This is a genomic window from Pseudidiomarina sediminum DSM 21906, assembly GCF_000423165.1.
Classification (GTDB): domain Bacteria; phylum Pseudomonadota; class Gammaproteobacteria; order Enterobacterales; family Alteromonadaceae; genus Pseudidiomarina; species Pseudidiomarina sediminum.
This window is the reverse complement of sequence record NZ_KE383983.1, coordinates 442,565-673,250: the sequence shown is the minus strand read 5'-3', so window position 1 is coordinate 673,250 and position 230,686 is coordinate 442,565. Positions and strand designations below refer to the sequence as shown.

The following is a 230,686-nucleotide window of genomic DNA, read 5'->3' as shown; positions in this document are numbered from 1 at the left end:
GGCAGCAACCCAACGTGAAGGCTTTGATATCAAGGCAGTTTTTGCTTACGAACCAGGCACAACCGATAACACCGCGTTTAATGGTGGTGGTGACAATCGCGCCTACCGCGCCTTCTTCACCATTGGCAATGCTGACTTTGGCACCTTAAAAGTAGGCCGTGATTATGGCGTATTTGGTATTGATGTAGTGCTTGAAGATATGGCGTTAGGCGGTGTTGGTGCAACGGCATCGGTACGCAGCCCACTGAACACCACCTTAGGTGCGGCCGGTTATGGCTACATCTTCGCAGACCGTTTATCGCAAATCACCTACAGCCGTCAGCTCACTGAAAACTTGCAAGCCGATATCGGTATCTTCCAACCGCTTGACTCAGTGAGCTTCGGTGGCAATGGTTACGTTGGTGATTCAGGTTCAGAGCGTCCAGGCGTACATGGTCGTATCCGTTACAACTTCGAGAAAGGGTATATCTCAAGCACCTTCTTCAACCAGCGCGTCGACACGCAAATTGGCGCCTATAACGCGACCGGTGTTGATATGACCGCAGCCTTGCAGCTTGATAACACCCGCTTAGCTTTTTCAGCCTTTAATACTGAAGGCCTAGGCTACTACGGCTTGTTGATTGACGCGGCCGACGTCAATGGCACGCCGCGTGACAGCTCGGGTTGGTTCACGCAAATCACCCACAAAATTGGCAACACCAAACTTGGCTTTAACTATGGTGTCTCAGAAGTCGATTTGGCCGGTGTCGATACGCTGGCACAAGTTGAGCAACAGACCAAAGCGAGCTTGGGGGTGTACCACACCTTGTGGAATATGTTCACCGTCTCAACCGAGTTCTCAAACATGGAAGCCGAAAGTCATCAAGGCGATACCATTAAGAATAACGCGATTAGCGTAGGTCTTGCGCTGAGTTTCTAACAACGCCAACAGCATTGCGAGGGGGGAGCCACTAGGCTCCTCTTTTTTTTTGATACAACCTGTCAAATGTTATATTTCAGTTAACCCCAAAGGGAGGCAAGATAATACGCGCAATCAACAACTTGTTTTCATTGAGGACCCTATATGAAAGTCTCCGCCTTTTTAACCACCCTTGCCCTAACGCTATTTCTGAGTAGCGCCCATGCGCAAGAAGCCCAACTCGAAATCATCGCCGAACGCCCAAGTCAAAGTAATAATACCGATCCTAATATTCAACAACTGCGGTTGCTCGTAACCTTTGCTACCAACGTGAACGACACTCAACAGAATAGTGATACATACACCTTTTTTGGTGCGCTCATCTCTGTTGAACTAGAGATTTACGACCCGCAGAACACGATGACCAACCGTTACGTCTACACGCCTGAGAGCGCTCTAAGTATAAATGGGATGTTGCTTAGCAAACCAAGCAACTTGCAAGAGCAAAGCATGGTCGTTGATATTTTAAATTTCATGGAAGACATTTCTCTCAGACTGTCCCGTATCGACCCTAACGATCCAACCATCGAAGCTCCCATTGGGTTCGATAACGGTTTTCCGAAAGTCAAAGAAGTGGTGAATCAAATCGGTAGCTACACTATCGACGTGTTCACGATGAATGGGCAACAAAGGGGCATTAACGTCATAGATTTTGACGCCCATACTGTACGCTATGTCGTGCTTGATGAAGATGGTGACGGCATTACCGATGATCTAGACCAATGCCCAGCCTCAATCACGACCAGCACCGTTGTGTTCGGTTGGCTTGATTCAGGTGTGACCAACGACGTTGATGCCAACGGCTGTACCATCAGTGATCGCTACATGGCGTGTCAGGAAATTGTGGCCGCAGCAGCGACGGATATTCCAAGCTTCCAAGGTCCAACCTACTGTGAAATGCAGGTGACCTACAGCCTGTACCGCGATGGTTTGGTCGATTACAGCGAAGTGCGCCAGTTGCGCAACAGTATGATTACCTTCTATAGCTCGAACCCAAGCGTTCGATAATCCAAAGTAAACACGGCGCGGAAAGCGCCGTGTTTTATTGTAGCTTCACTTCGCGACAAGATAGTCCGCAATCGCTTGATACGCCGGTAACGACGTTGGGTCAATCGCAGCATTACCTGCTTGTGGAAAGGACGCAAAACGCACAATCACCATTTCTGCCGTCGGGTCGATGTAAATGGTTTGTCCGTGAACACCACGTGCTGCATAGGCGCCATTGGCATTATGAAACACCCACCACATACTCTTATAGCTGCCGCCAGGTAAGGTGGTGTACCCCACCTTGGCGAAGGCCTTTTTATCACCGCCTGCGGCAATCGCTTGCGCAACTTCCCGCGGGAAGACATCTGTTTCACCCAACTGCCCTTGCGCCAGCATCAACTGCCCTACCCGACCTAAGTCATAGAGGTTGGCACTTAAGCCGCCGCCAGCAAACGGGGTACCCAACGCATCCACATTCATGTAGGCGTCGTAGGCTGCCCCCATAGGTTGCCAAATACGTTCGCTAAGCAGCTGATGCACCGGCTGACCACTGGCGCGTGCAATCAACCAGCCCAACACATCTGAGTTCACGGTACGATAGCCAAACGCCTCACCGTGTTCACCGTTTTTCTGCACCGTAGGTAGGTACTCAAAATAGCCATTCGGGCCAGTGTAACCCTCAGGTTTCGGTAGAGGACTTGCCGCACGCGAATAGGTCCAAATGTCCGCGTTAGGGTCGGCGTAATTTTCACTAAATTGAATTGCGGTGGTCATGTCCATTACCTGCCGCACGGTCGCATCACCAAAACCGCTCCCCTCAAGTTCCGGTATTACGCTGCTCACCAGTGCATTTTCATCGAGCGCGCCCTCTGCCACCAGAATTTGTGCCAGCAACCCGGTCATCGATTTGGTCATCGACATGGCCGCATGTTTACCATGTTTATCCAAGCAACCGGTGGTGTACTCATACACCACCTGCCCTTTGTGCATGATTAACAGGCCATCAGTATAATTCTTCGCAAGAAAATCCTGCCATGTGAGCGTCTCGCTGGCGCCCATCGGCGTATAGGTAATGCTTTCAATACCATCATCCAAAGCATACGTCAGCGCACTCGCCTGCATGGGATCACGGGCCACATTCGCAGTCGGCAACAGTTCGCGCATGTGGCAGACCGACCACCGCAGCTTCGGAAAACTAAAGAAATTGCTATCTGGCTGCATCACCCGCTTATCCACTGCTGGCGGAAAACCTTGCATCCATCCCATCACCTTAGGATCAGACTGCTCTGCGCTCAGCGGCGGGTTCGCGCTGGCACAACCCAGCGATAGGATAACCGAACCACTCAACGCCACTACCCCGACGTGTTTCAACATAAGGCACCTCTTGTTTAAGAAAGTGTTTAAGAAAGCTTGTACGACTATAGCCTATCGCACTGTCAAACGCCTCACTCGACAGCTCCCAGCTAGCTGCTTTTTTTGCATTACTTGCAATTCTTGAAGAAATCGCCGATAGTTGTGCTCCCCCATGCAAAATCCAAAAAATTAACTTTTATTTAAAGGAATTTGCCATGAGGAACTCTCTTTCATTGCTAGCAATGGTTGGCATCAGCGCCAGCTTGTCGCTGCCGGCTGCCGCGGATCAACTTGAACTTACGATCACAGGGACGATCACAGACACAAACGCCAGTGCAGAGACTTACGCTGCAGGCGCGCACAGTGCTCGTGCAACGATTGTTTATGATACCAGTGTCGAACCCGAGTTAGGTCGATACACTCACCTTCCTATCAACACCATTGAATATCAAAATACGATCCTTTCGATTACCTACGAATTTTTTGACGTTCATGGTGATGCTATCGATATCAGCGGAACGACAGCGTTTGATCCGACTTCAGCTTACCTCGTCGAGGAAAACCTGTACCGACTCGAATATCCAGAAACCGATGTCCATCAACAGCGCGCTTTTTTCCAAGCCTACTTTGTGCCAAACAACACAAGTGACTATGAAGAGCAGATGCGTATTTATTTTGGACAACTTACAGACGCAGATTTCATCGATACCAGTATTGCGCCACATCGTATCATCACCGATGAGCCAAACCGTTTCGTAACACTGTTCACAACGTTCTCCAGTAACGAGCAACACCAACTTTTGTTTAGAATTGCCAGTCCAACACTAACCTACAGCCTCAGTGATGATGATAATGATGGCGTTGCCAATGGCGCAGATCTCTGTACCGCCACTGCAGCAGACACCACGGTTGTCATTGATGGTATCGACTCTGGTGTGACCAATCACGTTGATACTGATGGCTGCGCGATCAGTGATCACTTCGCGGCATGTGAAGCTGAGCAACAAAGCGCACCTTTCCTTGCGTATCGCGGACCGACCATGTGTGAAACCGGCGTTATGTATGATGCATACCGTAACGGGCTGATTGACTACATGGAACTGCGCCAACTTCGCGCAACCCTCTACTAAGGCATTTTTGATGACTCAACATTGTCATTAACGACAAAGCTCTCGATGGTTATTCCCCCATGCATACCCATCATTTTTACCACTGAAAAAAAGGATGATTATCATGAAGACATCATTAGCTACGGTTGTGATGCTAGGTACTTTGGGGTTAACCGTGCCGACCGCTCACGCCGAACGTTTAACATTAAACATCGAAGGCGATGTTTATCAAAACGCTCCGACCGAAGAGAACGCATGGTTGTTCGATGCTGGCGTTAAAAGTGCACGCGTGGAAATTATTTATGAAAGCGAACTTACGCCCTTTATTTTTCGCCCCGATGAAGCACGCAAGTACACCGACGCTATCGAGTCAATTAAGTTTGAATTTTTCGATGAGCACGACAACCTTCTCACCTTGCCACTAAACACAACGTTTACGGACGCTACCGAAGACCGTGTGTTTACCAATCATGTTTCTGTCAATTCTTACAACAATAACAACTTAGAAAGTATCTATTTTATTACCACTTATTTTGCAACGCCTGAGCAAAGTTCATGGAATGAGCTAGGTCTTTATGTGGCAGACTTATTTTTAGATGAACAGTCCTTTAACGGTGACGATGCCCTTCCCATTCTGCCCAACATTGAGTCCAGCAACCTCTCGTTCCGGTTGATGATCTACCTCCCTGAGTTCCAAAAACGGAACGGCTACTCGCTACGCAATGTTTCATTTCAATATTCAGGGCCTGACGACGACAACGACGGCGTCATGAACTTTTATGATGAATGTGAAGCGTCGCTTACTGCGCCAACATTAACCATTGACGGTGTAGACTCAGGAATTGCCAATGGCGCGGATAAAGATGGTTGTACCATCGCCGACCATTTTGCTGCCTGTGAAGCGCAACAAACCGGTGGCTTCCCGCTCGCTTATAGCGGCCCGACCATGTGTGAACGCGGCGTGCTCTACGACGCCTATCGCAACGAACTCATTACCTACCCTGAATTACGTCAGTTGCGTCAACTTCTCTAGTCACAGCATTCGCAACCTCGTCAAAGACCCAGAGCTCATCCAGCTTTGGGTCTTTCTTTTAAAACACTCTGGAGGTTTTTCTGCTGACCTGCGTATAGTAGGGGCATGAATCAACGTTCTGTTTTGCCACAGACGCGCCGGGTGGCGAGTCACAAATTCATTGAGAAGTTGCTTGCCGAGCATAGCTTTGCACTGCGTCGCTTTATTCGTATTCGGTTGAACTCGGAACACGATTGTGAAGACGTCCTGCAAGAGGTGTATGTGCGCCTCAGTCAAATTGATGATTTACCGGCAAAATTAGCAGGACGTTTAGACACCACACGGAATTACCTTTTGCAAATTGCCAGCAATCTCTTAATTGACCGCGCCCGCCGGGCACAGGTGCGCAAACAGTCGCAACACGTTTCGAGTGCCGACGACGACCTGCCGCTGCACTGTGAAGTGTATGCCCCAGAGCGCCAGCTTGCCAACAAGCGCAAACTGCAACGTATTGATTATGCGTTACAAAAGTTGCGCCCGGAACAGCGCAAAGCGTTTTTACTCCACCGCGTTGAGGGCTTGAGCTATCGCGAGATAAGTGATCAATTAGGGCTTTCGGTGAGCACCATCGAGAAACATATTGCCGCAACGCTGTTGGCCGCACGAAAGGCGATTGCCAAGGAGGAGCAACATGACTAAGCCAACAGCTTCGCATCATGCCGCAGCAACTTACTGGGTCACCCGCTTGTATTCCGGCGAAATGACCGCACAAGAAGAGCGTGAGCTGCAACGCTGGCGTGCCCACCCAGCGCATGAAATTGCCTTGCAAGAAGCGTTTGCCGTATGGGATCTCAGCGCCGACCTTTACGGCAACGATGAAGCGCTTGCGCATCAGCAAGCTGTCGAGCAACGCGCCAAGTCTGGCGTCTGGTCCGCAATTGCCTTGGCTGCCAGCCTGGCGTGTTTGAGCCTTATCCTCATGCTGAGCGAACAGTTTTGGCAAGATGATGCAGCACTCACTCTCGCCGAAGCCGAGCAAAAAGCAGCAGCAACGCTGCAGCAAATAAGCTCAAGCGTCCAGCTACCTGAGCTCGAGGATGGTTTCCGCATGACCTCTCAAGCGGCAATGATTGCACTTGAAGAGCCCCGCTATTTTTCCACCACGGTCGGTGAAGTCAGCCATATTCAGCTTGATGATGGTACCGTCGTTAGCTTAAACACTGCCAGTGCCATCAAAGTTACCATGTATGCCCACGAGCGGCAGGTCGAGCTAGTGCACGGCGAAGCCTACTTTGATGTCGCTAAAGATAGCAACCGTCCTTTTGTGGTTGCCACCGACGAGCAACAAATCACCGTACTTGGCACCGCGTTTAATGTGCGCCATCGGAATGACGAAAGCACCCTGAAAGTTTCTGTTGTAGAAGGTCGTGTTGCGGTGAAGCGACGTGTCGCATCTACCACTGAAATGACTGAACCCTCACAGGAAGAGGAGCAACTGCTTCTCGCTGGCGATATTGGCTCGTTCAATGACCGCAGCAAGGTCATTCAACAACATCAGCACGCCGAAGCTGAAGTAAACAATGCGTGGCGGCGCGGTGTGGTGCGCTTTGATGATGATGAGCTTGGGACGGTGATCCGCGAACTGAATCGCTATCGCGTGAAGAAAATTGCCGTGACCAACGACACCGTCCGACAGCTGCGTATTAGTGGTGTGTTCCATTTGCAAAACGGTGATGGCATTCTCGACGCCCTCGCCGCAACCCTTCCCATTACCATCTCGCAAGACGCAGGGCAGATTTATATTGCAGCCAAGTGAAAAATTCTTGGAGGTTTTATGAACGTTCTGCGTAAACAGTCTTGGCTCACATAAGTGACAGCATTTAAAAAACAACAATAATCAGAACCACAGGAATCCATGATGAAGCATCCCAGACTCAGTTATGTCGCCTGTTGCACGCTGCTAGCTATCGGTACCAGCACCGTAGCGGTAACACCTAGCCATGCCTATGCCGCACCACAGGCTGCCGAGGCAACAGCAGCGACGTTTGAAATTAACCTGCCAGCTCAGGCCACCAGCTCGGCCCTTTTGCAGTTAGCAGAGCAAACCAACAGCCAAATCATTTTCGCCCCTGACTTAGCACGTAATAAGTCCTCCGACGCCCTACAAGGCAACTTCAGTGTTGCGCAAGCGCTTACCCAATTGCTTGACGGAACGGGCTTAAGTTTCGAGCAGCAAGACCAACGTACGTTTGTGATCACCAGCGCCAGCAGCTCGCGTATGCAAGACAATTTTCGCGCCCAACTCGGCAATGCTGAAGGTGAAAAAGGTAGCAACGTCGAGCGCATTCAAGTGGTCGGCTCCAACATTCGTGGCGCACGCGCGGCGGGTAATCTACCGGTCACGATTTTAGATTCCGAAGCAATTGAAAATACTGGCGCCGCAACTGGCGACGAGCTACTGCGCTCCATTCCACAAGTGGGTGACATCAGCTTTAACAACGAACGTGTCATTGGTGGTGTGAATGATGCTCGTGGCGACGTGGCCTCGATTAACTTACGCGGCATTGGCACGGGCAACACCTTGACGCTCCTCAATGGCCGTCGTTTAGTACTTCACCCTGGCACCCAAACGGAGAACTTCGTGCCGGTCACTACCGTAAACTCAAATACTTTACCGGTTGCTGGGTTACGCCGACTCGAAGTTCTTCGTGACGGGGCTGCCGCCATCTATGGTACCGACGCTGTAGCGGGCGTGATCAACTACGTGCTCAAAGATGACATTGAGAGCACTAACTTTCGGGTCAACTATGGCGCATCCGATGGCACCTCGTTCGACCAACTCACCGCAAGCGGTTCAACCGGGGTAAGTTTCAATGACGACAAGTCGCATCTAACGCTCTCGCTGGCCTACTATACGCGTGATGAACTGCCGGCCAGTGAACGCGATTATTCCGCAAGTGAAGATCGCCGTTTCCACCCTGACGTTCCCGCTGAATTTCAAGGTGATACTCAGCTTGATAATCGTAGCTTAACCAGCCCTTGGGGGATTTTTGATACCAGCAGCTATGGTCGTATTCATTTGCGTCCTGATAGTATGGGAGCCTGTGAAGTCCACGATTTTGGCGACGGCGTGTGTGCCGATAGCGGCTCACTACCGCGCGACATGCGCTACGATAGAGCCGTCGTCGATGAGAGCATGACCTCTGCTGTCGACCGCGTGAACCTGTACTCACACTTCACCCATAGCTTTAGTGATGATCTAGAGTTCTTTGCTGAAGCCCTTTATTACGAGGCCACGTCGAAACGTCGTCGCGAGCAGAACCATAACCTCTCAGCACAGCGTTTTACCATTAGTGCGGATGCTGCTTACAACCCATTTGGGGAAGACATCAAGTTACGCAACTTGCGTCCGGTCGATTTTGGTGGACGTCGCATTGAAGTCGAAGACACCAGCTATCGCTTGCTCGCTGGTCTGCGTGGTTATCTCGACATGTGGGACTGGGAAAGCGCGGTCTTGTATTCACGCGCCGATACCCTCGATACTGCCTACAACCGCATTCGTACCAGCGCCTTACAAGCAGCCATTAATAACAGTGATCCAAGCCAAGCATACAACCCATTTATTGGCGGTAATCCTGAGCACGTCAACTACGGTCCAGGCGCGCGCAACCCTGAGGCCATTTTGGCCGGTATCCGCACTGATGTGACGCGCGAGAGCAAAAGCGAGCTCGCACTGTGGGATTTCAAAATCTCCAACCCTGCCATCACCACTTGGTATGCCGGTGATATCGGTTTGGCCGCAGGTGTCGAGTATCGCTACGAGGGCTATGCCGATGACCGCGATGCCCTGTTAGACGGTTCACAACCGTTTTATGACCAAGTGACAGGCCGTTTATTATCCGACTCGGATGTGCTTGGCAGCAGCTCAACCCCCGACGCCAGTGGCAGCCGCAATGTACTTTCGGCCTATGCCGAGTTATTGGTGCCACTGCATGACACCGTCGACATGCAAGTCGCCGTGCGTCACGAGCGCTTCAATGATGTCGGCAACGTGACCAAGCCGAAACTGGCACTCAGCTGGGCACCGACCGATTGGGTGCAGTTACGTGCCGCCTACGCAGAAGGTTTCCGCGCCCCGAACTTACCGCAAGTGGTTGAACAGGGTATTAGTCGTTCCAATACCCGTACCGACCCTATCCTCGATCAAAGTTACGGTATTGAAGAACGTCGGGGCGGTAACGTGAACTTGCAGCCGGAAGATTCAGAAACCTTAAGCTACGGTTTTGCCCTCGCACCTATCGATGGCTTACTGATCACCGTCGACTGGTGGGACATCGAGCAAGATGGCGTGGTGGGCATTCTCAACAGCCAAACCCACCTTCTTTATGATTCACTGTTACGTTCACAAGGTTCGCAAAACGATGCAGTGATTCGTGACGATGATCTTGAAGTGATTTACGTTGAGAACCAATACAACAACCTCGATATCCGCACCATCAAAGGTATCGATACCAGTATTAACTACCGCTACGACACCGACGACTTTGGGCGCTTTAGCTTCACCCTGAATGCCGCGCATTTAAAAGAGTTCGTGCAAGAGCCTGACCCGATCAGTGCTTTGGTCCTCGCTGCGCAAGCCGAAGGGAACCCAGCAGTACCTATCGACTTACCCGTGTATGGCGCCGGTGATTTACTCCGTATGAGTGGTAACCCAGAGTGGCGTGGCTTTGCCGGCATCGATTGGGACTACGACAATTGGGGCGCTGGCGTACGTTATAATTATGTAAGTGACTTCCTTGAGACGAGTGTTGGTACCTCAGAAGGTGTTAACATGGTGATCCCAAGCTGGAGTACGGTCGATCTTTATGCCGATTATCGCTTCCGTGATGGTGCGCTTGATGGTACCCGCCTCCGCTTTGGTGTTCGTAACATTGGTGATAAAGAGCCACCGATTGCCGATGAGAGCTTTGGATATTTCTCTAGCGTCCACTCAAACCGTGGTCGCTACATTTATGGAACTTGGTCATGGACATTCTAACCACAACACCTAAACGTCTGTTGTTGTGTGCCGCCGCCCTAGCTTTTGCTGGGGTGGCCTTACCACAACAGGCCAGCGCAGCGAACAGTGCCACGGATGAAAGCTGTCGCTTCGAGCAACTAAGCATTACCACCGACTTTGATATGGGTCGCTTAGATGGCTGCGAAAAAACCGGCGAACATGCCTATCGCATTCACCTAAAACCAGAAAACGAACCCATTAACCCAAGTCCGTGGTATGCGTTTCGCGTTGAGCCAACTGCCGATCTTAAGCCTAACCAAGAAGTTTGGTTTACCTTAGTTAGTCACAATGGTCCGGCCCGTTATCAGCCGAAAATCAGCTTTGACAAACACCGTTGGGCGCCGGTGAAATTTGCGACCAACGATAACCGCATGAGCTTCTCTGTAAACCTCAAGCCTGAGCGCCCGCTCTACATTGCTGGGCAAGAGATCATTGATGAAGAGGTTTATCGCAATTGGCTTACCTCGTTGCCGCAAAACGATAACCAAGAGGTATTTACTCTAGGGTTGAGTACCGAACAGCGTCCGTTGCGTGCTTATCAGCATTACGCTGGCGAAGGTAAACCTTGGTTTGTGATGATTGGTCGTCAGCATCCACCTGAAGTGACAGGGGCATTTGCCTTTATTCATTTCGGTACTACCGTCATGCTCGGCAAAAGTGACGAGCTGGTCGCCTTGCGTGAACAGTTCAACATTTTGATGGTGCCGTTAATGAACCCTGATGGCGTGGCCCGCGGCAACTGGCGTCATACCAGCACAGGCGTCGACTTGAACCGTGACTGGCGTAACCTTGCCGAACCCGAATCACAGCACTTGCATGCGTTCATGCAGGAGAAAGAAGCTGCGGGAGAAGAAGTGTTTTTCGCCCTCGATTTTCACTCCACTCACTACAACATTTACTACACTATGCCGGCAGACTATCAGCTTGCCGATGGCCGCGGCTTAGAGCATCCACAACTGGTAAAAAACTGGTTAGCTGAACTTAGCGAAGCTATTGCGTGGGAAGTAAAAGAGAAGCCAGGGCATAACCCTGAAAGTGGTGTGTTCAAGCAGTACATGGCCGACACCTATGCACGTCACAGCGTGACCTACGAAGTAGGTGACACCACGGACCGCCGTGAAATTCAAACCACCGCGGTAGAAGCTGCGCGCACCTTAGCGCAAACCCTTCTTGACGCCAAAAACAGTGCCCCGCAGTAATCTGCGGGCACTGCCCTTTAAAAACCTCAATAAAGCCCGCTGATGCGGGCTTTATTTTTTCACTGACATTGTCGTTGACGCGCTAGTATTCGACCCGAGCAGGAATCAACAGCTTTAGCGCGCCAGCGTCGATGCTGACCTTGACTTCGTCAGCGCGGTACGTTTCGCCATCAACCACATAGCCGAAGGTCGTGTTGTCGGTGCGTCGCAACCGAACCGACTGTACGTGTTGATGGCCAACATTCAGATCCAAGCTTTCTTCAGTTAGGCCTGAGTACATCAGCTCAATCAAGCTAAACACATGTTGCTCGCCAGAAGCCTGCGGTTTTATCCATGTCATATCGAGCTTGCCATCGTCCATCATTGGATTGCCTCGGCCTTGCGCCAGCAGGGTGGTCAGCGGTGCTGCATTCGCGACAATCAAGCTATTCGTTTGCCACTGCTCAAAAGAACCATCATCGATAGCAACCTCGAGTTCCAGTCGCTCATTGTCACTACAGGCCTGCCAAAGACCGCGTAAGTAGGCCAATTGACCGAGCCTATTTTTCGCTGCACGGTCAGCTCGCTCAATCATCTGTTGTTGAAAGCCAACGGCCATACATTGCAGCATCGCAGTACCATTCACCACGCCAACATCTACCTCGTGTTGCACCCCTTCAATAATGGTCTCGCAGGCAAGTTGAATAGGGTTCACCTTCGCACTCATGCCCCACAACGTTTGGCTGATTGCATTGGCGGTGCCTAAAGGGATCAAGGCCATAGTGGCCTCGGTTCCACGTAAAACTCCGGCCACCTCAGCCAAGGTGCCGTCACCACCAATGGCGACCACCAGTTCGGCGCCCTCATCTAAGGCTTTCTGGGCGAGTGTTGTGGCGCTCACCTCTGGGCTAGTTTCGTGTACACATAGTTCAAAATAAGGCGCAAGGTAATCTCGTATCGCGGGTTCTTCGTCACGCCATTTGCCGCCACCGGCCACTGGGTTAGCAATCAGCCAGATGGTTTTCGCCAACAGCATTGGATGCTGTTGGGCGAACTGTTCAAGTTGTCGACGTTGCAAGCTATTCAAGCGTGCCACATTGCGCGCGTTTTGGATCAGTGCCATCACCTCGTCTACCGAGCGTTTTGGGGTGCGTAACAATAGGTAAGCGGCCACCATAAACACCGAACGTCCACGCCCCAAAGCACAGTGCACCAGCACCTTACGCCCATCACGACGCTGATGCTGTAGCCATTGCATGGCTTCATGAATTTGCCGATCAGAGGGAGCCTTGTGATCCAGCACAGGAATGTTGAGATAAGCGATGTCGGCATCTGTAGACGACCAGTCTAAGGCATCAAACTCGGCGGTCACATCTAAAATCGCGCTAATGCCTTGTTCGCGCAAGGCTTCGATATCACTGGCAAAAAGGCGTCTTCCGACATACAGCCCGTCGGCGACTTGATGCCACGCGGGTAGATTGTCACGTTGCCGTGCCAACCAGTTGTAAAAACTCACGCCCAGTAAAAAAGGCACCAGTAGCCAACGAATGTACCATGGTATCGAGCCGCCCTGACGCTTTCGAAATAAGCCGGCCATATCTAACCAGTACGCTGCGGAGACCATAGTTAAGGCTGCAAAAGTCCACAACAGCGGTGCCTTCACCCACCAAGACGGTGCCAAAATAGCTGCAAACAAGGTCAGTAAAGCCCCAACAAGGTAGTACAGCGGAATGTGGCGTGCATGCATAGCAACGTCCTTATTTACATTAGTTATACAAAATCAAATAAAACAGATTAAAAACAACAACAAAGACAACCAAACGGAATATTAACAAAATACCAACCCAAAACTAAAATGCAGACTTATTTCACAATCGAGGAAAAGCAATGCATAGCTTTAAAACCATTTTGACCGCAATGACCTTGGTCGGTGTCTCTAGTTTTACCCCCGCTCAGGCACAAGCCGTTGATTATGACACTATCGTGTTAGAGGGCGACCTTAGCCTCCTCAGTGTTACGAGCAACGTTAGACCTGACCCAGCACGCTTTGAAGTTAAAATCGACTATTACCCACAACGTATTGTTGGTGTCTTTGCTAATGCACCGATTGCATACCAGAACACTATTGAATCTATTTACGCCAATTTTAGTACGGTCGTTTATGGCGGTGGTGTTAGTTTAAGCACCAATATCATCGCTCCAGAGCTCCGTGAACAATCTACCTCAACCTTCGTCACGGCTCCTAATCACCAGGTAACCTGGTTTATGCCTGAGCAAACTGAACAGGACCCTTTTGGTAGTGTTACCATTGACTACAGCGCGGACCAAACATCTCTTTTTGAAGAACGGAACGGCATTTTCACCTTTACCGACGGTGCCATTGTCGCTGATATGGTTCTTAACTATCACCACCAACACATCTACGCTGAAGGTGTAACCGACACTGTTACTGTAACGCGCATTGACGAAGACTTCGACGGTGTTCGTTTAGGTGACGAGTGTGAAGCGTCAATCGTTGGCGGCACCGTTAGCATCAACGGTATCGAAACAGGCGTTGCGAACGGTATGGCCAGCAACGGTTGTTCTATTATGGATCAGTACGCAGCGTGTCACGCAGAGCAAGGCGAAGGCGGTATGATGTTCGGTAGCTACCGTGGTCCAAGCTATTGCGAACAGCAAGTCGCTTATGCTGCTTACCGTGAAGGTCTAATCGACTACACTGAAGTACGCATGTTGCGTTTAGCCTTGATGCGCTAGTCGCTCAAATTCTTTTCAAGGCCCAAAAACCCATTGGGCCTTTTATTTTAGACTTTTCTAAAAAATAAAGATTGACTCTCACTAGAATGAGCGTAGAGTGAGCGGCGTTGGATAAGAATTAGTTAGTTAAACCTCCTCTTCGTCACATTACTTGCAGTTAATCTTCGTCCTGTAGTTTTAAGTTCCCTTTTTACCCGCATGATCCGCTGCTGAACACTTCAACAGCAACTTTTTATATAAATTTCAGGATATTATTATGTCTAATACAGTAAACGGCGTTGTTAAATGGTTTAACGAAGCAAAAGGTTTTGGTTTCATCGAGCAGCCAAATGGCGGCGCTGATGTTTTTGCACACTTTAGTGCTATTGCCAGCGAAGGCTTTAAAACCCTTGCCGAAGGTCAACGCGTCTCTTTCTCTGTTACTCAAGGCCCTAAAGGCCCACAAGCAGAGAACATCGTCGCTATCTAAGCCACGACGTTAACGCACGAACTTCAAAGCCCGCATTGTTATGCGGGCTTTTTTAATGGCTAGGCCCCCGTATTTCGTGCGTCAACTATTGTATGATGAGACCACTTTCATTTAATGCGCATGCGGAGCAGATGATGATCTCTATTTATACTATTCACCAGAACACTATCGAACGGTCGACATTCCAGCCAGGGCAAACATTGCCAGAGAATGTTTTATGGATCGACGTCAAGTCAGCCACCGCAGAAGAAAAACAGTGGCTCGAAAGCATCAGTAATGCAGACCTGCCGAGCGAGATCACCATCAACGAAATTGAAATTTCATCGCGCCAATACAGAAATGCCGACGGTTTACATATCAGTTCGCTGTTCCCGCAACGTTTTATCAGCACTAAAACCATTAAAAACATTAATATTTCGCTCAACTTGCGTGATAATTACCTCATTACTACCCGTGAGGATAGTCTTAGTATCTTGCGCCTGGTAAAGCATTACTTACGTCAACGCAAAATGAAACACATGAGCCCGCAAGGCTTAATGCTTGAATTGTTTTATCTCAAAGTCGAGTTTCTTTCAGACCTTATCGAAGATATTTACACTGAATTGGAAACGCTCGGCGCATCCATCTACGAAGCGGATGAATTAGATGATGTTTTTCGTGACATCACCCGTCTTGAAGATGCCACTGGCAAAATACGCTTGAGCTTGCTCGACAGCCAACGTTCACTACGTTTTATCCAACGCCAAGCCCAGCAGCAACTGGATATGAACGACCAACAACGGTTAAACGAAATGCTGCGAGACATCGACTCACTGATGCCGCACAGCCAATTCATCTTCGATAAAATCAACTTCTTAATGGACGCCGCGATTGGCTTCTCTGGCTTGCAGCAAAACAAAATCATCAAGATTTTCTCTGTTGCTGCGGTGATTTTCTTACCGCCAACGGTCATCGCCAGCATTTACGGCATGAACTTTAAGATCATTCCAGAACTCGAATGGGCCTTTGGCTACCCCATGGCATTGGTACTCATGGTACTAAGCGCTTGGGGCACCTACTCCTTCTTTAAATGGCGCAAATGGCTTTAAGCGTTCACGACTAGCCTAGGTCACGCAACTGTTCGAGGCAGCTGTGGGCGGCGCGGCAACTGTCATGGAACTGTTCTTGCAATTGCTCAAGGCGTTGTCTGTCCCTTGCCAACTGGGCAATCGTGTCGGCAATCTGTTCACGGGTTGCGCTAAAAGTTTCGACCCGCTGCTCCTGCGCCTGCGCCAGCTCGGCGATGTGCAACGCTTGCTCGGCGAGTGTTTGGCTTGGCTCGCGATAACGCGCCACGGTGTCATGCAAAGCGGTTAATTCATCCAAGGTTTGCAGTGCTTGGCCTTGGAAAAAGCGTGTCGCGGCGCTATCACGCCATTGCGCCTGCAGCACCGCGGTATCATCCTGCAATTGCGTTGCGACTTGCGTGGAGCGTTGCAATTGCTCAATCATATCTGTCACTGCTTGTTGTAAATCAGCAATCATAACCTGCCCTAACCAAACAAACGACGATCAAAGGCCTGCAACAACTCAGCCTTTTCGTCCAACTGGCGGTGTACCTGCAACAGTTGCCCATCAGTTTCACCTAAACTACGCTGCAACGCGCTGAGTAAAGCCTGTTGCTCAGCAAAGAGGTTTTCACCCCATTGCTTCGCCTGCTCCATTGCCGCCACATCCTCGCGGAGCTGCCCCACCACTGTCGTTAACTGTTGGAGATGCATCTGAACTGCAGTCAGTTGCTCAGCGTGTTGCTGTAACTGCGCCTCGCCTTGCTGCAATACACCAGCGGCGTGCTGCAGTTGCTGCAGCGCCTGTGCACAGCAGTCCAAATTGTGCTGACAAATCGCCAGCTGCTGCTGTAAGCGCTCCACTTGCCGCGCTAAATAATCCACCTTATTTTGGCGCTCCACTACCGTTGCACGCGCACTCGCGACCCGCATACTCAAGGCTGCCACTTCTGCACTATGATTACTGCAATCAGGATAAACAGTGCTGTAGCTACCATCTGCGTTGCGATAGGTTTGCGGCGGTCGGGCATGACAAGCGCGCAAGCGCGACTCCGCATTGCTAAGACTCATTTCCTCTGCCGTCAACGCCCGTTGTGCTGTAGCAAGGTGACTTTCGGCGATACGCAAATCATCTTGCTTCATACGCAGCTCAGCTCGGTACTGGGCAGTATTATGTTGCCAATGCTCTTGCGCGGCACGAACGCCATCACGTTGCGTTCGGTGATGTTCTTGCAGTTGCAATTGCTGCTGACAGGCCTGCTCGTAGTGCTGCTCCACGCGGTGATGTTGAGCAAGGCTTTCATCAAGCTGCGAGGCCAGTACCTGCGTCTGTTCTAACCAGCTATTCACTTGTACCTGCAGCGCATAAAGTTGGCGCTCACTCGCGCCATGCGCCGCATGCACTTGGCTAAGGAGTTCTTGCAACACCGCACTCTGCTGCACACTGGCGTCTTTCAAACGGGTAAATTGGCGAATCAATTCACTAGGATACATCGGAACGCTCAACCTCATTCAGCCACTGCTTTAAGAGCGCTTGATAGTTTTCTTCGTAGGCCTCAAGACGGGCCATAATTTGTCGGTGCATTTCATCCATTTCTTCGGCACCGCGCCCCTGATAATGCTCACTTAACATATTCCAACGCTGGCCAAGCGCTTCGAGTTGCGTACTGAAGCGCTGCAACTGCCGCTTTAAGGTTGGCTCCACGTGCGCCAAGGCGGCGCTCTGCTCAGGTTTCATGTAAAAACCTCCGCAGCGTGGTCAAACGATAAGCGCTGGCATCACGCATATCGACCAATAATTGCTGGTCGAGGGTGCCATGCAGCTCATGCAACTCGTCTAAGGACTTCTGCAACGGCGTCAGCGCTGCGCCACCTAGCAGCGCTTCGGCTTCCGCTACGGTATCACGCAAGCCCTGATGCACGTTCTGCAAGGTGTCCTGCATCGCTTCAAGCTCACTGAGATAATGCTTTAAACCGTCTTCAACCTGATCCAGTGCCACCTGTTAACGCTCCCATCGTGTTAGTGCATCACGCAAGCTTGCGCAGGTCGCCTGTAGGTCTGCTAAATCATGGAACGCATAAGGTTTAAACTGCTCCTGACGGTTCTGCATCTCTTCCACGTACAGCGCGTAAATTGGCTTCGGCCCAGCGGCTTGGAGTTTTGCCGCCTGACGTCCATTCAGTAACTTAAAAGAATCGTCATCGGTCATCTGCAAGGCAACTTTATGGCGGAAATGATTCAGCGCCGACTTCTCCAACACGCCCAACAAACCACGTAAGGTATCTGCCGCCACCAGCAGGTGAAGCCCCAGTTCAGCGCCTTTTTGCAACAAGAGTTGTAACTGTTGTCCGGCCGCGCTTGGCTGCTGGTCGCCAAAGCGTCCTTCTTGCATCTGCAAGGCTTCGCAACGCTGAATGTCGTTGAGCACCACATAGATAAGTGGCTGCTCCGCGCGTTCCGCGGCGCTCAAACCACGGCGACGCTCAAGCTCGGTCACCAGCTCCGTCAGGGTCGACGCGAGCTGCTCGTCACTTAGCTCGTGCAACGGCAAACCAACGCCTTGCGCAGCAGCGTGTACCACACCATGCCAAGGTGAGCCTTCAATGGCACCATCAAAGTGGAACACTTGAACCTGTGCAGCAGCATGGGCGACGGCCAGTTGGGCCGTCATCAGCGCGAGCATCCCCACGCGAGCCTCGGCATTATCACCAATAAAGAGGACATTTTCGGCGGTACGGCAACGCATAATAAGAGCTTGTTGACCGTAAATGGTCGGCTTTTTACCCAACCAAAAAGCCCGTGGACGCTCCACCGGATACCACTCCGTCGCACCTAATCCACCTAAGTGCTCAGGCAACTGCGCAAAGGCTTGCCAAGCCGCCGCATCAGGCCGCTGGTTATGACTCTTCAGCGCATGCAATAATTGCGGGTTCTCCAACAGCTTCGGCTGCTCAGAGCCATTCAAAATAACCGGTGCTTCCAGTGTTGTCTCAGGATAAGTTTGCTGCCATTTTTGCTGCAACTGCGCCAGCAAGGTTTTGCGCGTCTCGTCCTGCATACGGAAGATACGCCCAGACAAGTTGCTGGAATCATCACCTAAGGAGTCATTAATCACCGCTTGGCCGACTTCCTTACACGCGCGTAGCAAGGTTTTGCCGCCGCTTTGGAATTCATTCAACGCGGTAATATCTGCCGCCGTCATCTTCATCCCGACCCGCAAATGCATGTTACCGAAAATGGCCTGCTGCTTTTGCATGCCCGCCACATTAAAGCGCTGCGAACCGACAAATAAATGAATACCTGCACTGCGCGACTGCGAAACCAGCTTCAGCATCAGTTCAGAGCCTTCGCCGTCACGGTCATCCTCAAAGAAGGTTTGGTACTCATCCACGACAGCAATGAGGCGCGCCATTTTCCCGCCTGGCTCACCCGCTTTGCGATACTCGGCAAACGACGCCACGCCATGCTCAGTGAACAACGTATTGCGACGCTCCATGGTATCGACCAACTCTTGCAACACGCTGCGCGCTAACTGCGGCGACGTATAAAGTGAAACCACGCGCGCATGCGGCAATTGGCGGTAGGCATCAAACTCGACGCCTTGTTTACCGTCCACCAAATAAAACTGGAGGTCTTGCGGGCTATACCGACAGGCTAAACCAAGAATAAAGGTATGGTAGAGATTCGACTTACCCGCACCTGTGGTGGCGCCCAACATGCCGTGTGCACAGACGCTATCTTGGCCTTCACCAAACCAAATTTGCAGATCATTTTTCTTCGCACCTGAGCCGCCCACAGGGGTGCTCACTTTGCGGGTTGGATCATCTTGCCACCATTGCGACAAGTCGTTACTAAATTGCGTGCCTTGGTCAAAGCTCAAATCAGACGCTTGTTTTTCAACCGCCTTGGCACCGTCAAAGATCGCCTGCATCACCGGCGGCGTTACCGGCACGTAGCCACGCCCTGGTGCGGTTGCATCTAACACATCACTGCCAATGCGCACGGCATTTTTAAAGTTCTTAAGTGATACGCCGCTTGGGTAGCTCGCGCCAGGTGCCAGCTGTAAAAACACGTACTTGCCACAACGCGGACCATTTTCAGCAATCCGTGCCAAGGCTTCAATATTGCGTCGCTCAAGCCCTTCAGGGAAGTTCGCCACCATAATGAACTCAAACCCTTCATCACGACGAATACTTTCGTCGAACTGCAACAGTGACTGCACCTGCATGGTGAACGAGCGATTGATCCGCTCGATATCGGCCATAATCTCTTCCAGCGTTTTTTGCAGATCCGCACTGACGTGACGCGTGCGAGGCAAAGAGGACTGGTAAATAAAATTCGCCCCCAAGCCTTGCTTATCAATAAAGGTAAACTTGGCGCTATGAGGCATCATCGCCGTTAATCGACAGACACGTTCATGCATCGCTCCTAACGCCGCGGCTGCTTGTGCCTGCGAGTCATCATGGCTACCAATCACATAACTTCGGTTCACACTCAACAGCTGCGATAAGCGCGGTACTTCACGCTGTTCGCCATCGTTAAACTGATACAGCTGCTCACGCCCACTAGTGATTGCGGTGGCAAGCAACTCTTGTCGAAAATCGTGACGCTGCCAATCAATACGGTTCAAATCCACACTGAAGACATCCGGCGCGGAAGGTGCTTGGCGCAAGGCTTGTTCTGCAGCCTGCGCTTGCTCGGTAAAATGTTGCTCAAGTTCATCTAAGGTTTGCGACACAGCGGCAACAGCGGGTGGCAAGTCTTGCGCAGCTTGTTGGGCAGACCGCTGCAGTTGTTTAATGGCACTGGCGGCCTTTTTTGCGTGCTCATCGCGCGCTTGCTTGGTCAGTTTCTGGTGTTCTTTTAATTCACTGAGTTGGTCACGATACTTGGTGGATACGCTCATAAAGGTGCTCTGCTCGCTTAGTAAAGGGCCAAAAGAAGTTCAATGAAGGTCACCAAGGTGACAAATCCAACCAGGTAACTCACCCCAAAAAACATGTTGCGAATACCTCGTCGACGCGCGGCGGCGCTCTCTTTACTTGCTAAAGGTGCTACTTTCTCAAGGTGGGCTTCGATGCGCAGCAAGTCTTGCCCATTGCTGTTGAGGGCAGCGCTGGCTTGCTTGGCAGCAGTAACGTCCTGCTGGTAGGCACTAAAACTGGCATGTTCTTGTTGCAGTCGTTGCTGGGCATCATGACTGAACTCAATCTGAGCCGCTTGCAACACCTGTTGCAACGCTTCAGCTGCTGCCACTTGCGAAGCAAATGAGGCTTCATAGTGGGTTAGCGCTTGGGCTGGCGTGTCGCTTTGTAATTGCTGGCAAATACCTTTGGCCTGCTGAGCGCTGAGTAAGGTTTGTCGTTGCTGCTTTACCAGCTGCGCATTTTGCTGCGCACTTTGTAAATCGTGAAAGGCACGACTTAGAGCTTGTACTTGTTCAATTGGAGTCATCTGGCCAGCCTCTTAGAAAAACGTAAACGCAACAAACAACACGACGCCCCAAAACATCGCAGATAAAATCGTCACTCCCAAGGCTCTACCAAAGTTCAACAGCAAGCCCAGTGCGACGGGCACAAGGAACAAGATGCCCCAGCTCAGCAGCACACTAAAACCGAATGGGTTCCGTTGCATGTCGCCGCCGCTCCACTCATTTAAGTAAGGCAGCGCATGCGGCACCAGATGTTCTAACCGAAACAACGTTTTAAAGCCCTCTTCCGCACCTTGGTTCAGCATTAGGACAAAACAAAGTGCCAGCAGTAGCGCAGTAATGGTCATGGTCATCACCATGGCTTGGGCCGAGGGCATTACTTTGCGGTGAAACTGAATGAGCCAGAGGCTAGCGAGCACTGCCAGAGCAATAATGACGTAGTGCGGAAAACGTACAAGCGCGGGTAACAACTGATACTGCACGATACCAATGAGTGCTGCAAAAACAACAACGTATCGTGTGGCGAAGCTGCGAGAAGGGTCGAGCGGCAACATCCACTATCCTTATTTATGATTGTTATAACGTAAAGGGGGGCTTTCTAGTGGACGGAATAATGACGAATTTACGATGTCATTTCAATGAGAAAATCAGAATAGATGATGTAGGCTGTTACTCAGAATCAGGCTCTAAGCGCTCGTCAGCCAACTCAAATTGCAAGCGATGATACTGCCTTGGACTCATCCCCATTTCGGCTTTGAAAACTCTTGAAAACTGACTGAGCCCATTGAATCCACATTCATAAGCCAATTCCGTTAACGATTGTCGATGATGTCCCAGCTTGTTACAAGCGAGTTGTATGCGCAGTGTCCGCAGCTCTCTAGTGAAGGTGGTCCCTCGATCTTGAAATGTGTTAAACACAGTCGATTTTGACACGCCAAAATGCTCGGCCAAATGGGCAATAGAAAATTCACTATTAACACAATTACGTCGCATAAATGATAACTTCTGATTGTAATTGTTGTCCTCAAACTGAGCTGGATTCGGGGAAGAATCAGACACTGCATCAATCAAACAAGCAATCACTAACTCATTCAAGGAACGAAATAAAAACTGTGTTGCTTCAGCTGCGGTACGATACATTGCCTGCGGTAACATCAACAAGTAATTCCGTAACAACATACCGGGTCCACTGGCACAGGAAACGCTCCGTAACGCGGTAGATTTAAGTTCAGGTATTGAAAGCTGTAATCGTTGACGAGGAATGCGAACGAAAACAATCTGGCAATTTCCATACATATCTTTAGAAAAAGGCAATGCGGTATCAATCAGGTAGATAGTGTCAGATTTTAACCAATGAACCTCACCGCCACTCTGAAACGAACCTTGACCATGACGAACGAACGCAAGTAGGTAGTCACGGAAACCGTCTTTGAGATGCTCCTGTGTGCGGCGTAATTGATTGCCAGAATATTGTAGGTGGGTAAATGCCTCTCGAGTTTCTAAATTAACCAGCGTTTGCATCATCCCCTTAAAATCCTCGGGAGCACCAGCATGCACCAAATCACATTGATAGGGTAATTTTGTGCCAAGCTCGTGCCGCCAATTAAGCCACTTTTGCTCTGGCTCCCACTGTTCGGTATCCAAGGTGATCAACTGGAAGTTATTTTTCACCGTTCATTACTCTTTATCATTATCAATTAAATAAATAGCTTGTTAGGTCATAACAAGCTATTTCAACTAGAACATTGCTCGCAAACGTCGCAGTTCGGGATAATCAATAATCCCCTCGTTATAAAGCTCATAACCTAAACGCGTCTGGCACATCGTGGGCCCTTGATAACTGAATAAACTATAGCCAACTTTTGAGCGATAAGCTTCGCACGAAGCATAACGATCCATAATAGTGCAGCCTTTTGCATCCAGTTTATTTCCAACCCCTGAATCTACACCGTTTTGTACAACGGTAGTACTTTTATCTGAATCGGGACACTTATCAGCACTAAAGTAAACACCGTCGTCATCTTCATCCGCCGAAATATAACGTAAACTATGAACATTTATATCAGCGTAAAAATAATTATCATTATCTACAATATTAATACGTCCCCGAAGGTAAGGAGATACATTCTCTACCTCTACCAATGACGGAAATCCAACGGATGTTTCATAAATGCTAATCGGATAATTCCAGTCACGCACTAAGTATAGAAGCGTTCCGTTTTGACTGCCATCCGTGGCATCCGTACGAACCCCCAATGAAAGTCGTTGAGTGCTATTTATTAAGCCTCCAAAGTACAGTCCGTTCCCGCTAGCAGCTTCACTTGAAACGAAATCAGTTGGCACACTCAGACCAGTCGAAGTGCCATCCGCCGTCGAGAACTGGTAGCTCACAAGATTAAAGGCATTGTTAGCATTATAATACCAACCTTCTTGCATAATTGATGCATTATTAAGATTGCTGTGAAATTGAATTTTCACAGATTTTATATCAGGTATCTGTTGATAGTTATGATTGAGAGAGATAACCTCTCCTTGCAGCTCTAATGTTATCTCTTGCCCTTGAGCAACAAAGCTAATCGAATTAACCAAAACAACTATCAAGCTAATATAAAACGCTTTCGGAAATATGACATTCATAGTAAAAACCTTTAAAAAATTTATTATAACTTCTCACGAATCCAACGCCACTCGACGTGGCTTATTTGCCCTTTTCGAAAAAGCCAATAAGCCATTTTTTGTTCGCATGAACTCTCTCCTCGATAATGAAAATCAATGTTTAGAACTCCTCCTTTATTACAGTATTCAAAGTAATCTTTTACCGAGCAGCCATGCACGTCTAAACTATTTTTAACTCCTGTATTGATTCCGTTGAGTACAATTCTCTCGGTCGTTTTTGTTGAAGAACATGAAACTTGATCGAATACGTCACTCATCGTGACATTCGAACTCGAGGCAATCGCCTTAGAGCTAGAAAAGCCAATAACCGATGACAAAAATGCCATTACAAATACATTTAAATACCAATTCATAACCCTTCTCTCCAGAAAATAATTCATAAATATTCTAGAGAAATGAAAGATCTCTTTTTTACTTTAAAAACATAAGTTGATAATCAAATTGAGTCTGTTTTTTTATTTCTAAAAACGGCTAAATAAGCTCCGCAAAATGCGTAATTCAGGATATGTGATCACACGTTCATTATAGAGATGATACCCAACTTGAGTTTGGCAATAGGTTGGGCCTCGATAACTATAAAACGGAGAATTTTGAGCTACTTCACTCTGACATTTTTGATAGTGATCCATAATAGAACACCCCGATTCATCAATATAATTAACGACGCTCGATTTAATGCCATTAAGCTCTACGACGTCACTCAAGATAGAATCAGTACACTGGTCAACGTCATCAATGATACCGTCAGCATCGGTGTCCTTAGGATACGTTAACGTATGAATAAGGTAGGTTGCGTTAAAGGAAATGCCTTGCGAGTGCTCCCCAAATGCGTAGAGTCGTATTGGAGCGTGCTGTGGCGAACGTATTCGATACAGGGGGTAATTGTGCTCCCAGTCAAATACGATCTTGTCGCTTTGAACCACTGGGGTTAATAACAACGTGATAGATTCTATATCGCTATTGCTGGTATATCTCATCGCTAACGACGACATCTCTCGCGTAGCGTGTAAGTAAACATAATTTTCAAGTACTAGCTCATGCCCTTCGGGAGCGTAATGTTGTTGTGCCACAAGCTGATTTTCTTCATCTCTGAACGTAACCGATATTTCGGTTATGGCATCATCTGTTCTACTGGGCAAAGCACCACTGAATAGAGCTGTATCATAGGCGACCGTGACTTCAATCTTCTCTGCAGTAGGCCAGGAGACGCTATCCTCGACATTGCCATAGAGTGTGAATTGTTTGACATTCGCATGTCCCGTGGGGATCCATACAAACACCCCGATCAAAAAACAACTTAATCGATTAAATTTCATCTTAGATTTTCCCTCATCCAATCAAAAGCGATTCACATCGCATTTCGCAACATACGTAGCTCTGTGTAACTAATACGACCGCTATTAAAAAGTGTATAACCAACGTTCGTTTGACATACCGTCGGCCCCCGGTAACTAAACAAGTTCCTTGCCGAGCTATTGGAGGCCTCTTCACAGGCCGCATAATAGTCCATAAGCGAACAACCCAGCTCATCCACACGATTAGGCACACCCGTATTGATTCCAGCGAAATGAACTGTTTCATCAAGTAACGACTCGGAGCACATATCGTTCGGTTCATTGACGCCATCACCATCGCTATCAGCACCAATAGTCTCGATACTGATGACATCAATAGTCAATCTAAGAATGGTTCTTTCACCCTGTTGACGTATCGCAATAACAAGTTCGCTTTCTTTGAAAGTCATGTCATTCTCAAATTCTGTCAACGCAAGCCATTGGTTACCTAATGAATTGCCAAACAAGTCGTTTCCGTCATTGGCGACGAGATTAAGTTGATAACTTAAAACCGAAGCATCTGTCTCTGGCCACCAATAAGTAAAGAATCTTTGCTCAGATGACAATGGTGGCACCCAGTATGCTGCGCGAGAAACTGCAACAGGTTGACTTAGCGTTTGTTTTCCCGCAACTTCTATCTCACTCCCGAAAGCATCAATAAAGGTCAACTCACCAGCAATCACAGGATTTTCAAAAGCATAATTGCTTGCCAAATCTAAACGTCTGGCATTGAGATTATAGATAACGTCGACCTGAACTCTTTTTGCCTGATGAGGAATATAGAGGCTATCTTTCGCATCATCTGGTGAGATTTCAGCTGTAACTCGTAGCTGATAAGTTTCAGATGCGTGTACCGCTCCAATAATAGAAAACAAAAATACAAGGACCACACCCAAAGTACGCATTATAAAACTCCGCATTATTAATATTGCTACAGAATATATGCGCTAATAATCGAGAAGATTTGACAAAAAATTTAAAAGTTGACGGATAATTAGGGTATTTTAACGAAGGTTGGGGGTTACCAATTGAGTACAAAAAGAGAGAATGGCTTATAGCTGCGTGAGGCGGAATTTCTGCGGGGTGACGCCCATTTCTACTTTAAACGCTCGCGAGAACTGGCTCGCACCGTTAAATCCACATTCATAGGCAAGATCAGCCATGGTCGCTGACGCTGTGGCCAAACGATTCGCGGCGTACTCAATACGTAACGCGCGCAACTCATCAGAGAAAGTGGTGCCGTGCTCTTTAAACAACTGATAGAAATACGAACGGGAACGTTGATAGTGCGCCACGAGGTTCGACAAACGAAAGTTTGGGTCAGTGAAATGTTGCCGCATGTGCTTTAACACTTGCACGAAAAACGCATGGTCGGTTGTTGCATAGTTGCGCTCTGGCAGTTGTTCCGACAATTCCATAAGGTTGGCAACCACCAAGTTCGTCAGCGCGCGAAAGAGGAAGTCAATGGTCGACTCGGTCGAGGTATGCACCGCACGTGGCAGCATATACAAATAGTTACGCAGCAACATACCCGGCCCACTTTCCGTCGGGAACGCACGTACGGCTTGCGTCGACAATTGCGGAAAGGCAGGATCAATACGATCTTTAGCAATCCGAATAAACACCACTTGGCAGCCGCCATACATATCTTTGGAAAAGGGCCGCGAGGTGTCGACCAAATAAATACTGTTCGGTTTGAACCAATACACCTCTCCTTCACTTTGAAACGAGCCCTCGCCACTTTTGACAAACATCAAAATGTAGTCGTTATAACCGTCTTGCAAATGCTGCTTCGTACGACGTACCTGATTCCCTGAATAGGTAACGTCAGAATAGGATTCATGGGTAAGCGGATGATGGAAAACTTCGAGATGACCTTCAAAACAAGCCGGATCGCTATTGAGACTTAGCTCGCAGTCGTAGGGCAGCGCTTTCTCAATCGCATATTTCCAGTTCTGCCATTTACTCGCGCCGTCCCACTGGGCTGTATCCAAAGTTAGACTGCTTACTATCTTGTCTTCTGATTCCATACTCGGCCACCAACACACAACTTTTAAACCCAAAAGTAACAACTAAGTATAGAACAGCTTAGGTTGATAATTTGACATTTTGTGTAAAGTTTGACCGAAAAGGCGCTTCAGTCGCCCGAAGCGCCATCTAAGCCCGCTAACTCAGCGCAACGCATTGCGAAGCAGACGCAATTCCATGTAACTGATCAGACCTTCACGATAGAGGTCATAGCCCACTTGAGTTTCACAATAGCTTGCGCCTTGGTAGCCCAACCACCCTGCACCACTGCTTTGCTCAGCGTCACAAGCTGCGTAATGATCCATAATCGAACAACCGGTACTATCGAGCACATTCGCGACACCGCTATTCACCCCATTCAGGGTAACGGTTTCAGATAAGTCGGTGGTCAAACATGCATCCAGCTCGTCAGCAATACCGTCATGGTCAGCATCAGCCAACAACACTTGGTAACTCACTTCACTCATATCAGGGATGAAAAACTGATAGATGTCGCCCTGAGGAGAGCCCGTGACAAACATACCAGCGACGCCACTTTCCGGCGCACTAATAGGATTGAGTTGCACAAAGTTACTGGTGTAATCAGCAATGCGGTCGTCGTCGCTCCCGGCGACAATCATCTGGGCAAAGTGCAGGTTATCGTTCACCTCATACCCAAAACTGAATTGTGCCACATCAAATCCATCGCTAAAGCTAAGCTCATTACCGGCGTTCTCAGCGCCGTCAGTTAGCTCTAATGGGTTTTCCACGCCAAGATCAACCGGCAATCCCTGGGCATCCTCAAACTCAAATCGGATCGACAAAATCGCGTCTTGGTAGATAAGTGCACTATAATCAAGCACTTCAGGTAGCCCATCTTTAGTCGTGAGCACCACATATGCTGTCGCCTTGGTTACGCTTTGGGTCGCTTCAGGGTCATTCAATACCTCAACGTCACCTGCAAGCTTGAGCTCGATAATGTCAGCTTGCGCAGCAAAGCTCGCCAGCCCGATAAGAACACTACAGCCTAAAGTAGATAGTTTCATAAAAGCCTCTGGTTGATTAATAAACACCATCATTATTACCACAAAACCGAACATTACAAACAGAAATGAAGCAAAAGCATTACATTTAACAAACAATACGACAATGACTATTCCAGTTTTCAGAGTGTTGCTACAAAGCGTTCCGAAATTAAGCTACTCTAAAGCCACCCATTCTTGCTGAGCTGATAATTTATGCGATCGTTTCGTTTCTTGTTGGTGCTTGTTCTTTCGCTTACAACTGCCGCCTGTAGTGGTCTGCCCGATCTAGAAGCGCGAGAGCCGAGCTTTGCAGTCCCCGCAGCTGAAACCCTCGATACGCGTCTCGGCCAGCTGATGATCCCGCTACTCAATCAAGCCCCAACCACCGACGCCGGCATTGTCTTACTCGGCGACGCACAAGGCTCTCTTGAAGCTCGCATGATGTTGGTGGAGCAGGCTGACGTAAGCTTAGATATTCAGTACTACATTTGGCGCGACGATGTGTCTGGGCAGCTGGTCTCTGACGGCCTGCTACGCGCCGCTGAGCGTGGGGTACGGGTACGACTGTTGTTAGATGATTTTCATACCCGCAAAATTGAAGGCACGCTTAGTAGTCTTAATGCACACCCCAATATCGAGGTGCGCCTGTTTAACCCTATCACGCCACGCGGATCGATCGCGTTAGGCTTTATCTTCGACTTTAATCGCGCCAACCGTCGTATGCACAACAAGTCATTCACAGCAGACAATCAGGCGACAATTGTCGGTGGCCGTAATATTGGTGATGATTATTTTATTCGCTCCGACGGCGTACTTTTTGCGGATCTTGATGTGCTGGTGATGGGCGAAACCGTCACCGATATTTCGAATGATTTTGATGTGTTTTGGAATAGCAACTCAGCGTACCCATTCGAGCTGATCACTGACCCCAGTCCCCGCTCAGAAAACAAGGCTGTCATCAAAGACTTTACGCTTGGTGATATCTCAACTGAACGTTTCTTTGACCCTACACTTATTACCTGGGCCGAAACTGAGGTGGTCAGCGATGATCCCATCAAAGCGCTCGGCGAGGCACGCTCGGATCAGCTGATCACTCACGCTTTAAAAAATGCGATTGGTGAGCCTGTCGAAGAAGTTCTGCTGGTATCGCCCTACTTCATTCCGCGCTCAGCGGGGGTGAAAGCCCTTGAAGCAGTACTTGAACGCGGGGTAAAAATCAGTGTGCTTACCAATGCCTACGCCACCAATGACGTTGCCATCGTACACTCTGGCTATGCCAAGTGGCGTGAGCGCTTACTTAAGGCCGGCATTCATCTGTACGAATTGCGGCCATCAGCGTTCAATGATGCGCCAATGGAGTATGACTCGATTGACTCAAGCTTTTCTAGCTCTGCCAGTAGCTTACATGCCAAAACCTTTATCATCGATCGCCAACGCGTGTTCGTCGGCTCATTTAACTTTGACCCACGCTCGGTAAACCTCAATACCGAGTTAGGCGTTGTCATCGACAGCCCAGAACTTGCCGCGACCATGTCGGAGGCGTTTCACAATGACATTCGCCAACAAGCCTATGAAGTGAAGCTCAGTGAAACGGGAGAACTATATTGGCTGGAACGCAACGGCGAAGAACTGAAGCGCCACGATACCGAGCCCGGCATGAGCTGGTTCGAGCGCTTCTCAGTGGGCTTCTTCTCGTTCTTACCGATCGACTGGCTACTCTAAACGAGTCATATACAACTCAAAAAGGCCAAATAAGCACAAACATGAGCAATATATGACGCATCATTGCGGCCCAACTCGAGAACTATGTGGCGCCTGGGCAACTGTTATCGGAGCTAAAAAGCCTAGGCCTGCAACTTTTAGGTTTACGCGAACGACTCATCCAACGCGGTGCTCCGCAACGGATTATTGACTTCCCAGCCATAGGCTTTACGGATATCGAGCAAAAACTTAAAAACTGGAATGTGTTATGACACCACGACTTAACCGCCCTCTCAAAAGTAGCCTGCTGAAAAACATACAAAAGCAACGAAAAACAAGTTTAGAGCAGCAACTTAGGCAACGTTTTGCCGATGGTGAAACACAAGCACTAACAGGCTACGAGCTGCGTCAACATGTGTTCCTTGGCGTTGTGCTAAATGAGCTGACTGAGGGACAGGCACTTAGCCGCCTGCGCACTGACCTGTTAAAGTTAAATCAGACCGAGTACGCAAAGCTGGCCGGAATAGGTCGTAAAACCTTGTCGGACATTGAAAATAATCGCGGTAACTTTTCGCTTGGAACGATGCGAAAAGCCTATCGCCCCATTGGCTTTACCCTTGGCATCACCCCTATTTCACTTGAGTTCTTACTTGATGCATTGTAATCAAACGGCACCCGCAGGTGCCGTTCGGTTGACGCCTAAGACTTACATTGCGTTTCGCAGTAGGCGCAGCTCGGTGTAATCAATCAAGCCGTCACGGTAAAGTTGATAACCGACTTGGATCTCACACTGGCTCGGCCCGCTGTAACTGAACCAGCGCGTACCGCTGCTCGACGTGGTAGCTTCACAATTCGCATAGTGGTCCATAATGCTGCAGCCATCTTCATCGACATAGTTCGGTACCCCTGAACTGCCGCTATCGAACATCACATAGTCAGCCAATAATGAATCTGGACACAGGTCTTGCTCATTGGCGACACCGTCCGCATCATCGTCATCCGTCACGTCACTATAACGCAACTCGTTAACAATAATGTTCACCTGCTCATAATCGCTTCCACTATAGAGTCGCAGACGTAAATAATAAGGAACACTCGGCGGTGAAATTTCATAGATCATCGGCCATTCAGTCTCCGGCACAAAGAGGTTCTCACAACCGATTGGGGTTAAATAAAAGTTCACCTGTTCATAGCCTACGTTGGCTGCATCAACTGCATTTAACGTCCAAATGACATCAAATTCATCACAGCTGCCCACGGTGTCGTAGGCAGTGGTTTCGGACTGTTGTGGCATCAATACCGGAGTTGGTAGCGGATAACTGGTGATTTCATTGCCTTGGCCATCAAACATCACCACGTCAGCGGTAACCAGATTGTTCGATGAACGGATGGTATTCACACCAACAGTACTAAACGCAACACTGGTATCAAACACCATACGTACCAGTACTTCACCATCATAAGGCACCAGCGATTCCTCGGGAGGTTGTCCCGAGAAACTTATACCTTGCACGACACCACGTGCCTCCAGCATCACTTTTTGTGCAAACGCCGGTGATGTCACCGATAAACTAAACACTACCGCTACATACGCGACCCATTTCATGTTTGTCTCCTGTTGCCGCCTCGGCCTAGCCGAGCACACGTCGCTTTACAAAACAACGCCTAATTATTAACCAACTAATCGATTATAGATGGATATGACAAAAACGTTTGACGCGAGGTGTTTTATTTGACGCAAAAAAGGCACCCGAGGGTGCCTTTTGGTCACAGTTGGCTCGCGCTAGCCTGAATTTACCAAGCGTTACGTAACATACGTAGTTCGGTGTAAGTGATAAGTCCATCGCGATAAAATTGATACCCAAGCTGCATGGTGCAGTAAGTAGGACCTGAGTAGGCTATGCGCGCAGCCTCTTCAGGCGACACTTCACATGCTGCGTAGTAATCAGCGAGGCTACAACCGGTCTCATCAACATAGTTGGTCACTCCTGTATAGATACCGTTCAGGTAAACCCCTTCGCTTAGATCACTCGCACTACAAAGATCCTTCGAGCTGGGAATACCATCGCCATCGGCGTCAAGAGCAACTTCTTCAACCGTTAGTTTATCCACCACAATGCTAAAGCGTTCAAGCGCATCCGTTACCGGTGAATCAATAAGAAATACCGAGTGGACATAAGAGCCTGGGCCCGAAATCTCATTGAAGAGAACGAAGTCATCGCGATAGTCCGCAACGCGAACACCTTCATAACCAGTGAGGTTAAAGTATGCGAGATGGTTTTCATTGTTATCGCTGTAGGATAGCTCGCTGTAGCTGAAGAAAAAGCCCGAATAAAACTCGCTGAAACGATTATCAGCTTGCTGTCCTATCGGCACCTCAAAACGCGCTGGATAACCAAAGTCGATTGGCTCGCCCAGATCGTTCTCAAAAGAGTAACTCACAGAAAGAATGGTTTCCGCAAAATAAACTCCATCATAACCTACTGTAGGAGTAACTTGCTCTGTCGCCTCCAATTCAACTACTACGGTGGCGCGAGCCGTTTCCGACAACTCAGGTCGACCGTCGGTAGAAAGAATGTTACCCGAAATGGTGACTTCGTAAACCTGTGCCTCAGCCACAAAACTGCTGGCAAGAAGGAATGCCCCGCATCCAAAAGTTACTGCTTTGCTCATGTGTATCTCGTTAAGTTAAACTGCGTTTATCGATAGCCCCAATTATTTAACATTGTAAAGACGACCACAATCATTAAAAAACCTTAGGATTATCCACAAAAAAACGCCTCACCCCACGTTTTGCATGGGAGAGAGGCGCTTTAGAAAACCCTTAAACGTTACAAAGCGTTACGTAACATACGTAGTTCGGTGTAAGTGATGACACCTTCACGGTACAACTGATAGCCCATCATCATTTCGCACTGAGTTGGACCGCTGTAAAAGAGCATGTCAGATTGCGGCACTTGGCACGCTGCATACCGATCCATAATTGAACAGCCGTTAGCGTCAACGCTATTGGTAACGCCAGAGTTGATCCCGTCAAAAACTACTGTCTCACTGACTTCTGTCGCTGCACATTGGTCATCAGCGTCGGTGATACCATCACCATCGGCATCAGCAGACATATAAGCAATAGTGCCGCTATCGAAGATAAGTTGGTAACTTGGGTAGGTAGCAGCGACTTCGCTTAAGGCAAGCATGAAGTTACCCGGTTGCTCAACGCTCGCTTCTGTTAACACGGGAAAGCCGCTGTTATCAGCAAACAGATTAAATCCCTCTCCTTGCACTATTTCAAATACAAAACCATCGTAATTGGTCTCTAGAATGCCCGCAGTAAATGCATTAAAACTGCCGCCAAAACGCGCTTGTACGGTACTCATTTCGCCAGCATCAACGTTTAAGCTGTGCTGCAACGGCCAGTCCCATGCCAAAACGCCGCCAGCATCATCAAAAAAAGTGATATCAATATCGGTCGTCGCATTCGTGAACTCATTGAATCCAGGTGTTAAATAGCCAAGTACTGACGTATCAACGGTTAGGATAATTTCAACTGCACTTGGCAAAGTTGCAGGGGCTTGCTCGTTAAAGCTATAAGTGTCGAGTTGACTGCTGGTGATTTTAATCTGTTGCTCTGCAGGCGCGGCATAAGCAGCAGTGGTCGCGGTTGCTACGGCAGCGACAACTGAAAGTAACATTTTAGAGGGTTTCATTCTCGGCATTCCTTGTGATTTAGCATGATTGCTACAAATGGAACACCAATTATTTAACAATGTAAAGAAAAGGGCAACATTAAAAACGGCACCCGCAGGTGCCGTAAACAATAAAGTAAAACGCTTACAGCGCGTTGCGCAGCATACGTACTTCGGTATAGGTCAAGACGCCCTGACGATATAAGTCGTAGGTGGTCATCATTGCGCAGTAAGTTGGACCGCGGTAGCTGTAATCGTCACCGTCACGATCGATATCACACAAGGCAAATTGATCGGCAACCGAACAACCGTTTGCATCGACAGTGTTAGTAACACCTGAGTTAATGCCATTCAACACGACCGTTTCATCAATGATTGACGCTTCGCAAAGGTCAAGCGCGTCGGTAACGCCATCGCCGTCAGCGTCGGTGATGATGTACTCAATTGATGAAAGGTAAGAACCAACCATATAGCCGCCATCTTGCCCCGTGGTAAGGTAGGTAAGCGTCAACAGGAAAGCTTGTTGAGGAGCTTTTGCTACCTCGGCAACAACAGGATAGCCGTCAAGACTCTCGTAGAGAGAAGCGATATCATCAAAGTTCGATACTTCAACATTGTAGAAAATATCTGGTGATTCATCTGAGTAGTTAAAACCTGCAAAGAAGCCCTCATCAGAAGAACCATACCGATAAAGCGTTGAACTGTAATCCGCACTTGCTAGCGAGTATTCAGCACTTGGAGCTGTAGTGATCGGCTGACCTTCATCATCGAAAAACGTAACCTTGATGTCTGTCAATGAGTTGATGTACTGGGTCGCATCCGCCATCAAAATCGCTTCTGGCGTGGTGTCAAAGGTCAACACAACCTCGACATTACCAAGCCGAGTCGTCGGTTCAACATCGAAATCGTTGAAATCTATCGTATTACTGGTAAGTTTTAACTGCAATGTATCAGCTTCTGCCGCAGCGCCGCCAAACATTGCTGTTGCAAGCAATGCAGCCTGTAGAACTTTTGCTTTAGTCATAATGAATTATCCCCATGTTTTTATATGTCTTTTTGAAAATCACGTGCATTTTCATGTAAAGACAACGTAAACATCAATAGGACTAAATCCTAAAAGCCCTACAGAAACTGCTGGAATTTTAGCAGGATCGGCTACAGGCCAAGTACAGCAAGGCATGCCACCTCCCTGCTAGCGATACAATGCGTTACAAAGCGTTGCGCAGCATGCGCAGTTCGGTGTAGTCGATAAGGCCAGCGCGGTAGAGCTGATAGCCCATTTGGGTTTCACAGTAACTTGGTCCGCTGTAGCCCATTAAGCCACCGCTTTGTGCTTCGGCTTCACACGACGCATAGTGATCACTAATGGCACAACCGTTGGCATCAACATGGTTGGTGACACCCGAGTTCACCCCGTCAAACCATACGGTATCGCCTTCAAGGGTTGCTGGACATTGGTCGTCTGCATCTGCAATACCATCGCCATCCGCATCAACCAGCTGCGCTCCGTAAACCAGGAAGTCGGTACTAAAGTAATACCAAATAAATTGATTGCTTTCCCCGTTTAGCAACGCCGACGCATAATACGAAGGCTGCTCTGGTAAAACTTCTTTAATACGTAAATTTCCATCAACGAAGTGCAAGATCTCGTTTGGACTATTTATGATTAGCCGACTGCTATAATATTGATCGTTTTGCACATATTCAGAGTTCATCCAAGCGCCCGTATAGTCGTCTTCAAACACTTGCTCATCGGCATATACCTGGTCGTCAATATTGGCTTGAAATACCTCCGGATAGCCCAATTCAACAATGTCGCCAGCGTCGTCAAAAAAGGTCGCTTTATAGGAAAGCACCGAGGCGTCATATTGTGAATAATTATCAACTTGCCATGGTGTTAACTCGCGATCGGTCCGTAATTCAATTTCAACTTTGATACGTGCGACACGATCGTGTGCTGGGCTCAGTTCCTGCGAAGCGACGTGAGGGCGCATGCTAGTTACAGGACCTTCCGTCGTGAGAGTAATCGACGGGATCTCGCTAGGGGCTTGGGCAAACACCGAGGTGCTCAATGAAAGTGCTGCAACTGCAACGGAAAGTGGTTTTAACATCACAAAGGTTCCCTGATTGAAAAGATTCGCGGCGAGCATAGCGCTTTCATCGGCGAGAGCGGTATATTTCAAATGTTATAAAACCTAGGAACCTAGCGGGTACTTGATAACTCTTTGACCAATATCATAAAAATGACAAAAAACTCTAAGGCCACGTCACACAGAGCCTGTTGTAAATCAACACCGAACACGAACAAAGATTCCTGCCTGTTTTTCAAACGTTACAAGGCGTTACATAACACTGTGTACCTTTGGAGTTCATTAGCAATTTGACATATGAAATTTCACATATATGATAATTCGGATATTCGAAATAAGAGATGTACCTATGACACCACTACAGCTTTTTAAATGTCTGGCTGATGACACGAGATTAAAATCGGTTTTGCTCATCAATCAACTCGAAGAAGTTTGCGTCTGTGACCTCATGGAAGCACTTGCGCTGGAGCAACCAAAAGTTTCACGCCATTTAGCCGAGCTACGTAAATGCAATATCGTACAAGGTGAACGCCGAGGACAATGGGTGTATTACCAACTTCACCCTCAACTTCCAACCTGGGCAAGCGCGATCATTAACGAAACGGTCAGCAACAACCAAGGCTATATTGCTGATGCGTTAGCAAAATTGAAGACCATGAAGCAACAATTTTCATCCTGTTAATCAAAAGAGACGTTTATGAAAGTTCTGTATATCTGCACGCACAATCGCTGCAGAAGCATTATGTTCGAAGCCATCACCAACCAGTTAGCAAAGGGTCACATTATTGCGCAAAGTGCAGGAAGTCATCCTGCCGGCATCGTACACCCGCTAGCGCTTCGCTATTTGCAGGAAAGCAACATCTCTGTCGAGGGCCTACAAAGTCAATCGTGGGAGGCCTTTGAGAACTTCAAACCTGACCTGGTGATCACGGTATGTGATGCCGCAGCTGGCGAAACATGCCCAGTCTGGTTTGGTAATTCAATCAAGATTCATTGGGGCCTGTCTGACCCTTCGCAAATTGAAGGTAGCGACGAAGCAAAAGCGCTCGGTTTTCGTGCATGTATCGCTGAAATCAAAAAACGCGTAGCCAAATTACTGGTAATTGCAGAGAAAGAACTCTCGCCAGCAGAACTAAAAGATGAACTTGCAAAGCTTACAGCGCAATAGACCCTAGGGAGCAGTTATGGGCTTGTTTGAACGTTATTTATCCGTCTGGGTTGGTCTTGCTATCGTGATCGGCATTGTTCTCGGTACGTTAGGGCCTGAAATCTTTGCAGCAATAGCTAGTATTGAATATGCACACGTGAATATTGTCATTGCCGTGCTGATCTGGCTAATGATTTACCCAATGATGGTGCAGATTGACTTTACGTCACTCAAAGATGTGGGTAAGAAACCCAAAGGTCTCGTCCTCACATTGGTCATTAACTGGTTGATTAAACCTTTTACGATGGCTTTGCTTGGCTGGTTGTTCTTTAAGGGTTTCTTTGCTGACTGGGTTGACCCACAAACGGCTAACGAATACATCGCCGGTATGATTTTGCTCGGCGTCGCACCTTGCACCGCTATGGTCTTTATTTGGAGTCAACTTACCAAAGGCGACGCGAACTACACGCTGGTGCAAGTTTCCATCAATGACATCATCATGATCTTTGCGTTTGCACCAATTGCAGGACTGTTGTTGGGGGTAACTGATATTACCGTGCCATGGGATACGCTGCTGCTTTCCGTCGTCCTTTATGTGCTTATTCCTCTGCTTGCCGGAGCAATGACACGGAAGAAACTCGAGCGGCACGATGACCCTTCGCGTTTGAATCAATTTTTAGCGACGATGAAGCCTTGGTCCATGATCGGTTTGCTTGCCACGGTGATTTTGTTGTTTGGCTTTCAAGCGGAAACCATACTGGCAAAACCACTTGCGATTGTACTCATTGCCATTCCACTGCTGATTCAAACGTACGGCATTTTTGCCATAGCATACGTTTTGGCAAAGCAGATGAAGCTACCACACAACGTCGCAGCGCCAGCTTGCATGATTGGCACCTCTAACTTTTTCGAGCTAGCGGTTGCGGTCGCCATTTCACTCTTTGGTCTGCATTCAGGCGCAGCATTGGCGACGGTCGTTGGCGTACTTGTCGAAGTGCCGGTAATGTTATCGTTAGTTTGGTTTGCCAATCGCACACGCCATTGGTTTGCCGAAAGCAAATAACTTTGACGCCTCTCCATAAAAAAGTGACTGCGACCCGGAAGTAAGCAAAAACTCTAAGGTTCGCTCTACGCTCGTAGCTGAACTCACGAAATGTACTAACAGCGTGCATTTCGAAATGGCCCTGAGCCACGTTAAACTATCCGAACAAAACCGAACTTAACCACCCAGATGCGCTGTTTGAAGATATGTTTGAACGCGAGTTTACGACCCACTACTCATACTTTTTAATTCGGTCATGGCGATACTTCGATGTACCAGATGATGATGTCATCACCTGCGCAACCGACCGTTCAATGGATTCCTTTAGTCCCTCAAACAGGGCTACCTCATTGGATTGTTTGAGGTAGTCCATAATCCCATCACTTAGCTGCTCAATAATTTCCTTGGCTTTGCGGATTCGATACTGTTTACCCTCGGCTAAGCGCATTAATGTTGCGACATCCGGAAACGCTTTACTACTTGCTAGTTTCAACGCCATTTTGTTGTCGATAGTGTCGTAAATGATGGTATGAGTGATATCGAACGGGGGCGATACATAAATGTCGCTCATATCGGGCGCGTATTGCAATGCAAAGTTCTTGAGGTGCGCATCGCCATTGCCGATCAAGCTGTTGAAAACAATGTAGCGGTAGATTTTTTCAACTTCTTCTTGGCTGTTCGTGTACAGGTGAGTCGCATGCAAAAGCGCCTCATAACTGCCAGAGTACTTTGCATCTGGATCATTTGGCTTTTTCATCAGCGTGGTGAAATCTTCATAACCGAGCCGAATGCCTTCATCGGAGATGTCGAATCGTTCTACCACGTAAGTTTCTAAATTTTCTGACAAATAGGTTTTCGGAGGAGCTAGTCCGCACCAACGGGCCGCTTCCATACAAACAAATTCATTCACTGTCAGTAACGGAAATTCGGCATCAAAGGTTTTAACAATTAAGTCTCGCTGTTCTACGGTGCGCTCTGTTGGAGTAGCTGCGCTGCGAGGCACGCTAACCTTAGGTTGGACGCCAGCCAAAGAGTTGCGTAGGTAGTATTTTTCCAGCAGTTGCGGAAATAAGGGGTCCGGACTGCTGTAGGTCAGAATATCGTTGAGTGTAACAGGCTCCGCCTCGGGCAGATGAATGTCGCTTTGGTAAGACAGCATACCGATACCCTGGCGTCCTTGCAGCGCCAAAAGGTACATATCGTTTACTTTGGCATACCTTGCTAATTTCTCGGCAATGAAGTGGCGATTAAAGCCCTCGGGCAAGTTCTGTGAGAATATTGGGTGCAATGTGCCTGAGGAGTAGCCATCCATGCCCTTTTGGGTCATGGTCAGAGATACATGCTTTGCGTCCTGAGTCGGCTGAAAATGATGCACCGATCCGTGTGTCAGCAGCCCAACCTCGGCATCATCAATGCATACGGTAATACTATTAACCCTAGTAGGTAAAACTGACTTAGTCTTCTCAGCGCTGGTCATACATCGTCCTCAGCGAAAAGCTCATTAATTTCATCCCAGTCCGGTAAACGATGTTGCTTGCGCGAAACATTAAATTGCAACTCAACGGCGTCAAGCAAGCGCTCGAAGATATCGAAAGAGCCGGTAAAGCGGCCATTTTCTATTTCGGAAATCGTCGATTTATGAATGCCTGTAATTTCTGATAGCCGCAGTTGCGTGTAACCGAGCGCTTTTCTATTTTCGCGTATTGCTTTGCCAATTTCGATTCGAGTCGCCATTTCGCCCCCAATGTTCGCTAATTAGCAAACATTGTAGTTCATGCTCAGTTACTTTGCTATATAGCGAACTATTTTTTCACCCTAAGATTGGGCGTAGTGGCCTCGGTCGTGTTTTTCCAAGCGGCTGTGCGGAACATGGACTCGTTTGCTGGTTTGTCAGTGTCACGAATATCGTCAGGGATATCTAATGCGGCCTTGGTGATGTTCAAAGCCAAACTTTCTGAATCATTCCAAACATGCGCCGGTTGATTCGATTGCTGCAGTACAGGAGGCGCTTTAGTTGTTGAGGCACAACCACCAAGCATAAGAGTTGCAGCGATGAGTGAGGCAAGCTTGAAGTTCATGTGAATTCCTTATCTAAGTAAACTGAGAAAGCAGCATTAACGTCGGACTGGTCATCTTTTACAAAAGATATACCATTTAAACATAATTAAAACTTTATGCCACACAGATGTTACTAATGAAAGGATCAAACGGTTAGGGTACAGGCAGTCTACGACTTCTAAAAAGTCACGGCACCGAACGGTAATCCCCTTACCCAATCGGTGCCGTATGCTACAAAATAACCTTACAGCGCGTTGCGCAGCATACGCAGTTCGGTGTAGTCGATAAGGCCGTCACGGTAGAGCTGATAGCCCATCATCATTTCGCATTGCGTCGGCCCGCTATAACCTAGTAAACCGCTGCTTTGCGCTTCGGCGTCACACGACGCATAGTGATCGCTAATGGCACAACCGTTGGCATCAACGTGGTTAGTCACCCCTGAGTTCACACCATCAAACCAAACCGTATCGCTCTCGACTGTCGCAAGACACTGGTCATCTGCATCGGCAACGCCGTCGCCGTCAGCGTCTTTGATAATTTCTCGGAGGGTGTGAACGTCAAAATTTACAGAGTCAATGATAGAGAAAACAACGAAAACCCCCTTCAAGATCCCCTCCTCATTTTCAAAGGTTGCCATGCGATAATCGGTTTCACTCAGGGTTTCGAAGAGCTGATAATTAGCGGTCTCAAATAAGAAAAACTGAACATGGTTTCCTTTTGACGGCGTTAGAACTTGATAGGTTATGCGCAACTTTAAGTAAACGTGTCATATCACCACCCCGACGTTAAGTTAGATTCAAATAAAACACGACAATAATACATGGTCGTAACATACGGTGATTGACGGTATGATTTAACTTTGACAAGCAAGGACAGCACAGGAAATAAAAAAACATGGAACCTGACAAAAAAGCTAATTACATTGTTCGTCACTGGCGCGGCGAACTTTCACTGGTGGTCGCATTTTGGGTGAACTTGGTACTGGTTAACGTACTGACGACCGCGGCCAGTAATGCGCTTAGCCTAAGCGGCCTCCTCGACGGCATCAGCTGGACTAGCCGGCTTTTTATTGTGGTCATCTCGCTGTTCCTTGCCGTAGTGCTAGGCGGTTGGCAAATCATCGGCACTTGGCGCAGTGCGCGACGTCACCCGTCGCGCGGCGGCGGCCGCTTTATTGCTGGGTTAGTGCAAGTGATTCTTGTCTTAAATGTGGTGTCATTAGTGGTGGGCGTGTTCCTGCTGATGACGGAAATAAAACTCGTTTTTGAAAGCCGATTTGAGCAGAACTACGTGGTGCAGGTGAGTGATGATGGCACACGTATGCACCTAGAGGGGGAGCTTGGTACTGGCATATCCGATCAGGTCATCGACCTGTTGGCCGAGCACACCAGTATTGAGGAAATCAGCTTAACCAGTATCGGCGGTGATCTCGACGAAGCACTGCGCATTGCGACAGCCCTCGCAAGTTACCAAGCGACGCATCGGTCGGTGACCACGCATGTCAATGACTATTGCGCCTCGGCCTGCACCATCGCATTTATTGCTGGTGATAAACGCAGTATCACCCGCAACGCTAGCCTCGGCTTTCATCAATTCAGTACCTATGTACCGGGCCACTACGACCGCACACAAATGCTACGACTACAGAATAAGGTGAGGAACTACTTCAGACAACGCGGTGTCACACAAGACTTCTTAAAGGTGATGTTCCAAGCCAGTGCCGATGACATGTGGTATCCACGCGACTTACAACTGCTACAGACCAAGGTGGTACACGAGGTATTGGAAAGTGAACACTCCTACCGCAAGCGCATTGTGAAGCCGGGCTAGGACAAAAGTGTTATTTGAACCAATGAGGCATTCAAATGACACCAAAACAGCTTAAAAAGTGTCAATTGATTACCAATAAAGATAAAAAGAAGTCATTTGACGCATTTAAGCCATCAAAAAACGGCACCGCGTGCGCAGATGCCGTTTTTTGATGGCTAGCCGTTAAGGCTGTTTACTTTTTCAACAGGACTGCACGAATCACGTACTGTAAAACAGCGATGAGCAAAATAAGTCCTGCAAACATATTTAAAAATCCACGCATAACTTCAATCATCGGACGTATAGAGTCGGCTGATATATTCCCTCGAGCGCCATCCGTTGGAAGCGCTGCGTACTCAAAACCAGCACCTAACAACCAAATCATTAACGCGAAAAAGGCTCCCTTCAATAAAGCTTCAGTAGGAGGCTTTTGGAACATTTCCGAAAAAAAGTTAACTTTAGATTGGCCCATAATTAATGTCCCTATCAAAATACTGATAATCAAAAATGTCAAAGAACGAGTAATTTAGCAACGGAAAAGATCAATTTAAATAGCCCGTAGTTCTGAACAATGTCAAATGACATCAAGGTCAGATTGTCCACTTCTCCGTTAGCGGTGAGCCCCCTCTAAACTAGAGTTTTCCAATAATTAGCGATACACCGAAGGTAGCAAATCACCGATACTTTCATACGGCCTTTCATCGTTGTAATCGAGCCGCCAATGCCATGCCATTTCGCGTACTTGCGAGAGTGACTCAAATAAATATGCGTCGAGAAATTCTCGCCGAATACACAATAGGCCATAGGGAGAGATTCTGGGCTTGTTTGAACGTTATTTATCCGTAATCATTGCCATTCCATTGCCGATTACATTGGGTTACAGCGCAATCACGTTCCTACAATCGAACATTACCGCGTAACTCATCTCTTAGTTGAGCCATATTGGCATAAGTGCAACGGTCACAAAGTTGATTCAAGTTTTGAGTGAATCTAAGAATACCTTCGTGCGCTGGAGAGTGAATGGCGGCACCAGTAAATCCAATTCCCTCAGGCCCGAGGTACATTTCCTCAACGCAATCGCGTATTGACTCAATTTGCTCACCCAACCCACTCGGTAGATCCAATATCGCAAATTCTAGCTTTTTAAAAATACCATATGCTTTTTCCAGTGATATTTTTGCCGACGTTTTAACTGAACAATCGTAACTTGAAGTACACGCCCCTGTTGGCGGCGATTGTCTATTATGCAAGTGGTCACGTATCACACTACAGAAGTATTTAGCTTCTCGTAATTCATGTTGTAGATCATGCCAATTCGTTAGCACTCGAACTACGGCCTTTCGTCGCAATTGTCGCTTCCACTCACCTAGTGCGAGCGCACCAACAATTAGGGCTCCCATAGATGTAATTGACGTCCAGAAGCCACTCAGGGCACCAAGCGAACTGGGTGCTCCACTGAAAATAACACCCAACATAATTCCGGCATAAAGTACGCCAGATATTCCAATGGTCCATATAAAGGCATTATGCTCTGGAAACTTCATCCATTGACTCCTTTGTTATCGAAACATCAACCGTTGCGTTTTACTGCAAAGACGATAGGCTAAATGAAGTTCGAAAGCTACGGGAATCCATAATGCTTGTGATCAGCGAAATCATTCGACGTTTTGAACAAGGTTATACTCAGCCTTTTTTATGTCGTGATGAACTTGGAGAGCTTTATGTCGTAAAAGGAAAGTCAACAACCCCAACGGGACTGGCGAAAGAGTTTATTTGTGCTCATTTAGCTACTGCATTTGAACTTCCTTTTCCCGAATTTGACCTTGCTTACGTGGATGAAGGTCTTGTTAGATACAATGATGAAGCATCATCAACACTCGGCCATGGTGAGCTCTTTGCAACCAAATACATCGAAGGCTTGCAAGAGGTCACCTACCAAACACTCGAAGCAAGTGATGGAGCAATCGCCGCGTCATTATTCGTATTTGATTGGTGGATCCGCAATGATGATCGAAACCTTTCTCAGAAGGGTGGAAATCCAAACCTTTTTTACCAGCCGGCGAATAAAAATTTCTTCGTGATAGATCATAACCTTGCATTTGATCAGAGTATTGATTTTAACGAGTTCAAGGCAAACCACCTTGGCCGAACGAGCTGGGAGCAAAAAAGAAACCTTTTCACTCGTGATGAATTTGAGCGCCGCGCGCATTTAGGATTGGATAAAATTGACGAGATCTTTGCTCAGCTCCCGGATGAATGGGCGATAACAGATGACTTTCTAGAGGAAGTCAGGCTACTATTAACATCAATTGAAGAAGACGCGTTTTGGGAGGGCATACTATGAAAACACTATGCATGTACAGCACTGTACGTTTTATGCCTTTTGCAGAAACCCAAGAGTTCGCAAATGTTGGCGTCGTCGTGTGCCTTCCTCAACAAGGTAAGCTTCTTTTTAAACTCGCTCGTAAAAAATTCCCGCGAGTCACGCAGTTTTTTGATGATATCGACGGGAAACTCTACGCTGAAGCATTGAAAATGATTGAAGCCGAGCTTATGCGCGTTCAAACCTACGCCATGGAGCATCCGGGTAAATCTACCGTCGCTATTTTCAAAGAGCTAACGCGTTTTCGCGAGGGTGTCATTTACTTTGGTAATATGGGTACAGCGCTGGTTAATGCACCTGAAGAGAAGCTTGAACGACTCTACGAGCATTATGTTCAACGTAGTTTTGCTACGCGTGAATACCGTGAGGCGATACTGGAAAAAAATATCCGCCGTACATTCAAAACGAGAGGCATTGTAGGGTTTAAACAGCAAGCTCTGAAAACGCGCTTAGGTGAGTTTAAACTGCCCTTCGTTGAACAAACGAAAGACATTACACGAGTGATTAAGCCATTGGCCTTTGATCGCAAAACGCCACTAGCAGCATTTGAACATGTGAAACAGTGGGGCGACCGACTCGCCCGGTTACAGAACGAAGCCATAGTGACCAGTGAAAATATGTTGGTAACCATGGAGCCCCCAACGCCCCCTGACTTTATGACCGCGTATGAGGATGCAACCACGATGCTCAAAGAAGAGAACATCACTTGGATCAACGTAGCGGATGATGAAGCTTTAGTTGCATTCGCACGGCAACATTAAACAGCCGTTTTAGGCACAAACAAAAAACGGCATCGCTTGCGCAGATGCCGTTTTTTGACTTCATTGATGTAAGAGAAAGCTTACTTTTGTGCTTGCGTAAGCACCTCGCGTAATACGCTACAGGTTTTCTCGATTTCAGCGTCGGTAAGCGTTGGGTGTACCAAGAACATCAGTGATGTGTTGCCAAGCTCGTGGGCAACTGGCAACGGCGTCTCAGGGCGCCAGCCAGTGTTGTCGAAAGCTTTCTCGAGGTACACTTCAGAACACGAACCTTGAAAGCAAGGTACGCCACGCGCCACCATTTCTTCAACGATGCGATCACGCGTCCAACCTTCAGCCAGTTGTTCTGGTTCAACAAAGCAATAATGCTTGTAGCAAGCGTGCTCCATGTGAGCAGGTACTGACGGCGTACGGACGACAGAAAACTCCGCACAAACTGCGGTTATGGCTGCCGTGTTGCGCTGCCGTGCAGCAGTCCAGTCAGGCATACGCTGTAACTGAATACGGCCAATCGCGGCCTGAGTTTCCATCATACGCCAGTTGGTACCAAAGCTTTCGTGTAACCAACGAAACCCTGGCGGATGCTCGCGCTCATACACCGCTTCATAGCTTTTACCGTGGTCTTTAAATGACCACATTTTGCGCCATAAGGTTTCGTCATTGGTGGTGACCATGCCGCCCTCGCCGCCGGTGGTCATGATTTTGTCTTGGCAAAACGACCAAGCGCCAATATGACCAATGCTGCCAACCGAACGACCTTTATAACGTGCGCCATGTGCCTGCGCACAGTCTTCAACCACGTAAATTCCATGCTGCTCGGCTAAGGCCATAATGGCGTCCATTTCGGCAGGACGACCGGCCAGATGCACCACGACAATCGCTTTGGTGCGCGGCGTGATCACCGGCGCAATGGTATGGGCTTCAATGTTTTGGCTCTCGCGATCGACATCAGCAAATACCGGCGTCGCCCCCGCATTAACGACCGTTGAAATAGACGCGATAAAGGTACGCGGCGTCACAATCACCTCGTCGCCCGCGCCGACACCAAGCGCTTGCAACGCCACATCGAGCGCCAAGGTACCGTTACCCATCGCAACTGCGTAGTTGCTGTCGGTATACGCCGCGAACTCCTTCTCGAACTCGCGACACTCGGTACCTGTCCAGTAGTTCACACGGTTCGACAAGATCACATCATGAACAGCCTTCGCTTCTTCTTCAGTAAACGACGGCCATGGGGAGAATGGGGTGTTTAGCATTACTTCTTCTCTAGCGGTTTGGCTGGATTTCCGACAACTACCGTTCCTGGAGCGACGCTTTTCGTGACCACGGCCCCCATACCGACAATCGCCCCTTTCCCGATCACAACTGGCTTATCTGGAGTACCCTGTTTAATGACAGCTCCAGTACCTATATAAGCATGATCTTCAATGTGGACATTGCCATTACATTTTGCCGAAGGAGCAAATGTAACGTAATCGCCAATGACGCAATCATGTGCAACGTAACTGTAGATGTTCGCGTGAAATGACTTACCAATTTTAATGTTTGAAGTAAGGGTCACAAAAGGACATAAAATAGCGCCAGCTTGCATATCAACAGCATCAAGCACAACGACATTGCTTGCCAAAACATCAATTTGAGGAATTCCAGATTCCGTCAGCTTAGCCGCCAGCTTCTCTCGTACAGAACTATTTGCGATAGCAATGCTTACCGCTCGCTCACTTACATCTTTTGCGCAGAAGTCTTCGTACGAAAGAATGGGATAGCCATTCAACTCCCCACCTGCAGCTCCATCATCAATAAAAACATAGTCAGCGTCCGGAAACTGCACGCGAACCAACGGCATGACCTCTCGGCCAAAACCACTTGCGCCATATACTCCAATTAACTTAGTCATGCTCTGAGCCCTCAAATTTTGACATTGTCGCCTCTCCCTCGGCAGATATTCCTTCTCGAACAAATACTTTTTTGACTGTTAGAAATAGAATTTTGATATCAAGCCACAACGTCCGGTTGTCGACATACCAAACATCTAATTCAAACTTCTGTTCCCAGCTAATGGCATTCCTTCCATTCACTTGTGCCCAACCAGTAACACCGGGACGAACTTCGTGACGTCGGGCTTGCTCAGGGCTATATAGCTCAAGGTATTCCATCAATAGTGGACGCGGACCTACCAAGCTCATCTCACCTTTAAGCACATTCCAAAGCTCGGGTAATTCATCTAGGCTTGTCGCTCGCAAGAAGTTACCAAACGAGGTCAACCGCTCGGCGTCTGGCAACGGATTCCCATTGCTGTCGTTGGCGTCTCGCATGGTGCGAAATTTAACCATACGAAACGGCTTACCATGCAGACCGGGGCGAACTTGCGAAAAGAAAATGGGGGAACCTAGCTTCACGCGAATCAGAATGCTCAATACAAGAATGACGGGGAACAAAGCAAGCAAGCCAACAAGTGCAGCGAAAAAATCTAAGCAACGTTTCATTCTTTAATAATTCCCATGGCTTTCAACATCGCCTTATTCACTTTATGAACATCGTATTTTTCGCAAGCAATTTCACGTGACCGTTGTCCCATCGATTCAATTAACTCTGGTTGCAGGATAAAACGTTCCATAGCAGTAACGAGCTGGTCAACAGACTTCACGTCAACCAAGAAGCCATTATCGCCATCAACCACAGTTTCGCGACAACCCGGCGCATCCGTGGTAATAACGGCACGCCCCATAGACATAGCTTCTAAAACAGAACGAGGCGTTCCTTCACGGTAACTAGGGAGAACATAGACGTGACTATTCGCGATGAACGGACGAACATCATCCACTGCGCCATGCCACTGAAGCACGCCTTCCTGTACCCACGCGTTAACTTCCTCTTCCGAGATCGCGTTTGGATTAGTATCAAGCCCGCCGACTAAATGAAACTGAGCATGAGGGTGTTTTGCACAGATTTTACGCGCGGCAGAAACATACTCTCGAATCCCTTTGTCTCCCAAAAGACGGGCAATAAGTAAGTAGTTGATGGTTGCGTTTGACGGAAAGGCAGCATGCTCATAGTTGCTGGTATCAACTCCTGAACCGTTAACCACTTCGGTTCGGATATGCTGCGGCAGAAGCCCCGTACTGGCAAACTCTTCCAAATCGTCAGGATTCTGGAAAAACACAAGCGATGCTTTCTTCAATGACGATTTGTACAGTGACTTAGCAATTTTCTGTACAAAACCGCGCAAGCCTGTTGCTTTCCCAGTGAATGCATAGCCAAGTCCTGTGATAAGAGCAACTCGCTGCTCGACCCCGACAAGACTAGCTGCTTTGAGGCCCCAAATTACGGGTTTTATCGTATAAGCTAACACTAAATTTGGTTGAACCTTTCTAAAAAGTGACATAAGGCGAATTAATCCAACCACATCATTGAGAGGATTCAGACCTGTACGCTTTATATATGCGTCATGGCAAGTAGCTCCCATTTCACAAAGATGCTTTTTCACATCGATTGATTGACTCAAGTTTGGAGCTGCAACATGGACCTCTATCTCTAGCTCAATCAAGCGTCTAATAAACGCCGCTCTAAAGTTAACCAATGAGTCAGGATAGGAGGCCAAAATTAAGGCTCTTTTTACTATGCCCCTATGATTTCTTTCAATGCGCATCATCACACTTCTCCTTTGTCAGAAGTTGCTTCTGAACCGTCTCTAAGAAAAAGCGACTCGTATGATGATTCAAAAGATAGCTACGATAAACCTCACTATAGTCTGCGTCGGATAAAATTACTTGTTGCAAAGACTCCCTCAATGATTCGACTGAAGCGTCCTCAGAAACTGTCAAGCCGGGGATTCTCCGAACCGCATCGGTGCATGGAGTTGAAAGTATACGATTGACACCGGAGGCAATCATTTCTAAAAGGACGTTAGGGAAGCCTTCCCGTTTTGAAGGGATAACCCCAATTCTGCATTGCATGAAGACAATTGTTGGGTCTTCAATTTTCCCATGAAAAACTACGGAATCTGAAATTCCTAATTCTCTCGATAACGCTTTGAGTTCTCCCAGCAATGGCCCATCACCTACAAAGTGCAACTTTAAGCGACCAATATTTTGAGCAATATCACGGTACGCCCTGAGCAACCCTTCGAAATTCTTAAGAGGTATAAACCTTCCACAAACACAAATATTGAGATTTTCTTTTATCTCAACATTGCGAGGCTTCAATTTTTTTGCCAAGGCTTCAACTCTAGGCCCCACTGGATTTGGAATCACTGAAATTTTAATTGCAGGACTGAAGCCAAGGTTATTCAATAGAGACTCTTTCATGCCATGCGTCTGACAAATAAGAAGATCATGACTTCCATATAGGTACTTATACAGTAGCTTAAAAATCTTTCGTTTAACCCCGTAAAATCGGTCGAAGATAAAAGTGGATTCTCGCCCAACTAAATAATCTACTCTAATTAATTTAAGCTTCCTCAAAAGTGATAAAACAGCATTCGTGTGGGTATGGGATGAAGCTACAACGCAAAACTTATATTGTCTGGACAGTTTCCATATATTCAAAATGGATGGTATCAAAGACATTTTCTCTGATTGATAGCCCTTCTCAATCAAAGTAAAGTTAGAACGTCTTTTTAAATGCTCCCATCCGGGTTGCCCACCTCGTGACATCGAATAAAAAATCACATTGACACCCTGTTCGACTAGCTGAGTTGCAAGGTTTTGCATTACTCTTTCCGCCCCGCCCAGGATTGATGTTGGGCTTACAAACAGAACAGACTTGAGACCACTACTTTTCATCTCGCTGCCTCGCAATCTTAATATAGTGAAAAACTCGTTCTTTGTAGTTATCGATTCCTTCTAATTGGCTATCACTAATATATTCCGCTTTAACCTTCGAGGAGTAATCCTCAAAGGAACAAATACTCTTAGCTGGGTTACCACCAAAAACGCTTCCACTAGGTATGTCCTTCGTAACTATACTTCCTGCGGCAACAATTACATTATCACCGATTGAAACCCCAGGCATAACAATGGAGTTCACACCTAAAAACACATTATTACCAATTTTAACAGGACTATACCGTTGAAACCTTTTCCCTTTATCATCAGCAATAAGACCAGTCGCGCCGTCATGAGTAAGAATCTTTACCCCGGAGGTTATAGTTACATTATCCCCCAACTGAATCAAAAACGGCTCAGAACCGAAATCTCTAATATAAATCCGGCAGTTCTCACCAATTACAACGCCAAGCCTTTTCGCCAACCATTTCCGCCCCAATAGAAGAGAGGCAGACAACATAATTAATTTACGCATGCGAGATAAAAGTTTCATGACTAGAAGACCTTACTCCGACTTCTTAAGAGATAGTTAATAGAATTTGAGCAAAGCAAAACTGTTCAGCGTGATGTGCTGGTAAAGACTGGGACAACCAATAATCCAAATAATAGCGGCGCAATCACTGACTGCTGGCGAAACCCAAGGTCACCAACAACAATATAAGGCAGTATATACACGAGCACCATTGCAATAAGAGAAGCTTTCAGTCGCCAGTTTGTCCTATTCAGCATACTCCTGAGAATGCAAAATAGCGCTATAACAGAAACCCAAAAGCTAAACACGTACCAGCCCTTAAGTATTAGGGGAAGCTCCTCTGTCAATTGAAGTGGTAATGGAGAAAGAATGAACCTAACAATCTCGTAGGGAGTGCTAATCAACAAGTGTCCAAAAGAAACCTTGCTATAAAACCCAGAAAACAATTCCCACCTTATATATAGAAAATATATGAGAATCACCATTATAAAAAAGGATAATAACTTACCCTTTTTTGTTTTGATTAAGTCTAGGTTGTAGAATGCTACGAAAACTATCAACGCAACAGCAGCGTTCAACCTAAAACCAAACAAAATAGCGATAAAAGCCATCAATAAAAGCAAACTTTTCCTACTGTTAGGTTGAATCGCATAATAAACCCCTCCAATAATACAGAAGAACATTATGTCATCGCGCATGAACGAGAGGCTAAGTATATGCATTGGTATGTAAGCAACAAAACACGCTGCTGCAAGCGCCGCCGTTTTACGGTTATACAGCCGAAAAGAAAGTTTATATACTAGGACGCTCGATGCAGCATATACGAACGACTTAATAACAAGAAGAACCAAGTAAGGATCTTCAAAAAGGAATATGGGCGCTAATAAAAAATAATAGATAAAGTGGTGACTTCCAGTGTATAAAAAATAATTGTCCCACATCCACAAAAGGCCGTTACTCTGTATTCCATGCAAAACATCTATAGACTTATAATAATAACCATATTCATCATCACCGACCAAAGGGATGAAATTATACTTATCAACTTCAAAGCCATAAAAGGCCAAGCTAATCAATAATTTCAAAGCAAGCACAAAGCAGAAAACAAAAAGAGGAGATTTAATTTTGAATATTCCTACACTCTTATGGTGTTTATTCATATTTCAAACTTTTCCTAACAGCACAAAACGAGCGCTTCCATTGAGGTTAAGACTTTTCACAGGCTTTATTTAATCCTATACAACTGCTAACGAGCACTCAGCGCTCTCTATAGATCTAATCACCTAAATATGCTTTAGCCGATTCACTGAAAAATCTCAACAATAGATTCCTTCACCAATAGCTTAATTATACTTATTATATTCCTTTAGAAGATCATCAATCATCCACTCGCGCGCATCAAATTTATCACCATGCCAGTTCAATTCGCTATCCCAATATCCCGGACAGTCGAAATAGGCTGAAATACTGAATCCATAACTGATTTCTACAATCAACGGGTTGCCATTTTTATCGTTAACAAAATCATAACTCAAACAACTTGCACGCAGTGCTTTCGAGGTTTCAAAAGCAATTTCCACGGCGCGCAGATCGATGGAGGATCGATCGTATTCAATCTTTCCGCTTCCCGATGCGCGAAAGTCGCCATCTCTCACTAGACGCTTTATCGCAAAAGCTCTATCACCAACAACTATTACGCGAGTGTCCGATTTGTTATTTGGTATGAACTTCTGAAAATATATATACCCTTTATCACGACCTTGTAGCTTCACATGTTCCTTGGGAATAAACAAGCGACCAAGGCTCCGCATCACGCTTAACAGGTTAGCTTGTCCTGATTTGTATTTACTTAACCGCTCTTTAAAGTTGCCCAGCCGGTCAAATCGAGGGATTCCCCGACCAAAAGCTTTACTAATGAGGTTTTTAGCGTCTTTTTGATTTCTAACCAATTTAACATTTGATGCTCCCGCTCCACCTGCGAGCTTAAACACAACAGGGAACTCTTGAGAGCTCATCCATTCATTAGCCTCTTTTTTGCTGTAGAATACAAAACTAGGAACAATCGGCGCACCTATCGCTTCCAAGAGGTATTTCTGCGCCACTTTGTCATCAAAATGCCACGCTGAATTATAATCAGGGAATACATTCACATTCGCGTGTTCTAAAGCGAATAAAATCCTTTTCGCAGACAAAATATCTTGGGAGTGAGCATGATGATGATGCCACAAAAAAAACGCACACCCTTCTAATTGGGAGATAAAGTCAGAATCATATGCATTAACTAATTTGAACTGAATTCCATGCTTTTGACAATATAAAATCCAAGCATCGGAAAAGCTTCCCTCTCTATGGTGGATGGCAACTTTCATTCTGAAGCTCTCTATATTATTTCAAGGCTTTTGCCTTTATAAAAATTGAAACACCTAAAATAAATCTTGTAAAGGTAATAACGAATGCAGCGCCAAGGTACCCATAATAATAAATCATAGGATACGCAATTGTTAACCCAATCAATGAACTAGTTACTGTTATGTTTCTTAGCTCTTTTTCATAACCGCGGATGATAAGATAATTTATACCATATACATTATTTAATGATAGCGAGACAACCGAAATTGACATTATTTGCAAAACGGGTACAGCATTCATAAACTCATCACCGTAAAAGAACTTAACAATTACAGGGGATGATATAAAAAGAAAACCAGCGACAAAAACTGACAAGACTAAATTTATATATGTATAAACCGCGTGCTTATCTATTCTTCTTGATAAAAATGGAAAGAATGCTTTGGATATAACATTTAGGAAACCCTGAGCAATATTTATAAACTTAGTACCAGCATCAAGTATTCCATTTGCGTGACTACCACCAACAAATGCAAGAATCACGACTGACAGACTATTATAAAGGTTTGGCATTATATTATTTACGAAAACATTCGCGCTTTTACGAATTGCAAAGGTCAAACTATTAAATGTAGGGAAGTATAGCTTTATTCTCCAATTCACTAAGATAATATACATCGCAACCACCGCTGACAAAGCATACCCAGATGCAATAAATAGAGGTTGAAGCACATAATCATCTTCATTAGTAATGAAGATAAAAAGCAGTGTAGTGAAGAGAGTCTTAGAAATCAGATCAAGTATCGTTATATACTTCATCTTTTCCATAGCTTGAAAAAGCCATATTGGGAATAAAATGTACCCCGGAAGCATAAGAAAGCTAGCAAGAAGTACCACTCTATTTTGGTAGAAATAAGGGATTAAGTAAATTGCCGCCAATAGCATCAAAAACGCTACAAGCATCAGAAGCAATTGAGCCCATATTACGTGAGAGAATATTTCTGAGACTTTTTCTCTATTCTCCCTATTTCTAGCAACATCCCGAGTAGCGGTGTAATTAAACCCCCAATCAGTGATAGTTCTAAACCAAACCATGACAGCTGCTGCAAAAGCTATTTTACCAAAACCATCAACGCCAATAGTTCGAGCTAGATAAGGTATTGTAAATAACGGAAATATGTAAGTCCCGATTTGAAGAAGGGTTAGAAAACCAAGATTTCTTGCAACAACCCTTCCTTCGTTACTTTCTTTTAGCTTTTCACCAAGTAAACCCAAATGCCACTTCATCGTAGAAACTTTATATACCAAGGCATAGCAGATTCTATACCATCTTGAATTTTAAATTCAGGTTTATAACCAAGAAGCTTAGATATCTTGCTGATATCCGCTTGGGAGTGACGAACGTCACCGTCTCGGAAGGGACGAAAGATTGCCTGTTTGCAGTAAGATACACTATTTAAGGCTAACGAGTTGCTAATAGACTGGAATAATTGGTTCAATGTTGTCCTATCTCCCACCGCAACATTATAAACTTGATTGCGAGCATCTTCGCACTCGACCGTTGCGGCTAACAAGTTTGCTTGTACGGTATTCTCAATAAAACAAAAATCTCTACTGGTATCCCCATCCCCATTGATAAAAACATCTTGGCCTTGGATCATCGCTGCAGTCCATTTTGGAATCACCGCGGCATATGCACCATCCGGATTCTGGCGTTTCCCGAACACATTGAAATATCGTAGTCCAATACAATTGAAACCGTAGGTGCGCGCAAACACATCGGCGTAAAGCTCGTTCACATATTTCGTGACGGCGTACGGCGACAATGGGTTACCAATGTTCTCTTCAACTTTTGGAAGGGCTGGGTGGTCACCATAGGTTGAGCTACTTGCTGCATAGGTGAAGCTGTCCACCTTTGCGTCTTTTGCTGCAACCAACATATTCAAAAAGCCGTCAATGTTGCTACGGTTGGTATTAATAGGGTCGTCAATGGAGCGAGGCACTGAACCGAGCGCAGCTTGATGCAATACGTAGTTCACTTTGCCAGCACTGCTATGGGTTAATACGTGGCGACAGGTATCTAAATCGCAAATATCACCTTCAACGAACTGAAAGCGCGCCCACTGCTCTTCTGATACTAATGAACGCACTTCATCAAGGTTATGCTGGAAGCCGGTCGAAAAGTTGTCGAGGCCTACGACTGACTGATTCAACTTTAGTAAGGTTTCAAGTAAGTTTGAGCCGATAAAACCGGCGACTCCGGTTACCAACCAAACTTTCGGTTCTGCTGATAGCTGCTGTTGCACTTCTTCATACTTAGTCATTTGACACTAAATCCTGATTTTTTAATTCAATTAACTTTGAAACATGTCATTTGACACATTCAAAGGCGGATATCAACGTCACCCGCATCAACAATGTATTTCAGATCATAGACCACATGTGTTGCCTTGGTATAACCACGGATACCCTCTAAGCCAAGGTTTTTGAACTGCTGATGTGCTACCGCGACCACAACACCATCATAAGTGTTGTTTTTCGGTTCCTGGGTAACCTTTACACCGTATTCACGCTGTGCCTCGTCCGCGTCCACCCAAGGGTCATACACGTCCACGTGCATACCGTACTGTTGGAACTCTTCGATAATATCGACCACTTTGGTGTTACGAATATCCGGGCAGTTCTCTTTGAAGGTTAGGCCCATAATCAGTACTCGAGCGTCTTTTACGGTCATGCCCTTTTTCAGCATTGCCTTCACGAACTCCGACGCTACATAACGACTCATATTATCGTTAATGCGACGGCCTGCCAGAATCATCTCTGGGTGGTAGCCAATGGCTTCGGCTTTGTGTGTTAAATAATACGGGTCGACGCCAATACAGTGACCACCAACAAGGCCGGGACGGAACGGTAAGAAGTTCCACTTCGTGCCGGCTGCTTCTAGTACCGCTTCGGTATCAATGCCCATACGATTGAAAATCATCGCGAGCTCGTTAATTAAAGCAATGTTCACATCACGCTGGGTATTCTCAATCACTTTTGCCGCTTCGGCCACTTTGATGCTGGCCGCTTTATGGGTACCCGCAGTGATAATCGAAGCATACAAGCTGTCAACGAAATCAGCGACATCAGGTGTTGACCCTGAGGTCACTTTCAAAATAGTCGTCACACGGTGTTCTTTGTCGCCCGGATTAATCCGTTCAGGGCTATAGCCGGCATAGAAATCTTTATTGAATTTCAACCCTGAAACACGTTCAAGCACAGGTACACAATCTTCTTCTGTTGCGCCTGGATACACCGTTGACTCATAAATAACGATGTCACCTTTCTTCAGTGTTTTACCTATGGTTTCGGAAGCCTTAATTAATGGTGTTAAATCAGGCTGTTTAAAACGATTAATAGGTGTGGGAACGGTGACAATATAGATATTGGCTTGCTCAAGCGCTGTTGCATCTGCGGTGTAGGTCAGCTGCGTAGCTAGTTGTAATTCTTCTGGCTCGACTTCGAGGGTATGGTCATGACCTTGCTTTAACTCATCAACACGCTTTTGATGAATATCAAAACCAATCGTTGGATAGTGCTTACCGAACTCTACAGCAAGAGGAAGGCCGACATAGCCCAGACCGATCACAGCTAGTTTTACGTTGTTCAAATCCATAACGTTACATCTCAAAGTTAGCGGTTCAAAGAAAATTTAGACACGCACGACAGTTAACGAAGCGGTTGTTAACTGTCGTGGTAAGGCAAAGAAAAGAAATCAGCGCTTAGTCGCTTTTATAGCTATAACCGTAGGTGTAGCCATAGCCATACCCTGCGCCAGCGCGACGCTCAACGCTGTTAAGGATAACCCCACGCACGTCAATACCATTCTGAGCAAAACGCTTCACTGTCACTTCAACTTCTTTCACTGGCGTTTCACCAAAGCGCGCAACCAGTAGTGTCGTGCCACAGTAGCGACCCACAATAGCGGCGTCCGTCACGGCCAAAATTGGCGGGGTATCAATGAGTACGTAATCGTAGTACTCATTAGCTTTCTCGAGCATTTTCGCCATCCGCGGGTGCATCATGAGCTCCGACGGGTTCGGTGCTGAGGTACCTCGTGAAATAAAGTGCATGTTCGGCACCCGGGTTTTGTGAATAACGGTCGACAGGTTGTTCTTGTCAATCGCGCCACCTTCAGGGGTTTTATCCACACTGGCCAAAAAGTCTGACAAGCCATACTGGTTCGGCAAACCTAGCGACAAGTGCATGTAGCCACGACGAATATCACCGTCAATCACCAATACTTTTTGCCCTGCTTGCGCCAATACGGCGGCCAAGTTCAAGGTCACAAAGCTCTTACCTACGCCAGGCGCTGGGCCTGAAATCATAATGGTCTTGTTCTTCGCTTCGAGCATAGCGAAGTGCAAACTGGTACGCAGGCCACGCAACGCTTCAATGGCAAGGTCTGCTGGGTCTTCTAAGGCCAAGAAAGGTAAGTCCTTACTTTCTTTGGTGCGCCCCACTAGCGAGGCTAAGCTAGCATTCATATCGCGCTGAGTCGGTGACATCGGCACTGAGGCATACACGTTAATGCCGAGCTCTTCCAGCTGCTCTGGCGACTCCACGCCACGGTTTAACGCTGCGGTCACGAATACATAGCCGACGCTCACCATGCCACCAAGCATGGTTGCTAACACCACAATCAAGCTCTTCTTCGGCGCCACCGCTTGCGGGTTCGTCACGGCTTCGTCCAAAATACGCACGTTACCCACGGTACCGGCTTTTAACACGTTCAGTTCTTGCATTCGGTTCAGTAGTTGCACGTAGATTTCTTGCGAAACTTCCACGTCACGCGCCATGCGCAACACTTCTTGCTGGGTTTCCGGCAAGCCGCCCACTTGTTCGTTAATTTGTTCTTGCTCACGCACCAACTGCTGCTTTTGCTCCATCAACGACTGATAGGTAGGGTGCTCTTTGGTGTACAAACGTGATAGCTCTTTCTCTTTCAGTTCGAGCTCGTTCAAGCGTTTCTCAATTTCCACCACACGGGTTAGCAGGCTTTCGGTTTCAATGGTCAAATCCACCGACTGACTCTCTAAGCGGTACTTATTCAGTTTATCTTCCGCTTCGGTCAGGTTTTTCCGTACTTCCGGCAATTGGCGTTCAATAAACGACAAGCTGTTCTCTGCTTCAGCAGCGTTACGACGTATATTTTGCAGCATGTACTCTTGTGCAATCGCATCCAGCACACGTTCGGCATAACGGCGGTCTTTATGTTGGAAGCTGGCGGTCAAAATACCGGTTTGCTTGCCACGCTCGCCCACCGACAAGCCCGACTGCACGCTTTTAATGACACGCAACCGATTGGCCTTCACCAAAGTAAAGGTGTTGGTGTCAGGCAACTGCACATCTGAAATCAACAGTAAGAAATCTTCACTGCTGGCGAGGGTACCCACTTGCCCTTCCAGCAATAGCTCACCGTTTTCATCCACTAAGGTAAAGCTACTTTCGTCGTCTGCAAATTCCAGTGTTAACGGACGCCCTTCATAGGCGGCGGGCACGGTAAACTGCCCAAGCACCACACGATCAGTGGCAGGTGTGCGACGCGCTAGCCATTCACCAATCACCGGCATGTATTCTGGCGTGACTTGGTGGGTCAGCTGTAATTGGTCCACCACCGAGCCAATCACCATACGCGACTTCATGATCTCGATTTCTGTGGCAGCTTCGCTGTCCGAGGTAAACATCTCGCCAAATTCGCTACCTAGTGCAGGCAAGCCACTCGATTTTTTCTCAACTTGCAGGAGCGCGTCCGCTTGATAAATCGGTGTTGAAAGTACGGCGTAGAGCACGCCGAACACCATGAACACAAAAGTGACACTGACAATCAGCCAGCGGCGGTCCAGCAGCAGCCCAAACAAACGCCCGAGATCAATCTCGTCGTCATCACGGCGGGTGGAAGTTGGCGTGTTCACAGTTTTGTTTTCCATTCGTTACAGCTCTTCTCTATTAGTTCATAAACGTGTTGGTACACTTCGTCACTACGGCGGTACGGGTCAGGAATATCCTTTCCTCCTAACCAGTGGCCCAATAACATGGTTTTTGCCAGAGCTTCAGGATAGCGCTGGCCAATGTAGTGGCGTTGCTCTTGGTCCATCACCAGAATTAAATCATTGGCAGCAACAATCTCACGGGTTAACTGCCGTGCTTCGTGCTTGGGAAAGCTATGGCCATGTTGCTCGGCAATGCTACGCGCTTTAGCGTCCATGTCCCAGCCCACACCATCGCGCACCATCGCGGTAATGCCAGCACTCGATACCGATTTTTCCGGTAAAGCTTGTTGTAGCATGAAGTGTGCGGTAGGTGAACGGCAAATGTTGCCAAGACAAACGACGAGGATTTTATCAAACATTAGTTTCGTTATTCGTTAATCGTTATTCGTTAAGGCATTCGTACGCTTGCCGTAGTTATAGCGCAGCGTACAAATGCCGAATAACGTTGGATTAATTTTCGCTCTTAGTTTTCGCTCTTAGTTTTCGCTCTTAATTTTCAATATCGTCAGCGAAGCGGCCGATGCTGTAGATACCTGTGATTGACGGCAATAACTGGTTGATCACACGGTTCCAACGGGCAATAGGTGCAGCCGTCACGTACACGATGTCACGTTGTTGGAGCTCAAATTGCTCCGCCATCACGAGCGCTACAGCATTATCCGCATTGAGTTGATACACCTGAGCGACTTTACCGCTGTCGGCTTCGGCCTGACGGATGACGAAAATACCAGAAGCGTCCGCAGTACCTTCAAAGAAGCCACCTGCGTCCGCCAATGCTTCAGCAAGGCTCATACCGCTTTGGCCCATCATGTATGACTTCGGCTGACGTACTTCACCCAACACGAACACTTTGTTGTCGTCGTTACGAGCAACATGCACCACGTCGTTCGGCTTGAGCAGCAAGTTTTGTGCGGTGTTACCTGACTGATACAACTCGCGTAAATTGAAGTTGCGCACTTCATCGCCACGAGTCAGGGTTACTTGGTTCCAGTTGGCCGCTTCGTTCAAGCCACCGGCGGCGTTCACCGCTTCAATTAAGGTCATCGGCACGTTGGTCACAGGCACAGTGCCCGGCTGTTGCACTGCACCGGTCACGTACACGCGCTGGCTACGGAACGCGGCAATGGTAACGTCCACTTGTGGGCTTTCAATGTACTTGGCAAGGCGCTTGGTAATTTCTTCACGAATTTGCGTCACACGCTTACCCGCCACCTGCACTTTACCGATGTACGGATAGAAAATGGTGCCGTCATTGTGCACCCAGTTACCCGCTTCAGTGGCGCTACGCATTGAGCCCGCAGGGATGGTGAGTTCTGGATGGTTCCACACAGTAATGGTCAGGACGTCACCACGACCAACGGTGTAGTCATAGTTATTCCGCGCTTCTTCAAGTGCTGTGTTTACCTGCGGCTTGCTCGCTGGCGTTTGCATTTCAGCCAGCAGCATCGGTGAAATTTGGTACACGTCGACCAATTTCATCAACTCAGCTTCGCTGAACTCTTGCTCATATGCGTTACGGCTGTCGTCGCTAAATAAGCCGCCACTACTGTTATCAGGAATATGACCACCTGGAGCAAAGGCACAACCGCCCAGCATCAAGGTTGCGAGTGCTACTGCTGTAAGTTTTGTTTTCATCGTTCGTTCTTCCCAGCTTTGAAGCCACGTGCTTCAGTTGTCTGATAAAGGTTAATTGTTCGGTTTAGCATCTGTCCACCGTCACGGGTAATTGGCTGCCAGCCAATGGTGCCGCGACTAAGCGTATTGCGCACAAAGAACAGATCAAATGGAATACTTAAATAGAAGCCTTTGGTGAAGCCACCTTCGCCATAGTCTTCCCGTGACACGTTGGTAAAGGCCGCATAAGCACCGGCAGATACGCCCGAGTCAAATTGGTGCGAGAAGTCAATTTGGACACCCTCGTCACCGGCTAAGAAACGTCCAGCCTGCACTTTAATCAAGCTGTTCTTAAACCACTCCGGCTGCCAATACACACTGGCATGGCCGGTCAGTACATCATAATCCTCAAAGGCAAAGCTGTTGTCTGGGTCACGTTGGTGCACGTAATTCAAGTCAACCCCAAACGCCCAACGACTATTCAGCGGACGGTACAACACCTCACCACCGACACCACCAAACATACGCTCTAAGTAACCGCCATACATGGCGTAGTACCAATCGTTACTGAGCTGATTGGTGTAGGTCGCTTGCAGGTTTTCCAGCCACAGATCTTGGTTATCTGAATACTCACGAATACGGGTACGCACGCGCGGTAATGGGTTCTCAAGGTTATCCACCAAGAAATTGAACTCATCATAGTTGTTGATAAGGTTCAAACCAATGACACCGCTAATTTCCAAATTATCATTCACTTGATAATAGGCGTCGCCCATCAGCGCTAATTGGTACAAATAGAAACTTTCGGCACCACCAAAGGCTTGGCTTAGCTTCGGAGACACATTGTAGCCCCAGGTTTTCGGCGCGATCGCTTCATAGCTCGTGGTACTGTGCTGTGGCCCAAGCGGGCGGATCTCGCTAACGCTTAAGGCATCTTGTTCGTCACGATAGAATCGTTCACCGCGAGCTGCACTCTTGTAGTACGGCGCATTCACGTTGTACTGAACAATACCTAAACCATCTTTCAATTCAGCGATTTCGTATCGCGTTACCTGCTCTGGTAATTCATTACTTAAAATGCGGGCGGCTTTCTCGACCGCTTCTTCCGGGTCACGATAACGCGTTTGCTCGGCATACAAGGTCACCCGCTCTTCAGCACTATCGGTGGTCACTTGCGCAACGCGGAAGCCCGTTTCGTTCAGGAGGTCTTGGCTTAAGCGCTGAATATCGAGGTCACTAAAACGCGCGGTAGTGCTGTACTTGGCTTCACGTTTTGCAGGTTCCAACTTCACTTGGTTGGCCGTCGCAAGGTTATAGCGAAAGCTAAAGCCAAAGGTCATGGTATTACCACGCTGATAGCCAAGCTTCAAATTCACATGCTGGTTCAGTGCATACTCAGCGCCGATGTTCCACGGGCTGTCGACCTCAATCACCCGTGGGTTTTCTGGATCAATCGGAGCTGGTACACGGTCATTCTGGTAGTGATTTGGATCATACTCGGCTTTAATGCGCAAACCTTCAACCGGTGTGCGCCATTCGACGCCACCAAAGACAGCGGCTGGGCCCTTAAACATACGGCCCCATTCAATATCACCACCACCCGGCTTAGTTGTATTATCGCGCTCACAAAATTCATCGGTGATTTCGCAAAACGGATTGGAAATGTTATCGCGCCGACCTAAATAGCCAAAGCCCATACCAAGGTGCACATCAAATGTACCCCAGTTGTCCGTTTCAAAGCCTTTGCTACCGACAAAATACTCACCACTAAATAGCCCTGTGCCACCAAGGTCACGCAGCCCAACGGCAAACTCAGGCATCCAAGTACCCTCTTCTGCCAGGCGGAATTTCAAGTCAAAGCCTTTGTCTTTCAAGGTCTGATCGTTACTGAACTCTGGATCGCGTGAGTAGTACGAGTAGCGTAAATCGGTATACCGCGCCGTAGCCTCAAGCCAATCAAACAGCTGCAAGGTCAATGACATGCGACGGTAGTCGTCGGTGTCGCTGTAACCCACGGTTAAATGGCCTTCGCTGTTCATGCGTGCGGTTGGCGTTTGCAGCAAGCCGACGCCACCAAAGTCACTGGTGGTGTAAGGGTCACGTTCTTGTGCTTGCGTGCTGGTTGCACCTAACGCCAAACAAACTGCGACAGTTAACGCAGAGTATTTCATTGACCGCCTCCCTGCGCGTCTGCGGCATAATTCCAATGCTGTAAGAACATCGCTAATTGTGCATTCACGTCACGAAAGCCTTTCGGCAATAGATCGCTACGTACGGTTACTAAGGTTAACCCTGCGCGTTCGCCCTTGGCGTTGTCAGCAAGGCGCTGCACCTCGCCGTTCGGTTGCACTGACCAGCTTTCCGTCACCTCTGACACTGCGGCTAAGCCGACCTGCTGTGGCGTGGCATCACTAGCCGCAATCACCACCTGGTAACCGCTGTCGCCATCGGCGTGGTTCAAGACCGGATTCTCTTGCAAAGTGGTGAGCATGCGCGCCGGGTCAACACCATGCACGTAGCTTGCCCGTAACGGCCATGCCGCGAAAGCTGCGGTGAGCTCTTCTGCTAACGCGGTAAGTTCTTTGTCGCCGTCATAACGATAGGTTTCGGTAAGCATCCGTAAGCGCTTCAACATACCGGCGTGACGCGCGGCAAAACGGCTATCGAGGCGGTCACTGTGAATACGTAGCCCCGGCCAGTAGGTATCAGGATAAAATTGCTCGGGTAAGGCCGCCACAACTTGTGCTAAACGTGGGCTCGGGGTTTGTACCGGCACCTCTAATATGCTGCTCGCTACTGCCGGACGCGGCGCATTCACACCAGCTAAATTGACCATATCGAGGTGCACATAACCATGCGCAGGGCTTAACCATTGCTTGCTTTCAATCACGTAGTTACCATCTTGGCTTAAACGATAACTGTTCGAAAATTCATATTGCTCGACCGCTTTGCGGACGCCGTTCTTCTGTGCATAACGGATGGCGCGACCGGTTTCGGTAATGTCGCGGCCCTGTTGCACGAAGCTGGACTCGAGTTCAAAGCGCGCGAGCTCATGCTGCGGCTGATGAGGATTGAAGTCAGCAACCGGACGCTCAATTTGAATGGCACGCTGCCAGCGGGTTGAACACCCTGCTGGGTTGTTACCCTGTAAATAGCAGGCGAGCGGATCGGCACTGAGCGCACTGGTGTGGACACGGTTCTCACGGGTCAATGCACTGCTGCGAATGATCCGGCCTTGCCAGAGGGTTAGTGCTTCGTTACTGGCGGAATACCAATACTGGCCATGATTGCCAGTGCTCCCCAACACGATAATGTTCGGAGCTTCCTCGTCAAACTGCACATAACTGACTGGGTACGGCAGTTGTGCCAATTGCGCACGCTCCGGCGCCGCTTTGTCATCGCCAAACAGCAAGTTGAACGACTGCATCACCGCAGACGTTTGTGGGTTGTCAGGAGTTGAAGATAAGGTTGAGCAGCCGGTCAATGCAAACAGCACTGTGGCAGCACCGAGAAAGCGCTTCCGATAATTTGAGGTCAGCATCTTTGGGCGTGTTGTTCTTATTGTTGAACCAAAGAGAATCAATAAAAAAGCCGACGAAATGGCTCGTCGGCTTTCTATTGGGTCTTAGTTATTTGTAACGGTCGTCGGTGTATCGTCGTCGTCACTGGTCGCTACAGCAACCAATACGCCAGCGGCAATCGCACCAGCAACAATGGCTTGTGTAGTGATTGAAGTACCACCGCTCTTAGCAGCAGTGTTGGCAGCATCATCAGCTTGTACGACTGGCTGAGGTGCTGGCTTAGGCTCTGGTTTTGGTTCAGGGTTGGCAACAGCTGACGTGCTGAATGCCAATGCAGCAGCGGCTGCAACAGTCATCAATGCTTTCATAATCAACTCCTTGTTTACGGAACTTCTTCGGGTCTTCCACCTAAAGACGGTTACTGGCAGTTATAACACTTAGCAGGTTGCCGAGCAACCTAAGCAGAAGCTTTTAGGCACGCTACCGCCCTTAGGGTTACCGCTCCTAAAGGCGCTTCGCAACGTGCGAATGATTGGATTGTGGAACAACAAACGGGCAATTATCCCATTTATGCGGGCATTTCTCTACGTTTGCCTAACGTTTCAAGCTTGATAGCGCAAATTCTGCACGGACCTGTTTTTGCAAAAAGTCCAGCAGCACCACACAACGCGACGCGCCATCTAACGCCACGACTTTCGCCAACAGCCCTGAAAATGGGCCTTCAACAATTTCGACTTGATCGCCGACTTGCGGTGCCGCGTTGGGGTCAAGTTGCTGAGCTGTCTCGTTTTTCTCTGAAAAACACAACATTTGGCTTACAACATCATCTGATACTTGGGCGGGGGTTTCACCGAATTTCACCAATTTACTCACGCCTAAGGTACTACGAATTCTATGAAAGTTTGGTGACGCCGCGTCGACCTTTACGAAAATATAACTCGGGAACAGCGGCTCACTGACAGCCGTGCGTTTACCACGCCGTACCCGTTCAATGCTCAACATTGGCAAAGCGACGTCAAACGCTAGGTTTTCTAGGTGTGTGCGAGCACGTTGCTCTTGTTTTGGCTTGGTTTGTATTACGTACCAAGCAGAAGAAGTGTCGACCATCGTGCGTCCCTCGCAATTGATAGCATTGCGCCATTGTACACGTCGGATCAAGAGCTGTGGAGTCTTGCTTATTTTTTTACTTGCTGGCTGAATTCACTGATGGCGAGATAGAAGATCTGGCGTAACATGCGTAACTCGCCCGCTTTGCTGGCATTGGGTGGAAGTTGTTCAAAGGTTTCAAGTAGCTGCTCCCCCTGTGTCGTGACTTTATCGATCAATTTATCGAGTTCACGCGTGGCAATCACCGCAGGTAAGCCGAGTTCCGCAGCAGCATCAATAAGGTCGGCGCGACGCACCTCCGCAAAACGTTTCGCTCGGCCAAGCGGCTGCGATAACTCTGCATAACCATGCTCCCCCTGCTTTTCATAAATGACAGTACACAGCAAATCATAATGCGGCAACAAGCGAATCGCTTTACCTTCAAAGCGAAACGACAGGTTTTTCAAATGGGCATCGCCATTACCAACCAGAAAGTTAAACACAATCCAGCGGTAGAGCTGTAATGCCGTAGCGGCTTTCGCACGACACAGCTCCACCAAGCGTCTTAACGCACTTACGTTGCTCGCCGTATATTTTCGATAAGCTGCGATACCAAGCAATTGACAAGCATCAAGGGTATGCACCCGACTTAACGTCGTGCCAACTCCCTCCCGATCGAATCGCTCAACGATGTAGCAAGCCTGCGGCACATAGCGTGTCGTCACTTTCGGCACACTAAGATCGCAGCGCTCAGCGAGTGACATCACAAAATGCTCATTGCGGACCGTGAAAGGATAAAGCTCGGGTTGCTGATGCTCCGGTTTCAAAATATGCGTGGACGGCATACTACCAATCGGCTCATACATCACCTCACCGTCCATCACTATCAGCATTTTATGTTGTGCACCTGCCAACGACATGCGTTTCCGCGAGCGCTGATTTAGAGGGCTTCGAGGCAAGTTCTGGATGCGTTCACTAAGCTCTTCTGTGGTGAGAAGCTCAAGCTTAGGTGCGCCCAATGATTGCTCAGGAGCGAGTAGCGTTATCGCTCCTGCGGACTCCGCGCCAATAAGCTCTAGCAAACTAAACGCGTCTTCAACATCAACCCGCGCTTCACGCGCAAGCAATTCTCGTGCACCTTCCTCAGGAAGCAAGTTATCGAAGAACCACTGCACCGGACGTTGCGAACCGGTATCAATAAGTGCGTGTTCTTGTAATGGAAGACTGGGGGCCAACGGGTAAGCATCTTGCGCTGCAAGCCATGACTGCTGATAACTCAACCGCCACAGGCCATTATTTTCGAAAACAATGGCGACATGTGCAGCGTTAATAAACACGTTCAAGGCACGCTCAGCACTCATGACACAGCGCCTTTTTCATCAATACCATTGAGTTCGGGCGGAATATCGAGGTAAACGTCAATTCCAAGAGCATCGAGCATTGCCAACGCTTTTTCGAGCTGCACTGTCGGTTTGCCATTCTCAAACTGACTAACGAAGGTGATACCACAGTTGGCAAATGCTCCAGCAGTGGTTTGATCCAACCCCTGTGCTTTGCGCACTTGCTTAACAATGTTACCGATGGTTTTAACGTCTTGCACTTGAACTTTCATAGCGCCCCCAATTTATGCGTAAACATAAAATTAGGAGAGCCCCCAGAATTTGTCAAGACTATTTATGCGATAGCGTAAAGCAAAAGAGAAGTAATATTGGTAAGCTTTGAATTTATGCAAACGCATAAAAAAGTTACCAACGCAGCTCAAACGAACCGATCACGTTGCCAAACTCATCATTGTCGCCAGAGACATAGGTGTCTTTCCATGCCTGAAGACCAAACTGCACCACGCTGTTAAAGCCGACCGGGAAGAACACCACGGCTTCAAATTGTTGAATGCGTTCAATGTTGGGACGGTATTCTGGTACCAGCTGCCAACGCGGGGCCATGCCGTAGCTGTTATGGTGACGACGCACGCGCGTATCTTGAATGCGGAAATCATAGCCAAAGCCGGTATTGGCAAACGTGGCATAACCTAAGGTGGTTAAGCTGCGCAAATCACTGCGGTCAAATTCGGCGTACACTCGTGATAGCTTGGCCGGCTCGGCGAAACTCCAATCCACACCGACCATATGGCCATTACCGCGTAGACCGTTCACGTCATGCTCACTGATACTGCCATACAGATTAATTTGTTTGGGCAGACTCAAGCGCGCGTCAAACACCCAGTTGTCCGAGCTATCGGCTAACTCTGATGCGGTGTAGTGTAAACCGACTTCTAAGCGTTCATGGGCACGCCAGTCGAGACGCGCACCGTAAGCTTCTTCGCGTTCCCACTGGTTTAACGCCGGGTCAAGCAAGAACTTCTCTTCACTCTCGCCATAAAACGCAGTGAAACTGAATTGACTCAGTGGGTTATCGCCACTCGGTGAGTACACCGTGCGCACGTTGCGCAGCGGCAAGGTACTGACCGTATGCAGACCGTCTTGCGCAGAACCCGGCGACCACCAGGTTTGCATTTGATCCACGCTGACCATCCAGTCGCCCAACATGGCAGCGCCATAACTGCCCTGCCAGCTGGTATTTTCGGTGCGTACCCGCGGGTTCAAACTCAGCGAGCTATCGCGATAGGTTACCCGCACCCGCCCGGCAACATTATCGCCAATGGTTTCACGGGTGACGCTGATCGAGGCTTTGCCTTCCATCGGCCGATGATAGCTCGGTTGGGCACCGGTATCGGTAACGCCGGCCACACGCACACCTGTGTACGAGCTACCTTTATGATAGTCGAGCAGGGTCATCAGCTTGTAATAGGCGACTTCCTGCAGTGGGGTAAGCTCGGCTGGATTGATCGCATACAGGTCCTCCAACAAAGGGCGCCACATCACCGGGAAGCTGGTGACCGGAGCTGACAACAAGCCCGCATCAGCCAACACCTGCAATGAGTGACGCACATGCAGCTCTTCGGCATCTAACCACGGGGTTGCTTGCGCTTGTGGTAGCGCTGTGGCAATCAACAGGAGGAGACTTGCTAGCAGGCGACGCATTTAAACGAACTCGCGCTCGTGGAACCACAAGTTAAAGGCCCATTTCTCACCTTCGGTGACCGGCATGCCCGCGTGCAAGCTTTTTGGGTGGACGTCAGTGGTGCCGCGCACCACATTTTCAAACACCAACAAACGCCCAGGTTTGGCCGCAACGTTGATATCCAGCTTCGGAAAATAGGTTGAGCCGCCCGCTGCAGGACTATTGATATAGCCCAGCGCGGTAAACAAGCGCTGCCCGCCGCGCGCGGTACAACGCTGACCCCGCTCGGTGTTCATGTTGTAGGCGTCAAAATGTGCACGGTACTCTTGCTGTTCGGCGTAATGGATCACCTGAAAACTTTCAGCATTCGCTAATGGCAAGCCAACTTGCGCGGCAATGCGTGCCCCTAGCCCGGTGGTGATCATATCGTGGGTATGACGAATCCATGCCAATTGGTTGGTTCGCGCGTTACTCAACACCCCTTCTTTGTCAGAGCTGACTTTGGCGCGATCCATATGGCTCGCCGCCGCCTGCTGCAGCTGCTTGGCTTCAGAGTCGGTAAAAAAGTCATCAATAATATAGACCAATGGGTCCTGACAAAGAATATGTTGGGTAGGTTGCGCCATTACATCCTCTTGATAATGTTGTCCGTGCTTTCATCAAAGTGTTCGTCGCTGTGACCATCAAGTACAGCCAGCACTTCTTTGGCAATTTGCTTACCGAGTTCAACGCCCGGCTGGTCAAACGAATTAATATTCCAAATCACCCCTTGCGTAAACACTTTGTGTTCATAGGCAGCAATCAAGGCCCCGAAACTCTCTGGCGTCAGCTCATCCACATACAACAAGTTGGTCGGGCTCTGTCCCGGATAGGTGTCACCGTTGCCAAACCAAAGCAAGCGGCGATGGGCCAGACAATTAGCGACGGCAAGGCGTTGCTGCTCGGCCAAACCTTCTTGTACCGCTGGGGTGAACCCTGGTGCTTGGCGGTGCAAAACAGCAATAAAGTCTGCGGTAAAGGCATCATAGCCTTGGTGCAAGTGCTGGAAAAAAGCATGTTGACCGTTGGGGCCAAAGCCACCCCAGATGATAGGTCCAGTCGGGTAATCAATCGGTATACCGTCGCGGTCACATTGCTTGCCGTTGCTTTCCATATCGAGCTGCTGCAAGTAGCTTGGTAAATAACGTAAGCGACCGTCATACGGCAGCACAGCAACATTGTTTAAGCCACGCTGTTCGCGGTTGTAGACACCAATCAATGCCAACAGCAAGGGAATGTTTTCGGTCAATGGCGCGGTCGCAAAGTGCTGATCCATGGCATGCGCCCCAGCCAGCATTTTACTGAATTGATTGGCGCCAACGGTCAACGCAATTGGCAAACCAATGGCCGACCAAAGTGAGAAACGTCCACCTACTGAGTCAGCAAAGCTAAGTTGTTGTCCCGCAGGAATGCCGAATTGGCTCATTGCTTGATTGTTGCTCGACACGCCAATTACATGACGCGCCAACCACTGGCTTTCGCTCAACTGCGGGCTGATCCAGCGTTTCACGGTATCGACATTGGCGAGGGTATCAATGGTGCCAAAGCTCTTCGAAGCAATAATAAACAACGTGGTTTCCGGATCAACGATCGGCAACACCGCATACAGCTGACCACCATCCATCGAGCTGACAAAATGCACCTGCAAATCATGCGACACGTTGTCGTCGGCAAACTCGCGCAAGGCAAAGCTGCCCATCATCGGGCCTAAGTCAGAACCACCAACCCCAATGTTCACCACATCGGTAATAGGTTTGCCGGTGGCGCCAAGCCATTTGCCACTGCGCAAACTGCGTACCACTTCACAAAAGCGATTGCGCCCGCCACGTGCCGCGGTAACCGAGTGGCGACTGCGATTGAGTACGTGGGTGACGTTCCTCCCTTCGCTTGGGTTGGCGTAGTCGCCACTGAGCAATTGCTCACGTGCAGCGTTAAAGGTTTCTGGCAAACGCTGTTTTGCATAAGCCTCGATGTCGGCCACCGACAGTCCCTGAAAGGTGTAATCGAGGTTAAGATGATCCGTCGTTACTAGCATTGCTTATCCTGTGCTTGTGAACCTTACAATCCGCTCAGCGCGGCCAGCGCTACACCCACTTGATACATAATCTGGGTCGCGGTCGTCCACATCTCAATATTATTCATGTATTGCGTATCCATCGGTACCACGATGGTATCGCCCGGCTCAATTTGATTGGTACTGCCAGAGCTAAACCACGAACGGCGCTCAGGCACGACCACACTGCCGTTGGCTTTAACGATGTAAATACGCTCGTCATCAGCTTTTTGGCGCATGCCACCGGCGCGCTTAATGTACTCTTCAAGCGTCACACCCGTTTCGTATTGGTACGAACTGGCCAATTGCACTTCGCCGATAATCGAAACCGTATTCTGTACCGTCGGCACAAACAAACGGTCGCCGTCTTTCAGTTGCAAATCGGTGGTACGCTGGTTCCGACCAATCACATTACGTAAATCAATGACCAAACGCCCGACCGCGTCGATATTGGTTAAATCGCGAAGCAGCTGGTTCATTTCCGCATAGGCGACTTGCGCACCGCTATCGGTAATCACGTTCGAGGCAATTTCACGGCGCAATTGCTGGGCCAGTTCATCCAAGCGCTTGCGCTCGGCATCACGCAAATCGGCACGGGTAAAAATAGCGCCTTCGACAAAAGCATACTCAGTCAAGCCGCCGGCACGATCTAAAAGCCCCTGTAGAGTTTCGCCACGACGAATCGTGTAGGTACCCGGGAAGCGTACTTCACCTTCTAAGCGCACCTGTAACGTGTTTTGCCATTGCGGAATAGGGAGAATCTGCAAACGGTCACGTCCCTGCACCGGCACGGTCACTTCATTTTGCAGCACTTGCGCAAGGTTAAAGGGAACATAGCTGGCTTCTGCTTCACCACCTTGCAACTGGGTACGGGTAATCTCCGCCCGCGCGAGGTAAGCCGACTCTTTCAAACCACCCGCAGCAACAATCGCTTGCTTAGCGTTGGCTCCGTCAATCAGTGGATAAATACCCGGATAACGAACCTCGCCGTCAACGTACACCAAGGGTAAGGTACCGGTGGCGCTGTATTGATTACGCAGCTGATACAAAATCGGCTGCAACAAGTTGTGGCGCGAAAACTTCGCGTAATAGTCTTCGGCTTTTTGCTCGCCGTGCTCGTTAATCGCGAACAACGAAGTCAATTGACTATCAAGTTCTTCCGAACGCTCTGGCGTGGTGCGTTCAAGCAATTGATCAAAACCAAGATCGTCAGTGATCAGCTTCTGCAAATACTGCTTGCGATACACTTCGAGCACCCGCTCCCGCTCTTCGCGGGCGCGGTCACTTTCCGATTTCAACCAAGCACTAAGTTGATTCTCTTCCGCTTGCGCCGACTCATAGCGGCTGAACAAGACCACTTGGTCACGTGGTTGCAGGGCTAAGTTCTCATCGGCGTCACCATGAATGGCACGCGCCACATCAAACTGCAATACCTTGATGGTACGGCGATCGGCGCTTGAGCGGACGACAATACCGTAGGTCAAATCGGTCACCGGTAATACGGCGCCATCGACCGTTGGCAGCAAGTCTTTAATACGTAAGCGTTCATGCCATTGGTACACGCCAGGTCGCACTGCAGCGCCCACCAACATCACGCTATCAACGGTTTCCTCGGCAACCGGGAACACCTTCACCGCATCACCACCTTGCAGCGGCGTGGTGAGCTTGTCTTTGCTCATATCGATGGTTTGCACACGACGTGCGCCATCACGAATGCGTTGCACTTGAATGGATTGACGATACGCCGTCGGTAATAAGCCACCGGCAAAATTAAGCGCATCGACGAGGGTTTCATCAGGTAAGAGTTCGTAGATAGCTGGACGTAATACTTCGCCTGCTACGCTGACCATTTCACCGCGGGTCGGAATAAATACGACGTCGCCAGCTTGTAGACGTAAATCGTTGCTGGCATCGCCTTCGGTCAATAGCTTGTAAAGGTCAAAGGTCACCACCGTTTTACCTTCACGCTTAAGCTGTACGTTCCGCAACGAAGCAATGTCGCTTACGCCACCAGACACAAACAAGGCTTGGCTGATGGTGGTCAACGAACTAACAGTATAGGCGCCCGGCTTGTACGCCTCACCTACGACAAAAATTTGCATGCTACGCAGTTCGCCAATACTCACTGCGGCTTCTTGTCCACCCATGCGCTCACGCACGGTGTTACGGATCAGCTCTTTGGCTTCATCGTAGCGTAAGCCCAGCACAGAAATCGGCCCGAGGTTTTCAATCACCACATGCCCTTCATTATCAATCGGCGCTTCAATACTGCCAGACTCTTTGCCGTACAAATGAATCCGTAAGCTATCGCCAATGCCAAGAATATAATTGGACGGTACCGGTGCATTGGCCAACGGCGCAAAGGTACTTGGCTCACCACCTTGGAACAGGTTGTAACCAAAAGGCTGCAATTCGTTGTCATCTTCAGCGAGACGTTCAGCTAATTCGCCCGGGCTTAACTCATTTAAAGGACGTGTATCAACAACCTTTGCGGCACCTGTTTCAGTCGCTTTGTCTTGCTTGTCGCTAGGCGCTGCAGACTTACCCGAAGCATTCATCATTGCTTCGATGTCGTTCAGGTTCACGCCGAACTGCCGCGCGATCGCTTCTTGTTGCGCGCGAGGGAGTTTTTGAATTTGTTGAATTTGCTGCGGAGTTAGCGCAGATAGGTCTTGCGCTTGCGCCGCTGGCGCCATTGCCGCCGAAATGAAAAACGCACACGCCAGCCCGGCTGCTGCTAGCGTTTGTTGCAACCATGCTTTCACGCTATGTTCCCCTGTCGATAATTTTAGTTATGAGTTTCTACGTCACGATGTTGACGCACCCAAGAAACAATCTTCCAGATGTTCTTGAGCATTAAGAGGTAGAGTACAAAAATTGCTACGAAAATGCTAAGTACAATTGGTTCAGGTACTGCAAACCACTCAAGGGTTAGACCCAAGCCTAGCTTAGCAACAGCAATAATGCTGATGATTGTGAGCGCTTGGCGTGCTGAAAAGCCTGCGCGCATAAAGATGTGATGCAGGTGCTCACGGTCAGGTTTAAATGGTGACTGCCCTTTCATGACACGCCGCGACAAAATCGCAAACATGTCCATTAAAGGTACGGCAATCAACCACAATACTGCGACTGGACGCACTGAGCTTAGGTCAGGCCGAGAATCAAACCAGCTCTCAAGAACACTTTCTGGATGGGTCAGCATCACCAATAACCAGACCACGGTGAAGCCGACCAGCATTGAGCCACTATCACCCATAAAGATTTTGCGCACCGGGCGTAGCTTGAAGCCTAAGTTCCGGACCAAATACGGGATCATCGCACCAAACAAAATGGTTGCGACAACTAAAGGCAAGTATTGATTGTGCATCAGCGCCAGCAAACTGATACCCGCAAAGGCCACCATCGCCATCGCCCCAAGCAAGCCATCAATACCGTCAATCATGTTGTAGGCGTTCATCGCCGCAACAATACACAGCAAGGTAAACGGCATCGACAGAGGGCCAAGCTCAATCACACCGGTGCCGAATAGATCGCCAATGTGGGTAATTTGTACGTCGGCGCCAAACACCACTACAGCGGCAGCAAGCAGCTGCGCGATAAAGCGCACGCCAGCGTCAATATCATAACGGTCATCGAGGGCGCCAATCAGCACCATAAAGCTCGAGGCCACAAGGAATAAGCGAATGTTTACTTCTAGCGGGAGAATCGCCACCATCATGATCATCATGGTGCCGTACACGGCGAGGCCACCGACTAAAGGAACCGGGACACCATGCTGCTTGCGCTCGCACGGGTGGTCTACCAATGCAGTACGCCACGCCATAGGAATTAGGACGTTACATAACACGCTCGACAAAGCGGTAGCGGCTATTAAAACCATCCAAATATTCATCTATACCAGATTCCCTGTCTTTCTTAATCGTTGTTATAAATGTCTCGGGTATACACTTTATCCGCGACATCGGCCAGCTCTTCCGCCATCCGATTGCTAATGATTATATCCGATTTCTTTTTAAAATCTTGTAATTCTTTTTCGACAGCGCAGTTGGCAAAGCGTGATTCCGTTACACTCGGCTCATAAACAATCACCTCAATACCACGCGTTTGCAAGCGTCGCATAATGCCTTGAATCGCACTTGAGCGGAAATTATCCGACCCCGCTTTCATCACCAGTCGGTACACGCCAACCACTTGTGGTTGTTTCGCCGCTATCGCTTCCGCGATAAAGTCTTTACGCGTACGGTTGGCATCTACAATGGCGCCAATCATCACTTGTGGCACGTTATCGTAATTTGCCAACAGTTGCCGGGTGTCCTTCGGCAAACAATAACCACCGTAGCCAAAGCTCGGGTTATTGTAATGATTACCGATGCGCGGATCTAAACACACCCCATCGATAATTTGCCGCGTGTCTAAGTCGTGATGCGCCGCATAGGTATCGAGCTCGTTAAAGAACGCCACTCGCATCGCCAAATAAGTATTAGCAAATAATTTGATAGCTTCAGCTTCTGTCGGCTCAGTATATTGCACGGGCACGTCAGTCTTGCGCGCACCTTGTTGTAAAAGTTGTGCAAATTGCTCAGCGCGCTCAGAACACTCCCCGACGATAATGCGTGACGGGTACAAATTGTCGTGTAACGCTTTACCTTCACGCAAAAATTCAGGCGCGAACATGACCCGTTCGGTGCCTAATTCAGCGCGCTTTTTTGCCACATACCCAACAGGGATGGTTGAACGAATCACAATGTGACACGAAGGGTTCGCTGCCAGCACCTGCTGCAGTACCGCGTCGACGGATTGGGTATTAAAGTAGTTGGTTTCTGGATCATAGTCGGTGGGGGTTGCGATCAGCACCCATTGCGCCTGTGCGTAGGCACTTGTAGCGTCCGTCGTGGCCGTCAATGACAACGTTTCATTGGCAAGGAAGTGCTCAATATCGGGGTCTTTAATTGGGCTTTGTTGCTGATTGATTTGTGCCACTTTTTGCGCATCAATATCGACCGCTGTTACCCGATTATGTTGTGCTAATAACACGGCGTTGGAGAGTCCAACATAGCCTGTGCCAACCACCACGATATCCATAGCTATCCTTAATCATATGTTGGTGTTTTTAAACCAGCCAAGAGTTTAACCAACCCTTGGATCAATGTCATCATCGTAGCCTTGCAAGATTGCAGTTTCGTGTAAGCCTAGCTAGAATGCCCGCACTAAATAGAGGTATAAACTATTCCATGCAATCGACTTCGACAAACCTCGTCACCGTTGGCGGTATTCAAGTCACCCCCTTTTCGTCAATGGCTGCCGCGGTCGCACATATTATCCAAGCTGATGGCAGCGTCTTACCAGGGTTTGGTATCGCCATTAACCCTGAAAAAGTGATGCTAGCCCGCGCCGATGATCAGCTTAAAGCGCTGATCAATGACGCTTCATTGCGCTTTCCTGATGGCACCGGTGTGGTGCGCACAATGTCACAAAAAGGTGCGCCAACCGTCCGTATACCAGGTTGCGAGTTATGGGAAGCGCTGATGCAACAAGCGGCAACCCAGCAATTACCAGTGGTCATCATCGGTGCCAAGCCTGAAGTGAACGCCGCCTGCGCGGCAAAATTGAAAGCTCAAGGTACCCCGGTTGTTGCCGCTATCGACGGTTACTTTAGCGACGAACAGCAATTGCACGACGCTTTGCTGCAACATCGCCCGAAAATCGTCACGGTCGCCATGGGCTCACCACGTCAAGAGAAGCTGATCCAACGGCTGCGCCAAGTGTACCCCGACGCTTTTTATCTTGGCGTAGGCGGTACTTATGATGTGTTTACCGGTTTTGGTAAGCGCGCGCCGAAGCTGTTTTGTGACCTTCATCTCGAGTGGTTTTACCGTTTGTGCTCGCAACCAAGCAGGCTCGGTCGCCAACTTAACCTCGTGCGTTATTTGGGGTTACATTTACGTCGCCAACTATAACAAGACAAGGACGCTATGCTGATCTCGGTTTATATGCCCTCTCACAATCGCGGCCCATTGCTGAATCGCGCGATGGATTCAGTGTTAGCGCAAACGCACCAAGACTTGGAGCTCATCGTCGTTGACGATGGTTCTTCCGACGGTACGTGGGAGGTGCTACAAGCGTATGCGGCACGCGACAGTCGCGTTAAGCCCATCCGCAACGAACAACCACAAGGCGCTTGTGCTGCGCGTAACAAAGCGATTGCTGCGGCAGCAGGGCAACTCGTCACCGGTTTAGATGACGATGACACTTTCACGCCAGACCGACTCGAAACCTTACTCAAGCATTACGACCCGCGCTATGCGTTTATTTGCTCCGGCTACTACTGGACCGATAACAAGCGCGCCAAACCCGTGATGTGCAGCAACAAAGTTATCACGCTCGCAGAGCAGCTCGACGCCAACCATGCCACCAATCAGGTCTTGGTGGAGCGTGAGCGCATGTTAGCGATCGGTGGTTTTGATGAAGACTTGGTGGCCTTGCAAGACTACGATTGTTTTACCCGACTCATTAAAGCCTTTGGTCCAGCCTATCGCCTCGGCCAACCGTTACAGTCGATTTATGTCGACCATGGTGGCGTGCGCATTTCCAATCAAACCAAAAGCCGCAAGGGGTTCGCGCGCTTTTTAGAAAAGCACGGTGCTGACATGGGCTGGAAGCAGCGACAAAATCATGCATTTTGGTTAAAAATGCGCATACAAGAACCCTTTTCGGTTAAAGAACTGTTAAAATCGTTGCCGGCCGGCCATCTTAAAATGAAACTTGGTCACTTATATCGTTACGGTTTGAGGTTAAAAGCAGCATGACAACAGCACAAAAAAAGTTTCTTGTCGTCTTTGGTACGCGTCCAGAAGCCATTAAGATGGCTCCTCTTGTCAAAGCGCTGCAGCAGGTACCAAGCTGGGACGTACGCGTCTGTGTTACGGCGCAACATCGAGAGATGCTCGATCAAGTGCTGCGCCTGTTTAACATCACCCCTGAATACGATTTGAATTTAATGCAGCCGAAGCAGAGCTTAAATCAGCTCGCAGCACGGGTGCTCACAGAAATTGAACCGGTACTGACCGAGTTCGCACCTGATTTGGTCTTTGTTCACGGCGACACCTTGACCACCTTAACCACGGCGATGGCTGCTTACTTTCAACAGATCCCAGTGGCCCACATTGAAGCAGGGTTACGTACTGGCAATATTTATTCGCCATGGCCAGAAGAAGCCAACCGCAAGCTGGTTGCCGGGATTACCCGCTGGCACTTCGCCCCAACGCCAGCATCGCAAGCCAACCTGCTCGCCGAAGGTGTCGATGCGACCACCATTCATGTAACTGGCAATACAGTTATTGATGCGTTGCTACATGTGCGCGACGAGCTTGAGCACAATGCAGCGTTGCAGCAAGGTTTCGCGGAGCAATTCGATGCGGTAACCGGCCCACTGGGGCAAAAGATGATTTTGGTGACCGGGCATCGTCGAGAGAGTTTTGGTGCCGGTTTTGAGCGCATTTGCAGTGCGCTGGCCGAATTAGCGAAAGCCAACCCTGACACCCAAATTGTGTACCCTGTGCACTTGAACCCGCATGTACAAGAGCCGGTCAAACGCTTGTTGTCAGACATTAGCAATGTGCACTTGATTGCACCGCAAGACTATTTGCCGTTCGTTTATCTGATGAACCGTGCCACCGTCATCTTGACCGACAGCGGTGGTATCCAAGAAGAAGCACCGTCGCTCGGCAAGCCAGTTTTGGTCATGCGTGACACCACCGAGCGGCCAGAGGCAGTGGCCGCTGGCACGGTGAAACTAGTTGGTACCGATACCGCGAAAATCGTCAGCGAGACCCAACGTCTGCTCGATGACGTGGACTATTATCAAAGCATGAGTCAGGCACACAACCCCTACGGTGATGGCACCGCTTGTGCCCAAATCGTCGCACTTTTGCAGCAGGAGTTAAGTTAATATATGCAGCAACCCGGACAACAACCTCACACCGTTTCGGTGATTGGCCTTGGTTACATCGGTCTACCGACCGCCGCAGTGCTGGCGAAAAACGGGGTGAACGTGATCGGTGTCGATGTCAACGCCAACGCGGTTGCCACAATCAATGCTGGCGCTATTCACATTGTCGAACCGGGCCTTGCCGATGTGGTCAAGCGCGCCGTGCATGACGGCCTACTCCGTGCCGTCACCTCGCCTGAGCCAGCTGATGCGTATGTGATCACTGTACCCACGCCGTTCACTGCCGACTACGACGCTGATTTAAGCTACATCAAAGCTGCCGCACAAGCCTTAGCGCCGCACCTTAGCGTTGGTAACCTAATTATCTTGGAATCGACCTCACCGGTCGGCACCACCGAACAACTTGCCGATTGGCTTGCCGAAGCACGGCCTGATTTAAGCTTTCCGAAAACCCATGGCGACGAGGCCGATATTCAGCTCGCCTACTGCCCTGAGCGCGTTTTACCCGGCCAAGTCATGCATGAGTTGGTCCAAAATGATCGCGTGATCGGCGGCTTGTCAGCCAAAGCAAACGCGCAAGCTACCGCGTTGTATAACACCTTTTTGAAAGGTGACTGCTTACTTACCAACGCGCGCACTGCGGAAATGGCGAAGCTCACCGAAAACAGCTTCCGTGACGTCAATATCGCTTTCGCCAACGAGCTCTCGTTGATTTGTGATCACCTCAGTATCAATGTTTGGGAATTGATTCGCCTAGCGAACCATCACCCGCGCGTCAATATTCTTCAGCCAGGCCCCGGTGTTGGTGGCCACTGTATCGCTGTTGACCCGTGGTTTATCGTGGCTTCAGCACCTGAACAAGCCCGCATGATCCGGACCGCGCGTGAAGTGAATGACTTTAAGCCGGACTGGGTGTACCAGCAGGTACAATGCACCATTCAAGCTGCCGCCCAGCAAACGGGGAAAGCGGTGGACGCGGTCAACGTTACCTGTCTTGGTTTAGCGTTTAAAGCCAACATCGACGATCTACGTGAAAGCCCAGCACTCGCCATCGCACAACGTATTGCTGCGGCACACAGCGGCACCACCATGGTGGTTGAGCCGAACTTGCCAGCAACCGCACAACCGGTTGCAAACGCAACCTTAACCGCCTTAGATGAAGCACTCAGCGAGGCAGACGTTGTGGTCTTATTGGTTGACCACACGCCATTCAAAGCCATCACGCGGGCGCAATTAGAAGGGAAACTTTGGGTCGATACCCGTGGCCTTATCGACGGCTAATCGTTCTGCGCGAGCTGGGTCAGTTCGCGCACCATCTTCTGATAATTCTTCTTCGCATCAAAATGCTGTGCCACATGCGCCCGCGCAGCCGCACTCATGCCACCTTGTGCATTCGCAGCAACGACTGTGGCAATGGCTTCGGCAATCGCCACAGGGGTCGGCGCAGCATCGAGTAACACGCCAGTTCCTGCGGGCAACAACTCTGCGATAGCTCCAACATCGGGCGCCACCACTGGAATGCCATAGGCCATTGCTTCCATAATCGATACCGGCATCCCTTCTGATTCACTGGTATTCACCAAACACGTAACGTCTTGCTTGGCTAGCAATGCACACACCTGCTGATTGGACAGTTGGCCAAGCCAATTCACCTGCACCTGCGCGCTTTGCCCAAAGCGCGAGTTCGCCTCTGCTTGTAGCGTTTCTAACAGCTCACCACTGCCAATGTGCGTCCATTCAATGCGCCAATCAGGGAAACGTTCGGCAAGCACAGCCAGGCTGGCCAGCATTTTATCCAGACGTTTTAGACCAATCACGTTCGCAATCGAGAGCAAACGTAGGGTTTGCCCAGGCGCTTGCGCCACAACCTGATCTAACTCAGGCATACGCACACCCAGTGGCGCGATGCGTGCATCAACACTGTTGGCGTTGTATTGCGTTTGATAGTAAGCGCGACCGTTAGCAGCGAGAAAATAGAGCCGGTCAAAGTCGTTGGCAAACTGACGTTTGAAGGGTGAGTAATGGATCGCAAAGCGTGATTCGTACAGGTCACCGCCATGAACCCGCGCCACCAAATGACGAATGTCACCACGGCGTTTCGCCATTGCAGCGGCGAAGCTATAGGGGAAATTCCAATAGCAGTACATCACGTCAACCGGTCGCTCGCAGCGCGCTAAAAAGCGGTTCAGCGTTGTGACCGAACGTTCCACTTTAATTGCCGACAAAAAGACCCGAACAAGACCGCGCGGGGTGAATTTTTTACGCATCCATAGTTGTTTGAATTCATGATAAATATAAGGCCGTGTGAGGGCGCGCAACGCGCGCCACGCATCGGCAACAGGATGGTCCGCGCGCTGATGCTGGACGACCTGAATTCCCTCAGGCACTGGGCGCCGTGGTGGCCCACACTCAAAGGGTAGCAAGGTCACTTGGCAATCGGCTTGTGCTGCCCAATGGGCAACTTCCGACTCGAAGTAAGCCTCGCCCGTTTGAAACGGGAAACTATGGGTATAAATCACAACATGACGCATGAGGCTTAGCGCTTTTCAAACAAGGCAAAAACAGCATCCCACATCTGCTTTGCCGCCTCACGCTGCCAATCGCCAGCGGCCTGTACGGTAGCTTGCAACTCACTGTATCGGGCTGCATCGGTAAGCAAGAGGCGTAGGTTTTCAACCGCCTTCTCCGCGTCTTGATTCACATCAAACAACTGCTCGGCACACTCATAATCACCTAACAGCTCTTGGTATTTGTGACTCCACCCCGTTGCAAGCACGGGGATACCTTGCGACAAAGCGCTCACAAGACCATGAAAACGTGACGACACCACCAATCGTGACTGCCCAATCACCCATTTGATCTTCAGTGCATGGCCAGGGTCAAGCACCGGTACAGGTGTTGCCAGTTGTGCGTTAATGTCGCGCGCCAACTGACGATCTGCGTCAGCTTCGTGGATCAATAAAAAGGGTTTTGCACCTGCCTCTTGCGCGGCACGTAAGGCGGCCACCATAAAAGCAACATACTGACCATCGTCTTGGCGCTTGGCCAGCATTTGCGCATTTGGAATAAAACAGGTCTGGTGCAACTGCGCGTCCCAGCTGTCACAGGCAATCCCTTTGATTAAGTTGGTAAAATCAGGACACTTCGCTAAATGAGCGGGTTTGTTTTCCGCATCACAACCGAGCAGATCCAAGCAATATTGGAACGAATGCTGATCGCGTGCGAAGACCAAAGAGGCTTGCGTCAAAATCGGTTTAAACACCGCTTTGGAAGCTTCTTTTTCAAACGGACCTAGCGCTTGTGGCAATACCACCACAGGTTTCCCTTTGCGGCGTAACTTGCCAATACTGCTGGCAAGGCGGTCGCGTGCGACCGCCGGGCTCCATTGATCACCGTAGGAGAAACCTGAAGCATCGAGTACCACGTCAATGTCGCTTTCATTGACCATGCCAAACATGGTACGAAGCCGCTGCGGCAACAACTTCATTGGAGCTAACCAGTTGATACGCTTGCGGATATAGCGTGTTTTCTGCCACAAACCATAGCTCGCACGACGTTGGTAAGGGCCGTGTGGTTCCACCACGAAACGTGCCGCAACACCACGCTCTTCAAACTGTGCAATGATCGCATGCAGCATTAATTCAGCGCCTTTATTGGCAAAGCTAATCCCTTTTACTTCAACTGTTAACACTGGTTTCTTCTCCTTCGAGGCTGGTTAGCGTGTCCGCCAGCCTTTGTAGTAAATCACGTCTTCTTCAACATATTGGTCGAAAAGTTGCACCTGCTCGGCACCGGTCACATTTTCCGGCACGATCAGCGGATCTTTGTAATAAAAATTGGGCTCATCCAGCTGCATCACGTAGGTGAAGCTTAAATAGCATAACACGACGTACGCGGGGCGAATAAGGTGCGCGAGACGGTGCCGTTTAATCAAGGCTTCGCTCAGGTAAACCACCATTATGGGTAGTAAAAACAGCAATGGGTGCACAAAACGGTAAAAGTTTTTACCAAACACAAAACCAAAAGCACCAATCAGCAAAAAATACAAAATCACGTTTTTTAAGAAGCGATTCTCACATTGCAACATCACCAACACGCCCAAGACCAACGGCACAATGTAGACCACGGCGTTTTCGGCATTGAAGCCTAAATCTTGGCTCATGACCTTGGCGATGACATACGAACCTAACGCCATTAATACGCCCCCGACAACAAGGCCGGCGATCAGTAAGTAGCCGGCGTATTTCGCCAGACGAGTGAAATCGAGAGGCTCTTTTAACGCACGTCCATACAATAACGCGGGGAAGAATAGGATCGCCGTCGCGCCGTGTAACGAGAAGCCGACAAGGTAAAGCAAAATGCCCTTTTTCCGTTGCTCATGGGCAACATAATGCAATGACAACAATAAAATGGGTAAGGCCAAACACGAGCGAATAATCATCCACTGAATTTGAAAGGTCTTGAAAAACATTAAATAGCAAAGCAAACAAAATAACGCCCAATGCGCTCCGGCGTAGGCTTTGGCAAACCGCAGGTAAGCCCAGAGTGACAGGGCAACAATGCTAAAAAAGTATAAAAATAAATGCGTATCGGTCAGCCCTTGAATGGCGTAAGACAAGTAAGCAAAACCAACATCACCATTCTTAGCATAGAGTACCGTTAGCGGCAGCACAGAAAGAAAGCTGGAATAGGCTTCATAGGCTAACAAATACGACGGCAAGTCATCTGACTTACCGTACAAATAACCTAAATGACGACTCGCAATCAGCATGGCAAAAGCGAAGACCACCAAAACCGCGAGTGCCTTTGACTGCACCCGCATTACCGCTGCCACAAGTGCGACCAACGGCACCCACGCAAACAAAGGCAACACCACATAGGCTAACAGCAACAGCAACACGCTAAGCAATTGCGTTTTCTGAAGTGTTAGCGATGGGACATTGCCCTCATACGGGAGCGCTAAATCTTTCATGGCTAAGTGCTTTTTCGTGGCCAGATAATATCTTTCAAAACCACCACAACCAACGCCAAAATGCCGCCAAGTAAGGTAATGACAAAACAAATCAATGGGCGGTTCGGGCCCGATTTCTCTTGCGGCACAATGGCCGGATCAATCGGTTTCAACACATAGTCGTCACGGACATTGGCGAGCATTGCTTTTTGTTGTTCTGTTTCAATCAATTGATACAGCACCTGTCGCATGGTGGTGAGTTCCGTCTCGCGCAGTTTCTTCTCTAGGTACGCAATGCTGGCTTCACTTTCTTCAATATCAGCAACGCGAATCAATTCATTGACCTCTTGGATCATCCAGTCGACCCACTGCTTCGCCAGCTCCGGCGACTCATGCTCAAACGAAATGGTCACCAGTTGGGTCATCTCATCTTGCTTGGCGTTCAAGCGGCTATTAAACGACTTGTGCGCTTCCCAAAATGACGGCTCTGGGGTGTACGGAGGCTCAACCTCGCGCACCCATTGCTGCGTCTTAGGATCGTAAAGCTTAGTGTTATAGACCAAGTTGCCGGTGGCGAGGTCCCACTTTTCGACAGCCATTAGCGGCACTAAAATGTCATATTTCTCAATGAAATAACGGCTAAACTTGCGCGACTTTAAGGTTTCAAGCGCAATCATTACTTTGTCTTCTTTGGAGTTGCCACCAAGGTTGACTCCAGCCAAGCTAGCAAGGCCACCAAACTGTCCAGCAAGAGCTGCTAAACCGCCGCCTTCTGAGTCTGCAGCTGGCGCTAACTTCGCCTGCGCGGTATAAGTGTTGGGAATGGATAACGCCACAACTACCGAGGTTACGGCAAAGACGAAGGTGATGGCCAAAATCAGCCACTTTTCGCGCCACATGAGCGCAATCAAGTAGACTAAATCGCGCTTGTTGGTTGTCGTTGTTTCGCTACTCACAGAACTCTCCATTTATTTTAATTATGCGTGCTGACGTGCACCGCGGGGGCCGCACTCGCTAGATCACTTAACAACAGGGTATAGCGCCCAAGTTCAACAGTATAAGTCATTGCCGCTGCATTCACCGCCTGTACTGTCGCCATCGGTTGATTCGCCTGTGCCGCAGTGCGTAATTCAGTGACGGCAAGCAGTTGCTGATCGGTGCCAGTAAATTCTAGCACTGGCGCCGGAAGGCGTTTGCCAAAGCCCGGTTGTACCCAACCTTGGGTGTAATTATCGTCGTCAACGCCTTGCCATTTGGTCACCGTTAACGCCGTATTTGCCGCGACTTGCACACAATAGGCTTTATCGCTGGCAAGCGTAATTGTCTGGCACTGTGCGCTGGCGGCGACCGGCGTCACATCAGCATCCATCGGGAAATGATACACCAGCTTGTAATCCTGTGACGTGCCCGCTTTCGACATGGCGATATCGATCACACTCCAACGCGGCGTATCACCATCGCGTTGCGTCACGACCAAGCGCCAATGTTGATAGCTTGCTTCATCAATACGCCCGAGGCTGTAACACATCTCCTCGTGACACGCCGCGTCAAGCACTTTAGCATCATTGGCAAAGGTCGACTGCTCATCGACGATCAACGTATTGTGCGCATAAGCTGAACGGTAATACGCACGTTTCGGGCTGTTATATAAGTACGGCCCACCTGCATCAATCAATAATGCATCACCGTTGTCTGTCGCGATGACATTTCCCGCATCATGATGACCATGTGAAAACAGCTTTTTGCCGAAATCGGTAAACGTAAAAACCTCATTACGGCTGTACGCGTAGCCCGGACGTTGAATCACGTAGCCATCGCTGTCCGCCACATAGTTCGCCAGCAAGGGTGTGCCTTCAGCGCCTTGTGTCGCTAGGTGTCGAGCATAAGCAGAACTAATCGCGCCTTCCTCAACAATGCGTAAGAGTCGCTCGGTCCAAATGGTGCGTTGATAATCGGTATCACCTAACGCCGTCGCTCCACCGTTGCGATAAATCAAATGGGCGGCAAAGGCCACCATTTCGCTCAGGTTTTCTGCCAATTCCTGTAACGGCTCTGCCGTCATGGTATGCGCCAATTGATTGGCTTGAATAAACAGCTCCATCGCAATGAAATGATAGGTCGTCGATTGCTCGACCGACACCCCTGAAGTGGTATTTACCATCTCCTCAAAAAGCTCATTCATGCGAACCAACGCTTCTTCTCGGTAGCCACGCAACGCACTTTCATACGGCGCAATGAAGCTAAAGTTATAGAGCGCTAAGGCATGATACATGCTGTGGTTGTGCGCAAAGTAACGCGGATCGTGCAGCAAGTCGACGAGCTCGTCCGCATGATCGCGTAAATACCCCTGCATCTGCTGCAATTGGGCATTACTCCAGCGCGCGTGACCATACTTTTGGTAAAAATAGCTGAGTGCTTCCATCCGCCACGCAACAGCATGATCATTCCACGCCATATAATTATTGGAGCCACCTCGCTGTACCTTGCTAGCGTAGTCAAACAAGTAATGTTCTAACTGTTCAAGCACCGCTTTATCGCCGCTACGCTCGAATTCAAAGTCATATGCGTACAACCAACCAAGGCTATGATAATAGAGCAACCAGGTGTTATTGCTGTAGGGATCTTCTTGCCAGGTGGGCTGTGTCGGTAACGCCCAAGGTTCAAACGTCGTGCGCGGCGCTTGAAACGCCCCCTGCTCAATCAAAACCTTGGCTTGCTCAGCATTTTGCCACTGAAAACCGTTTGAATTAAACAAAAGCGCTGCGGGCGCGGTCGCATACCAATCAAAAGATGCTGATACCGCGTCAGCGTGACCTGCTTGTTGCACCACCAGTTGTACTGCCGCAACATGATCAAATCGCTCGGTATCGGTAAACGCGGTGCCCAAGCTGAAATGGTGTGAACGCTGTCCCACATTCAGACTCACTTTGGACTGCTTGCGCGTCTCACCGTTTTGGTCGCGCCATACAATCGTGACCGTGCGAGCCTTGCCGACAGCTTTATCGGTGGTTAATGTTACCGCCAGCTCAGCGCCACTCTCGACAACCGTTGGCGCATCACTCAAGGTGACTGTCTCGACCACCGCAGCCGTAACATCCGGTGTTGGCTGTTGTGCGCTATCGCCAGAACCGCAACCGACTAACACGAGCAACGCCAGCAAGTAACTGCTTTTCGCCATGCACGCTTTTGCAATCCACTGCTTCATTTGTGCTCCTTTCTTATGCTTGTTTGCGACACAAACATGAAGCCATCACGGCTTATTTCACTAAGGTCACGTCGCTTTTCTTCGCCGAAAACGGAATGCCGCCTTCAGGATCAGCGTAGCCCACAGCCAACAACATGATCGGACGTTGGTGCACTTTCAGGCCCAGCTCTTGTTGCATTTGTTGTTCACGATGCTCGACATCTGGCCAGTTGATTGGGCAGGTCGATAACTGCATGGTTTCCAACGCGAGCATCAGCTGCATTGCAGCCAATGAACCATCGATATAAATACAGTGTCGATCACGCTCCATTGGGTAAGCGTTCAGGTCACCGACAACCACAATCAGCGCCGGAATATTGTCGGCAAAACCAACAGTACCGCCGGCAAATTTGGCAATTTTACTGGCGCGCTTGGCGTTATTGATGAGATAAAACTCATACGGCTGACGATTACAGGCCGAAGGCGCCAATGAGGCTAAGTTTACCGCTTCGCGCAATTTGTCTTCAGGCACGGGTTTAGGTAAATACCAACGGGTTGAGCGACGCTTTAAAAAAAGTGTGGCGAGTTGCTCAGTGCTCACCGGGCTTTCAGGCAAACTGCTCTGTGGGTAAGGCGTCGAGGAGGACGCACTCGCCGCTTGGCAATGCCGATGTTCCGCTTGGCTGTAGAGCTTACGTACTTTCGCGATGACTGGGGTATCGGTCACCGCGGCGAAATAGGCGTCCAAGACATCTTTCGCCCAGCGCATTTCGTCGGCTTGGACTGTGCCTGCTTGATCAGCGCGCAAGTAACATACCACAGTCTCTTCAATATAGGCCTCTGCGAAACTCGGACGTCGCGGGCGCATAATGAGGCCTTTTTCCAAACGGTGGGTATTGCGGCGCAACAACACACAACTCTCTGCAATCTCATGGAGTGAACGCCAGTAAGCAATACGCCCTTTCAGCACCCCTTGATGTTCGCGGCCAAACCCCCGATTAAAAAATAGGTAATACAGTGAAGCAGTCCACTTTGACACAGCAAAGACCGGTAGTAGGCTGCGGTCAATACGTGCTCCAAATTCGCGCACCGAATGAACGAACGACTTTGGAATAATGCGTCGTGCAAAACTACGAATACTCATAATATAAGGGTAGGTCCAAGTGTTATAATATCGTGCTATTTTCGCAAACTTGACCGGCTTCTACCATAGTTCATTTGCGCTCCTTTGGCTCCCTCACCTAACCTTTACGTGTCAGCATGTGCCAATACCGGTAGCCCAGCGTAAATGGCAGTAACATGGCGCGGGTCATAGTCAATGCGAGGGGGCGTGTCGACGCGGACAACCAAAATGCCACATAAGACGCACAAGCATAGGAGAGAATCGTTGCAACGGCGGCACCTTCGCCCTGCCACTGCGGAATAAGAATGAAATTAGCAATAATATTCAACACCGCGCCAATACCATGGCTGATCAAACTAAAGTGCAACAGCCGTTCGGCAATCAGCCATTTACTGGCCAGCGCGCGCATGAATACAAACACACTCGCCCAAATATGAATCACTAAAATCGCCGCTGCCGCTGCGTAGTCCTCACCAAACAACCAAGGCACCACAGGGTCAGCCAAAAGAGTAACAGCAATGGCTAACAGCAGCGCCACACAAAATAGCGCGTCACAAAGCTGCTGCAGACGCTTTTGATAATGTTCGGGCGCAGTTTTCTTCAATGCTAGCAAGCCAGCAAAAAACGACGTCGCAATCGCAGTCGCAAAAAAGTACCAAACTTCAGAGAGCTTAACGGCAACAGCATAAACGCCTACCTCAGCCCGACCGGCCAGGTGCCCCAACATGACTTGGTCGATTTTCAAATACAATACCGCAGCAATGCCTGACAAAATCAGCCACGACGATTGCTTTAACAATTGCATGCCGTAGCGCCAATCGACTTTTCGCCACACAAAACCTGTCGATTTACTCTTATACAGCAATAGGTAACCTGCTCCCCAAGCAAAGAATTCAACTGCGTACACGCAAGCGACCGCAATGACTGACGGGTAAAATAGTGCGAAGGTGATTTTACCAATCCCTGCAACGATAATGACCGTTGCGCGCATCTTCACGACATAACGCGCTGTTACGTTGGCTTGAAAGTAATACTCGACAACTTGAAAGGCTTGCAAGGTTGCAGCAGCCCCAATCACGGTCAGACTTACGCGTTCGGCAACACTCATTGAACTGAACCAAGCCCACAACAACAAACCCAATAATCCCACGGTGGCGCCGACCAAACGACAGGCTGCAGCAGTGCTCATGATCTGCGTTTCACGGCTCGGATGCTCCACCAGCTCACGCATAATGAGCGCATTTAAACCCAATGCAGATAAGGGTGTAACTAAAGCGACGAGCGCCAGCACGTAATTAAGTTCCCCAAAGAGCTCTGGCCCTAACTGCCGGGCAAGTAGCAGCGCAACGAGTAAGTTCATTGCCATAGTGACGACTTTCTCGCTCATCAACCATGAAGAGTTCTTTAAGGCGGCTCGAATCATTCCATTTGCTCTTGTCGTTATATCATTTGGTATGTGTAAAAAATCTCAGGCAAAAAAAAACGCTCCCTCGGGAGCGTTTTATCATAATGGTTTTCATTACTAATACTAGGTTTACACCAAGTAATTAGTCGATGATGCCGTTACCTTTGTACAAGTCAACATCAGTACGTACTGAGTCGTTTTGTACCCAACCACGGTCAGAACCGTTCACGTTGTACGCAGAGTACACAGAGATGTTAGTTGGGTAGTCAGCTACGTTCACAGTCAATGAGAACTTGCCGCTGCTGTTCAATGCGCCGTCTTGGAACAAGAACTCGCGAACTTCACCAGCGATAGAAGTAACACCAGGGTTAGCCAATGCTTCTAACTGATAAGGACCGTAGATAGTACCGTCTTCACCCATAGCTTCAACCCAGATGATGCGATCAACATTTGGATTTTCTGGAGCTGGCCCTTCGCCGTTACCGTTATCTGGGTTACCGCCAGGCAATACATCGTCGAAACCTGGATCACGAAGATCGTTAGTTACGTAGATGATTTGGCTGATCGGAGTTACTTGACCAGACTCAGCTTGCTTGCTGAAAGGCATGTAAGGGATGTGCGTGATAGAACCGTTAACAGTCCACTCACCTGCAAGTACTGCGCCAAGGTCAGTTTCACCGTAGTACGGGTCAGTCAACAATACGCCATCTTCAACAGCACCAGTGTAGTTAGTGTCGAAGTTGTACCAGTTTACTGTAGCAGACAACATGAAGTCGCCGTCTTGCTTAGGATTCTGACCTGAATCAGGGTTAGCTGACATCAAATCAAATACTAAGTCGGTAGGTACATCTACGTCGTCACAGCGGAATTTGAAGTCATTCGCAGTGTGGCTTACGTATTCACAACCGTTAGTCGCAAGGATAGTTTCCATGCCAACAGTTGGATCAACAGAAGCGATCCAGCCGAACATGTTGTCACCAGAAAGGGTGAACAAGATTTCTTCGTCAACACCTGGATCTACGTCAACTTCGTAATCCCATGCGCCGCCGTCAGGGTTGTTGGTAGTACGAACCCAGAATACGCCCATAGAATTCCAAACTTGGTCACCGTAGGTTGAACCAGGAGCTTCGTCACGGAATGAACGACGGAAATCCCAAACGTCCAACTCACCTTCAAAAGGAGCTGCGATGTCTAGGTAGTACTGGTCACCCATTTTGAACAATTGCGTAGTATCGCTCATTGGTGCAGATACTTCGTCAAAAGTGTATACAGGTGCAGTCAAAGTTGTACCTGGTACCCACTTGTCGTCTTCTGGACGAGAGAACGTGCTGAATACAACACCGTTTTGAGCAACAACTTTCTGCGCGTCAAAATTGAAGCGACCGAAGTCGAAGTTGATACCGATAGTAGTATCAGTAACGTTTACTTCGCTCAATACTGATACACGGTAAACCAAGATGGTGTCGCCGCCTTCAGTAGACTGTGCACGGTAGTCAAGAGTTACACCCTTCATACCTGGTGCAGGTGGAACGGTAAGGGTTGCAGGAGCGCCGCTGATGTACGCATCGCCTTCTAAGCGAAGGTAGATTTCGTCACCCACACGATATTCATCGTGGATGTCGATAGATACGTTTTTCGACAAAATTTCGTCCATAGTAGACATGAACTCGTTTGTCGCATAAGTAGTGCTTGTAGGAGTGACGTCTGCAGCCATCGCTCCTGCGCTAGCGCCGGCAATTGCCAAAGCTACTAGCGAACGTTTAAACATGTTTGTCATGATGTTCTCCAATTTCATGAAATAAGAGAATCAGGCTCGTCATGTGCCTTCATCCCTGTTGTTATCAAATTGACATTGTTGTGATTAGCAACGCCGTCGCTTCGATTTTTTTGAGCTTCACCCACTTTCGAGTTAACGGAGCCTCAACCAAGGTGATTAGTCTTGTTTGGCCTCCCTCTGGAGCAGATTGCGCACTCAATTTTTTTGTAAGCCCCGTCTCTACAGGACTTTCCCTAAAACCTTTGCCCGTTGGGAATTGTTAATTATGGTTTTAGTTACATCCATACGCCCAACATTTTTGCAAAGTCGAATGCAAGATTAGTCGTTTACCGAGATAGTTGTCAAGCCATCCGCTATAGTTTTTCTGATTTCTTCCCACTGTTCTGTACGCTCAATAATCCGCGGGGTAATGAAAATCACTAACTCTGTTTTCTCACTTTTTTCGGTTTCCGACTTAAACAGATTACCTAGCAGAGGAACGTCACCTAAAAGTGGCACTTTGCTATCTCCGCTTGAGGAATTCTCTGAAATCAAACCACCTAACAAGATGGTTTGGCCACTTTGTGCGACAACCTCGGTTTTGATGGTACGTTCAAAGATACTCGAGTTTCCTGCCACAGATGGACCTGATGGCGACGTGTTCGAGATCGTTTGATCAATTTGTAACACGACCAAGCCTTGCGCGTTAATGGTTGGTGTTACCGCTAACTGTACACCCGTTTTCCGATATTCGACCGACTGTGTCTGACTTTGCAGGTCTTCCGTAAACGTCGTCGAACCCACCACAGGAATATCATTACCAACGTTAATCGATGCTGAAACGCCATCGCGCACCACTAAGGTTGGGTTTGAAATCACATTCACTAGATTTGACGTTTGCTGCAAGCGTGCAATAAAACGGTCAAAACCATCCACCCAGTTCAAAGAAAAGCCACCAAGCTTGTCTACACCTAACGCTTGATAGGTGCCGCCGCTTAACTTACCGTTGCGAAACGCAAACTCGAAACCTTGTGCAAACTCATCTGACATCGTCACTTCGGCAATGGTTGCATCGAGCACAATTTGTTTTGGCATAACATCCAAACGACGAATGACTGGCAATAGTGCTTTATAATCACCGCCCGTGCTGTAAAAAATGATCGAGTTGGAACGCTCATCCACGGTCATCGCAATATCACCGTTGCTTGAAGAGCTCCCTTGACTTTGTTGTCCGGTGGTACCCGTTGCCGCAGCTAATCGAGGGTCCTTCGGCTGTGGGGCCTGAGCAGACTGGGTATCACGCGCCGTGCTAGCACTACCGCGACGACCTGCTCCGATCAAATTACCAATCGACTCACCCAAGTCAGAAGCACGCGCATAACGCGGATGATAAATGTAATAACCTTTTTCAGGTCCTTTACTCGGTTGGTCAATTTGTGCCGTCCAGTAACGCGCGCGGTCCAGCACTTCTTCGTTGGAAGCGAACATCGCTACCGCACCAAGCTGACTAACAGGCACCGTAAGCACCGCCACGCCTAATCCGGCTTGACGCCCCACACTAACGCCTTCAGCGTCCATCAATTGGCTTAATTGCTCGATGTAATCTTCTGGCGCCAGATAAGTAAGCTCCACCATCGCAATATTACGACCGCGATTGGCCGGGACATCCAAGAGTTGAATGAGATCCAGCAAACGCGCAATTTCAGCGCGCGTTCCTTCAGCAAAAAACGCATTTTGGGTCATGTCGGCAGACAGCTTCACCGTCGACAAATCACGCAAGGTACGTTCAAGCGATGGCTTCAAACCGTAATTTAACGGAATCACTTGCAAGATTTTTTGAGCTGTATCAGGAATATCGCGATAACGACGACCAAAACCGATCACGACATCATTACGCGCTTCTGAGCGTGGGAAGATGTAAAAGGTTTGATCGCGCAGCGATACATCAAGACCATTATCGTTCAGCAGTTGACGCGATAAAGTGAACAATTCACGTGAACTAACTTCGTTGGTCAGGTTCAGTGTGACGGAGCTACGTAATTCACCTTCAACAGCAATAACATAATTGGTCTGCAGGGCTTTGCCGAACACGGTTTCGATGAAGTTGCGCATCGGTAAAGCATTGGCATTGAGTGCATGCTTGTCTTTGGTTGAGAACTCCAAGGCAGGGTCACTATCGCTGCGCTTCAAGTAGTTCTCATAATCCAATGAGTTCAAACGCTGGAAACCATCAGATGCGAGCGTCGGCTCATCATCAACGTCGTTATTATTGGTGGCTGCAGCATCGGTTTGCATCCGATCAGGGTTGACCTTCATCGGTTCAGGCGTTTGCGTACAACCCAACAGACTGGCTGCGGCAAGCAGCGTTAGGGCAAATTGTAATTGGCTTCGACTCATATCTTCCTCGTCTGCTGTCGTCGTTAATAGTCAAACACCGGAATCACTACGGTGCTGCCATCAGCACCAGTGAAGGTGACACTACCAACGTTAATCTTGGTCACTTCGTAATTTTCCAGCACATAGCCTTGGGTCACTTCGGTTAATTCCAGTGAGCGTTCGGTCAGGTGTTGTGCTTCAAGCAAAGCAATTTGTTCTGAGCTTTGTGCGGGGCTATAAATGCCACGCACACGCACGCGCATTTCACCAAGGTTGACGCCGCCTTCAATGAGAGGTGTCTTCGCTTCTTCTGGCGCTGTTTCTTCAACTTGCTGTTGTTCTTGCGCTTGCGCACGAGCTTCGAGCCATGCGGTTACTTCACTCGCTTGGCTCAGTGTTGGAACTTGATAGCGACTGGCATCAAAGTCATTGACATTACGTGTATTAACGTCCGTCGTAATCATGACCCGCTGGCTGAAATCATACACGCACAGCAATACCGTCAAGATAATGGCAACTTTGACCATCGGGGCGAGTTGCGTCCAAAACTTCACGATGAGGCTCCCTCTAGACTATCACTGTTTTGCACAGCAACGTTGAGCATCACGGTTAAGCGCACGCCACCACGACTGCCACGGCGATTTAATTGACGCAATTCAATATCTTCTTGAGCGATGGTCGGCATGCTTTGCATGAGTTCAAAATGTGCCTGTGCAATGTTCGTCATGGCACCAGAAACCACCAGCTTACTACGCAATTGCGACAGGCTTGCGTTTTTCGGCTGTAACCCCGTTAGCCAACTAAACTCTTCTATACGTAGGCCATGCTTGCGAAAGACTGCTTCGATGGCGCCTTGCAACTGAATTTGCGTTAACGTCGCCTCGGTGGCCACCGGGAACTGCGCCAACATGGTTTGTTGGGCTGCTTGTGCGTCATTTGCGGCTTGGCGCACACGCTCAGCATTCACGAGCAATTGTTCTGAGCGCTCTAAACGTCCCTGCTCAAGCGTTAGGGTTAGATTTACGTCCTCTTGCCAGGCCAGCAACGGCTTCACGATAAATTGCAACGCAGCAAGTACTGCGGCAATTAACAATAAATTACGCTGAGAGCTCGTCATGAGGTTGCTCCTCCAGCTTTCAGCACGACATCAATACGAAACTGTTGCACTCCGCGATTGTCGCGCACTGGTGAGGCAAACTCAGCTTTTTCTACCTGGGGCAAGGCATGCAAGTCTTTCAGGAGTTGCAGCGCATCAATAGCGGTACCGCCGATCACCAGTTTACTGTCCGTTAATGTCATATACGTCAGCGAGACACTGTCATCAGGCAAGGCTGCGACCATGCGCCAAAAATTATTAATGCGCTCATCATCCACAAAACTACGTTGCAGCTCATCGAGACTACTGGTGGCTTGCTGAAATTGATTCTGTGCGGTGAGCAATTCTGAGACCTGCGGTGTTACTTCGGCTAAGCGTTGGGTCACCCACGTTTGCTTAAGCAGCAAATAGCCACTACTTAGGGCAAGGTACAAGGCAGCGACGACCGCTAAGCTTACGCCCAGCTGCTGCCATGGCAGTTGTCGTTGTTGGCCACTCTGGGGTTGCTGCAATGCTTGCTGCCAATACAAACTACCGACTTGCGCAACGCCGCGCGCACATAACGCCGACACTTGCCCCTGGGACAATGGCTGTGCCGCAGTTTGCTCACTGCAGCCAAGCGCCAATTTAGCTTTGGTGGCGTCGTTGACCAGCTTCGAGCGTAGCAAGGTTTGCCAGCGTTGCTCGGTCTTAAAGAGGAAGTAGCTTTGTTGCGAACTATTTACTTCGTACAAACCAGGCGACACGGCAGCACTTACTACCAACGACTCAGGGAAAACTAGCCACGCCTTGAGCAACAACGGCTGGGCTTGCTCACTTAAGGTAATGGTTAAGACCTGACGTTGGCTATCCTGCCAAGGACCAATGTAAAACAATTGGCGCGGTTGCGCTTTTTGCTTAAGGATTTTGCGCAGTGCTTTATACGAGCGAATGTTAAAGCTCTGCCAGTTCTCTTGATAGAGTCCGCGCGCGAGTACGACACAGGCGCAACGACGCTTTGGGGCGGTTTCAGGCTGCTCCGCACTCCCTTTGAACCACTCGAGGCGTTCATTGACACGCCATACGAGCTGCGCCAAGCCGCTCTTGAGGCGCTGGGTCGAGGATGAAGCCTTAGCTGTCGTCGTTGTTTCTGGCATTGTTGGTTATCATTATTCTTGTCGAAACTGCTTGGCGTGTCGCCGCAGCGGACTTGGGTGCCGTGGGCGATAATCTACTTCACGATAAAGCTGCAAACCCGTCACTTCTGAGGTTAAGCGCACGCGCTGACTTCCCCCTGGAAAGATACCACTGTCGAGGACATCGCCTTCAGCAGCGAATTCTTGTAGCAGGCCTGCAGAAATTTCGTTAGTTTTTCGTAATGAGCGGATAGTATCAGCTTGCCCTTGGCTAAGCAATACGGGCAGCAGCTCATCGGGGGCCCAGACAGGGTTGAAGGTAGGAGCGTTTACCGAAACAAAAGGCGCAATACGCTCAAGGGTCGCGACATCCCATAATGAAAGCTGTAAGAGATCGCCAAGTTGCTGGATCAGCATCGCACCAGGCTGTTGCAAATAATCTTTAAGCTCGCGGATCATCGCGTCGGCCTCGGCTCGCTCGACACCTTGCTGCAACAGTAATTGGTGGACGTCATTGGGGCGGTAATTGATGTCGAATAAGCTCGCTTCGTTTTGCAGTTGCAAACTGACCTGGTAGTTTAATGCCGCGTAAGCTGGGCGTTCAGGCAAGGCGATCGCAGTTTTGCCGCCATAAAAATTAATATGATGTAATGGGTGACTGTCATCACCGCGGGCAGATAACCACTCGTTACTCAGCAATAAGCTATCCACGTATGCTGCGGACGATTCTAATGCCAGTTGGCTCTCAACTTGCTGCTGCATGGCTTGGGCGCGTGCCACTGAGCTTTGCGTTTGCTGACTCATGATGATCAGCAGTACGCTAATAATGGCCACCATCAGCAACACCTGAAACAATGCCATTCCTTGCTGACGTTGAAAATTCAGATTAGACATCGCGAATGTACCTCGATAAAGCTTCTTCCACCGCATCCGGCACTTCAATGAACCAATAAAAACCATTCATATCCACTTGTATCGCCTGCGGGTGTAAAAAGCGCTGCATACCATCGTAGTCATTAAACCACTCAAGGCTGTAGGTATCTCCCATATCGGCGGCGACGGTCATGTTACGCTCGGTCAAAGAGGCATAGCCGTAATAATTAAAGTCAATTGCGCTCACATTGCTGTACAGCACCCGCCGAAAGTTAAACGGCAACTCTTGGCTCGCATCCACCAGAGCGCTGCTTTGCAACACGGCTTCTTCGTAGACCAGTTGATAATTTCCCTGCCCATCGGGCTCACGAAAGATTCGGTAGACGGCACTTGCAGAAGGATTTTGCACGCTGATCCGCGACACTGCGGTAAAGCCATTTTCGCGGCCTAGAAAATAGAAGCCATAGTCACCATCACCTTCTTGTACTGCTTTTGCGTACGTGTTCTGCGTGACTTTTTGCACCAGACTTAACAAGTGATGGCGCTCAAGGGTGCTATCTGAAAGCCCTTTATTGCGCTGCCAGTTTTGCATGAAATAGTCATATGCGAGGGTGCCGCTGATCATCAGTAAGCTCAGCAGCACCATGGCAACCAATGTTTCAATTAAGGTGAAGCCGCGGCTTGACGCATTTGCTCGTCCCATACCAGCTCCTCATAATGAAACTCACGCGCCGTTGAGCCATAGCTCATGCGCAAAGTGATTGCATACAATTGATAACGTGGTGCGAAGGTATTGGCAGCCCCTAGCCCTTCGTCAAAATAAGGCGCTGGCGGCAAATAGGCGACTTGCTCGGCTTGCCAGTCAATCTTCACATCTTGGGTGTAAAGATCTGTACCGCGGGTCTCCTCGCCATGCTGCAAGGTAAAACGAATCGAACTCCGTGCCGCTTCGACTTGCGACAACACATGCATGACCTCTGCCGCTTTGACTGAGTTTTGCATGTTGTTCTGAAACGCAAGCATGCCGGTGACCACAGCGGCAAACAAAATGGTCAAGGCGACCAAAATTTCAATCAGGGTGAAGCCGTTAGCGCGCGCCTGCATGGGGCACCTCCGCCAATGTTTCCTCAACCAGCGGCATATTCAATGTAGAGGTACGTTCGCGTTCACCTTCACGCCAGAAGAACTCCGCTGGAAACCAAAAACCGTGGCGGTTCACACGCCACTCCCGAACATCGAAGTGCAGGTACTCAAAGTCGTGGCTGTACACTGCTTGCTCAGCATTGCTCTGGTCAAAGACACGCAGGGTTTGTGCTTCGGTGCGCACCCAATAGTCTTGGTTGCGGCTGTAAGAAAGGAAACTGTACTGATCAAGCATGCGTAGCAGTTGCTCACGCTCTGCTGTTTGCTTGCTGCGCTCATATTGGTTGATGGCAACAGGGCCAATCAGAGTTGCAGCGATAGCAATAATGGCCATCACCACCAGTAACTCAATGAGGGTGAAACCTCGAATTCTTGGCGTCATATCTGCATGTCTGTGACGGCCGAGATACTCAACATCATGACCACAACCACCGAGCCCACCACAGCTCCCATAAACAAAATCAACGCCGGCTCAAGCAAGCTTGTGAAGCGCGTGACCCAACTGTAGAAGGTACGTCGCGAGCGATCAGCAATCTCGCCAAACACCCGCGCCAGCTCACCACTTTCTTCACCAATACTCAGCAAGGCTGCAAAGTACGGTGGATACAAACGCGACTCACCCAAACACTCCGCTAAACTTTCGCCGCGATTCATGCGTTCTGCGGCACGCGCCACCTCTGCTTGCAACGAAGTAGTACGCAAGGTTTTACTTGCTAACTTCATACTGCGGTCAATGGCGACGCCCGAATTCAACATAATATGCAAGGCGGCATTAAAACGAATACGCTCCACCAGTAAGTTCGCACCAGCGACCACTGGCAGGTGTTCGCGACACCAACTGCCAAGCCGCTGTATCGCCGGTTGGTCACGGTATTTCCAGAGGGCAATAGCGCCAACTACGATACCTAATCCAAGCCATAGTTGGTAATCCGTAAAGAAATCACTCACTGCGAGCAACGCTACGGTGTAGCCAGGTAGGTTTTCTTGATCTTGGAACAAGGTCGTGAGGTTTGGCACCACAAAATTAAAAATAAACACGATGGCAGCGATACACACGGTCAAAATCACTGCCGGATATACGAGAGCTTGCTTAATTTTCTCGCGCAGCTCCATCTGGTAATGCAGCTCTTCGGCCAATCGTTGAAAGGTACTTTCCAACTCGCCAGTTTCTTCGGCGATTTGCACTAGACCAATGTACAACGAGCTAAATACCGGGAATTTGGCTAAGCTATCGGACAACTTATGCCCCTGCTTGAGCTCCTGTAGCACATCCTTGAGGAGTTCACGTAACGCTGGTTTTTCAACGTTGTGTAAAAGAATTTCAAGGCCCTTGTCGACCCGCAGACCAGAGGTCAGCAGCAAACTCAGCTCGGCGGTAAAGAACTCAACATCGCTGAGGTTCAAGCCAGCATCACCAAACACATTGGCATTTAAGCCGGTCGACGCTTCTTTCAGATCGGCAATAAGCAGCTGTTGCTTTTCTAAGCGCGCCCGTGCGGTTTCCAGATCGACCGCATCAATACGGCCTTTCTGTTCGACCCCGCTAGGGTTATAAGCAACGTAGGTAAACCAAGCCATTAGCCTGCAACCCTCACTACTTCGGCCAAGGTGGTTTCGCCACGCAAGGCTTTCAAGACGCCGTCTTCGAGCAAGTTGCGATAACCCCGTTCGCGATTCAAGCGGCGTGCTTTGGTAAGAAATTCAGACTGGCCAAGTAACTCGGTCAATTGCTCGTCACAACGCATGTATTCAATGAGGGCAACACGGCCCGCATAGCCGGTATGGGCACAATGCTCACAACCGACCGCACGCTGCAGTTGTGGGGTAACGTCAAAACGTTCCAGCAACCAGTCCATTTTCATTTTCGCAAAGGCTTCATGAGCTTCGGCATCAGGCTGCTTACAATGCGGGCACAATTTACGTGCTAAACGCTGACCAACGATGACTTTGATGGCTGCGGCCAATAAAAACTCTTCAACGCCAAGATCAAGCAAACGCGTGTACGCACTTGCCGCATCGTTGGTGTGCAAGGTACTGAACACGAGGTGCCCCGTGAGCGCCGATTGCAAGGCAATGCCTGCGGTTTCGGCATCACGGATCTCACCAACCATGATAATGTCAGGGTCTTGTCGCACTACGGACCGCAGCGCGTTGGCAAAGGTAAAACCAATCTCGCTCTGGACGTGTACTTGGTTAATACCATCGAGCTGGTACTCAACCGGGTCTTCAATGGTAATGATCTTCACATCCGGCTCATTGCGGCGTGACAGGAATGAGTACAAACTGGTGGTTTTACCAGAACCGGTTGGACCGGTCAGCAAAATAACGCCCGAGGTTGCTTGAATATCACGCAGCAGTTCCGCTTCAACGTCGGGCTCAATGCCTAAAGTTTTCACGTCATACGCAAGGTTGTCCTGCAGTAAGAAACGCATCACCACACTCTCGCCTTCACCAACCGGCAAGGCCGACACCCGCACATCGACGTTTAAACCGTCAATGCGTAATTCAATTTTGCCATCTTGTGGGCGACGTTTTTCAGCAATATCCATACTCGATAGCAACTTCAAGCGGGTCACTACCGGCAGTACCATGTGCATGGGAATAAAATCAGCTTCATGTAGCACGCCATCAATGCGATAGCGCACTCGCCCTTTGCCTTTCCATGGCTCGATATGCATATCTGAAGCACGACGGCGCAAGGCTTTCGCCATTAAGTTATTGAGCAAGTTTACCGTCGGCGCTTCCGATGCCATCTCACGCAAACGGTCTTCTTCAAGCATGGTTAATCCGGCACTGGTCGCCGTATTTTCCGACTCTTGCTGCAAACGACTCTGCAACTGATTGAAGCTGTCTTCACCGACCAACACCAAATCCACAGCTGGATGTTGTTGCTTGGCGACAAATTCAAGTAAGGTTGCTTGGCTTGGGTTGGTACAGGCGCAACGCAACTGGGCGTCTTCGATGTGTACGGGAACACAAGCATGTTCAAGACAGGCATCCACCAAACCACGGTCGAGCTGTTCTTGCAATTGCTGCCAATGGGCATCATTGTCGAGCAGCTGTTGCAAAGCTTCTTCATCCAACTGCTCAAGCTCATAAACTTCGGCGTAATAGGCAGGCAAGAACTCTGAGCTCAATGCGCCCATACGCACTAAAATCTGTTCCAACTGACCGCCGTTACGGGTCTGGAACTGGAGCGCTTTGGCCATGTCGTCTTCACTGACACGAAAGCGCTCTGTAAAGAGTTGCGAAACGTTAGTTACACTCATTTATAGATAATGTCTGCGTTATTATCTTCACCGCCTTCGCGGCCATCGGCACCATAAGACAGCAAGGTGTAAGGCGCGCCATTCTCGCCCGGCACGCGATACACATAGTCATTACCCCACGGGTCTGCCGGCACGTCCTGCGGAAAATAAGGCCCTTGCCAATTGGCTTCATCACTGCTTAACAGTAAATCGAGGCTTTCTGGGAATTTCCCCATATCTAAACGATAGGTGTTTAACGAAGTCTCCAGTACTTTCATTTGCGCTTGGGCCGTTTTAATACGCGATTCATCAACTTTCCCAAACATTGCCGGCCCGACAATACTGGCGAGCAAACCCAAAATAACCATTACAATCAATAACTCAATCAGGGTAAAACCCTTGTGCATCCGCTTTGCTGCGAATTTCATACCTTTACTCCGTTATTCTTTATAAAACGGACTACGCAAGTCCGTTGCATGGAACAATTGCACACCACGATTCAACATTTGCCCACCGTCTCGTGTCAGCGGCGTCCAACCGATGTAACCACGGTTCGGACTATGCTCAATCTGCAGCAGGTCAATCGGGAAGCTAATGTAAAACCCTTTACTGAAGCTACCTTCACCATATTCCTCTGACGAAACATTGGTTTTTGACGCATACGCGCCAACGATGACACCACTTTTAAACTTATGCTCAACATTTAACTGCAAGCCGTTATCTTGTGCAAGGAATTTACCCCATGCGGCCTTAATTAATGTGCGCGGTAAGAAACTTGGTTGATAATACCCAGTAACATGCCCGGTAAAGGTGTCATAGTCCAAGAAGCCCATGTGGCTGTCATAGTCCCGCTGTTTGACCCAGTTCAGATCAACCCCCACGGCCCAATTGCTGTCGAGCTCGCGGTACAACAACTCGGTACCCACACCACCAAACATCCGCTCTAAATAACCACCATACACTGAGGTATAAACGTTCGGTGCTAACTGGTTGATGTGTGACAGCTGTAAGTTCTCGACCCAAATATCACTGTGGGTTACATACTCACGAATATAGGTACGTACGCGTGGCAGCGGAGAGGCGTAACCATCCACTAAAAAATTGAAGTCATCAAAGTTGGTGATGATGTTGCCGCTCAAGGTGCCGTGGACAAAAGTGCCCTCGGTCAACCACATTGACGCGTTTAAGTCGAGACCAGCTTGGTACATGTAGAAATTTTCTGGGTTACCAAAGCTTTGATCCAAGAATGGACGTACACTCAAGCGCGGCATTGAGCGCTGGTATTGCGCTTCAAAGAAGCCGGTCTGTTCGCGTTGTTCCAGCGCCGTATTCGTGCGAGTGAACGCATCCTCAAGGGTGCTATCGATGTCACGTCGCTGAATGGCGGTGCGCGCTTTCTCAAGATCCACGACCGTAGTATTCACTTGGATCTGATCGTGTTGCTCCACAATTTCCAAGAACTTATAGTTGTCCGATAAACGTTGATCAGCTATGCGTGCCGCTTGGCGAATGCCCTGCTCCGAATCGCGGTAATACAACTGGTGGGCATAGACGCGCAAGGTATCGACGTCATCACTTTGATAGTCGGTACGATCGTTTTGCATTTCACTCACTGCAAGGCCGGCCAAGCGATACAAATCGCTGCGCATCGCCCGCATAGTGCTGGTATCCTCAGGCCCTTCTGCGCGCTCAAGTGAGGACTTAGTATTTGGTGTTGGCACCCGGCGGTTGGCGGTTTTCACCTGGCCTAAACCATTCAAATCTACTTCACCTGAGAAACCGAACATGAAGGTATTGCCGCGCTCATAGCTAAGCTTTAAGGTCCAGTTGTCTGAAACTTTATAGTCCGCACCAAAGTTCCACGCGGAATCCACCTCAAGCTGACCAAGGTAGCGTTCATTCGAGTAGTCATTACCGTCATATTCAGCTTTTAGCACCAAAGGGTCGAATGGCGTTTGGTATTGCAGACCACCAAAAAGAGAGGTTTCACCACGGAACCATTTGTCGACTTCAAAGCGGCCACCACGGCCACTGTATCCGCCTTCGCGGTCGCAAAAGGTATCGGACACCTCGCAGAACGGGTTGCTGATATTATCGCGACGCCCCATGTAGCCCCAGCCTAACCCCAGCGTGACGTCTAACGGCCCAAAGCGCTTGCTGGCAACCAAGTATTCGCTGGCAAAAATACCAGTACCAGCTAAGTCGCGCCAACCGACAGCCACTTGTGGTAACCAATAACTCTCTTCCAATAAGCGTAGTTTGACATCAAGACCTTTATCTTTGCCGGTTTGATCACCACTAAAATCCGGGTTAGCACTGTAAAGAATAGGACGGATATCGTTGTAGCGGATCGTGGTTTCTAACCATGGAAAGAGTTGTAAGCTGACCGCGAGACGACGGTATTCTTCATTGTCGTAATAGAGCCCCGAAAGCGTGCCGTAGTCGGCAAAGCGCGCGTTCGGCATCTGCATTAAACCAACACCACCAAAATCCGATTGACTGGCATTATCGTCGGCCGCAGCTTGCGGACTCGCAATCAAAGCGCTAATTGCTACAGCTAACGCGCTGATGGATGTTTTCATAGGAGATACACAGGTCATGATTGTGGGTTCCAATAGCTAAGCAGGGTGGCAAGCTGACGGTTCACCAATTGCCAGTCGTCATTCATGCTACTCAGATCGAGGCCTACCAAAATAATCCCGTGTACGGGCGGCATGTCTTTCGCATCGTTGTAGTAAGCAACCTTTGACGTTCTACTTAAGCCGGTCAAAGAAATCAGTGTTACTTCAGCGAGGTCGTATTCGTGCTGAAACGCACCGGTCTGCTTTAACACATCACGCACCGTATCTTGTTGCGTAAAGGCCACGGTTTGGATGCCTTGCGGAGTAATCACTTTCACCTGCCAGTCGCCAAGGTCCTTAGGAGGCAAGAGTTGATACTGTGCAGCACCAAGAATTGGGTTCGCTTGTAAATTACTCGCGGCGTCGTTAAAGCTACTATACAAACTTGGGCGGTCAACATTTACGCCACTTTGCACCTGTAAGCTATCATTAATTTTGGTCACGCCTATCCACTCGGCACCAATGAGCGGCCATTGCTGAATTTGTTCAGCAAAACTCTTGGCCTTGGCAACCAAGTCATCGTCACCTTCAACTTGTGCCGAGCGCGCCAGCTCGTGCAGGCGCTCGATCATAAAGCGCTTGCGCTCAGCAACTTTTTGATTTTGACGTTCACTGACCAGACGACTTGACGGCCAATAGTCCGCTGGGCTCAAGTCTAAGTTCTGATACACCGAGAGTAAGCGCGGCGCGGTCTCAAACGCATAAACACTGTCACCGTTGATAATTTGGGTCGCAGGCTTAGGAGGCGAAGTAGCGTAAGCGCTACCGACGCTTAGAGCAAAAAAACTAAGCGTAAGGCTGAAGCGTTTCAACATTAGTTCAAGTCTCCGCTAAAAGGTTTCATTTCCCGCCAAATCGCATAGCCGATCTTTGGCGAAACCCATTGCCGCGCATACACCACCCGCCCAGCAACGGTATAGAATTGGTTTTCAAAGCTATGGTCAGCAACGCTGCCACGCTCGATAATTGTGGTCACTGTTAAATCGGTGCCATCTGGGTGTTGGTAGCTCTGCTTCTCACCGACCATAAATGACGACTGTACGGTTTGACGTGTCACGTCATTCTCACCGTAGTTGCCCACCTCAACATCACGCTGCCAATGGCGCGGACAGAGTTGACGGGTGCCCATATGCTGTTGTTGCACATGACAGGCTAAAGGATCGCTTTGCCAATTGGAGGTATACAGTGGCATGCCTGGTACGCCAGAGCTGGTTAAGATACGCCCCAAACGCACGGTAATACTCTCTTCAGCACCGGTACGATACACCCGCTGCTGATCACTGACACGGTCTAGTACAGCGACAGCTTGTGGGAAGTGGTCGGTTTTTATGTAGGCTGCAGCGTAAGGGTAGTCATTCACTTGCTCGGTTGTTAGAACCACATCTTGATGACCAAACAACGCAGTTTTTGCTGTATCAGCGACGTTCTTTACACGCGCACTACAACCGCTTAAAAGCAACGCGCTAAACGTCACTACAAGACCCATTCGAAACAGAGTTGCCATAGGAGTTCGCTTTTCAATTGACAAAATTTCAGTGCTTTAAAAAAAAATACCGCAGTGCGCACCTGCGGTATTTTTAAGTTTTCAACAACAATTACATGGTTGTTGTAGTAACCGGCGCAGTCGTAGTTACCACTGGTGCCGTTGTAGTCGTTACCGGTGGTTCTGGTTCTGGCTCCGGCTCTGGCTCAGGTTCTGGCTCCGGCTCAGGCTCTGGCGGCGGCGTTGAATCTGAATCATCGTTGTCTAAAGTAGCAACAAGCGTTAGCGCTACAACACCCGCAGCGGCAACAGTACCTTTAGTGATGTAACCACCACCATCAGCGTCGCCTTCAGCGCTACCAGCGCCTGACTGCGCAAGTGCAACAGGGCTTAAGATTAAGCTGATTGCTGCTGCTAATGCAGTTTGTTTTAACATAATTTACACCTCTATGTGCTTAGATTGGCCAATCACGGAAATCTTTTTCCGAGACAGAGCAAAGATTAGCACTTTGTTTTAATCCTGTGAAGCCTGCTTAAACAAATGAACATCCATTTGTGGGTACGGAATACCAATGTCATTTTTATCAAGCGCAATCTTAATTTCACGCATTAAATCCCAATACACCGCCCAATAATCAGCGCTGTTCACCCATGGACGCACAATAAAATCGACCGATGAATTATTCAACGCATGCACTTGGACATTCCAAGCTGGCTCTTTTAATAAACGCGACTCCGCCTGCAACACACTTTCTAACACTTCTTTGGTCTTGTGTAAGTCAGCGTCATAGGAAACGCCAATAAGCAAATCAACACGGCGCGTGCTTTCGCGGCTGTAGTTGGTGATTGGCTGACCGGTAACTTGTGCGTTAGGTACAAATACAACCTTATTGTCCGGCGTTTTCAAGATCGTTTGGAAAATATTTACTTCCTGAACGGTACCTGACACGCCACCCGCTTCGACATATTCGCCAGCGCGGAACGGACGGAACAAGATGATCAAGACGCCTGATGCCATGTTTGCCAAAGAGCCTTGCAATGAAAGACCGATGGCTAAACCTGCAGCACCAAGAATGGCGATAAACGAGGTGGTTTGTACGCCAACCTGTGACAATGCCATTAGCACTGCCGCAATGAAAATAACACTTTTAACGATGGCGCTTAAAAAGCTAATGACCGCACCGTCAACACCGCGACGACTCATGCCCTTGCCAAGTAATTTTGCCACGCTATTGGCGACCATCTTACCCACAAGTAGGATCAGAAGGGCGACAATGAATTTGATGACGTAGCTTAGGATAAGATCCTGGTTCTCACCCACCCATGCCATGATTTGTTCCATTAAAAATACTCCTATTTGAGGGTCAAGCTAAAAGGATAAGCCCCACGACTGTCGGGCTCTCCGAGGAATATTAACACATCTGTTACTTCACGAGGAGTCCTAACATGCGGCTGCAGCTTACCTTGCAGTTTTACTTCTGGTGCCTGAAAGGTTCCTGCCACCAAGCCATTGAAAGAAAGTCCAAGTGAATTGTCAGCATTGAGCGTAGCAGAAATTTCCTGATTTGCCGTACATGACAACGCGGTAGCGTAATCACCTAAATCAAGCCAACGCTGGTTCACCCGCGTTTGCGTGGCGGTAGTCGTCAGCTTGCCAGCCAATTGATTACACCAACGGCCTTGGTTGAGATCATCGACATGGTAATTATCGATAACGAGTTGCCAATCGCCTGCCATCGTCAAGGGTACCGGGAGATTAAAGGTGCGAATGGCGGTATCGAGTTGACCGCTTAGTCGTCCGTTGAGCTCCGCCGTGCCGCCGACGGTTAAGCCGGTCGTCAAGTGACCACTGAGCACGTTGTGGGCTGGAATAGTTACATCTAACGCAGCCTGCCCTCGTAGTAAGGCACTCGGATGTAAGCGCCAACTTACCTGCTCAAGCTGCAAGCTACGTTGTGGTGCTAACACCACAGTGACACTCCCCTGCCCTTGCCATAAGGTGCCCGTTAGATTACTTAGCGAAATACCACTTCCTGCCGGTAGCAGCCACTGCAACAGACTTGCTGGTGCGTATACCACAAGACCGATGAAGTAGAGCGGCACTAACCACCAAAGCCAACGTAACTTCATGAGAGCCCAACTTTCAAGCGACGTACATGCACATAACCAGGCTTGCTCGCCTTGGTGACATCTAATTGCTGCACTACCAACGACTCTTGCTGCTGCAAAGCATCGATCAGTGCTAGCACTTGGTTAAAGGGTACGTCACTGAGTACCACCACCAAAGCTTCACCTTCTGGGTTCATCGCACCAACATCCAAACTTAGCTTCGTTGCGTGTAAGGTGACTAATCGCGGAATATCGCCCAGCTGATGAGTTTTCGCAGCGCCAGTTGATGTACCTGTTTGGCCTTGCTTTACCAAGGCTTGGTAACGACCGGTATTCTCCCGCACCCACTGCAAGGTTTCGACTTGCGCGTCACGTTGTAATTGCCGTTGCTCGATCCCGTTTTGCAACGGGTTCCAAAGGGCAAAATACAGAATGCTCACGGCTAAGGCAACGCCAGCGATCATCACCAACACGTGTTCGCGACGGTTCAGTTGCTGCCAGCGCTGTTTCATTTGTTCTAACATGGGTTACCCCTCCTTCCGCACTTCAAGGTTACCGCTAACCACCCCGTTTCGGTTGGTCACTTGCCCTTGATTCACGGTCAAGCCAGCATTGGTCGCCAAGGTTTGGAACTTTTGCAGACTTTCAAAACTTGGCGCGTTGACCTGCAACGACACCACCGAAGCATTGTAGCGTAACAACTCAAGTCCGATATCCGGGGTGCCTCGAAAGGCAGGTTCGAGCTCGGCCAATATCGATAGTCCCAAGGTGCTGCTGGGACTGTCGGTGTCACTGCTTTGTCCAACACTGGCAAGCTTTTGTCGGAGCTGACTCCGCACATTCACAATGCGCGTGGTGTCCGGAAAGGCTTCTTTGTACGTACCCTCAATGGCCTCTTGCAACGCTTGATTCTCGTTGCCCAACTGCGTGTAGGTGAGTACTTGCTGCGCGATAACCGCAATAAACGCGAGGCTTGCAGCAACTGCAACAGGTCGCCACGGCAAGGTGTAGCTCTGCGTCCGTCGTTTCCGTTGTGCGCGATACTCGCCCTGACGCAAATTAATACCTTTATGCGCCAGCCCCAAACGCACAACCTGCAGTGGAACTTCAAACTGTTCGGTAACATCTGCGACGTCGGTCGCAATCACCGCAGGCGCGTCAAGCGTGTAGGCGTGCCACTCGCTTTCGCGCACCAGCGTCGCTGCGCCCAACTGCAATTTGGCGCCGCCCTCTTGTACGGGTAACGCGAAATAATCGGGTACCAGCCGATCACACTCAATACCGGCTTCATTCAGGGCATCAAGCCACTGTTGCATACGCGCTTTGCTAACCACCGCAACCGGCATCGGTGTGTCCACCCCAGCTGGTTTCGCATGACTTGGCCAGGCAAAATGTAAGCTTTCAATGTCGCTCGCAAGTTCATCTTCCAACGCGTTTGGCACCAGCTGTGGTAATAACCGTTGCGACCCTGCCGGTAAACGCACTTCCGTTAACAACACGTCTTGGCCGGGAACCAAAACGGTGACCTCACAACGCTGTGCCTGCTCACTTAATTGCGTGAGTTCTTGATGTGTTGCTAAAACACCGCTGGCAATAATTTCCTGTTGCCCAGGATGCCATATCAGCCACTGACTTGGCTCGGCCAAGTGAATATAGAGCTGCTCCATTACGGTTCTCCTACCCCCCGCATCAAGACGACAGTTTCGTCTTCAGATACGTATAATTTACTCTGCCCACGCAACATCATCTCGTCGTACTTTACGTGAGTGTCTAATTGAAAATAATTACTCTTGACGACCAAATCGTCAAACATACCACCAAGCGCTTCAACGGTAACGCCTTGTGGCAGCGGCACGCCACCAAAGTTTGGCCGCATTTGTTGCCCACTTGCCTGCGCTAAAATTGAGTTACGCAGTGCATCATCAATGCTGTCATAGCCATCGTCAGGACGCTGACTGATCGCTTGTAACGCCGCATCAGGTGTAATCGCACCTAACATCAAGGCGTGTAACAATGGCCCATGCTCCAGTGTGAGCGTATTGATATTGACCTCCAGCTTATCGCTGTTCGGCACCACGCACACGAAAGGTTTCAGCGCTTGATACACCGGCTGGGTAACGTTGCGCACCAAACGTAACTCACTTTCGTGCACAAAAAAGTCATTCGCTGCTTGGTAAGGCATCGGCAAGCTTTCATAGTCAGCGCGTTCGGCGCCGTAGCCACTATTCATTTGTTCATCGCCGTCGAGCCAATCGGCTGTGCTTTCTACAATGCTATCCAATTGATAGTTATCTAAGTCGGGTACCGCCGCCGCAATCAGCATACGAAATTGCGTTTTACGTCGCCAAAACTCTTCTAGGCTAAGCTGCTCGGCCTTTAAGGCATTCAAATTAAAGCAACCTTGTAAATCGGTAATACCGACCCGAACCAAACCGCCACCTTCAATCGGATAAACCCGCTCTTCCTCGGTTTGCTCCGACCAAACTTGCCCCTGGTGGATCACCCCATCGCTGTCTTGCACTTGCATTTGCAACAACTGCCGGGCGATTTCTTCAGCACTGAGCCAGTACCAGTAAGCTTGTTCGCTCTGCTGATAATTCATGGTACGCAAAACATTCATTTGTAAACGTTGGCTAAGTTGCACGGCAACGACAGCCACCAGAGCGACCACCAATAGCACCATGATTAACGCCACACCTTGTTGACGTTGGGGGCGTTGTTGGGAATGGTTACGGCGCACTAAAATCACCTCCATTCAACACAAACACCCGCACAATAGTGCCCCACTGCTCCGTTTCGATGGTTACCTCAACCCCATCAGGAATCGGCATCGCACCTTCATCACCGGCTTGCTGTTGCGGTTGTAAACTTTGCATCGCTCCACCGGCGAACTCACCGGAGCCCGTCACCAATGGTGCCACCTCAAAACTGGTGACCCCTGTCAGAATGACGCGCACCGTCGGCTCTACTGAAGCACTCATGTCCACGTAGGTATAATGCTCACGGATCAATTGCTGCTCTTCATTCACCCGATAACGAACAGGTTGCAGTTCACTGCGCAACAACAAATTGCCGGGGTTAAACCAACCCGCCCGCACATAGTAATCACCCGCAGGGGTTCGACGTGATAGCGCTTGCCGCAGATCTTGCTCAATAGTAAACATACCGCGCTGCAACTGCTCTAACCGTTGTCGCGCCGCCTCACTTTGCTCACTAGTACGCATCATGGTATTCACCACTGCTGCACTCGCAAGACCGATAATGGCGAACACCACTACGGCGACCAACACTTCAACTAAGGTAAAACCTTTCACTGTTCGGGCGTAAGGGGCGCGTTTACTCATCGCGCACCTCTAGGTAACGCCCTAGCACATAGCTGGAGTCCGGACTGTTTTCATCGGGGCGAACCGTCACTTCGACGTAATACACGTCAGTGGTCACGGTTTCGGTAAAAGCAGTTTGCCAGTACCACTCGCGTCCACCTACCGTCTCGGTGCCACTTGCAAGTTCGCGCGGGTCTTCAGCTAGGCTAACGCGCGCGAGCGCATTCGCCGCCGCATAACGTGCTAAGGTACGCTCTTCCATGTAAGCCAAATCGTTCAAGTGGTTGGTCGCTGCTGCAACAGCAGCTAACGCCGCCATGGCAAAAATCGCCAGTGCGGCCATCACTTCAACTAGGGTAAACCCACGGCTCAAATTCATCGTTGCTCTAACTCATCTGCGATGGTGACGGTGTAACCGTCCTGACTTTCAATCACGCGGATGTCTTGCGGATCGCCATTCATCGACGTTAGTTGCAGGGTAAAAACCGAAATATCACCGCTGCCTAAAATCCATAGTTGTGGCTCAGCTTGCTCTTCGTCGTCACGTTCAGCGTCCTCATCAGGGGCGAAAAACGCATCAATGGCGTCTTCGTCTTGGCCTAACAAGCCTTCGGTTTCGCTTTCTAGCTCGAATAAGATGCCATACGGCCATTCCTGCGCGCGTAGCCCACGATAATCGAGCGGTAGCCACTGTTGGTCTTGCCATTGCAAGAACTGATACCCTTGCTCGGTAATCTCTAGCCCTAAGATGGCATGTTGTAGCAGCGCATATTCTTGTGCGTAGCGAACGCGCTGCACAAAAGTATCCGCGGTCTTATTCAAGGTTTCGTCATCACGATCAGGAACCACATAGGTCACCGCCATCGCCATCAATGCAATGATGACGAGGGTGACCATGACTTCGACAAGGGTAAACCCCTTAGTTGCCTTCAAGGTTCCAGTTACCAATATCGTCGTCAGTACCTGCTTGGCGATCTTCACCGAGCGAGAAAATATCGACATCACCAAACTCACCCGGGCTCAACAGCACATACTCTGAGCCGTAAGGGTCAAGCGGTAAGCGCTGGATATAGCCGCCACGGCGATAGTTACGCGGCCGCGGTTCACTCATTGGCTCTTCCAACAAAGCTTCGAGTCCCTGCTCGGTAGTTGGGAACACGCCGTTGTCCAACTTGTATTGCGACAACGCATTTTCCAACGCCACAATATCTGCTTTCACTTTTTGACGGTTCGCTTGATCCGCCGAGCCCAACACGTTCGGTAAGATCAGCGTGGCTAACAAACCAATGATTACAATCACCACCATCACTTCAATCAGTGAAAAACCTTTTGCTTTATTCATACTTCCTCCAGATTACAATCCGACAGCTTGGTTGAGCTGCAGTATTGGCTGAATGATGGCCATAACAATCATTAAGACCACCCCCGCCATTACCACAATCAACGCAGGCTCAAATATTTTTAAGGCGATGTTCATCGTCGTTTCAAAGTCGCGATCTTGGTTATCAGCCGCACGACCGAGCATTTGTTCCAATTCCCCTGACTTTTCACCGGCCGCAATCATGTGCAGCATCATCGGTGGAAAAAGTTTTGTCTGCGCCAGCGCAGCACGCAAGGATGAGCCTTCACGCACACGATCAGCTGCGTCATTGACCGCATGCTGCATTGCGCGGTTACTCAATACCCGCCCGGTGATCTGCAAGCCTTCTAACAAAGGCACCGCAGATGCAGTTAAGATGCTCAAGGTACGTGAAAAACGGGCCGTATTGACGCCTTTAATGACATTACCAATCACCGGTAGTTTCAATTGCCAGGCATGAAATTTATCGCGCCGCTTATCATCGCGAAGCAATTGGCCTGCGACCACCAGCGCCACCAAGACAGCCACTAAAATAAAGGGCCCGAAGGTTTGCAAGAACTCACTTACGGCCAACAGCGCGCGCGTAATAAAAGGTAGGTCTTGGCCAATGTTGCCAAACTGTTCAACAATTTGCGGCACCACTGACACCAATAAGAAAATAATGACGCTCACCGCCACAAAGGTCAGCACGGCCGGATACACCAAGGCTTGGGTTAATTGGCCTTTGAGTTGGTTGCGCTGCTCGGTATAGTCGGCCAAGCGGTTCAACACTTCATCCAAGTGCCCGGAGCGCTCACCCGCCGCCACCATTGCGGTAAACAGCTTATCAAAAATATGTGGGTAATCCGCCATAGCGACAGCAAGTGAATAGCCCTCAACCACCCGTGAACGTACGGCCATCACCAGGTTTTTCAAACGCGGCTTATCGGTTTGCTCGGCCACCGCCAATAAGGCCTGCTCAATAGGCATCGCCGCAGCCACCAAGGTGGCTAACTGACGGGTAATCAAGGCGAGATCTGAAGCGCTAATTTTGCGAATTTTACGCCGGGCCAGCCAACCTTGAAAGCCTGTTTGTGCGCCGCTTTGTGCACGCGAGCTTTGCTCAGCAACATCAACCTGAACTGGTAATAAGCCTTGATCGCGCAGGAGTTGCCGAGCTTGTCGTTCGGTATCGGCTTCAAGTACGCCGTTTTTCTTTCGTCCTTTAGCGTCTAGGGCTTGGTAAGCAAAAGCACCCATAGTTACTCCTCGCGCGTGACACGTAACACTTCTTCACGTGTGGTAATTCCCAGCGCGACTTTCTCAAGACCATCCTGGCGAATACTTGGCGTATGCTTTCGCACATACTTTTCGATCGATTGCTCACCATGACCGTTGTGAATGAAGTCACGAACTTGCTCGTCCACCACCAATAGTTCATGGATACCGGTACGACCGCGATAACCTGTGTAATTACACTTCTCACAACCAACGGCGCGGCACTCTTGATCCGTCTCACTGACCGGCACCTTACAATCGTCACATAAGGTTCGTACCAAACGTTGTGATAACACCGCCAACAACGAAGAGCTTAACAAGAAGGGTTCAACCCCCATGTCTTCAAGTCGGGTAATGGCACCGGCGGCAGTGTTGGTGTGCAAAGTTGACAGTACTAAGTGACCGGTTAATGAAGCTTGCACGGCGATTTGAGCGGTTTCAACGTCACGGATCTCACCGACCATCACCACGTCAGGGTCTTGTCGCAAAATGGCACGTAAGCCACGGGCAAAAGTCATGTCGACCCGCGGGTTCACCTGCATCTGGCCAATCCCTTCAATGGCGTATTCAATTGGGTCTTCAACCGTCAAAATATTGCGATCTTTGGAGTTGATATCCATCAAACCAGCGTACAACGTGGTTGATTTACCCGAGCCTGTTGGGCCGGTAACCAAGATGATGCCGTGAGGCTTTTTGATCAGTTCCGCAAAAATCTTACGGTTGCCATCGGTCATTCCGAGCTGTTCAAGGTTCAAACGCGCGTTGTTTTTGTCCAACAAACGCAATACCACCCGCTCACCATGATTTGATGGCATGGTCGAAACCCGCACATCCACCGCCCGGCCGGCAATCAGCAAACTAATACGACCGTCCTGTGGGACACGTTTTTCAGCGATATCGAGCTGCGCCATAACCTTAATCCGCGACACTAACAGCGAACTTAATTTACGGTTAGGCCGGATCACCTCTCGCAACACGCCGTCAATACGGAAGCGGATCAATAAATCTTTCTCGAAGGTCTCAATATGAATATCAGAAGCGCCTTCTTTAATGGCTTCTGACAACATGGCGTTGATCAGCTTAATAATTGGCGCGTCGTCTTCACTCTCAAGCAAGTCTTCGGTTTGCGGCAGCTCATCGGCCAAGGAGAACAGGTTGGTCTCATTGCCGATATCTTCCATCAACTGTTTCGCTTCTGACGAGTCCCGTTGATAGGCCTGCGTAAGAATTGCGTCGAAGGCCTCAGCATCATGCTGAGTTAGCGTAAATGGCTGCCCTAATGCCCGACGCACTTCGAGCAATACCGCAGGCGCAACGGTTTCGCGGCAATGCACCACAAGCTCCGCACTGTCTTCATGGCCAGCATCGGCGACCACCACCCCGTGCCGCTTGGCAAAGCCAAAGGGCAATCGGCGTGGTGCTACACGGGCCGCAAGCTCGGCAACATCAGTCATTGCCGTTGCCTCCCTCCCGCGCATCGAGGTACTGCTGTAACTCTGGCGGAATAGCCAATTCGCTGTCTTTAAACTCGCCCAACACCGGCGTATCGGTATTTGGCATTAAGGTAATACCGCGCTCTTGACGCTTCAGCTGCTCGGCACGCATGTAATTGTACTTGCGGCTACTGATGCCCGTGGCGGTACTTGAATCACGGACAATCGTCGGGCGCAAGAACACCATCAAATTACGCTTTTGACGCGTGGTTGAAGTGCTCCGGAACAAGGCGCCGAGGAGAGGAATGTCGCCAAGCAATGGAATCTTCGATTCGCTCTCTTGCACGTCTTCGTCAATCAGACCACCTAACACAATAGTGTCGCCATCGTCAGCCATAACGGTGGTTTTCAGGGTACGTTTGTTGATGGTGATATCAACCGCAGTTGCGCCGCTAAGGCTTGAGACTTCTTGCTCAATCACCAACTGCACCGCATCGCCTTCGTTAATTTGCGGTGTCACGTTCAATTTAATCCCAATGTCTTCGCGCTGTACGGTCTGGAACGGATTCGAGTTATTATCACCCGCCGTTGAACCGGTGATGGTCGGTACTGACTGACCGACCAAGAACGAGGCTTCTTCGTTGTCGACGGTCATAATGCTTGGCGTCGCCAAGATGTTCGAATTGGTTTGCGTTGACACGGCTTGCAAAATTGCGCCCCAGTCGTTTTTCACCACGCCGACCATCATGCCGTTGACGTTACCGAGCAATTGCGCCAGTAAACTTACATCGCCTGGTTGATCCGGTTGTTCTTCTTCTACAACAACACCATCAACTATCTTGGTAGTTTTCGAGCCTTCGCGCTCCCGCGCTTGATACGCGGCTGCCGCCAATGGACCAATCGGCACCTGACGGCCGTTTTGGTACTGAATCATGCCGCCGTCTTCAGAAATCCACTGCAGACCTAAATCTACCCCGTCGCCTTCAAAGATCTCGACAATGATGGCCTCAACATGCACCTGTGCACGACGAATATCCAACTGACGAATGACGCTTTCTAGGTTCGAGAGCAAATCGGGCTGCGCGGTGATCACCAACGAGTTACTACCTTCGTGTGCCGAAATACTAATTTCTTGCTGGCCTGAGTTACGGCCAAAGTTGCGCGGCATACGACCTTGGGTGGCCACCTGACCATTCATTGCGCTTTGCAGCTCAGCTTGCATGCTATCGCTGACACCTTGCAGCACATCCACAAGCTCCGTAGCCTTGGCGTACTTAAGGTAATACACACGCGTATTGCCTTCGGTCTGCAAGTCTTGATCGAGACGGTGGATCAATTCGACCACGCGCTCACGGGCGCGCGGCTCTCCACTAACGATGACCGCATTGGTACGCTCGTCAGCAACAATTTTTGGAATCAATAACGGTGGCGTGCCTTCATTGTTTTTCTCATACAACGCCGACGCAATACGCACAATTTCAGCAGCCGAGGCGTACTGCAACTTCACCACGTCAACATCTTGGTTACCGGCGCGGTCAACGCGCTCAATCACCTCAGTTAAGCGTTGTACGGTTTCGCTGCGCCCCGTGATCATAATCACGTTGGAAGGATCGTAACTGACCAGGTTACCGCCTCCACTGCTGTCCGCAATCAAGCGCAATAACGGCGCTAACTCACGTACACTAACGTTAATCACAGGCACAACACGGGTGATCAGGGTGTCACCACCTAAGGAGTTATCATCCACCACAGGAATCGCACCGTTACGCGCATCTTTGTCGCGTAATACCTTCACCACCCCCGATTCCATGGTAATGGTAGCAAAACCATACACATCGAGGACGTTTAAGAAGAACTGCCAATATTGCTCTTCGTTCATCACGTCGTAGCTGCGCACATTAATGGTGCCACGGACATCGGGATCAATAATCATGGTTTTGCCAAGATTACGGCCAACGACTTGAATAAACTCAGTAATTTCGGTGTTTTTAAAACTCGCTGCATACTCTGCTGGAGCTTCTTGCTGTTGCGACTGATTCGCTTGTTGTGCAAACGCTTCAGCGCTAACACCTAGGGCACAAGCGGTGCTCATGCTCGCGATCCAAATCGATGCGGTGGTCAAAATACGCATGGTTGGTCCTATTGTTCTATTCGTTCAATTAGTTACTTGGAACTGCGAGTTCCAAATCAATATAGTTCTCATCGCGCAACACGGTAATGATAATCCGTTGCGCTGTTTTTAATTCTTCAATCGCCACTTGGGCACTGGCGACGTCGGTAAGATCTTGGCCGTTCAACGCTACGGCAATGTCACCTGATTTAAAGCCCGCGTCCGCAAACACCTCAGGAAATTTCCCCGGACTTAAGCGGTACCCTTGCAAACCACCATCGGCCATTGAAGGACTGATCCGTACATAATTCATGAGGCCATCAGCGCCATTTGCACGAGCCTGCTGAAATGCTTCGCGCGCTCGTTCTCGACGCGCACCGCGGTCATCATCATCATCGTCGTCATTCTGGCGTGCACGCACTGGCTGGCTTTGCGCAGCGCGCTGTTGATTTTCGAGCGTCAGGCTAAGGCCGTCACTCAATTCACCAATGCCTTCTAATTCAAGCGTCTCTAACACACCATTATTGTTCAAAATCACGCGATCTGCGTAAATCTCTTCAATGGTCACCCGCGAACCAGTGATGGAGTCACCGATCACATAGACTTCTTGGCGACGGTCTTTTTCAATAATCGCTGCCGAACGCTCTTGAATATTACTGGCGGATACACCCAACAAACGCACATTCAAACGCGTTTTCGGGGCATTTTGCGCGCCCTGCTCTGGGGTAACTGCCGCCCCAAACAGGTCAAACTGGGCTAACCGCTTCATTGTTGAAACAGCACCAGAAGAAGAGGATGAGACACTGACCGCAAGCGGGCCACGTTCAGGTTGAACTTTAGGTGCCATGACTTGCCACGTTAGCTTGGCAAATAGCCAAACCGCGGCAATAAGTAGAAGTGCGGTAAGCAACCACAAGGCAGCACGCACAATGCGCGGCTCGCTAGCAAAGGTAACTACACGCTTTAATTGTGGATTCTGAATCTGCATTTTTTGAATTCGTTATAATTTTGTGACAACTCAGAGTTAGAAGTCATTCTAACCCCTTAGCTGCAATGTGAACAGATCAAATTGGGGGATTATGGTATAATGCGTACAAAATATTACACCATGATGAAGTGCTATGAACTACCCAACTGATCAACTGTTCCGCTATACCTTTTCTGACCAAGATGTACGCGGTGAACTCGTACAACTTAGTCAAAGCTACCAACGCCTGCTGCAAGGCCATGATTACCCTGCGCCAGTGCAACGTTTACTCGGTGAGCTGATGGCAACCACCGCCTTGCTCAGTGCAACGTTGAAGTTTGAGGGGCACATCAACCTACAAGTTCAAGGTGATGGCCCAATTAATTTTATCGCCGTGAATGGGAGCCACCAACAAGACCTGCGCGGCATTGCCCATCTACGTAGCGACATCGCTGACGATATGAATGACTTTCGCCAGTTGTTCGGCAAAGCTATCCTCATCATTACCTTAACGCCAACCGAAGGCGAGCGTTACCAAGGCGTTGTCAACGCAGACGCTAACAGTTTAGCTGAAGTTGTCGAAAACTACTTCATGCAATCGGAACAATTGCACACGCGTCTATGGTTACACGCCGACGGCGAGTATGCCGCTGGCATGTTATTACAGGTGATGCCTGCTGCTGGCCATGACCGCAGTGCGTTTGAACATCTTGAGACACTGACTGCGACCATTACCGCCAATGAGCTGTTTGCCCTCTCTGGCGCAGAAGTTTTGCATCGTCTGTACCACCAAGAGTCGCTGGAACTCTATGAAGTTCAACAGGTCTCGTACCATTGCGGTTGTTCCCGCGAGCGTACGCTCGATAGCCTTGCCAGTGTGCACCCAGATGAACTGCGTGACATTCTGCAACAAGATGGCGAAATCGTTATGACCTGCGATTACTGCCTCACTGAGTATCGCTTCAGCGAAAGTGATTTGTTGGGTGAGTGATGGACAGCGTACGTTTGGACAAATGGCTTTGGGCAGCGCGTTTTTATAAGACGCGTTCGCTCGCGCGACAAATGGTGCAATCGGGCAAAGTCCATGTTGACGGACAGCGCGCGAAACCGGCCAAAACCATCACCATTGGCCAACGCATCAAACTTGCCCGCGGCTACGAAGCGATGGAAATCGAAGTCTGTGAACTGAGTGAGCAACGCCGTGGCGCGCCTGAAGCACAAAAGCTTTACCGAGAAACGCCAGAGTCGATTGCACAGCGTGCGCGCGAAGCCGAACTACGCAAAATGAATGCGCTGTATAACCCCCATCCGGATCATAAGCCTGATAAAAAAGAACGGCGTGAGTTGTTGAAAATGAAACGCTAAAAAGCACATCGCCCGAACACGTCGGGCGATGGCGTGTGGGATTACTTCTTCTTCTTAATAAACTTCATCAAACGTTTTCGCTTGCGTTGCTGCGACAAGGTTAAGGTATTTTTGCGCCCAGCATAAGGGTTACTCGATTCGCGGAACTCAATTTTAATCGGCGTTCCCATCACTCCCAACGACTTGCGGAAGTAGTTCGTCAAATAACGTTGATAAGCACCCGGCAAGTCATTGACCTGATTCCCATGGATAATGACTCGCGGCGGATTATAGCCACCAGCGTGCGCATACTTCAGTTTCACCCGACGACCACGCACCAATGGTGGCTGATGTTCATCAATCGCCATTTCCATGATACGCGTTAACTTCGAGGTGCCAATCCGTTGCGTTGCACTAGCGTAAGCTTCGAGTACAGACTCAAATAGATTCCCCACACCGCTGCCATGCAAGGCAGAGATAAAATGCACGCGCGCAAAGTCGACGAAGCCCAAACGACGATCAAGTTCGCGTTTGATCTCTTCACGGTGGTCATTTGACAGACCGTCCCACTTGTTCACAGCGATAACGATCGAACGCCCTGCATTCAAAGCAAAACCAATAAGGTTTAAGTCTTGGTCTGAAATGGTTTCACGCGCATCAATCACACAAATCACAACGTTTGCTTCTTCGATGGCTTGCAGCGTTTTAATCACCGAGAACTTCTCGACGGTTTCGTCAATACGTCCACGTCGACGCACACCTGCGGTATCGATGAGGATATAGTCACGTCCATCGCGTTCCATCGGGATAAATACCGAATCACGGGTGGTACCAGGCATGTCATAGACCACCACCCGCTCTTCGCCAAGAATACGGTTGGTTAGCGTCGACTTACCAACGTTAGGTCGGCCGACGATGGCGAGCTTCAATGGCAAGGCATCATAATCAATTTCGCTATGATGGAGCTCGTCTTCGCCCTCTTCATCCGTCGCTTCGACCGGCGTTGGTGACATGTCAGGATAATCTTCCAACAGCGGGTCAAAACAACGCTGCAAAAGACTCTCGACGCCACGGCCATGTGCCGCAGCAATACCGTACACCTCACCTAACCCTAACTCATAAAAGTCGGCCTGTGCGGCGTCGGCATCAATCCCATCAATTTTATTGGCGACCACATAGGCTTTTTTGCCGATACTACGCAAATGTTGCGCGATTGCCTGGTCTGCGCTGGTAATACCGTCGCGCGCATCAACCATAAACAGCACAACATCAGCTTCATCAATGGCGCGCAGTGATTGTGACGCCATCTCCGCATCGATGCCTTGTTCATCACCATGAACACCAGCGGTGTCAATCACGATGAAGTGATAGCCATCATAGTCCGCTTGACCGTATTTACGGTCACGGGTTAAGCCAGGAAAGTCTGCTACCAGTGCGTCCCGAGTCCGGGTGAGCCGATTAAACAGGGTAGATTTGCCCACATTCGGGCGGCCAACCAGGGCCACAACAGGTAACATCTTTAGTTAATCCTTACCGCGCGTAAACGACCGTCGCGTGTTTGTACATAAAGCGCGTCATCTGCCACGACAGGGGCAACATAAACGTCACTTTCTAATTCTAAGCGGGCGCTGATTTCGCCACTTTTCGCATCAATAAAATGCAAGAAGCCGAATCGGTCACCCACCACAATGTGGCCTTGATAATAGACTGGAGCAGTCAAACCACGACCTTCAAAATCGGTATTCACCCATTGCTCGATACCGCCATTGGCATCAATCGCGTACACACGATCATCGCTGTCCGTCGCATAGATAGTGCGACCAAACATACTGATGTTGTGGTATGACGAATATTCACGTTGCCAAGCGATACGACCGCTACGTACTTCAACCGCAGCAAGCTGACCGTTGTATGCGATGGTGTAGATCAAATCACCGCGAACGATAGGCGCCGCATCAACATCAACCAAACGCTGCAATTCAGTCGCACCTTTTGGAATGGCTAAACGCGCTTCCCAAACTTGCTGACCGTTTTCCAATACCACCACGGTCAACTTACCGTTGGCGGTACCAAAAATAGCGCCACCTGATGCAATCGCAGGAGCACTGGTGCCGCGCAAGCTCAATGCTGGCACGTCGGTAACAATACGCCACTGCTCTTCACCGCTGTCAGCATCGAGACCAATTAACTCACCATTACTCGCCGCAGCAACGACAAAGCTTGCATCCATCGCCGGATCAGCAATGACTTCAGCATTAACCTGCGCGTGCCACAGCAAGCTACCGTCATTGGCGTTCAGCACGAACACGTCACCATTCTCGGTACCGAGTGCGATGCGTCCTTGGTAAGCACTTAAGCCACCACTAATGCGCAATGACTCATGACCAGCAAACCAACCCTCACCTTTAACAGCATAGTCAGTTTGCAAATCTTTTTGCCAAACCCGCTTCTGCGTCTCGCGATCGAAAGCCATCAATTTGCCTTCACGATCGGCCACCACCACAAGGTTATCTACGACCACGGGGTTAAGGCGCGAGAAAAATTCACCCACACCGTTCCCTGCACTTGCGCTCCAGCTCACACTGGCATTTGCGCTTGGGGTGAACGGTTGCAGCTCTTTATAGGTGATTTCGTCGTCACCAAATACCGAGCAGCCTGCGAGACTGATTGCCGCGGCAGCAATAAGGCCGCGTTGCAAGTACATTAATTTTTTCATGATGCCGCCGGAATACTATTCAGTTTGCTTTCAACCAACATGGTCGGTGCACCTGCTTCAGCAGCAGTGGCTACAGCGTCTTCGTATGCTTTACGCGCGCCTTCAGCATCGCCTTGCGCTAGCAACACGTCACCGCGTAATTCAGCAGCCTTACCTTTAAAGCCTTCTACAGCAGCCAACGCATCGAGTTGAGCTAGCGCCGCAGCGTAATCTTCTTGCGCAAGGTACAAACGGGCTAGGCGTAAGCTTGCGACATGCTGCAAGGTACCTTTTGCATTCGCTTTCGCACTTTCCAAGGCTTCAATTGCCGCCTGTAAGTCACCGCCTTCGGTCGCTTTACGCGCTAATTCAAATGCCGCCAAGGTTGCGTAGTTGCTGCCTTGCGCGTCACCCATAAATTGCTTGGCGTTATCGAAAGCTGCACTGTCGCCTGCTTCCAGTTGTGCCACCACTTGCTCGTAACCTTCCGATTGGCCTTCTTGCTTAGCCATGGTTTGTGCATCGTAATAGCGCCAGCCATAGAACAAGGCAAAACCGATCACCAGTCCTGCGACGATGCCTTTGCCATGTTCTTTCCAAAACGCTTTAATTTGTTCGACTTGTTGTTCTTCTGTTTCCATGACGACCTCTTGGATAAATACTCTATTCGCTATGAGTTCTGAGTAAGATGTGCAACCACTGCATCTAATGAAGATGCAATCACATCCTCTTGCTCACGGTCACGCAAATGCTTTAGTTCAAAATCGTTGTCGCGGATAATCAGCGCAAATTCAGCACCTGATTTATCGGCACGGGCCAGTTTTTTCTTCATATTTTGCTGGCCACAGTGTAACTGTACTTTCAGTCCTTGCGACTGACTCCGAAGCTTTTCGGCAACGGCCGGCGCGTTTAGTTCCGCAGCTTCAGTCAATGCGATGGCGTAGACATCAACGGCATTATGTGCGGGAATTTTGTTTTGCGACGCGAGCAATAACACTAAGCGCTCGATCCCCATGGCAAAACCAACCGCGGGTGTCGCTTTGCCACCCAACTGTTCCACCAAACCATCGTAACGTCCGCCCGCACACACGGTGCCTTGCGCCCCCAGCTCAGTGGTCACCCACTCAAATACTGTGCGGTTGTAGTAATCAAGACCACGCACCAAGCGCTCATTCAAAACATACTTCACACCGGCGGCATCGAGGCGCTTACACAGCCCTTCGAAATGCTCACGTGAGGCATCGTCCCAATACTCAGACAGCTTCGGCGCATTAGCAAGCACCGCTTGGGTTTCCGGCGATTTGCTATCCAATACCCGCAACACGTTGGTGTCTAAACGGCGCTTTGAATCTTCGTCGAGCTCACTTTCATGCGCGCGTAAAAACTCACGCAATGCATCGCGATAACGCGCGCGTGCTTCATTCGACGCCAGCGAGTTCAACTGCAGTTCAACTTGCTCGCTAATACCAAAGGCTTGCCATAAGCGCGCCGACAATAAAATCACTTCAGCATCGCTATCAGGCCCTTCCATACCGAACGCTTCAACACCGAACTGATGAAACTGACGATAGCGACCTTTTTGCGGACGCTCGTGACGGAACATTGGCCCCATGTACCACAAACGCTGAATTTGGTTATAGAGCAAGCCGTGTTCATTACCCGCCCGCACACAACTGGCAGTGCCTTCAGGACGCAAGGTCAGACTGTCGCCATTGCGATCATCAAAGGTGTACATTTCTTTTTCAACGATGTCGGTCACTTCACCAATCGAGCGTTTAAAAAGGTCCGTACTTTCCAGCATCGGCATCCGGATTTCTTGGTAGGTATAGGCTGCCGCCACTTCACGCAGCACGCCCTCGACATATTGCCACGCCGGACTTTGGTCCGGCAAAATGTCGTTCATTCCACGAATTGCTTGAATAGTTTTTGCCACGATTGCACTTACCGTTTGGTTAATTTCAAAAAATGGCGGGTAGTATACCGCAGCTTTACGCTTGCTTCACAGGAATCTGTTCAGCTTCGAGCTGTTTTACGCGGGCACGGATATGGCGTTCCAACTGATCGACCAGATCGTTGTTGTCCAACCGCTCTTTTTGCCGTTCGCCTTGCAGGTAAAAACCACTCTTATTCTTCGCCCCAGCTAGCCCCACTTCAGCGACCATCGCTTCGCCAGGACCATTCACCACACAACCGATAATAGACACATCCATCGGGGTGACAATGTCTTCAAGACGCTGCTCGAGAGCGTTCACGGTACCAATCACATCAAACTCTTGGCGGGAGCAACTTGGACACGCGATAAAGTTAATGCCACGGCTGCGAATACGCAGTGATTTTAAAATATCAAAGCCAACTTTGATTTCTTCAACGGGATCAGCGGCGAGAGAAATACGTAAAGTGTCGCCAATGCCCTCAGCGAGAAGCATTCCTAAGCCAATTGATGACTTCACCGCCCCACTCCGTAAGCCACCTGCTTCGGTAATACCAAGGTGGAGCGGTTGCTCAATTTGCTTGGCCAGTAAACGATACGACTCCACGGCTAAAAACACATCGGAAGCTTTCACACTCACTTTGAAGTCTTGGAAATCTAAACGGTCCAAAATATCAACATGACGCATCGCCGACTCGACCAATGCGGCCGGTGTCGGCTCACCATATTTTTCTTGAATTTCACGTTCAAGCGAGCCACCGTTCACCCCAATTCGAATCGGAATACCACGGTCACGTGCCGCATCAACCACGGCGCGAATGCGTTGCTCGTTGCCAATGTTACCGGGGTTGATACGCAAACAATCAACGCCATATTCGGCCACTTTCAGCGCGATCCGGTAATCAAAATGGATATCCGCAACTAACGGCACCGGGCTTTGCTGCTTGATCAGTTTAAACGCTTCTGCGGCGTCCATGGTCGGTACAGACACACGTACGATATCGCCGCCCGCAGCCGCAATCGCATGAATCTGCTTGACCGTCGCCGCCACATCCGTGGTTTCGGTGTTGGTCATTGATTGCACCGCAATCGGTGCACCATCACCAATAGGAACATTGCCGACATAGATGCGGCGCGAAGGACGACGTTTTATAGGGTTTTCATGCATCATAAATTTACTTCACACAACTTAATCAAGCGTGAGCGCAACACTGCGATCACGCACATAGTTATCAAGACTTACATTGTCGCCATTATACGTCAAAGTCACCGCTTCTGGACGACATAAAATTAAATCAAAGGGCGGCTGTCCCGCCAACGGCATGCGATAACCTTCGGCTTTAACCCCAATCGCAATGGCTTCGCCGGTGGCATCGGTCACTTTAACCCAGCATGCTTGGCTAAACTCAAGTACCAGTTGCTCAGAGGTCGGCGCGGCCGCTGCTGTTTCGCTCGCAGGTACTGAGGTTGGCTCTGCTGGCACTTCTTCAGCATCATCACTCGTAGCCGCTTCGGCGTCAGCACTGCTTGGATTTGCGTCAGTAGGCGTTGCTGCGCTGTCTTGTGGTGCTTGCACGTCATCCTCGGTCGGTAACGCGTCCATCGTACTGGTGGTTGCACCAGCTGCTTGCGCCTGCGCTTCGGTCAACGGCGCATCAGTGGTTTCTGCTGCAGTTTGATTGACCGTTGGGCGTACCACTTGGGTAAGATTTGAGGTCGATTCACGCAACTGCTCAGCTTGTTGCTGGGTAGGTGCATCGTCACTACCGGTAATGGTTTTAAGGCTAAATTCACTTTCTTGCCACCACCACACCAGCACTAACACTAGCACCGCAAGAATAATCACGTAACTGACCCACTTCAGACGGCTTTCGTTACGCTCTTTTACTTTGCGACGCGAAAAGCTATGCATGGTCACGTTATCTGTCCCCGGCTGCTCATAACCGAGTTGCTGATAAGCATCAAAAACCTGTTTTTCATCAACACCTAGAGCTTTCGCCATTGACCGTAAATAACCACGAACAAAGGTCGCTGACGCCAACTGCGCATAATCGTCAGCTTCAATAAACTGCACCACCGCAAGACGCAAATGCAAACTATCAGCAACCTGCTGCTGCGAGAGCCCCTTTTGCTCTCGTGCTTGTGCCAACAACTGACCAGGTGTGGTCCCCTGTGGGCTTGCTGTGGTTTCGTCGTGAGCTACTTCTTCATTGAATAAATCGTTATTTGAGGTCATGGCTTACTTCATTATGAGTTGGGGGCTGCTTTACGCGCACGATAGTCGTGTGCCTGTCGTGAATCGGGAAAGCGTGAAATCAATAATTCGCCAAAAGTCTGTTGTTTTGCACGGTCCTTTAACTGGCGTGCGAGTTCGGTCTCGAGCCACAAGTACTGCGGTGATAACTGCGGTAACTGCGAACGGCGCTCGAGAATGCGTTGCGCTTCTTGGTAACGCTGTTGTTCTAACAATACCGCAGCGTAACTCTCAAGAATAGTGCTATTTCGGGAGCTATGGTTGATGGCGCGCCGAAAGTAGCCGTCAGATTTCTCAAAGTCACCTGCTTGGGCTGCGCAGCGTGCTGCATTCTCATAGGTGGCAGCCACTTTGATGTAGTCGGGTAAACTGAGGGCGGTATTAAAACTCGCATCGGCCTCTTGATAACGCCCCAATGAACATAATAAAACACCGAGATTATTGTGCGTGTCACCATTGTTCGGCTGCCCCGCAATGGCCTTGCGGTAATAACGTTCGGCGCTTGGAAAGTCTTTGACCTGCTGGTAATACAACGCCATACCAGTTTGCACGGAGGGATTGTTGGGCGTGTAGTCACGCGCACGTTCCAAGTTGACACGTGCTTGCTCAAAGTTGCCCAGCTGTAAATATTGGAGCCCCAAAGCTAAGCGCGTTGCCGCAGCTTCTTCGGCATTAAATTCAGGCGCCGGCGTTTCCTTTCCATCTATTGTTCGCTGACTTACGCAGCCAGTCAGTAGAAGTAGGCTCATGCCAACGCCAAGTGCTGTTATAAGAAATCGCATGTCCGACCCTCTTCGGTTGTGGCTATGCTATCTTGACGACACCTCGCCTGCCTATGTTCACCGCGGGACTTTACGAAAGTTTGACGTCAATCCCCGCGCCGCCACGTTGCGCTTGTTGCTTCTTCAAGATGCGTTTCGTTCGGTCAATGACATCACCGACCAATTGACCACACGCGGCATCGATATCGTCACCACGTGTCTTGCGCACAGTTACAATGTAGCCGTGCTCCATTAACACCTTGGCAAAACGGTCAATCCGCGAATTACTTGAGCGACCATAGTCATTGCCAGGGAATGGGTTAAAAGGAATCAAGTTAATCTTACACGGCGTACCTTTCAAGGTTTGCGCCAATTCTTTTGCTTGATCCATCGAATCATTTACGTGGTCCAGCATAACATACTCAATGGTAATATTTTTATTCGCCTTTGAGCCATCAATATAGTGACGGCTCGCAGCCAAAAACTCCGCGATGTCATACTTTTTATTAATCGGCACGATTTCATTGCGCAGTTCGTTGTTCGGGGCATGCAATGAAATCGCCAAGGCGACGTCGATTTGCTCTTTGAGTTTATAAAGTGCAGGAACCACCCCTGAAGTACTTAAAGTGACGCGGCGTTTCGACAAACCAAACGCATTATCGTCAAGCATCAACTCCATAGCCGGCACCACATTGGTGAGGTTCAAGAGCGGCTCGCCCATGCCCATCATGACGACGTTAGTGACCGCTTTAATGCCGGTTTTACCAAAGGCACCCAACAATTGATTTACGCGCCAAACCTGACCGATAATTTCAGCGACGCGAAGATTACGGTTGAAGCCCTGCTGGGCGGTCGAACAGAAAGTACATTCCAGTGCACACCCGACCTGCGAACTCACACACAAAGTGGCGCGGTCGTTGTCAGGAATCCAAACCGTCTCGACGTCCTGGCCGTCAAATAGGGTCATGGCAAACTTGATGGTGCCGTCGCTGGATTGTTGCTGCAAACGCACTTCCGGTGCACGAACTTCGGCGACTTGCTTCAATTTTTCACGCAACGCCTTATTCAAGTTGGTCATTTCATCAAAATCATCGACACAAAAGTGATACAACCACTTCATCACCTGGTCGGCACGGAACGGTTTTTCGCCAAGTTCTTGGAAGAACTCGCGCAAACCTTGGCGATTTAAATCAAGCAAATTTACTTTTTTGTCGACGGCGTTCATGAATGCAACCAAAAGCGTTAGTGAATCAAATGATGAAAATAAGCGGTAATTCGAGGGGGATACGCTCGATATTAGCTATAAACAGAGTCTAGCATAGCCTGCGTATAGCTAATATCACAGGGCTGGGATGTAACCCAGCCCTGCAATCAAACTTAGCGAGTGCGCGCGCAGATTTCTTCGTCAGCGAAGAAGTAAGCGATTTCACGTGCCGCTGACTCAGGAGCGTCAGAACCGTGAACTGCGTTTTCGTCGATAGTTTCAGCGTAGTCTGCACGTAACGTACCAGCAAGCGCTTCAGTCGGGTTCGTTGCACCCATGATTTCACGGTGACGTTTTACCGCGTCATCACCTTCCAATACGCTCACTACGATTGGACCTGAAGTCATGAACTCAACCAAAGCACCAAAGAAAGGACGCTCGCTGTGCTCAGCGTAGAAACCTTCCGCTTGCTCTTTGCTCAAGTGCATCATTTTAGCTGCAACAATGCGCAAGCCAGTGCTTTCGAAACGGTTGTAGATAGCGCCGATGACGTTTTTTGCAACTGCGTCAGGCTTGATGATTGATAAAGTACGTTCTAAAGCCATGTTGATCTCCAATAAAGGCTGTCTAAAATAAAGTCGCGCGGATTATACACGCTCATGATCCGTCACGCTACCTCCGCCCTATGACATTAGAAAAACAGCGATTAACGCTTCTCAGCATCACTGAACCATGATATAGATGTCTAAACGTCTGTAAGGAGTAAAGCATGACCCAACAAATTACCCTCGCCGGAGGTTGTTTCTGGTGTATCGAAGGTGCGTACAAACAAGTGCGTGGTATTGTTAAAGCTCAATCAGGGTACACCGGCGGGAGCCTTGAGTCGCCCACCTACGAACAAGTTTGCACGGGAACCACCGGCCACGCTGAAGTGGTGCAGTTAACCTTCGAGCCGCTGTCAATTTCAGTCCGCGAAATTTTAGAGATCTTTTTCGCGCTGCATGATCCAACCCAACTCAACCGCCAAGGGAACGACGTTGGCACCCAATACCGTTCGGCAATTTTTTATCATGATGAAGCGCAGCGTGAGGCAGCTGAAGCCATTATTGCAGAAATGCGTGCCGAGCAAACTTGGGACGCGCCGATTGTCACTGAAGTGCAGCCACTTGAGGTCTTTTGGCCCGCCGAGGACTACCATGAGAACTATGTCGAACGGAATCCACAAAACGCTTACTGTCAGGCCGTCGTCCACCCAAAACTTGCCAAATTTAAGCGTACCTTCGCTGAAAAATTGGAATAACCGCTTACTTTAGCAAATACAAAAATAACAATTATTTCATTACATACATTCATGAATGTATGTATAATTTAAGCTCCTTTTGACGCACCATTATGACCTCGAGGAGCTCTTACCTTGTCGAAGCGTTTTTCTATTTCTGCTCTGGCAGCAGCATTACTTTGTACGCCTGCGGTAGCCTCTGCGGCAGAGTTTCATGTCGCAGGCGCCTACTCGGCTGACCAGCTTTGGGGCATGCGAGTCGGGCTGCGCTCCAATGCGCTCGAGCAACAACTCTTACCAAATAACGTACTGGATTTAATCGGTAGTCCGAGTATCTATCTTGAAGGCGCCCTGAATCAGTGGCGAGACTCTGATAACCACGATGATAAGCTCAACGCCCTCACCTTGTTGCCGATTTTCCAGTGGCATTTGGCCGGTGAACAACGTCCGCTATACCTTGAGGCCGGCATCGGCGTTGCTTTGCTTGATGATTCAACGATCAGCAATCGGGACTTATCGATTCACTTTCAGTTTGAAGATAGGATTGGCTTGAGTTGGCAGTATGGGACGAACTCGAAAGCACGTGTGAGTGTGGTATACACCCATTATTCACAAGCGGATCTTGATCGTCCCAACGATGGTTTGGACTTCTTTAGCTTGAACTGGCATTACCCGTTCTAACTTAGTGATTTTCTTTCACCATATTGATGGTGTACTTCGGAATTTCGACCACCAAATCTTCGCCTTTAACGCGCGCTTGGCAACCCAGGCGCGAATCAGGGTCAAGACCCCAAGCTTTATCAAGCATGTCGTCTTCGTTATCGTTGATCTCGTCAAGAGAGTCATAGCCTTCACGCACATAGACGTGGCAGGTGGTACATGCGCAAACTTTTTCACAGGCATGCTCAATGCCAATGCCGTTGCGCAAGGCAACATCTAATACGCTCTCGCCATCCGCAGCCTCAACAGCTGCACCTTCAGGACAAAGTTCATCGTGCGGAAGGAATACGATTTTTGGCATGCTGGGTCCTCGCTCCAATCAATCCAGATGATGTGGCAGCCTGCGCTGCCAGCATCTTTATAACTCGTTAACGTTACTGCCCGACAGGGCTTTCCGAATACTTGCGTCCATACGACGTGCGGCAAACGCATCACTGGCTTTATCGACCGCTTTAATGGCCGCTTCTATCGCCTCAGTACTGGTGCCGGCACGGCTCTCTTGCAACTGCGCCATCGCGCTATCTAGCTGCGCCCGCTCAGCGTCGTCTAACAGCTCACCGTCAACTGCAAGCGCGCTACTCAGTGCTTCCAACACTCGGTCGGCTTCGACCTGTTGCTCACGCAACATGCGCGCTGCCATGTCTTCTTTGGCATTACTCATCGACGACTGAATCATTTGAGTGATATCGTCCTCATTCAAGCCATACGAAGGTTTCACTTGAATCGAGGCGGTGACACCGCTTGATTTTTCCATCGCTGTGACACTTAACAAACCATCCGCGTCGACTTGGAAGGTTACGCGAATATGCGCCGCACCCGCTGCCATCGGTGGAATATCCGTCAACACAAAGCGCGCTAATGAACGGCAGTCGTCAACCAGCTCACGCTCACCTTGCACAACATGCACCATCATCGCCGTTTGACCATCTTTGAAGGTGGTAAACTCTTGCGCTTTGGCAACTGGAATGGTGGTGTTCCGCGGGATCACTTTCTCGACCAAACCGCCCATGGTTTCCAAGCCAAGCGAGAGCGGGATCACATCCAACAACAACATTTCCGAGTCAGGTTTATTCCCTGCAAGGATATCTGCCTGAATCGCGGCGCCAATCGCAACCACTTGGTCTGGATCAATTGAGGTTAACGGCTCGCGCTGGAAAAACTCTCCTACAGCGCTGCGCACACGTGGCACGCGCGTGGAACCACCCACCATCACTACCTCGACCACTTCGTCGACGCTAACTTCAGCATCTTTCAGTGCCCGGCGGCAATTCACCAATGTGCGGCGAATAAATGGTTCAATTAGCGCATCTAAGGTATCGCGCGATAAGGTCATGGCAACATCGGCTGTCAGCTCATCACCGGCAGGCATTTCTACCGTGACGCTATCGACGTCAGTCAGTGCTTCTTTGGCCTGCTTCGCAGCATTAATCAGACGCCGTTCGAGGCGCGCTGATACCGCGCTTGGTAGCTGCCACTGCTGTTTAAAGTGGGCAACTAAGGCTTGATCGAAGTCATCTCCACCAAGGGCACTGTCGCCACCGGTCGCTAACACTTCAAACACACCACCTTGCAAACGCAAAATTGAAATATCAAAGGTACCACCACCGAGGTCGTACACAGCGATCAAGCCTTCCCGTCCAGAATCCAAACCATAAGCCACGGCTGCTGCAGTGGGCTCATTCAACAGACGTAAAACATTCAATCCCGCTAATTGCGCGGCATCTTTTGTACTCTGGCGTTGCGCATCATCAAAATAGGCTGGGACGGTAATCACCACACCGGTAAGCTCGCCGGCTAAGCTTGCTTCCGCGCGAGCACGCAGTGCGCTTAGAATATCAGCAGAAACCTCTATGGCATTCTTCTCGCCCGCCGCCGTGTGAAACACAGGAACGCCGTTATCGGTTTCGCTCATACGATAAGGGATATTCGCAAAATTCTGCTGTACATCAGCTACGGTGCGGCCGATAAAGCGTTTGACCGAGACAATAGTATCTTCCGCGATACTCGTCGCTTCACGCTGATGTGCCATCGCAGCATAACCAACGACCGGTGCTTCGGTGGCGCTATAGTGCACCACTGAAGGCAATAAAATTCGGCCTTGCTCATCTGCTAAGACCCGCGTTTCGCCACTCCGCACTGTAGCAACAAGGGAGTTGGTGGTACCTAAATCGATACCAGCAGCCAAACGATGTTGGTGAGGGGCAGTACTTTGTCCAGGTTCTGCAATCTGCAACAATGCCATTTAAAAACCTCTTTTTTACAGGGCGTTATCTTCTATTTCTTCAAGTTCGCGCCGTAGCTTTTGCATGAACTTTAGCTTGCGCACTGTGTCTGCAGCAGGCTCATCAGCCCCTGCTTGTAAATCGCTTTCGAGGGCTTGCTGCAAGGCTTGTGTTTGTTCATCAAGCTCTTTGTAGGCAGCATCCATGGCGGCAAAGTCGTCGCCAGCGAGCGTTTCGAGACGTTCGCGCCATTCCATTTGAGCCATCAAAAATTCAGGATCTTGCAACGTTTTCTGTTCGTGTTGCATGTCGACGCCACGCAACGACAGTATATACTCAGCTCGCGTAAGTGGATTGCGCAGCGTTTGATAAGCGTCATTGAGTTGTGAGGTGCGCTGCACAGCCAGCAACTTATCGCGTTCGCTGGCATTGGCAAAACGGTCGGGATGTAAGGCTTGTTGCAGCTTGCGATAGCGTTGCTGCAACTCAGCCAAATCGATACTGTAGGCTTCGGCAAGACCGAATAATTCGAAATGATTCATCATTAAACGTTGAAGCTCTCACCACAACCACACTCGCCTTTGGCATTGGGGTTGTTGAATTCAAAGCCTTCATTCAAACCTTCTTTGACGAAATCAAGCTCGGTCCCGTCAAGGTGTATCAGACTCTTACCGTCGATGATAATTTTCACACCTTTGTCTTCGAAGATGGTATCGGTATCGTCCACTTCGTCAACAAATTCCATGACATAGGCGAGCCCTGAACAGCCGGTGGTTTTCACCCCTAAGCGGATGCCTACGCCTTTGCCACGTTGTTCCAGAAACGAGCGAGCACGTTGTGCCGCAGTTTCAGTCATGGTAATTGCCATCACTTAACCTTTATCTACGTCGTTAGGGTTAACCTGCGTGCTTTTTCTTGTAGTCTTCCAAAGCAGCTTTGATCGCGTCTTCTGCAAGAATCGAGCAGTGAATCTTCACTGGTGGCAACGCCAACTCTTCTGCAATTTGCGTGTTTTTCAACTGTGCAGCTTCCTCGATGCTTTTGCCTTTGACCCACTCGGTGACCAGTGAGCTAGAAGCAATTGCAGAGCCACAACCATAGGTTTTGAATTTCGCGTCTTCAATCACACCAGCATCGTTGATTTTCAGTTGCAGCTTCATTACGTCACCACAAGCTGGTGCACCAACCATACCGGTTGCGATCGAAGGATCGTTTTTATCAAAGGCCCCGACGTTGCGCGGGTTTTCATAATGGTCGATTACTTTATCACTATATGCCATAACTCTTACCTCTCTTAGTGAGCCACCCACTCGACGCTTTCTAAATCAACGCCATCTTTGAACATTTCCCAAAGGGGTGACATGTCGCGCAAGCGACCAATAGATTGTTGAATTTGCTGTACTGCATAGTCGATTTCTTCTTCGGTAGTAAAGCGACCAAAGCTGAAGCGAATCGAACTATGTGCCAATTCATCGTTACGTCCTAAAGCGCGTAATACATACGACGGTTCAAGACTCGCCGAAGTACAGGCTGAGCCCGAAGATACCGCGAGATCTTTCAACGCCATAATGAGGCTTTCGCCTTCAACAAAGTTAAAGCTAACGTTGAAAATATGCGGTACACCGTGTTCGAGGTTGCCGTTAATGTACACCTCTTCGATATCTTTAATGCCGTTCCATAGACGGTCACGCAGCGCAGTGAAACGCTCACGCTCTGCAGCCATTTCAGCTTTAGCGATACGTGCAGCTTCACCCATGCCTGCAATTTGGTGGGTCGCAAGCGTACCAGAACGCATACCGCGCTCATGGCCACCGCCATGCATCTGAGCGTTCAAGCGCACCCGCGGGCGACGACGTACGTACAAGGCGCCGATACCTTTAGGACCGTACATTTTGTGACCTGAGAAACTCATGAGATCAACCGGCAAAGTTTGCAAGTCGATGTCAATTTTACCTGCGCTTTGCGCTGCATCGACGTGGAAAATGGTCTTATTTTCACGACATAAGTTACCGATGGTCTCAATGTCTTGAATCACACCGATTTCATTATTTACGTGCATCACGCTCACCACTACAGTGTCTTCACGCAACGCTTGCTTGAACACGTCAAGATCAATCAAACCGTCTTCTTGCACGTCTAAATAGGTGACTTCAAACCCTTCACGCTCAAGTTGGCGACAGGTATCGAGGACAGCCTTGTGCTCGGTTTTAACCGTAATAATGTGCTTACCTTTTTTCTGATAGAACTCGGCCGCACCTTTAATCGCTAGGTTGTCAGACTCTGTCGCACCCGACGTAAACACAATCTCACGAGGGTCAGCGTTGACGAGTTCGGCAATCTGATTACGCGCAATATCAACCGCTTCTTCGGCTTGCCAGCCAAAGCGGTGCGAACGTGACGCAGGGTTACCAAACTGCCCATCTGGCGTCAGGTATTGCATCATCTTTTCTGCAACACGAGGGTCGACAGGTGTGGTTGCTGCATAATCAAAATAAATCGGTAATTTCATTCAGTGCTACTCCTTCCTCTGCCAAGCGAACTAAACTTGGCACCTCAGTGCAATTTGTTGCTCGCGCTTTTTCTGTTCAGCGACCTGAGCATTTTGGCGTTCGGCGATGGTACTGATATCTTGCTGCTTCACCAGCTCCGCCAAGCTAATATTTGCTAAAAAGTCTTCAATTCTTTCGCTGAGATTTGACCATAATGAATGGGTCAAACAGCGATGACCGCCTTGACAGTCTCCTTGGCCACCACAACGCGTTGCATCAATGCTTTCATCTACCGCACGAATGACCGCGCTGATCGAAATCTCATCTGGTGTAATGCCGAGTCGATAACCACCGCCGGGGCCGCGCACACTACTGACAAGCCCTTGCTTTCGCAAACGCGCAAACAGTTGCTCTAAGTAACTTAGCGAAATGCCTTGTCGCTCAGAAATATCTGCTAACGGCACAGGGCCTTGTTCTGTATGAAGTGCAACGTCTAACATTGCTGTTACGGCGTAACGTCCTTTTGAGGTTAAGCGCATAGCTGGGTTCCTCCGAGTTGATGCCGTAATTTTCGCATTCCCGACTAATTTAGTCAAGTATTATGGATTCGTTGTACGTTTATCGTTATTCGTTATCCGTTATTCGAAAAAACCAGAACAAAATAAAATAATTGGGTTTCTAACTTGCTCTAGTTTTTGACGAAACAATGTTGTCGTAACCATTAACCAACAACGAATAACGAATAACGAATAACGATAAACGATCAGCGCCGCAGCGCCTGAATCACGAAATACTCTTATCCACGGATGCCAAGATGCCGCGCAGAATATTCAACTCGTTTGTTTCTGGACGCGCGCGGGTAAACAACCGCCGTAACTTCGCCATCACCTGACCAGGATGCTGCTTGATAATAAAACCGGTATCCGTCAGCGTTTGCTCCAAATGCACATAGAAGCGCTCCAAATCTTCAGTGAGCGGATAGCTTAACGCTTCCGCTTCGCCCTGCCCTGCCGGAGCTGTCTCTTGTGCTTCCAACCATTGCATCCGCACTTCATAAGCTAAGGTTTGGACGGCCATGGCCAAATTCAAGGAGCTGTAGTCAGGATTCGAAGGAATGTGCACATGATGCGTACATTGCTGTAATTCCTCGTTCGTCAGACCACTACTTTCGCGACCAAACACCAACGCAACCTGGTAATTTTCACTTTCACGCAACAACTGCCCCGCCGCTTCACGTGGACCAAGCAAAGGCCAGTCTAACGTACGGTTCCGAGCACTGGTTCCGATCACCAAGCCACAACCTTCGATGGCTTCGCTTAAGGTGCCAACCGTCACCGCCTGATGGAGAATATCCGTCGCACCCGCCGCGAGAGCTGATGCATGACTGTCCGGTGGTTGCACAGGATCCACCAAGGTGAGCTGCGACAGCCCCATGGTTTTCATCGCACGCGCAACAGAGCCAATGTTGCCCGTATGCGACGTATTCACCAGCACAATCCGAATATTCTCTAACATCATTGGCTCCTGTTACTTCATGCTTGCAGGTAGGTGCGGACGCGCTTTGGTAAGCAAGTGCTGGACCACTTTCGGGTTACCTGCAACGGTGTGTCCCGTTTGCATAAAGCTATGGCCACCGGCAAAATCCGCAACCAAACCACCTGCTTCACGCACGATCAGGCTGCCTGCTGCGATATCCCATGGTTGTAGGCTAAACTCCCAAAAACCATCAACGCGACCTGCCGCAACATAAGCAAGGTCGAGCGCAGCTGAACCTGCACGACGCATGTCTGCAGTTTGCTCAAACAGTGCGGCGAAAACATTTTGGTAGCTCTCAAGCAAATCTTTACGCTTGAATGGGAAACCGGTTGCCAATAACGCGCCGTGCAAGTCGCGTTGTGCTTTCACACGAATACGCTTGCCGTTCAGTTGGGCGCCAGCGCCTTTGCTGGCTGAGAATAGCTCTTCACGCAATGGGTCATAAACCACTGCCGCTTGCACAGAACCTTTGTAGAGATAAGCGATCGAAATCGCAAAGTGAGGAATACCGCGCAGGTAATTGGTGGTGCCGTCCAGCGGATCAATAATCCACTGATGCTCTGGCGCCGCACCTTCATGTGAGCCACTTTCTTCGGCCAAAAAGCTGTGGTCTGGATAAGACTTTTGAATGGTCTTAATAATCGCTTGCTCTGCCGCTTTATCAAGCTCAGAAACAAAATCATGCTGACTTTTTGATTGGATATTTAAATCAGCTTCGATGCCAAAATTTTTGGTTAAAATTTTGCCGGCCGCACGCGCAGCGCGCACCGCGATGTTTAACATGGGATGCATACCAAATTACCTGTGCTGTGAAAGAACAATTTTGTGGCCGCGGATTATACGGGGTTAGTGTTAGGAAGGCAAGATATGTTGCTTTTACAGACGACCAGAGGCACGCACAAAAATCACACAAGGCTTGTCTTTTATTTCACCAAGTGTTATTTAAGTGTTGCGCTAAGTCTAAAAAACAACAATAAGCTAGGAGGATCCCATGGGTCATTCACAAGAGCTAGGTAGTGTTGAAACGAAGCAAAGCAAGTCACGTCGCAGTAAACGCAAGTGGCGAGAAATTGAAGCGCTTAAAGAAAAATACAGACTCAAAGAAGAATTACAAGATATGGATTACGGTTTAGATCTCGAGCTCGACGAACTCGACTTCTAAACCACAGGTTTGCTTGCTATTCGCGGTAAGCTCCCTGCGGCCGCGAATAGCATTCAAGCTGATCACCATTCAATTGGCGGTGTCAGCAGCGCGTTGACACGGCGAAAGTGACCGCATTCAAAAAAGCCACGGTGCGCCGATAGCGGTGACGGGTGCACAGAGGTCAGCACGTGGTGACGTGTTGGATCAATCAACTCCTGCTTCTTCTGCGCATGTGCCCCCCACAACAGAAACACTACGCCTTCGCGCGTCGCATTGATATGCTCAATCACCGCATCAGTAAAGGTTTCCCAGCCCCAACCAGCGTGCGCATGCGCTTTGCCCTGCTCTACCGTGAGTACGGTATTCAACAACAACACTCCTTGTCGCGCCCAATGACTAAGATCACCATGTAGCGGAATATGATAATCCGGCTCATCATGGGAGATGGCTTTAAAGATATTGCGCAGTGACGGCGGAAATTTGACGCCCTCCGGTACCGAAAAGCTCAAGCCGTGGGCTTGACCCGGACCGTGATAAGGGTCTTGACCAAGAATCACCACCCGCACTTTCGCCAAGGGAGTTAGCTCAAAAGCACGGAACACCTCAGCAGCCGGCGGGTAGATAGTGACGCCATTGTCACGCGCTTGTTGCACCCGAGTTAACACGCTCTGCAAGCACTGCTGCTGATGTGGCTGCGTAAAAAAGTTTCGCCACCCTTGGTCAAGTTGTAAGGTCTCCAATGCTATCATTGCTATTCCCTAATTTTTAACACTCGGTAGAATGTCCGAGTAGAACCCAAAATTGTACGACGACCATGACATCATCTATGAAAAAGCTCAAAGTTCTGCATTTTGTTACCGGCGGCTTCTCCGGTGGCGCAACCCAAGTCGCGCTCGGACTCGTCCGTGCAGCGCTGGATTCAGATACCTGTGATGCACTGCTCGTGCTCCGCAAAAAATCTCATGCGGACCGCCAACGCATCCAACAGCTTTATGATGAGGGCTTACCGCTGGTCGAGGTCAATAATATCACGCATCTGACCACAATTTATGAGCTCATGCGTGTTTGCGAGCGCTATCAACCTGACGTGCTTGTTGCCCACGGCTTTAGCGAACACCTATGGGGGCGCTATGCGGGACTTCTCGCGCGCGTGCCAACACTGGTTCATGTCGAACACAATACCCGCGAACGTTATACCTGGTGGCGCTTAAAACAAGCCCATTGGCTCACGCGCTACACCAAAGTTTTGGTCGGCTGTTCTGAAGGGGTACGCCAAGCCTTGCTAGAAAAAGGCTTCCCGGAAGAAAAGTGTATTGCCATTCCAAACGGGATTCATTTGGGTCCATTTCAAGCAGAACCACGACCTTGGGCGACCCGTAAAAACGAGCTCATCATGGTGTCTCGCATCGCCAAGCAAAAAGATCATGCGACGCTCATTCGCGCCATCGCCATACTCCGTGAGCAAGGTCTAGAGCTCCCCCTAAAGCTGGTCGGCAAAGGTAAGGCGAAACTAACGCAATCACTGCAACGATTGAGCCATGAACTTGGGGTGGATGATTTAGTCGATTTTATGGGATTCTCTTCAGAAGTTCCGCGCTTACTCAGTGAGACCAAGTACTTTGTCCAGTGCACCCATTATGAAGGGATGCCACTCACACTGTTAGAAGCTATGGCCGCAGGTTGTGCCGTTATTGGCAGTGCCGTTCCTGGAGTGCAGGAGGTCATCGCTCATCAAGATACTGGACTCCTGCATGAACACGCCAATGCTGAAGCGTTAGCTGCTCAGCTGAAAAGTGTCATGAGTGATGACGCCACAGCTGAGGCCATGGGACAGCGCGCGCGCACACAAGCCTTCGCGGAACACAGCAAAGAGCTGATGCATCAGCGCTACGAAGAACTCTTTTTAAACATCTCGGCGGACCGCTGAGGTCGAGAGGCCACCAATACGCTGACGCAACCATCCGATAATAAGCGCACACTGCTCAGGAGAGGCTAGATCAAGGCTTTGCACGCAAGCAAACTTGGTGCCTTCAGTCCGATTAAGTTTGCGCTCTAGTCGCGCCAGCGGGTAACGCCGTGGTTTCACGTTCATCCCGTCATTCAGCCCAGCCAAAACCGCTTGTTGCTGCAAAACTTGCCAGTGATACGCCAAGGCCACCGGTGAAAACTGCGCACGATGACGTAATTTATGCTGAATATTTTCGATAAACCACCGCGGATGCTCTGCAAATAAGGTCGCAAAGGTCGAGCGTCGCAGAGGATGTGGCGTATGATCTAAGCGATAGAAGTCGCGAGCAAACCCCAGCCGCTGTGCGGCCCGCTCCTGTGAGTATTTAAAACCCGGGTTATGCTTCTCAGGCGGACCCGCAAACCAATTTCGTAATCGTTTGCTCCAGCGATACCTGCTTTGCTTTTGCTTCACCGCGCGCAACACCGGCTTACCATCGACAAAGAAATCCTCGGCAGCGACAGGCTGTAACAGCATCACATCGTCGTTAAAGTAGATAAAATGTTCCGCCAGATCTGGGATCCGCCACAACATGGTTTCGATCGTTAAGCTGTTGAAGGTCGGCAACACCTGCTCATAACCACGAAAAATCACGCGATGGTCAATCACTTCAATACGCTGGGCAAGTTCTTTATCAACTAGCTGCTTAAGCACACACGGGTACTGGTTGTCTGTCACAATAAATATCTTGCGCAAAAACGGCGCGAACTTAAGGAGCGACGTTAGACAATAGGCAAGCTCACCACATTCGCGAAAGCGGGTTGGGTGCGCTGCAGCCGGACGCTGCCCCAAGCTTTCTAAGTATGCATTTAACTTGTCACGATGCGCTTGCTCGTTGCCATCCACCCACGTAATTACCGCATCGATCGTCTGCTGTTTGTCAGCGCCTGCCACGCTCGCTTCTCCTCAACTCAGTTGACTATGGGAACTTCTGCAGCACAAAGATGACGCCCAAACGGAAATCGTGACAGGTTTGCAATGAAAAGATCATGAAAAGGCGCTTGGGAAGCTGGGGGGACTTCCTACAATAGCCGCTGCGCATCATGCACTATGTTCATGGGAGGAAAAGACGTACATGGACCACAATCCTAAGTGGGCTATCTTCGTGATTAACTTGCAACGTGCCCCACATCGCTGGCGCGCGGTAAGCCAACGCTTGAATGCTTTGGGTCTTCAGTATCAGCGTATTGATGCTGTTGATGGACGGCAGTTATCGCAGCAACAGTTGCAGCAGTTGATTGATCATGAGCGTGCGCGCAAAGATTATCACTCGCCTCTTTCAGCCAGTGAAGTTGGCTGCTACTTATCCCATTTAAAAGCGTGGCAAGCGATTATCGATCACGATCTTGATTTTGCGATTGTGCTCGAAGATGACGTTGTGTTCAGCGACAATTTTGCCATTGTACCACCGTGCATCGCTAGCATTGCCGAACCTTGGGATGTGATCAAACTGGCGGCGCCACACAAGCAACAACGCACCCAAGTATTAGGTGAGTTTAGTTCATTTCGCTGGGTCAGCTATCGCAAGCCCCCCTTAGGTGCATGCGCACAAGCCGTAAGCAAGCAAGGCGCGACAAAGATATTAGCGCAACGTCGACAAGTATTTCGTCCGGTTGATGTCGATCTTCAATGGCAAGATGAGCTGGGATTACGGATTCGGGGCTTAACTCCCTACACCGTCGACCACAGTCACACGCATGAAAGTGATATTTTTCGGATTGCTGGGCGCCATGAGACCTTGAACCGCCCTTTCCAACGCCTCAAGAATAAGATCAAACTTCAGCTCGATAGTATGCGGGCACGTCGGAATACGCACCCGCAATCACGTTAATCGCTGTACTTTTCAAACCAGTACAGTATATAGGCCACTTTTGCCATTAGGTTTGATGGACGACTATAGATCCCGTGCGGTGCGTCGGGAACACGCACCATCGCGGTCTCTACGCCGGCCAGCTTGAGGGCTTGGTAATACTGCTCAGACTCAGAGATTGGCGTGCGATAATCCGCATCGCCAGTCAACAACATGGTCGGTGTCGTTACATTGCCGACATAACTGATCGGCGAGTACTTCATGTAATGGTCAAGATGCTCCCAAGGTAAACCTGGGAACCAATAAGCACCAAAGTAGTTGTACATATCTGCAGTGAGTACAAAGCTGTACCAATTGATCACCGGCTTCGCTACGACAGCCGCACGAAAACGGTCGGTATGGCCAACAATCCAAGCGGTCAACACCCCACCACCACTGCCGCCAGTGACATACAAACGATCTTCATCGATAAAGCCTTTCGCAATAACAGCGTCGACACCATCCATCAAATCATCATAGTCCTGACTCGGATAGTTGTGATGAATCTCTTGGGCAAAGTCTTCACCATAACTGGTACTACCGCGTGGGTTGGTATACAACACCACGTTTCCAGCTGCAGCCATCAATTGTACCTCTGCCGAAAAACTCTCCGCATAAGCGGTATGTGGACCACCGTGGATTTCCAGAATCAATGGATATTTTTGCTCAGGATCAAAATTAGGTGGGTACACCAACCACCCTTGAATTTGATAATCACCATGCTGAGAGTCATACCAAATTTCTTCCACTCGGCCCAGATGTTTGGTGGCGAGTAAGTCATCATTCAAGGCAGTCAATTGACGCTGCATCTTGCCATGTTGTAACACCAAGTCCGCAGGGCGCTCGGCATCAGCCTTAGTAAACACCAGTTGCTTGCCATTCACGTCAAAAGCGCCACCACTGTACGGACGGCTGTAACTCAAACCGCCCATCGCGTCGGTCAATTGTGCACGCTTACCATCTAACCCTTGCATCACGATATGGCCTTTGCCATGACGGTCATACGCAAAGTAAAGCGCTTGGCTATCGTCACGCCATTGCACGCTGCCCACACTGTAATCGAGGTCGGCAGTTAACAACTGTGGTTTGCGTTCCTTGAGATCCATCACGTACAGCTGGTTAAGCTGATAACTCATTTTTTTATCATCGTACCCAACCCAAGCGACTTTCTGGCCGTCAGGGCTGATGACCGGTGAACGGTCAGGGCCATCGCGGTCGGTCAACTGGGTTAACTCACCGGTAGCCAAGGCAACTTGATACAGCTCCGAGTTCTGCGGCTCGAAAAACGCCTCATCATGCAAGTTCGCAGAGAAAATAATGTGCTGACTGTCATCACGCCACGCCAAAGTACCACCGTGGTGGTGTTCACCCGAGGTGACTTGACGCGGAGTGCCACCACTGGCGGGCATCACATAAATCTGTTGATAACCATCGGCGGCGTAACCTGAACCATCAAAACGATAGTTGTCTTTATCGATGTATTTTGGAGCCTCAGCCCACTTCGCCCCTTTTGGCGCCTTCGGTAAGCTCACCGGTGGGGCTTTAGGCGCTGGTGTAAACATCGTAAACGCAAGCCATTGACCGTCTGGGGACCAAGCGAGGTTGCTCGGTGCGCCGGTGAGTCGTGTCACTGGTGCATGTTTACCGGTATCGGTCCAATACAGATGGATCTGCTGACGGCCGCTACGGTTTGACACAAAAGCGAGTTTGCTCCCATCGGGAGACCAGACCGCTGAATGATCATTGGCATCACCACCAAGTAGAGGTCGCATGTCGCCAGCATGGTCTACTTGCCAAAGTGCGCCATACTTACGGTCCGTCATAATATCCATATAGTTCCGGACAAATACGGTGTAGTCGCCCGAAGGATGAATGCTCGGTGAGCTCGCATATTCCAGCTCAAATACATCTTCCAATTGCAGTGTGTTCTGTTCAGATGCAAACGCAGCGCTAGTGGTCAGCTGCAGCGAGCTGGCGATGACGGCACCTACAATATAATTTTTCATTCTATTCCCCTTGTTCGCAGCAATACTCTATCAATACGAGTTGCGCAGCCCTTGCGCAAGTCGTGTTCGATAAACGGCATAAAAAAACCCGCCGAAGCGGGTTTTTCTAAACTATTGCAGCCATTAGAAACTATAGCTGAAGCTGATTGAGGCAAAGTCTCGGTCACTCGCAGCTTCATAGTCGCCACCCGTATTGATGTTATACCCCACGCCAATTTTGTATGACGATAGGTAGTTCGCATCAAGGCTTAGGCCGATGGTTTTGCGGCCTTCTAAGAAGTTACTGTTCGGCGACGTACCATTGACATCATGACCAAAGGCTAGCGTCGGCGACAAGTTCCAACCTGAGAACACGTTGTTGTACTCAGCGACGAAACGTGTGCGATAACCCCAAGATGAACCTGTGACAAAACCTTCACAGTTGATATCGCCTGCCGGTGATGGGTTCCCCATCATTTGCTGATCGGCAACCGTCAAACATTTACCGTAAACAGGGTTACGGCCGTAGCGCTGCTCATCAAGACCTGCCAATGAATGGGCTTTGTTCAACGCGATTTCACCAATGAAGGTCAAACGACTTGCGCCCATCACATTATCAATAAAACGAATACCGGTTAACTGAAACTGACTTACATCAACCTCGTCATAACCACGCTGTAATTCACCTAAGTTGGTGATAGTACCGTTCTCATCACGCTCAATGCGGTTCGAGAAAGTGCTCGGAACACCAGCGCGTAAACCAGCGGTCAAGATTTCAGTGGTGTTGATTTGCACCGGTAAGTCAGGACGGAAGCTGTACTCACCACCGACTGACCACAAACCGAAGTTGGTACTAAAGCTAGCACCCATGATTTCTTGGTCTTCAGCATACTGCAACACGTAGTTCGGACCAGCAATTGGAATACCATCAGGGTGACTGAAACTTGGGGTTGGATGCTCGACCCAGTTGTACGCGGAGATGATTGGCGTTTGGCTATGGATATTCATGTAGTAGAAGCCAAACTCCACATCTAAGTCAGAGCTGTAGTGACGTAACGCAGCACCATACTGACCGCCGTCTTCTGGCTCGATATTCGGAGCACGGTCAAGGTAGGTTCCGTATAAAATCGAGTCACGGTCACTTAGACTGCTCGACGGATCGCCTGCCACAAGTGTTGGGTTTAAGGTAACTTTATTACAGCCAGGTCCACCTAGAATATCAACGGTTGAGAAGAAAGTACCACAACCATCCAACTTGGTATTATCCCACTCATACTGATAGAACAAATCAAGGCTGGTCTCGTCGGTTAAACCTAAGTTCAAGTTCACCATACCCACAGGTAAAAGTGCTTCTTTAATCTCAACCCCTGGACGGCGCACAGCGTTCACGTCAATCGGGTTGATCGCATTAATACCGTTGAAGAAGAACGTACTTTCACCCCAGCTCAATACCTGACGACCCACACGCAGGTTCGCCGGCATATCGCCTAAATCAAAATAGGCATAAACGAAGGCATCTAACAATTCAAAACCTGAGCCCGTTGAATAGTCATCAAGACCATCGTTATCGAGGGTAACATCAGGGTAGTAGTTAGTTGCTGGGTGACCATGCGCAACTTCTTGATTTTTGATGACATCGTCGTACCAATATTTGAAACGTACGAAAGCACCGTAGTCGCCACCATCAATACTGAGATCATGAACGCCTTTAATCACCGATGAAACCATGTCGCCTTTGTCATAGTTCAGGTTACCGTCATCGGCAACACCTGACTGACCCATACCGCCTTCCATATTACCAGGATGGATCAAGCGCATATCGCGGTCTTCCATCCGCCAAGCTGCACCATATGAGATGATTGAATCGAATTTTACGCGGAAATCGCCTACTTCGAACTCAGCGGCCTGAGCCCCTGCACTTCCTGCGAATGCTAGCGCTACCGCAGTAGCGAGAGGTAATTTTTTTAGCATAGTTGTTCTTCTTTTCATGTTAGCCACCTAATCCAATTAGGATGTTATAACGTCAATCATGTCCGATGAGTTACAAATATGCAAGTGCTCGGTAACGAAAAATACACGCAAACTCGGCGAGCACACTGCACCCACCGAGTTACCAACAGATTGACTAGCACAGCTGTTATAGCCGTTTGTTTTAGCGCGGACGGTTTGAATGGAATCCGACTTGGCTTGCTTGGCGCAGCGCATTGGCTTCATGCACAGAAACAAGGCCGAGACGACGGAAGTCACGAATCAGTTTCATCGTACAATTACTTCGGGTTTCACATGCTACAAATTGATCGCGCAGGCTACAACCGCTTGCATCCACTGGGTTAGCGACGCCAGAATCCACACCATTGAACACTACGGTTGTCGAGCTATCTGATGCTGGACATTGATCCATACTATCTTCGACACCATCACCATCGCTATCGGTCACGCCAAAAGAAATACGTGTCGCATACCCTTGAACAACGCCTTGGTAGCCATTGCCCGCAATGTTATTAAAGGTTTCGTCATAATACAAAAACGCGTAACTATAGCTTCCTTCGGCTAACACCGGATATTCCTCGGTGGTTGCGAACAACTGCGCAATACCTGCGCTACCGCCCATACCGACACCTCGCGAAACAACATCCGCACCAAGTGAGAGTTCGCGATCAACAAACTGCTCTGTGCCACCAGCGATCAGAGCCCAAAAGGCCGTGCCACTGGGGTAGCCAGTATTTTGCGCTTGTTGTCCATAGGCAAAAGCAGCGTAACGCTCAACAAAGTTAGCCGTTGCAAGCACAGTATCGTCGGTGGTTTCCGAGTACAACACCTCACCTGCTGCGGTGCGAATTTCCATCTGCAGCGCTCGGGTTGATTCGGTATACTCTTCGCTTAAGTTGAACAACATGATGGGCTGCGCCTGACTACTATCTTCGGTAACCACCGCCGAAAATAACAATGGCTCAGCTAAGGGGCCTTGATAATCATTCAGCATCGGTAAACTGGCAAACACCAACTCACCCTCAATAAAAACCTGCGACTCTTCCGCTTGCGCGAGCCCACCTGAGGTCGCGAGCAAACATCCTGCAGCAATAAGTGATTTCATTCCTTTAGTAGCGCACATGTCCGTTCTCCCTTATGTCCAATAATGTTGGCTTCTTTACATTGCTAAGATAGGAGAAAGTCCAACAATACACAACAAAAAAGGAGGTAAACCTCCTTTTTACAGTATCCACTTGAGATTAAGTGAAGTTATTCTGGCTACGGTGATACTGCGTTACCATTGTTCGCAACAGTCGTACTTCGGTGTAATCAATCATGCCCTCACGATAGGCATCATACGCCACGCGTTGTTCGCAATAGCTTGGCCCGCTGTAACTAAGCCAAGGAGCGCCAGCATCATATTCATCCGCTTGGCAGGCCATGTAACGGTCCATCAATGAGCAACCATCGCTCCCCATCACATTATCAACACCGGAGTTAAACGCCCCTAAAGCAACTTCACCACCTTGCTGCGAATCAAGACAAGCATCGATACCATCATCGACACCATCGCCGTCAGCATCACCGAGCAACGCTGAGATTCGATTTACAAAACCCTGCATCGAGACTTCCGACAAAACCTGTTGCTGGCTGTCCACAACTGAACTGAAATAACGCGCATTAGCGCGATACTCCCCGGCGAACAGCTGTGGATAAGCCCGCGTCAAATTGACCAAAGGGGCCATCGCTTGTGTCATGGTATAACCGAAGGTTACCGTACGGTCATTCACCTGATATTCAACTTGAAAGGTGACTTCATCGGTACCGTTCGCTTTACTGAACACTGAGCGGTTGTAGTTAGCACCAGGAAAATCACGAGGGTAAGCGCTGATAAACGAAAGCGCCTCACCTGAGAAAGTACCTTCGAAGCGCGCTAATACAGCCTCATAGGCTTGGGTATCAAAGGTATCGATATAAGGCTCGTCATCGTCCCAAAACTCAAGCTCGGCTTCGATTTGAAAGTGTTCCACCCGTTGGTTCTGTTCAGCATCATAGAAGCTCGCTTCGAACTGGAGCACATCACCCTCGATAATATATTCGTGCACCTCTGAACAACCACTTCCGATAACTACGCCAAGCAACGCAGTGGCTGCTAATTTAAACCGTGTTTTCATAACGTCTCCTTGCAAGACTGTGATGCGGCTCTCTCGCCACTAACGTAAAGCCGTGCGCAGTTCTCGCACATCGGCGTAATCAATCAAACCTGCGCGATACAGCTGGTAGGCCACCTGCTGTTCACAGTAGCTGGCACCGCTATAGGCCAAGAAACCGCCCTCGCCTTGCTCGGTCTCACAGGCAGCGTAATGATCCATCACCGAACAACCGTTGCCATCCACCACGTTCTCAACCGTCAACAGTTGGCCATTCAAGGTAACGAAATCAGCTGCAAGTGACGCAAGACATTGGTCATCAGCATCGAGAACTCCATCACCGTCAACATCCAATACGACGTAACGTAATTGCGTTGCGTAACCAAAAACACCGGTATCAAACTCACTCAAATCGCCGCCAAAATCATTCGCTAGGTAATAACGAAATGGGTACACCAGAGCGCCTTCAATGAAGGTAGGAAAGAGGCTATCTTCGACAAAAACCAAAGCATCTTCGTCGTAGCCAACACTAGGTTGATAATAGTCATCCTCGGCGATCATTCTCGTCAAAAAGCTTAAGCCTAACTCAACGAGACGAGCTTTCTCGGGCAATGAGCCACTGGTGCCAGACCAACTTGCATGTTGATGGGACCAGAAGGGATCATGAGGAAGCTTTGAAAACTGTGAATAGGTGTAATCAGTTCCCGGGATTGCTTCTGCCTCACTGGTGTTACGAGGAAACTCAAAATCTATCGCATCCGTAAAAACGATTTCATCTTCACCATCCAGTACTTCAATACTCATTCGAGTGACCGAGTAGCCGTAAGATAGATCGATAAAAGGAATCAAATTAGCACGCTGAGAGGCTTCGGTTCTTTCAAAAACGTAAGCCTTGAACCTAAGCATCTCTGCAGGAGCAACAGCTCCGTAAGGGCTGGGTAAATCTTCGACCACACCAGTGATTTCTAGGACTCGCTCTTCGGCATGAACTGAAAAGCAAGATGCCAAAGCAAATACAGCTATACCGAGTCGCATCGTTAGATATTTCATTGTGCACCAACTTAAATTTATTTTGTTAAAAAGTGACAGATAAAATATAGAATGCCGGCGTAATTTCGAACAATATACCGATGCTCATAGGGGCTCAAACTCTGAACCAAACGCTTATTCAGAACAACACGTCCACAAAAAAGGTAACTCCCTCGCGGAAGCTACCTTTTAAAAATAATGGAATATCGCAAGAGCTTTTAACGCAGTGCATTACGCAGCGCGCGCACGTCGCTATAATCAATCAAACCTTCGCGATACAGCTGATAGGCCACCTGCTGTTCACAGTAGCTTGCACCGCTATAGGCCAAGAAACCGCCCTCGCCTTGCGTAGCCTCACAGGCTGCATAATGATCCATCACCGAACAACCATTGCCATCCACCACGTTCTCAACCGCCAATAATTGACCCTTTAAGGTTACCTGCTCGTCAAGTAGCGATACGGCACAGGCGTCCTCACTGTCGACCACGCCATCGCCGTCTGCATCGACGTCAAGGTAACGCAGGTTGGTAGCAATACCATAAACGCCTATAGAGAATTCAGGCTCTTCGTTTTCACTAAGTTCATCCGAAACAGCATAAGTAAACGGATAAACAAGTGAGCCTTCTTTTAAGGTTGGAAATGGTATAAGTGAAGCAAACAGAGGATAATCCTGTTGATAATCAATCTCCGGCATGTAAGGGTCACCACCATCGTTAATGAGCGACAGCAAAGGCGACAGACCTAAAGCGACGACTCTTAGTGAGATACTCGTCTGACTATCGTTAACTTTTGCGCCATACCAGGTCGCATTTGGCTGAATCCAATCGCTGGTCACAGCATCCGGCATAAAGAGTGAAATAGCACCTTCGTTTGGTCCATACTCCTCATCATCAATCGACGTAAGAGGAAAAACAAAAGTATCGGAAAAAACTAGCTGTTCAGTATTGTCTACAACTTCAATACTGACCTGCTTCACCGCGTCGTAATAGCCGTAGTCACCAAATGGTGTGTCTTCGTCAATAACAGGCACTGCAGTGTCTTCGGTAATGAGCGCGGTAAAGGTTAACTCACCTTGTTCGGGAACTTCGTAAGGCACCATCAATATATCAACCACACCGGTGACTTCTAGCACGCGTTCTTCAGCATGGCTGGAACTTATCGGGGCAAGCATAGACAGGGCTGCGCCAGCAACTAAAAAGGAATGTTTCATTGGGGGCTCCGTGGTTTAAAAATTATTAGCATTTACTTCACATAAACTATAAAACCACTTTCCCTTTGCACCAATACGACATTCAGCATAGAAAAGCCCGCTTCCTGCGGGCTTTTCTGTCAGTGATTACAGACGGCGCTTAGCCACCACTACGGTGATACTGGTACAGCGTTGTCCGTAAGGTCCGCAACTGAGTGTAATCAATCAAGCCATCGCGATAAGCCTGGTACCCCACCTGCTGCTCACAATAGCTGGTTCCGCTATAGGTAGGCTGGAAAAAGCCTGTAGGCTCGCTCTGTTCGGCTTCACAGGCAGCATAATAATCCATCAGACTACAGCCATCCGCATCAACACCATTCGGCACGCCCGAATCGAACTCACCGAAGCTGACCGTATCATCCAGGTTTGAATTTGGACATTGATCAAGGGCGTCCTCGACACCATCAAAGTCACTATCAGAAAAGGTTCCAACCACAGAGGTGGTATAACCTTCGCCGGTGACTTGCCAACTGAGGTTTTCACCATCATAGGCAACAAGGTCATAAAACACGTTCGCTTGATAGTCACCGCTTAACACCAACGGAAAGCCCTCACCAAGCCACAAAAACGGTTGTGCTTGTTGCGTAATCGTAACGTATTCGACATAGCGATAACCAGATTGCATAAAATCAAGCTCAATAGTAAGACTATCCATATCGCCGGCTTTGTTGTAGGTCACAGCATTTATCGAGCCCTCGTCAAAGTTAGGGGTTGGGAACGTCCAAATCCATCCCCCGCCACCGCCGGACGTTGTCTCAAATCGAGCCACAACGTTGGTGTAACTTTTAGTTGTCGGATCTTGGTAAACCAATAACGCTGTCGTTTCTACATCAACCTCAAGCACAAAGGTATCAATGCCAGCGTTGGTGGCTTCAGAAAAAAACGTCGAGTAAAAATCGGTTAACGTCCCGTTGAACACGTAACTTTGCACTTCGGCGTGCGTCGTCGGAATCAAAAAGAAAGACGCCATTGCAGTGGCGTATAATGAACGGTGTGCATGTTTTTTCATCACAACTCTCCAAAGGGAGTTAAGGTCGAAACTGCTGACCGCAACTGACCAAAGTTAATTGTCTCCAATAGCTATCTGCCGTCGCAGATGAACTAAAAAATAGGAGGTGATGAAGAGCTCAACAATGGGAATAAGGTAGAGAATCTGTTGTTTTTTTGAGCACAGAAAAAAGCCCGCAACATGCGGGCTTAACGTCTACTTTTTATGCACTTTTATCACATTAGTTCAACGCATTTCGCAAGGCGCGCACATCTGCGTAATCAATGAGTCCGTCGCGATAGAGTTGATAGGCCACTTGCTGCTCACAATAGCTTGCACCGCTATACCCCAAGAATCCCGAGCCTTGCTGTTCCGCTTCACAAGCGGCGTAGTGATCCATCACGGAGCAACCGTTCGCATCGACCACGTTGGTCACGCCAGAATCAACGCCATCAAAGCTTACCGTTTCATCTAATAATGAGGCATCGCACTGATCCACTTCGTCGGCAATACCATCATCATCGGCGTCATTGATCAGCGCTTGAATCCGCGTTGTATAACCCGTGAAGATAAAGTCGACATACAAACTTTCATCGGGCTCAGCATAGGGGTCGCCAATATCGGTAAGATCATGTTGCGCATTGATAAATTCTACGACTTGTACATTTTCACCAAGCACAAACTCAGGGTATCCCTCAGCGTTGAGTTGATAAACTGAACGCTCTGGACCGTTCGCAACCAAATTCTCTTCTACGTCACTCGTCGGCCCGTAAGACCAAGGTTCGAAGACGCCAACATAAAGCTCAAACAGCTTATAAATCGACGAAAAGTCTTTAGTTTGCACGCACAATCGCAGCGCATCATTGTACGCAGAGTTTTGCGCATCAACCCAGATCGGCACATCTTCAACGGTGGTTATTGGTGCCCCCCAAATACATTCATTTGACTGCGGATACACCGTCGTTTGGCTATCCGAGTAAAACACCTCACCATTGGCATCAAGTAGCTCGATTTCGAGCGTTAAATCGACATCACCAAAGCTTGTGGTTGGGCCACTTGAGCCCAAAAGAGTATATTCATCAATCTCTTGCCGTACGCGAATAATAAAGTCTAAGGGTAGTGTATAGTCTGTCTCATCGAGCGGTGTCGCCATCCCATAGTAGTCCGTCATCACCCCCTCAATTTCAACATTCAATGCGGTCTCGCTCATCTCTTGTGCGAATAACACTGGAGAGCTGCTAAGTGCGCCCGCAATCATTGCGCTCACGATGAATTGTTTTGAATAAGACATACCCCACCCTCAAATCTGAATACAAAAAGAGGAGGCGAGCGGGAAGCTCCGCAACGCCTCACTATAACAGTGACTAGGGTAGTTTTTGATGACAATTACTCAATATGTCATTTGCACTATAAAAACAAAGATTAAACAAAATGCACAGGTTAGTCGCGTGAAGCTGCCAGTAAAGTAGTCCGTAATTGCCGCACTTCAGCATAGTTAATCAACTGCATGCCATACATCTGATACGCCACTTGAGACTCACAGTAACTTGGGCCCTGATAACTTAAAAAGCTTGTGGTTTGCTCAGTCTCACACGCAGCGTAATGATCCATAATCGTACAGCCATTCGCATCCGTCTGATTGGTGACGCCAGAATCATGGTCGTCAGCAAATACCACGGTTTCACTGAGGTCAGACGAGGCACAGTTATCATCCCAATCGGCAACGCCATCTTGATCGCTATCAAGGCTTTCTACAGTTATGTTGCGTGCAATACCCGCAGCCCAAACCATCTGTGAGCCCCGCTCAGAGGCAACCTCAAATGTCGCCGTGAAATCGGCATCGGTAGCACCTGCCAGAGGTACCGGGAAACCTATACCAGCAGCAAACAACTGCATCATCATTTGCTCAATACCCACCCCGCAAAATTGCGTGCGACCGTTCATGTCGCCGCCCTGCATTCTGTAGACTGCAGCGAACGTTTGTGCACCATCAGCGAATGCCTTCGACATGGTCTGCGGTGCACCGACAATCACCTCACAACTTGTCGGCACCGCACCTGTATCAAGTGCGATACCTTGGTCCTCAAACAGCGTCACCTCAAGGCTTAATACGCTTGCCGGAAATTCCAATTGTGTCGGGTCAAAATTACTGGCCGGGGCGAAACGATCCACTTCGAAGGTTGCAATAAAGTGGGCGTTTTCAGTCAATGCCGCTGCCCCCAAGAAACTATGCTCAGCATAGGTAAGTTCGCCCTCAACAGTGATTGTATCGGTCAAACTTTGCGCAGAACAGACCGCGCTGGAGGTTGCCAAAACTATCCCTAACACAAGGACGAATAATAGATTTCTCATGATTGTTCTCCTGTTATCGGAGCACTAACCATAGTCAAATTTACAAATTTTGCACCCATTAGAAACAAAAAAGCCCGCACATTCTGCGCGGGCTTTCGCAAAGGTAACGTCGTTAACTTAGAGTTGTTGTTCCAACTCTGGCAAAACGTCAAACAAATCAGCGACCAAGCCATAGTCAGCGACTTGGAAAATCGGTGCTTCTTCGTCTTTGTTGATGGCAACAATGACTTTCGAGTCTTTCATGCCGGCCAAGTGCTGAATCGCACCACTAATACCAACGGCAATGTAGAGCTCGGGCGCAACAATTTTGCCTGTTTGACCGACTTGCATATCGTTCGGTACAAAGCCAGCATCGACCGCAGCGCGCGAAGCGCCAACCGCAGCACCCAGCTTATCGGCAACTTTTTCCAATAACTGGAAGTTTTCACCGTTCTGCATACCACGACCGCCGGAAATAACCACGCGTGCCGCAGTTAAATCTGGACGTTCAGATTGTGCCAGCTCTTCACCAACAAAGGCTGCAACATCATTGCTAATCACTTGTTCTACGGCTTCAATGCTAGCATTTCCGCCGTCGGCAGCAACGGCATCAAAGGCGGTTGCACGTACGGTGATCACTTTAATTGCGTCTTCCGATTGCACGGTGGCGATCGCGTTACCGGCATAAATTGGACGCTTAAAGGTGTCAGCACTCTCAACGGCAATAATATCCGAGATTTGCGCGACATCCAGCAAAGCCGCAGTGCGCGGCATAAAGTTTTTGCCCGTGGTGGTCGCCGCCGCCAAAATATGGCTGTACGCTTTGCCTAATTCGGCCACCAAACTACCTAAGTTTTCCGCAAGAAAATGACCGTAGGCAGCATTATCCGCGACGCGAACTTTACTTACGCCAGCAGCTTTTGCTGCGGCTTCAGCAACTGCCTGACATCCTTCGCCAGCCACCAGCACATCGATATCGCCACCGATCGCTTGCGCCGCAGCTAGGGTTTTAAGCGTTGCTGGGCTTAGTTCTTTATTATCGTGTTCGGCAATGACTAAAATACTCATAGGACTTTTGCCTCATTCTTCAATTTCTCGACCAGCTCCGCGACGTCTGCAACTTTCACACCAGCGCTACGCTCAGCAGGGGCTTCGACTTTCAACAATTTCACCGTGCGTGTGACTGCCACACCAAGTTCATCAGGGGTGGTCACATCAAGAGGTTTACGCTTGGCTTTCATGATATTCGGCAATGACGCGTAACGCGGTTCATTCAATCGCAAATCGGTAGTCACAATCGCCGGTAAGTTAAGTTTCACAGTTTGCAAGCCGCCGTCGACTTCACGTGTCACATTAACACTACCGTCAGCCATATCGACTTTCGATGCAAAGGTACCTTGTGGCATGCCTGTCAAAGCGCCAAGCATTTGACCGGTCTGGTTGTTATCCGAGTCAATCGCTTGTTTACCCAAAATAACCAGTTGTGGTTGCTCTTTTTCCACCACACCTTTGAGTAACTTGGCGACCGCAAGCGAGTCAGGTAACTCTTCAGTTTCAACTTGAATCGCACGATCCGCGCCTAAGGCTAACGCGGTGCGTAATTGTTCTTGGACAGCTTTAGGGCCGATAGAAACGACCACAACTTCGTCTGCGATACCCTGTTCTTTCAGACGTACCGCTTCTTCTACTGCAATTTCACAGAACGGATTCAGCGCCATTTTTACGTTCGCCAGATCAACGTCAGATTGGTCAGCTTTGACACGCACCTTCACGTTGTAATCAATGACGCGTTTCACCGCCACTAATATCTTCATGTTATCGTTCCCGTTACGTTAGTGATGTTTTAGGTTTAATTTTTCGCTCTCAAGATTAACATTGATCGGGGCAGAAATGGTACTATTCAACCCTCTTTTCAGCGCATTGAGCACTTTTTCACTGGAGTTGTTGTGTACGGGAAATTGAACGAAAGCGATCTTCAAAAGCTACAGCAGCAAGCGCGAGCGTACCCGCAGCGACTTAAGTTTATTATCGAACAGGCCAAGTACTTACCTGAATTCAGCCAAGCCTTGCGACACGCTGACGACGAAGTGAAAGGCTGTGAAGCACAAGTGTGGTTAAAGGTAAGTGGTAGCAGCAAAGGCTATCAACTGATGCTTGATAGTCCGTCACGGGTCATTAAGGGCTTATTGGCGCTGCTCTACCACGCATTGAACGGTGCCACGGCAGAGCAAGTGAAACACTTTGATCTTGATGCCTATTTTGCGGCGCTACAACTCAATGAGTTGGTCAGTGTCTCGCGCCGCAATGGTTTGCGCAACGTAGTGGCGCGGATTCAACAGCAGGCAAGCTAAGCAATCACTTCATAACCGGACCAATCCGGCACCAACGGCTGTTCAATGCCGTCTTTTTCAAGGTGAACATGCCAGCCATCAAGGAGCTCCACGTTCAGGCAATTATCGACATCATAAAGGTCGTCTTTGTGCGGCTCGATACTGTCCGTCAGCAAACGTTGATAGCCCACGCGCTTGGCCTCATCAGCGCTCTTGGCCACCACTAAGGTGAAATCATGGAATTCGGCCAAACGGTTCGGATAATAACCACCGAAATTGACAAACCATAACCGCTGGGGCTGCGAGCTTGGCTCACGTTTAAGTTCAATACGATAACCATCCACATGATGCACCTGCACATAGCTGTCCAAGTGCAACCCTTTTAAGGTGCCGTACCAATCACGGCGCAGTGCTGGGTAACACGCCTCGACATTTTCCCCGGCAACAAAACGAATATCATGTACTTCAATATTCGCTTTCGGCGCTGAACCGCCGATATAGAACATAAAAAGCTTCATTCTCAGTCCTTGCTTCGTTCTAACTTTTCTAGCAACAGTGCCACAGCATGCATAGCAAAGGTGCAGGTGACCGGCATCGCCGCGCCGAATCCTGTACTGCAGTCCATGCGCATACTGCCGCTGCCCGGCTTGGCATGACTCCAACTGCCATCGCCTTGCGGGTAACGTAACTGTTCTGTCGAGTACACGGCTTTCACGCCAAAACTACGACTCGGGTTCCGCGAAAAATTGTAGTCACGACGGAGCATCGAGCGTACTTTTGCGAGCAAGGGATCTTGTGTTGCTTTGGCAAGATCGGTCGAGGTCACCTGCCCAGGGTCGACTTGCCCACCGGCACCACCGCAAACCACCAGCGGCAACTTACGTCGCTTGCACCACGCGATCAATGCTGCTTTCACGTTCACACTATCAATGGCATCAAGCACACCTGTCACCGGCTCACCGAGATACTCGGCCAGATTCTCCGCAGCCAGAAAGTCATCAATGACGCGCACCTCACAAGCTGGGTTAATGGCTTTCACACGCTCAGCCAACACTGCCGTTTTAAGTTGCCCCACCGTGGTCGTCAGCGCAGGCAGCTGACGATTGATATTGGTCACACAAACATCATCAAGATCGATCAAGGTAAGGCCACCAACGCCAGAACGCGCTAAGGCCTCCACCGCCCACGAGCCGACACCGCCAAGCCCGATCACGGCAACGTGCTGTTGTGCAAACCGATTGAGTGCGGCATCACCATACACCCGACCAATCCCAGAAAACTTCTCATCTGCCATAGTTACTTATCACTACCTACACACTAAATGGATAACTGATTGCGTCATGATGCTGATAATCATGCACTTTGAAATCATCCATGGTGACCCACGTCTCGAGATCTTCGAGCGACGTGATGTCAGGATTGATTTCTAACCGTGGCGCTGGAAAGGGGTCACGTTTGAGTTGTACGTCGCGCATCAACTCAAGTTGGTCTTCATAAATATGCGCATTGACGATTTTATGGAAGGCTTTGCCTGGTTTATGGCCAGTAATTTGCGCCATCAAGGCAAGGAAAGTGAACACTTGCACTTGGTTAAAGTTAAGCCCTAAAGGTACATCGCATGACCGTTGGTAGCTAGTCAGGTATAGCGTGTCGCCTAACAACGAGAAATTATGAGTGTGCATACAGGGGCGCAAACAGCCCATATGAAACTCACCAGGATTATAAAAGCTGATGATTTCACCACGGTCATCGCGCCCAGCTTTAAGGTTATCGACGACTTTACGCAGCTGGTCGACCGTACCACCATCTGGCTTTGCCCAGGCGCGCCCTTGCACACCATACACGCGCCCCATGTCATCTTCGCCACGACGGTGCGGGTTGTTTAACCACGCCTCATTCAAGTTGGCATTGGCGTCCCATGTTTTGGCGCCAATTTTGCGAAAATCTGCGGCGTTGTCATAGCCTCGAATGTAACCGATAAATTCGGCGATGGCCGCTTTATAAAAGCTCTTACGTGTGGTGATCAATGGAAACTGATTGTTTGCAACGTCGTACTCAAGATCAGCATTAATGACTGTCAGGCAACGTTTACCAGTGCGTTCATTCTCCACCCACACGCCTTCATCAATGATGCGTTGGCACAAATCTAAGTATTGTTTCATGCGGCACCTTTTGCTGCTGTGTTGCCCTTGCTGCGATACGCCCAAACCATCATTGCCGCGCCGATCAAGATCATTGGTAGCGACAACCACTGCCCCATGGACCAGCCAAGCGACAACAAGCCCAGATGCGCATCAGGTTGGCGGAAAAACTCAACCACGAAACGCGCACAGCCATAACCGATCAAGAATAGGCCACTTACGGCTCCCATCGGCCGTGGCTTGCGCGCAAAGAAAGCTAATAGCGCAAACAATACTGCACCCTCTAAAAAGGCTTGGTACAACTGCGAAGGGTGGCGCGGGTCAGGGCCCGCATCAGGGAACACCATGGCCCAAGGTACGTCGCTGACGCGGCCCCAAAGCTCGCCGTTGATAAAGTTGCCGATACGGCCAAAACCCAGCCCAACAGGTACTAAAGGCGCGACAAAATCGCCGACCCGTAATAGTGGCATTTGGGTTTTCTTGGCAAAAATGGCAAGTACCGTAATGACCCCCAACAGGCCACCATGAAACGACATACCGCCGTTTAACACATCAAACAAAAACAGTGGATTAGCGATAAAGTCTGCAAACTTGTAGAACAACACGTAGCCGATGCGACCGCCAAGAATGACGCCCATAAAAGACCAAAATACCAGATCACTAAAACGTTTTTCCGTCCAGCCAGCTTGGCTATGGCGGGGTTGCTTTACCTGACGACTGCCCCACCAAAACGCGAACGCTAAGCCAAGTAAATACATCAAGCCATACCAACGCACAGCGAGAGGACCCACAGAAACGATCACTGGGTCGATGTTGGGATGCATCAAATACTCAGGTTGCATGGTTTATCCTATAAATAATTCGATCGAAATCACGACTAAAAAGCCAGCAAAAAATTGCTGCAAACGTTTTACTGGAATGCGTTGTGTTAACGCGGCACCTAACGGCGCACATAGCATTGAGGCAATCGATATCGCCAACCACGCCGGTCCATGAACATAGCCAAACAAGCCGCCTTCACTGGGCATCCGTTGACCAAGCACGACAAAGGCTATCACAGCACTCACACCGATGCTCAAACTCCCGACCGATGACACCGCGATAGCTTGCCGGATCGGCACACGCAGACGTTGTAACAGCGGCACCGTTAACGAGCCGCCACCAATGCCAACCAACGCTGACAAACTGCCAACCATTGCACTAATGACACCCAACAACCGCTTCGAAACATCGGTCAAAGGCTCACCGGTGCGTTGTGGAATTAACATGCGCACCGACAAAATCAATAAAACAATGGAAAAAATGCGCTGCAACCATTCAGGTTTCAATTGCGTGGCCAACCAAGCGCCAAGCAACGCACCTAACATGAGCCCCGGGATTAAGCGTCGCACCCAAAACCAGCTGATTTGACCATGCCGATAATGCGAACGTGCCGAGCTTAAGGTGGTCATGACAATCGTCGCTAAACTCGTCGCGATGGCCATTTGCACCACAAGTTCCGCCGGTACACCTAGCAAAGGCAAAAGATAAATCAGTAGCGGGACAATCACCAGGCCACCACCAATACCCAACATTCCGGCAAGTAGCCCGGCGATGACACCACCAGCAATACACCACAACCAACCTGTGATGAGCACATCGACTCCTTAACACTTCATGGGTTTAACTTCCGGCGCGGACGAAGCCGCCGAGTCCTGCTTGTTCAAGGGTAAGCGTCACGATTTTTCGTACTTCTTGGGCGGTGCGCGCTGCTAATGCCCGCTCCAGCATCGCCTCTAAATCACTGGTACGACTGTGGCGAATAATCCACCGAATACGATCCACGGTATAGCTATTCATACTTAACGTACGATAGCCCATGGCAATTAACAAAATCGCGCCACCTGGCTCGCCAGCCAACTCGCCACAGACCGATACTGGCTTGCCAAGGGTTTTCGCGCGCTCAATGATCTGTTTCAAAGCGTACAACACGGCCGGATGAAACGCATCGAACAAACCCGCTACACGCTGATTATTACGATCAACGGCCAGCAAATATTGCGTCAGGTCATTGGTACCGACCGAGAAAAAATCAATTTTATCAGCAATCGCGTGCATCTGGTAAATCATCGCTGGTACTTCCAGCATGACGCCTACTTGCGGCACCGGTAATGTAATCTCCGCATGCTCCTCAGCAACCTCGTAGTAAGCTTGCTTGATCATCCGGGTTGCCTCATCCACCTCGTCGGCGTTGGTGATCATCGGCAACAAAATATGGAGATTGTCACGCCCGATAGAGGCTCTTAACATGGCGCGAATCTGCACCAAAAAAATGTCCGGGTGATCAAGGGTCATGCGAATACCGCGCCAACCTAAGAAGGGGTTTTCTTCTTGCATCGGCAAATACGGGAGCGGTTTGTCGCCGCCGACATCTAGGGTTCGCATTACCACAGTGCCCGCTTTAAATTGTTCCAGCACTTGGGCATAAATTTCGACTTGCTCATCTTCCGTTGGCAAGCGTTCATGCATCATAAAAGGAATTTCGGTGCGGTACAGGCCAACCCCAGTAATATCGAGCTCATCGAGCCAATCACGCTCAAGGTTCAGCCCCACATTCAACTGTAAATTGATTGGCGTGCCATCAAGGGTTTCCACCGGGCGTCCGCGGGCTTGTTCGACTTTTTGCCGCAATTCCAGCTCTTCTTCGGCAAGCTCACGATATTCGTTTTCAATTTGCAGCGGCGGACTGATAAAAACATCACCGTTGTAACCATCAACGATTAAGGTTTCCCCGTCCACCTCACTAAGCTCGACGTCATCCGCGCCGAGGACGGCTGGAATTCCCATGCTGCGCGCCATAATCGCAGCGTGTGAATTGCCCGAGCCACGCATGGAGACCATGCCGACAATTTCGGTTTGCGGCAACTCCGCGAGCATCGTCGCAGTCACTTCATCCGCCACCAATACACATTGCTCCGGCGGTTGATGGTGCACACGGCTGCGTTCTTTGAGGTGCGACAAAATACGCTGCCCAAGATCGCGAACATCACTAGCACGCTCGCGGATATAGTCATCATCAAGGTTCTCAAACTGATTGACCAAACTCTCAACGACAATTTTCAACGCCGTTTGCGCGCGCCAGCCATCACTAATGGTTTGTTCCACCTCTTGCCCTAAACTCGCAGAATCAAGCAGGGCGTGGTACACCTCGAAAATGGCGAGCGTTTCATCAGCAATTTGACCGCGCATGCGTTCGCTGAGCTCGAGCAGCTCTTGTCGCGTGCGCGCCACAGCCGAGCGAAAGCGTCGAATTTCATGCTCTGGCTTATTGGTTTTTCGCGGCGTGACCTCACTTAATTTCGCCCGAGGCTGCACCACATAAGCGGTACCAATGGCAACACCTGGCGCGGCAGCTAAGCCTTTCACCGCTTGCAACCAAGGCGATTGTTTCACCGTACGCAAATAGCCTTTCGCTTCAGCATGGGCAATCACGACCGCAAGCTGTGCCGCGAGGGTCACGACAAAGGCTTCCTCATCACGGGTAAAGGCGCGGTCTTGCTGTTGCTGTACCGCCAGCACCCCAAGCACCCGGCGGCGATGGATTACTGGAGCAGCCAACATCGCGTGGTAGCGCGCTTCATCAACGGCATCAAGCTTTAAAAATTTCGGGTGTTGGGTCGCATTAGCGATATTGAGTGGCTCTTCGCGTTGCGCGGCAAGCGAAATAACGCCCTCACCAAAAGGTACATGGATAGGGTGTTCTGAGGTGATATTGAGGCCGTCGGTCGCAGCAAGCGCGAATTGCTGCTGCTCGTGATCGGCTAAATAAACGGTGCATGAGTCGGTCTGCAACGCTTGTTTTACTTGTTGTACCATGGTTTGCAGCGCCAGCTCAAAATCTGGCGCCTGGTTCACAGCTTCAACAATGCGTTGCAAATCTCGCAGCATACTTTAGCGTTTCCGTCTGGGTCCGCGCTGTCTCCGTCCGCCCTGCCGCAGTTGCGGCTGCTGTTGTGGCATCACAATTGGCGCAAACTCTTTCATGACACGTCGATACACATCTTTTTTAAACGACACGACCTGTCGTACCGGATACCAATAACTGACCCAACGCCAGTCATCAAACTCCGGGTGGGACGAGCAAAGCACATTTACATCTTGTTCTTTGCAGGTTAAGCGCAACAAAAACCACTTCTGTTTCTGACCAATACAAGTGGGACGTTGTTCACGTCGAACGAGACGTTTCGGTAAGCGATAGCGGAACCAGTTGCGACTGGTGTAGACGATTTCTACTTGTTCGGGTTTTAACCCTACTTCTTCCCACAATTCACGGTACATGGCTTGTTCCGGTGTTTCACCGTCATCAATGCCACCTTGTGGAAATTGCCAGCTATGTTGCCCAAAACGACGCGCCCAAAACACTTGTCCCTGTTCATTACAGATAATGATTCCAACATTTGCGCGGAATCCTTCTGCGTCTATCACGCGGGCATCCTCTAAAATTCGACTTCTGCATCTGATTTTTCCATAATCGAGCCCTGAAAGAAAGTGCCAAAGGACGATTAAGGATTTCCATGACTGACTTGCGAACCTTGTTTTATGCCGCCAGCGATCTCGCTGGACGTAGTTTCGCCGACATTGCGCAACAACATGGCCTTCACGTTCCGGCTGATCTACGACGGCACAAAGGCTGGGTTGGCCAGCTTCTCGAAACCGCGTTAGGAGCTACCGCCGGGTCGCAAGCGCTACAAGACTTTCCTGAACTCGGCGTTGAGCTTAAAACCATTCCGCTTGATGCACGCGGCAAACCGCTAGAAACCACTTTTGTCTGTACCACGCCACTCATCGATATCGCAGGGTTAACGTGGGAAAACAGTAGTGTACGGAATAAGTTACAGTGTGTGTTGTGGGTGCCCATCGATGGTCGCCGCGACGTTCCGCTCGCGGAACGCACGGTCGGCACGGCTTTTTTATGGCAACCCAACAACGACGAAGAACGCTTGCTGCGCAACGACTGGCAAGAGCACATGGATAAAATCGCCTTGGGTGAAGTCGAACAGATCACCGCCCATCAAGGTGAAGTCATGCAACTACGCCCTAAAGCTGCCAACAGCCGAGTGTTGACCGAGGCCATCGGTCCAAACGGCGAACGTATTGAAACCTTACCGCGTGGGTTTTATCTTAAAACATCGTTCACTTGGCACATCATTCAACGGACCTTTGCGTGTTATGACAGTCCCTGAACAACAGGTTCAACCGCATGCGCGTCGCGACGCTCTTACCTTTTGCGTCATGGGCGTGGTGTGCTTCGCCATTACCATCATGTTGCAATTAAGCGGTTGGAGCCTGCCGACCGCAGCGTACGCGCTGTTGTATATTGTCAGCGCGGCACTTTTTTTGCTCGGCGTGGCGAAAATCGTAGAGCCCACGGTCAGTCTGTCGATAACCCCTGAAACCATTTGCTACCATCACTTGCGCGGGCATTGGTGCATTGCTTGGGACACCATTATCCGCTTTGATGTGCCACGCACTCACCGCGGACAACAACTCGAAGCCCTCCCTTACTTAGGCTTTCGCTTACGAGACTTTGAGCCAGTACTGGCCTCTATTTCCCCGCGCTTAATGGTGCACCTGATTTCTGAACAACGGCACCTGCTCGCCGCAGCTCTTCGGCGCGAGACCATCGATAACAACGATTACAGCGCCTACTTTGCTATCCCAGAGTCTTATCAAGCTCCCAGTGGTACTGTCTATTATGGCTTACAAGCCCTGTTTGCTGTACGCAGTCAGCAACTGCGGAAATTACTGGGTTATGACCTCTATGTGCCGATCAACGCCCTTGACCGTCCGGTCGATGAATTTTGTCTTTGGTTGCAGCAACTTCAAGCACACCGGAACGCGCATCGTGAGCCATAACGCTTGCTGTTTCGCCTGTGCGGCTATATTCTTGCAACTAGTTAGATAAGTCTCAAAATTGGAGCACATTTGCCCATGCAAACACTGGGTTGGCGTGAATGGGGAGCTCTCCCCGAACTCGGCATTAAAGCCATCAAAATGAAGGTAGATACAGGCGCACGCACCTCCTGTCTGCACGCCTTCAAACTCGAACCGTTTCAGAAAGACAATGAAGACTGGCTGCGAATCTGGGTGCATCCCGAACAAGATTCCGATCGTGAGCATTGCTGTGAAGCCCAAATTCATGACCAGCGTGAAGTCACCGACTCAGGCGGTCATACAGAACTACGCTATGTGATCAAAAGTCTGCTCGTTGTTGGCGATTTTTCAGCGCCCGTTGAGCTTACGCTCACCAACCGCGACAGCATGAAATTCCGTATGCTACTTGGCCGACAAGCCATGCGCGGAGCTTTTCTTGTAGATCCCGACGCCTCGTATCTACTTGGCGAACCAGCACAATTTTAAAAGGAGTCACTCTTGAGAATTGCAATCTTATCGCGTAATCCGAAGTTGTACTCCACCCGCCGTTTGGTCGAGGCTGGCGAAGCACGCGGCCACACGGTAGACGTACTTGATCCGCTGCGCTGTTACATGAATATCAACGCACGCGAATCATCGATCCACCGCAAAGGTCAGGTGTTACCGCAGTACGACGCCATCATTCCGCGTATCGGCGCCTCCGTAACCTTTTTCGGTACCGCGGTATTACGTCAATTTGAAATGATTGGCACCTACCCAGTGAATGAGTCAGTCGCCATTTCGCGTAGCCGTGACAAATTACGGTCGCTGCAACTGTTGAGCCGGAAAGGCATTGGCTTGCCAACGACAGGCTTTGCCAGCCAGCCACAAGACATTCCCGACCTCATCGAGATGGTCGGCGGCGCTCCGTTGGTGATCAAGCTGCTCGAAGGAACGCAGGGCATCGGTGTGGTCTTGGCCGAAACACGGCAAGCGGCAGAAAGTGTGATCGAAGCCTTTATGGGCTTAAAATCACACATCATGGTGCAAGAATACATTAAAGAAGCAGGTGGCGCTGATATCCGCTGCTTCGTGCTTGGTGATCGCGTGGTGGCAGCAATGAAACGTCAAGCCAAGCCCGGTGAATTCCGCTCGAATTTGCATCGCGGCGGTTCAGCAAGCTTGGTAAAATTGACGCCAGCCGAACGTGCTACCGCCGTCAAGGCCGCCAAAACTATGGGCTTAAATGTGGCCGGGGTCGATATTCTGCGTTCTAACCATGGTCCCTTGGTGATGGAGGTCAACTCGTCGCCGGGTCTAGAAGGTATTGAAGCGGCGACGGAAAAAGACGTTGCATCGCAGATCATCTCCTTTATCGAGAAAAATGCGAAAGCACATCGCACCCGTACCAAAGGCAAAGGTTAAGCATGAAGCCACGTGCAGCGTTTAAACTTGCCGGTCAAAAAATTGCCGCAGGCTCGCGTCACAGTGTCAAAATTCCAGCGGCGCGACTCTACAATGATACTCCGATGGACTTGCACGCCGAAGTGTTTCATGGCGTGAAGCCTGGGCCTACGCTACTGGTATGCGCCGCGATTCATGGTGACGAGCTCAACGGCATTGAAATTTGCCGCCGCCTGATTTGCACCACCGACGCCCAAGAGCTTAGCGGGACGTTAATCGTCGTTCCTATCGTCAATGTGTTCGGCTTTATTCAGCAGTCGCGCTACCTCCCCGATCGACGTGATTTAAACCGTTGTTTTCCGGGCTCAGAGCGCGGTGCTCTGGGCAGTCGCTTAGCCTATTTGTTCAATGAATCATTGGTGCAAAACGTCACCCATATTGTTGATTTACATACCGGAGCAATTCATCGTAGCAACCTGCCACAAGTGCGTGTTGATACAGACAATGATGAAGCGCTCGAGATGGCTTGGGCGTTCAACAGTCCGGTCGTTTTGCACTCAAAAGAGCGTGACGGCTCACTGCGCGCGCTCGCTTCTGAGTTAGGTATTCCATTGATCCTCTACGAAGCAGGTGAGGCCTTACGGTTTGACTATCCGGCGATTAAGGCAGGTGTCAACGGCGTGCAAAACGTTATGAAGCACTTAAAAATGCTAAAAGGTCGCCGCACGCGGAAAAAAGTCACCCCAGTTTTGGCTCGCCGTAGTGCTTGGATCCGTAATGAATATGACGGCTTAGTGGTACCTCAAGTACAACTCGGGCAAACCATCCAAAAGGGGCAAATCATCGCGCTCACCGTCAACCCACATGGTGACGAACAGCACTCGCTGCGAAGTCCATACCATGGCATCGTGATTGGCATTAGTAATATTCCTGTAGCGAACGAAGGTGAAGCGCTGTTTAACATTGCGCAATTCGATGACGAGGTTTTTGACGAAGCCTCTTCAAGTGTCGATGTCTTCGCTGAAGCGTACAACGGTAAACCGATTTAATTCACTATGAAAAAATTACTCAGTGCTCCTTCGCAATTAATCGTGCGCCAAGCGCAACATCTTACCGGGCAAGCCATACTTGCGGTCAACCCGCCTGATGCGGCATGGCGCGATGCAGTTCCTGTCGCTGGCAGCTGGCACTTACATGCCGGCTGGGCGAAACCTTGGTTGCAGGCGCAGCAGTCAGCGCACCATTTTGGTGCAACACCACCCCAAGGCAGCTTTGATAGTGCACTGCTTTGGTTGCCGAAAGAAAAGAAGCTCACGGACTACTTACTGGCCGCGCTCGCGAGCGTGCTGCCGAAAGATGCGCCAGTGTGGCTGGTCGGTGAAAATCGCAGCGGCATCAAGAGTATTCACAAACAGATCAGTGCGCCCTACGGGGGGGTGACGAAAGTCGCTAATGGTCATCATTCCACTTTGCTAGCAACCCAACTCCTGACTCCGACCACCGCGTTTCAAAGCAGCGCTTATCGTGTCGATAGCGAACTCTCACAACCTGGGTTAACACCACTAAAACTCGCCAGTTATCCAGGCGTGTTTGCCTTTCCGGCAATTGACGCGGGGAGCCAGATGCTGCTGGAGCACCTACCGGTGTTTACCCAAGGAGCGGTGCTCGATTTTGCCTGTGGCCATGGTGTATTAGGCGCTTGGTTGCAACGCCAAAGCCCTGACCTTGACGTCAGCTATTTAGATGTTAGTGCGATGGCGTTAGCGGCATGCCGTGACACCTTGAACGAAAATGGTCTCACGGGAACCCTGATCGCCGAAGATGCCCTCGTCAACACGTTGCCCAAATACGATATTATCGTCAGCCACCCGCCGTTTCACACCGGTCAAGCCACTGACTACAGCATTGGTCAACAGTTTTTACGTGATGCCAAAACGCACCTCAATCGCAATGGTGAACTCTGGCTCGTCGCCAACCGTTTTTTACCATGGCCAGAACTCATCGAAGCGAGCTTTGGTCATTGTCATCGCATCGCTCAGGACAATAAGTTCGCGGTGTATCACGCCAAGCGTCGAGGCAACTAATGATCCGCGTTAGCTCATTTCGACAGGGAATTACCTGGTTGATGCTGAGTTCCAGCGTCGCCTTTGCCGTGGTCATCGCCCTGCTGTTGAGCCTACTGCATTTAAATCATGTCGATAAAATGAACGAAAGCCACGCGCAGGCAATTAGTCAGGTGATTAGCAATGCCACCAGTCGCTTCTTACTGTTTGATGATGCTGAAGGGCTTACCAACAGCCTGCAGTACTTTCGCGGCATTCCTGAATTACAGCACATTCATGTTTACCAACGCAGTGATATCTCCGCAGAGCAACAACTGCGCTACTTTGCTAGCTTTAATCGGGAAGGGCTGGCGCCGATTCCGGTGCGGATTGAACTGATCACTAGTTTTTCGGGTGCTCGCTCGCAAGCCAACTACGTTGAAGTCGCGCGCCCAGTGATGATTGATAATGAACAACTCGGCTACATCTATTTGCGTACGTCGCGCGAGCATAGCACGCAAGCCGTTTGGCTAACCGCCCTCGCCTCCAGTGCTTTGGTGGTGCTGACCGGTGTCTGCGTCTGGCTACTCAGCCTGCGGGCGCGCTCGAAGCTGATGCTACCGCTGGATACCACGGTGGATATTATCCAACGCATCAGTCGCAATCGTGACTACTCCATTCGCTTACCTGAGTCACGGTTATTAGAATTGCAACAACTGGCAATTTCGTTCAACACCATGCTCGCCCGTGTTGAACAACACCTTGAGCGCCAACACCAAGCCGAGCGCAACGCCAACGAATTGAATGCCGAACTTGAACGGCAAGTCCAACAACGCACCACGGCGCTGCGCGAAGCCAACGCTGAACTTATCGAGACGCTCGAGAAACTGCATCAATTCCAGCGCCAAATGATTGAAAACGAAAAAATGCAATCACTTGGGGATTTGATTGCCGGCGTTGCACACGAAATTAATACGCCAGTCGGCCTCGTCATCACCTCAACCTCAATCTTGCAAGACAAGCTTGAGCTGATGCAGCAAAAATTCCAAGAAAACACTATTTCGCGTAAAGACTTTGAACGCTTTATGGAAGCCAGCGAAGACAACTTAAGTCTCATTCGCCGCAACATCGAACGTACTGCAGATTTGATTAATCAGTTCCGTCAGTTAGCCATGGATCAATTCGCCGAGGAAACCCGCGAAGTGAACATGCGCACTTTCTGTCAGGCACTGTTGCGCTCTGCCAGCAAGCGATACCCCGCACTGAGTGACATCGACGTGCACATCGACTGCCCGCCAGAACTCCAAATCACCACGCGCATTGGCCCGCTCCGCCATATTTTTAAGCAACTGTTGGAAAACAGCATGTTGCATGGCTTCGCCGAGCGTGAGCACGGGCGGATCGATTTACACGTCGAGCGACTCAATGGCAAGCAAATCCAGATCCGCTACCGTGACGATGGCGCAGGCATTCCTGAGTCACTTAAACGCCGCATTTTTGACCCATTTGTTACCAGTCGTCGCCGTCAAGGCTCGACCGGACTAGGGCTCCATTTAGTTTATAATTTGGTCACGCGTGCGTTGGGCGGCACCATTGAAGTCGATTCCACGCCAGGTCAGTTTACAGAATTCTCTATGACAATAGAGGCTTAACGTAAAAAGCGTGTACAGAACTTGCAGGAAATATACGCACTAATTAAAATCTCATGCTACACTTCTGAGTGTAATGCCATATTTCAACATATGTTACAGACGAACGGATCAACCACTATGAGCGCTAGATTATTAATCGTAGAAGACGAAGTCGTCACCCGAAACACGTTGACGCGCCTTTTCCAAGAAGAAGGCTATGACGTCTACGATGCTGCGGACGGTATGCAGATGCAACGCATCATGGCGCGTCAGCAAGTCGACTTGGTGATCATGGATGTCAATTTACCAGGTAAAAGCGGCATTGAGCTGGCAGAAAACTTTCGTGAAAACGAAAATATCGGCTTAGTCTTTTTAACTGGTAGAGATGCGGAAGAAGACCGCTTACTCGCCTTGGAACTCGGCGCTGACGACTACATCATTAAACCCTATAACCCGAAAGAGTTACTGATTCGGGTACGTAACTTGTATCGTCGTATTGAAGCTATTAAGAGCCAACAGAAAACTGTGGGCCATGATAGCTTAGTGTATGAATTCAATAACTGGCGTCTGGAAAGTGACAGCCGTTGCCTCTTTTCACCAGAAGGTAAGATGTTCCGTCTACCGAAAAGTGAATACCGCGCGATGGAGTTGTTCCTAACCAACCCTGGTAAGATTCTTGACCGTGAAACCTTAGTCAAGAAAATGCTAGATCGCGAGTTGCGTCCTAATGATCGTACGGTAGACGTCGCAATTCGTCGTATTCGTCGTCATTTTGAAGCGGACAAAAACTCACCGAACCTGATTACCACTATTCACGGTGAAGGGTATCGCTTTGTTGGTGAAGTCTCGATTCGCCACCTTGAGCAACCTTCGTTAAACTCACCGACTGCGTAACCAGTTTTCGATGGCTTGTTGGTGCAGTGGCAGCTCAGCTGCCAACTGCACGACTTCTTTCTCGGCTTCAGGCCACGTCCAAACTTCTTTTTCGCAATATTCCATGCGCGCACTTAGCGTTTGCATACCTACCGAGCGCAGTGCTCCTTTCAAACGATGTGCTTGTTGGCGAAACGCCTGTTCATCGCGCGCCGTGACACATCCATTGAGTTCCTTAAGATAAGTGCCCACCGTGTCATTAAAGACCTTCATCATGTCTTCCACGCCGCTGGTTCCGAGCAGCTCCGTATACTGGCTAAGTAACGCTTCATTAATCATTGGATTGTCCTTGTTCGATTGCCACTATCGGAAAACTTTACGCCAAAAATGAACCGGATATGGCAAACTACCGTAAACCGGTTAAATCTTGTATACTAACGCCCCTTTTTTGGGTTCATTTGTAATTTTGCAATGTTTGGAGCCGTATTCGCATGCCAACAGCTACACCGACAATGATGCCAGATATCGCCAATCAAACCCAAGCACAAACTGAAGGTGCGCTTGATTGGGTCGGCATGAGTAACATTGAGATGCCACTTGTCGTTGGTGCCGCCAACGAACCTGAGCGCCCTGTAAGCGCTTTAGTGGACGCTTTTGTTAACTTAAAAGACCCGAAGGCGAAAGGTATTCATATGTCGCGACTGTATCTTCTGCTGGAAGATCTGTCGAACAATGACGTCTTATCGCATCAGTCGCTCGGTAAACTCCTCCATGACTTTATTGATAGTCATGATGGTCTTGCCGACCAGGCCTATGTGAAATTTAGCTTTGACTATCATTTACGTCGTAAAGCCCTGATCAGTAAAAAACCAGGCTGGAAAGCTTATCCGGTCACTGTTGTCGGTCGTTACGATGATGGGCAACTCTATTTGCAACTTGGGGTTGAAGTACCTTATTCGTCAACCTGCCCATGCTCAGCAGCACTGGCGCGCCAGTTAATTCAAGACGCTTTTGCCGACCAGTTCGGTACGGACGCTGATGTTGACGCTGAACTCGTGCATCGTTGGTTGGGAACAACCCAAGGTATCGTAGCAACGCCACACAGCCAACGCTCCGTTGCTGAAGTTAAAGTGGTTATGGGTGAGCAAATCTCTGAGCTGCCGATCATCGCGTTAATTGATGCCATCGAGCATGCGTTACAAACCCCTGTTCAAGCAGCTGTAAAACGCGAAGACGAACAAGAGTTTGCGCGCTTAAACGGTCAGAACCTGATGTTCTGTGAAGACGCAGCACGTCGCTTGCAACACGCCTTGAACCAACAGAGCGCGTTTTCCGACTTCTGGATTCGCGTGAACCATTATGAGTCCTTGCATGCTCATGATGCGGTAAGTATTACTACCAAAGGGATCCCTAACGGCTTCAAAGCCTAATTTATCGACCTTCAAATCCGGCTGCTGTATACTTGGCGGCCGGATTTTTTTATTACAAAACTTTTTCCCGAGTATCACATGAATTCAATTGATATTGTCGGCATTGGCAATGCGCTGGTCGACCAAGAGTTTGAAGTCACTGACCAGTTTTTACAGCAGCATCAAATCGAAAAAGGAATGATGACGCTGATTGAAGATGATGAGCAAGAACGTCTCATCGCAGAACTCGCCAAACGTGGTGAACTGAAAAAGCAATCTGGTGGTGGGTCAGCAGCAAACTCGTTGGTAGGCTTTAGCCAGTTCGGCGGTAAAGCGTTTTATTGCTGTAAAGTGGCCGATGATCAAGCAGGTGAGTTCTACTGCGCGGATATGGAACGGGTCGGTATTACGACCAACACAGGGAACCAAAAACACGAAGGTAAAACCGGTCGTTGTTTAGTGATGGTCACCCCAGATGCCGAACGTACCATGCGGACCTACCTTGGCATTACTGCCGACCTAAGCACCGCAGAGCTTGATGAAGACGCTATTGCGCGCGCTGAATATTTGTATATTGAAGGTTACTTGGTAACTTCACCTATCGCTCGTCAGGCGATTGCGCGCGCTAAAGAAGTGGCGCGTGCGAATGGCACCAAGATTGCCATGACCTGCTCGGACCCAGCCATGGTGAAATACTTCGGCGACGGTATCGAGGAGATCTTAAGTGGTGGCGTCGATGTGATGTTCTGCAACCAAGAAGAAGCCAGCATTTTGACCGGCACCGACGATGTGCAAGCTGCCATGCAGCAGTTACAAACACATGCCAAAATGGTTGCTATCACGCTTGGCAAAGATGGCGCCCTGATCGGCGATGGAGAACGTCAGGTCACAGTTCCGGGCATTCCTGTGAAAGCTATCGATACCAATGGTGCTGGTGATATGTTTGCCGGTGCCATGATGTATGGTTTAGTCAAGCGCTACCCGCTTGCTGCATGTGGCTTACTCGCCAGTCATGCAGCTGCGGCAGTGGTTGCCAGTTTTGGCCCACGCTTAACGCTTGACCAACAAGAGCAATTACTGATCAAGTTGCAACACGAACCTGAATTCAATTAATGTTAACTGCGCTGCGCACCTCAGTCCTGCGCTGCATATGAACATAAGAGGTCATTTATGAACGATTACAAAGTAGCAGATATCTCGCTTGCCGACTGGGGTCGCAAAGAAATTGCGATTGCCGAATCTGAAATGCCAGCATTGATGAGTATTCGTCGTAAATATGCGCAGCAGCAACCTCTAAAAGGTGCGCGCATCATTGGTTGTATTCATATGACCATTCAAACCGCAGTATTGATCGAAACCTTGATCGAATTGGGTGCCGAAGTGCGTTGGTCATCGTGTAATATTTTCTCTACCCAAGACCATGCAGCAGCGGCAATGGCTGCAGCGGGTGTGCCGGTATTTGCTTGGAAAGGCGAAACTGAAGAAGAGTATGAGTGGTGTCTTGAGCAAACCTGTCACAAAGACGGCGCGCTTTGGGATGCAAATATGATTTTGGATGATGGTGGCGATTTAACCCTGTTGATCCATGAAAAATATCCAAGCATGCTGGACCACATTCATGGTATTACCGAAGAGACCACTACTGGCGTCCATCGTTTGTTAGAAATGTTGAAGCACGGCACCTTAAAAGTACCAGCGATCAACGTCAACGACGCGGTCACCAAATCGAAAAACGACAACAAATACGGCTGCCGTCACTCACTGAACGACGCAATCAAGCGTGCGACCGACCATTTGCTCTCGGGTAAAAAAGCCCTAGTGATCGGTTACGGTGACGTAGGTAAAGGTTCGGCTGCAAGTCTGCGCCAAGAAGGCATGATTGTTCGCGTTTCAGAAATCGATCCAATCTGTGCCATGCAAGCCTGTATGGACGGTTACGAAGTCGTTTCTCCATACCGTGGCGGGGTAAATACGGGGACGGCTGACGCCATCAATACCGAACTCTTACAAAACACAGATTTACTTGTCACCACCACCGGTAACGTCAATGTCTGTGACCAGCACATGTTGAGCGCATTGAAAGCGACTGCAGTGGTCTGTAATATCGGCCACTTCGACAATGAAATTGACACCGCCTTTATGCGTAAAAACTGGCGTTGGGATGAAGTCAAACCGCAAGTTCATAAAATTTACCGTAGCGATGATGTTACCGATTATCTCTTGCTGCTTTCAGAGGGACGTTTGGTGAACTTAGGTAATGCGACCGGCCACCCTAGTCGTATCATGGATGGTTCGTTTGCCAACCAAGTCTTGGCCCAGATTCATTTGTTTGAAGAAAAGTTCGCAGCGTTACCTGCAGCAGAAAAAGCCGCTAAGTTACGTGTAGAAGTACTTCCGAAGCAACTTGACGAAGAAGTCGCGCGCTACATGGTACAAGGCTTTGGTGGTGTCATTACGCAATTGACGTCACAGCAAGCCGACTACATTCATGTGAATGTCGACGGTCCATTTAAAACGGACGACTATCGCTACTAATTCAGCAATCCAAAGGTGTCTTTATGACGCAAAAACAACCCGTAGTTACGTACCGCCAACTGACAGCAGCTGATTATGCTGCTGTCATCGAACTTGGCAACATTGTTCACGGTGATAACTACCTGACCGAAGAAAACCTTCCAGATTATGTCGAGCGCGGCCTCAAAGACGGCGTCAATTTAAGTTGGCTAGCTTTTGTCGATGGTGAGCTGGCCGGTATCCGCCTCACTTTTGCCCCAGGCCAATGGGATATCGACGACTACTGCACGCCCGAGCAATGGCCAGTACCCGCTGATAAAATGTGTTACTTCAAATGCTCGGCGGTCTCCGAAATTAGCCGTGGCCTAGGTATTGGCCGAGGCCTACTCGAGCGCTCCATTGAAACCGCGAAAGCCCTCGGCTGCAAAGCAGGACTTGCGCATATTTGGATGCAAAGTCCAAATAATAGTGCATACTCATACTTTACACGGTGCGGCGGGGAGATGGTGCAACAACACCCTGACCGTTGGTATGAGCTCTCCGTTCATGGAGGCTACCATTGCCCGGTCTGTGATGGTATTTGTCACTGTACTGCCGGCGAAATGGTACTTAACTTTGATAACTAACCGATAAATCGCTTATGTATGATCCGCTTGTCCATGACTTCCCAAGCTCGCAACAGCCGCACGCACGAAGTTATTGGCAAGCGCATACGGCTACAAACTTTCCCAACGCAGCTACTGCCTTACCCGAACGTACCGACATTGTCGTCATTGGTGCCGGTTACACAGGCTTAAACGCCGCGCTAGAACTCGCCAAACACTATCAACAGAACGTTGTCTTAGTTGACGCCAACCAACTTGGCTGGGGCTGCTCCACGCGTAACGCTGGCTTTGCTATGCCTGGGACTGGGCGATTATCACTCGCCGACTGGCAAAAGCGCTGTGGCGCAGCGACGGCACAAGCGATATATAACGAGTATCAAGCAGCCTTCGCGCGCTTAGAAGCACATCTACAGGCTTGCCCGCAACAACTTGAGGTGCAACGCGGAGGCTATCTTAAAGTTGCCCATCGCTTACAAGCGGTTCCTGCACTCCAACGGAGTCTCGAGCAACTGCAACAGTTTGAACCGGATGCGCGCTGGCTTGACAGCAGCCAAACCCAGCAGCGGGTCAATACCCCCCAAGCTTACGGTGCCATTCATTATCCGAATAGCTTTGGCCTTAACCCTTTGCTGCTCACTGCAAGCCTCGCTAGACAATGCCAACAGGCTGGAGTGACACTGGTAGAAGGGGCGGCGGTGATGCATTGGGAGCGCCACGAGCAGCGCCATCGCTTACATACCAGTAAAGGCAAAATTACCGCGGCAAAGGTTGTGGTTGCGACCAACGGTTATACCTCCAACCAGCTGCATCCAAGCTTACAAGGGCGGACCCTGCCGGTGCTCTCCAGCGTTATCGTGACGCGCCCATTAACCAGTGATGAGCGCCGCTCGATCGGCCTGCAAGGGAATGAGTTAGTTATGGACACGCGTGTCTTAAAATACTATTACCGATTGCTGCCAGACGGGCGCTTGTTGTTTGGCGGACGTGGCGCAATACGAGGGAAAGATGCGCAACATCCACGCTATGCGCGACATCTCCTAGAGGCGTTAGCAGGTACCTTCCCAAGCTTACAAGCCTTGGCAAAAACCCCGGTAGACTATTATTGGAGTGGCTGGATAAGCGTCGCCCTTGATAACTACCCGCGTATCTACAGTCCCGCAGACAGCATCTATACCAGTATGGGCTATTGTGGCTCGGGCGTGACCTTTAGTCAGCTGGCAGGTCAGCGCCTTGCGCAACTGACGATGGGTGAAAAGCTTCCTGAATTACCTTTTTATCAGTCGCCGTTAGCGAAGTTCCCCTTGCCGAGCCTGCGTCGACTCGGCCAATGGGGATTCTATCAACTCGCACGATGGCGTCGGTTATAAACCGAACACCACCTTTTCACTGCTCAACATGCGGCTGATCAAGCGCAGTAAACCTACTGCTACACCTACCGTTAACAGCGCACTCAGCGCTAACGCATCGTACTGCAGCGCCTCACCCTTAATGATGTCTAACAACGCTTGGTGCTGTCCGGTGAGCGGCAAATAATACAAGATCTGACTTTTCACACGCGCGAACTCGACACCAAAAATGATCAGCATCGGCACCATCAACAACAACGAAATATAAGTTTGTGCTTCTTTAAAGCTCTTCGCCCGGAATGAGACAAACAATTGCAATGCAGTGGCCAGCAAGGCAAGCGGCACCAAGAGCGCAATGATCATCAGAATCATCGGCCAGGCGAGACTCACACTCACGCCGATTTCATGTAACGGCAGCAAGGTAAAAATCACTGGGATCAAAATCGCGCTCAATACGCCACCAAACATGGCAAATGCAGATGCAGCGAGCGCCTTGCCCCACACCAACTGGTCTGTGGTGAGCGGTTGTGACAACAGCAATTCGAGCGAGTTGCGTTCGCGTTCACCGGCGCTGATATCAATCGCGACGTTCATGCCCGAGAAGAACACTGACAGTAGGATAAAGATCAATACTCCGCCGAGCAGCATGGCCGCCTTTGAACCTTTGGTGGCTTTATCATGCTTTACCAAATCAACACCTTGGGTAATACGCGGGTCAATACCCCGCATCTGCAAACGAATGTACGTCAGCTGATTACTGTAATTCTCAATCACAGACTCGACCCGGCGAATATCCGTACGCTGCTTCTGTGACGAGAAGTCAGCGCTCAGAACCACACGCGCCGGCTGAGCCGTCGCAATATGTTCGTCCCAATCTTGATCGATCGTCAAGGTAATCGGTTGTTGACCCGATGGCCAAGGCTCAGTGCGCTCGACAATACCATGTTGCTCAAGGTGGGCAACCAGTGCTGGCGCATGCTCACCGCCTTCAATATCAATTTTGACATCACTGCTATCGGTTAATTGGCCAATTAACACATAAAAGGCTAACGCCATGAGTAGCGGGCCAAAAAACGCATAGGACATCGCTGCCATCACGGAACGTTTATCACGTAGAGCATCTTTCAGTTCTTTTCGAAAGACCAGTTTAATTGGCGATTTCATCATGCCGCGATGCCCTCATCAGTTCCGATAATCTTCACAAAAGCTTCTTCCAGAGCTGACTCTCCGGTCTGTTCACACAGCTCTGTCGGCGTCCCTTGTGCCGCAACTTTTCCAGCAGCGACAACCACCACTTGGTCACACAATGCTGCGACCTCTTGCATGACGTGACTAGAGAACAAGATACTGGTGCCACTATCACGTAGCTCGCGCAGCAAATCACGTAAAATACGCGTACTCATGACGTCTAAACCACGGCTTGGCTCATCGAGGATTAGATGCTTAGGGCGGTGCACAATCGCTTGCGCTAACGCAACTTTCATACGTTGACCTTGTGAGAAGCCCGTCGCCCGACGGTCAGCGATCGCCGTCATATCTAAGCGACGCATCACCTCTTCCACTGCCGCAGCTGCAGTGTCACCTTCCATACCGTGTAAGGCGGCAAAATACGCAACTTGCTCACGGGCGGTGAGGCGTTCATAGAGGCCAAACTTATCAGGAAAAATGCCAATTTTACGACGTACTTCTAACGGCTCTTTGTTGGCGTCAATACCATCAATTAGCGCTTCGCCACTGTCGGCTTTCAAGAGCCCGTAAATAGTACGCAGACAAGTGGTCTTGCCGGCACCGTTTGGGCCTAATAGACCGGTAATTTGTCCCTCCGGAGCACTAAACGTCAGGCTATCCAGAGCGGTCACGTCACCGAAGGTTTTTTGTAATGATTTTACTTCGATCATAGTGGCTCGCTTATAATCCTTTACCGTTACTGTTCAAAATGAACGGTTGTGCACGTTGGTTCTCAAGACAACTTGCGTCTAAAGCGTTTACATCTAACTCTTTAATAAACTGGGCGGCGAGTTTGTTCGCGCACGTATGACCAACAATGGTATGGGCTCCTTTCGGCGCGACCAAATGGCGACTATTACTCAGTGTTTCAGCTGCCATTTCGCCCCACGCAGGCGGTGTTACCGGGTCGAGTTCACCGGACAAAATCAGCGTTGGAATGTCGCTCTCGACAGGCTCAAACCAATCTGCTGGTCGCTCTGCTTGCGGCCATACTGAGCACATATCGACAAAAGCATCGCCTGTACGGCTACCAATAAAGTCATTCGCGCCATCTTCAGCTAACAACTCAGGTGTCGCTCGCGCCAAATCTTCACTACACAACACACTTAACGTAAGTCCCATATAGAGTTCAGACTGCGTCATGGTTGTACCTAATAAGCCCGTCAAAGGTGTGTAATCGCCTTCCGAGGTACGTTGAATCACAAAGGGAAGCATTTGCCGTGTGGTCGGATGGTAAAGCCCCACGCGCATGACGGAGCTGAAACGTCCGGCGGTAATCAATATGTCGGTCGGTTGGTTGGTCAGCGGATCGCGTACCGTTAACGGCACCGGTGATTCACTGAGGTTAGCCATCAAGCTTTGATAGGTTTCTGCGAGGTTAGGAAAAGCGTTACGACAGCCTTCCTCGGCAGCACAATCACTGAGCATTTGCTCAAAAGACGCCGCGCCATGTCGTCCAAAAGGACCTACCACAACTTGTACTGGAGCCATTGCATCGAGTACAGCCGAGCGCACTGCGTCGGGAGCTTCACGCATATAGACGAGGCCCGCTCGTGAACCGTAAGAACCGCCGTATAAGTTGACCTGTTCATAACCCAACGCCTCACGTACGGCCTCAAAGTCACGAATGGCGTTTACCGTGTGGTACTGCGTAAGGTCACGCCCAGCATGGGTCTCAAGGCATTGTTGGGAGAGTTCAGCTAAGTCAATTTCGTCATCAGTTTTGACCAACTCTTCAACGTAACTCATTTCACACGCCAGCGGGTCAGAGCGACCTGTGCCACGCTGATCAATCAAGACGATATCGCGTTGTTGACGAACGTCGCGGAACATACGATCGATCATTGCCGCCAGCTCTGTTGCCGCCTGGCCTGGTCCACCGGCAAGAATCACAAGAGGATCAGGCTTCTTGTTTTCACTCACCGCAGGAAGAATGACATAGTGAATCGCCAAGCTGCGCGCTTCTGGAGCATCATAATTCTCAGGAACACGCACTGAACCGCAGTTCAACTGTTCTGAAATTCCTTTCAGATAGCACTGTTCTTGGTTAAGGGTACCGACAGGTTCGGTGGTCGTTTCTTGCGCCCAAGCATTAAGGGACAGAATGCCCATTGCCAGAGCTAAAGGTGCCACAAACATTTTCATGCATTGTTATCCGATTGTAACTAATGCAATCAGTCTAAACGCTTGGGTAAGGATTAAAAAGAGGTGAACTGTAAATATTTATTGAGGACGGAGGCGCGACTAGTCTTTGCGATAGTCTTTAATGCGGTTGGCGAGAATAAGCCCTGTTTCTGTCATCAACAGCTCTTGTTCGCGTGCCCACTGGTAGTCTCCCATTTCTTGCAGCGCATCAATGGAGACACTGCGCGCAATAAAGCTTCCAACGTTGTGCGAGTTGTTACGCAGAGCAAATTGAATCAATGAGGCGTTATTACAACGAATGCTGGTATACATGTCGCGCATGCGGACACGAAGATCACGCAGTTTGCGCTGCAAGCGTGCGGTATCGTCATCACGCACGTAGGCACAAAACACTAAGGCAATCTCATTCGATTTAAATAATCGTTGCGAGGCACTGGTCGACGATGACATTAGCAGCATCATGACCAGCATTAGCGGTGTCGCTAGACCATAGGCTAAGCGTATACGCATCACTCAAGACCTTTCGTTAGAATAACGATGGCTATCTTACTGTGCAGGGATTAGCCTTACAACGGAATAAAATGTTAAGTGATTAGGCTGCGCTTTGTTATACGTTAAGCGCTACGATCATAAACAAGGGTGGTAAAATCGTGTGGATTTTTTGCATCACTTAGATGCTGGACGCGCTCCGTCAACTGCCAATCAGCAATCGCGAGATAGTCAGGGAACCAAGTGTCACCATCGACACTAAGGTCGATTTCGGTCAGGTAAAGACGATGTGCAAACGGCAAGAACTCACGGTAGACATGGCCACCACCAATCACCATCAGTTCATCACATTCACCTGCTGCGGCGACAGCTTGTTGCGGAGTACTCACCCAGACAACACCCAGCTCATCGGTAAAGGGCTGCTGATGGCGACGACTTAAGACAATGTTCAACCGTCCCGGTAACGGGCGACCAATAGATTCGTAAGTAGCCCGCCCCATGACCACTGGCTTGCCCAAGGTAACGCGTTTGAAATGTTGTAATTCAGCCGGGAGATGCCATGGCATAGCGCCGTCTTTGCCAATAACACGGTCTTTAGCCATCGCGGCCACCATTGCAATGCGCATAGCTGCTCCCTCGTTGTTCGTTATTTTTGGTAAATCACTTCGACGTCGTAATCGTCGTCATCGAAATCATCATCATCGTCATCATCATACTGATCAAGCTGCTCTTGATGATACGTATCCCATTTAAATTCTGTGGTGGTCGCAGTCTGCTCTTCATCCACTTCACTTGGCTTCGGACGTTGTTCCAAGTAAGTCATGATTTCCTTACACAGGGTATCCGTGCCTTGCTTACTAATGGCTGCAATTTGATACACAGGACCGTCCCAATCTAACGCTTCAAGCAAGGCTTGCAAGCGTTCTTCAGCTTCCTCTTCGGTAAGCAGGTCAACCTTATTTACGACTAACCAACGCGGCTTAGCGGCAAGCTCTGGACTGTACTGTTCAAGCTCACCAATGATGATTTGCGCTTGTTCTGCTGGATCACTGCCATCAAACGGAGCTAAATCAACAAGGTGCAACAACAAACCACAACGCTCAAGGTGTTTGAGGAATTGGATACCTAAACCCGCACCTTCTGCAGCACCTTCAATCAAACCTGGAATATCAGCAATAACGAAGCTTGCATGCGGCACCGGGCGCACGACACCAAGGTTAGGTACTAAGGTCGTAAACGGGTAGTCGGCAACCTTAGGTTTGGCCGCAGAAACGGAGCGAATAAAGGTTGATTTACCCGCATTTGGCATCCCCAATAAACCGACGTCAGCCAACAGCATGAGCTCAAGCTTGAGACTGCGGATTTCACCTGGGGTGCCCATGGTTTTTTGCCGTGGCGCACGGTTGGTACTACTTTTAAAGCGTGCGTTACCTAGGCCGTGGAAACCGCCTTTGGCTACCATGCGACGCATTCCATGACGGGTTAAATCGGCCAGCACTTCACCCGTTTCTTGATCGGTTGCACGGGTGCCGACAGGCACCTTCAAAATAATATCTTGACCACGTTTACCGGTACAGTTCTTGCCCATCCCATTTTGCCCACGCTGGGCGCGGTGGATATGTTCAAACTGAAAATCAATCAGGGTGTTCAGGTTTTCATCTGCTTCCAAGTAGACGTCACCACCATCACCACCGTCCCCGCCATCAGGACCACCTTTAGGGATGTATTTTTCTCGTCGGAAACTTACTACGCCGTTACCGCCGTCGCCAGCTTCTACACGAATGTCGGCTTCATCTACAAACTTCATCTTTACCTGCCTGCTTGAATTAAAAAAACCCCGTCACAAAGGACGGGGTTTCTTAGTCTTCGCTAACTCGACTGAACTTATTCAGTTACGATGCTAACGTATTTGCGGTTTTTAGGACCTTTTTCCGCAAAAGAAACTTTGCCGTCCGCTTTAGCGAACAAAGTGTGGTCACGACCGATACCTACGTTGTCACCCGCGTGGAATTTAGTACCACGTTGACGAACGATGATGCTACCAGCTAATACTGACTCACCACCGTAGCGCTTTACACCCAGACGTTTACTTTCTGAGTCACGACCGTTTTTGGTTGAACCACCAGCTTTTTTGTGTGCCATGTGTCGTTACTCCTTAATTAACCGTTAATACCAGTGATTTTCACTTCAGTGAACCACTGACGATGACCTTGATGTTTCATGTGGTGCTTACGACGACGGAACTTGATGATGTTCACTTTGTCAGCACGACCATGGTTGACCACTTCCGCTTTAACAGATCCACCAGAAACAAAAGGCGCGCCGATTTTCACGTCGTCACCGTTCGACAGCATTAATACTTGGTCGAACTCAACCACTTCACCGGTGGCTGCTTCCAGCTTTTCCAGGCGGACGATTTGGCCTTCAGTTACACGGTGTTGCTTACCGCCACTTTGGAATACTGCGTACATAGTTTTCTCCGATTTGCCCCAATGGGCACAATAGTTTTTAAATCAGGGCGCGAATTATAAACAAACTCCCCGCGGGAGTAAAGAACGAATTCGTTGGTTCGTTAATCGTTAATCGTTAATCGTTAATCGTTAATCGTTACGACAGCATTACCACATCAAAAACTACTACAAGTAAACGACGCAGTTAGTTTTTGTGTTTTTCTTGGCTTTTTCGAATAACGAATAACGATTAACGAAGAGCGCAGCGTTCGTTGAATCACGCGACGCGATCGACAGCGATATCCGCTAATGCCGCCAACGCATCTCGATACGGCGACGCTGGCAAGAACTCAAGCTGCGCCTTGGCAAGCTTGGCTTCTTTTAAGGCTAACGTACGGGTATAGGCTAACGCCCCAGTACGCTCCATGGCTGCAAGCACGGTAGGTAATTGCTCACGGCCGTCCCCCTGCTCGATCACTGCTCGAATCAGTGCGGTTTCTTCGCTATTGCCATGCCACATCGCATACAAGAGTGGTAAGGTAGGCTTACCTTCGGCCAGGTCGTCGCCTGCTTGCTTGCCCATCACTTCGCTGTCGGCAGTATAATCAAGCAAGTCATCAACCAGCTGAAACGCCGTGCCAAGGTGACGTCCATAAGCAGCTAATGCGTCTTCAACAGCTTGCGGTTGCTCAGCAAGCACCGCACCTAACTGCGTGGCAGCTTCAAATAGTTTGCCGGTTTTACCATAGATAACGTCAAAATAGCTCGCTTCAGTGGTGTCCGGATCGTTACAGTTCATCAACTGCAACACTTCCCCTTCAGCGATGATATTGGTCGCGTCAGAAAGAATTTTCATGACCTTCATCGAGTCTAAAGTCACCATCAGCTGGAAGGCTCGCGTATAAAGAAAGTCGCCCACCAAAACACTAGCTTCATTACCGAATACCGCATTGGCCGTCTCTTTGCCACGCCGTAACTCAGAAGCGTCGACCACATCATCGTGCAGCAAGGTTGCGGTATGGATGAACTCGACGATGGTTGCCAAGGTAAGGTGACCTTGTTCTTGATAGCCAACCGCGCGGGCCGCTGCCACTGCTAACAACGGACGCAGACGCTTTCCGCCACTATTGACGATATACAAACCCAACTGATTAATCAGCGCGACGTCAGACTGCAACTCACGCCCAATCAATTGGTTGACACCAGCCATATCGTTGGCCACTAACGCATTAATTTCTGATAACTTCATTCCGCTACACTGGCTATGATCTTAAGGTTAAGATTTTACAAAGAAATGCTAAGACAAGTCCAGTCGCAACGCCACCGCCGTGGGCAGCGAACGCGAGACCGCTTAGCTCTGGAAGAAAAACACTATCGTACACAACTTTGCCGACCACACCGGTAAGGATAAGCGCTCCAAGCCAGCGCTTATGCAGCACATCGGTCAACGCGCAAAATGCAAAAACACCATACAATGTGCCAGAAAAGCCTGCATAAAAGCGTACTTGTGGGTCAAAATAGATTTGCGCCAGACTACTACCGAGCATGATGAAGGGGAGTCCCAACCAAGGTCGCCAGCCCTTTTGATGGTCAATAAAAAGTGCCCAACATACGCCGAGTCCTAACACATTGAGTAGCAAGTGCGGCCAGTCATGATGCACCAATTGACTACTCCACAACTGCCACCAGTGTTCACCTTGGAGAAAAGCTTCGCGATCAAGGAGCAAGCTATCTCGCAGTTGCTCTGGCAAAAGCATTACCACCAGCAACAATAATGCCATGACAAGTGTTGGCAAGACGGCTTGGCGCTGCGTTGGAAAAGCTAAACCCAAAATGTTCATCATGCCTCGTTACCCGTGCAAATACTAAAACGCCGGGTGCTGAGTAACAGCAACCCGGCGTACACTAACGCTTCGCAAGCATGCTTATTTGACGAAATCCAAACCTGTTTGGATATCACCTTTTAAGCCATCTAGCATCGCTGCTTTCGCTTGCTCTTCAAATGCACTTAACGCGCCGTAAGAAAGAATTTCTTCAATACCGTTCTTACCTAAGCGTACTGGATGCGCAAAGAACAATGCATCTTGGCCATCGGTTTCAACGTAGGTGCATTCAACAACACTGTTGTCGCCTTGCAACGCTTTCACCAACGACAAACAGAAACGTGCCGCTGCTTGACCCATCGACAAGGTTGCAGAACCGCCGCCAGCTTTCGCTTCAACAACTTCAGTACCAGCGTTTTGAATGCGGTGCGTCAATTGTTCGATTTGCTCATCAGAGAAGCTCAAACCTGTTTGTGACAACAATGGTAAAATAGTGGTACCGCTGTGGCCGCCAATGACAGGAACCTTCACTTCGCTTGGGTTCTTACCGTGAACTTCAGCAACGAAGGTCTCAGCACGGATCACGTCAAGGGTGGTCACACCGAACAATTTGTTCTTGTTGTACACGCCTTTTTTCTCAAGCACGCGCTTGGCAATGGCAACAGTGGTGTTCACTGGGTTAGTGATAATACCAACACAAGCGTCTGGACAGTTGTCTGCAATGGCTTCAACCAAATTCGCGACGATGCCAGCATTAATGTTGAACAAGTCCGAACGGTCCATACCAGGCTTACGTGGCACACCAGCAGGGATCAATACGATATCAGCGCCCACTAATGCAGAAGCTAGGTCGTCTTTGCCGTAACCTTTTACGCTTACCGCTGTCGGGATGTGGCTAAGATCAACAGCAACGCCTGGAACGACTGGTGCAACATCATACAATGCCAAATCAGAACCAGCAGGTAATTGGGTTTTTAAAAGTAAAGATAGTGCTTGGCCGATACCGCCAGCTGCACCTAAAACTGCAACTTTCATCTCAGACTCCATCCATTTATGTGGGGAAATTTTGGTGCCGAAAGACTACTGCAAAAACGCCGAAATTACAACCAAACATGCGCTGGCTAGGCGTTTCAATCGATTTACGATAGACTTACTTTTCTCCCTTGAGGAGCATCGACCCAACAAGAACAATAAGGCGTGACACCACCATGGCGAATGTGAAACCAGATGACATGATCGACACCTTCAAAGCACTGCTTAAAGAAGAGCGCTACGGCTCGCAAAGCGAGATAGTAGAAGCCATGAAGGGGCTTGGCTTCGATAACGTTAGCCAATCTAAAGTGTCACGTCTGCTGAGTAAATATGGTGCGGTCCGCACCCGCAATGCGCGGCAAGAGATGGTGTATTGCTTACCACCTGAACTGGGCATTCCTTCAACCCGCGCGCCATTAGCACAACTTGTTTTGGATATTCAGCACAATGATGTGATGGTCATTATTCGCACCTCACCCGGGGCGGCGCAATTAATTGCGCGCCTGCTCGACTCGGTCGGTAAAAAAGAAGGTGTACTCGGCACTATTGCTGGGGATGACACGATTTTTATCGCGCCCGTAAAAGTCTCCGATATCGACTTTACCTTGCAAAAAGTCACCGAGCTGTTTGAAAACGTGGGTTAGCCCGCTAAAAAATCTACTGAAGGCACAAAAAACGTCGCATTACTTAAGGCTTCTGTGTAGTCCAGTAAAGGATCGTAGTCGCCCTCGTCATCAGCGATATAGCGACGTTTTAGCCAAAATACGACATCGCGCGGTTGCGCACTGAAATACATCGCGAGTAGCCCCTGCTCACGCATGTCGCCCCACGGCATATTTTGCCGCAGCATCTGTAAAGGTTGTTCCTGCGCGTTTAGTAACTGTGTCTTTTGCGCATGCGTGACCATTTGCACCACAGCCTCACTGATCCGCTCACTGGTGAGCTTTTTCCGACCAATGACAAACTCCTGCATCTCTTGCGTCAACTGCTCCCAACGCCGCAAGTCATGGCGAAATTTTTGCACGAACAAATAACTACCGCCGACAAAGGCAGGATCTTCTTCAGCCGTGATCAGTGACAGCTGACGGCGGCGCATGCCGCGTGGATTTTCTGGAGCGTCAACGAAACCGGTGAGGTCACGTCCATCCATAAACCGAAACGTCGGAATTTGCTCCACCAATTCGACATCGTGTCCGAGCCACTCAAGCACCGCTCGCGCGCAATGATAATTCACATCAAAGCGATCCGACCTTAACGTCAGCATTAAGTCTACCGAGTGTCGCGGCGCGTGACGATCACCATCACGTAAATCAGGAAATTGACGCAACTGGCTGGGTCGTTGTTCGGGATACAAAATGTCCCAGTAATCGCAACCTATGGCAACGTAGCCCGTGAGCAGTGCTTCGGAGAAACGTTCGTCTAACTCTTCGAGCAACGCCGGCACCCGCGCTAGTTTACGTCGCACTGCAACCACATCATCAGTCATGACGTTTAACATTAAGGTTAAGCCATGCAAGTTTGGCTCAGCATAAATCCCCTTTTGTGCTCGTGCCATGCGTCCTCTCTTTGATCCGCTGCGTCGTTACTCGACGATGCCTGCGCATTAATCGCAAGCCGCTTGCGCTTCTCTCGCGCTGCCCTACAATGTTTCGTCAGTTTAGCAAAAATTATCCGAAAAAAATCATAATTTAAACGGAGTTATTATGGGACGATCGCAACGATTCTCAGCCTCACTGGTCGCAGCTTCGGTAGCCTTGCTGCTCGGCGGCTGTGCTTCATCTTCGACACCAAGCGCGCAAGCACCGCAAGCAACGTCTCCTGCGGTCTCGGAAGATCAACGCTTTACCGCGATGGCAGAACGCATTTGGCAAGGCATGCAACGCCCTGCAGGCAGCGAAAACTCAGCCACAGCCTTACCAAGTATGACCGCTGAAGCGCTACACGCCCGTGCTGAGCAGCAACGCCAATGGCTCAACGAATTGAAGCGCATCAATACCGACGCCCTCTCGCGACAAGAGTACATCAACTGGCGCATGCTCACCTATCGTCTACAAAATCAGGTTGACGGTTTCGACTATCATGAGCATTACATGCCACTCAATGCTGAAGGTGGGTTCCATAGCTCACTATCGTTCATGGTGCGGAATACGCCGCTACGTAGCTATCAAGATTATCAAAATTACGTGACCAAGCTTGGCACCATTCCACAGTACCTTGGCGAGCAGACCCAGTGGTTAAAGCGTGCGCTTCGTGAAGGCTACACGCAACCTAAAGCCGCTATGAAGGGGTTTGAAGACAGTATTGCCGCATTCATTGTGCAAGATCCGAGTGAAAGTGTGTTCTTTGAACCTTTGCAACAACAGCCACACTTTGTAACCGACGCACAATGGCAAGCGTTGCAGCAACAAGCGCGTGCCACTATCGACACGAACATTGTTCCGGCCTATCAAGACTACTTTGACTTTATGGTCATGGAGTACTTACCTAACAGCCGTGATAGTATCGGGGCAAGCGAGCTACCCAACGGCGATGCTTACTACCAAAATCGGATCAAACACTTCACGACTCTTGACCTCACCCCGGAAGAAATTCATCAACGTGGCTTAGCTGAAGTTGCGCGCATTCGTAACGAAATGCAGTTAGTGATTGAAAAGACAGGTTTTGAGGGCAGTTTCGAGGAGTTCGTCAACTTCTTGCGTACCGATCCGCGCTTCTACCCAACTTCGGCAGAACAGTTGCTGAAAGAAGCATCCTATATCGCCAAGCGCATGGACGGTGAATTACCTAAATTCTTTAAGCACTTGCCACGTCAACCTTATGGCGTCGCTCCGGTACCAGCGGAAATCGCACCGAAGTACACCACCGGTCGTTATGCCGGCACCGGCCGCGAAGATCGTGCGAGCTTTTACTGGGTCAATACCTATGCTCTGGACCGTCGTCCGTTGTATCAACTTGAAGCACTGACCTTGCATGAAGCCATGCCAGGCCACCACCTACAAGGCGCGCTCGCGCGTGAATTGGAAGGCGTACCAAGCTATCGCCAGCAAACCTATATTTCAGCCTTCGGCGAAGGTTGGGGGCTATACGCAGAATGGTTGGGCCTAGAAGCAGGCTTTTATCAAGACCCTTATAGTGACTTTGGTCGTCTCAGCTACGAAATGTGGCGTGCTGCCCGCTTAGTCGTCGACACTGGCATGCATGCCATGGGGTGGAGTCGTGAGAAAGCGATGGACTTTATGGCAGCCAACACGGCGCTAAGTTTGCATAACGTCAAAACAGAAATTGATCGCTACATCACCTGGCCGGGTCAAGCGCTTTCTTACAAACTCGGCGAAATGCTGATCCGTCAGTTACGTGCCGAAGCTGAAGAAGCCCTGGGCGCAGACTTTGATTTGCGTGAATTCCACCACCAAGTCTTGAAAAACGGTAGTATTCCGTTGGATGTTTTAGAAACAGAGATTCGTGATTGGATTGACGCGCAAGCGCAACAGCAAGCCTAAGCCAACCCGCAGATAAAACAAAGCCGCTCTTGATGTACTGTACTCAAGAGCGGCTTTTTTAATCGGTCAACCGAGCTTAAACGCGGAAGAACTTGATGGTCAGAGGATAGTTCTGAACCACACCATCGTTGGCACGAATCGCACCCATGATGGTGAAAACAATGTGACAGATACCCAGCGCGATAAATAAGAAAGCGCCAATGAGAACAAAGGTCAGGATAAAGCAAATGATACCCCAGATAAGTGCTGAGATAACCCAGTTCATCACCACTTTACCTTGTGCATCGATGTAGCTGCTTTCATCTTTCTTGATCAGCCACATGACCAATGGCGCAATAAAACCAGCAAATGGGATTAAAAGCCCCAAGAACTGTGATAAATGCATCAGCATTGAGTAAGTGCGCTCTTCTTTAGTTGCTGTTCCGGCAACGATCGTTTCTTGAACAGGTTCCATGTTGTAATTCCTTCTGTGCTTCTGTGCTAATGGAAAGTTGAGCTAACAAGCGACCGAGTTGCTATTAACCCATAGAATAGACTCACATATATTTTCTGTTAAGTTAGTAGAAGTTTCTAGTCATTTTTTTAATTCGTGCCAACGATGGGTTAAATATGCCATTGCCACAACAGATCCTCGTCAATCGCGCTGAAACAATTGTCCACCAAGCGTTTCAATCGATCCAAGGGCAACTCCTGTTCTATCAACAGTTGCGCCCGTTCAGCTTGTGGGACCTCTACTACGGCATCAATCCATCCATCGCACCACACTGGTTTCAGTTACTGAACTATCAGACCATTTTAGACTACGACAATAAAGCTTCAGTGGCACGTAAGGTCGCTGAACATGCCATAGAAAATGTCTTTCCAAACAGTTACTTTTCCGTCGCAGATGCCCTCGCGAGCGAACCTGAAGACGATACTGTTTGGTTTATCAAACCAACTTACGGTACCGCGGGCAAAGGCATTACTTGTCTAACGACAGCGCAACTCGCCAAGCATCACTTAGCCAAACACCACTTCATTCAACAGCAGGTGACCCCTATCGATCTTATCGACGGACGGAAATATACCGCGCGAGCCTATGTTTTTGTGCACAATAAGCGACTTTACTTATTTGACGATGGTTTTGTCATGATTCATGGCGTCCCCTACCAAGCGCAAGCGACCGATCATGCCAGTCAGGTCGATCACGCTGGCTATCACCTTGCCGATGGCGCCGTCAAAATGACACGTATTGCTGAACTTCCCGAAGCTGCACAAAAACTTGCGGGCATTCGTGCTGCGTTGCAACGCCTTCAACCGGCATTGGAAAACTATTTAGACGCCAGTTCGGTGACGGCTTTTGGCCTATTAGGCATCGATCTGTTGTTCACTCCTGATCACCAAGCGCGCTTCATCGAAATCAATGCCAAGGCCAATTTTTCGCATACCGAACAGATCAACCAACAACTCAACGTGCCATTTTTCGCCGCTTTGTTATCACAACTCTATACCGAGCGCCCGCACCCACGTTTACAACAGCTATAAAAAAGGCCAGTAAGTTCGCACTTACTGGCCTTTCGGAACGCACGATGTCGCTCTAGTTACGCAACATCAAAGCTCGCAATGATGTTCTTCTTGGCAGCTTCTTCAGCGGCACGGAAGTCAGCCATTTGGTCAAAGTTTAAGTACTTATAAACTTCGCCAGCCATCGCATTGATGTCCGCTGCGTATTCCATGTATTCCGCAGGCGTTGGCAATTTACCTAGAATCGCACCTACCGCAGCAAGTTCTGCAGAGGTCAGGTAAACGTTCGCACCATCACCTAGACGGTTCGGGAAGTTACGCGTTGAGGTTGAAAGTACTGTTGTACCTGGCTCAACCCGTGCTTGGTTACCCATACACAGTGAACAGCCTGGCATTTCGGTACGTACACCATTGTTCGCGTAGATGTTGTAGTAACCTTCTTCGCGCAATTGAGCTTCATCCATTTTTGTTGGTGGAGCAATCCACAAACGCGTGTTGAGCTCTTCGGTGTTCTTCTCAAGCAATTTACCCGCCGCACGGAAGTGACCAATGTTGGTCATACATGAACCGATAAATACTTCGTCAACTTTGTCGCCAGCAACTTCGCTAAGGAATTTCGCATCATCAGGGTCGTTCGGGCAACAAACGATTGGCTCTTTGATGTCCGCCAAATCGATTTCGATCACAGCTGAGTACTCTGCATCTTCATCGGCACGCATCAATGATGGATTCGCCAACCACTCTTCCATTTTACGCGCACGACGCTCAAGGGTACGCACATCTCCGTAGCCTTCGTTGATCATCCAACGCAACATAGTGATGTTTGAACGTAAGTATTCTGCCACTGACTCTTCTGACAAGTTGATGGTACAACCTGCTGCTGAACGCTCAGCAGAAGCGTCTGACAATTCGAATGCTTGCTCAACAGTTAAGTGGTTCAAACCTTCGATTTCAAGAATACGACCTGAGAAGATGTTCTTCTTGCCACGTTTCTCAACGGTCAATAAACCTTCTTTGATAGCAAACGCAGGAATTGCGTGTACCAAGTCACGTAGGGTGATACCTGGTTGCATTTCGCCTTTGAAACGCACCAATACAGACTCAGGCATATCCAACGGCATTACGCCTGTTGCAGCTGCGAAAGCAACCAAACCTGAACCTGCCGGGAACGAAATACCGAGCGGGAAACGCGTGTGTGAGTCACCACCTGTACCTACGGTGTCTGGCAACAACATGCGGTTCAACCAGCTGTGGATGATACCGTCACCTGGGCGCAATGACACACCACCACGGTTCATGATGAAGTCAGGCAAGGTGTGTTGTGTTTCGATGTCCACCGGCTTCGGATAAGCTGCAGTGTGACAGAACGACTGCATCGTCAAATCAGCAGTGAAACCTAGACATGCAAGGTCTTTCAATTCGTCACGTGTCATAGGACCAGTAGTGTCCTGTGAACCTACGGTGGTCATCTTCGGCTCACAGTATGTACCTGGACGCACGCCTTCCATACCACACGCTTTACCCACCATCTTCTGCGCTAAGGTGTAACCTTTACCGCTATCTTGAGGCTGTTCAGGCTTCAAGAACAAATCTGATGGACCTAGGCCCAACGACTCACGCGCTTTTTCAGTCAAACCGCGACCGATGATCAAGTTGATACGGCCACCGGCACGCACTTCATCAAGGATAACGCGTGACGCATAATCGTACTCAGCAATCACTTCACCAGCTTCATTTTCAATTTTGCCAGCGTAAGGATAAATGGTGATGACATCACCCATGTTCATTTGTTCAACGTCAGCTTCGAACACCAACGCGCCAGCGTCTTTCATCGTGTTGAAGAAGATTGGTGCAACTTTACCACCAATACAGATACCGCCAGCACGTTTGTTTGGCGTGCCCGGCATATCTTCACCGATGAACCACAACACTGAGTTAGTGGCTGATTTACGTGAAGAACCTGTACCTACAACATCACCTACGAAAGCGACTGGGTGGCCTTTTTCTTTCAGCTCAGCAATTTGTGCAGCAGCGTCAGTCACACCTTCACGAGGCATTTTGTACATGGCTTTGGCATGCAACGGGATATCTGGACGCGACCATGCATCAGGTGCTGGTGACAAATCGTCAGTATTGGTTTCGCCAGTAACTTTAAATACCGTCGCTTTGATTTGCTCAGGCATTTCATTGCGGCTGGTGAACCACTCGCCTGCAGCCCATGACTCTACAACTTCTTTAGCTAACGCGTTGCCAGCTTTCATTTTCTCTTCAACGTCATGGAAGGCGTCGAACATCAACAAAGTGTGCTTCAACTCATGCGCGGCAAGCTCACCAAGTTCTGCATCGTCAAGCAAGCTCACCAAGGTTTCGATGTTGTAACCACCGTGCATATTGCCCAGTAGTTTCACCGCTTGTTCTTTGCTTAAGACAGGGCTTGAGGTTTCGCCTTTCACTAAGGCCGACAAGAAACCTGCTTTTACGTAAGCAGCTTCATCAACGCCCGGTGGGACACGCTCAGACAGCAGTTCAACCAAGAAGGCTTCTTCCCCTGCTGGAGGATTCTTTAATAGCTCAACCAAATCAGCAACTTGATCGGCTGTGAGTGGCTTCGGTGGAATGCCTTCTGCGGCACGTTCTTCAACATGCTTACGATAATCTTGCAGCACGGGTTACCTCTTTCATTATGCGGATTAAAAATGTCGCGCAATTATAGGGGTTTTAGCTGCGAATTAAAATTCATAAGAGCTTATAGATAGTAATCTTTGGCATAAATGCGATGAATAGCTCGCCAGTTATCTTCCTGTTTCTACTGCACATACACACTTGTTTACAGTTGCTTGCGAAATAACCTCCGGGCGACATAAACCTTTTACATCTGTCGACTATCTTTAGTGCAGGTCACACGGGAGGGCCTAATTATGAAAACACGCACTACGATCGCATGCATTTGTGCCAGTATTGCAGCTTTGTTCACTGCAACTGCATCAGCGACAACCCAAGAAACAGAACACGCAGAGCGTCAACCAGAAGTGCAAGCACAGCAGGTTTATACCTACGTTTACCGTCCAGAAAACTATGTGGGTAGCATTGAACACAACCTAGAACTTGCACAAGCGTCGATTATGCACAACTTACGTAACGACACACGCTCAGCGTCACGACGTGACCTCCTGCGCAGCCACAACGAGCTACGTGCTGCGGCGCAACTCGCTGCGGTGAGCGAAATGTTGCCAGATCGCTTCTTCAGCGGGGCCAGCGATACGCTCAGCCGAGCGAATTAAGCGCACTTCAAGACTGACCTCAGTCATGAAGCCAGGAATATCGATGCTCTGGAGCGCACCACGCTCCAGAGCTTCTTTTACCAAATCTTTTGGCACAATCCCCCACCCCATGCCAGCTAGTAGCAATTCACGCTGGGTAATGGAGTCATTCACCCGAATGCGACGCTGACCGGGTAAGCGCATAATTTTATCCAAATCAATGCCGACATCTTGGTCCTGCGGAATCAACATAGGAATATCGAGTAAATGGCTGCGTTGGAGCTCAAGTAAGCTTTCTTTGGAAATTAACGCGGGGGTGCTCACAGCAACGAGCTCAAACGGCCGGACCCGAATCGACTCAAAGTCACCGTGTTGCAAAAACACCGGTAACCAAGGACACAACGCCAACTCAACCTCGCCCTCTTTCACGCGACGCAAACTACGCAGCTGCGAGTCACCACTTAGCAACAACTCAGTGGCGGGAAATGCTGTCTGCATCGCTCGAATGGCAGGAAAGAGAACACTCGGTGCGCAGGTATAGTCATAGGAAATGCGCAACTGCGGTTCCGCACCAGCTTGCAATTGCTGCGCAAGCGATGCCAAGCGCTGCTGTTGGCGTACGACCTCGCGAGCTTGGCGGACAAACTGTTGTCCATGAGGCGATAACGCCAAGCGGTAGCCGCTACGATCAAATAAGCGAAAACCAACATCGCGTTCCAAGCTTTTTAGCGCCATACTAACAGCAGCTTGGCTACGGTGCGTGTGTTCGGCAACCTGCTGCACCGAACCGTGCTCGGCAAGCAGGATAAGCATTTCAAGCTGACTTAGCTTCATCAAGATGTCACCTAGGGTGGTTAGACGCACCGACAATAAACATAAGAAATACTTATGATGTTTTTAACTTTTATTAAGTATTACTTTACATCTATTCCAGCTAAACTTACAGCAGACTTTTCGCGCGATGATAGGGTAAGGACAACATATGACGAAGTGGACACTTTTTTTAGCTGCGAGCCTGCTCAGCCTCGCCGGATGCGACGCCGCGCCAACAACAGGGCCAGCGCAAGACATTGTACAACCCGTGAAGCTGATCACCGTCGGCGCCACCGATCAGCAACGTTACCGTGAATTCCCTGCTGTCATCGAAGCTGCACAAGTCGCACAAGTGGCATTTCGCGTCGGCGGCGAGATTGTCGCCTTTCCAGCCAAACAAGCAGGGACCCTTGTTGCAGAAGGTGATCTTATCGCCAAACTTGATCCGACTGACTTTCAATTGGTCGTTGACCAAGCGCAAGCACGATTTGAGCTTGCCGATGCCCAGTACCAGCGGATGAAAAACTTAGTCGAGCAAGGGGTGGTATCACCACAGCAATTCGACGAAGCCAAAGCTAACCTTGAAGTCTCTCGCGCCAGCTTAGAGACCGCTCGCGCCAACTTGCGCTACAGTGAGCTCCGCGCGCCTTTCGCAGGCACCATCGCGAATGTCTTTGTCGAACCTTTTGAAACGGTCCAACCACAAAAGCCGATTGTCACCTTACAAATGGATGGTGCCATCGACATCAGCATTCGGGTACCAGAACAATTGTTTGCCCGCGTTCAACATAAATTGGATTATCAGCCGGAGGTAGTTTTCTCCGCTCGCCCTGAGCTGACCTTCCGCGCCGCGGTAAAAGAATGGGATTCAACGGCGGATCCGGCAACCAATACCTACAAAGTCGTCTTTACCATGCCAACCCCACAAGATTTTAATGTGCTTCCTGGCATGTCAGCAACCGTCCGCGTCGACACCTTGGAGGTATCAACCCGGACACAAAATGGTATTTTCGTCCCCACCCAAGCCATCTTTTCGGCCACCACCACCAGTGCCGCAAACCCTCACCGCGTGTGGGTCTACGACAGCGAGCAGGAACGCGTGTTCCAACGCGAAGTCACCCTTGGTGTCGTCACGGAGTCGAGCATTGAAGTCAGCGCCGGACTTGAAGCCGGTGAGCAAATCGTCGTTGCCGGTGTCCATGCGTTGACAGAACAGCAACGCGTGCGTCCATGGGTGAAGGAGCGAGGCCTCTAATGGATATTGCACGTTATAGTATTCGCCGTAGTACCACCAGCTGGCTGCTGTTAATTCTGCTGCTGGTTGGTGGCGTGATCGCGCTCAGCTCGATTGGTCGTCTTGAAGATCCAGAATTCACGTTGAAAAAAGCTATGGTCATTACCGCGTATCCTGGAGCAAATGCACAACAGGTCGAAGAGGAAGTGACCTACCGGATTGAAAATGCCATTCAAGAACTCGGTAATATTGACCATATCAGTTCCATTTCCAAACCGGGGTTGAGCCAAATCACGGTCGACATGGAAGCGACGCTACGCGCAAAAGACATGCCACAAGTATGGGATGAGCTGCGCCGCAAGGTCAATGACGTCACGCGTCAGCTCCCTCCAGGGGCCCAACAACCGCTGGTAAAGGATGATTTTGCCGATGTGTTTGGCATGATGATTGCGATTACTGGCGACGGCTACAGCTACGAAGACATTAAGAGTTACACCGACTTTTTACGTCGTGAGCTGGTGCTGGTTGAGGGCGTCGGTAAAGTTACTGTAGATGGCAAACAGCAAGAACAAGCTGTGGTCGAAATCTCACGTACGAAACTTGCCACCGTAGGTATTCCCCCCCAACAAGTCATCAATCTATTGCAGACACAAAATGCGGTCAGTGACGCTGGCCGTGTCTTCAGTGGCGGTGAGCGTATTCGTCTGCAAACCACCGGTGAGTTCACCAACGTGGAAGACCTCGCCAACCTGATGATCAGTAACCCCGGTGCTGATGAGCGGATCTTATTACGTGACGTCGCTAGCGTCAGCCGTGACTATAAAGAAATCCCAGATCATCTGGTGCGTTTTGATGGCAAGCCTGCACTATGGCTTGGTATCTCTTTTGGCGATGACGTGAACGTGGTCGAAGTCGGCGCTCGGGTCGAACAACGCCTCGCCGAGCTCAAATATGCCCAACCGGTCGGTATGCAATGGCATTACATTTACAACCAACCGCAAGAAGTTGACCAATCGGTGCAAAACTTCTTACTCAACCTGGCTGAGGCAGTCGCCATTGTGGTTGTCGTACTCCTGCTCACCATGGGGCTGCGGAGCGGCGTTTTAATTGGTGGCGTGCTGCTGATTACTGTGCTGGGTAGCTTTATTTTCATGTATCTGATGGATATTCAGCTGCAGCGTGTCTCGCTCGGTGCCTTAATTATTGCGCTCGGAATGTTGGTCGACAACGCTATCGTGGTCGCAGAAGGGATGCTGGTCGGTATCCGCCGTGGCCTCTCACGTATGCAAGCGGCCAGCGAAATTGTCCAACAAAATATCTGGCCCCTACTGGGGGCGACGGCCATTGCCGTGATCGCGTTTGCTCCCATCGGGCTTTCCAAAGATGCCAGTGGTGAATACGCTAATTCACTGTTCTGGGTATTATTCATTTCATTGTTCTTAAGTTGGTTCACAGCGATTACCCTGACGCCGTTTCTGGGCAATATACTGTTCCGAAAAGATGCCCGCGCGCGCACTGCTGTAGAGCAAACTGATGACGATGATGTCTACGACCACTGGGTGTTTAAAAGCTATCGTTCGCTGCTACAAAAGTTCTTGCAGTGGCGCAAACTCACTATGCTCTGCCTCAGTGCGCTGTTGGTCGTTGCGATGCTAGGTTTTACCACCATTAAGCAATCGTTCTTTCCGCCCTCAACCACGCCCATGCTGTTCGTTGATATGTGGTACCCACAAGGTACTGACATTCGTACGACGGCGCAGGAAGTGGCTAAGGTGGAGGCATTTTTGGCCGAGCAGCATCCACAGTTAAACTATATCGCCAGTACCATAGGTCGCGGTGGTCCGCGCTTTATTCTCACCTACATGGTAGAAAAGTCTTACGAAAGCTATGCGCAGCTGATCTTGCGTGCCGATGACCTTGAAGCACTGCACGAAGTCAATGACACCTTGGTAACGTATTTTGCTACCCAGCAGCCAGATGTCGAATTCAAGTTGGCACCGATTGAAATGGGCCCTGCTCAAACCGCTAAAATCGAAGCTCGATTCAGCGGTCCAGATCCCTTGGTGCTGCAACAGTTAGCGCATCAAACCGAAGCCATCATGGCGAAAGACCCTGGCATTCATAACTTACGCAATGACTGGCGCCAACGTACCAAAGTACTGCAACCGGTATTCAATGAAGCCGCAGCCCGACGCTTGGGGATCTCCAAAGCTGACGTGAATGCGGTGTTACAACGGAACTTTACCGGACAGACCGTAGGTGTCTTTCGTGATGGCACAGAGCTCTTACCTATCGTCGTACGGGCGCCACTTGACGAACGTCGCAATATTTCCGACTGGGAAGAACTCCAACTCTACTCCCAAGCCATGCAACAAAATATTCCGCTGGCCCAAGTGGTCAGCGACATGCAGCTGATCGCCGAGGACAACTTGATCTTACGACGCGATCGCAAACGTACCCTTACGGTCATGGCCGATCATGATATTTTCGGTGCAGAAACCGCAGCCATGGTATTACAGCGCATACGTCCTGAGATTGAGGCCATCCCACTGCCGGAAGGCTACGAGTTGCATTGGGGCGGAGAGTTTGAAGCCTCTCAAAAAGCCACAGCGGCGGTGTTTATCGCCTTACCTCTGGCTTTTTTGGTGATGTTCATTATCACCGTCTTGCTGTTTAACTCAATGCGTCAGGCAGGCGTGCTTTGGACCACAGTGCCCTTAAGTATTATTGGGGTGACCCTAGGCCTATGGCTGACCGGGCAACCCTTCGGGTTTATGGCACTGCTTGGCTTCTTGAGCTTGTCGGGCATGTTGCTAAAAAATGGCGTGGTACTCTTGGAGCAAGTCCGGGTCGAGCTAGCTGCCAACAAACCTCCATTGCTGGCCCTTGAAGATGCGGCTGTCAGTCGTGTGCGGCCGGTATTCATGGCAGCCATCACCACGATTGTGGGGATGGTGCCACTGTTGTTCGATGATTTCTTCGTCAGCATGGCCGTGGTGATTATGTTTGGCCTAGGCTTCGCCACGCTACTGACCTTGATTGTGGTGCCGGTAATGTACGCGCTGGTTATGCGCGTACCTCAGCACCACAAACACCCCTCTAATTAATCCAGCTGCCGGCGGTGCCAAAGCAAGTACACCGCCGGTAACACCAACAGCGACAACAATGGTGCCAGCACCATCCCGCCAATCATTGGCGCGGCAATACGTTGCATCACCTCGCTGCCCGTGCCGTGCGTCAGCATAATAGGAAGCAAACCAGCAATAATGGTAATTACCGTCATCGCTTTTGGCCGCACCCGCAACACTGCACCTTCCTCAATGGCGTCATAGAGCGTTGCTCGCGTGCGCTGCTTACGTGCCTGCCAAGCATTGTTGAGATAAAGCAGCATGACGACCCCAAACTCGGCTGCCACACCGGCAAGCGCTATCATCCCCACCCCTACGGCAATAGATAAGTTGTAACCCAGCGCCCAAATGAACCAAAGGCTGCCGGTAATCGCGATAGGTAAAGTGGCCATGATCAATACCGCCTGCTTAAACGAGCGGAAGGTGAGATAGAGCAACACCAAAATCACCACTAAGGTCGCAGGAACCACTTGCTTTAACTTCGCGTTGACGCGCTCCATCGACTCATACTGACCAGACCACTCTAACGAGTACCGTGCTGGTAGCGTATAGTCTGCGAGGACTGGCTCTGCAGCGGCAATCACGTCGCTCACCGGCGTACCTGCGGCGACATCGACAAAGATCCAACCCGTTGGACGAGCATTTTCACTACGTACCATCGCCGGACCATCCGTGACACTAACATCGGCAACCTGCTCTAAGGTCAGCCAAGCACCCTCCGCGCTTACCAACGGAAGCTGTTTAATGCGCTCGACATGATCCCGTAGCTCACGTGGAAAACGCAGCACAATAGGGTAACGCTCGGTACCTTCAACGGTTTCCGCAATGGCAGCGCCACCAATGGCAAACTGAATCACTCGCTGAATACTGGCTTGGTCGACGCCATAGCGTGCGGCTTCGGCCAAGCGCGGGCGGATCTCTAAATAACGCCCTGCGGCCGGACGCTCTGCAAACACTGAAGAGACGCCATGAAGCCCACTTAAACGCTCTTCGAGATCACTGCCGATACGCTGAATTTCAGTTAAATCAGGCCCTGCAATCTTCAGTCCTAATGGCGTCTTGAGGCCCGTCGATAACATATCAATCCGCGTTTTAATCGGCTGCACCCACGCATTGGTAATACCAGGTACGTTCACTGTCGCATCAAGTTCGGCAATCACGTCTTGAACGGTAACGCCCTCACGCCATTCACTTTCAGGTTTTAATTGAATGGTGGTTTCGAGCATCGTCAACGGCGCTGGGTCCGTCGCGGTTGCCGCGCGTCCAGTTTTCCCAAAGACGCGCTCAACTTCAGGCACCTGCATAATCAACCGATCCGTACGTTGCAGCAATTCCGCGGCAGCCGCAGGGCTAATGCCAGGCAAGGTGGTCGGCATATACAAAAGATCACCTTCATGCATGGTTGGCATAAATTCACTGCCCATCTTACTCAGCGGGTAGTAACCACTTACTGCGACCGCAACAGCCAGTACGACGGTGAGTTTAGGCCAGGCCAACACGCCACGCAGCACAGGTCGATAGATCCAGATAAGCACGCGCGTCAGCGGATTCTTTTCTTCACTAATAATCTTGCCGCGGACAAAGTATCCCATCAACACCGGCACCAAGGTAATGGCCAATAACGCGGCAGCCGCCATCGCAAAGGTTTTGGTGTACGCCAACGGAGCGAACAAGCGTCCTTCTTGTGCTTCTAGCGAAAACACCGGTACAAAACTCAAGGTGATGATAAGTAGCGACAAAAATAACGCCGGCCCGACTTCCACCGTCGCCTGTCGGATCAATTGCCAATGCGCTTCACCTTTAGGTTCCATGCCGTGTTCCTCACGGTAATGTTGCAGATGCTTATGGGCATTTTCAACCATCACAATCGCTGCATCAACCAAGGCGCCAATGGCAATAGCAATACCACCTAGGCTCATGATATTGGCGTTAATCCCGAGCCAGCGCATCACAATAAAGCTCATTAACACCGCTAGCGGTAGAGTGATAATGGCAACCAACGCGGAACGCATGTGCAGCAAAAACAGCACAGTGATCAAGGCGACAAATGCCATTTCTTCAAGCAACTTGGTCGTTAGATTATCCACCGCACGATGAATTAAATTTGAGCGATCATAGGTTGGTACAATCTCGACACCGTCCGGCAGGCCCTGTTGGAGACCTTTCAGTTTTTCGGTCACGCGCTCAATGGTGGCCAGCGCATTTTCACCATGGCGCATCACCACAATACCACCGACCACTTCACCTTCACCATTAAGCTCGGCAATGCCGCGACGGCTTTGTGGTCCACGGCGTACGGTCGCCACATCACTAAGTGTGATCGCGTTACCCGCGGCACTACGAAGCGGCAAAGGTAGCTCGCGCAAATCATCCAACGATTGAATATACCCGGTGCCGCGCACCATATACTCGGCTTCGGCCATTTCAATAATACCGCCGCCGACTTCTTTGTTGGCACTAACAATCGCGTTTTGCACTTGGCCAAAGGTGAGTCCGTAAGTTTCTAGCCGATAGGGGTCAATCACCACTTGATAGGCTTGCGTCATACCGCCCACAGTCGCAACTTCCGCGACCCCCTCAACACTTTGCAGCTCTTGCTTTAAGAACCAATCCTGCAGGCTCGTCAGTTCACCGAGGTGATGCTGGCCGCTACGGTCCACTAAGGCGTATTGAAACACCCAACCGACCCCACTGGCGTCCGGCCCAAGTCGTGGCGTTACCCCCTCCGGCAAACGCTCAGCAGCTTGGTTTAAGTATTCCAACACGCGACTGCGCGCCCAATAAATATCAGTGCCCTCTTCAAACAAAATGTACAAGTAGGAGTCACCGAAAAACGAAAAGCCACGCACTTCTGTCGAGCCCGGTACCGCTAGCATCAGGTTTGCCAGCGGCCATGTCACCTGCTCTTCGACCAGTTGTGGTGCTTGCCCAGGGTAAGGTGTTTTCACAATCACCTGTACATCGGACAAATCTGGAATAGCGTCCAGCGGCGTGCTGGTCATCGCCCGCCAGCCCAACCATGCGGCAAATAGCGCTGCAAGCAGCACCAAAATGCGATTTTTTAAACTCCAATCGATAATCTTAGTGAGCATGGCCACCTCCACTTGGTTGACCACCACCTAAACGACTGGCTTTCAGGCTAGCTTCAGAATCCAAGAGGAACTGGCCAGAGGTCACAATGCGCTCGCCGGCTTCAAGGCCATGTAAAATTTCAGCGCGTTCGCCGACCACCAGGCCCACATGCACATCACGTTGCTCAAAGGTTTGTTCTGCCGTTTGCACAATCACACGATTGCTCGCGCCAGTCAGAATCAACGCGCTCACCGGTACCGCCAAAACATCTCGTTTAGGGCCACCATACAATTCGACTTTAGCTTGCATACCAACCTGCAGCTGTCGCCCGTCAATGGCTTGTGGCAACTTGATGCGCACCCGTTGGGTACGGGCCGTAGCATCTAACTCAGGGTAAATGTAGTCGACCTCGGTTTCATATGCATTGAGTCCAGCTTGCGGCAGCGTCACATCGGCCGGCGCGCCGACACTTAACCAATCACTGTAGCGCTCTGGCACATCGGCAATCAACCATGCGTCAGCAGCACTGGTTAAGGTCATCAGTTCGGTGCCTGGTTCAACGTACATGCCTTCGGCGACATTCAAATTGGTCACCACTCCAGCCTGCTTGGCATAGACCGGCAGACGATAGAAAATCTCACCCTTCTGCTCAAGCTCGTTGACTTGTGCCTGGGTAAAGCCTAACAGTTCGAGACGCAAACGCCCGTCACGCAACAACCGCGCGGCTTGCTGCTTGGATAAAGTCGCAGCGGCATCTAAGGCTTGTAAAAAGTCCTGCTGGGCGACCACTAACTCTTTGCTGTAAATGCTATACAACAGGTCGCCTTGTGCAACCTGTTGCCCAAGACTACGCACAGCCAGTTGCTCTAACCAACCCGCCGCCCGCGGATGGACGTGCCAGCGCGCATCATCGTTCCACTGCACCGTGCCAAGTGTTGGGTAATAGCGCCATAGTGTGGTGTGCTGAACCTCGGTCGTAACAATACCGAGGTTTTGCTGCATCTGCCCACTCACTTCCACATGGATCTCTTGGGTCGGCTGCTGCGGTTCTAAGTCCATGCCGCAAATCGGACATGAACCAGGCTGGTCACGGACGATATGACTGTGCATTGGGCACACATATTGAACCTCAGCCTCATCATTAAGTGCGGCGGTAACAGCACTTTCGGCGGTTAACTCTTGTGTGGTGGTGTGTTCGCTGTGATCACTATGGTCACTGTGATCTTGTGCGAAGACAGTCGTGGTCAGCAATGCAATGATTGCGAAGCCCAAAACAAGGCGTTGTAAAAACATAAATTACTCCTGCAAAAAACAAACTGAAAAAAGGGATCAGATGTTTGCAGGCATAGGTGGACGCTCGAGACGGTCCTGACGCGAAATAATCGCTAGAGGGAGTAACGACCACGTACGTTGGTCAGCAATAGGAAGGCTCACTGACAAGCTGGGTAGCAAAGCAGTGGTACTACAGAAGTGTTGGCAGTCACTACAACTGCCATCACAAAACATTTGCAGGCTAGGCTCACCTGTTGTGTTGGACGCGACTTGGTCCTCACAACAATCATGCCCTGCCGGCATGTCTTGATCCATTGCATGATGCATCATTGCCGCGTCGCTCATAGGCGCAGCAGCACTTACTGGCGCGCTTAACGGCGCCAGTAGCAAAATGATGATAAGCATACGAATCATGATAGTCATGCCGACAGTGTAACCTACTTTTTACCAGATAGTCACGCGTTCTTCAGGCGGCAAATACAATTCATCGCCAGGCTTCACGTCGAACGCTTCATAGAAGGCTGGAACGTTGACCACTGTACCGTTCACACGGTAGAACGCTGGTGAGTGAGGGTCGCTCAACACTTGGTTACGCGTGAATTCATCACGTTGTTTGGTTTGCCATACTTGTGCCCAACCTAAGAAGACACGTTGTTCACCAGTGTAACCATCGAGTACAGGTGATTCTTGGCCACCGAGTGAATCAACATAAGCTTTGTAAGCAATGGTTAAGCCGGCAAGGTCACCAATGTTTTCACCAAGGGTCAATTTACCATTCACAAACACGCCTTCAATCGGCTCGTAGCTGTCGTATTGAGCGGCAAGCTTCGCACCACGCTCATCAAACGCTGCACGGTCGGCGTCAGTCCACCAGCTTTGCAGGTTACCGTCGCCGTCATATTTTGAACCTTGGTCATCAAAACCGTGGCCAAGTTCGTGACCGATGACTGCACCGATACCACCATAGTTCACCGCGTCTTCGGCATCCATGTTAAAGAATGGTGGTTGCAAAATACCTGCTGGGAACACAATCTCGTTACGTACTGGACTGTAGTAAGCATTCACCGTTTGCGGTGTCATACCCCAGTCCTCTTCTTTCACTGGCTCACCAATTTTCTCAATCGACTCTTGGTAATCAAACTCTGAAGAACGCTTGTAGTTGCCAACTAAATCATCGCCGGTAACTTCTAGGGCTGAGTAATCACGCCACTCGCTTGGGTAACCAATGTATGGCGTAAACTTGCTTAGCTTTTCCAAGGCTTTTTGCTTGGTATCTTCACTCATCCAATCGCCAGTTTTAATTGACTCGCCATAAGCTTTGATGAGGTTATCGACCAAGGTTTCCATCCGTGCTTTGGCTTCTGGTGGGAAGTACTCAGCAACGTATAGCTGCCCTAAAACTTCACCCAAGGCACTGTCAGTAGCGCCAACACCACGCTTCCAGCGCGGTTCTTGTTCTGGGGTTCCATTCAGTACTTTGCCGTAGAACTCAAAGCGACGGTCATTGATTTCTTCGCTCAACGCATTCGCGAAACCATTGACCAAACGCAGGCTTAAATAGTGCTTCCAGGTTTCCAATGGCACGCTGTCAAACATGCTACCAAAGCTCTCAAAGTACGATGGCTGACGCACTACAGCGTCTTGCACGGTGGCAAGGCTTGCCGCTTCGGTATAGGCGCCTAAGTTAAAGCTACCGAGTAGTTCTTTAACTTCATCCATGGTCTTTTTGTTGTAGGTCTTATCGGCGTTACGACTTTCAACTCGGCTCCACTGAATTTCCGCCAGTTGCGTCTCAAGTGCTAACACTTGCTCAGCGGCTTGCTCGGCACCGTCATAATCCACAAGCGCGAGAATATCTTTGATATAGGCTTGATACGCGTTACGAATTTCAACGAACTTCTCTTCGTCTTTCAGATAGTAATCACGATCTGGCAAGCCAAGACCTGACTGCGACATGTACATCGTATTTACGTCAGGGTTTTTCGCATCAGCATACACATAAAAACCAAAAGGTGAGCTGATCCCAAAACGTGCCATTTGTGCGAAATGCGCGGCCACTTGGTCGTGGTTTTGTAACGCAGCAATCGCTTGTAAATCTTCAGCAATCGGTTGATAGCCGAGCTTATTCAAACGCTCAACGTCCATGTAACTGTTAAAGAAATCGCCAATTTTCGCAGCATTTGAACCAGCTTCAGGTGAGCTTGCTGCAGCTTCTTCAATCAGCTTACGTAAACGTTCTTGGTTCTCATCACGCAATTCGTTGAATGAGCCCACGCGCGAACGGTCGGCTGGGATTTCAGTGCGCTCAACCCAAGCACCATTCACATAGGTAAAGAGATCGTCTTGTGGACGCACACTGGTGTTGAAGTCATTCAGATCAAGACCTGAGGTCAATTGTTGCTGCGGCGCTTCTGCGGCAGCGCTCGTTTCAGTAGTGGTAGACTGCTGCGGTGAGCAGGCAGCGACGCCTAGTGCCAAAGCGACACTTAGGGCTAAAGTACTTACATTGCGCATAATTTCCTCGAAAACAGTTTTTGTTGCTTGTTGCTTGTTGCTTGTTAATAGCAAACCCAAACTTTCAATCCCAAAAGGCTTTTTCTTCGCTTTTATCTTTGGCTTTTTCAAGCAGCAAACAACCAGCAACTAACAACGAATTTGGATTCATTACCATAATTCATCGTTGCGCGTGATACAAACAAAAACACCGCGGCGCTTGCGCTACCGCGGTGTTTATTCGTTACAAACTATTACTTATTGAACAGTTTGCTTATTTCTTTTTCGCTTTCTTGTTTGGCAAGTCAGTGATTGAACCTTCAAACACTTCTGCCGCAAGACCAACTGACTCATGCAAGGTTGGGTGCGCATGAATGGTCAGTGCGATGTCTTCTGCATCACAACCCATTTCAATGGCAAGACAGACTTCACCGAGCAATTCACCCGCGTTGGTTCCCACCATGGCACCACCGATGATGCGATTGTTCTTATCGAACAACAACTTGGTCATACCGTCGGTTGCGCCTTGCGCAATTGCACGACCTGATGCTGACCATGGGAACACAGCTGCTTCGTACTCAACACCTTGCTCTTTCGCTTCTTTCTCGGTTAAACCTGCCCATGCAACTTCTGGCTCAGTATAAGCGATTGAAGGAATAACTTTAGGGTCGAAGTAATGGTTCTTACCAGCGATAACTTCAGCCGCAACATGACCTTCATGCACAGCTTTGTGTGCCAGCATTGGCTGACCCACAAGGTCACCAATCGCGAAAATGTTGCTTACGTTCGTGCGTAATTGCTTATCAACTTCGATGAAGCCACGCTCAGAAACGTTAACACCAGCATTTTCAGCACCGACTTTGCCACCGTTTGGCGCACGGCCAACAGCAACCAAGACCGCATCATACTTCACTGGCTCAGCAGGCGCTTTGTCGCCTTCAAAAGTAACGTAGATACCGTCTTTCTTAGCTTCAACTTTGGCCGCTTTGGTGTTCAACATGATGTTATCGAACTTGCCTTTGATGCTCTTCATGAACGGCTTGATGATGTCTTTGTCAGCAGGTGGAATCAACTGATCGGTCATTTCAACCACGTCGATGGTTGAACCCAGAGCACTGTACACACAGCCCATTTCCAAACCGATGATACCACCGCCCAAAATCAACATACGCTCAGGTACGAAACGCAACTCTAACGCAGCAGTTGAGTCCCAAACACGCTCGTCGTCATGAGGTACGAAAGGTAGTTTGATTGACTGCGAACCGGCAGCGATGATCGCGTGCTCAAAGTTCACGATAGTTTCGTTGCCATCTGCGTCAGTAACTTTTAGTTGCTTGTCGCTCGCGAACTCACCGTTACCAGTGACGACGTTCACTTTACGCATCTTCGACATTTGGCCCAGACCACCGGTCAATTGGCCAATAACTTTTTCTTTGTGCTTGCGAATTTTGTCGAGGTCGATCTTAGGCTCGCCAAACTCCACACCTTCGGCACTCATGTGCTTCGCATCTTCAATATGCTTGGCAAGGTGCAATAGGGCTTTTGATGGAATACAACCTACGTTCAAACACACACCACCTAAGGTGCTGTAACGCTCAACAAGAACGGTTTCCAAACCTAAGTCAGCTGCACGAAACGCTGCTGAATAGCCACCAGGACCCGCACCGAGTACGACCACCTGGGTATTAATTTCTTTGCTCATGACGACCTCTTACTTTCGTAGAATTTCGTTGAATTCGGTTAATTATCGCGCGGGGCGGATTATAACAGCCCCAACGCGATTTGTTTAATTTAAAGCACTAATTTCCGAATATCCGATAAGACATTGCACAGGAACACACTAAAGCGTGCTGCAACCGCTCCGTCAATAACACGATGGTCGTAAGAGAGGCTGGTTGGCAACATTAAGCGTGGGACGAACTCTGAACCGTTCCACTTCGGCTGCATTTCGCTTTTCGATACACCCAAAATCGCGACATCAGGAGCGTTGACGATTGGCGTAAATGCAGTACCACCGATACCACCCAAACTCGAAATCGAGAAGCAGCCACCCTGCATGTCTTGCGCTTTCAACTTGCCATCACGGGCACGTGTACTCACATCCACCAATTCTTCAGAAAGCTCGTAAATACCTTTCTTATCGACATCACGAATCACTGGCACCACAAGGCCTCCAGGGGTGTCTACTGCGATGCCAATGTGAATGTATTTTTTCATGATCAAGTGCTCACCGTCGGCACTCAATGACGAGTTAAACACTGGGTATTCCTGCAGTGCCTTAGCGACCGCTTTCATGATGAAGACCAGAGGAGTGATCTTCACGCCGTCCTTTTTCTTCGCTTGCAGCTCGTTTTCTTGCTTACGGAACTTCTCAAGCTCGGTAATATCGGCTTCGTCAAACTGCGTTACATGTGGAATGGTCACCCAGTTACGGTGCAGGTTCGGGCCAGAAATTTTCTGAATCCGCGTTAACGGTACTTCTTCAATTTCACCAAATTTGCTGAAGTCCACTTTCGGCTGAGCAATCACTTGCAGGCCACCGCCACCTTGGGCTGTCGCTGCTGAAGCCGTCGCTTTTGGACGCGACAATTCGTATTTCACATACTCTTGCACGTCTTCTTTCAAGATACGCTCTTTGCGACCGGTACCTTTCACTTGTTGCAAATCAACACCGAATTCGCGCGCCAAACGACGGACTGCTGGCGAAGCATAAGCCAAGCCTTCCGCTTTACCTTTGCGATCAAGAGGATGATCTGGTACTGGCGGTGCCTTGCGCTCTGGCGCAGGTGCTGGTTCCGGTGCTTTCTCGGCAGCTTTAGGCTCAGCTTTTGACTCAGGTTGCGCCGCTGGAGCGCTGGCACTCGCCTGTGAGGTGACCTCAAGGGTAATCACCAAAGAGCCTTCTTTGACCTTGTCGCCAGTCTTTACTGCCACCGACTTCACCACACCCGCTTCAGGGCTAGGAACGTCCATGGTCGCTTTGTCGGTTTCTAAGGTGATTAAGCCATCTTCTTTGGCAATCTCATCGCCTTCGCTGACCAAGACTTCGATCACGTCGACTTCACCATCTTCACCAATGTCAGGGACTGCAACTTCGATCACTTTGGTTGCTGTCGCTGCTTCGTCTGACGCGACTTCTGGTTCTACGTCATCCGCTGCCGTCTCAGGTTCTGGCGCTGGCGCGGCCTCAGCTTCAGCTTCAGCTTCTGGTTGTGCAGCGTCGCTGTCAGCTGCATCAGCAGCTTCAAACATTGCTAACAACGCACCCTCTGAGATTTTATCGCCAACCTTTACTTTTACTTCCGCGACGGTGCCAGCAAAGGGCGCCGGGATATCCATCGACGCCTTATCACTTTCAACCGTGATCAAAGCGTCTTCTGCTTCGACCGTATCGCCTTGGTTGACCAAAATTTCGATGACTTCGACTTCATCGCCGCCCACGTCCGGGGCGAGTACTTCTTTTAAATCTGCCATAGTCGTCTCTGCTCCCGTCACTTATGCGTAAAGTGGGTTGATTTTGTCCACGTCAATCGCGAACTCGGCAATAGCCTCTGCAACCACTTTACTATCAATGGTGCCAGCCTTCGCTAGCTCAGCCAATGCGGCCACCACAATATACTCAGCACTTACTTCAAAGTGACGACGTAAGTTGTCGCGGCTGTCCGAACGACCGTAACCATCAGTACCTAACACACGGTATGGGGTCGGTACCCAAGCACGGATTTGATCCGCATAAAGCTTCTGGTAATCGGTCGCGGCAATGGTTGGACCCTTCGCGTTTTCAAGCACTTTGGTGGTGTAGGCCACTTTCGGCTTCTCAGTCGGGTGCAACATGTTGTAACGGTCAACGTCAATCCCGTCACGCGCAAGCTCGTTAAACGAAGTAGCGCTATAAACCGTGGCATTGATGCCATACTTGTCCGCCAAGATTTCACCAGCTTTACGGGCTTGCTGCAAAATCGTTCCTGAACCTAGCAGTTGCACGTCACCATGCGCTTTCTTCGCTTGATGCGTCTCTAACTCATACAAGCCTTTGATGATGCCTTCTTCAACACCTTCAGGCATTTCCGGCTGCTGATAGTTTTCGTTCATGACCGTGAGGTAGTAGAACACGTTTTCTTGTTCACCGTACATGCGACGCAAACCGTCTTGAACAATCACCGCGACTTCGTAACCGAAGGTCGGATCATAAGTAATACAGTTCGGTACCGTGTTGAACAAGATGTGGCTGCTACCGTCTTGGTGCTGCAGACCTTCACCGTTAAGGGTTGTACGTCCAGCAGTACCACCGACTAAGAAACCACGTGCTTGGCTGTCGCCTGCTGCCCACACCAAGTCACCGACCCGTTGGAAACCGAACATCGAGTAATAGATGTAGAACGGAATCATCGGCTCATTGTTGGTTGAGTAGCTGGTCGCTGCAGCGACCCATGACGCCATTGCGCCTAGCTCATTAATACCTTCTTGCAGTACTTGGCCTTTCTTATCTTCACGATAGTAGGCAACTTGGTCGGCATCTTGTGGTTCATACTTCTGCCCTTGGCTTGAGTAAATTCCCACTTGGCGGAACAAACCTTCCATACCAAAGGTACGCGCTTCATCAGGGATGATCGGCACAATACGTTGGCCAATTTTCTTGTCTTTCAACAACGCCGTTAACACACGCACAAAGGCCATCGTGGTCGAAATCTGACGATCACCTGAGCCTTTTAGCACTGCATCAAATGCTTTCAACGCTGGCATTTCTAATTCGACGTCGGTATTCGGACGACGGACCGGCATATATCCGCCAAGCGCTTCACGGCGCTCGCGCATGTACTTCATTTCCGGGCTGTCTTCAGGGAACTTGTAGAACGGGATGTCTTCAAGCTCGCTGTCTTTAATTGGAATGTTAAAACGGTCACGGAAGTGTTTGATCGCTTCCATTTCCATTTTCTTCACTTGGTGCGCGATGTTTTTACCTTCACCGGCAGCACCCATACCGTAACCTTTCACGGTTTTCGCAAGAATAACCTGCGGACGACCTTTAGTGTTTACCGCTTTGTGATATGCCGCGTACACTTTGACTGGATCGTGACCACCACGGTTTAAGCGCCAGATATCTTCATCTGACAAGTTCGCGACCATCGCTTTAGTTTCTTCAGTTTTACCGAAGAAATGCTCACGCGTGTAAGCACCACCTTTCGCTTTGTAGTTCTGGTATTCACCGTCCACGCTATCTTGCATGATCTGCGCAAGCTTACCTTCAGTGTCACTGTACAGCAGCGGATCCCAATAGCGGCCCCACAATACTTTGATCACTTCCCAGCCGGCGCCACGGAAGGTACCTTCTAGCTCTTGAATGATCTTACCGTTACCACGGACCGGACCATCCAAACGTTGGAGGTTACAGTTGACGATAAAGGTTAAGTTGTCCAAGCCTTCACGCGTGGCAAGGCCAATCGCGCCTAAGCTTTCTGGCTCATCCACTTCACCATCGCCTAAGAACGCGTAGACACGCTGATTCGAGCAGTCTTTGATGCCACGGTCGGTCAAATACTTCAGGTAGCGCGCTTGATAAATCGCCTGCATTGGGCCTAGACCCATCGATACCGTCGGGAACTGCCAGAAATCAGGCATGAGTTTCGGGTGCGGGTAAGAACTGATCCCTTCCCCGTCAACTTCTTGACGGAATTGGTTCAATTGTTCTTCACTGATGCGACCTTCAAGGAAGGCTCGGGCGTAGATGCCCGGAGACGCGTGACCTTGAATAAACAAGAAGTCACCGCCGTCTTGATCGGTTGGCGCACGGAAGAAATGGTTAAAACCAACATCATAAAGCATTGCTGACGAAGCAAAGCTCGAAATGTGACCACCCAACTCAAGCTCTTTTTTCGAGGCCCGTAACACCATCGCCAAAGCATTCCAACGGATCGCCGCACGAATGCGCGCTTCCATGCTTTGGTCACCTGGGACGGTCGGCTCTTGGCTTACAGGAATGGTGTTCAAATAAGCCGTTGTTGCTGCGTAGGGTAGGTAAGCACCACTACGACGCGCTTTTTCAATCAGCGACTCCAACAGGAAATGACCACGCTCAGGGCCATCTTCTTCTAACACGACTTCAAGAGCATCAAGCCACTCACGTGTCTCTTGCGGATCTAGGTCGTCTCTCAAATGGTCACTCATACTCTAATCCTTACCCATTTTGTGTTCTGCGCAGTGACCGGCGAATGCGTGATTGTTCACGATTCGAAGTCAATAACGCGTGTTCAATAAAGGCCAACAACTGATGGCAGGTTTCCCTTGCTTGCTCAGAGTCGCCAGCTTTAATCGCGGCCACGAGGTGCCGCCGATGTTCATGAAGATCCTGCATAATGCCCGGCTTATGGGCTAAGTCTTGCAGGTTCTGTAAAATGTTCTGTTGCAATAACGGCAACATACTCCGCACAAGATGCAATAAGATGACATTGTGCGAAGCTTCAGTAATTCTTAAGTTAAATTCGGTGAGTGCCTGCGCTTGTGCGGCCAACTCAGTGCCAGGTTCACGCTTAATTTCGGCGAATGCCGCCTCAATACGTTCAAGATCAGTTGGGGTACCGCGCATGGCGGCGTAGTACGACGAGATTCCTTCCAACGCGTGGCGAAATTCAAGCAGATCAAACTGTGATTCAGGATGCTGAGTAAGCAAGTCAAGCAGCGGTTCGGCGACGCGTTGTTGCATGTTGTCACACACATAAGTACCGCCACCTTGACGGCGCTCTAACAAACCACGCGCTTCGAGTTTTTGAATGGCTTCGCGCAGGCTTGGACGCGACACCGAAAATTGATGCGACAAGTCACGCTCAGAAGGCAGGCGCGCACCCGCCTCTAAGGTGCCATCAACAATCATCGCTTCGATGCGTTGCATGATGACATCCGAGAGTTTGGTCGGTTGTATACGATCAAAAGCCATTTGTTTCGTCCGCCTCACAAAAGTGGCCGAAGTCTCTCTTCTGCGCCACTTGGGTCATTGGTCTTACCAAATAAGTGCGGTCATTTTAGACTAGATCGCTAACGAACCCAAATCTTTCTTACCTAGAGCCAGCCAACGATCGTCAAAATAGCCAACAAAACGATGAAAAACAGCATGTTGCGCTTAACCAAAGCAACACTGGTCAGAGCAGTAGAAGTGATGTCATCGTCATGTTTTGGTGTCAGTTCTTCGGCCGCATCGGCCACTTTCAGCAGTGCTTGGAAATTATTTTGTGGCGTGTTCCCAATCGAGCTCAACCACACTGGCAGGGCTTTACTAAAGTTTCCGACCATTAAAAAGCCAAAGGTCATCACCCGCGTTGGTAACCAATGCACCCACCACTGCAATTGCGTCCATGCCGCACTACGCGGGTGGCGCATGTCACGCAAGGTGGCATACAACAATACCCCTAGCAGGCCAAAGATGGCGTAGTAAAACAACGGGGCAAAGTAGTAACGTAAGTGCACCCACAATAATGCCCCATGCACTGACGTGGTATCGTTACGTCCCGCAGCACGACGCAGCTGTCGCAAATGCTCCGCACACGCCGCACTATCGCCCTGACTGGCAGCGCTTAAATAGCGCTTATACGCGCGTCGCGCAGCACCACACTGCATGGTTGCGAGCAACGCAAGTACGCCCACCACAAAGCTGACAAAAAAGTTATCAAGCAAGGCAATGCTAAAACCGATAATAAGCGCTGGCAAAATCGCCCAGACCACCTCGCCAACCAGATGCTGGCGCCAATTCGCGATCTGCCGCTGGCCGTCACTGGACGCCTTGATTTGCGTTTGTTTGGTTTGCCACTGCTGCCAGCGCAACACGATACGGCGCCAATGCAAGTTACGACTCAGGGTTACCGTTCGCTCCAGCGAATAGGCCAGTAAAATTGCGATAAAATGCATTTAAAGCTCCTTGTTGGCCGACGCACGTAACGCGGCATTGAGCAATTGGCGAAAGTAGTCCCAATCAAACGCAGGACCTGGATCTGTTTTTCGTACCGGCGCGATATGTTGATGGCCAACAATCCGTTGTGGCGTCAGCGCCGGATAAGTACTTACCAAAGCAGCCGCAATCTCAGCCAAGGTACGATATTGTTCCTTAGTGTAGGGGGTGGTATCCGTTCCCTCAAGCTCTATCCCTATGGCAAAATCATTGCAACGCTTGCGACCGCAATAATGCGAAATACCCGCATGCCACGCACGGCGATGAAACGGGACGTATTGCACGCAATGACCATCGCGATGAATCACCACGTGGGCCGACACCCGTAAGTTACGCAACACGGCAAAACTCGGATCGGCATCACAGTCAATGGTCCCCATAAACAGTTGGTCAATATAAGGGGTACCAAACTGTCCCGCTGGCAGGCTGATACCATGCACCACTAACACGCTGATATCTGTTTCGTCCGGCCGCGCATCTGCATGTGGCGATTGGCGTTGTGCAACCTGCTGCAACACGCCGTGCTGAATCTGCACTGTCATTCTCCTTGCCTATTCGTGGGTGTTTCGTGTTTGCTTCATTGTCACTCTCGACCGCAGACATTACAATACGGCAACTTTAAACCCGTTGAAAAGAGTAACTAGCATGGATACCCGCGTACAACCTGAGTTATTAAGCAACGACCGCCAGTTAATGGTGGCGCGCGCGCTCGAAGAAGATTTAAACGGGCTCAGCGGCGATTTAGATATTACGGCTCAGCTTATTCCGGCCGAGCAGCAAGCCCATGGTCGCATTATCACTCGCGAAGATGCGGTCATCTGTGGTACCGCATGGGTCGATGAAGTGTTTCGTCAACTAGGTAGCGACGTACGCGTCACCTGGCATGTTCAAGACGGTGAAAAGATCGCCGCGAATAGTTTGCTCTGTGAACTTCAAGGCCCAGCCCGTGCCATTTTGACTGGCGAACGCACCGCCTTAAACTTCCTCCAGACGTTGTCTGGTGTCGCCACCACTACAGCACATTATGTTGCTGCACTCGCAGGCTCACAGACCAAGTTACTCGACACTCGCAAAACTCTGCCAGGCTTGCGTACAGCGCTGAAGTATGCGGTCGTGTGTGGTGGTGGTAGTAATCATCGCGTGGGTCTCTACGATGCGTACCTCATTAAAGAAAACCATATTATGGCCTGTGGTTCGATCGCCGCTGCTGTCGCAAAAGCGAAGCAGCTGCACAGTGACAAACTGGTCGAAGTTGAAGTGGAGAATCTCACAGAATACGCAGCAGCACTCGAAGCTGGCGCCGATATCATCATGCTCGACAACTTTTCTTATGATGATGTACATACTGCTGTTAAAACAAAGTTACCTGGTGTCCGCCTCGAAGTCTCTGGCAATGTCACCCACGAACAACTCGCAACACTTGCGCGCACTGGAATTGACTACATTTCGTCCGGAGCCCTTACCAAACACGTGCAAGCAGTTGATCTCTCGCTGAGAATTTCAGAAATCTAAGTATTGACGATTTCCTTACATCTGCTATGTTTACAAAGCAGTGCGCAAACCACGGGACTATCCCTTACTTACCAAGCGTATTAAGGGCTTGTGGGATGCCAGGCGATGCTTTAAAAGGCAAAGCCGCCGTAAGGCGGTGACGCAAAACCTCCGGTCCTAACTTGTCTTACTTCGTAGTATTGCGAAATAAAACTGGCGGATAGCGGGGCTGCAGGCTAAAGTCTGGTGGAAAGCGTGGCATTTCGGCTTAACCGGTCGCATGCGCAACCACGGTCTTTCGGCTAGTGCAGGTGTATTGTTATTGGTGTGAAAGCCATTAAAGGATTGCCACACTCGACAACAATAATAATTTTATTTTTCTTACATCTTTGCGGGAGATTTTGAGATGAAAGCGCAAATTCAAAAAGGTTTTACCTTGATCGAATTGATGATTGTAGTTGCAATCATCGGTATTTTGGCGGCGGTTGCCATTCCTCTTTACAGTGACTACACGCAGCGTGCTTTAGCGAGCAACGGTTTGTCAGCACTTGGTTCATACAAAACATCAGTTGCCATGTGTGTGCAGCGCACAGGCGGTTTAACTGCTTGTGACGGTGGTTCAGAGCAAATCCCTGCAAACGCAGCGACCATTACCAACATCAACGGCCTTACCAGCGTATCGATCACTGATGGTGTGATTTCTGCTGGCTTAGAAGCTGTCGATTCAAATGGTACAGCAATCTCAGTAACCCTTACGCCAAGTGATGCAAGCGGTAGCAACCTAAACTGGGTTATCGCATGCTCTGACTGGGGTACTGACGGTAGCGACAGTCGCGTTGACGGTTGTGAAGGCGCAACTGGCGGCGGCGGTGGTGGTGGTAGCATCTAATCGCTAGCCCAACTAAAGTTTTCCAGATTTAGTTAAAGAGCTAGCCTCTCCCTGCGCGTGGCTAGCTCTTCTCTCAGTCCCTTATAAAACTAAGTAACGACACTCCATGCTTCATCACTCCCTTGCAGCGCTATTGCTGCGTGACAGACGAATCGCTGAAGCACAACTGAAAAGTTGTAGTGAATACGCATGGGAAACGAAGCTACCTTTTACCAGCGTTATCATTGAACGCAAACTGGTAACCTCGGCTGAACTTGCGGCCTTTTGTTATCAAGAATCGAACTGCCCCTGGCTTGACCTCGATAGCTTCAACCCAGAACTCATTCCCCCACAATTTATCAATGAGCGTTTGATCCGTAAAAACCATGCCGTACCGCTGTATCAACGCGGCAACGTATTGTATATCGCGGTGTCTGACCCTACCCGCATCGAAACCCTCGATGAGTTTCAGTTCCGTACACGCTTACAAGCTGAAGCCGTGTTGGTGGAAGAAGACAAGCTGCAAAAGCTCATTGATAAACTGTTGGAAAACGAAAGCTCGATGCTGGGCGTTACCGAGCAAGACGAGCGTGAACTGCGCGAAATCGATGCCGACGGTGAAGTGCGCGAAGACACTGGCTCTGTCAGTGTCGATGCCAAGAACGACGCACCCATCGTTATCTACATCAACAAGATGTTGCTTGACGCCATTAAACGCGGCGCCTCGGATTTACACTTTGAACCCTACGAAGGCGAGTATCGCATCCGCTTTCGCATCGACGGCGTCTTGCATGAAATTGCCCGACCACCCTTTGCCCTCTCGGCCCGTATCGCTGCACGCCTAAAAGTAATGTCGCAGCTCGACATTGCCGAGCGGCGCTTGCCGCAAGATGGTCGGATTAAACTGCGGTTATCGAAGCACAAAGCCATCGATTTTCGGGTCAGTACCTTACCGACCATGTACGGTGAGAAAATTGTTCTGCGGATCCTTGATGCCGCAGCTGCCATGATGGGCATCGAGTCACTCGGCTATGCACCAGAGCAACAGCGACTCTACGAAGAGGCACTAAGTAAACCACAAGGCATGATCTTGGTGACTGGCCCAACCGGCTCAGGGAAAACCGTATCTTTGTATACTGGCCTCAACATTCTCAATACCTCTGAGGTGAATATTTCAACGGCGGAAGATCCCGTTGAAATTAACCTGTACGGGGTCAACCAAGTACAAATTAACGTCAAAGCCGGCTTAACCTTTGCGGACGCACTGCGCTCGTTCTTACGACAAGATCCCGATGTGGTGATGGTCGGTGAGATCCGTGACCTTGAAACCGCAGAAATTGCCATCAAAGCCGCCCAAACCGGTCACTTGGTGATGTCGACGCTACATACCAACTCGGCAGCTGAAACCTTAACTCGTCTGATGAACATGGGTGTTCCTTCATACAACATTGCCAGCTCGGTAAGCCTCATTATTGCCCAGCGACTGGCGCGACGTCTCTGCAACGAGTGTAAAGAACCTGAGGATATCCCCAAAGAAGAGCTGCTGCGCCAAGGTTTCTTAGAGGAACAACTCGATCACTTGAACCTGCAACGTGCAGTTGGTTGTGACTATTGCACCGGCGGCTTCAAAGGTCGTACAGGTATTTACGAAGTCATGCCAGTGACCGAAGCCGTGCAAGAACTTATTATGTCGAATGCCGGGGCATTACAGATCGCGCGTCAAGCGCGCAAAGAAGGCTATCACTCGTTACGTCAATCAGCGCTTGAGAAGGTGGCGGACGGCATTATTAGCCTCGCGGAAGCAAACCGCGTCACCAACAACTAAGGGGCGGCTATATGGCAACAGCAACCAATAAAAGTAGCAAGCTCGAAGATTTTAGTGAGTTTCAATGGCAAGGGCTGAACCGTCGCGGCCAAAAAGTCAAAGGCGTGATGCGTGGTGATAGTGAGAGGGAAATCCGCGCCAAATTACGTGACCAAGGAATTAACCCTCGCCTGGTAAAAAAGAAACCCAAACCCCTGTTTGGCCATAAAAAGATTAAGGGTGGCGATATCGCCCTCTTTACCCGCCAAATCGCCACCATGCTTGAAGCCGGCGTACCTTTGCTGCAAAGCCTTGAAATGGTCGCGCGCGGTACCGACCATGTCCGCGTGCGTAACCTGATGCTTACCCTCGCTGATGATGTTGGCTCAGGATCACCCTTGGCAGCAGCATTACGTAAACATCCCGACGTTTTCGACCCGCTGTACTGCGATTTAGTTGATTCAGGCGAGCAGTCGGGCTCACTGGAGTCAATTTACGATCGGATCGCTACCTACCGGGAAAAGTCTGAGGCCTTGAAAGCAAAAATCAAGAAAGCCTTGGTGTATCCGGCCGCCGTTATTGTCGTGGCCATTGTGGTCACCATGATTTTGCTGGTCTACGTGGTACCGCAATTTGAAAGCGTATTTAAAGATTTCGGTGCAGAATTACCGGCCATGACGCAGTTTGTTGTGCGTCTGTCGGAAATCATGCAAGCCTACGCTATTTATGTGGTTGCTGGGTTTATTGCGCTGGGCTTTTTGTTTGCTAGGGCAATGGTGAACAACGAGAAGTTTCGCGACACAGTGCAAGCCATTTCGTTAAAAATTCCAGTGGTTGGACTTATCCTTAATAAAGCTGCCGTGGCCCGTTTTGCCCGTACCCTATCCACCACCTTTGCTGCTGGTGTGCCACTGATCAACGCCCTGGAATCAGCCGCTGGTGCGTCAGGGAACTCGGTCTATCGCGACGCTATTTTTCGCGTCCAAAGCGACGTGACTTCAGGGATGCAGATGAACACTGCAATGATTAACGCAGATGTGTTTCCCACCATGGCGACCCAGATGGTGTACATCGGCGAAGAGTCCGGTTCTTTAGATGACATGCTAGCCAAAGTTGCCGATGTCTATGAGCGTGAGGTTGATGACTTGGTGGATAACCTCACCGCACTGTTAGAACCAATGATCATGGTCGTCATTGGTATATTGGTCGGCGGCTTAATTGTCGCCATGTATCTTCCAATCTTCAACCTAGGTTCAGTGGTGGGTTAATGTTCGCAAGCTTACAGGAAGTTTATCCGGCGCAAGGCGCGCTCACCTTCGGTTTTGCCCTCGTCGTAGGTTTAATGATTGGGAGTTTCTTAAATGTGGTCATTGGCCGCCTGCCGGTCATCTTAAAGCGCCAGTGGCAGCGCGACTGTGCGGCGCTCAACGACGAAAGTGTGGCGCTTGACGACACACCGTTCAGCCTTGCCAAACCCAATTCTCACTGTCCGAAGTGCAAACATGCCATTAAGTGGTACGACAATATTCCCGTTATCAGTTGGCTGCTACTAAAAGCCAAATGTCGTCACTGCCACACACGTATCTCCGCCCGTTACCCTGCCATTGAACTACTCACCGGTGGCGTGTTTGCGGTGCTGGCATGGAACTTCGGCTTTGGCTGGCCCCTGCTAGGTTACTTTATTTTCGCCAGTTTACTGATTTGCATGTTCTTCATTGATTATGATCACATGCTCTTGCCCGACCAACTGACCTATATCACGTTATGGTTAGGCCTTTTCATTGCTTGGCTCGGTGGCCCGGTACCACTTGCCGACGCTGTCATGGGTGCGATGGCTGGTTATCTCGCCTTATGGTCGGTGTTTTGGGCGTTTAAGTTACTTACCGGGAAAGAAGGTATGGGCTACGGCGACTTTAAATTACTCGCCGCGCTTGGCGCATGGGCGGGCTACCAACTGTTACCTGTCATCGTTCTTGCCGCAGCCTTCAGTGGCGCAGTTATCGGCATCACCTTGCAACTGATCCGGCGCAATCAACGCGGTCAACCCATTCCTTTCGGTCCTTTCTTAATCTGTGGCGGTGTGATTGCCCTGCTTTGGGGGGAGCAATTACTACACTGGTACTGGGGATTGGTGCGCGTCTAATGTGGGTGCTTGGCGTCACCGGCGGTATTGGCTCAGGAAAAACAACGGTTACTGACCTGTTTGCGGCGCTGGGCATCACCATTGTCGATGCCGATGTGATTGCCCGACACATTATGGACCCAGGCGGGCCAGCGCTGAACGCTGTCATTGAACGCTACGGTGAGCAAGCGTTACAGGCTGACGGGCAACTGAATCGGGCTTGGCTACGTGAGCGTATCTTCCAAGATAATGACGCCAAAGCTTGGCTCAATGCCCTTACCCACCCGCTGATCCGTACGCAAATTCACCGCCAGCTCGAACAAGCTGCATCGCCTTACGTGATTCTCTCTGCGCCTTTGCTGGTCGAAAATAAGCTGACTGAGCTTTGTGACCGCGTGCTCGTCGTCGACGTGCCCGAGGAGGTGCAGCGGCAACGAACAATCAAGCGTGATCAGGTTTCCGCGGCTCAGGTGGAGCTGATTATGCAATCACAATGTTCACGCGAAGAACGGCTTGCCTTTGCCGACGACGTCATTAACAATGATGTTTCTCGCGATGCGCTGCAACAACAGGTCGAAGCACTCCACCAACACTACCTCGTTAATGCGCGCCAAGCGGCAGCAACCAAGGAATGTTGAAATGAGCCACCAGTCAGACTTGTTTCAAGGCATTGCAACAGATTCAGAAGCCGCTATGATAGAGCCGATGGATGATGCAATCGACGAAGCTTACACAATCAATTATGAGTATCCACTGCATGAGCGGGTACGCACTTACTTGCGTCTTGAACATCTGCGGGGCATTTTAAAACCTGACACGCCTGTCACGGCAGACAATTATGCCCGCTATTTCGACGCGCTGTTTGCAATCTTAGAGTTATGTGAACGCAGTGACGTGCGTACCGATGTTCAAAAAGATCTCGATCGACGTCGTGCACAGCTCCACGTTTGGTCGCAGCACCCAGATGTCAATCAGCAGCAAGTACAAAGCCTTGCAGAACGTGTGAAAAGCGCAATTCAAGCAATTCAGCCTCTGACCCGGGTGGGTAGTCACCTCAAGCAAGACCGTTTACTGAGTGTAACCCGCCAACGTTTTGGGATGCCCGGCGGTACCTGTAACTTCGATGTGCCACAGTTACACTTTTGGTTACATCAGTCACAGCAACGCCGTGACGACGATTGCCAACGCTGGTGGCATGAGTTTGAAGCACTCTTTCAAGGTTTAGCGCTTGAGCTTGAGTTACTGCGTGGACAGGCACATTTCCAATGGGTGGTAGCCGAGGGTGGCTTACTGCAAGAGAGCACGGAACCGTTAAGTTTGCTGCGTTTACGCGTACCAGCTTCAGTGCCCGCCTATCCTGTTGTGAGCGGCCATAAACAGCGTTTTAGCGTAAGATTTTTGAGTAACGCCCCACAACAAGGCAAAGCGTCGTACGAAAGTGATGTCGAGTTTGAGCTAGCGCTCTGCCCGTAAATGCACGGGATGCACAGTGAGTGCAACCCTGCTACTGCTGCAGTAAGTCAATAATCGGTTGATTCGCCGCAGGGAACGGATATGCCACAAGGGCATACGGGGCGACCCACAACCACTCTTGCCCTTCTTTCTGCTCTATCTCGCCAGTAAAACGCGTCACCCGCCACACATCAAGCACCACACGCTTATCATCATAATCGTGATGGATCACAGTCAACGGCGACGCCGCTGTCACTTCGATATTACACTCTTCGCGTAGCTCACGTACCAGCGCATCATAAACGGTTTCACCAGCTTCAACTTTGCCGCCGGGGAATTCCCATTTGTCGCCTTGATGTAAGGCTTTGTGACGTTTGCTAATAAAAACGTTACCGTCGGTGTCTTCAATGACACCAACGGCAACATGGACGGGATTAGAGCTTGCCATGGCACTGCTTATACTTCTTACCTGAGCCACATGGGCAAGGTTCATTGCGCCCCACCCGTGCGCCACCAGCAGCGGCTGGCTCAGCGCTATCACTGCCGCTGGTCGCGGCAGCTTCATGCTGATAACGTTGTTGCTGCGCTTGACGCTCCGCTGCTTCCCGACGCTTCTGCTCAACCGCTTCTACATCTTCCTCAGCACGGACGCGCACCTTGCTCAGAATGGTCACCACATCAAGCTTCAACTCTTCCAGCATGTTTGAGAACAATTCGAAAGCTTCACGCTTGTACTCTTGTTTCGGGTTTTTCTGCGCATAGCTACGCAGGTTAATCCCCTGGCGCAAGTGGTCCATTGCCGCCAAATGCTCTTTCCAATGTGAGTCGAGACTTTGCAACATGATGGCTTTCTCAAACTGACGTAAAACGTCTACACCGACTTGTTGCTCTTTCTGCTGATAGGCTTCTTCAAGCGCCGCCAGCAACTTCTCGCGAAGGCTCTCTTCATGCAGCTTATCGTCTTCATCCAACCATTGTTGCACCGGCACAGGTAAATCGAAATCGACGCGTAAACGCTCTTCTAAGCCCTGCACATTCCACATTTCTTCCAATGATTGTGGTGGGATGTATTCACTAATCACCTGGTCGAGCACATCCGCGCGGATCACTTGGATAGTTTCAGAAATATCGCCTTCGTCGAGCAATTCGTTACGTTGCTCGTACACGACTTTACGCTGATCGTTTGCGACATCATCAAACTCGAGTAGCGCTTTACGGATATCGAAGTTGCGGCCTTCAACTTTACGCTGCGCATTTTCAACAGCACGGTTCACCCACGGGTGCTCAATCGCTTCGCCGCGCTTCATACCTAGGCGCTTCCACAAGCCTGCCATGCGCTCTGACGCAAAAATACGCATCAAGCTATCATCAAGCGACAAATAGAAGCGTGATGAACCTGGATCACCTTGACGACCTGAACGACCGCGCAACTGGTTATCAATACGGCGTGATTCATGACGCTCAGTACCGATGATATGCAAACCACCTGATTCAACCACTTGATCATGGCGTTTGCGCCACTCGGCTTTCACCTGTTCAATCTGCTCTGGCGTCGGATCGGTAAGTTTCTCAATCTCTGCTTGTAAGTTACCACCTAGCACGATATCGGTACCACGACCCGCCATGTTGGTGGCAATGGTGACTGCTCCTGGTAAACCAGCCTGCTCAATAATATCGGCTTCTTTCGCGTGGAATTTAGCATTCAGGACATTGTGCGGGATCTTTTTCTTGCGTAAGAAGTTCGACAATAATTCTGAGTTTTCAATCGATACTGTACCTACTAACACCGGACGCTTCGCGGCACGACATTCTTCGATGTCGGCAACGATGGCTTCATACTTTTCTTCGGTGGTCATAAAGATCAAGTCAGCACGATCATCACGAATCATTGGCCGGTTGGTAGGAATAACGACAGTTTCCAAGCCGTAAATCGATTGGAACTCAAACGCTTCGGTATCGGCAGTACCTGTCATCCCCGCAAGCTTCTCGTACAAACGGAAGTAGTTCTGGAAGGTAATCGATGCCAAGGTTTGGTTTTCATTCTGAATTTTAACGCCTTCTTTGGCTTCCATCGCTTGGTGTAAGCCTTCAGACCAACGGCGGCCTTCCATGGTACGACCGGTATGCTCATCGACAATCACGATTTGGTCGTCTTTAACGATGTAGTCGACGTCTTTCTGATACAAATGGTGCGCACGCAACGCCGCGTTCACGTGGTGCAACAAGGTAATATTTGCTGCTGAGTAAAGTGAATCATGCTCTTCCAGCAAGCCACGCTCTTTAAGAATTGCCTCTACATGCTCTTGACCGTTTTCTGTCAGGTGCAATTGGCGTGCTTTCTCATCGATGGTGAAGTCACCTTCACCGCGCTTCTCTTCGGTATCTTCTTCATCGGCACGGTTCAGTAATGGCACGATGTCGTTCATTTGCTTATACAGCTCTGAACTATCTTCGGCGGCACCCGAAATAATTAGTGGCGTACGTGCCTCATCGATCAAAATCGAGTCGACCTCATCGACAATGGCGTAGTTTAATTTGCGCTGAACACGTTCTTTCGGTGAGAACGCCATGTTGTCACGCAAATAGTCGAAACCAAATTCGTTGTTGGTACCATAGGTAATATCTGCCGCGTAAGCTTGTTGCTTTTCAGCATGCTGCATACCCGGAATATTAAAGGCCACCGATAAGTCGAGGAATTCAAACAACGGACGGTTGGTCTCAGCATCACGACGCGCCAAGTAATCGTTCACGGTAACAATGTGAACACCTTTACCTGACAAGGCATTGAGGTAGGCAGGAAGGGTCGCGGTTAAGGTTTTACCTTCACCAGTTCGCATCTCGGCAATACGGTTATCGTTTAGGATCATACCGCCAATCAACTGTACGTCGAAGTGCCGCATGTTGAACACACGCTTACTCGCCTCACGCACCGTTGCAAAAGCTTCAACAAGAATAGCATCGAGCGTTTCACCATCTGCGACGCGCTTTTTAAATTCAGCGGTTTTTTGTTTTAGTTCGCTATCGCTGAGCGCTTCAAATTCAGGTTCTAAGGCATTAATCGCAGCAACTTTTTTTTGTAAACCTTTCAGAATACGGTCATTGCGACTACCAAAAACTTTGCGAAACAGACTACCTAACATGTGACTTAATTATCCTGTTGTTGAATGTAAGTGAAGCCGTTACGGCGCCTCACGATAGACATACTTACTGGGGTCAATATGGCGCTCATTACGCAAAACTTCGTAATGCACATGAGGCCCAGTAGAACGTCCAGTACTCCCCAATTTAGCGATTTCCTGACCTCGGGTGACCACATCGCCAGTGTTCACCAATAGTTCAGCACAATGGCCATAACGCGTTTTTAAACCACCGCCGTGATCAATCTCGATAAGCTTACCATAGCCATAACGCTCACCGGACCAAGTTACCACACCTGCCCCAGTTGCGAATACACCTGCATCAGCTTCAAGGTTGGCGAAATCAATCCCCTTGTGCATCGATGGCTCGCCTGTAAAAGGATCTTTACGTGCACCATAATGCGAGCTCAACCAGCCACCATCAACAGGACGACCAGCCACAAAACTCTCTGTCGAGATATGATGACGCATCAGCACAGATTCAAGTGCTGAGAGTTGATTTTGTTTATCTTCGAGGTGCAGCAACAACGCATCGAGCTCAGCCATCACCTCGACAGCTGGAGGGCGTGGTGCTTCCAAAATAGACGCCTCGGGACCACCAACGGCAACATTTGCTGACGAATGCTGCAAGATATCGCTGACATCAATTTCCGCAGCATCCGCAAGACGCTCACCCAGACTATCTAACTGGCGCACCCGCGCCTTCATTTCGCCAAGTTGAATCGTGAGCGCGGTAAGTCGCTTTTCGGTCTCAGCGCGAATCTCTTGCACCACCTGCGACTGGGCAGCTAAGCTACGCTGCTCAGCAGTAATTTGCTCGCGTACCTGGGTCACGCTATAACCGCTCCACGCTTGCCATGGCCGCACCAATAGCATTAAGCCCACACTCGCCACGAATGCAAGCGCGAACAGCTTGCGGCGACTCGCCTGCAGCTTAAATTTAACTTTGGAGCCTTTGTAGAAGACTGTTAAACTCATGCAACCTCTCGTTGCTTTATATTTCAGTTGAGTTGGAACTATGGCGCGTCGTCGACCGAAAAAGCTCGATCAACTCCTTGGTAGTCAGCGACTGCAACAGTTTGCCGACTACTCGGAACACTATACGCAATGGCAACAGCTCTTACGTGACTGTTTCAGCCAGCTTGGGTTAGACGAATTGGCACCTCACTGTGAGGTCATTCAACTCAACGCACCGTCCCTTACTTTAAAGGTTTCATCGGCCGCCGTTGGGCAGCGGATAAAAACCGAACAAGGGCGCATTATAACGTATTTTCAAACTCATGCTACGCCTGTGGCCGATAGGATTGAAATACGCATTCGTCCAAACCGTTCCCAACTCTCGCAAGCTCCTCAAAAAGCGGCGGCAAAGCAGGCACCTACTGAATCAGACACGGTCAAAAAACTACGTGAACAAGCAGCGCTTTGTGAAGAGCCGCTGCGCTCGCAACTGTTAGCCTTGGCCGATAAATACAGCGCAGATGAGACGAACTAACGCCTAGAAAGAAAAAAGCCTGCACGTTGATGCAGGCTTTCGTTTAAGCGGTAAGTGGACTCGCAAAAGCGATGGGCGATTCGGCCGCCTCATCCTCAAAGGTGACAAATTCCCAAGCCTCTTGCGTTTCAAGTACGGCTCGCAGCAACTGGTTATTCAACGCATGACCTGATTTGTGCGCACGTAAATGCCCCAAAATGGCATGGCCACCGATATAGAGGTCGCCCACTGCGTCGAGTACTTTATGCTTGACGAACTCATCGTCATAACGCAAACCGTCGCTGTTCAAGATGCGGAATTCGTCCAACACCACAGCGTTGTCAAAACTCCCACCCAGCGCTAAGTTGTTAGCGCGCAAGAATTCGATATCTTTCATAAAACCAAACGTACGCGCCCGGCTAATATCTTTCATGAAGCTGGTGGTACTAAAGTCCATACTGACGACCTGATTGGTATCAGCGATGGCCGGGTGATCGAAGTCGATGGCAAAATCAATGCGGAAACCATTATGGGGTAGTAGTTCCGCCCATTTGTCACCGTCTTCAACACGCACCGGTTGTTTGATTCGGATAAATTTTTTCGCTACGCCTTGTTCCTCGATGCCCGCACTCTGTAGCAGGTATATAAAAGGATGCGAGCTACCGTCCATGATTGGAATCTCATGGCTGTTCACTTCGATGATGAGGTTGTCGATACCCATCGCAGCGATTGCTGCAAGAAGGTGTTCAACTGTCGACACGCGAACGTTTTCGTCATTGATCAAACATGTGCACATACGGGTATCGCGCACCAACCCAGCGTCGGCACGAATATCAACCGCAGGTTTTAAATCAACACGACGAAACACCAAACCGGTATTGGCTGGAGCTGGACGTAGCGTCAATTGAACCTTATTACCTTTGTGCAGACCCACACCTGTGGTCGCAATAGGTTGTTTAATTGTGCGTTGTTTCAGCATTCGATGTCGTTCTCACTCTTCTCGTCTGGCCAGTTAAAGGCGCAATATTTTACCCAAAATCTGTTCTTTTCGCAATTTTACTTGCGAATACGCGAATTCTTTACGCTTACTTAACGCTATCGAGCGGACGCTTAGTCCACTTGACGGCGCAAGAATGCAGGGATATCTAAATAGTCCATATCCTTGCCGCTTTGCGATTGTGGCTTGCTCGCTGGTTTTTCAGCGTGCACGTCATACTCTTCGCTTTCGTAAGCTTCAGTTTCTGGCTCAAGTGCACGTGCAGTCGCAGCGCCACCGGTTTGGTAACCACCAGAGCGATTATTGCTGTAGCCTTGCTCACGCGCCTTCTCGCGACCACTATTCACTAACGAGATATCTGGCTTACGCTCTGCACCAATACCTGTTGCCACAACGGTAACGCGCATTTCTTCAGACATCTCTGGATCAATAACAGTTCCCACGATCACCGTTGCATTTTCAGCGGCAAAAGCTTTCACCGTGCTACCAACGGTTTCAAACTCGTCGATGCTCATATCAAGGCCAGCGGTGATATTCACCAATACGCCCCGCGCGCCAGACAGATCGATGTCTTCCAACAGTGGGCTATTAATCGCCATCTCAGCGGCTTCTTGCGCACGCTCTTCACCACGCGCAATGCCGGTACCCATCATCGCGGTACCCATTTCACGCATAACTGCACGTACGTCTGCAAAGTCGACGTTAATCAAACCAGTACGCGTGATCAGATCCGCGATACCTTGCACAGCGCCCAATAACACATTGTTGGCGGCACTGAATGCATCAAGCAAGCTGGTGCCCTTGCCAAGCACTTTCAACAGCTTCTCGTTCGGAATGGTAATCAACGAGTCAACATAACGCCCCAATTGCGCGATACCTTCGTCGGCAACAGCCATACGCTTGCGCCCTTCAAATGGGAACGGCTTGGTGACCACCGCAACGGTCAAGATACCAAGATCACGAGCCACTTCGGCAACCACAGGTGCAGCACCGGTTCCCGTGCCACCACCCATACCGGCGGCGATAAAGATCATGTCCGCACCTTCAAGGTGTTTTTTAATCTCTTCTCTGGTCTCTTCTGCAGCTTGACGACCCACTTCTGGGTTTGCGCCAGCCCCCAATCCCTTGGTCATTTCATCACCAAGTTGAATGGTCACGTGAGCACCATGATTACGTAATGACTGCGCGTCAGTGTTTGCAGCTAAGAACTGCACTCCTTCAATGGATTCACTGATCATGTGTTTTACGGCGTTACCACCGCCGCCACCTACACCGATGACCTTAATGACCGCATCGCTGTCAAAGTTGTCGACTACTTCGAATACTTCAGACATGTTGTTTCTCCTTTCTACCTGCTTATTGTACTACCCCAAAAAACTTTTCCAAAGCGTTGTTTTTCTTAAAATTCGCCTTTAAACCAGCCGTGCACCCGCTTCCACAAACCAATGACATTATTGTCACGTGGGTCTTCTTGACGTGATTGCAGATCTTTTTGCCCGTAGCGCAACAAACCTACCGCTGTGGCATAGGTTGGATCTTGCACATAATCACTCAACCCTTTGGTGCCCAGAGGTTCGCCGAGGCGCACCGGCATTTGGAAGATTTCTTCCGCAAACTCAATGGCGCCTTCCATCCGGCCGCAACCACCGGTTAACACGATACCAGCGGCGATCTGCTCATCTAACCCACTGTTTTTAATTTCATCACGGATCAATTCAAACAGCTCTTGATAACGAGGCTCTACAACCTCCGCTAAAATATGGCGCTGCATCACGCGTGATGGACGCCCGCCGACCGATGGCACTTCGATATTGTCGTCCTTGCTCACCAGCTGACAAAGCGCACATGCATACTTGGTCTTGATTTCTTCCGCATGATTCAATGGTGTACGGAAAATTTTCGCAATATCACTGGTCACCTGGTTACCGGCCGCCGGAATAACCGCCGTATGACGCAGCACGCCACCGGTATAAATACAGATATCAATGGTACCTGCTCCCATATCGACCAACGCCACGCCTAAGTCTTTTTCATCTTCGGTCAACACCGAGTAACTTGAGGCAAGCGCTGAGAAAATCAGGCGATCAACGGTCAAACCACAACGTTCAACGGCTTTTTCAATATTCTTCGCCATATCATTGGCACAGGTAACAATATGGACTTTCGATTCCATCCGTACGCCCGACATGCCAATAGGGCTTTTAATACTCTCTTGCGAGTCGATCACAAATTCTTGTGGCAACACATGTAAAATGCGGCGCTCTTGCGCAATCGGCACAGCTTTGGCGGCATGGATCACGCTATCAACGTCGTCTTGGGTGACTTCCGCTTCGTTAATCGGCACCATGCCACTTTCGTTTTGGCAAGCGATGTGGCGGCCCGAAATATTCAAATAGACGGATGCAATACGGCAATCCGCCATCAACTCAGCTTCTTCCACGGCACGTTGAATCGACTGTACGACTAAGTTCAAATCGTTCACGCCACCCTTATCCATACCTCGGGCAGCGGCAGCACCAACGCCAATCACGCTAATTTCGCCGTCAGGCATGACTTCACCGATCAACGTCACCACTTTACTGGTGCCGATATCCAAGCCAACAACCATATTTCGCTCTGTTGCTTTTGACATGCCTTTTAACTCTCTTCCTGTTGCTCGTCTGGTGCGCGCCAACTTACCGCGACACCCGTATCGTATCTTAAGTCCACTGCATCAACGACGGCATCATCACGATGCCCTTGCAGTTGCGGATATAAATCAATAAACCGCTGAATGCGCTCAAACAATGCTTCTCGACCAAGGCGTAACACCACGCCATCTTGTAACACCACTTCGACGGCAAAACGCTCGCTTAACGCGACCTCTTGCACTGCAAATCCGTTCAACTGCAATAGCTCTTGTAAATCGCGGTATTGCTGTACCGCTTGCGTCAACGCATGCTCTGGTGCCGACAAGTAGGGTAACCTAACTGTCAAGCGGCTCTTATCCGCGTAAAACACTTCCCCTGCTTGATTGACCAAAGCATCATCACGCTCATTTGCATTCCAATGTGCGAGTGGCTGTTGTTCCACCACGAACACTTTCAAAATGTCAGGCCACTCTTTTCGTACCGAAGCCTTAGCGACCCAAGGCATCGCTTCAATCTGGGCGCGAATGCGATCGACGTCGGCCGAGAAAAAGCTGCCCAGTGGGTCACTTAGCAAGGTTTCCCGCACATCAGCTGGCGCAACATACTGCAACTCCCCTTGCACCAAAAGCCGCTTAATCGGTACTTCCTGCGCATCCATCGCCGTGTAATACAACCAGCCAATCCCGGTAAAGGTGCTCGCCACGACCACTAAAAAGAACGCCAGGCCTGACCAAAACTGCCAATTTAATGCACGCGCAGTGCTGGCCATATTAGCCCTCGCTAGACCGTAAAATAGCCACTACCAGTTGCTCGAAGCTCATGCCAGCAGCTTTCGCAGCCATTGGCACCAAGCTTGTCTGGGTCATTCCCGGCACCATGTTGGCCTCTAATAAACGGTAGTTGCCCATTTTATCGCACATGACGTCAATACGTCCCCAACCTTCGCCTGCTAAACTCGCAAACGCGCGTTCAGCCAACTGTCGCAACGCCATTTCTTCCACGTTATCAAGCCCAGCCGGACAATGATACAAGGTATCCCCAGTTTGATACTTGGCCTCATAATCGTAAAACGCATGGGTGGTTTCCAAGCGGATCACCGGTAAGGCTTTACCGTCTAAAATCGCAATAGTGTACTCAGGCCCAGTCAGCCAACTTTCCACCAACACCTCGCGGTCAAACGTGTGCGCTTGCGCCACAGCATCAGCCAACTCGGCAACCGTTTCAGCAGGGCACACGCCAATGCTCGAGCCTTCTTGGGCAGGCTTCACCATCACTTTGCCACCAAGTTGCTGAAGCAACTGAGCGAAATCAACCGGTTGGTCACGTAGCACCACTTCGCTCTGCGCAATCGGCAAACCACAGGCTTGCCAAATTTGCTTGGTTTTCACTTTATCCATCGCGACAGCGCTCGCCAATACGCCACTACCGGTGTAAGGCAAGCCTAAATACTGCAGCGCACCTTGGATGGTGCCATCCTCGCCACCGCGACCATGTAAGACGTTAAACACCCGCTCGAAGCCTTGTTCAATCAATTCACTCAGAGGGTTGTGCGCAGGATCAAACGGGTGCGCATCCACACCGGCGCGACGCAGCGCTTCCGTCACCGCCTGCCCGGAGCGTAAGGAGACCTCACGTTCGGCTGAATCACCACCGAGTAGCACGGCAACTTTGCCAAATTCACTCATCGTTGCGACTCCTCATAATCCTCGGCTGCAGCCCGTAAGGCTTGCGGTTCAAGTTGAGTAAGTGCCAACTCACGCGCAATCGCGCCAATATTACCGGCGCCTTGGGCAAGAACCAAATCGTTCGGACGCAAAATATCGGCCAACACCCGCATCAACTCACCGCGGTCACCAACGTAGATAGGCTCGGCTTTACCACGCATCCGGAGCGATTTTGTCAACGCACGACTATCCGCACCTTGGACCGCGGCTTCACCGGCACTATAAACATCAAGTAAAAGTAGTACATCTACTTCCGCGAGCACCGAGACAAACTCATCATAGAGATCACGTGTGCGCGAGTAGCGGTGCGGCTGAAATGCCATCACAATCCGATGCTCTGGCCAGCCTGCGCGCGCCGCTGCAATGGTCGCCGCGACCTCGGTTGGATGGTGACCATAATCGTCAATCAGCATCACTTCGCCGGTTTGCTCCTCGCGCTGACATGGAAACTCACCCAAACGCTGGAATCGACGACCAATACCGCCAAATTGCTGGAGCGCACCTTGAATCGCCGCATCCTCAATCCCTTCATCGGTCGCCACCGCGATCGCCGCAAGCGCATTTAAGGCATTGTGTCGGCCAGGTAAATTCACTGTTACCGCCAGTGGCTCACGGCCTTTGCGGTGTACCACAAAGCGGCTCTCGCCACTATGCTGTGCATAATCGCTACCACGAACATCAGCATCGTCGCTAAAGCCATAGGTAGTCAGCTGACGTCCAACCCGTGGCAACAACTCGCGGATCACTGGGTCATCAATGCACATCACCGCCAAGCCGTAAAACGGCAGGTTGTGTAAAAAATCGATATAGGTGTCAAGCATCCGATTGAAGTCACCGCCATAGGTATCCATATGGTCAGCTTCGATATTCGTCACCACCGCGACCATCGGCTGCAAGTGCAAAAAGGACGCATCTGACTCGTCGGCCTCAGCAATCAAATACTTACTCGAGCCCAGCCGCGCATTACTGCCAGCACTATTCAGTAAGCCACCGATCACGAAGGTAGGATCACGTTCTGCTTCGGCAAAGACGCTGGCCAACAACGAGGTTGTCGTCGTTTTACCATGCGTACCCGCTACCGCAACGCCGTGCCGGAAACGCATCAATTCAGCGAGCATCTCAGCACGCCGCACGATCGGAATAAAGGCCTCTTTGGCCGCTGTTAATTCACTATTGTCAGGACGAATGGCCGAGCTCACCACCACCACATCGGCCGCGCTAACATTGCTCGCTGCGTGACCGATAAAGATCTCTGCCCCCAATCCCTGCAAGCGTTGGGTATTGGCGTTTTCACCGATATCAGAGCCTGAAATC

At 49.7% G+C, this 230,686-nt stretch carries 221 protein-coding genes, 1 pseudogene and 1 riboswitch (2 of these 223 cut by a window edge); of the genes and pseudogenes, 59 read left to right on the top strand and 163 right to left on the bottom strand.

Annotated elements, in window-relative coordinates:
* Together G535_RS0108480 and G535_RS0108475 are read left to right on the top strand one after the other, a co-directional pair.
* On the top strand, positions 1–919 hold the 3' portion of the coding sequence (locus G535_RS0108480; RefSeq protein WP_026861675.1) for a porin family protein. 242 nt of this gene lie to the left of the window's left edge; 919 of the gene's 1,161 nt are visible here — the last part of the coding sequence; the start codon falls outside the window, past its left edge; its stop codon occupies positions 917–919.
* A 144-nt stretch (positions 920–1,063) separates the two neighbouring features.
* Positions 1,064–1,966 (top strand): hypothetical protein, encoded by a 903-nt coding sequence (locus tag G535_RS0108475; RefSeq protein WP_026861674.1) that lies wholly within the window; start codon positions 1,064–1,066, stop codon positions 1,964–1,966.
* Between the two features lie 45 nt (positions 1,967–2,011).
* Here G535_RS0108475 and G535_RS0108470 read toward each other — a convergent pair whose 3' ends face one another.
* Positions 2,012–3,319 (bottom strand): serine hydrolase domain-containing protein, encoded by a 1,308-nt coding sequence (locus G535_RS0108470; protein WP_034727933.1) that lies wholly within the window; start codon positions 3,317–3,319, stop codon positions 2,012–2,014.
* Positions 3,320–3,513: 194 nt separating this feature from the next.
* Here G535_RS0108470 and G535_RS0108465 point away from each other — a divergent pair, with 194 nt between their 5' ends.
* From G535_RS0108465 to G535_RS0108440, 6 genes are all read left to right on the top strand, one after another.
* The gene (locus tag G535_RS0108465) at positions 3,514–4,428 is read left to right on the top strand and encodes a hypothetical protein (protein WP_126775146.1); all 915 of its coding nucleotides are present in this window, start codon (positions 3,514–3,516) and stop codon (positions 4,426–4,428) included.
* A gap of 103 nt (positions 4,429–4,531) precedes the next feature.
* Positions 4,532–5,440, top strand: a complete 909-nt coding sequence (locus G535_RS0108460; RefSeq protein WP_026861671.1) for a hypothetical protein — start codon at positions 4,532–4,534, stop codon at positions 5,438–5,440.
* Positions 5,441–5,545: 105 nt separating this feature from the next.
* Complete coding sequence (locus G535_RS0108455; RefSeq protein WP_051207079.1) at positions 5,546–6,118, top strand: RNA polymerase sigma factor; 573 nt, start codon at positions 5,546–5,548, stop codon at positions 6,116–6,118.
* Positions 6,111–7,235: a FecR family protein gene (locus tag G535_RS0108450; RefSeq protein ID WP_026861669.1), complete on the top strand. Its 1,125-nt coding sequence runs from the start codon at positions 6,111–6,113 to the stop codon at positions 7,233–7,235. Before G535_RS0108455 ends, G535_RS0108450 begins: the two co-directional genes overlap by 8 nt.
* Before the next feature lie 99 nt (positions 7,236–7,334).
* Positions 7,335–10,457 carry a TonB-dependent receptor gene (locus G535_RS0108445; protein ID WP_026861668.1) on the top strand — a complete coding sequence of 1,041 codons (3,123 nt, stop codon included), beginning with the start codon at positions 7,335–7,337 and terminating at the stop codon, positions 10,455–10,457.
* Positions 10,445–11,677, top strand: a complete 1,233-nt coding sequence (locus G535_RS0108440) for a M14 family metallopeptidase (protein ID WP_051207076.1) — start codon at positions 10,445–10,447, stop codon at positions 11,675–11,677. Before G535_RS0108445 ends, G535_RS0108440 begins: the two co-directional genes overlap by 13 nt.
* A gap of 82 nt (positions 11,678–11,759) precedes the next feature.
* Here G535_RS0108440 and G535_RS0108435 read toward each other — a convergent pair whose 3' ends face one another.
* Positions 11,760–13,403 carry a diacylglycerol kinase family protein gene (locus G535_RS0108435; protein WP_026861666.1) on the bottom strand — a complete coding sequence of 548 codons (1,644 nt, stop codon included), beginning with the start codon at positions 13,401–13,403 and terminating at the stop codon, positions 11,760–11,762.
* Between the two features lie 140 nt (positions 13,404–13,543).
* Between G535_RS0108435 and G535_RS0108430 the strand changes: the two genes are divergently transcribed.
* The 3 genes from G535_RS0108430 to corA all read left to right on the top strand — a co-directional run bounded on the left by G535_RS0108430 (position 13,544) and on the right by corA (position 15,970).
* Positions 13,544–14,413: a hypothetical protein gene (locus tag G535_RS0108430; RefSeq protein ID WP_026861665.1), complete on the top strand. Its 870-nt coding sequence runs from the start codon at positions 13,544–13,546 to the stop codon at positions 14,411–14,413.
* Positions 14,414–14,669: 256 nt separating this feature from the next.
* The gene (gene cspE, locus G535_RS0108425) at positions 14,670–14,882 is read left to right on the top strand and encodes a transcription antiterminator/RNA stability regulator CspE (RefSeq protein WP_026861664.1); all 213 of its coding nucleotides are present in this window, start codon (positions 14,670–14,672) and stop codon (positions 14,880–14,882) included.
* Between the two features lie 134 nt (positions 14,883–15,016).
* Entirely contained in the window at positions 15,017–15,970 is a 954-nt protein-coding gene (corA, locus tag G535_RS0108420; RefSeq protein ID WP_051207074.1) for a magnesium/cobalt transporter CorA, read from the top strand.
* A gap of 10 nt (positions 15,971–15,980) precedes the next feature.
* Here the strand turns inward: corA and G535_RS0108415 are convergent, their stop codons facing one another.
* The 14 genes from G535_RS0108415 to G535_RS0108355 all read right to left on the bottom strand — a co-directional run bounded on the left by G535_RS0108415 (position 15,981) and on the right by G535_RS0108355 (position 28,423).
* Positions 15,981–16,406: a hypothetical protein gene (locus G535_RS0108415; protein WP_026861662.1), complete on the bottom strand. Its 426-nt coding sequence runs from the start codon at positions 16,404–16,406 to the stop codon at positions 15,981–15,983.
* Between the two features lie 8 nt (positions 16,407–16,414).
* The gene (locus tag G535_RS0108410) at positions 16,415–17,422 is read right to left on the bottom strand and encodes a coiled-coil domain-containing protein (protein ID WP_026861661.1); all 1,008 of its coding nucleotides are present in this window, start codon (positions 17,420–17,422) and stop codon (positions 16,415–16,417) included.
* Positions 17,412–17,666 (bottom strand): hypothetical protein, encoded by a 255-nt coding sequence (locus G535_RS0108405; protein ID WP_026861660.1) that lies wholly within the window; start codon positions 17,664–17,666, stop codon positions 17,412–17,414. Before G535_RS0108405 ends, G535_RS0108410 begins: the two co-directional genes overlap by 11 nt.
* Entirely contained in the window at positions 17,656–17,928 is a 273-nt protein-coding gene (locus G535_RS0108400; protein ID WP_026861659.1) for a hypothetical protein, read from the bottom strand. The genes G535_RS0108405 and G535_RS0108400 overlap by 11 nt, the downstream gene beginning before the upstream one ends.
* A gap of 3 nt (positions 17,929–17,931) precedes the next feature.
* The gene (locus G535_RS0108395; protein ID WP_026861658.1) at positions 17,932–20,835 is read right to left on the bottom strand and encodes an FtsK/SpoIIIE domain-containing protein; all 2,904 of its coding nucleotides are present in this window, start codon (positions 20,833–20,835) and stop codon (positions 17,932–17,934) included.
* 17 nt (positions 20,836–20,852) lie between these two features.
* Entirely contained in the window at positions 20,853–21,383 is a 531-nt protein-coding gene (locus G535_RS0108390) for a hypothetical protein (RefSeq protein ID WP_026861657.1), read from the bottom strand.
* Between the two features lie 12 nt (positions 21,384–21,395).
* Positions 21,396–21,914 (bottom strand): hypothetical protein, encoded by a 519-nt coding sequence (locus G535_RS0108385; RefSeq protein ID WP_026861656.1) that lies wholly within the window; start codon positions 21,912–21,914, stop codon positions 21,396–21,398.
* A 115-nt stretch (positions 21,915–22,029) separates the two neighbouring features.
* Positions 22,030–23,031 carry an AraC family transcriptional regulator gene (locus tag G535_RS0108380; protein ID WP_026861655.1) on the bottom strand — a complete coding sequence of 334 codons (1,002 nt, stop codon included), beginning with the start codon at positions 23,029–23,031 and terminating at the stop codon, positions 22,030–22,032.
* Positions 23,032–23,097: 66 nt separating this feature from the next.
* Positions 23,098–23,997 carry a hypothetical protein gene (locus tag G535_RS0108375; RefSeq protein ID WP_026861654.1) on the bottom strand — a complete coding sequence of 300 codons (900 nt, stop codon included), beginning with the start codon at positions 23,995–23,997 and terminating at the stop codon, positions 23,098–23,100.
* A gap of 23 nt (positions 23,998–24,020) precedes the next feature.
* Positions 24,021–24,389, bottom strand: a complete 369-nt coding sequence (locus tag G535_RS14170; protein WP_126775148.1) for a hypothetical protein — start codon at positions 24,387–24,389, stop codon at positions 24,021–24,023.
* A gap of 108 nt (positions 24,390–24,497) precedes the next feature.
* Positions 24,498–25,352 (bottom strand): hypothetical protein, encoded by an 855-nt coding sequence (locus G535_RS0108370; RefSeq protein ID WP_026861653.1) that lies wholly within the window; start codon positions 25,350–25,352, stop codon positions 24,498–24,500.
* Positions 25,353–25,384: 32 nt separating this feature from the next.
* On the bottom strand, positions 25,385–26,275 hold the full coding sequence (locus G535_RS0108365) for a hypothetical protein (protein WP_026861652.1): 891 nt from the start codon (positions 26,273–26,275) through the stop codon (positions 25,385–25,387).
* Positions 26,276–26,422: 147 nt separating this feature from the next.
* On the bottom strand, positions 26,423–27,364 hold the full coding sequence (locus G535_RS0108360; protein ID WP_026861651.1) for an AraC family transcriptional regulator: 942 nt from the start codon (positions 27,362–27,364) through the stop codon (positions 26,423–26,425).
* Positions 27,365–27,541: 177 nt separating this feature from the next.
* Positions 27,542–28,423, bottom strand: coding sequence for a hypothetical protein (locus tag G535_RS0108355; protein ID WP_126775149.1), 882 nt, complete (start codon positions 28,421–28,423; stop codon positions 27,542–27,544).
* A gap of 192 nt (positions 28,424–28,615) precedes the next feature.
* On the opposite strand from G535_RS0108355, the gene G535_RS0108350 reads away from it, so the two are divergent.
* The 3 genes from G535_RS0108350 (at position 28,616) to G535_RS13280 (ending at position 30,767) form a co-directional block, all read left to right on the top strand.
* A complete protein-coding gene (locus G535_RS0108350; protein ID WP_026861649.1) occupies positions 28,616–30,124 on the top strand; it encodes a phospholipase D family protein in 1,509 nt (502 codons plus the stop codon).
* A gap of 86 nt (positions 30,125–30,210) precedes the next feature.
* The gene (locus G535_RS14230; RefSeq protein ID WP_220095205.1) at positions 30,211–30,375 is read left to right on the top strand and encodes a hypothetical protein; all 165 of its coding nucleotides are present in this window, start codon (positions 30,211–30,213) and stop codon (positions 30,373–30,375) included.
* Positions 30,372–30,767, top strand: a complete 396-nt coding sequence (locus G535_RS13280) for a helix-turn-helix transcriptional regulator (protein ID WP_051207072.1) — start codon at positions 30,372–30,374, stop codon at positions 30,765–30,767. The genes G535_RS14230 and G535_RS13280 overlap by 4 nt, the downstream gene beginning before the upstream one ends.
* A gap of 42 nt (positions 30,768–30,809) precedes the next feature.
* Here G535_RS13280 and G535_RS0108335 read toward each other — a convergent pair whose 3' ends face one another.
* From G535_RS0108335 to G535_RS0108315, 5 genes are all read right to left on the bottom strand, one after another.
* A complete protein-coding gene (locus G535_RS0108335) occupies positions 30,810–31,709 on the bottom strand; it encodes a hypothetical protein (protein WP_026861648.1) in 900 nt (299 codons plus the stop codon).
* A 188-nt stretch (positions 31,710–31,897) separates the two neighbouring features.
* The gene (locus tag G535_RS0108330) at positions 31,898–32,776 is read right to left on the bottom strand and encodes a hypothetical protein (RefSeq protein ID WP_026861647.1); all 879 of its coding nucleotides are present in this window, start codon (positions 32,774–32,776) and stop codon (positions 31,898–31,900) included.
* 158 nt (positions 32,777–32,934) lie between these two features.
* A complete protein-coding gene (locus G535_RS0108325; protein ID WP_026861646.1) occupies positions 32,935–33,807 on the bottom strand; it encodes a hypothetical protein in 873 nt (290 codons plus the stop codon).
* 124 nt (positions 33,808–33,931) lie between these two features.
* Positions 33,932–34,810 (bottom strand): hypothetical protein, encoded by an 879-nt coding sequence (locus G535_RS0108320; RefSeq protein WP_026861645.1) that lies wholly within the window; start codon positions 34,808–34,810, stop codon positions 33,932–33,934.
* 184 nt (positions 34,811–34,994) lie between these two features.
* On the bottom strand, positions 34,995–35,897 hold the full coding sequence (locus tag G535_RS0108315; protein WP_126775150.1) for a hypothetical protein: 903 nt from the start codon (positions 35,895–35,897) through the stop codon (positions 34,995–34,997).
* 328 nt (positions 35,898–36,225) lie between these two features.
* On the opposite strand from G535_RS0108315, the gene G535_RS0108305 reads away from it, so the two are divergent.
* From G535_RS0108305 to arsB, 3 genes are read left to right on the top strand one after another with little or no spacing between them, the layout of a single operon-like run.
* Positions 36,226–36,558, top strand: coding sequence for a metalloregulator ArsR/SmtB family transcription factor (locus tag G535_RS0108305; protein WP_026861643.1), 333 nt, complete (start codon positions 36,226–36,228; stop codon positions 36,556–36,558).
* A 15-nt stretch (positions 36,559–36,573) separates the two neighbouring features.
* Positions 36,574–37,044, top strand: a complete 471-nt coding sequence (locus tag G535_RS0108300) for an arsenate reductase ArsC (protein ID WP_026861642.1) — start codon at positions 36,574–36,576, stop codon at positions 37,042–37,044.
* Between the two features lie 16 nt (positions 37,045–37,060).
* Entirely contained in the window at positions 37,061–38,086 is a 1,026-nt protein-coding gene (arsB, locus tag G535_RS0108295; protein ID WP_026861641.1) for an ACR3 family arsenite efflux transporter, read from the top strand.
* Positions 38,087–38,297: 211 nt separating this feature from the next.
* Here the strand turns inward: arsB and G535_RS0108290 are convergent, their stop codons facing one another.
* From G535_RS0108290 to G535_RS0108275, 4 genes are all read right to left on the bottom strand, one after another.
* Positions 38,298–39,542 (bottom strand): type II toxin-antitoxin system HipA family toxin, encoded by a 1,245-nt coding sequence (locus G535_RS0108290; RefSeq protein ID WP_026861640.1) that lies wholly within the window; start codon positions 39,540–39,542, stop codon positions 38,298–38,300.
* Positions 39,539–39,799: a helix-turn-helix domain-containing protein gene (locus G535_RS0108285; protein ID WP_026861639.1), complete on the bottom strand. Its 261-nt coding sequence runs from the start codon at positions 39,797–39,799 to the stop codon at positions 39,539–39,541. Before G535_RS0108285 ends, G535_RS0108290 begins: the two co-directional genes overlap by 4 nt.
* A gap of 68 nt (positions 39,800–39,867) precedes the next feature.
* Entirely contained in the window at positions 39,868–40,143 is a 276-nt protein-coding gene (locus G535_RS0108280) for a hypothetical protein (protein ID WP_026861638.1), read from the bottom strand.
* 224 nt (positions 40,144–40,367) lie between these two features.
* Positions 40,368–40,760, bottom strand: coding sequence for a hypothetical protein (locus tag G535_RS0108275; RefSeq protein WP_126775151.1), 393 nt, complete (start codon positions 40,758–40,760; stop codon positions 40,368–40,370).
* A 257-nt stretch (positions 40,761–41,017) separates the two neighbouring features.
* On the opposite strand from G535_RS0108275, the gene G535_RS0108270 reads away from it, so the two are divergent.
* On the top strand, positions 41,018–41,953 hold the full coding sequence (locus G535_RS0108270) for a COG3904 family protein (protein ID WP_026861636.1): 936 nt from the start codon (positions 41,018–41,020) through the stop codon (positions 41,951–41,953).
* Positions 41,954–42,125: 172 nt separating this feature from the next.
* Here the strand turns inward: G535_RS0108270 and G535_RS0108265 are convergent, their stop codons facing one another.
* From G535_RS0108265 to G535_RS0108260, 3 genes and pseudogenes are all read right to left on the bottom strand, one after another.
* Positions 42,126–42,404, bottom strand: a complete 279-nt coding sequence (locus G535_RS0108265; protein ID WP_026861635.1) for a hypothetical protein — start codon at positions 42,402–42,404, stop codon at positions 42,126–42,128.
* Positions 42,405–42,581: 177 nt separating this feature from the next.
* Positions 42,582–42,719 (bottom strand): annotated as a pseudogene (locus G535_RS14095) (integrase core domain-containing protein); the annotation flags it as partial.
* A 109-nt stretch (positions 42,720–42,828) separates the two neighbouring features.
* On the bottom strand, positions 42,829–43,476 hold the full coding sequence (locus tag G535_RS0108260) for a hypothetical protein (protein ID WP_026861634.1): 648 nt from the start codon (positions 43,474–43,476) through the stop codon (positions 42,829–42,831).
* A 92-nt stretch (positions 43,477–43,568) separates the two neighbouring features.
* Here G535_RS0108260 and G535_RS13275 point away from each other — a divergent pair, with 92 nt between their 5' ends.
* Both G535_RS13275 and G535_RS0108250 read left to right on the top strand, forming a co-directional pair.
* Positions 43,569–44,276, top strand: a complete 708-nt coding sequence (locus tag G535_RS13275) for a HipA family kinase (RefSeq protein ID WP_026861633.1) — start codon at positions 43,569–43,571, stop codon at positions 44,274–44,276.
* Positions 44,273–45,076, top strand: a complete 804-nt coding sequence (locus tag G535_RS0108250) for a DUF3037 domain-containing protein (RefSeq protein ID WP_026861632.1) — start codon at positions 44,273–44,275, stop codon at positions 45,074–45,076. The genes G535_RS13275 and G535_RS0108250 overlap by 4 nt, the downstream gene beginning before the upstream one ends.
* Positions 45,077–45,156: 80 nt before the next feature.
* Here G535_RS0108250 and G535_RS0108245 read toward each other — a convergent pair whose 3' ends face one another.
* The 26 genes from G535_RS0108245 to G535_RS0108120 all read right to left on the bottom strand — a co-directional run bounded on the left by G535_RS0108245 (position 45,157) and on the right by G535_RS0108120 (position 75,174).
* Complete coding sequence (locus tag G535_RS0108245; RefSeq protein ID WP_026861631.1) at positions 45,157–46,332, bottom strand: DegT/DnrJ/EryC1/StrS family aminotransferase; 1,176 nt, start codon at positions 46,330–46,332, stop codon at positions 45,157–45,159.
* A complete protein-coding gene (locus tag G535_RS0108240; protein ID WP_026861630.1) occupies positions 46,332–46,973 on the bottom strand; it encodes an acetyltransferase in 642 nt (213 codons plus the stop codon). The genes G535_RS0108245 and G535_RS0108240 overlap by 1 nt, the downstream gene beginning before the upstream one ends.
* Positions 46,966–47,562: a sugar transferase gene (locus G535_RS0108235; RefSeq protein WP_026861629.1), complete on the bottom strand. Its 597-nt coding sequence runs from the start codon at positions 47,560–47,562 to the stop codon at positions 46,966–46,968. The genes G535_RS0108240 and G535_RS0108235 overlap by 8 nt, the downstream gene beginning before the upstream one ends.
* Positions 47,559–48,728: a glycosyltransferase family 4 protein gene (locus G535_RS0108230; protein WP_241970450.1), complete on the bottom strand. Its 1,170-nt coding sequence runs from the start codon at positions 48,726–48,728 to the stop codon at positions 47,559–47,561. The genes G535_RS0108235 and G535_RS0108230 overlap by 4 nt, the downstream gene beginning before the upstream one ends.
* Entirely contained in the window at positions 48,715–49,860 is a 1,146-nt protein-coding gene (locus G535_RS0108225) for a glycosyltransferase (RefSeq protein WP_034727932.1), read from the bottom strand. The genes G535_RS0108230 and G535_RS0108225 overlap by 14 nt, the downstream gene beginning before the upstream one ends.
* Complete coding sequence (locus G535_RS13270) at positions 49,850–50,395, bottom strand: acyltransferase (RefSeq protein ID WP_034727930.1); 546 nt, start codon at positions 50,393–50,395, stop codon at positions 49,850–49,852. Before G535_RS13270 ends, G535_RS0108225 begins: the two co-directional genes overlap by 11 nt.
* 65 nt (positions 50,396–50,460) lie before the next feature.
* Positions 50,461–51,534 carry a hypothetical protein gene (locus tag G535_RS0108215; protein ID WP_026861626.1) on the bottom strand — a complete coding sequence of 358 codons (1,074 nt, stop codon included), beginning with the start codon at positions 51,532–51,534 and terminating at the stop codon, positions 50,461–50,463.
* 183 nt (positions 51,535–51,717) lie between these two features.
* On the bottom strand, positions 51,718–52,743 hold the full coding sequence (locus tag G535_RS0108210; protein ID WP_026861625.1) for an ATP-grasp domain-containing protein: 1,026 nt from the start codon (positions 52,741–52,743) through the stop codon (positions 51,718–51,720).
* Between the two features lie 16 nt (positions 52,744–52,759).
* A complete protein-coding gene (locus G535_RS0108205; protein WP_034727928.1) occupies positions 52,760–54,010 on the bottom strand; it encodes a flippase in 1,251 nt (416 codons plus the stop codon).
* Positions 54,007–55,047: an NAD-dependent epimerase/dehydratase family protein gene (locus tag G535_RS0108200; protein ID WP_026861623.1), complete on the bottom strand. Its 1,041-nt coding sequence runs from the start codon at positions 55,045–55,047 to the stop codon at positions 54,007–54,009. The genes G535_RS0108205 and G535_RS0108200 overlap by 4 nt, the downstream gene beginning before the upstream one ends.
* A 59-nt stretch (positions 55,048–55,106) precedes the next feature.
* Complete coding sequence (tviB, locus tag G535_RS0108195; RefSeq protein WP_026861622.1) at positions 55,107–56,381, bottom strand: Vi polysaccharide biosynthesis UDP-N-acetylglucosamine C-6 dehydrogenase TviB; 1,275 nt, start codon at positions 56,379–56,381, stop codon at positions 55,107–55,109.
* 106 nt (positions 56,382–56,487) lie between these two features.
* Positions 56,488–58,695: a polysaccharide biosynthesis tyrosine autokinase gene (locus tag G535_RS0108190; RefSeq protein ID WP_034727925.1), complete on the bottom strand. Its 2,208-nt coding sequence runs from the start codon at positions 58,693–58,695 to the stop codon at positions 56,488–56,490.
* A complete protein-coding gene (locus tag G535_RS0108185; RefSeq protein ID WP_026861620.1) occupies positions 58,677–59,117 on the bottom strand; it encodes a low molecular weight protein-tyrosine-phosphatase in 441 nt (146 codons plus the stop codon). Before G535_RS0108185 ends, G535_RS0108190 begins: the two co-directional genes overlap by 19 nt.
* Positions 59,118–59,247: 130 nt before the next feature.
* On the bottom strand, positions 59,248–60,393 hold the full coding sequence (locus G535_RS13265; RefSeq protein WP_034727922.1) for a polysaccharide export protein: 1,146 nt from the start codon (positions 60,391–60,393) through the stop codon (positions 59,248–59,250).
* Positions 60,390–62,543: a YjbH domain-containing protein gene (locus tag G535_RS0108175; protein ID WP_051207070.1), complete on the bottom strand. Its 2,154-nt coding sequence runs from the start codon at positions 62,541–62,543 to the stop codon at positions 60,390–60,392. Before G535_RS0108175 ends, G535_RS13265 begins: the two co-directional genes overlap by 4 nt.
* A complete protein-coding gene (locus tag G535_RS0108170; RefSeq protein ID WP_026861618.1) occupies positions 62,540–63,913 on the bottom strand; it encodes a YjbF family lipoprotein in 1,374 nt (457 codons plus the stop codon). Before G535_RS0108170 ends, G535_RS0108175 begins: the two co-directional genes overlap by 4 nt.
* A gap of 84 nt (positions 63,914–63,997) precedes the next feature.
* On the bottom strand, positions 63,998–64,261 hold the full coding sequence (locus tag G535_RS0108165) for a hypothetical protein (protein ID WP_026861617.1): 264 nt from the start codon (positions 64,259–64,261) through the stop codon (positions 63,998–64,000).
* A 226-nt stretch (positions 64,262–64,487) separates the two neighbouring features.
* Positions 64,488–65,000: a transcription/translation regulatory transformer protein RfaH gene (rfaH, locus tag G535_RS0108160; protein WP_026861616.1), complete on the bottom strand. Its 513-nt coding sequence runs from the start codon at positions 64,998–65,000 to the stop codon at positions 64,488–64,490.
* A gap of 68 nt (positions 65,001–65,068) precedes the next feature.
* Positions 65,069–66,340, bottom strand: a complete 1,272-nt coding sequence (locus G535_RS0108155; RefSeq protein ID WP_026861615.1) for a HipA domain-containing protein — start codon at positions 66,338–66,340, stop codon at positions 65,069–65,071.
* A complete protein-coding gene (locus G535_RS0108150; protein ID WP_026861614.1) occupies positions 66,337–66,591 on the bottom strand; it encodes a helix-turn-helix domain-containing protein in 255 nt (84 codons plus the stop codon). Before G535_RS0108150 ends, G535_RS0108155 begins: the two co-directional genes overlap by 4 nt.
* Before the next feature lie 133 nt (positions 66,592–66,724).
* A complete protein-coding gene (locus G535_RS0108145) occupies positions 66,725–68,020 on the bottom strand; it encodes a hypothetical protein (protein ID WP_026861613.1) in 1,296 nt (431 codons plus the stop codon).
* A complete protein-coding gene (locus G535_RS0108140) occupies positions 68,021–68,626 on the bottom strand; it encodes a prolyl hydroxylase family protein (RefSeq protein ID WP_026861612.1) in 606 nt (201 codons plus the stop codon). It abuts the gene before it with no gap.
* Entirely contained in the window at positions 68,626–70,074 is a 1,449-nt protein-coding gene (pgi, locus tag G535_RS0108135) for a glucose-6-phosphate isomerase (RefSeq protein WP_026861611.1), read from the bottom strand. Before pgi ends, G535_RS0108140 begins: the two co-directional genes overlap by 1 nt.
* A gap of 23 nt (positions 70,075–70,097) precedes the next feature.
* Positions 70,098–72,857: an SLBB domain-containing protein gene (locus G535_RS0108130; RefSeq protein WP_026861610.1), complete on the bottom strand. Its 2,760-nt coding sequence runs from the start codon at positions 72,855–72,857 to the stop codon at positions 70,098–70,100.
* Between the two features lie 23 nt (positions 72,858–72,880).
* Entirely contained in the window at positions 72,881–73,915 is a 1,035-nt protein-coding gene (locus G535_RS0108125; RefSeq protein ID WP_157981185.1) for an undecaprenyl-phosphate alpha-N-acetylglucosaminyl 1-phosphate transferase, read from the bottom strand.
* 92 nt (positions 73,916–74,007) lie between these two features.
* Positions 74,008–75,174 carry a nucleotide sugar dehydrogenase gene (locus tag G535_RS0108120; RefSeq protein ID WP_026861608.1) on the bottom strand — a complete coding sequence of 389 codons (1,167 nt, stop codon included), beginning with the start codon at positions 75,172–75,174 and terminating at the stop codon, positions 74,008–74,010.
* Positions 75,175–75,323: 149 nt separating this feature from the next.
* Between G535_RS0108120 and G535_RS0108115 the strand changes: the two genes are divergently transcribed.
* From G535_RS0108115 to wecC, 4 genes are read left to right on the top strand one after another with little or no spacing between them, the layout of a single operon-like run.
* Positions 75,324–76,049: a WecB/TagA/CpsF family glycosyltransferase gene (locus tag G535_RS0108115; RefSeq protein ID WP_026861607.1), complete on the top strand. Its 726-nt coding sequence runs from the start codon at positions 75,324–75,326 to the stop codon at positions 76,047–76,049.
* Between the two features lie 15 nt (positions 76,050–76,064).
* A complete protein-coding gene (locus tag G535_RS0108110; RefSeq protein WP_026861606.1) occupies positions 76,065–76,898 on the top strand; it encodes a glycosyltransferase in 834 nt (277 codons plus the stop codon).
* Positions 76,895–78,040: a non-hydrolyzing UDP-N-acetylglucosamine 2-epimerase gene (wecB, locus tag G535_RS0108105; protein WP_026861605.1), complete on the top strand. Its 1,146-nt coding sequence runs from the start codon at positions 76,895–76,897 to the stop codon at positions 78,038–78,040. The genes G535_RS0108110 and wecB overlap by 4 nt, the downstream gene beginning before the upstream one ends.
* Positions 78,041–78,043: 3 nt before the next feature.
* Complete coding sequence (gene wecC / locus G535_RS0108100; RefSeq protein WP_026861604.1) at positions 78,044–79,321, top strand: UDP-N-acetyl-D-mannosamine dehydrogenase; 1,278 nt, start codon at positions 78,044–78,046, stop codon at positions 79,319–79,321.
* Here wecC and G535_RS0108095 read toward each other — a convergent pair.
* The 36 genes from G535_RS0108095 to gspC all read right to left on the bottom strand — a co-directional run bounded on the left by G535_RS0108095 (position 79,318) and on the right by gspC (position 116,994).
* Positions 79,318–80,571 carry a glycosyltransferase gene (locus G535_RS0108095; protein WP_026861603.1) on the bottom strand — a complete coding sequence of 418 codons (1,254 nt, stop codon included), beginning with the start codon at positions 80,569–80,571 and terminating at the stop codon, positions 79,318–79,320. The two genes, wecC and G535_RS0108095, sit on opposite strands and share 4 nt — an antisense overlap.
* 5 nt (positions 80,572–80,576) lie before the next feature.
* Complete coding sequence (locus G535_RS13260; RefSeq protein WP_051207068.1) at positions 80,577–81,731, bottom strand: polysaccharide pyruvyl transferase family protein; 1,155 nt, start codon at positions 81,729–81,731, stop codon at positions 80,577–80,579.
* A gap of 24 nt (positions 81,732–81,755) precedes the next feature.
* Positions 81,756–83,012, bottom strand: coding sequence for an EpsG family protein (locus G535_RS0108085; protein ID WP_026861602.1), 1,257 nt, complete (start codon positions 83,010–83,012; stop codon positions 81,756–81,758).
* A 2-nt stretch (positions 83,013–83,014) separates the two neighbouring features.
* On the bottom strand, positions 83,015–83,947 hold the full coding sequence (locus G535_RS0108080; RefSeq protein ID WP_157981186.1) for a Wzz/FepE/Etk N-terminal domain-containing protein: 933 nt from the start codon (positions 83,945–83,947) through the stop codon (positions 83,015–83,017).
* A 17-nt stretch (positions 83,948–83,964) separates the two neighbouring features.
* On the bottom strand, positions 83,965–86,196 hold the full coding sequence (locus G535_RS0108075; RefSeq protein ID WP_026861600.1) for a heparinase II/III domain-containing protein: 2,232 nt from the start codon (positions 86,194–86,196) through the stop codon (positions 83,965–83,967).
* Positions 86,197–86,248: 52 nt separating this feature from the next.
* Positions 86,249–87,319 (bottom strand): nitroreductase family protein, encoded by a 1,071-nt coding sequence (locus G535_RS0108070; protein WP_026861599.1) that lies wholly within the window; start codon positions 87,317–87,319, stop codon positions 86,249–86,251.
* Between the two features lie 97 nt (positions 87,320–87,416).
* A complete protein-coding gene (locus G535_RS13255) occupies positions 87,417–88,721 on the bottom strand; it encodes a flippase (RefSeq protein WP_051207066.1) in 1,305 nt (434 codons plus the stop codon).
* A 124-nt stretch (positions 88,722–88,845) separates the two neighbouring features.
* Positions 88,846–90,480: a hypothetical protein gene (locus tag G535_RS0108060; RefSeq protein ID WP_126775152.1), complete on the bottom strand. Its 1,635-nt coding sequence runs from the start codon at positions 90,478–90,480 to the stop codon at positions 88,846–88,848.
* Between the two features lie 318 nt (positions 90,481–90,798).
* Positions 90,799–92,856, bottom strand: coding sequence for a type II secretion system protein D (locus tag G535_RS13250; RefSeq protein ID WP_051207064.1), 2,058 nt, complete (start codon positions 92,854–92,856; stop codon positions 90,799–90,801).
* A 23-nt stretch (positions 92,857–92,879) separates the two neighbouring features.
* Entirely contained in the window at positions 92,880–93,389 is a 510-nt protein-coding gene (locus G535_RS0108050; protein ID WP_026861597.1) for a hypothetical protein, read from the bottom strand.
* Entirely contained in the window at positions 93,386–93,952 is a 567-nt protein-coding gene (locus tag G535_RS0108045; protein ID WP_026861596.1) for a hypothetical protein, read from the bottom strand. The genes G535_RS0108050 and G535_RS0108045 overlap by 4 nt, the downstream gene beginning before the upstream one ends.
* Positions 93,949–95,067 carry a PilN domain-containing protein gene (locus G535_RS0108040; RefSeq protein ID WP_026861595.1) on the bottom strand — a complete coding sequence of 373 codons (1,119 nt, stop codon included), beginning with the start codon at positions 95,065–95,067 and terminating at the stop codon, positions 93,949–93,951. The genes G535_RS0108045 and G535_RS0108040 overlap by 4 nt, the downstream gene beginning before the upstream one ends.
* Positions 95,068–95,079: 12 nt before the next feature.
* Positions 95,080–95,940: a hypothetical protein gene (locus tag G535_RS0108035; protein WP_026861594.1), complete on the bottom strand. Its 861-nt coding sequence runs from the start codon at positions 95,938–95,940 to the stop codon at positions 95,080–95,082.
* Positions 95,933–96,622, bottom strand: coding sequence for a PulJ/GspJ family protein (locus tag G535_RS0108030; protein ID WP_026861593.1), 690 nt, complete (start codon positions 96,620–96,622; stop codon positions 95,933–95,935). Before G535_RS0108030 ends, G535_RS0108035 begins: the two co-directional genes overlap by 8 nt.
* The gene (locus tag G535_RS0108025; RefSeq protein ID WP_026861592.1) at positions 96,583–97,023 is read right to left on the bottom strand and encodes a type II secretion system protein; all 441 of its coding nucleotides are present in this window, start codon (positions 97,021–97,023) and stop codon (positions 96,583–96,585) included. The genes G535_RS0108030 and G535_RS0108025 overlap by 40 nt, the downstream gene beginning before the upstream one ends.
* On the bottom strand, positions 97,007–97,444 hold the full coding sequence (locus G535_RS13245; RefSeq protein ID WP_034727915.1) for a type II secretion system protein: 438 nt from the start codon (positions 97,442–97,444) through the stop codon (positions 97,007–97,009). Before G535_RS13245 ends, G535_RS0108025 begins: the two co-directional genes overlap by 17 nt.
* Positions 97,441–98,640, bottom strand: coding sequence for a type II secretion system F family protein (locus G535_RS0108015; protein WP_026861591.1), 1,200 nt, complete (start codon positions 98,638–98,640; stop codon positions 97,441–97,443). Before G535_RS0108015 ends, G535_RS13245 begins: the two co-directional genes overlap by 4 nt.
* The gene (locus G535_RS0108010) at positions 98,640–100,331 is read right to left on the bottom strand and encodes a GspE/PulE family protein (protein ID WP_026861590.1); all 1,692 of its coding nucleotides are present in this window, start codon (positions 100,329–100,331) and stop codon (positions 98,640–98,642) included. The genes G535_RS0108015 and G535_RS0108010 overlap by 1 nt, the downstream gene beginning before the upstream one ends.
* On the bottom strand, positions 100,328–100,738 hold the full coding sequence (gene gspG, locus G535_RS0108005; RefSeq protein ID WP_026861589.1) for a type II secretion system major pseudopilin GspG: 411 nt from the start codon (positions 100,736–100,738) through the stop codon (positions 100,328–100,330). The genes G535_RS0108010 and gspG (G535_RS0108005) overlap by 4 nt, the downstream gene beginning before the upstream one ends.
* Before the next feature lie 12 nt (positions 100,739–100,750).
* A complete protein-coding gene (locus G535_RS0108000) occupies positions 100,751–102,892 on the bottom strand; it encodes a YjbH domain-containing protein (RefSeq protein ID WP_051207062.1) in 2,142 nt (713 codons plus the stop codon).
* A gap of 14 nt (positions 102,893–102,906) precedes the next feature.
* Positions 102,907–103,746 (bottom strand): capsule biosynthesis GfcC D2 domain-containing protein, encoded by an 840-nt coding sequence (locus G535_RS0107995; RefSeq protein WP_026861587.1) that lies wholly within the window; start codon positions 103,744–103,746, stop codon positions 102,907–102,909.
* Positions 103,746–104,435 (bottom strand): YjbF family lipoprotein, encoded by a 690-nt coding sequence (locus G535_RS0107990; RefSeq protein WP_084616830.1) that lies wholly within the window; start codon positions 104,433–104,435, stop codon positions 103,746–103,748. The genes G535_RS0107995 and G535_RS0107990 overlap by 1 nt, the downstream gene beginning before the upstream one ends.
* A gap of 91 nt (positions 104,436–104,526) precedes the next feature.
* Positions 104,527–104,850, bottom strand: coding sequence for a hypothetical protein (locus G535_RS14195; protein WP_026861585.1), 324 nt, complete (start codon positions 104,848–104,850; stop codon positions 104,527–104,529).
* A 78-nt stretch (positions 104,851–104,928) separates the two neighbouring features.
* A complete protein-coding gene (locus tag G535_RS0107980) occupies positions 104,929–105,756 on the bottom strand; it encodes a mechanosensitive ion channel domain-containing protein (RefSeq protein ID WP_026861584.1) in 828 nt (275 codons plus the stop codon).
* An 11-nt stretch (positions 105,757–105,767) separates the two neighbouring features.
* Positions 105,768–106,544 (bottom strand): type II secretion system protein N, encoded by a 777-nt coding sequence (locus G535_RS0107975; protein ID WP_026861583.1) that lies wholly within the window; start codon positions 106,542–106,544, stop codon positions 105,768–105,770.
* Complete coding sequence (gspM, locus tag G535_RS0107970) at positions 106,541–107,047, bottom strand: type II secretion system protein GspM (RefSeq protein WP_026861582.1); 507 nt, start codon at positions 107,045–107,047, stop codon at positions 106,541–106,543. The genes G535_RS0107975 and gspM overlap by 4 nt, the downstream gene beginning before the upstream one ends.
* Before the next feature lie 3 nt (positions 107,048–107,050).
* Positions 107,051–108,190: a type II secretion system protein GspL gene (gene gspL / locus G535_RS0107965; RefSeq protein WP_026861581.1), complete on the bottom strand. Its 1,140-nt coding sequence runs from the start codon at positions 108,188–108,190 to the stop codon at positions 107,051–107,053.
* The gene (gene gspK / locus G535_RS13240) at positions 108,190–109,278 is read right to left on the bottom strand and encodes a type II secretion system minor pseudopilin GspK (protein ID WP_051207060.1); all 1,089 of its coding nucleotides are present in this window, start codon (positions 109,276–109,278) and stop codon (positions 108,190–108,192) included. The genes gspL and gspK overlap by 1 nt, the downstream gene beginning before the upstream one ends.
* Positions 109,253–109,867: a type II secretion system protein GspJ gene (locus tag G535_RS13235; protein WP_034727908.1), complete on the bottom strand. Its 615-nt coding sequence runs from the start codon at positions 109,865–109,867 to the stop codon at positions 109,253–109,255. The genes gspK and G535_RS13235 overlap by 26 nt, the downstream gene beginning before the upstream one ends.
* A complete protein-coding gene (gene gspI / locus G535_RS0107950) occupies positions 109,860–110,225 on the bottom strand; it encodes a type II secretion system minor pseudopilin GspI (RefSeq protein WP_026861580.1) in 366 nt (121 codons plus the stop codon). Before gspI ends, G535_RS13235 begins: the two co-directional genes overlap by 8 nt.
* A complete protein-coding gene (locus tag G535_RS0107945; RefSeq protein ID WP_084616829.1) occupies positions 110,222–110,848 on the bottom strand; it encodes a GspH/FimT family pseudopilin in 627 nt (208 codons plus the stop codon). The genes gspI and G535_RS0107945 overlap by 4 nt, the downstream gene beginning before the upstream one ends.
* The gene (gene gspG, locus G535_RS0107940) at positions 110,766–111,188 is read right to left on the bottom strand and encodes a type II secretion system major pseudopilin GspG (protein WP_026861578.1); all 423 of its coding nucleotides are present in this window, start codon (positions 111,186–111,188) and stop codon (positions 110,766–110,768) included. Before gspG (G535_RS0107940) ends, G535_RS0107945 begins: the two co-directional genes overlap by 83 nt.
* Before the next feature lie 12 nt (positions 111,189–111,200).
* Positions 111,201–112,445 carry a type II secretion system inner membrane protein GspF gene (gene gspF, locus G535_RS0107935; RefSeq protein ID WP_026861577.1) on the bottom strand — a complete coding sequence of 415 codons (1,245 nt, stop codon included), beginning with the start codon at positions 112,443–112,445 and terminating at the stop codon, positions 111,201–111,203.
* A gap of 2 nt (positions 112,446–112,447) precedes the next feature.
* Positions 112,448–113,917: a type II secretion system ATPase GspE gene (gspE, locus tag G535_RS0107930; RefSeq protein WP_026861576.1), complete on the bottom strand. Its 1,470-nt coding sequence runs from the start codon at positions 113,915–113,917 to the stop codon at positions 112,448–112,450.
* Complete coding sequence (gspD, locus tag G535_RS0107925; protein ID WP_026861575.1) at positions 113,910–116,027, bottom strand: type II secretion system secretin GspD; 2,118 nt, start codon at positions 116,025–116,027, stop codon at positions 113,910–113,912. Before gspD ends, gspE begins: the two co-directional genes overlap by 8 nt.
* 28 nt (positions 116,028–116,055) lie before the next feature.
* Complete coding sequence (gspC, locus tag G535_RS13230; RefSeq protein ID WP_051207058.1) at positions 116,056–116,994, bottom strand: type II secretion system protein GspC; 939 nt, start codon at positions 116,992–116,994, stop codon at positions 116,056–116,058.
* Between the two features lie 133 nt (positions 116,995–117,127).
* Between gspC and hslO the strand changes: the two genes are divergently transcribed.
* Both hslO and hslR read left to right on the top strand, forming a co-directional pair.
* On the top strand, positions 117,128–117,964 hold the full coding sequence (hslO, locus tag G535_RS0107915; RefSeq protein ID WP_026861574.1) for an Hsp33 family molecular chaperone HslO: 837 nt from the start codon (positions 117,128–117,130) through the stop codon (positions 117,962–117,964).
* Positions 117,964–118,338 carry a ribosome-associated heat shock protein Hsp15 gene (gene hslR, locus G535_RS0107910; RefSeq protein ID WP_026861573.1) on the top strand — a complete coding sequence of 125 codons (375 nt, stop codon included), beginning with the start codon at positions 117,964–117,966 and terminating at the stop codon, positions 118,336–118,338. Before hslO ends, hslR begins: the two co-directional genes overlap by 1 nt.
* Positions 118,339–118,379: 41 nt before the next feature.
* Here hslR and der read toward each other — a convergent pair whose 3' ends face one another.
* From der to ndk, 9 genes are all read right to left on the bottom strand, one after another.
* Complete coding sequence (gene der, locus G535_RS0107905) at positions 118,380–119,834, bottom strand: ribosome biogenesis GTPase Der (RefSeq protein ID WP_026861572.1); 1,455 nt, start codon at positions 119,832–119,834, stop codon at positions 118,380–118,382.
* A 2-nt stretch (positions 119,835–119,836) separates the two neighbouring features.
* Positions 119,837–121,033, bottom strand: a complete 1,197-nt coding sequence (bamB, locus tag G535_RS0107900) for an outer membrane protein assembly factor BamB (RefSeq protein ID WP_026861571.1) — start codon at positions 121,031–121,033, stop codon at positions 119,837–119,839.
* The gene (locus G535_RS0107895; protein WP_026861570.1) at positions 121,030–121,653 is read right to left on the bottom strand and encodes a YfgM family protein; all 624 of its coding nucleotides are present in this window, start codon (positions 121,651–121,653) and stop codon (positions 121,030–121,032) included. The genes bamB and G535_RS0107895 overlap by 4 nt, the downstream gene beginning before the upstream one ends.
* A 29-nt stretch (positions 121,654–121,682) precedes the next feature.
* Positions 121,683–122,945: a histidine--tRNA ligase gene (hisS, locus tag G535_RS0107890; RefSeq protein WP_026861569.1), complete on the bottom strand. Its 1,263-nt coding sequence runs from the start codon at positions 122,943–122,945 to the stop codon at positions 121,683–121,685.
* Between the two features lie 55 nt (positions 122,946–123,000).
* A complete protein-coding gene (gene ispG / locus G535_RS0107885; RefSeq protein WP_026861568.1) occupies positions 123,001–124,113 on the bottom strand; it encodes a flavodoxin-dependent (E)-4-hydroxy-3-methylbut-2-enyl-diphosphate synthase in 1,113 nt (370 codons plus the stop codon).
* 18 nt (positions 124,114–124,131) lie between these two features.
* On the bottom strand, positions 124,132–125,178 hold the full coding sequence (locus G535_RS0107880; protein WP_026861567.1) for a RodZ domain-containing protein: 1,047 nt from the start codon (positions 125,176–125,178) through the stop codon (positions 124,132–124,134).
* A gap of 11 nt (positions 125,179–125,189) precedes the next feature.
* On the bottom strand, positions 125,190–125,978 hold the full coding sequence (pilW, locus tag G535_RS0107875) for a type IV pilus biogenesis/stability protein PilW (RefSeq protein WP_034727900.1): 789 nt from the start codon (positions 125,976–125,978) through the stop codon (positions 125,190–125,192).
* A gap of 70 nt (positions 125,979–126,048) precedes the next feature.
* Positions 126,049–127,182, bottom strand: coding sequence for a dual-specificity RNA methyltransferase RlmN (gene rlmN, locus G535_RS0107870; protein ID WP_026861565.1), 1,134 nt, complete (start codon positions 127,180–127,182; stop codon positions 126,049–126,051).
* A 152-nt stretch (positions 127,183–127,334) separates the two neighbouring features.
* Entirely contained in the window at positions 127,335–127,766 is a 432-nt protein-coding gene (ndk, locus tag G535_RS0107865) for a nucleoside-diphosphate kinase (RefSeq protein WP_026861564.1), read from the bottom strand.
* A gap of 164 nt (positions 127,767–127,930) precedes the next feature.
* Between ndk and msrA the strand changes: the two genes are divergently transcribed.
* Positions 127,931–128,461 carry a peptide-methionine (S)-S-oxide reductase MsrA gene (gene msrA, locus G535_RS0107860; RefSeq protein WP_026861563.1) on the top strand — a complete coding sequence of 177 codons (531 nt, stop codon included), beginning with the start codon at positions 127,931–127,933 and terminating at the stop codon, positions 128,459–128,461.
* Positions 128,462–128,575: 114 nt separating this feature from the next.
* Positions 128,576–129,121 (top strand): acyloxyacyl hydrolase, encoded by a 546-nt coding sequence (locus G535_RS0107855; RefSeq protein ID WP_241970451.1) that lies wholly within the window; start codon positions 128,576–128,578, stop codon positions 129,119–129,121.
* A gap of 1 nt (position 129,122) precedes the next feature.
* On the opposite strand, the gene fdx is transcribed toward G535_RS0107855, so the two are convergent.
* The 9 genes from fdx to suhB form a co-directional block, all read right to left on the bottom strand.
* Positions 129,123–129,461 carry an ISC system 2Fe-2S type ferredoxin gene (fdx, locus tag G535_RS0107850; protein ID WP_026861561.1) on the bottom strand — a complete coding sequence of 113 codons (339 nt, stop codon included), beginning with the start codon at positions 129,459–129,461 and terminating at the stop codon, positions 129,123–129,125.
* Between the two features lie 57 nt (positions 129,462–129,518).
* Positions 129,519–131,402, bottom strand: a complete 1,884-nt coding sequence (hscA, locus tag G535_RS0107845) for a Fe-S protein assembly chaperone HscA (RefSeq protein ID WP_026861560.1) — start codon at positions 131,400–131,402, stop codon at positions 129,519–129,521.
* Between the two features lie 15 nt (positions 131,403–131,417).
* Positions 131,418–131,927: a co-chaperone HscB gene (hscB, locus tag G535_RS0107840; RefSeq protein ID WP_420834817.1), complete on the bottom strand. Its 510-nt coding sequence runs from the start codon at positions 131,925–131,927 to the stop codon at positions 131,418–131,420.
* Entirely contained in the window at positions 131,927–132,250 is a 324-nt protein-coding gene (iscA, locus tag G535_RS0107835; protein ID WP_026861558.1) for an iron-sulfur cluster assembly protein IscA, read from the bottom strand. Before iscA ends, hscB begins: the two co-directional genes overlap by 1 nt.
* A 28-nt stretch (positions 132,251–132,278) precedes the next feature.
* A complete protein-coding gene (iscU, locus tag G535_RS0107830; RefSeq protein WP_026861557.1) occupies positions 132,279–132,662 on the bottom strand; it encodes a Fe-S cluster assembly scaffold IscU in 384 nt (127 codons plus the stop codon).
* A gap of 14 nt (positions 132,663–132,676) precedes the next feature.
* Positions 132,677–133,891, bottom strand: a complete 1,215-nt coding sequence (locus G535_RS0107825; RefSeq protein WP_026861556.1) for an IscS subfamily cysteine desulfurase — start codon at positions 133,889–133,891, stop codon at positions 132,677–132,679.
* A gap of 30 nt (positions 133,892–133,921) precedes the next feature.
* The gene (iscR, locus tag G535_RS0107820; RefSeq protein WP_026861555.1) at positions 133,922–134,410 is read right to left on the bottom strand and encodes a Fe-S cluster assembly transcriptional regulator IscR; all 489 of its coding nucleotides are present in this window, start codon (positions 134,408–134,410) and stop codon (positions 133,922–133,924) included.
* Positions 134,411–134,654: 244 nt separating this feature from the next.
* Complete coding sequence (gene trmJ, locus G535_RS0107815) at positions 134,655–135,386, bottom strand: tRNA (cytosine(32)/uridine(32)-2'-O)-methyltransferase TrmJ (RefSeq protein WP_026861554.1); 732 nt, start codon at positions 135,384–135,386, stop codon at positions 134,655–134,657.
* Between the two features lie 12 nt (positions 135,387–135,398).
* Positions 135,399–136,199: an inositol-1-monophosphatase gene (gene suhB / locus G535_RS0107810; protein ID WP_026861553.1), complete on the bottom strand. Its 801-nt coding sequence runs from the start codon at positions 136,197–136,199 to the stop codon at positions 135,399–135,401.
* Positions 136,200–136,398: 199 nt separating this feature from the next.
* Here suhB and G535_RS14090 point away from each other — a divergent pair, with 199 nt between their 5' ends.
* The gene (locus G535_RS14090; RefSeq protein WP_084616828.1) at positions 136,399–136,569 is read left to right on the top strand and encodes a DUF3545 family protein; all 171 of its coding nucleotides are present in this window, start codon (positions 136,399–136,401) and stop codon (positions 136,567–136,569) included.
* Positions 136,570–136,631: 62 nt separating this feature from the next.
* On the opposite strand, the gene ung is transcribed toward G535_RS14090, so the two are convergent.
* Positions 136,632–137,300, bottom strand: coding sequence for a uracil-DNA glycosylase (gene ung / locus G535_RS0107800; RefSeq protein WP_084616827.1), 669 nt, complete (start codon positions 137,298–137,300; stop codon positions 136,632–136,634).
* A 77-nt stretch (positions 137,301–137,377) separates the two neighbouring features.
* On the opposite strand from ung, the gene G535_RS0107795 reads away from it, so the two are divergent.
* Entirely contained in the window at positions 137,378–138,478 is a 1,101-nt protein-coding gene (locus tag G535_RS0107795) for a glycosyltransferase (protein WP_241970452.1), read from the top strand.
* Here G535_RS0107795 and G535_RS13225 read toward each other — a convergent pair.
* Positions 138,455–139,453: a stealth family protein gene (locus G535_RS13225; RefSeq protein ID WP_051207055.1), complete on the bottom strand. Its 999-nt coding sequence runs from the start codon at positions 139,451–139,453 to the stop codon at positions 138,455–138,457. The two genes, G535_RS0107795 and G535_RS13225, sit on opposite strands and share 24 nt — an antisense overlap.
* Positions 139,454–139,634: 181 nt before the next feature.
* On the opposite strand from G535_RS13225, the gene G535_RS0107785 reads away from it, so the two are divergent.
* On the top strand, positions 139,635–140,390 hold the full coding sequence (locus tag G535_RS0107785) for a glycosyltransferase family 25 protein (RefSeq protein ID WP_026861550.1): 756 nt from the start codon (positions 139,635–139,637) through the stop codon (positions 140,388–140,390).
* Here G535_RS0107785 and G535_RS0107780 read toward each other — a convergent pair.
* The 11 genes from G535_RS0107780 to G535_RS0107730 form a co-directional block, all read right to left on the bottom strand.
* Positions 140,387–142,414: a S9 family peptidase gene (locus G535_RS0107780; RefSeq protein WP_026861549.1), complete on the bottom strand. Its 2,028-nt coding sequence runs from the start codon at positions 142,412–142,414 to the stop codon at positions 140,387–140,389. The two genes, G535_RS0107785 and G535_RS0107780, sit on opposite strands and share 4 nt — an antisense overlap.
* 123 nt (positions 142,415–142,537) lie before the next feature.
* A complete protein-coding gene (locus G535_RS0107775; protein ID WP_026861548.1) occupies positions 142,538–144,364 on the bottom strand; it encodes a DUF1302 domain-containing protein in 1,827 nt (608 codons plus the stop codon).
* 181 nt (positions 144,365–144,545) lie between these two features.
* On the bottom strand, positions 144,546–145,505 hold the full coding sequence (locus G535_RS0107770) for a hypothetical protein (protein WP_126775154.1): 960 nt from the start codon (positions 145,503–145,505) through the stop codon (positions 144,546–144,548).
* Positions 145,506–145,623: 118 nt separating this feature from the next.
* Complete coding sequence (locus G535_RS0107765) at positions 145,624–146,538, bottom strand: hypothetical protein (protein WP_026861546.1); 915 nt, start codon at positions 146,536–146,538, stop codon at positions 145,624–145,626.
* 39 nt (positions 146,539–146,577) lie between these two features.
* Entirely contained in the window at positions 146,578–147,318 is a 741-nt protein-coding gene (locus G535_RS0107760; RefSeq protein ID WP_026861545.1) for a hypothetical protein, read from the bottom strand.
* 443 nt (positions 147,319–147,761) lie between these two features.
* Positions 147,762–148,754: a hypothetical protein gene (locus G535_RS0107755; RefSeq protein WP_026861544.1), complete on the bottom strand. Its 993-nt coding sequence runs from the start codon at positions 148,752–148,754 to the stop codon at positions 147,762–147,764.
* 139 nt (positions 148,755–148,893) lie between these two features.
* Positions 148,894–149,802 carry a hypothetical protein gene (locus G535_RS0107750; RefSeq protein WP_026861543.1) on the bottom strand — a complete coding sequence of 303 codons (909 nt, stop codon included), beginning with the start codon at positions 149,800–149,802 and terminating at the stop codon, positions 148,894–148,896.
* Positions 149,803–150,022: 220 nt separating this feature from the next.
* Positions 150,023–151,072 (bottom strand): hypothetical protein, encoded by a 1,050-nt coding sequence (locus G535_RS0107745; RefSeq protein ID WP_026861542.1) that lies wholly within the window; start codon positions 151,070–151,072, stop codon positions 150,023–150,025.
* 149 nt (positions 151,073–151,221) lie between these two features.
* The gene (locus G535_RS0107740; RefSeq protein ID WP_026861541.1) at positions 151,222–152,094 is read right to left on the bottom strand and encodes a hypothetical protein; all 873 of its coding nucleotides are present in this window, start codon (positions 152,092–152,094) and stop codon (positions 151,222–151,224) included.
* 156 nt (positions 152,095–152,250) lie between these two features.
* Complete coding sequence (locus G535_RS0107735) at positions 152,251–153,180, bottom strand: electron transfer flavoprotein subunit alpha/FixB family protein (protein ID WP_026861540.1); 930 nt, start codon at positions 153,178–153,180, stop codon at positions 152,251–152,253.
* A complete protein-coding gene (locus G535_RS0107730; RefSeq protein ID WP_026861539.1) occupies positions 153,177–153,926 on the bottom strand; it encodes an electron transfer flavoprotein subunit beta/FixA family protein in 750 nt (249 codons plus the stop codon). The genes G535_RS0107735 and G535_RS0107730 overlap by 4 nt, the downstream gene beginning before the upstream one ends.
* A gap of 132 nt (positions 153,927–154,058) precedes the next feature.
* On the opposite strand from G535_RS0107730, the gene G535_RS13220 reads away from it, so the two are divergent.
* Positions 154,059–154,463 (top strand): SufE family protein, encoded by a 405-nt coding sequence (locus tag G535_RS13220; protein WP_051207053.1) that lies wholly within the window; start codon positions 154,059–154,061, stop codon positions 154,461–154,463.
* On the opposite strand, the gene G535_RS0107720 is transcribed toward G535_RS13220, so the two are convergent.
* The 7 genes from G535_RS0107720 to rppH are packed head-to-tail and all read right to left on the bottom strand — an operon-like array spanning position 154,460 to position 161,047.
* Positions 154,460–154,960: a DUF1543 domain-containing protein gene (locus G535_RS0107720; RefSeq protein ID WP_026861538.1), complete on the bottom strand. Its 501-nt coding sequence runs from the start codon at positions 154,958–154,960 to the stop codon at positions 154,460–154,462. The genes G535_RS13220 and G535_RS0107720 overlap by 4 nt on opposite strands.
* 2 nt (positions 154,961–154,962) lie before the next feature.
* Positions 154,963–155,736, bottom strand: coding sequence for a tRNA cyclic N6-threonylcarbamoyladenosine(37) synthase TcdA (tcdA, locus tag G535_RS0107715; RefSeq protein WP_026861537.1), 774 nt, complete (start codon positions 155,734–155,736; stop codon positions 154,963–154,965).
* A 16-nt stretch (positions 155,737–155,752) separates the two neighbouring features.
* Positions 155,753–156,604 (bottom strand): thymidylate synthase, encoded by an 852-nt coding sequence (locus G535_RS0107710; RefSeq protein ID WP_026861536.1) that lies wholly within the window; start codon positions 156,602–156,604, stop codon positions 155,753–155,755.
* Positions 156,601–157,425, bottom strand: a complete 825-nt coding sequence (gene lgt / locus G535_RS0107705; RefSeq protein ID WP_026861535.1) for a prolipoprotein diacylglyceryl transferase — start codon at positions 157,423–157,425, stop codon at positions 156,601–156,603. The genes G535_RS0107710 and lgt overlap by 4 nt, the downstream gene beginning before the upstream one ends.
* A 3-nt stretch (positions 157,426–157,428) precedes the next feature.
* Entirely contained in the window at positions 157,429–158,220 is a 792-nt protein-coding gene (locus G535_RS0107700; protein WP_026861534.1) for a sulfite exporter TauE/SafE family protein, read from the bottom strand.
* A 25-nt stretch (positions 158,221–158,245) separates the two neighbouring features.
* Positions 158,246–160,510, bottom strand: coding sequence for a phosphoenolpyruvate--protein phosphotransferase (gene ptsP, locus G535_RS0107695; protein ID WP_026861533.1), 2,265 nt, complete (start codon positions 160,508–160,510; stop codon positions 158,246–158,248).
* A 3-nt stretch (positions 160,511–160,513) separates the two neighbouring features.
* The gene (gene rppH / locus G535_RS0107690) at positions 160,514–161,047 is read right to left on the bottom strand and encodes an RNA pyrophosphohydrolase (protein WP_026861532.1); all 534 of its coding nucleotides are present in this window, start codon (positions 161,045–161,047) and stop codon (positions 160,514–160,516) included.
* Positions 161,048–161,136: 89 nt separating this feature from the next.
* Here rppH and mutH point away from each other — a divergent pair, with 89 nt between their 5' ends.
* The 8 genes from mutH to G535_RS13210 all read left to right on the top strand — a co-directional run bounded on the left by mutH (position 161,137) and on the right by G535_RS13210 (position 168,446).
* A complete protein-coding gene (gene mutH / locus G535_RS0107685) occupies positions 161,137–161,805 on the top strand; it encodes a DNA mismatch repair endonuclease MutH (protein ID WP_034727892.1) in 669 nt (222 codons plus the stop codon).
* Positions 161,792–162,478, top strand: coding sequence for a DUF2982 domain-containing protein (locus G535_RS0107680; protein WP_026861530.1), 687 nt, complete (start codon positions 161,792–161,794; stop codon positions 162,476–162,478). The genes mutH and G535_RS0107680 overlap by 14 nt, the downstream gene beginning before the upstream one ends.
* 75 nt (positions 162,479–162,553) lie before the next feature.
* Positions 162,554–162,982 carry an ATP-dependent zinc protease family protein gene (locus G535_RS0107675; protein ID WP_026861529.1) on the top strand — a complete coding sequence of 143 codons (429 nt, stop codon included), beginning with the start codon at positions 162,554–162,556 and terminating at the stop codon, positions 162,980–162,982.
* 12 nt (positions 162,983–162,994) lie between these two features.
* Positions 162,995–163,900, top strand: coding sequence for a 30S ribosomal protein S6--L-glutamate ligase (gene rimK, locus G535_RS0107670; RefSeq protein ID WP_026861528.1), 906 nt, complete (start codon positions 162,995–162,997; stop codon positions 163,898–163,900).
* Positions 163,901–163,902: 2 nt separating this feature from the next.
* A complete protein-coding gene (locus G535_RS0107665; RefSeq protein ID WP_026861527.1) occupies positions 163,903–164,928 on the top strand; it encodes a succinylglutamate desuccinylase/aspartoacylase family protein in 1,026 nt (341 codons plus the stop codon).
* 6 nt (positions 164,929–164,934) lie between these two features.
* Positions 164,935–165,963 carry a class I SAM-dependent methyltransferase gene (locus G535_RS0107660; RefSeq protein ID WP_026861526.1) on the top strand — a complete coding sequence of 343 codons (1,029 nt, stop codon included), beginning with the start codon at positions 164,935–164,937 and terminating at the stop codon, positions 165,961–165,963.
* Positions 165,964–166,004: 41 nt separating this feature from the next.
* Positions 166,005–167,573, top strand: a complete 1,569-nt coding sequence (locus tag G535_RS13215) for an ATP-binding protein (protein ID WP_169513605.1) — start codon at positions 166,005–166,007, stop codon at positions 167,571–167,573.
* Positions 167,574–167,690: 117 nt separating this feature from the next.
* On the top strand, positions 167,691–168,446 hold the full coding sequence (locus tag G535_RS13210) for a response regulator (protein ID WP_051207051.1): 756 nt from the start codon (positions 167,691–167,693) through the stop codon (positions 168,444–168,446).
* On the opposite strand, the gene G535_RS0107645 is transcribed toward G535_RS13210, so the two are convergent.
* Positions 168,432–168,764 (bottom strand): Hpt domain-containing protein, encoded by a 333-nt coding sequence (locus tag G535_RS0107645; protein ID WP_026861525.1) that lies wholly within the window; start codon positions 168,762–168,764, stop codon positions 168,432–168,434. The two genes, G535_RS13210 and G535_RS0107645, sit on opposite strands and share 15 nt — an antisense overlap.
* Before the next feature lie 152 nt (positions 168,765–168,916).
* On the opposite strand from G535_RS0107645, the gene folE2 reads away from it, so the two are divergent.
* The 5 genes from folE2 to G535_RS0107620 all read left to right on the top strand — a co-directional run bounded on the left by folE2 (position 168,917) and on the right by G535_RS0107620 (position 174,320).
* Positions 168,917–169,855, top strand: a complete 939-nt coding sequence (gene folE2 / locus G535_RS0107640; protein WP_034727889.1) for a GTP cyclohydrolase FolE2 — start codon at positions 168,917–168,919, stop codon at positions 169,853–169,855.
* Positions 169,856–169,933: 78 nt separating this feature from the next.
* Complete coding sequence (locus G535_RS0107635) at positions 169,934–170,947, top strand: adenosine kinase (RefSeq protein ID WP_026861523.1); 1,014 nt, start codon at positions 169,934–169,936, stop codon at positions 170,945–170,947.
* A 57-nt stretch (positions 170,948–171,004) separates the two neighbouring features.
* Positions 171,005–172,369, top strand: coding sequence for an adenosylhomocysteinase (gene ahcY / locus G535_RS0107630; RefSeq protein WP_026861522.1), 1,365 nt, complete (start codon positions 171,005–171,007; stop codon positions 172,367–172,369).
* Between the two features lie 23 nt (positions 172,370–172,392).
* Positions 172,393–172,974 carry a GNAT family N-acetyltransferase gene (locus G535_RS0107625; RefSeq protein WP_026861521.1) on the top strand — a complete coding sequence of 194 codons (582 nt, stop codon included), beginning with the start codon at positions 172,393–172,395 and terminating at the stop codon, positions 172,972–172,974.
* 14 nt (positions 172,975–172,988) lie between these two features.
* A complete protein-coding gene (locus G535_RS0107620) occupies positions 172,989–174,320 on the top strand; it encodes an NAD(P)/FAD-dependent oxidoreductase (protein ID WP_026861520.1) in 1,332 nt (443 codons plus the stop codon).
* On the opposite strand, the gene G535_RS0107615 is transcribed toward G535_RS0107620, so the two are convergent.
* The 11 genes from G535_RS0107615 to mdh all read right to left on the bottom strand — a co-directional run bounded on the left by G535_RS0107615 (position 174,315) and on the right by mdh (position 183,468).
* The gene (locus G535_RS0107615) at positions 174,315–175,466 is read right to left on the bottom strand and encodes an ABC transporter permease (RefSeq protein WP_241970453.1); all 1,152 of its coding nucleotides are present in this window, start codon (positions 175,464–175,466) and stop codon (positions 174,315–174,317) included. The genes G535_RS0107620 and G535_RS0107615 overlap by 6 nt on opposite strands.
* Positions 175,463–176,197 carry an ABC transporter ATP-binding protein gene (locus G535_RS0107610; RefSeq protein ID WP_026861518.1) on the bottom strand — a complete coding sequence of 245 codons (735 nt, stop codon included), beginning with the start codon at positions 176,195–176,197 and terminating at the stop codon, positions 175,463–175,465. The genes G535_RS0107615 and G535_RS0107610 overlap by 4 nt, the downstream gene beginning before the upstream one ends.
* A 10-nt stretch (positions 176,198–176,207) precedes the next feature.
* Complete coding sequence (locus G535_RS0107605; RefSeq protein WP_026861517.1) at positions 176,208–177,671, bottom strand: alpha/beta hydrolase; 1,464 nt, start codon at positions 177,669–177,671, stop codon at positions 176,208–176,210.
* Positions 177,672–177,770: 99 nt separating this feature from the next.
* Positions 177,771–178,181 carry a DUF3718 domain-containing protein gene (locus G535_RS13205; RefSeq protein ID WP_051207050.1) on the bottom strand — a complete coding sequence of 137 codons (411 nt, stop codon included), beginning with the start codon at positions 178,179–178,181 and terminating at the stop codon, positions 177,771–177,773.
* Positions 178,182–178,285: 104 nt separating this feature from the next.
* Positions 178,286–178,786 carry a type 3 dihydrofolate reductase gene (gene folA, locus G535_RS0107595; RefSeq protein WP_026861516.1) on the bottom strand — a complete coding sequence of 167 codons (501 nt, stop codon included), beginning with the start codon at positions 178,784–178,786 and terminating at the stop codon, positions 178,286–178,288.
* 20 nt (positions 178,787–178,806) lie between these two features.
* The gene (gene cgtA / locus G535_RS0107590; protein ID WP_026861515.1) at positions 178,807–179,967 is read right to left on the bottom strand and encodes an Obg family GTPase CgtA; all 1,161 of its coding nucleotides are present in this window, start codon (positions 179,965–179,967) and stop codon (positions 178,807–178,809) included.
* Between the two features lie 77 nt (positions 179,968–180,044).
* The gene (gene rpmA / locus G535_RS0107585) at positions 180,045–180,302 is read right to left on the bottom strand and encodes a 50S ribosomal protein L27 (RefSeq protein WP_026861514.1); all 258 of its coding nucleotides are present in this window, start codon (positions 180,300–180,302) and stop codon (positions 180,045–180,047) included.
* A 17-nt stretch (positions 180,303–180,319) separates the two neighbouring features.
* A complete protein-coding gene (rplU, locus tag G535_RS0107580) occupies positions 180,320–180,631 on the bottom strand; it encodes a 50S ribosomal protein L21 (RefSeq protein ID WP_026861513.1) in 312 nt (103 codons plus the stop codon).
* A gap of 256 nt (positions 180,632–180,887) precedes the next feature.
* Positions 180,888–181,859, bottom strand: a complete 972-nt coding sequence (gene ispB / locus G535_RS0107575; protein WP_026861512.1) for an octaprenyl diphosphate synthase — start codon at positions 181,857–181,859, stop codon at positions 180,888–180,890.
* 13 nt (positions 181,860–181,872) lie between these two features.
* Complete coding sequence (gene rrtA / locus G535_RS0107570; RefSeq protein WP_084616825.1) at positions 181,873–182,454, bottom strand: rhombosortase; 582 nt, start codon at positions 182,452–182,454, stop codon at positions 181,873–181,875.
* 81 nt (positions 182,455–182,535) lie between these two features.
* Positions 182,536–183,468: a malate dehydrogenase gene (mdh, locus tag G535_RS0107565; protein ID WP_026861510.1), complete on the bottom strand. Its 933-nt coding sequence runs from the start codon at positions 183,466–183,468 to the stop codon at positions 182,536–182,538.
* A gap of 173 nt (positions 183,469–183,641) precedes the next feature.
* Between mdh and argR the strand changes: the two genes are divergently transcribed.
* Positions 183,642–184,109, top strand: coding sequence for a transcriptional regulator ArgR (gene argR / locus G535_RS0107560; RefSeq protein WP_026861509.1), 468 nt, complete (start codon positions 183,642–183,644; stop codon positions 184,107–184,109).
* On the opposite strand, the gene G535_RS0107555 is transcribed toward argR, so the two are convergent.
* A complete protein-coding gene (locus tag G535_RS0107555) occupies positions 184,106–185,020 on the bottom strand; it encodes a Dyp-type peroxidase (protein ID WP_026861508.1) in 915 nt (304 codons plus the stop codon). The genes argR and G535_RS0107555 overlap by 4 nt on opposite strands.
* 148 nt (positions 185,021–185,168) lie before the next feature.
* Here G535_RS0107555 and G535_RS0107550 point away from each other — a divergent pair, with 148 nt between their 5' ends.
* On the top strand, positions 185,169–186,965 hold the full coding sequence (locus G535_RS0107550; RefSeq protein WP_051207048.1) for a DUF885 domain-containing protein: 1,797 nt from the start codon (positions 185,169–185,171) through the stop codon (positions 186,963–186,965).
* A gap of 76 nt (positions 186,966–187,041) precedes the next feature.
* On the opposite strand, the gene G535_RS0107545 is transcribed toward G535_RS0107550, so the two are convergent.
* Positions 187,042–187,419 (bottom strand): DUF4870 domain-containing protein, encoded by a 378-nt coding sequence (locus tag G535_RS0107545; RefSeq protein WP_051207041.1) that lies wholly within the window; start codon positions 187,417–187,419, stop codon positions 187,042–187,044.
* A 155-nt stretch (positions 187,420–187,574) separates the two neighbouring features.
* Here G535_RS0107545 and G535_RS0107540 point away from each other — a divergent pair, with 155 nt between their 5' ends.
* A complete protein-coding gene (locus tag G535_RS0107540) occupies positions 187,575–188,489 on the top strand; it encodes an ATP-grasp domain-containing protein (protein ID WP_026861505.1) in 915 nt (304 codons plus the stop codon).
* 56 nt (positions 188,490–188,545) lie between these two features.
* Here G535_RS0107540 and acnB read toward each other — a convergent pair whose 3' ends face one another.
* Positions 188,546–191,134, bottom strand: a complete 2,589-nt coding sequence (acnB, locus tag G535_RS0107535) for a bifunctional aconitate hydratase 2/2-methylisocitrate dehydratase (RefSeq protein ID WP_026861504.1) — start codon at positions 191,132–191,134, stop codon at positions 188,546–188,548.
* A gap of 252 nt (positions 191,135–191,386) precedes the next feature.
* Between acnB and G535_RS14160 the strand changes: the two genes are divergently transcribed.
* Entirely contained in the window at positions 191,387–191,749 is a 363-nt protein-coding gene (locus G535_RS14160; protein WP_126775155.1) for a hypothetical protein, read from the top strand.
* Here G535_RS14160 and G535_RS0107530 read toward each other — a convergent pair.
* Positions 191,657–192,562, bottom strand: coding sequence for a LysR family transcriptional regulator (locus G535_RS0107530; protein WP_026861503.1), 906 nt, complete (start codon positions 192,560–192,562; stop codon positions 191,657–191,659). The two genes, G535_RS14160 and G535_RS0107530, sit on opposite strands and share 93 nt — an antisense overlap.
* A 148-nt stretch (positions 192,563–192,710) precedes the next feature.
* Between G535_RS0107530 and G535_RS0107525 the strand changes: the two genes are divergently transcribed.
* Together G535_RS0107525 and G535_RS0107520 are read left to right on the top strand one after the other, a co-directional pair.
* Positions 192,711–193,796, top strand: coding sequence for an efflux RND transporter periplasmic adaptor subunit (locus G535_RS0107525; protein WP_026861502.1), 1,086 nt, complete (start codon positions 192,711–192,713; stop codon positions 193,794–193,796).
* Positions 193,796–196,882 (top strand): efflux RND transporter permease subunit, encoded by a 3,087-nt coding sequence (locus tag G535_RS0107520; RefSeq protein ID WP_026861501.1) that lies wholly within the window; start codon positions 193,796–193,798, stop codon positions 196,880–196,882. Before G535_RS0107525 ends, G535_RS0107520 begins: the two co-directional genes overlap by 1 nt.
* Here G535_RS0107520 and G535_RS0107515 read toward each other — a convergent pair.
* The 10 genes from G535_RS0107515 to ampD all read right to left on the bottom strand — a co-directional run bounded on the left by G535_RS0107515 (position 196,879) and on the right by ampD (position 212,218).
* Entirely contained in the window at positions 196,879–199,995 is a 3,117-nt protein-coding gene (locus G535_RS0107515) for an efflux RND transporter permease subunit (RefSeq protein WP_026861500.1), read from the bottom strand. The genes G535_RS0107520 and G535_RS0107515 overlap by 4 nt on opposite strands.
* Positions 199,985–201,268, bottom strand: a complete 1,284-nt coding sequence (locus tag G535_RS13200; protein WP_051207035.1) for an efflux RND transporter periplasmic adaptor subunit — start codon at positions 201,266–201,268, stop codon at positions 199,985–199,987. Before G535_RS13200 ends, G535_RS0107515 begins: the two co-directional genes overlap by 11 nt.
* Positions 201,269–201,304: 36 nt before the next feature.
* The gene (locus tag G535_RS0107505) at positions 201,305–201,670 is read right to left on the bottom strand and encodes a hypothetical protein (RefSeq protein WP_026861499.1); all 366 of its coding nucleotides are present in this window, start codon (positions 201,668–201,670) and stop codon (positions 201,305–201,307) included.
* Positions 201,671–201,691: 21 nt separating this feature from the next.
* Positions 201,692–203,761 carry a M13 family metallopeptidase gene (locus G535_RS0107500; protein ID WP_026861498.1) on the bottom strand — a complete coding sequence of 690 codons (2,070 nt, stop codon included), beginning with the start codon at positions 203,759–203,761 and terminating at the stop codon, positions 201,692–201,694.
* Between the two features lie 253 nt (positions 203,762–204,014).
* Complete coding sequence (gene lpdA, locus G535_RS0107490; protein ID WP_026861497.1) at positions 204,015–205,442, bottom strand: dihydrolipoyl dehydrogenase; 1,428 nt, start codon at positions 205,440–205,442, stop codon at positions 204,015–204,017.
* Between the two features lie 89 nt (positions 205,443–205,531).
* The gene (gene aceF / locus G535_RS0107485) at positions 205,532–207,214 is read right to left on the bottom strand and encodes a dihydrolipoyllysine-residue acetyltransferase (RefSeq protein WP_026861496.1); all 1,683 of its coding nucleotides are present in this window, start codon (positions 207,212–207,214) and stop codon (positions 205,532–205,534) included.
* 21 nt (positions 207,215–207,235) lie between these two features.
* On the bottom strand, positions 207,236–209,905 hold the full coding sequence (aceE, locus tag G535_RS0107480) for a pyruvate dehydrogenase (acetyl-transferring), homodimeric type (RefSeq protein WP_026861495.1): 2,670 nt from the start codon (positions 209,903–209,905) through the stop codon (positions 207,236–207,238).
* 10 nt (positions 209,906–209,915) lie between these two features.
* Entirely contained in the window at positions 209,916–210,671 is a 756-nt protein-coding gene (gene pdhR / locus G535_RS0107475; RefSeq protein WP_026861494.1) for a pyruvate dehydrogenase complex transcriptional repressor PdhR, read from the bottom strand.
* A gap of 122 nt (positions 210,672–210,793) precedes the next feature.
* Entirely contained in the window at positions 210,794–211,636 is an 843-nt protein-coding gene (gene ampE / locus G535_RS0107470) for a regulatory signaling modulator protein AmpE (RefSeq protein WP_026861493.1), read from the bottom strand.
* Positions 211,637–212,218: a 1,6-anhydro-N-acetylmuramyl-L-alanine amidase AmpD gene (gene ampD / locus G535_RS0107465; RefSeq protein WP_026861492.1), complete on the bottom strand. Its 582-nt coding sequence runs from the start codon at positions 212,216–212,218 to the stop codon at positions 211,637–211,639. It abuts the gene before it with no gap.
* Between the two features lie 103 nt (positions 212,219–212,321).
* Between ampD and nadC the strand changes: the two genes are divergently transcribed.
* From nadC to G535_RS0107430, 7 genes are all read left to right on the top strand, one after another.
* The gene (gene nadC / locus G535_RS0107460; RefSeq protein WP_026861491.1) at positions 212,322–213,188 is read left to right on the top strand and encodes a carboxylating nicotinate-nucleotide diphosphorylase; all 867 of its coding nucleotides are present in this window, start codon (positions 212,322–212,324) and stop codon (positions 213,186–213,188) included.
* Positions 213,189–213,294: 106 nt separating this feature from the next.
* Positions 213,295–213,404, top strand: a riboswitch (cyclic di-GMP riboswitch).
* A gap of 169 nt (positions 213,405–213,573) precedes the next feature.
* The gene (locus tag G535_RS14355; protein ID WP_051207033.1) at positions 213,574–214,056 is read left to right on the top strand and encodes a pilin; all 483 of its coding nucleotides are present in this window, start codon (positions 213,574–213,576) and stop codon (positions 214,054–214,056) included.
* Between the two features lie 106 nt (positions 214,057–214,162).
* Positions 214,163–215,860: a type IV-A pilus assembly ATPase PilB gene (gene pilB, locus G535_RS0107450; RefSeq protein WP_026861490.1), complete on the top strand. Its 1,698-nt coding sequence runs from the start codon at positions 214,163–214,165 to the stop codon at positions 215,858–215,860.
* An 11-nt stretch (positions 215,861–215,871) separates the two neighbouring features.
* Positions 215,872–217,107 carry a type II secretion system F family protein gene (locus G535_RS0107445; RefSeq protein ID WP_026861489.1) on the top strand — a complete coding sequence of 412 codons (1,236 nt, stop codon included), beginning with the start codon at positions 215,872–215,874 and terminating at the stop codon, positions 217,105–217,107.
* Positions 217,107–217,982, top strand: a complete 876-nt coding sequence (locus G535_RS0107440; protein WP_026861488.1) for a prepilin peptidase — start codon at positions 217,107–217,109, stop codon at positions 217,980–217,982. Before G535_RS0107445 ends, G535_RS0107440 begins: the two co-directional genes overlap by 1 nt.
* Entirely contained in the window at positions 217,982–218,599 is a 618-nt protein-coding gene (gene coaE / locus G535_RS0107435; RefSeq protein ID WP_026861487.1) for a dephospho-CoA kinase, read from the top strand. Before G535_RS0107440 ends, coaE begins: the two co-directional genes overlap by 1 nt.
* Before the next feature lies 1 nt (position 218,600).
* Positions 218,601–219,434 carry a cell division protein ZapD gene (locus G535_RS0107430; RefSeq protein ID WP_051207031.1) on the top strand — a complete coding sequence of 278 codons (834 nt, stop codon included), beginning with the start codon at positions 218,601–218,603 and terminating at the stop codon, positions 219,432–219,434.
* Positions 219,435–219,465: 31 nt separating this feature from the next.
* On the opposite strand, the gene mutT is transcribed toward G535_RS0107430, so the two are convergent.
* The 3 genes from mutT to G535_RS0107415 are packed head-to-tail and all read right to left on the bottom strand — an operon-like array spanning position 219,466 to position 223,528.
* Positions 219,466–219,861 carry an 8-oxo-dGTP diphosphatase MutT gene (mutT, locus tag G535_RS0107425; RefSeq protein WP_026861485.1) on the bottom strand — a complete coding sequence of 132 codons (396 nt, stop codon included), beginning with the start codon at positions 219,859–219,861 and terminating at the stop codon, positions 219,466–219,468.
* On the bottom strand, positions 219,848–222,553 hold the full coding sequence (gene secA / locus G535_RS0107420) for a preprotein translocase subunit SecA (RefSeq protein WP_026861484.1): 2,706 nt from the start codon (positions 222,551–222,553) through the stop codon (positions 219,848–219,850). The genes mutT and secA overlap by 14 nt, the downstream gene beginning before the upstream one ends.
* 39 nt (positions 222,554–222,592) lie before the next feature.
* Positions 222,593–223,528 carry a M23 family metallopeptidase gene (locus G535_RS0107415; RefSeq protein ID WP_026861483.1) on the bottom strand — a complete coding sequence of 312 codons (936 nt, stop codon included), beginning with the start codon at positions 223,526–223,528 and terminating at the stop codon, positions 222,593–222,595.
* A gap of 40 nt (positions 223,529–223,568) precedes the next feature.
* On the opposite strand from G535_RS0107415, the gene G535_RS0107410 reads away from it, so the two are divergent.
* Positions 223,569–224,042 (top strand): DciA family protein, encoded by a 474-nt coding sequence (locus G535_RS0107410; protein ID WP_026861482.1) that lies wholly within the window; start codon positions 223,569–223,571, stop codon positions 224,040–224,042.
* Positions 224,043–224,085: 43 nt separating this feature from the next.
* On the opposite strand, the gene lpxC is transcribed toward G535_RS0107410, so the two are convergent.
* The 6 genes from lpxC to murC all read right to left on the bottom strand — a co-directional run.
* Complete coding sequence (lpxC, locus tag G535_RS0107405) at positions 224,086–225,000, bottom strand: UDP-3-O-acyl-N-acetylglucosamine deacetylase (protein WP_026861481.1); 915 nt, start codon at positions 224,998–225,000, stop codon at positions 224,086–224,088.
* 131 nt (positions 225,001–225,131) lie between these two features.
* Positions 225,132–226,352: a cell division protein FtsZ gene (gene ftsZ / locus G535_RS0107400; protein WP_026861480.1), complete on the bottom strand. Its 1,221-nt coding sequence runs from the start codon at positions 226,350–226,352 to the stop codon at positions 225,132–225,134.
* Positions 226,353–226,417: 65 nt separating this feature from the next.
* Complete coding sequence (gene ftsA, locus G535_RS0107395; RefSeq protein ID WP_026861479.1) at positions 226,418–227,650, bottom strand: cell division protein FtsA; 1,233 nt, start codon at positions 227,648–227,650, stop codon at positions 226,418–226,420.
* Positions 227,651–227,655: 5 nt separating this feature from the next.
* Positions 227,656–228,417, bottom strand: coding sequence for a cell division protein FtsQ/DivIB (locus G535_RS0107390; RefSeq protein ID WP_026861478.1), 762 nt, complete (start codon positions 228,415–228,417; stop codon positions 227,656–227,658).
* A gap of 1 nt (position 228,418) precedes the next feature.
* A complete protein-coding gene (locus G535_RS0107385; protein ID WP_026861477.1) occupies positions 228,419–229,333 on the bottom strand; it encodes a D-alanine--D-alanine ligase in 915 nt (304 codons plus the stop codon).
* Positions 229,330–230,686: the 3' portion of a UDP-N-acetylmuramate--L-alanine ligase gene (gene murC, locus G535_RS13190; RefSeq protein ID WP_051207029.1), read on the bottom strand. 134 nt of this gene lie beyond the right edge of the window; 1,357 of the gene's 1,491 nt are visible here — the last part of the coding sequence; its start codon lies off the right edge, out of view; the stop codon is at positions 229,330–229,332. The genes G535_RS0107385 and murC overlap by 4 nt, the downstream gene beginning before the upstream one ends.

Excerpts from the sequence above, each read along its gene's own strand:
- G535_RS0108475 (WP_026861674.1), top strand. The coding sequence starts at position 1,064 with ATGAAAGTCTCCGCCTTTTTAACCACCCTTGCCCTAACGCTATTTCTG.
- G535_RS0108470 (WP_034727933.1), bottom strand. The coding sequence starts at position 3,319 with ATGTTGAAACACGTCGGGGTAGTGGCGTTGAGTGGTTCGGTTATCCTA.
- G535_RS0108465 (WP_126775146.1), top strand. The coding sequence starts at position 3,514 with ATGAGGAACTCTCTTTCATTGCTAGCAATGGTTGGCATCAGCGCCAGC.
- G535_RS0108460 (WP_026861671.1), top strand. The coding sequence starts at position 4,532 with ATGAAGACATCATTAGCTACGGTTGTGATGCTAGGTACTTTGGGGTTA.
- G535_RS0108455 (WP_051207079.1), top strand. The coding sequence starts at position 5,546 with ATGAATCAACGTTCTGTTTTGCCACAGACGCGCCGGGTGGCGAGTCAC.
- G535_RS0108450 (WP_026861669.1), top strand. The coding sequence starts at position 6,111 with ATGACTAAGCCAACAGCTTCGCATCATGCCGCAGCAACTTACTGGGTC.
- G535_RS0108445 (WP_026861668.1), top strand. The coding sequence starts at position 7,335 with ATGATGAAGCATCCCAGACTCAGTTATGTCGCCTGTTGCACGCTGCTA.
- G535_RS0108440 (WP_051207076.1), top strand. The coding sequence starts at position 10,445 with ATGGACATTCTAACCACAACACCTAAACGTCTGTTGTTGTGTGCCGCC.
- G535_RS0108435 (WP_026861666.1), bottom strand. The coding sequence starts at position 13,403 with ATGCATGCACGCCACATTCCGCTGTACTACCTTGTTGGGGCTTTACTG.
- G535_RS0108430 (WP_026861665.1), top strand. The coding sequence starts at position 13,544 with ATGCATAGCTTTAAAACCATTTTGACCGCAATGACCTTGGTCGGTGTC.
- cspE (WP_026861664.1), top strand. The coding sequence starts at position 14,670 with ATGTCTAATACAGTAAACGGCGTTGTTAAATGGTTTAACGAAGCAAAA.
- corA (WP_051207074.1), top strand. The coding sequence starts at position 15,017 with ATGATCTCTATTTATACTATTCACCAGAACACTATCGAACGGTCGACA.
- G535_RS0108415 (WP_026861662.1), bottom strand. The coding sequence starts at position 16,406 with ATGATTGCTGATTTACAACAAGCAGTGACAGATATGATTGAGCAATTG.
- G535_RS0108410 (WP_026861661.1), bottom strand. The coding sequence starts at position 17,422 with ATGTATCCTAGTGAATTGATTCGCCAATTTACCCGTTTGAAAGACGCC.
- G535_RS0108405 (WP_026861660.1), bottom strand. The coding sequence starts at position 17,666 with ATGAAACCTGAGCAGAGCGCCGCCTTGGCGCACGTGGAGCCAACCTTA.
- G535_RS0108395 (WP_026861658.1), bottom strand. The coding sequence starts at position 20,835 with ATGAGCGTATCCACCAAGTATCGTGACCAACTCAGTGAATTAAAAGAA.
- G535_RS0108390 (WP_026861657.1), bottom strand. The coding sequence starts at position 21,383 with ATGACTCCAATTGAACAAGTACAAGCTCTAAGTCGTGCCTTTCACGAT.
- G535_RS0108385 (WP_026861656.1), bottom strand. The coding sequence starts at position 21,914 with ATGTTGCCGCTCGACCCTTCTCGCAGCTTCGCCACACGATACGTTGTT.
- G535_RS0108375 (WP_026861654.1), bottom strand. The coding sequence starts at position 23,997 with ATGAATGTCATATTTCCGAAAGCGTTTTATATTAGCTTGATAGTTGTT.
- G535_RS14170 (WP_126775148.1), bottom strand. The coding sequence starts at position 24,389 with ATGAATTGGTATTTAAATGTATTTGTAATGGCATTTTTGTCATCGGTT.
- G535_RS0108370 (WP_026861653.1), bottom strand. The coding sequence starts at position 25,352 with ATGAAATTTAATCGATTAAGTTGTTTTTTGATCGGGGTGTTTGTATGG.
- G535_RS0108365 (WP_026861652.1), bottom strand. The coding sequence starts at position 26,275 with ATGCGTACTTTGGGTGTGGTCCTTGTATTTTTGTTTTCTATTATTGGA.
- G535_RS0108355 (WP_126775149.1), bottom strand. The coding sequence starts at position 28,423 with ATGAAACTATCTACTTTAGGCTGTAGTGTTCTTATCGGGCTGGCGAGC.
- G535_RS0108350 (WP_026861649.1), top strand. The coding sequence starts at position 28,616 with ATGCGATCGTTTCGTTTCTTGTTGGTGCTTGTTCTTTCGCTTACAACT.
- G535_RS13280 (WP_051207072.1), top strand. The coding sequence starts at position 30,372 with ATGACACCACGACTTAACCGCCCTCTCAAAAGTAGCCTGCTGAAAAAC.
- G535_RS0108335 (WP_026861648.1), bottom strand. The coding sequence starts at position 31,709 with ATGAAATGGGTCGCGTATGTAGCGGTAGTGTTTAGTTTATCGGTGACA.
- G535_RS0108330 (WP_026861647.1), bottom strand. The coding sequence starts at position 32,776 with ATGAGCAAAGCAGTAACTTTTGGATGCGGGGCATTCCTTCTTGCCAGC.
- G535_RS0108325 (WP_026861646.1), bottom strand. The coding sequence starts at position 33,807 with ATGAAACCCTCTAAAATGTTACTTTCAGTTGTCGCTGCCGTAGCAACC.
- G535_RS0108320 (WP_026861645.1), bottom strand. The coding sequence starts at position 34,810 with ATGACTAAAGCAAAAGTTCTACAGGCTGCATTGCTTGCAACAGCAATG.
- G535_RS0108315 (WP_126775150.1), bottom strand. The coding sequence starts at position 35,897 with ATGTTAAAACCACTTTCCGTTGCAGTTGCAGCACTTTCATTGAGCACC.
- G535_RS0108305 (WP_026861643.1), top strand. The coding sequence starts at position 36,226 with ATGACACCACTACAGCTTTTTAAATGTCTGGCTGATGACACGAGATTA.
- G535_RS0108300 (WP_026861642.1), top strand. The coding sequence starts at position 36,574 with ATGAAAGTTCTGTATATCTGCACGCACAATCGCTGCAGAAGCATTATG.
- arsB (WP_026861641.1), top strand. The coding sequence starts at position 37,061 with ATGGGCTTGTTTGAACGTTATTTATCCGTCTGGGTTGGTCTTGCTATC.
- G535_RS0108290 (WP_026861640.1), bottom strand. The coding sequence starts at position 39,542 with ATGACCAGCGCTGAGAAGACTAAGTCAGTTTTACCTACTAGGGTTAAT.
- G535_RS0108285 (WP_026861639.1), bottom strand. The coding sequence starts at position 39,799 with ATGGCGACTCGAATCGAAATTGGCAAAGCAATACGCGAAAATAGAAAA.
- G535_RS0108280 (WP_026861638.1), bottom strand. The coding sequence starts at position 40,143 with ATGAACTTCAAGCTTGCCTCACTCATCGCTGCAACTCTTATGCTTGGT.
- G535_RS0108275 (WP_126775151.1), bottom strand. The coding sequence starts at position 40,760 with ATGGCAACCTTTGAAAATGAGGAGGGGATCTTGAAGGGGGTTTTCGTT.
- G535_RS0108270 (WP_026861636.1), top strand. The coding sequence starts at position 41,018 with ATGGAACCTGACAAAAAAGCTAATTACATTGTTCGTCACTGGCGCGGC.
- G535_RS0108265 (WP_026861635.1), bottom strand. The coding sequence starts at position 42,404 with ATGGGCCAATCTAAAGTTAACTTTTTTTCGGAAATGTTCCAAAAGCCT.
- G535_RS0108260 (WP_026861634.1), bottom strand. The coding sequence starts at position 43,476 with ATGAAGTTTCCAGAGCATAATGCCTTTATATGGACCATTGGAATATCT.
- G535_RS13275 (WP_026861633.1), top strand. The coding sequence starts at position 43,569 with ATGCTTGTGATCAGCGAAATCATTCGACGTTTTGAACAAGGTTATACT.
- G535_RS0108250 (WP_026861632.1), top strand. The coding sequence starts at position 44,273 with ATGAAAACACTATGCATGTACAGCACTGTACGTTTTATGCCTTTTGCA.
- G535_RS0108245 (WP_026861631.1), bottom strand. The coding sequence starts at position 46,332 with ATGCTAAACACCCCATTCTCCCCATGGCCGTCGTTTACTGAAGAAGAA.
- G535_RS0108240 (WP_026861630.1), bottom strand. The coding sequence starts at position 46,973 with ATGACTAAGTTAATTGGAGTATATGGCGCAAGTGGTTTTGGCCGAGAG.
- G535_RS0108235 (WP_026861629.1), bottom strand. The coding sequence starts at position 47,562 with ATGAAACGTTGCTTAGATTTTTTCGCTGCACTTGTTGGCTTGCTTGCT.
- G535_RS0108230 (WP_241970450.1), bottom strand. The coding sequence starts at position 48,728 with ATGATGCGCATTGAAAGAAATCATAGGGGCATAGTAAAAAGAGCCTTA.
- G535_RS0108225 (WP_034727932.1), bottom strand. The coding sequence starts at position 49,860 with ATGAAAAGTAGTGGTCTCAAGTCTGTTCTGTTTGTAAGCCCAACATCA.
- G535_RS13270 (WP_034727930.1), bottom strand. The coding sequence starts at position 50,395 with ATGAAACTTTTATCTCGCATGCGTAAATTAATTATGTTGTCTGCCTCT.
- G535_RS0108215 (WP_026861626.1), bottom strand. The coding sequence starts at position 51,534 with ATGAATAAACACCATAAGAGTGTAGGAATATTCAAAATTAAATCTCCT.
- G535_RS0108210 (WP_026861625.1), bottom strand. The coding sequence starts at position 52,743 with ATGAAAGTTGCCATCCACCATAGAGAGGGAAGCTTTTCCGATGCTTGG.
- G535_RS0108205 (WP_034727928.1), bottom strand. The coding sequence starts at position 54,010 with ATGAAGTGGCATTTGGGTTTACTTGGTGAAAAGCTAAAAGAAAGTAAC.
- G535_RS0108200 (WP_026861623.1), bottom strand. The coding sequence starts at position 55,047 with ATGACTAAGTATGAAGAAGTGCAACAGCAGCTATCAGCAGAACCGAAA.
- tviB (WP_026861622.1), bottom strand. The coding sequence starts at position 56,381 with ATGGATTTGAACAACGTAAAACTAGCTGTGATCGGTCTGGGCTATGTC.
- G535_RS0108190 (WP_034727925.1), bottom strand. The coding sequence starts at position 58,695 with ATGGAAAACAAAACTGTGAACACGCCAACTTCCACCCGCCGTGATGAC.
- G535_RS0108185 (WP_026861620.1), bottom strand. The coding sequence starts at position 59,117 with ATGTTTGATAAAATCCTCGTCGTTTGTCTTGGCAACATTTGCCGTTCA.
- G535_RS13265 (WP_034727922.1), bottom strand. The coding sequence starts at position 60,393 with ATGAAAACAAAACTTACAGCAGTAGCACTCGCAACCTTGATGCTGGGC.
- G535_RS0108175 (WP_051207070.1), bottom strand. The coding sequence starts at position 62,543 with ATGAAATACTCTGCGTTAACTGTCGCAGTTTGTTTGGCGTTAGGTGCA.
- G535_RS0108170 (WP_026861618.1), bottom strand. The coding sequence starts at position 63,913 with ATGCTGACCTCAAATTATCGGAAGCGCTTTCTCGGTGCTGCCACAGTG.
- G535_RS0108165 (WP_026861617.1), bottom strand. The coding sequence starts at position 64,261 with ATGAAAGCATTGATGACTGTTGCAGCCGCTGCTGCATTGGCATTCAGC.
- rfaH (WP_026861616.1), bottom strand. The coding sequence starts at position 65,000 with ATGGTCGACACTTCTTCTGCTTGGTACGTAATACAAACCAAGCCAAAA.
- G535_RS0108155 (WP_026861615.1), bottom strand. The coding sequence starts at position 66,340 with ATGAGTGCTGAGCGTGCCTTGAACGTGTTTATTAACGCTGCACATGTC.
- G535_RS0108150 (WP_026861614.1), bottom strand. The coding sequence starts at position 66,591 with ATGAAAGTTCAAGTGCAAGACGTTAAAACCATCGGTAACATTGTTAAG.
- G535_RS0108145 (WP_026861613.1), bottom strand. The coding sequence starts at position 68,020 with ATGCGTCGCCTGCTAGCAAGTCTCCTCCTGTTGATTGCCACAGCGCTA.
- G535_RS0108140 (WP_026861612.1), bottom strand. The coding sequence starts at position 68,626 with ATGGCGCAACCTACCCAACATATTCTTTGTCAGGACCCATTGGTCTAT.
- pgi (WP_026861611.1), bottom strand. The coding sequence starts at position 70,074 with ATGCTAGTAACGACGGATCATCTTAACCTCGATTACACCTTTCAGGGA.
- G535_RS0108125 (WP_157981185.1), bottom strand. The coding sequence starts at position 73,915 with ATGGCGTGGCGTACTGCATTGGTAGACCACCCGTGCGAGCGCAAGCAG.
- G535_RS0108120 (WP_026861608.1), bottom strand. The coding sequence starts at position 75,174 with ATGGATATCGTGGTGGTTGGCACAGGCTATGTTGGACTCTCCAACGCC.
- G535_RS0108115 (WP_026861607.1), top strand. The coding sequence starts at position 75,324 with ATGCAATCGACTTCGACAAACCTCGTCACCGTTGGCGGTATTCAAGTC.
- G535_RS0108110 (WP_026861606.1), top strand. The coding sequence starts at position 76,065 with ATGCTGATCTCGGTTTATATGCCCTCTCACAATCGCGGCCCATTGCTG.
- wecB (WP_026861605.1), top strand. The coding sequence starts at position 76,895 with ATGACAACAGCACAAAAAAAGTTTCTTGTCGTCTTTGGTACGCGTCCA.
- wecC (WP_026861604.1), top strand. The coding sequence starts at position 78,044 with ATGCAGCAACCCGGACAACAACCTCACACCGTTTCGGTGATTGGCCTT.
- G535_RS0108095 (WP_026861603.1), bottom strand. The coding sequence starts at position 80,571 with ATGCGTCATGTTGTGATTTATACCCATAGTTTCCCGTTTCAAACGGGC.
- G535_RS0108085 (WP_026861602.1), bottom strand. The coding sequence starts at position 83,012 with ATGAAAGATTTAGCGCTCCCGTATGAGGGCAATGTCCCATCGCTAACA.
- G535_RS0108075 (WP_026861600.1), bottom strand. The coding sequence starts at position 86,196 with ATGAAGCAGTGGATTGCAAAAGCGTGCATGGCGAAAAGCAGTTACTTG.
- G535_RS0108070 (WP_026861599.1), bottom strand. The coding sequence starts at position 87,319 with ATGAGTATTCGTAGTTTTGCACGACGCATTATTCCAAAGTCGTTCGTT.
- G535_RS13255 (WP_051207066.1), bottom strand. The coding sequence starts at position 88,721 with ATGATTCGAGCCGCCTTAAAGAACTCTTCATGGTTGATGAGCGAGAAA.
- G535_RS0108060 (WP_126775152.1), bottom strand. The coding sequence starts at position 90,480 with ATGACAAACATGTTTAAACGTTCGCTAGTAGCTTTGGCAATTGCCGGC.
- G535_RS13250 (WP_051207064.1), bottom strand. The coding sequence starts at position 92,856 with ATGAGTCGAAGCCAATTACAATTTGCCCTAACGCTGCTTGCCGCAGCC.
- G535_RS0108045 (WP_026861596.1), bottom strand. The coding sequence starts at position 93,952 with ATGACGAGCTCTCAGCGTAATTTATTGTTAATTGCCGCAGTACTTGCT.
- G535_RS0108040 (WP_026861595.1), bottom strand. The coding sequence starts at position 95,067 with ATGCCAGAAACAACGACGACAGCTAAGGCTTCATCCTCGACCCAGCGC.
- G535_RS0108035 (WP_026861594.1), bottom strand. The coding sequence starts at position 95,940 with ATGTCTAATCTGAATTTTCAACGTCAGCAAGGAATGGCATTGTTTCAG.
- G535_RS0108030 (WP_026861593.1), bottom strand. The coding sequence starts at position 96,622 with ATGGGACGAGCAAATGCGTCAAGCCGCGGCTTCACCTTAATTGAAACA.
- G535_RS0108025 (WP_026861592.1), bottom strand. The coding sequence starts at position 97,023 with ATGCAGGCGCGCGCTAACGGCTTCACCCTGATTGAAATTTTGGTCGCC.
- G535_RS13245 (WP_034727915.1), bottom strand. The coding sequence starts at position 97,444 with ATGACGCCAAGAATTCGAGGTTTCACCCTCATTGAGTTACTGGTGGTG.
- G535_RS0108015 (WP_026861591.1), bottom strand. The coding sequence starts at position 98,640 with ATGGCTTGGTTTACCTACGTTGCTTATAACCCTAGCGGGGTCGAACAG.
- G535_RS0108010 (WP_026861590.1), bottom strand. The coding sequence starts at position 100,331 with ATGAGTGTAACTAACGTTTCGCAACTCTTTACAGAGCGCTTTCGTGTC.
- gspG (WP_026861589.1), bottom strand. The coding sequence starts at position 100,738 with ATGAAATTCGCAGCAAAGCGGATGCACAAGGGTTTTACCCTGATTGAG.
- G535_RS0108000 (WP_051207062.1), bottom strand. The coding sequence starts at position 102,892 with ATGAAAACATCCATCAGCGCGTTAGCTGTAGCAATTAGCGCTTTGATT.
- G535_RS0107995 (WP_026861587.1), bottom strand. The coding sequence starts at position 103,746 with ATGTTGAAACGCTTCAGCCTTACGCTTAGTTTTTTTGCTCTAAGCGTC.
- G535_RS0107990 (WP_084616830.1), bottom strand. The coding sequence starts at position 104,435 with ATGGCAACTCTGTTTCGAATGGGTCTTGTAGTGACGTTTAGCGCGTTG.
- G535_RS14195 (WP_026861585.1), bottom strand. The coding sequence starts at position 104,850 with ATGTTAAAACAAACTGCATTAGCAGCAGCAATCAGCTTAATCTTAAGC.
- G535_RS0107980 (WP_026861584.1), bottom strand. The coding sequence starts at position 105,756 with ATGGAACAAATCATGGCATGGGTGGGTGAGAACCAGGATCTTATCCTA.
- G535_RS0107975 (WP_026861583.1), bottom strand. The coding sequence starts at position 106,544 with ATGAAGTTACGTTGGCTTTGGTGGTTAGTGCCGCTCTACTTCATCGGT.
- gspM (WP_026861582.1), bottom strand. The coding sequence starts at position 107,047 with ATGTTAGAACAAATGAAACAGCGCTGGCAGCAACTGAACCGTCGCGAA.
- gspL (WP_026861581.1), bottom strand. The coding sequence starts at position 108,190 with ATGGAGCAGCTCTATATTCACTTGGCCGAGCCAAGTCAGTGGCTGATA.
- gspK (WP_051207060.1), bottom strand. The coding sequence starts at position 109,278 with ATGGAGGTGATTTTAGTGCGCCGTAACCATTCCCAACAACGCCCCCAA.
- G535_RS13235 (WP_034727908.1), bottom strand. The coding sequence starts at position 109,867 with ATGAGTAAACGCGCCCCTTACGCCCGAACAGTGAAAGGTTTTACCTTA.
- gspI (WP_026861580.1), bottom strand. The coding sequence starts at position 110,225 with ATGAATTTGAGCCGTGGGTTTACCCTAGTTGAAGTGATGGCCGCACTG.
- G535_RS0107945 (WP_084616829.1), bottom strand. The coding sequence starts at position 110,848 with ATGTCGATATTTTCTCGCTCGGTGAAGATCGCCAAGCAGGTACTGACG.
- gspG (WP_026861578.1), bottom strand. The coding sequence starts at position 111,188 with ATGAATAAAGCAAAAGGTTTTTCACTGATTGAAGTGATGGTGGTGATT.
- gspF (WP_026861577.1), bottom strand. The coding sequence starts at position 112,445 with ATGGGTGCTTTTGCTTACCAAGCCCTAGACGCTAAAGGACGAAAGAAA.
- gspE (WP_026861576.1), bottom strand. The coding sequence starts at position 113,917 with ATGACTGATGTTGCCGAGCTTGCGGCCCGTGTAGCACCACGCCGATTG.
- gspD (WP_026861575.1), bottom strand. The coding sequence starts at position 116,027 with ATGCGTATTTTGACCACCGCATCGATTTGGATCGCGAGCATGAGCACC.
- gspC (WP_051207058.1), bottom strand. The coding sequence starts at position 116,994 with ATGCAGATTCAGAATCCACAATTAAAGCGTGTAGTTACCTTTGCTAGC.
- hslO (WP_026861574.1), top strand. The coding sequence starts at position 117,128 with ATGAACTACCCAACTGATCAACTGTTCCGCTATACCTTTTCTGACCAA.
- hslR (WP_026861573.1), top strand. The coding sequence starts at position 117,964 with ATGGACAGCGTACGTTTGGACAAATGGCTTTGGGCAGCGCGTTTTTAT.
- der (WP_026861572.1), bottom strand. The coding sequence starts at position 119,834 with ATGTTACCTGTTGTGGCCCTGGTTGGCCGCCCGAATGTGGGCAAATCT.
- bamB (WP_026861571.1), bottom strand. The coding sequence starts at position 121,033 with ATGAAAAAATTAATGTACTTGCAACGCGGCCTTATTGCTGCCGCGGCA.
- G535_RS0107895 (WP_026861570.1), bottom strand. The coding sequence starts at position 121,653 with ATGGAAACAGAAGAACAACAAGTCGAACAAATTAAAGCGTTTTGGAAA.
- ispG (WP_026861568.1), bottom strand. The coding sequence starts at position 124,113 with ATGATGCATGAAAACCCTATAAAACGTCGTCCTTCGCGCCGCATCTAT.
- G535_RS0107880 (WP_026861567.1), bottom strand. The coding sequence starts at position 125,178 with ATGACCTCAAATAACGATTTATTCAATGAAGAAGTAGCTCACGACGAA.
- pilW (WP_034727900.1), bottom strand. The coding sequence starts at position 125,978 with ATGCGATTTCTTATAACAGCACTTGGCGTTGGCATGAGCCTACTTCTA.
- rlmN (WP_026861565.1), bottom strand. The coding sequence starts at position 127,182 with ATGAACGCCGTCGACAAAAAAGTAAATTTGCTTGATTTAAATCGCCAA.
- ndk (WP_026861564.1), bottom strand. The coding sequence starts at position 127,766 with ATGGCTTTAGAACGTACTTTATCAATCATCAAGCCTGACGCAGTTGCA.
- msrA (WP_026861563.1), top strand. The coding sequence starts at position 127,931 with ATGACCCAACAAATTACCCTCGCCGGAGGTTGTTTCTGGTGTATCGAA.
- fdx (WP_026861561.1), bottom strand. The coding sequence starts at position 129,461 with ATGCCAAAAATCGTATTCCTTCCGCACGATGAACTTTGTCCTGAAGGT.
- hscA (WP_026861560.1), bottom strand. The coding sequence starts at position 131,402 with ATGGCATTGTTGCAGATTGCAGAACCTGGACAAAGTACTGCCCCTCAC.
- hscB (WP_420834817.1), bottom strand. The coding sequence starts at position 131,927 with ATGATGAATCATTTCGAATTATTCGGTCTTGCCGAAGCCTACAGTATC.
- iscA (WP_026861558.1), bottom strand. The coding sequence starts at position 132,250 with ATGGCAATTACCATGACTGAAACTGCGGCACAACGTGCTCGCTCGTTT.
- iscU (WP_026861557.1), bottom strand. The coding sequence starts at position 132,662 with ATGGCATATAGTGATAAAGTAATCGACCATTATGAAAACCCGCGCAAC.
- G535_RS0107825 (WP_026861556.1), bottom strand. The coding sequence starts at position 133,891 with ATGAAATTACCGATTTATTTTGATTATGCAGCAACCACACCTGTCGAC.
- iscR (WP_026861555.1), bottom strand. The coding sequence starts at position 134,410 with ATGCGCTTAACCTCAAAAGGACGTTACGCCGTAACAGCAATGTTAGAC.
- trmJ (WP_026861554.1), bottom strand. The coding sequence starts at position 135,386 with ATGTTAGAGAATATTCGGATTGTGCTGGTGAATACGTCGCATACGGGC.
- suhB (WP_026861553.1), bottom strand. The coding sequence starts at position 136,199 with ATGCATCCCATGTTAAACATCGCGGTGCGCGCTGCGCGTGCGGCCGGC.
- G535_RS14090 (WP_084616828.1), top strand. The coding sequence starts at position 136,399 with ATGGGTCATTCACAAGAGCTAGGTAGTGTTGAAACGAAGCAAAGCAAG.
- ung (WP_084616827.1), bottom strand. The coding sequence starts at position 137,300 with ATGATAGCATTGGAGACCTTACAACTTGACCAAGGGTGGCGAAACTTT.
- G535_RS0107795 (WP_241970452.1), top strand. The coding sequence starts at position 137,378 with ATGAAAAAGCTCAAAGTTCTGCATTTTGTTACCGGCGGCTTCTCCGGT.
- G535_RS0107785 (WP_026861550.1), top strand. The coding sequence starts at position 139,635 with ATGGACCACAATCCTAAGTGGGCTATCTTCGTGATTAACTTGCAACGT.
- G535_RS0107780 (WP_026861549.1), bottom strand. The coding sequence starts at position 142,414 with ATGAAAAATTATATTGTAGGTGCCGTCATCGCCAGCTCGCTGCAGCTG.
- G535_RS0107775 (WP_026861548.1), bottom strand. The coding sequence starts at position 144,364 with ATGCTAAAAAAATTACCTCTCGCTACTGCGGTAGCGCTAGCATTCGCA.
- G535_RS0107770 (WP_126775154.1), bottom strand. The coding sequence starts at position 145,505 with ATGTGCGCTACTAAAGGAATGAAATCACTTATTGCTGCAGGATGTTTG.
- G535_RS0107765 (WP_026861546.1), bottom strand. The coding sequence starts at position 146,538 with ATGAAAACACGGTTTAAATTAGCAGCCACTGCGTTGCTTGGCGTAGTT.
- G535_RS0107760 (WP_026861545.1), bottom strand. The coding sequence starts at position 147,318 with ATGAGTATTGAAGTACTGGATGGTGAAGATGAAATCGTTTTTACGGAT.
- G535_RS0107755 (WP_026861544.1), bottom strand. The coding sequence starts at position 148,754 with ATGAAACATTCCTTTTTAGTTGCTGGCGCAGCCCTGTCTATGCTTGCC.
- G535_RS0107750 (WP_026861543.1), bottom strand. The coding sequence starts at position 149,802 with ATGAAAAAACATGCACACCGTTCATTATACGCCACTGCAATGGCGTCT.
- G535_RS0107745 (WP_026861542.1), bottom strand. The coding sequence starts at position 151,072 with ATGTCTTATTCAAAACAATTCATCGTGAGCGCAATGATTGCGGGCGCA.
- G535_RS0107735 (WP_026861540.1), bottom strand. The coding sequence starts at position 153,180 with ATGAGTATTTTAGTCATTGCCGAACACGATAATAAAGAACTAAGCCCA.
- G535_RS0107730 (WP_026861539.1), bottom strand. The coding sequence starts at position 153,926 with ATGAAGATATTAGTGGCGGTGAAACGCGTCATTGATTACAACGTGAAG.
- G535_RS0107720 (WP_026861538.1), bottom strand. The coding sequence starts at position 154,960 with ATGAAGCTTTTTATGTTCTATATCGGCGGTTCAGCGCCGAAAGCGAAT.
- tcdA (WP_026861537.1), bottom strand. The coding sequence starts at position 155,736 with ATGGCAGATGAGAAGTTTTCTGGGATTGGTCGGGTGTATGGTGATGCC.
- G535_RS0107710 (WP_026861536.1), bottom strand. The coding sequence starts at position 156,604 with ATGAAACAATACTTAGATTTGTGCCAACGCATCATTGATGAAGGCGTG.
- lgt (WP_026861535.1), bottom strand. The coding sequence starts at position 157,425 with ATGCAACCTGAGTATTTGATGCATCCCAACATCGACCCAGTGATCGTT.
- ptsP (WP_026861533.1), bottom strand. The coding sequence starts at position 160,510 with ATGCTGCGAGATTTGCAACGCATTGTTGAAGCTGTGAACCAGGCGCCA.
- mutH (WP_034727892.1), top strand. The coding sequence starts at position 161,137 with ATGACTGACTTGCGAACCTTGTTTTATGCCGCCAGCGATCTCGCTGGA.
- G535_RS0107680 (WP_026861530.1), top strand. The coding sequence starts at position 161,792 with ATGACAGTCCCTGAACAACAGGTTCAACCGCATGCGCGTCGCGACGCT.
- G535_RS0107675 (WP_026861529.1), top strand. The coding sequence starts at position 162,554 with ATGCAAACACTGGGTTGGCGTGAATGGGGAGCTCTCCCCGAACTCGGC.
- G535_RS0107665 (WP_026861527.1), top strand. The coding sequence starts at position 163,903 with ATGAAGCCACGTGCAGCGTTTAAACTTGCCGGTCAAAAAATTGCCGCA.
- G535_RS0107660 (WP_026861526.1), top strand. The coding sequence starts at position 164,935 with ATGAAAAAATTACTCAGTGCTCCTTCGCAATTAATCGTGCGCCAAGCG.
- G535_RS13215 (WP_169513605.1), top strand. The coding sequence starts at position 166,005 with ATGCTGAGTTCCAGCGTCGCCTTTGCCGTGGTCATCGCCCTGCTGTTG.
- G535_RS13210 (WP_051207051.1), top strand. The coding sequence starts at position 167,691 with ATGAGCGCTAGATTATTAATCGTAGAAGACGAAGTCGTCACCCGAAAC.
- G535_RS0107645 (WP_026861525.1), bottom strand. The coding sequence starts at position 168,764 with ATGATTAATGAAGCGTTACTTAGCCAGTATACGGAGCTGCTCGGAACC.
- folE2 (WP_034727889.1), top strand. The coding sequence starts at position 168,917 with ATGCCAACAGCTACACCGACAATGATGCCAGATATCGCCAATCAAACC.
- G535_RS0107635 (WP_026861523.1), top strand. The coding sequence starts at position 169,934 with ATGAATTCAATTGATATTGTCGGCATTGGCAATGCGCTGGTCGACCAA.
- ahcY (WP_026861522.1), top strand. The coding sequence starts at position 171,005 with ATGAACGATTACAAAGTAGCAGATATCTCGCTTGCCGACTGGGGTCGC.
- G535_RS0107625 (WP_026861521.1), top strand. The coding sequence starts at position 172,393 with ATGACGCAAAAACAACCCGTAGTTACGTACCGCCAACTGACAGCAGCT.
- G535_RS0107620 (WP_026861520.1), top strand. The coding sequence starts at position 172,989 with ATGTATGATCCGCTTGTCCATGACTTCCCAAGCTCGCAACAGCCGCAC.
- G535_RS0107615 (WP_241970453.1), bottom strand. The coding sequence starts at position 175,466 with ATGATGAAATCGCCAATTAAACTGGTCTTTCGAAAAGAACTGAAAGAT.
- G535_RS0107610 (WP_026861518.1), bottom strand. The coding sequence starts at position 176,197 with ATGATCGAAGTAAAATCATTACAAAAAACCTTCGGTGACGTGACCGCT.
- G535_RS0107605 (WP_026861517.1), bottom strand. The coding sequence starts at position 177,671 with ATGAAAATGTTTGTGGCACCTTTAGCTCTGGCAATGGGCATTCTGTCC.
- G535_RS13205 (WP_051207050.1), bottom strand. The coding sequence starts at position 178,181 with ATGCGTATACGCTTAGCCTATGGTCTAGCGACACCGCTAATGCTGGTC.
- folA (WP_026861516.1), bottom strand. The coding sequence starts at position 178,786 with ATGCGCATTGCAATGGTGGCCGCGATGGCTAAAGACCGTGTTATTGGC.
- cgtA (WP_026861515.1), bottom strand. The coding sequence starts at position 179,967 with ATGAAGTTTGTAGATGAAGCCGACATTCGTGTAGAAGCTGGCGACGGC.
- rpmA (WP_026861514.1), bottom strand. The coding sequence starts at position 180,302 with ATGGCACACAAAAAAGCTGGTGGTTCAACCAAAAACGGTCGTGACTCA.
- rplU (WP_026861513.1), bottom strand. The coding sequence starts at position 180,631 with ATGTACGCAGTATTCCAAAGTGGCGGTAAGCAACACCGTGTAACTGAA.
- ispB (WP_026861512.1), bottom strand. The coding sequence starts at position 181,859 with ATGAAGTTATCAGAAATTAATGCGTTAGTGGCCAACGATATGGCTGGT.
- rrtA (WP_084616825.1), bottom strand. The coding sequence starts at position 182,454 with ATGATGAACATTTTGGGTTTAGCTTTTCCAACGCAGCGCCAAGCCGTC.
- mdh (WP_026861510.1), bottom strand. The coding sequence starts at position 183,468 with ATGAAAGTTGCAGTTTTAGGTGCAGCTGGCGGTATCGGCCAAGCACTA.
- argR (WP_026861509.1), top strand. The coding sequence starts at position 183,642 with ATGGCGAATGTGAAACCAGATGACATGATCGACACCTTCAAAGCACTG.
- G535_RS0107555 (WP_026861508.1), bottom strand. The coding sequence starts at position 185,020 with ATGGCACGAGCACAAAAGGGGATTTATGCTGAGCCAAACTTGCATGGC.
- G535_RS0107550 (WP_051207048.1), top strand. The coding sequence starts at position 185,169 with ATGGGACGATCGCAACGATTCTCAGCCTCACTGGTCGCAGCTTCGGTA.
- G535_RS0107545 (WP_051207041.1), bottom strand. The coding sequence starts at position 187,419 with ATGGAACCTGTTCAAGAAACGATCGTTGCCGGAACAGCAACTAAAGAA.
- G535_RS0107540 (WP_026861505.1), top strand. The coding sequence starts at position 187,575 with ATGCCATTGCCACAACAGATCCTCGTCAATCGCGCTGAAACAATTGTC.
- G535_RS14160 (WP_126775155.1), top strand. The coding sequence starts at position 191,387 with ATGAAAACACGCACTACGATCGCATGCATTTGTGCCAGTATTGCAGCT.
- G535_RS0107530 (WP_026861503.1), bottom strand. The coding sequence starts at position 192,562 with ATGAAGCTAAGTCAGCTTGAAATGCTTATCCTGCTTGCCGAGCACGGT.
- G535_RS0107525 (WP_026861502.1), top strand. The coding sequence starts at position 192,711 with ATGACGAAGTGGACACTTTTTTTAGCTGCGAGCCTGCTCAGCCTCGCC.
- G535_RS0107520 (WP_026861501.1), top strand. The coding sequence starts at position 193,796 with ATGGATATTGCACGTTATAGTATTCGCCGTAGTACCACCAGCTGGCTG.
- G535_RS0107515 (WP_026861500.1), bottom strand. The coding sequence starts at position 199,995 with ATGCTCACTAAGATTATCGATTGGAGTTTAAAAAATCGCATTTTGGTG.
- G535_RS13200 (WP_051207035.1), bottom strand. The coding sequence starts at position 201,268 with ATGTTTTTACAACGCCTTGTTTTGGGCTTCGCAATCATTGCATTGCTG.
- G535_RS0107505 (WP_026861499.1), bottom strand. The coding sequence starts at position 201,670 with ATGACTATCATGATTCGTATGCTTATCATCATTTTGCTACTGGCGCCG.
- G535_RS0107500 (WP_026861498.1), bottom strand. The coding sequence starts at position 203,761 with ATGCGCAATGTAAGTACTTTAGCCCTAAGTGTCGCTTTGGCACTAGGC.
- lpdA (WP_026861497.1), bottom strand. The coding sequence starts at position 205,442 with ATGAGCAAAGAAATTAATACCCAGGTGGTCGTACTCGGTGCGGGTCCT.
- aceF (WP_026861496.1), bottom strand. The coding sequence starts at position 207,214 with ATGGCAGATTTAAAAGAAGTACTCGCCCCGGACGTGGGCGGCGATGAA.
- aceE (WP_026861495.1), bottom strand. The coding sequence starts at position 209,905 with ATGAGTGACCATTTGAGAGACGACCTAGATCCGCAAGAGACACGTGAG.
- pdhR (WP_026861494.1), bottom strand. The coding sequence starts at position 210,671 with ATGGCTTTTGATCGTATACAACCGACCAAACTCTCGGATGTCATCATG.
- ampE (WP_026861493.1), bottom strand. The coding sequence starts at position 211,636 with ATGCATTTTATCGCAATTTTACTGGCCTATTCGCTGGAGCGAACGGTA.
- ampD (WP_026861492.1), bottom strand. The coding sequence starts at position 212,218 with ATGACAGTGCAGATTCAGCACGGCGTGTTGCAGCAGGTTGCACAACGC.
- nadC (WP_026861491.1), top strand. The coding sequence starts at position 212,322 with ATGGATACCCGCGTACAACCTGAGTTATTAAGCAACGACCGCCAGTTA.
- G535_RS14355 (WP_051207033.1), top strand. The coding sequence starts at position 213,574 with ATGAAAGCGCAAATTCAAAAAGGTTTTACCTTGATCGAATTGATGATT.
- pilB (WP_026861490.1), top strand. The coding sequence starts at position 214,163 with ATGCTTCATCACTCCCTTGCAGCGCTATTGCTGCGTGACAGACGAATC.
- G535_RS0107445 (WP_026861489.1), top strand. The coding sequence starts at position 215,872 with ATGGCAACAGCAACCAATAAAAGTAGCAAGCTCGAAGATTTTAGTGAG.
- G535_RS0107440 (WP_026861488.1), top strand. The coding sequence starts at position 217,107 with ATGTTCGCAAGCTTACAGGAAGTTTATCCGGCGCAAGGCGCGCTCACC.
- coaE (WP_026861487.1), top strand. The coding sequence starts at position 217,982 with ATGTGGGTGCTTGGCGTCACCGGCGGTATTGGCTCAGGAAAAACAACG.
- G535_RS0107430 (WP_051207031.1), top strand. The coding sequence starts at position 218,601 with ATGAGCCACCAGTCAGACTTGTTTCAAGGCATTGCAACAGATTCAGAA.
- mutT (WP_026861485.1), bottom strand. The coding sequence starts at position 219,861 with ATGGCAAGCTCTAATCCCGTCCATGTTGCCGTTGGTGTCATTGAAGAC.
- secA (WP_026861484.1), bottom strand. The coding sequence starts at position 222,553 with ATGTTAGGTAGTCTGTTTCGCAAAGTTTTTGGTAGTCGCAATGACCGT.
- G535_RS0107415 (WP_026861483.1), bottom strand. The coding sequence starts at position 223,528 with ATGAGTTTAACAGTCTTCTACAAAGGCTCCAAAGTTAAATTTAAGCTG.
- G535_RS0107410 (WP_026861482.1), top strand. The coding sequence starts at position 223,569 with ATGGCGCGTCGTCGACCGAAAAAGCTCGATCAACTCCTTGGTAGTCAG.
- lpxC (WP_026861481.1), bottom strand. The coding sequence starts at position 225,000 with ATGCTGAAACAACGCACAATTAAACAACCTATTGCGACCACAGGTGTG.
- ftsZ (WP_026861480.1), bottom strand. The coding sequence starts at position 226,352 with ATGTCTGAAGTATTCGAAGTAGTCGACAACTTTGACAGCGATGCGGTC.
- ftsA (WP_026861479.1), bottom strand. The coding sequence starts at position 227,650 with ATGTCAAAAGCAACAGAGCGAAATATGGTTGTTGGCTTGGATATCGGC.
- G535_RS0107390 (WP_026861478.1), bottom strand. The coding sequence starts at position 228,417 with ATGGCCAGCACTGCGCGTGCATTAAATTGGCAGTTTTGGTCAGGCCTG.
- G535_RS0107385 (WP_026861477.1), bottom strand. The coding sequence starts at position 229,333 with ATGAGTGAATTTGGCAAAGTTGCCGTGCTACTCGGTGGTGATTCAGCC.